The sequence below is a fragment of the Nitrosomonas sp. Is79A3 genome (assembly GCF_000219585.1).
In the GTDB taxonomy this organism is placed as follows: domain Bacteria; phylum Pseudomonadota; class Gammaproteobacteria; order Burkholderiales; family Nitrosomonadaceae; genus Nitrosomonas.
Genome location: NC_015731.1, coordinates 1 through 230,686, shown reverse-complemented (window position 1 = coordinate 230,686; position 230,686 = coordinate 1). Strand labels below are relative to the sequence as shown.

Sequence of the window (230,686 nt, the reverse complement as noted above, 5' to 3'; positions counted from 1 at the left end):
TAGATCTGCCCAAACATCAGAAAAGCGGACTGGTGGAAGTCCAGCAGGTGCTCAAAGATATCCGCGGCATTGCTTTCGCTCATTTTAAATCCGAAGATGTGGTAAGACATCCTCTCGTGCAACGCATTGTCCACGCCTATGAAAAACACGATAAACGCAAGCAGGAATCCTGACAAACAGTACGCATGGAGAAATCATTCAAGCTGACGGTGCAGTATGCGACGGACAGCAAAGACGTACCCGCAAGGCCGTTGTTCCGCCGCTGGGTTAAAGCCGCGCTGATGCAGGAAGCTGAGATTGTTTTACGCATTGTGGATGAAGCGGAGGGGTGTGAGCTGAACCATCAATTTCGCAATAAAGAGTATGCGACCAACGTGTTAACTTTTGTTTATGACGATATGCAACCGTTAACGGGCGATATCGTACTTTGTGCGCCGGTCGTCAGCAAAGAAGCGCAGCAACAGCATAAAAACCTGACTGCACATTACGCGCATCTGACTGTTCATGGTATTTTGCATTTGCAAGGGTATGATCATATTGAAGAGGCCGAAGCAGTTGTGATGGAACAAATGGAAACACAGATACTAGCCCGGCTTGGCTATGATGATCCGTATACAGAGCATGGCAACGCAATTTCACCGCAATAATCCTATTAAAAATCTTTGCTTGGATAGTCAGCAAAGAAAATCTTTAATCCCTTTTTCTTTTACATCAACAGGAATTACTCGACATCATGGACGAACCTCCTCCTAAAAGCGGCTGGTTGGAGCGGTTAGGCGCTTTGCTGATCCGCAAACCGGAAGACCGCGAACAACTCATTACCGTTTTGCATTCTGCCTTTGAACGGAATTTACTGGACTCGGATGCTCTCAGCATGATCGAAGGCGTCATGCAGGTCTCAGAAATGCAGGCGCGCGACATTATGGTACCGCGCTCGCAAATGGATATCGTCGATATCAGTGATACACCCGAGAAGTTTATTCCGTTTGTGATCGAAGCCGCGCATTCCCGTTTTCCGGTCACCGAAGGCAGTGAAGACAACATCATCGGCATTCTGCTGGCAAAGGATCTGCTGCGTTATTACGCCAGTGAAGAAGAATTTGCTATGCGCGACATGTTGCGGCCAGCTGTATTCATTCCGGAATCCAAACGGCTGAATGTTCTGCTCAAGGATTTCCGCAGCAATCGTAACCATATGGCCATTGTCGTCAATGAATATGGCGGTGTAGCCGGTCTGGTCACCATCGAAGATGTGCTCGAACAGATTGTCGGGGAAATTGAAGACGAATACGATTTTGACGAGGAAGAAGACAACATCGTCATGGAAGCGGACGGACTTTATCGTGTCAAGGCGATTACCGAGATTGAGAATTTCAATGAAGTGCTCGGTGCAGGCTTCAGCAACGATGACTATGACACGATCGGCGGTTTGGTCCTCAGCAAATTTGGCCGTTTGCCGGTCCGGCACGAATCGGTTGTTATCGGTAACTTCAAATTTACCGTGCAACGCGCCGATAGCCGCCGGTTACACATCCTCAAGGTGGAAAAACTCGCAGCAGCGCCGGAAACCAGTGCAGAATAAAACTTTCGCGCACTATCCGGAAGCGCCTGCGCATTACCCTGCCCATGTCTAAAATCACCACCCGTACGTATGATTCGCATACTTTCGAAGCTCTCAGCGGCAGCGGATTATCGCCGGTACTTGCGCGTATTTATGCCGCGCGCGGCATTGAAAATTCCAGCCAGCTTGAAACAGAACTGGCACACCTGGTTCCGTTCGGGCAACTGAAAAATATCACGGCGACGGCAGCGCTGCTGGCCGATGCCATTGCAGCAAAAAAACGCCTGCTGATCGTAGCGGATTATGATTCCGATGGCGCAACGGCATGCGCGGTCGGAATCCGGATTTTGCGCAAATTTGGCGCGATTGTTGATTACCTGGTGCCGAACCGTTTTGAATTCGGTTACGGACTGACCCCGGAAATTGTGCATTTGGCGCATACCGTCAAGCAACCGGATATCCTGATTACCGTCGATAACGGCATTGCCAGCGTCGAAGGCGTGTCTGAAGCCAACCGGCTGGGCATGCAAGTAGTGATTACCGATCACCATTTGCCTGGGGATGAATTGCCCGCGGCCATGGCCATAGTCAATCCCAATCAGCCCGGCTGCCCTTTTCCGAGCAAAAGTATCGCCGGTGTGGGCGTTATTTTCTACCTGATGCTGGCTCTGCGCGCTGAATTACGCCAGCGCGGCGCTTTCACCGCATTGGGACAGGAGCCCAATCTCGCCGGATTTCTTGATCTGGTGGCACTGGGAACGGTCGCCGATGTGGTCAAACTGGATAGTAACAATCGCATTTTGGTACAGCAAGGCCTGCAACGCATCCGCAAAGGACGCGGTTGCGCAGGTATCAACGCACTGTTGCAGGTGTCGCGGCGGGAGTATCAGCAAATCTCCACGTATGAACTGGGCTTCATGCTGGGCCCGCGATTGAACGCAGCCGGGCGGCTGGACGATATGTCGCTGGGTATTGAGTGCTTGATTACCGATGATGCAGCGTATGCGTCACAAATTGCCAAACAATTGGACGAGCTTAACCGGCAGCGCCGCGAAATCGAGTCCACCATGCAGGAAAGCGCGTTACTCAAGCTGGAAGACACGCTCAAAACCCGGCAACCGGAAATACAAGCCGCCTACAGTATCTGCCTGTTCGATGCCGATTGGCATCAAGGTGTCATCGGCATACTCGCTTCGCGCATCAAAGATAAACATCATCGCCCGGTCATCATTTTCGCACCCGGCAATGACGGTGAAATCAAAGGCTCCGGCCGGTCGATCAACGGCTTTCACCTGCGCGATGCATTGGATCTGGTTGCCAAGCGGCATCCTGAGCTGATCCTCAAATTCGGCGGTCACGCAGCCGCAGCGGGATTGACGATCCATGCCCATCATTTTGAGAAATTCTGCGATGTTTTTGAGCAAGTTGCACAAACCCTGCTGACACCGGCCGATTTAACGCGCGTGATCGAAACCGATGGCGATTTGGAGACTTCTGACATTAATTTGGAACTGGTTGAATACCTCGACCGGCAAGTGTGGGGACAAGGTTTTCCGCAACCGTCATTCAATGCGCGGTTTTATGTTGAAAGTCAGCGCATCGTAGGTGAAAAACATTTAAAACTGAAATTAAGAAAACTGGATTCCAGTAGCCAAGGTCAAGCGGCGCGGAAATCAGAGGATTCTTACGACGGCATTTTGTTTTTCCATAACGACCCGCTGCCCGATCTCATCGATGCGGTTTATCGTCTACAGATCAATGAATATAATGGCAAAACAACTTTACAATTGCTGCTGGAGCATTGGTTTCACACAGAGAGTGAGGTGAACGACGATGCACACTGAATTCACGCTGAATGGCGAATTGGCTGCTTTGCCGCATTTTGTAACCAGTCTGGCGATTGGTCTATTAATCGGGCTGGAGCGCGAACGCAATCCAAGCTCGCGGGCAGGATTAAGAACATTCGCATTGGTCGCGTTATTCGGCACGCTGGCCGCCATGCTGTCGGAAAAAGCCACGCCCTGGCTGCTGCTGGGCGGCCTGCTGATCATCGGTTCGATGATGATCGCTGCTTATTTTCGTCTCAAAGACGACAGTGCAGATCCAGGCACGACCACCATAGTCGCTATTCTGGTGTGCTATGGTCTGGGTGCATCGGTTTGGTATGGCAACGACACACTGGCCGTTATGCTGGCCATCATCACCACGGTATTGCTGTATTTCAAAGCAGAACTGCACGGCATTACGCAAAAACTGAGCCGGCGGGATTTAATTTCCATACTGCAGTTTGCCGTGCTGACTTTTATCATTTTGCCGATACTGCCGGACAAGAACTACGGGCCTTATGAAGCGATCAACCCATACCAGATCTGGTTAATGGTGGTTTTGATATCCGGCGTCAGTCTGGCTGGTTATGTCGCACTACAACTGATCGGTCCACGCCACAGTGCGGTGCTGGGCTTATTCGGCGGACTGGTTTCCAGCACCGCCACAACATTGATATACGCCCGCCGCAGCACTGAAAACCCAAATTTTATTCCGCTCGCTGTCGTAGTTATCCTGCTTGCCAATTTGACGGTACTGATCCGCTTGGCTATCGTCAGTGCGGTGGCTTCTCCCGCCATATTGCCGCAGTTATTGCCCATTTTAGGCAGTGGTTTTCTGTTCGGATTAGGTGTTACAGCTTATTGGTGGTATCAGTTAGAACAGCAAAATGAGTTACCTGTGCCAGAAACCAAAAATCCAACCGAAATGCGCACGGCAGCGGCTTTCGGGTTGATCTATGGCATCGTGCTGTTTTTTGCCGCATGGCTATCCGACATCGCTGGCAGCAGCGGACTGTATGCCGTCGCGTTAGTCTCCGGCCTCACGGATGTCGACGCCATTACCCTGTCGAGCCTGCGCTTATATGAATTGGGTAAACTGGAAGCCACTCAAGCTATCACGGCTATTTCGCTCGCAATACTCTCTAACATCGGATTTAAACTTGGTCTCATATTCTTCATCGGCAACGGGTTACTGGCAAGAAAATGCATCTCGGGTATGCTCGCAACGGCTGCAGGCATTGGATTGGCGCTGCTATTCTTTTTCTAAAAGAGCTCGCTGGTTACCCTGACCAACTCAACTATGCGTGTCATGTACGAATGGAGAATTTCATTATGGCGCTGAAAACGCAGCAATCAGAAACTATTATCACCAAATACAACGTAAACCAGGTATCGAATGGAGTTTTTTATCGGCCGTAATGAGCGGCGCTTGATGCGCAATGGCGGTCGCGGCAATCAATCTATCACCCGGATCATCATGCGGAATAATACCGCTTTCAGCTAACGCAGCGATAGCCGGTGTGATCGAAAGAATCTGCAACTCCAGTGACATAACAATATCATCCATATACGAAGCGGATGTGTGTTGCGCAGGCAGTACCAATCTGTTTTTACGGAACAGCAAAGCAATTTCCCAGAAACTAATGGCGGCACAGGCCAACTTACCGTCCGTCAGGCCATGCTCCACAGCTTGTTGAGCAGTTATCGTCAAACGCTCGCGGCAATCTGCCCAGAATAACAAAATATGGGTATCACAGATTATCAGCATCGCCTTTCCATTTTTCATCCAGAGGAGCAAGGATGTCACCAACAATGACCGTGCCACGCAGTGCATCCAGACGATTAAGCGCTGCCTCACGTTCGCTTTTTGTGTGGTCAGGAATGATATGGGCAATGGTTTTGCCGTGCAAGGTTATTGCAATTGCTTCACCTGCTTGCACTTGTTTAAGATATTCGGGTAAATGCTGGCGTAATTCGGTCACATTCACTGATGTCATGGGGGAGCCTATAATGTACATAATGTATGTACATTATAGGCATTTGCTTGCGTAAAGCAATGCATTTGAAGTGCGAGGATAAAGCTTATTGCTTAGCTGGCCCAATTTTTGTCGGTGATCTCTTGGGCGAAATTCATTGGATCGAGATCATTTGATTGAACCTGGCTAACAGGAGAAATCACTCTGTTTCTCAATCTGACAGCTTCCCATTCAGCAATTCCAGCACGCCACCCGTCTCCGTATGGCGAATACGTGTAATCCCGCCATTGCTGATTTTGATTCGATACAGGCCGGACGGAGAAGCATGGACTGTTTTTGCAATAATGGCACGCATCACACCGGCGTGCGCGACGATTAGAACATGGCTTCCGCGATAGTGCTCGATGGTTTCTTCATAAGCAGAGCCAACGCGCTGGATAAAATCGTCGAGCGGCTCTGCGGCATGCGGCCGATGGTTGACTGGGTCTTTCAGAAAAGCATGATATTCATCGGCTCGGTCAATTTTCACTTCATCATGGCTCAACCCTTCCCATGCGCCAAACCCGACTTCCTTAAAACGCGATTCAACAGCGACATTGATTCCACGACGCTCCCCCAATTCATGGGCAAACCTCTGGCAGCGTTGTAGCGGCGAGGTGATGATTTGATGCCATTCGGCATATTCGCCAACGGCGTTCCACATTTGCGACCACCCCTTTTCGGTAAGCGGATCATCAATGTTGTGGCCGCGATAACGGCGCCCGCCTGCTGGCTCGCCGTGGCGGATTAAATCAATAACAGTTTCTGTCATACCATTTCAGCCGGGTAATTTTGATGCGGTAAGTTTATCGGATAGCGTAGATTTCTCGCTATCCTCTGATATGGCAATTATTCACGGGGTCCTAACAAAACTTGTGTGATTATTGGTATTTTAGTAATTTCCCAATTTAATATCTGAGCCGCTGGTTTTCTTAACGACGCCCAGCGCGATATCGACATATTCAGCGAATTCCAGCGCATCTTCTTCGTCAATCGGTGTCGCCAGCACAAAATCCGCATGCCTGCGTGCTTCTGCTTTCCTGCCTTCGTCATACAATACCTCGGCATAAAAAGCGCGCGTAATGATATCTCGTGGAAACAATTCGTGCGCGCGCTTCAGGTGCACAAGCGCTTTCTGGTTACTGCCAAAACTGATGGGGAATCCCGGAAGTTTGTGATACATACGGCCCAGCGCTCTATGCGCGCCGGCATTTTCGTATTTTTCATCCAGAGTGACCACTTTCAATAGCATTTTTTCCATCGGCCGAAGCATTCTGAATGCATTCACTATGCCGCTATCTTCAGCCATTTTTCCCATCGCCGCAGCTTTCCAGAAGAGGCCTCTCACATCATTTGCGTTCAAAGCAAGCGCCTGGTCGGCAATGGCAATGCACCGTTCAAACAATTGAACACGGCGATTTTTATCCATCTCGAGTTGCGCAATCATAAACTTCAGGCGGGAAAGCTCGGCGATGGCGGTTGATTCCTGCGAATTCCGCGTCAGATCGCGAAACCAATCGATTGTTTCCACAAGCAGCGGCGTATCGATGGCGTATCGCCAGACAGCCAGTTCAATTTTCTGTTTATTTTCTTCAGTCAATAAAGTCGGAGAAATACTTTGCGCAAAAACCGGTGCGGTCAAGCAAGCAACCGCAATCACCATGATTGTAAAGAAGGCAATCCTTCTCTCCAATTTTTGCATTCCCGACTTTATAAGAGCGCTCATGTTCAATCCGTTAAATACGCTGTTTCTTGATCAAGGGTGTAATATTCTACGATAAATATCAGTCTTTTTAGGACAAGTCTGTTAAGGATAGTCTTATTTGATTCAGATTCAAACCATGAATAAAGCGAAAATTTACGCTTTAATAAGAAATCTGCCGACGGCAAACTCTCATGCGAAACAGAAGATGACTTAAAACTGGCCTATAATATGCGGTTTTTATTCAAGATCAGTCTTTTCATGGCATTGCAATACTGTGATACCGCATAAAATGCAACAGCACACCCTACCCACACCCGGCGCCTTGTTACGCTACGCTGATTTTGATGGCTCGAGCGACGCGCTATTTCTCGCGCAACTCGCCCAGCAGGCGAAACCTGTCACGATCATCACTGCCAATGCACTGGATGCGCAAAGATTATTGGAAGAAATTCCCTACTTTGCACCGGAATTAAGAGCGCATCTGTTACCGGACTGGGAAACACTGCCTTACGATACTTTTTCACCACACCATGATCTGGTTTCGGAACGGCTCGCGACACTCTATCAAGTAATGAATGGCGCCTGTGATGTGCTGATTGCGCCATTGACTACGGCGCTGTATCGCATGCTACCGCGTGAATATCTCGCCGCGCATACTTTTTTCCTGAAACAAGGTGAGGTGCTGGATCTGGCCGGATTACGCAGTCAACTGACTTTTGCGGGTTACTCGCACGTCACACAGGTTTTTTCACCTGGTGAATACAGTGTGCGCGGCGGCTTGATTGATTTATTCCCGATGGGCAGCCCGCTGCCGTATCGCATCGATTTACTGGATAACGAAATCGACACCATCCGCACGTTCGATGTCGATACCCAGCGCAGCATTTATCCGGTCAAAGAGATCCGCCTGTTACCTGCGCGAGAATTTCCATTGGATGAAACCGGGCGTACCTGCTTCCGTGGTAATTTCCGCGAGAAATTCGAGGGCGATCCATCCAAAAAACAAATCTATAAAGATATCAGCAAAGGTCTGACACCCGCTGGTATCGAATATTATTTGCCGCTGTTTTTTGAGCAGACGGCAACCTTATTTGATTACTTGCCGGAAAATACGCTGCTTTGCCTGCACCAGGATGTCCGTCCGATCATCGACGAATTCTGGCGCGATACCCAATCGCGCTATCAATTGTTGCGCGGTGATAGCGACCGTCCGCTATTGCCGCCGCAGGAATTATTTTTATCCAGCGACAGCTTCTTCGGCAAATTAAAGCCGTATGCGCGCATTGAGATTCTATCCAATGGACAAGATCTCAAGCTGGCGGCTAAAAAATCTACTGCTCCGCTGCCCTCTGTTCAAGTCAACCGCCACGCGGAAAATCCGCTGGAAAAACTGGCTGAATTCGTCACCCGTTTCACGCAATCCGGCGGACGCATCTTGCTGCTGGCGGAAAGTATGGGGCGGCGCGAACTCATTGCGGAATACCTGAATCAGTACGGTTTGCACCCGGACAGCTGTCAGGATTACGCGCAATTTCTAAGCAGTTCTCAGCCCTTCATGCTCAGTGTTGCACCGCTGCACACCGGTTTTATCCTGGAATCAGCGCGACTCGCGTTTATCACCGAAAGTGAGATGTATTCGACCCATGTCTATGGGCGGCGTGAACGTGAGGCGCGCAAGACTACCTCGACCGATAATATTCTGCGCGACCTGTCGGAAATCAAACCGGGTGATCCGGTGGTGCATGAGCAGCACGGCATTGGCCGCTATCTCGGTTTGGTGAGCATGGATGTGGGGGAGGGGGAGCCCGGTGAGTTAAGCGAATTCTTATCATTGGAATACGCAGGCGGCGACAAGCTCTACGTGCCGGTTTCACAACTGTATCTGATCGGGCGTTACAGCGGCGCTGCCCCGGAATCGGCACCGCTGCACAAGCTGGGCAGCGGTCAATGGGATAAAGCCAAACGCAAAGCCATGCAGCAAGTGCGCGACACCGCGGCGGAGCTGCTGAATCTGTATGCCCAGCGCGCAGCGCGTGAAGGCCATACTTTTACGCTTAGGCCGCATGATTACGATGCATTTGCCGAGGGATTCGGTTTTGAGGAAACCGCTGATCAAGCGGCGGCGATCAAAGCGGTCATTGCAGATTTAACCTCAGGGAAACCGATGGATCGCCTCATTTGCGGCGATGTCGGATTCGGCAAGACTGAAGTGGCACTGCGTGCCGCTTTTGTCGCCGTTGCCGACGGTAAACAGGTTGCTGTCCTGGTTCCGACCACGCTATTGGCTGAACAGCATTTCCAAAATTTCTCCGACCGCTTTAGCCTGATTGCCGACCAATGGCCGGTCAAAATTGCTGAACTGTCGCGCTTCCGATCCGCCAAAGAACAAACCCTGGCGCTAGCGGGCCTGGCCAAAGGCGAAATTGACATTATTATCGGCACGCACAAACTGATTCAGAAAGACGTTCACTTCAAGAATCTGGGCTTGGTCATTATTGACGAAGAGCATCGTTTCGGTGTGCGGCAGAAAGAAGAATTAAAAAAACTACGCGCGGAAGTCGATGTGCTGACACTCACCGCCACACCGATTCCACGCACATTGGCGATGTCGCTGGAAGGGCTGCGCGATTTCTCCATCATTGCCACCGCGCCACAGCGCCGCCTTGCCATTCGTACTTTTGTCAGCAGTTTCTCGATGGGTATCATCCGTGAAGCTTGTCTGCGCGAACTCAAACGCGGCGGGCAAATCTATTTTCTGCACAATGAAGTCAACACGATTCAGTTGATGTACGAAAAACTCTCCGGTCTATTACCCGAGGCGCGCATCAATATTGCCCACGGGCAAATGCGGGAACGCGATTTGGAACATGTCATGCGGGATTTTTATCAGCAGCGCTTCAATATCCTGTTATGCACCACTATCATTGAAACCGGCATCGACATTCCCAGCGCCAATACCATCCTTATCAATAATGCACACAAATTTGGCCTGGCACAATTGCATCAATTGCGCGGGCGGGTGGGCCGCTCGCATCATCAGGCTTACGCGTATCTGCTGACACCGCCTGAAGAAGCGCTGGGATCGCAAGCCAAAAAACGCCTGGAAGCAATTCAGGCGATGGAAGAACTCGGTTCCGGGTTTTATCTCGCCATGCATGATCTAGAAATTCGCGGCGCCGGTGCGGTACTGAGCGAATCACAAAGCGGAGAAATGCAGGAAATTGGCTTTAGTCTGTACAGCTCCATGCTGGATTCTGCCATCCAATCCTTAAAACAAGGCAAAGAGCCCGATATGCAGCACCCATTGGGCGTTGCCACAGAAATCAATCTGCACGTTCCGACTTTATTGCCGGAAGATTATTGCCATGACATTCACGAACGCTTAGTGCTGTACAAACGCATGGCCAACTGCAGCGACGACGAACAGCTCGACGACATGCAACGGGAATTGGTCGATCGCTTTGGCTTGCTACCCAACCCAACCCGCGCACTGCTCGACTGCCACCGCTTACGCATCGCCGCCAAACCGCTCGGCATCACACGCATTGACGCCAGCGCCGACAGCGTCCAAGTGCAATTCATCCCGAATCCGCCGATCGACCCGCTAAAAATCATCCAACTGATCCAAAGCAGCCGGGAATATTCGCTATCCGGTCCGGATCGATTGAAAATTTTGGTGAAAATTGAGGATGTGAATAAGCGAGTAATGCGGATGAAGGAATTGATTCAGAAGTTGAACACTAATAACTGAAGTATCTCTTTTTCTACTACTCTATGAGAACTGAAATGCGTCAAATATCTTTTAGACATCCGGCATTTCCATCCGCCGCGCACCAGAACTCGACAACTTATGTTTGACTCGATAGTTTATAAAAACTCAATCGGCCCCGGCCCGCTCATTGATATTGGCACCCTTGCTGAAAGCCTACTTTTCTACGAACGAGTTGCGGTGATTGGAAATACTGGGACGATAAAAGATCTCCTTGCACGCATTCCCCCATTTATCGTACTGTCATTGATGCGCGAAGGACGTCTGGAAATCCATTACCTGGCAGATCAGACTGGCGTATCAACTACGGAGATGAGTAATGGACGATCGATTCATAGTCTAGTGAGATTCTCTTCTCCAGATCACACAATCGAGCAAATCGGCCCTCAAACGTTTAAAGATGCTGCAGGAGGAACAACCCAGGCTAAGCTTGGCGCTAAGCAGTTTACGAACTTACTGCGTTCACTAGACCACTCAAAATTCGATCAAGCCTCGGTACTTCAAGCTATAACGGACAACCTTGCAACAGAAGCATCGGTGCAAGCACTTGTTCGAAAGATTTCACCAAGCTTCAATTACACAAATAAGAATTACTTTAGGATAGAACGAGAAGAGGATGGTTTCTATGTTGATACGAATATCGATTTCACGCGACTGAACGCGCTGTATCACCAAACCGTCCCGCCTCAACACTCATCTCTTACAGAAGCATATTTCTTAGCACTTATTCAAGGCGCATACGAAGCAACATACTTTGCAGGCGAACTAAATTCCGAAGTTGCAGTCCACCCAATGGAGCAAGTCGTTCAAGCGGGAGCAGTTGATGCCGTCGTTCGGCGTCACAAGCGCAGTGAGTCGCAGATCGGAAATTTTGTAGAGCTTACTCTGGCTGATGGCAGAAAAATCAGAGAAGCGGTTAATTCAGGCGTCGTAACCTTTGCTGCTGTTGTGAAGCTCTTGAAATCCGCCGACAAGTTCCGCCATTGGTTAAAACAGCAACCTGTAGATGCAAATCTACTGCGATCATATTACCAAGAGACTATCAAAGACTCCTGGGCTGATAGATTACCGACTAAGAGCGTGCGATGGAGCATTTTTACGGGACTTGGTCTTGCTGCTGACTCTCTTGGAGCAGGAGGATTGGGAACCGCAACAGGTGTAGCGATCAGCGCGGTGGATTCCTTTCTCTTGGATAAGTTATTCCGAGGCTGGAAGCCGCATCAATTTGTCGAAAGTGATCTTGTTTCGCTATTCGACCCAAACAATACCAGAATTGCCCGCCGATAATTACTGACAAGAAGCATCATTGAGTCAAAGCATCATTGGGGTAGATCTATAACCAAGAATAATTGTTCTTGTGGCATTAGGAGTTGCGGCAAATAAGAAATGCTCGCACACTTCAAGAAATATTTCGTGCAGCCCACTGAATTCAAACAATAGCCTTGATTATTTATGCATAATTATCTATTCTTGTCTGCGTCGTAGAAGGAGGCATCATGAGAACTACTTTGGACTTACCTGAGAGTTTGTTGAGCGAAGCGATGCGTGTAACGCACACCGAAACCAAAACAGCCGTTATCGTGTTGACACTAGAGGAGTTGATCCGGAAATCAAAAATCTCGGATCTTAAGAAATTCAAAGGGAAAATCGAATTGGGTATTGATCTTGATGAAACACGGGCACGACGGTAATGTTGGTACTGGTCGACACATCTGTTTGGATCGATTATTTTCGAGCCGGTAATAAGTCAGCCGAATTGGATGATCTCATCGAAGATGAGCATTATCGTGATCAACGAGCTAATTTTGGCTGAATTGATTCCCTTCTTAAAGCTGAAGCGCCTTTACTGAGAGCGGGGATAAGTCATTATTTATGCATTTTGAGTGGGATCCGAAAAAAGCCGCGCTTAATCATCGTAAGCATGGTGTTACTTTTGAAGAAGCAACCAGTACGTTACGTGATTCATTTTCAGCTACTACCCGTGATCCTGATCATTCGGAAGACGAAGAACGATATATAACATTTGGCGTTTCTTCCCAAGGACGTTTGCTCACGGTATCGCATACGGAAAGAGGAAATGCAATTAGAATCATATCGGCACGATTGGCCACAAATGCTGAGAGGCAAATTTATGAAGAAGATTGAACCTGAAATGGCAGACGAACTGAGACCGGAATATAAGCGGTCTGATTTCGGTAAGATTGTACGCGGCAAGTATGCAAATCGTATCAAGGCGGAAACCAATGTGGTACTTCTTGAACCTGATATTGCAGAGGCTTTCCCTAATGATGAGGCGGTCAACAAAGCACTGCGGCATTTGCTGGAAGAGGCAAAAACTCTAGCCAGCTTAACGCAGCAACCCAGCAAATCCAGTTAACGCTCTGGTACCGTACTATTCAATAGTACAATTACCCTGCCCATCGTTGTGGTCGCGTTTTGTGTTTTGCATTTATTTCTGAAAGAAATGGATGCAGATTCCTAAAAATTGCTTATTTCCTTTTTCAAATTACTATACATAACCATTCGCCTCAAAGGATGTCTCTGGCGAATCATTGGTTAATTCCGTCGCGATGACTCAGGATTTATCATGCATCCTTGAAAGCGCAATAGCGTAAATTTCATTTCGGTCACGTTTGCCAACAGCGATCACGGTTACCGTGATGGTTTCGTCTTCAACGGAATAAACGAGGCGATAGCCAAGTTGGCGCAATTTGATCTTGTAGATATTCTTGGCACCAGATAGTGCAGCAGATGGAATGTGGGGATTTTCTAAGCGTTCTTTGAGTTTCTTTTTGAATTGCGTTTTAACGGTGTGACCTAATTTTTTCCATTCTTTGAGTGCAGATTCCTTGAATTCCAGCTTATAGGTCATCAAGCGATACCTTGGTGGCAGGCTCGTTCATTCGCTCTTTGACGATTCTCAGAAGTTCTACATCGTCAAGCAGCTCCATCATTGCTTCATAAGCAGCAGCGGGCACGCAGTAAAAGGCTGGTTCGTTGTGGTTCAATACGGCAATAGGCATGCCACTGCCGCTGGCAACAACCTTCATTGGATTAGCCTTCAATTCAGAGATGCTGGCAGATACTTCAGTCAGTATTCGATAGGTCATGTTCATATTCTCCAAAGTGGCTAAAAGAACCGAATTATAGGTCTCTACAAAGGTCACGTAAAGATCATGACAGATCGATCAAACAATAAATTTGTGCATTCGAAGCAAGATTGCATTTCCAAGTTGAGTCCACTTTTCAAAACAAAAGACTAATCAGGTAATTCGTTTTCAACCAGATTAGTCCAATAGGATGCGCCAAGCGGTAATATCTCATCGTTAAAATCGTAGTTCGGATTATGTAACAGACAGCTACCCTCCGAACTGCCATTACCGATCCAGATATAACAGCCTGGCTTTTGTTGCAGCATAAAAGCAAAATCCTCGGCGCCCATGCTGGGGGTTGGTGCGGTGTTGACGCAATGCTCACCGGCGACAGCGGTAGCAGCGCGGATCGCGCTGGCGGTCTCACTCGGGCTGTTGACTGTAACCGGATAGCCGGGGTTTTCAGGATTAAAGCGAATGCCGGCATGAATCCCAAAACCGTGTGCGACGCTCCGGGCAAGATGGCTGATGCTTTGTTCCAGTTGTTCTCTCACTGAATTCTTAAAGCTGCGGAAGGTGCCGCGCACCACAGCGGAATCTGGCAACGCATTCCAGGTATTGCCTCCATGAATCTGGGTGACGCTGATCACCGCGGCATCGGCGGGATCAATCTGGCGGCTGACGATGGTTTGTATTTGGGTGATCAAATGCGCCGCAGCGACCAGAACATCGTTGCCCAAATGCGGCATCGCGGCATGCGTTGCTTGACCGCTCAAATTGATTTCAAAGCAATCAAACGAGGCCATCATGGGTCCGGCTTTCACCGCAAAATGACCGGCTGGAATATCCGGAAAATTATGCATGCCGAAAACCCGTTGCGCCGGAAATTGTTCGAACAAGCCTTCGCTGATCATTTGATGCGCTCCGGCGCGGCATTCTTCCGCTGGCTGAAAAACAAAATAAACAGTCCCATCAAAACGGCCGTGGCGGGCCAAGTAATGGGCGGCACCGAGCAGCATGGCGCAGTGCCCGTCGTGGCCGCAGGCATGCATTTTCCCGCTGTTACAGGATGCGTATTCGAAGCGGTTTTGCTCCTGGATAAATAGCGCATCCATATCGGCGCGCAGGGCTATGCTGTTGGTATTGTTGCCGCGGCGCAAAACTCCGACAATGCCGGTTTTGGCCAAACCCTGATGCACTTCGATACCGGCTTGTTGCAGTTGCTCGGCTATCAACTGCGCCGTTGCGGTTTCTTCAAATGCGGTTTCCGGATATTGGTGTAGCTGTCTGCGCCAGCGGCGCATGTCGGCATGTAACGTTAGAATTTCTGGAACAATGTTCATAGTCGATTAAGCGCTGTGTATACCGGACCATCCTATCATGGGATCATGCACAACTTGACAGTCCGTTGAAAAACGTTTTCGAGGCAGCCGATGCAAGGCAAAAACAGGCGAAAAAGCGCAGCTTATGCTTAATAAATGAGTATTTTGAGCCTTTTTTAACACCGCAGCGGCAACGCAGATAGTTTTTCAACGGCCTGTTACAACCTGATCCGATCTCAGCGCCAGCTCAGCACCACATAGCGCGACACGTCGTTTTCCCGTATCAATAGCAACACTTTATTATTGGCACTGCTTTTCACAGCTCGATTAAACTCGGCAGCCGTATTAACCGCTTTGCGGTTAACTTCCAAAATTACACTGCCGCGGTTAATGCCTGCCATGGCGGCAATGGAGCCCGGAGCTATTTCAGTGACAATCACGCCTTCACCGGGTTTAACTTCAAATTGATGCGCCAGATCGGCAGTGATCGTTTGCACTGTTATGCCCAGTTTCTCGCTGGATTGTGATTTTGATGATTCTTGCTCTGCCAGCTTATTGTCAGTCAGTTTTTCAATTTTGACCGAGACGGTGCGTTGCTTACCGTCGCGAATGATATCAAATTCAACTTTACTACCCGGTTGCGCCAATGCGACTTGGTTGCGAAACTCACCAATTTCGCTCACCAGCCGTCCCTGGTAGCTCACGATCACATCTCCGGCCTTGAGTCCGGCTTTTTCAGCGGGAGAATTCTTAGTCACTTGGGCGATCAGAATGCCTTTGTCATTCTTCAAATCGAAAGATTTTGCCAGATCGGCTGTCAGCGGTTGGATCATGATGCCTAAATAGCCGCGCACTACTTCGCCCTTTTCGATCAGTTGATTGGCGATACGCTCTACCAGATTGATCGGGATCGCAAATCCGATGCCCATATAACCGCCGCTGCGGCTAAAAATAGCGGTATTCATGCCGATCACTTCGCCATCCAGATTGACCAATGGTCCGCCGGAATTTCCCGGATTAATTGCGGCATCGGTTTGGATAAAATCTTCATAGTCGTTAATACCGAGCGAAGTTCTGCCTTTGGCGCTGACCACACCCACTGTTAGTGTATGGCTCAATCCGAAAGGATTGCCAATGGCCACGACCCATTCGCCAACTTCCAACTGGGAATAATCGCCTATTTGCACAGCGGGCAATCCGCTGGCTTCGATTTCGATCACAGCGATATCTGATTTGGGGTCGGTACCTTTTATTTTTGCTTCAAACTCACGGCCATCGAGAAACTTGACGCTAATTTTGTCGTTTCCTTCGACCACATGATTGTTGGTCAGAATATAGGTCTTATTGCCAAGTAATTTATTATTGGTAGCAAAAACAAATCCTGAACCTTGTCCAACTACGGAACGTTGCTTACCAGGCCGCTTGCCTGGCGCATTGAAACGGGGCATATCCGGAAAGCGGTCGCCAAAAAATCGCTTCAATAGATCATCGCCGAACGGCCCTAGTTCTCCATCGTTAAACGGAAAACCAAACGGTGATATTTGCGCCGCTTCGGTTTCCCGCTCAACCTGGATCAACACCACCGACGGCGAAACCTTACGCGCCACTTCAGCAAATGCTTTACTGGTTTGCCGCAGACTTTCTATACCGTTTGCCTGTGCCATAAGTTCGAATGGCATAAGCAAGAATAATATTAGCGACACAAAGTAATAACGATATCCAAGCATGATTTGCTCCAGTGATTTAAAAAACAATCGTAGTTATTGTTATGCTATGACATGTATAGTTTGGGGCTTTGGGAGAAAATTACAAATAACCGTTAACAGGCCGCTGAAAAACTATCTGCGTTGCCGCTGCGGTGTTAAAAACAGACTCAAGATGCTAATTTATTAAGCATAAACTGCGCTTTTCACCTGTTTTTGCCTTGCATCGGCTGCCTCGAAAACGTTTTTCAACGGCCTGTTAAAGAACCAGAGCTCACCATTATTCGATGCGTAAATCTGATAACATTTTCTATATTTCAGGACAGAAGTGTCCGGAGATTTAATTGAATAGATTCAGTTGGTTATTATTTTTCGACATGGTTATTTGCACCTCGGTATTTTTAACCAATTGATAGATAGGCGTTTTATCGAAAAGAGTCAGGCTTAAAATCTGTAGAATTGTGTAAAGCGAAGCTTCGGTATTGAGCCGCTTTTTCACGATGGCAACCAAGACATAAACCGATATGGCAATCCATATCTGCGTTTTGACTGCGTTCTCAGTAGTTCCGTAGAAACGCTTGATACGAAGATGTTGCTTGATCCACTTGAAGAATAGTTCGACCTGCCAGCGACAACGATAAAGCTGAGCGATGGTCAGCGCAGGTAAGTCGAAGTTGTTGGCTAGAAATACCAGATGCTTGTCGTGTTCTGCATCGTAGAACTTGATACGCCGCAGGTGCTGAGGATAATCCTTGCTAGCCTTGGGAGCCCTTAGGGCAATGGTTTGGTCACAGCGCAGTCCGGTGGATTTGTCCACGGAGCGAGAGTAGACGCGGCGAAAAAGCAGATTGGATTTAGCGCGTGTTACAAAAAATGCTTGTGCTTGGTGCATGGTGTACCAGCGAGAAAAATCGGTGAAGCCCCGATCCATGATGTAAAAGCTGCCAGCTTCGGGTGTCAGGATGTCGAACACATTGACCTCGTGCATCTTGCCATCGCTGATATGAATGAAGGTTGGAATATTGCCGCGCAGGTCAAGCAGCGTATGCATCTTAACGGCAGCCTTGGTGGAGCGGAAGCGTGCCCACGGAAAGACGCTCAAGCACAAGTCAATGGTCGTGGTATCGAGTGCGTAGACCGTTTGTTCCAGCTCGACAGCAAAGCTGTCGCTGGCGTAAAGCTTTCTGGCTGTCTGGATCAGGCTCATCGCGAAATCCATATAGATGCGGCAGTCGCGCTGCTCGTTGGCATCAGCCAACGTACTCTTGGCGATGTTGCCTCGTATGCCCAAATGGTAGAGCTTGGCTTGGTGGGCGCGCAGACAGGTTTCGATGTCGCGCAGACTCTCGCGGTAAGTCAGTTGTGCGAAAGCCATGCACAGAAACTGGTCGAGATGCGAGAACTTGAGTGTTGGATATCGACCTGAATATCTGGCTACGCACTGATGAAACGTGCGCAAAGGCAGGTGCTCCATTAATTGGGCAAACACCAATTTCCCTGCGTGCATATGCAGTCTCCTGACAAAAGTCAGAAGTTTGGCGCAAGTTGAAATCGATTACAGAAAAATATGTCATTTAGTAATGGTCGTTCAACGAGTTATCATGCGACAATTCTCGAATCTCCGGACACTACTGATTTCAGGATGAATGATGATTATTGTTATTTCGCCAGCAAAAACACTGGATTTTGAAACGCCAGCTATCACGCAGGAACATACGCAGCCGGGTTTTCTTGATGACTCAGCCGAACTGATCGACCAGCTCAGAAAACTGGAACCGGATCAAGTCGGCAAGTTGATGTCGATCAGCCCTAAGCTCGCTGTTCTGAATTCAAACCGCTATTTCGCCTGGAAGCGCCCATTTGACATGAGAAATGCCAAACAGGCAGTGCTCGCTTTCAAAGGAGATGTTTACACAGGCTTGAATACGGATACACTGACCGCTGCTGATTTGGCTTTTGCGCAGGATCATTTACGCATTCTGTCCGGATTGTATGGCGTGTTGCGCCCGCTGGATCTGATGCAGGCTTACCGGCTGGAAATGGGTACTCAGTTTAAGAATTCACGTGGCAATAATCTATACGAATTCTGGGGCGATAAAATCACCCAAGCACTCAATCAGGATTTGCAAAAACAAAAAACTGATATTCTGATCAACCTGGCTTCCATTGAATATTTCCAATCCGTGCGGAAAGACAAATTAAACGCGCGCATTATCACTCCGGTTTTCAAAGACGAAAAAAATGGTGTGTACAAAATCATCAGTTTCTTCGCCAAGAAAGCCCGAGGCTTGATGAGCCGCTATATCATTCAGAACAAGCTCACGAACTCAGAGGATATCAAACACTTTGATTTTGCAGGTTACCAGTTTAGTGAAGATGCCAGCAGCCGGGATGAGTGGATTTTCACCCGCGCGGAATCCCAATCGGCGTAGTTCACAGCGAGCAATATTGTGAAGTTTTTCACAGATAAAACAATGGATACCGATAAACTTATTGAACTGACAAGAAACTATGTGACGTTATCCAACGATCACAATCTCCCATTTATTCAACCCTTGTTCGCTGACGACGCCACCTATCACTCCGCTTATTTCGGCGAATACAAAGGCAGCGCAGTGATTCACGCCATGATGACCAGTTTCTTCACCCGTTTCCCCGATGTGCATTGGGAAGTGGCAGAATATCGGGGCATTGAAGATAACGGTGTGGAATTTGCGTTTGTAATTACCGGCTTGGATGCATCTTCCGGTGAAAGGGTGATACGGCAAGGAATAGAGCGCATTTATTTTACTCCCGATGATTTGATTAAGCATATTGAAGTTCTCAAGCCACACAATTAGCTTGTGCTTGGCAAACGATTACTTTATTTGTTCTGAGTGATCATTCAATCAACCATATTTCTGGGGCGTACATTGGAATTGAAGTGGCGGAACTGTGAGAAAAACTTCGCTGCTTGCATCTGATAGTATCCAGAATGTCAGATTTGTAAATAATAATCCGGCGCATTAGGTTAAAATTTCACATATTAACTTCCGCCCCGCATCATGTTATGCCACATCACAAAATTAAAGCCGTTCGCATTGAAGAAACCCAGCAGGAGACCAACCTTTCTGCCGCACAGAAAAAATTCAATGGATTGATTCAGAAAATTGATACCCAGAAGAAACTATTAGCCACATGGCAGGAAGTGATTCCTCAATACCAGCAGGAAATTGCCAGGAAACTAATCCCGTTACGCGATACGTTCCGCGATCATCAAGCAGATATGGTGGTGATGTTGGATACTTTGTATAGCACTCAGAAGCTTGCCCACAACCAGCGAGACAAAATTGCACACCTGATTACCAGTATATGCGAGGAGCTGATCGGTCAACACGGACGCGAGGATTTAAAGCCGCTTTATGATTGTTACAGCGAGCAGGATTACGATGCCGCAGTTCAAGAAGCCGATGAAATGGCCAGTGAATATTTGAAATCTATGTTCGAGCAGGAATTCGGTGTCGAACTGGACGATGATGGATTTGACTGTTCCAACCCTGAAGAAACGGCGGCCCGCTTGGCTGAAAAAATGCAGGAGCGGCAGAAACAAGCCCAAGAATCCCGTTCCAAGCGGAAAAAATCCCCCAAACAATTGGAGAAGGAGGCGCGTGAGCAGGAAGAGGAAGCCAACGTCAGCAAATCGATCCAAGCAGTTTACCGGCAACTGGTAGCAGTGCTGCATCCGGACCGAGAACTGGATCCAGCGGAGCGCGAACGTAAAACCGAATTAATGCAAAAAGTAACGGTTGCTTATGGAAAAAGAGATTTGCTGCAACTGCTGGAATTACAACTGAATGTCGAGCAAATTGATCAAAGCAAAATTAATAGCATTGCCGACGATCGCTTAAAGCATTACAACAAAATCTTGCAAAACCAATTGGAAGAACTTCAGCAAGAAGTGATGCATATGGAATTGGACATCAGGCGAATGACTGGGCTTGCGCCGTATGCGCACTTGACACCCAAACGGGTGTTTGCTCTGCTGAATGAAGACATACGCACGTTACGGAATCAAATCGACCGCATTCAACATGACTTGATGCTATTTAATGATGTAAAGCAGTTCAAGTCATGGCTCAAAGGCTATCGGATTCCCTCATCTGGGTTTGATCCGTTTTTTTAACGAGCCACTGCGCTCGACTCAATCTTTACTTGCTCCAGTAACATTCAAATTAAGAGCGTGACCAGTGTAAATAGTCGACCCTGAAAAAGTATCAAACGACAGTTGTTCTGGAAAAGCTGCCCGGGGAAACTCTTGCTTACTAAAATGCATGCCCTGGTAGTTTAAATTTCCATCAAGGAATCCGATAAATTTGCAGTTTCCGCCATGGGAAAAAGAGCCAAAAAATGGCCAGCAGCCATTGTTTCAGATTCCAGGCGGCAGCAGCCATCAGCAGGTTGATGCGATCGCCAATAGCGCCTTTCAGATAGTTCCTCGCCATTCGATAATCCGATTTCAGGTGGCCGATAATGGGTTCAATCGCGGCACGCCTCCTGCACTGTTTTCGCTTCTTGTCTTTCTGGTATCGGGTATCTTTCTTGAGTCCTTTTCCGGGCAAAATGATCTGGGTTCCATTGACTTCACGTTTGCCGCGGTAGCCGCGATCGCATACGGCTTGCTTGGCTGCTTTCCCGCGCGAAATCTCAACATGACGCAGGATCTCTGGTAACGTATTGCTGTCATGCAGATTCTGTTCGTGACTGATTACGCCGACGATCAGATTACCTTTTGCGGTACTGGCGATCGATGCTTGGCTAGCGTACTCATATTGTTTGTGGTCTTTCCCCTTGGCGACACAGTACACTTGCGGTTCATGCAATGAGTAGATCTTGTTCTTATCGTTTTGCTGTTGCCGTAATACGCGCTCATACAACAGAAAGTCCCGTTGATAGCATTCAAACAGACAGTACTGCGGTAATTCTCTCCTGAGCTCCCGTATCAAGACACCTGCAATGGTTCTGAGCCGCTTTAATGCGCGTTTGGCCTTAGCTCTTTTCTTCACGTGCCGGTAGTGCCGAATATCCAGGCGCAGTGACTTCACTTCTTTGACGAAAGTGCGCCGCTGTGAAATGCCGTGGACGGGGCCAATCTTGTTGAGGCGATTGATAATCTTGATCGCTAGTTTGCTATCCGTCGGGTACGTGATGTTCTTCTCATGCACAGTCGTGTCAACATGAACCACATCTTCCAGCGCTGATTCCCCATGCAAACCAACACTCATCCGGAAAATCCGCTCTACACCTTGCGCGCCTAGGCGCTTGCGAAAATGCACCAGCTCCGTACTATGGCAAGGCAGCTTTTGCTGGAATTCTTTCATGCCGCAAAAGGCCTGGTAATAAGGATTGCGCTTCCACTGCAATACTATCGATTCGTCACTCAGATTCTCTAACTGCTTCAGTATCAATAACCCAACCATCAGCCGGATCGGCTTACTCGGCGCACCTGCCGCCGTCGTGTAATGGATGGAAAATGATTCCTCAAATTCTTGCCAGGGTATCGCTGATGCAAGCTTCAGCAACAAATCATTGGGATCAAGTTGCATCAACAAATCTGTTCCAAACAAATTCGGTTGATGAATCGTACTGCTATGTCTTAGCATTTTTAATCACCATTTCGACCAGAAAACACTTGGATATTTTAACATTTCCGGTCGTTATGAGCATTAAGAATCAGATCATTCAAGCATAGTATCAAGTGCTTGTGGATATTTCAGGGCTGACTAATTATATCTTCATATAACTATGTAAAAATTCACTTTCTCTCAGTATCATCAAACTTCAATCTTGAAAGCTTATTGCCGTAATAATTTTGTACATTCTTTTCAGAATTCTCTGAATTTTATTTTCGGCAGCCAGAAGCATTGTTTAAATTTACAGATAACGCTATCCTGATAAGCGATATTAATTTTTTGTCAACATAAGGCCATAATGACACAAGACGAACAAAAACGCGCTGCTGCAGCAGCTGCAATCCAGCATATTCCGGTTGGTTGTATTGTTGGCGTGGGCACAGGTTCTACCGCCAATTACTTTATCGATGAGCTGGCTAAAATAAAGAATAAGATTGAAGGCGCTGTCGCAAGTTCGGATGCGACTGCACAACGCCTCAAGAGTTACGGTATCGAAGTGCTCGATCTCAATAATGTCATTGATTTGCCCGTTTATGTGGACGGCGCGGATGAGATTACTGAGCATTTGCACATGATCAAAGGTGGTGGCGGTGCTTTAACGCGGGAAAAAATTGTGGCTGCTGTCGCTCGAAAATTCATCTGCATAACAGACCAAAGCAAACTGGTGAGTGTTCTTGGCAACTTTCCATTACCTGTTGAGGTCATACCCATGGCGCGCAGCTATGTCGCACGTGAAATTGTGCTTCTGGGAGGGCAACCGGCCTTACGCCAGGGATTCATCACTGATAATGGCAATGTGATTCTTGATGTGCATAACTTGCAGATCATGAATCCTGTTGAACTGGAGGCGACACTGAATCAAATCACCGGTGTTGTAACGAACGGTCTTTTTGCCCGGCGCTCTGCAGATACTTTATTACTGGGAACAGATAATGGAGTACGGACAATTACCATCTGATTTATAATGCTAATCTTTAGCGACTCGGAACTTGGCGCATCACATAATTCCATACCAACAAAAGGCATGCCATGGTAACCAAAGAACATATTTCCAAGCAGTTTGATGCTGATCTTGAAGAGGTGCGTACACGTGTTTTGCAAATGGGTGGTTTTGTTGAAGAGCAGATCGAATATGCTATTGAGGCATTGACGAGCGGCAATGAAGAGTTGATTGATCAGGTCATTGCTCGTGACCATCGCGTCAACTCCATGGAAGTGTCGATTGATGAGATTTGCAATCAGATTATTGCGCGCCGGCAGCCGACTGCAGGTGATTTACGCATGATCATGATGGTTATCAAAACCATTACCGATTTGGAGCGTATTGGCGACGAAGCTGCAAAAATTGCACGGATGGCAAAGTTAATCTATTCGACAGATCGTATGCATATACCGCGCTTTATTGAAATCAAGCATGTCGCCAGTATCGCTATGGATATGCTGCATAAGGCGCTCGATTCCTTTGCCCGGTTAGACTTGAATGCGGCCGCGCAAATTGTACGTCAGGACGAATTTGTAGATGAAGAATTTCGGTCTATCTTGCGTCAATTGATTACGTTCATGATGGAAGACCCAAGAAAAATTTCTATTTGCCTGGAGATAGTATTTATCGCCAAAGCAATTGAACGTATTGGCGATCACGCAAAAAATATGTCCGAGTACGTTGTTTACATGGTAAAGGGTAAGGATGTGCGCCATGTGACGGCAGATCAGATTGAACAGGAGATCCGCGAATAAATAAGCTATTTCCTAATGTGTTTATACGTAGTCACTATCGGTTCCAGCATGTTGCAATATCGCCTCCCGCACCTTGTGCCCCAGCATTTGTCAGCGTAAGCGCCCCACAAGTATCACCGGCCATTGTGCCGACTGGGGTTGCACGAAGTGTAAAAATTGAATTTCCTACAGCCAAAAAGTCAATATTGTACTGAGCAGTTCCTGTTCTTGGTGATTGTAAAATAGGCAACACAACGGCTGCGTCATCACCTGTATTGGCGATCCCATCTGCTCCTACACTCGCGTCATATTGGTTATTCTCTGTATAGAATCGTTCTAGAAATTGAGCATTCTCATAAAGTATCGACTTAGCCACAGCACGGTTAGAACTTCTTACGTAATTTTGGTAAGAAGGAAAAGCAACAGATGCGAGAATACCAACAATTGCAACTGTGATTAATAACTCAATAAGTGTAAAACCGTTTAATCTCATAGTATTTTCTCCAGAGTTCATACAACCTTAATCCTATATAACCCTAATTTCATGAATCGTTTTATTTGCGAAATACGATCGCTCCAATTCCTCGGTATGCGCGATTGATGTTTTTCCCGTAAAAATGCTACTGTACCAGTTCATGCCAAGTAATCCGCCCGCGAAGCCCTGCAAGCCCCTTTGTAGCAGTTGTTTGGATTAGCGTACCGTCTGCTCTGGAAGATATTAGAACATCATCCGGCGTTCCTCTAATTCTTGTCACGCCGCCGACAGAAAAACCGATTTCCATACCCGCTGACAAGCCATCATCATACCCAATCGCTCTATTTCTATTAATATCAAACGCAGGAAATGGGAGCATACCGCCTGTCAAGAAATCAACGGTATTCACAAAACCCCGTCCACCAAAATCACACGGCGACGTGGATGGTATGATTGTAGTAAATGTAAATAGACCGTCTTCCAGATTCGGCACACCGGTTATGCGTTCACCGCTGATCGGCAAATTCAGGTACCAGCCTTTTATTGTTGCGGAATAAGTCACCGGATTTTGTGTCGCTATTCGGGTTGTGCCATCCGTGAATACCTGCTGTACCAGATTGCCAGCTGTTACCGTAGCCGTGGTGGCGTTGTCCCATACGGCGTAAATAGTTTGTGCCGCGGTATTGGTAGTATCGCCCGTCTCAAGATATTTTCCAGTGCCAAACAAAATCAGTTGCCCCCCTTTCGGATGAAGACTGACAGCGGGCGAGGCGATAATGGGCTTGCTGGTACCAGAGATAAATAATGGTAAACCGCTTATCGCCACATTCCAGCTCGAAGGTGTTGTAGCGCTTACATCAAATTTCCACAAATTGCCTTTGATGTCACCCGCATAAATGACATCGACTTTGCCATTTCCATTAGAATCAAATGGCATCGGTGTAGAAAGACCATTACCAGGACCGGTATTGGCAACGAGCCTGATGTAGTCTGTACCCAGGGTCCAGCTACCATCTTCCCCTCCCGTTACAAAAAGTATATAAAGCACTGCTTTACCGTTATCACTGTTATAACCATTACCGACAACAACTGCCCATTGACCATTTTCCATCTTCACGATTTGTTTGGCCTGACCATTAAATGGATTTACTGTCGGTTGATTGTAGCTATAGCCCATCTCGACATCATCGGCATCAGAGAATTCCCAAAGGACCAGGCTCGCTGCATTCGCAGCAGAAAAGATGGGTGCCGTCTGAGACGTATCCGACGGATTGGTTACATCAAGCGCATAGAAACCTTTACCGCCCCCATTTAGACTGCCAACCAATACACTTCTCCAGCTTGACGCAGAACTGTTATACGTATCCGCTACCATGGGAGAGCCATCGACAAAATACCGATGACTGGCATTGTAATCTTTGTCTGTCAATCGACTTAAATTTGCATATACTGCGTTGGGAATATAAGTAATCAATTCCTTCCCGGCATCTGCAGCTGCACAACCTGAGGTTACCCCAGGAATACAAGCATTAAAGCCATGTAAAATACCGTCATTTGCACCAACATAGACCATTGGCAACCGATTCTTATAGGCAGCACTGAATGCAGAATAGCCTGCATAATCCACATTAGAGAAACCTGCACTGGGTTTGCCTACATAGAAAGGCCCAGAATTAATAATATCGCCTAACTTACTCGTGGTACGACTACGGAACTTATTCACAGCGGTAGCGCTAGCGCAACTAAATGTTCCGCTTGAACCTTCATTCGCACTACTGCCGCGTAAAAAAGCGACTCTTTCCAGGCCGCAGTTATCGACTGTGCCTGCTGCGTTCTTATTCAGCAGGGTTTTCTGTGCGGCTGTTAAGTTAGCATATTCGAATGCAACACCATCTGTACTACCCTTTGTAATCACAACGCGCGACGTTGAATTAACAGTAGCAGGTGCCAGTGAAACTGAACCGGCTTCCCACTCTGTGGCACCCAAAGTACCGGCGGAGTTAATAGGAATCGATAATAGCTGCCCGCTCCAGTCACCGCTGTTAAATTTTGCCTGATAAATACGTCCGTTTGTCATGAGTGAATTGGAATTGGCAGCTACTGCAGAGGCTGAGCCGGTCCGCGCTATGATATGCGACAATGTATTCGATAAAGCATTTGCAAACATGGTTGGATCAGCGGCGCTAAAAAAAGCGCCGCGACCATTCACGGCAGCATGCCAAAGATCATCTATCTTTGCCGCATCGCTTGCAGTTGGATCAGGCCATGACTCCGATCCCGAAGGCAATGTAGTGCGTGATCCAGTGACCCCTAATCCCACTGTGAAAGTAACCATATGCTGCCAGAAAGCAGGATCTGAAGGGTTAGTTGGTACTTTATTGGATAAATCTGTTCGCAAATCATTTTTCCAATATTGCATTGCTGCATCCGCTAATGTGTCACTATAAGCATCTGAATAAGGAAGAGCCGGAGTATAGGTATAAGATGCCGGAGTTGCTGGCGAAGAATGATTTGTGATACTAGAACCAGATTGGTTATCAGAATTATCTAAACCCGATACAGAACCTTCAGTCCAATAGCCATCCGTCATCAGAATATTATAATTTTGACGGCATGCGTGTTGCGTGCCTCCGGTCGAACCTGGTGTCTCACCCCAAGGACCTTTATCGTCAGTTCTCTTGAAGTATTCCCCTACACTGATCATCGCTTCTCGCAGCGGCGTTCCTGATGCTGGAATATCATGGTCATAAAGATTAGTAAAAAAATTCGCTCTGTCTGTCCCTGTGAATTGCCTCACACCAGTTTTTACTACGCTTGTCGCCACGCCATCCACCGTTGTAGAACCTTTATTGATAGCTGCAAAACCTACACGCATGGTATTACCTTGTGTGGCAAATGCTCTGCCAACACCTGCGCGGGCTAACAATACGCGAGAACGATAATACGTATACCAATTTGCAAAGTTCTGAATCTCTTCACTATAAGTACAGTTAGGCGCAGCAGCACAATCTGAACGATTGGCTCCGCCAACGTAAGAAGATGTGGAAGACTTGATTTCGACCTGTGTATAACTAGTGGCCACATTTATACTGCCGCTGTTATATTTGTAATACACTGCAGGATAAAAAGTTTTTGATGAACTGGAAGAGCGAGTTCCGTCATTTTGCAACCAACGCGCAGTTTGTGTATTGTTAACCGTAAGATTGCGGCAACCTGCCGCGGTATTCAACGGATTGTGGTAAGAACACGTAGCATCAGCATTACTCATCAGCGATCCATCAGAATTACTCCAGGGTTGGTATCTTACGGTAGGATCGTAATAAATTTTGTTGACGTAACTGGAGCGCAATGAAGCAGTATATTTGTTAGCAGGATCAAAATCGACGACATAATTGCTGTAATCATCCGAGCCATAAACACCTGACGCTCGAGGAAACATGTAATACACACTTTGAAGAATCAGATTTTCCGGCATGATCTCGAAGTGCATAGATCCTGAATCATCGAGGGTAAACATCACATTGGGTGAGATATTTCCACCCAAAAAAAGAGGACCATTCGATAATGGGGACAATGCGTAAACTTGACTAGTCCAGAAAATTTGCAAGGAAAAAAACCAAGTCAATAGTATTGAATGTATTAGATTCTTTTTCTTCATTTCAACATCCTCTTAGATTTACCAATAGCCAACACTAGGGCCTGAATATTTCCTGTAATTGAACCACTGTCCCTTGTCTGGCACCCTGCGCACGCACAGTAATGCGGTAGTAATAGCGCTCACCGCTTCCGGGTGGTGTTTTTTTAATGCCTTCAATGATATAAGTTGGCGCAGGCAAACCTGCTGGCAATGCTGGCGCTGTAAAGGCCACACCATCCACTCTAAAAACTGTACCTGCCACATAATTAATAGGGCAGGCTGGCGTACAGTAGGTTATCCAGGCTGGACTAGGTGCTACAGCACCTGCACCGTAGTAACATAATCCCGCGGTGCAAATAGTGTCAAAGTCGACTACCCCATCAATCGGGCTTGGAGTGTTGGTTGTCGGATCGTTATCACGTATATGCTGCTCCGCATAACGTAGCGTCATTTCTGCAGCTTGAAGCGCAAGATTACGATCGCGTAAGTTACCCGACATGCGCTCTTCCATGCTCGCCGTTTTCATCGCCGTAACACCGAACAAAGTTAATACAACGAGAAAAATTAGCCCCGTAACAAACGTCGCACCGCGTTGTTCCTGTGGAAAGTTAAATCTGATGATCATGGCGAGATATTGACTCGATTGCGCAAATTAAATGTAGCGGTAAAAGCACGCCTTAACCGCCGGTCAGCTGGAACAGCGACTGCGGCACCATTACAATTCATGTAACTTCCAGCAGAAACAATATTGGTCTTCTCAGAGCGAACCAGCACACAAACACGAGCGGTAACAACTTGATCCCAACTGGCTGGCAATGCAACGTATTGGTTCGCTGATTGGTCTCCATTTGTATCAATTCCATAAAGAATCTGGAGATCTTCTACATTTTCCACCAACTCTATGCCTGAAGGCGGAGCACCCGGCGCAGCTGGCGCGACAGCAATAGTGCCGTCACATTGTAATCGTGCATTTACTGCATCGATATTAAAGTGGTTCTGAATGATAGTGCCTATTGCTGTTACTGGATTACCTTCACAATCCCTATCATCAATTGCGCCATCATATTGTATGGTGAGTGTATCAGCCACCCCTGCGGCACCGGCTGTGCCATTAATCGCTGTTCCATCAAACTCAACCTTAAAACCCGTGAACGGAATATCCGCATGCCCTGCTTGCTTAATACTTCGTCCAAGTATCTCTAATGCAAAACGGCCGCTTTCTTGAATACGCGCATTGTCCTCTTGCACACGAAAGGCTTGACGGCTGCTCACAAAAGTTGTTCCAATAACCAGTAGCAATACCAAACTGATTGTCAAAGCGATCATTAACTCAACCAAGGTGAAGCCTTGTTGTGTCTTGGATAAAGAATTATTTCTCATGCAGGTATTTGTTTATACTCGATGTGAAGGTCGTTCTCATGGCGAAAACCGCGTCAAGAAGCATCGTGTAGCGGCTGGCGTTCCTACAGGGCATCCAGGATCAAATGCGCCTCCCATTTCTTTTTCGGTCCACATGACTGTGATTAAAAAACCGCCTGCCAAATTTCCAGCTACTGTCCCCAGTCCCCCAGGTAACAATCTAGAATTAGCTGTATTCCATTGCGCATGATCATAAACAGCCATCTGAGCAGCGTCACATCCTGCGGCAACACAATCACTGCTGACGGGAATATTCGTTGCGAGTGCATCATACGATCCGCTACGCACACCGGTTAGATTCGCACGCATCCGATCTGCAATATCCTGCGTTTGTTGCGTCGCGACCGAGCGATAATGCGATGTGGTATTGCTTTTCATACCTGTGGTAACCATGCTCGCCATTCCCAGCAATCCAAATGAAAGTATCAATACAGTAATGAGAACCTCCAACATACTGAAACCAGACTGTTTTCTTGATCCAGCAGAATGAAGACGAGTGTTCATTAACATGCCCCCGTTCCTACCTCAGTACGTAAGCGACCTTGATTGTTGAGAACTAATGCTCGTGAGGCGCTAGCACCCCGACTATCACACAAAGAGAAAGTGGTAGTAAAACCGAGTGAAAAACCGCTTGCTGCAAAAGTTACTCGTATACGACCGGCACCAGATGTCAATGTATTGCCACCCGACAATGCCGAACCGACATGAATAACCTCTTCACCCACATCCACTGCACCATCGCCGTCGGTATCTGCAAAAACTATCCAGCCGTTTGACCAGACAGTTCCACCAGTACAGCCCGTACCATTCGTACTAGGACAAACTGTTGCAGAACTACTTCTTTTAATAGCTTCATTTTTCGCAAGTGTCATAGCCGAAGAGAAGCTATTTACCTGCGTTATCAGCAAACTATCTTGCACAAATACCCGGTAATTAGGCACAGCCATCGTTAACAGAATACTCGCCACACTTAACGTAACCAATAGCTCTATTAATGTAAAACCCATATGGATAGTTCGACTAATCACTTTTTCCTTTCAATTCCGAATAGAATTATTAGAAGTTACGGTAAGAATTTAGGTTTACTTAAGTGTTTTGGGGATTCTTAAAATCAAAGTGCAATATTTCATACTAAATGCCCCCCAAAGCCCCCTAAAAATGGGCTCTCGATTAATCGCTAAGGAATCGGCTGAAAAAGTGCCGTTTAGAATGAAGCATTGCACTAGGTTACAATCACAGCCATAACACCTTATCCAATTTTTTATCGACATAAAAGCAGGCACAACTCATCATGAAACAAGATGTAATCGTCATTGGTGCAGGAATCATAGGGCTTGCAACAGCGGAACGTCTTTTATTGCAAGGCGCGAAAGTTACGATACTCGAGCGCAATAAAGCCGGAAAAGAATCATCCTGGGCAGGTGGCGGTATTTTATCGCCGCTTTGTCCATGGGATTATTCCGATGATGTCACACGCCTTACTAACTATAGCGCCCAGCAATTTCCGGCTTGGATCTCAGCTTTACACAAAGCATCTGGAATTGATCCAGAATATGAATTATCCGGTATGCTGATATTGCCACCCTACGACGTAGAAACCGCACGGCAGTGGTGCTCAAAAAGAGAAGTTAGAATGACGGAGCAACAGGAAATTCTGGGCATCCCATCCTTTGGAAACAACATTGAAATTCATACCAGCAAAACATTTAATCGCACTTTATTCTTGCCTGATATTGCACAAGTACGTAATACAAGATTAATACGCGCATTACTTAGACGAATTGCACAATTAGATGGGAAAATCATAGAAGGCTGTGCCGTGAATGGCCTAAAAATTGCAAACAAGCAAATACAGTCCGTTGCTTCGTCTTGCGGTGAATTCATTGCAGATTGCACTATAATTAGCGCTGGCGCTTGGAGCAAAGAAATATTGGGAATACACGCCCTCAAGCTGGATATCAAACCGATAAGAGGGCAAATGCTATTATTTAAATTTGATACACCACCTGTGCACAACATTCTTGTACAAAATGATTTTTATATCATCCCTCGCCGGGATGGCCATTTACTTGTAGGCAGCACATTGGAAGATGTTGGGTTTGATAAGCAGACAACAGCATTGGCACGGGATCATCTGTTAACGCGTGCGCAGACAATTCTACCGTCACTTCATAAAATGTCCATAAAACAACACTGGGCAGGATTACGCCCGGCTTCACCGGACAACATACCCATTATTGCTCGACACCCGTTGGTCAGAAATTTATTTATCAACAGTGGTCACTTTCGCTATGGCGTCACTATGGCACCGGCCAGCGCTGAGATTCTAGTTAATGAGATAACAAACACTCCACAACCATTTGATACCACTCCCTATCAAACAGGGTGGAATATAAATATGTTTTCAGGCCTTCGGTAATGGAAACACAACAGATTCAACAACACCACTCAACTCTTCTATCATCACGTCTTCACCGATTTGTTCGGCTCCGATTTGTTTGAGCCGTGATATCACTTGCTGCACTAGTATTTCCGGGGCCGAAGCGCCAGCAGTAATACCGATGATTTTCTTTCCAAGAAACCAATCTTCTTGCAATTGTTCGGCTCGGTCTACCATATAGGCTTCCACATTGGCATTTCTCGCCACTTCACATAACCGGTTAGAATTTGAACTATTGGGAGAACCCACTACAATGACCAAATCGCATTGATCCACCATTTTTTTAACGGCATCTTGACGATTCTGCGTGGCATAGCAAATATCGTCCTTCTTGGGGCCGGTAATCATAGGGAATCGCCTTCTCAATGCATCGACAATGCGTGCAGCATCATCAACTGACAAAGTAGTTTGTGTCACATAAGCCAGGTTGGCCTCGTCTCTAACTTTTAAGGCATCAACATCCATTTCGGTTTCTACCAGATACATCCCTTTGTCTTCGCCATCAATCTGCCCCATCGTACCTTCAACTTCCGGATGACCTTGATGACCGATCATAATGATTTCCTTTCCATCCTTGCGCATCTTGGCCACTTCCACATGAACTTTGGTAACCAGCGGACAAGTCGCATCAAATACCTTCAATTTACGATCTGCAGCTTCTCGCCGCACAGCATGCGATACACCATGCGCACTGAAAATCAGAATACTATCTTGTGGTACTTCATCCAGATTTTCTACAAAAACAGCACCTTTTTTCTCCAGATTTTCAACCACAAAACGGTTATGCACAACTTCATGACGCACATAGATCGGCGCACCATGCATTGTGAGCGCACGCTCAACAATTTCTATCGCACGATCCACACCAGCACAAAAACCTCTGGGATTTGAGAGTAATACTTTGATCATTTATTCATCCTCCAACAATGGATATTTTGCCTAGACTGAATCCAGTGATAGCGCATTCCGCATTCAATATCACAAATCTCAGGCATTGAAATTTAACAGCGTTTATATCTCTCGATAGCGTTCTGCCAATGCGACACGTTTCTCATAAGCCTCCCGTGCAATCTGAATATCTTCCAGAAATTGCGGCAGCTCTTTCATTAGCAGTGCTTGTGGACCATCGACCAGTGCTTTGCTAGGCGCGGGATGGAAGTCGACCAATACCATATTAGCGCCTGCTACCACGCCCTGAGCTGTCACATGCATTACATCCAGAATACCATCCGGCGAGCTTGCACGAGTACCCACTGAATGCGAAGGATCAATACAAACCGGCATACGAGTTAACCTTTTGACAACAGGCACATGCGAAAAATCAACAAAATTACGATGCGGGTCACCCATATTTGTTTTCATACCGCGCAACCCAAAAACCACTTTGCGATTTCCCTCCGACGCCAAATACTCTGCAGCATTCAATGATTCATCCAGCGTAATACCAAAACCGCGTTTAATCAGTACTGGAAAATTCTGCTGACGGCCAACAATTTTCAGCAGCTCAAAATTCTGTGTATTCCTTGTTCCAATCTGCAGCATAACACCAGTTGCATTACCCGTCTGATACAGCGCATTACGTATTTCTTCCAGATGAGATTCATGTGTAATCTCCATAGCGATAACTTTTATGCCGTACTTTCCTGCCACATCAAAAACATAAGGAAGACAGGTTTTACCGTGCCCCTGAAATGAATAAGGACTCGTACGTGGCTTATAGGCACCCATTCGCGTACAAACCTGTCCATGGTCACGCAATGCTTTCATCATCATTTCAACATGCTCAATGGTATCAACCGCACACAATCCGGCGAACACATTCAGCGTATCCTGCCCAAAACGAACACCGTTATAATCAAAATGCGTTGGGCGATCATCACCTTTATGCCGTCCTAAAACGCGATATTCCTCAGAAACCCGAACCACGCGGTCAACACAAGGAAGGGAGCTAACATCTTCAATAGATAACACTTTAGTGTTACCAATCAAATAAATCTCTGTCAGTGTTTGTTCAGTACCCACTTCAGTATGAACACGCGTTGATATCCCTGAAAAATTGGCAAGATGCGCCAACAACTGTTTATATTCCGGACTATCCAGCCGGGTATTGGGAACAAGGATAAGAATCATAAAATAATTTCAAAAAGATAATGCTAATTCATTAGCATAAGATAAAATAGCTCACGATTCTAACCGAAAAAACCATTGGTTACCATGATTCTGATAAACGCTTATGCTGATTAAAACTTTCAAAACCAGCAGTCCTTCATCAAAGTAGCATAATCAAACAGCCTTTAGCACGATAGCAAATAGCACAATGTAGTTGTATGTCATCAACTTTCCTCATATACCTTTCATTTCATTCTGTGACAATTTGTCACATAGCATTTCAAGAGAATTTGAGCTAATGTTCTACATTAACTCACAATTAAAAAAGATTTTTTACGATGTCCTCCAATAATGTTTAGTGACCTCAGTCAATCACCTCTCAGTAAAAATTTACAACGTTTATTCGTGCTCCGGAATATTGCCATCATTGCACAATGCCTGACATTTGCAATAGTGTACTGGACCATCGATATTGTAATTCCATGGGCACGAATGATCTCAGTTGTCGCATTACTCGCTCTGTTAAATCTATTGACGTGGGTACGATTACACCGCAAATGGCCGGTAACCCATACTGAGTTCTTTTTACAATTACTGATTGATGTTCTGGCATTGAGCACTCTATTGTATTTCAGTGGCGGCTCAACCAATCCATTTATCTCATTATTTCTATTGCCTTTGACAATCGCCGCAGCTACGTTACCTTGGCGCTATACATGGGTCATGGCTACTATCACGATTGCTTGTTATACGCTGCTATTATTTATTTATGTACCTTTACCCCATGAACATAGTAATCATCTCATCGAATTTGCGTTACATGTATCAGGCATGTGGTTAGCATTTGTATTAAGTACTGTAATCATTGCATGGTTCGTCGTTAGAATGAGCTCCTCGATTCGAGACCGGGATCGGGATCTTGCTAAAGCGCGAGAACAGGCATTACGCAATGAACAAATTATCGCTCTGGGAACACTGGCAGCCGGCGCAGCGCACGAACTTGGCACACCGCTCTCAACTATGGCTGTTGTGACCGGAGAATTACAGCAAGAATATAAAAACGATGTTGAATTCCAGAACAATATTCATATCCTGCGTGATCAGATTGCCCACTGCAAGCAAACTTTGACCCAATTACTGGCCAAAGCGGGCCAAGACAGAACCGAGCACGGCAGCGAACTTCCTGTCGATGAATTTCTTGATCAGGTTCTTGACAAATGGAAGTTGATACGCCCTTCTGTTAAATTTGCTTACCAATGTACAGGCACGCAGCCTGCACCCAGAATTATGGATAATCAACTATTGAGCCAATCCATACTCAATCTACTTAATAACGCTGCAGATGCTTCTACCAAATGCATAGAGATCAAGAGCCATTGGGAAAATCTGATGCTGCACCTTGAAATTATTGATGATGGCGAAGGATTATCTGCAGAAGCCATGCAACGTGCCGGTGAAGCTTTTTTCTCCAGCAAGACCCCTGGACAAGGCTTTGGAATCGGCTTATTTCTGGCGAATGCCAATATTGAACGATTTGGCGGCAGTGTTCGTTTGTTTAATCTTGAAAGCGGCGGCGCCTGCACACAAGTCGTTTTACCGCTGTTAGAATAAATATAATGATTGAACCTTCATTAACCGACAACAGCGAATATCCGAGTTTGTTCATTGTCGATGACGATAAAGTTTTTTGTGATGTATTGGCAAAAGCGATGACAAAGCGTGGCTTCAGCGTAACATGCGCACACTCTATTGAAGATGCCTTAAAACTAGCTGAGGCTTCAACACCTGAATATGCAATAGTTGATCTAAAATTATCCAGTGAATCTGGATTGGTACTGGTTGAAAAATTAAAAACTTTGGACCCAGGTACCCGCATTGTCATGTTAACGGGTTATGCCAGTATCGCCACAGCGGTTGAAGCCATTAAACTCGGTGCCACGCATTACCTTGCAAAACCAGTCGATGCTGATGACATCATGGCTGCTTTTGAACGTACAGTCGGTGAATCGAATATACCTATCAGCGCACATCCATTATCGGTCGGACGACTCGAATGGGAATATATCCAGCGCATCCTTACCGAAAATGATAATAATGTTTCAGTCACAGCAAGAATATTAAATATGCATCGCCGCACATTGCAACGTAAACTTGCCAAAAGACCGCTGCGTGAATAAAGCAGGAAATTTTATAGAAACCTTGCAATTATCCGGATATCTTGCCCCACCATGCGCAAGTCATTTATTTTTAGTGTCTTCTTTTGCCCAAGATTCGTGAATTCAGGCAACTGAACCATGCCCTGTGCATCGTCACCCAGCAAATGTGGTGCAAGAAAAATAATCATCTCATCAATCAATCCGGCTTCTATCAAAGCGCCATTCAGTACAGACCCAGCTTCCACCAATACCTCATTCATTCCGAAATCTGCCAGCGTCATCATCATTCTCTTCAAATCAACTCGACCTTCAGCATTGGGTAAAACAATGACCCGAATACCCAGCTTACTCAGCACAGCATTTTTTTCCGGATTGCCATCATTAGCAGTGAAGATAAATATCCCTTCTTCACCTTGCAGTAATTTAGCATCCAATGGAATGGCTAAATGACTATCCACAATAATTTTCTTGGGTTGACGGCGTGTCTCGATGTGGCGGACTGTTAATTGCGGGTTATCCAATTTTACTGTGCCGATGCCTGTCATGATAGCGCATGAACGCGCCCGCCATCGATGTCCATCCTGTCGAGCAGCCTCACCGGTAATCCATTGACTCACACCATTCTTTAGCGCAGTCTTACCATCCAGGCTTACTGCAGTTTTTAATCTGACCCATGGTTTCTTATCAACCATACGAGCGATAAAACCCACATTCAGCGCACGCGCTTCTGCTTCTAATAAGCCGGTCTGTACTGCAATACCAGACTGTTCCAATAATGCTTTACCACGGCCCGACACAATCGGGTTAGGATCTTCCATGGCTATGATGACATTGGCAATACCTGCAGCGATCAAAGCACTAACACACGGAGGCGTGCGTCCAAAATGACCACAAGGTTCCAATGTGACATAAGCGGTTGCGCCACGTGCTGCTGCTTTAGCATTATTTAATGCATTAATTTCCGCATGCGGCCGCCCAGCCTTTTCATGCCAACCACTTCCAACTATTTGTTCATTACGGACGAGCACACAACCAACACGCGGATTTGGTGCCGTACTGTAAAGTCCCTTCTCAGCTAACCGCAGCGCGTGCGACATGTAAGCATAATCGGCGGGAGAGAACATCTAGGGAATTGTGATAAAGGATTGCATACTGATCTGGTTTGTCTGCACTGCAATAAGTGACCAGAAAATAATCATTAGACTGATTTAGTTTGCCTTTTTCGATTGCAACTATTGATCCGGTTTTTGCGCTTCTTTGATCGCATCACGAAAATCATCCACGTCCTGAAAGCTTTTATAAACAGATGCGAATCGAATATAAGCTACTTTATCGAGCTTATAAAGTTCTTGCATTACGCTCTCACCAATACTACGTGATGAAACTTCGCGCTCCCCCATACTTAAAAACTTTTGCACAATTCGGTCGATAGCGGCATCCACATAACTTGTGGGAACAGGGCGCTTATGGAGTGCACGTTTAAATCCCGTCAGCAGTTTATTTCGGTCAAACTCAGTTCGACTACCATCATGCTTTACAACTTGAGGCAAACGTAATTCAACTGTCTCATATGTCGTAAAACGTTTGTCACAAGCCTGACACCGCCGCCGCCGACGTATTTTCTGACCATCCTCACTCACACGCGAGTCGATCACGCTAGTGTCATCTGCACAGCAAAAAGGACATTTCATACTACACTAAGTCATTAGTAATTAAGCTGAACAAATCATTTTCAATATCTGTCCAACTTGATAACGCTATCCATAAACGGGAAATTTTGCACACAATAGTTTCGCTTCAGTGGCTACTCGTGACAATACTGCCGGATCCTCCGGCGCAGCAAGCACATCCGCTATTAGATTGGCTAATTGCTCAGCTTCCAATTCTTTAAAACCACGCGTGGTTATTGCTGGTGAGCCGACTCGAATACCACTGGTAACAAATGGTTTCTGCGGGTCATTAGGGATGGCGTTCTTATTAACCGTAATGTGCGCCAATTCAAGCGATTCTTCTGCCTTCTTGCCAGTCAAGTTCATCGCACGCAAATCAACCAGAAACATATGACAGTCTGTTTGACCTGACACAATCCGCAAACCGCGATTGATCAGTACCTTCGCCATTACACGAGCATTCTCAATAACCTGTTCTTGATAATCCTTGAATTCTTTACTGGCCGCCTCCTTAAATGCAACCGCTTTGGCGGCAATCACATGCATTAAAGGACCACCTTGTGTTTGTGGAAAAATTGCTGAATTTAGCGCCTTTTCATGCTCAGGCTTGGCCATGATAATACCGCCACGTGGGCCACGTAATGTTTTATGTGTAGTACTCGTAACAAAATCTGCAATGCCAACTGGATTGGGATAAAAGCCAGCAGCTACCAACCCTGCATAATGTGCCATATCCACAAACAGGTAGGCATCCACAGCATCGGCGATCTTGCGAAAACGCTTCCAATCGATAACTCGCGCATAAGACGAAGCGCCGGCAACTATCATTTTTGGTTTGTGTTCATGAGATAATTGCTCAACTTGATCATAATCAAGCAGCTCTGTTTCTGGATGCAAGCCGTAAGAAATCGAATTAAAAATCTTTCCGCTCATACTAACGCTAGAACCATGCGTTAAGTGACCTCCGTGCGCTAACGACATGCCCAGCAATGTATCACCAGGCTTTAGCACTGAAAGATAGACTGCTGCATTGGCTTGAGAACCTGAATGCGGTTGCACATTGACATACTCAGCACCAAAGAGCGCTTTTAACCGATCTATAGCCAGTTGCTCAACTTGATCAGCATACATGCAACCGCCGTAGTAGCGTTTGGCCGGATAACCTTCGGCATATTTATTAGTTAGAACAGAACCCTGAGCCTGCATAACAGCAGGACTCGCATAATTCTCCGATGCAATTAACTCAATATATTCTTCCTGGCGCTGTATCTCGCCTTTAATCGCTTGCCATACTTCTGGGTCGACACTTTCTATAGTTTGTTTCTGCGAAAACATGGTGATACCAATCCTTTGAAATTTTTTAAAACCGTGAAAATGCGTATATTACCATTACCTGCAGAAACGCAGATAGCTGATCACAACAGTAGAATAAAAAAGAAAAGAATTTATTTAATTGCAAACAATCTTCATCAGTGATTTTAGACCAATCTTTAGCCTGACTGAGAAATTATTTTTGACTTTCAATAGCCTTCTAGCAACAAAAAATTTAAATCAATAATCCAGGATTAGCTTCTTTGAAATATTTCTGGGAAAGGTATGTATTTAATGTCACTTTTTTCTTCATCAATACCTAGTATTTATTGCTTACGGCTTCATGCCAAACGGAGTTGTGGTAAGAAAGTGAGAGAGGCCAATCCTTTCAATAGTGAGAAACTGCAAGAACCATTTCGTATGCTCTGGAGCGAACCTTATCGAAAATTCCATATGGCGTTTCTTTTCTACCGAGTAGATCAACAATGATGCACATACGACAAGCCGACATTTTTCTACATTACCGGCGAAACGCTTTGCGCCAATTCGTGCATCGGTGTGCCTTCTGGTCAAAACATCGCTAATCGCCACTAGGAGCCTGTCGGATAGGAAAATCAGCAAGAGAAGTATTGAGAAAGAATTTCAACTGTGTCAGTTTGAAACTTTTTCAGTACATCTGAATATAAAGCCATACATTTGTTCAGCTATTCCCGCTCATACACAGACACAAGGAAAATAAAGGCTATGTAGCAGTTAGTTGTTGAATTTTCCAATTCACTGATGGCAAATGATTTTTTGATAACCATAAAAACATATAACCAATTGATTAAAAATAAATCGTGTTAGTTTGCAGGTCATTTTCAACAACCAATTGTGACATAGCCAAAATAAAGCGATTCAGCGGTCTTTAAGGAAACTCTGATTAAGTCCCAAAAACTTGTAAAATACGCGGTAGATTGTAACCACTGCAAGGGAATGCATTGATGAAACAATTAGTATTGTCGATTCCATTATTTATCAAGAAACCAAAAGTAACTCGCCGGCAAAAGTTTCTCGAAGAAATGGAGCAAGTGGTTCCATGGGTAGACTGGACGAATCGGATCGCGCCGCACTATCCGGTAGCAGGTTTGGGACGCAAGCCATTTGCGTTGGAAGCGATGCTGCGGATTCATATGATGCAGCAATGGTTTGGTTATTCAGATCCGGCAATGGAAGAAGCGTTACATGATGTGCCGATGCTACGTGAATTTGCAGGACTAGATGCGGGAGAAGATGTTATGCCTGATGAGACGACGATCCTCAAGTTTCGCCACCTGCTGGAGAAGCATCACTTGGCACAAAGCCTGTTTGCTGAAACAACTGGGCGGTTAGCGCAACAGGGATTATTGCTGCGTCAGGGCACGATAGTTGACGCCACGCTGATAGCGGCTGCGCCATCGACCAAGAACCGGCAACGCAAACGTGATGGCGAGATGAGTTCGACTAAGAAAGGCAACAACTATTACTTTGGATTAAAAGCACACATAGGCGTAGATGCCGATTCCGGCCTGGTGCATAGCCTGGAAATTACCACGGCCAAAGTGGCCGATGGCAACATGATTGATGCGCTGGTACATGGCGAAGAGGCAATTGTATTGGGTGATCGGGCTTATACTCGTAATGATCGCAATCTGGAAGCGCAACGACAGCCGGAAGAGCCGGTCTGGGGTATGCCATTCAAACGCAAGCGCGGTGAGGAATTGCCAGCAGAACATGCCGTGCTCAATCGTATGCTAGCTTCACTACGCGCAAAGGTTGAACATCCGTTTCGTATTGTCAAAAGACAATTTGGTTATACCAAAGTCCGTTACCGAGGATTGTTCAAGAATGCACAACAGCTTTATCTGTTGTTTGCCTTGGCTAATCTTTACCATGTCCGTAAGGTGTGGATGCCAACCACGGGATAATTCCGTCCAATATCCCTGAAAATCAGCATCAGGGGACAGAATAGTATGCAATCTGCTAAAAATTACAGTTATTAATCGCACAATAATGCCTATATTAGCTACTTTACCGATAGCTTTGTCGACAAAACTGGAATAAATAACTTAATCAGAGCTTCCTTAAAAATAAGTTTTCGTGAACTTTTAACTAAATTACAATATTATGGGAGCATAAATTAAAGTGATAGGTGAGTATTATGCCGAAATATGCCTTTCGCCGGTATTTAAGCGCGCCCGGTTTAATCAAGGAAGTTCGCGCCTGTTTTGAAAGGATAGAAGACAATGGAAACGGCAAAGTATTCCCATTGAGCGATTGTTTGATGTCGGGATTTGCGGTTTTTAGCTTAAAGTATCCTTCATTATTGCAATTTGACCAAGGCAGGGAAGATGATTTGGTTCGGGCTAATTTGAAATCCTTGTATGGCATTGACCGCGCGCCATCGGATACTTATTTACGGGAACGACTGGATAATGTCTCCCCTGAGCTTTTGCGCCGGTCATTTAGGCGCATACTGCACGTGCTTCAGCGTGGCAAAGGGTTGGAGGGATTTGAATACCTGGATGGTTATTATCTTTTATCCATTGATGGAACGGGCTATTTTTCTTCTTCACCAGTGCATTGTGAACAATGCTGCCAGAAACATCACGGTGACGGTCGTGTGACATACTATCACCAGATGCTCAGTGCCGTGCTGGTTCACCCGGATCAAGCCGAGGTATTCCCGTTGGCGCCGGAGCCGATCATGCAACAAGACGGGTATAGCAAAAACGACTGTGAACGCACTGCAGCAGTGCGATTGTTAAACGCACTCAGGCGTGAACATCCGCATATGAAACTCATTGTGATCGAAGATGGTCTGGCTTCCAATGCGCCGCATATTCGTCTGCTTCAAAAACTGAACCTGCACTTTATCCTCGGCGCCAAACAAACCGACCATCAATTTTTGTTTGACTGGGTGAATACCGTCCGGGGAGTAAAAACTGATGAATTTATCGACGGCAATGGTATCAGACACAATTTCCGTTACCTCAATGGCGCTCCTTTAAACGACGCCAACTTTGAACTTGAGGTCAACTTTCTGGAATACCGGGAATATCACCCTTCAGGCGAAACCCAACATTTTTCCTGGGTAACAGACATTACGATCACGCCTGAGAATCTGATGCAACTCATGCGCGCCGGGCGCGCACGCTGGAAAATCGAGAATGAAACTTTTAATACCCTGAAAACACAAGGCTACCACTTCGAACATAACTTCGGCCACGGTTACCGGTATTTATCCACTGTCTTTGCCTGTTTGATGATGCTGGCGTTTTTGGTCGATCAGGTACAGCAGCATTGTTGTCTCTTGCTTCAACGGGCAAAACAAAATGCAAAGCGTAATAAATACTTCTGGGAGAAAGTACGTGGATTATTCCTCCATTACTTCCTTCCGGACTGGGAGACTTTGTATAAATCCATTGCCTTTGGAATAAAACCAACCGTACCAGTCTTTAACCTATTTTCCTCAGTTGATTCCAGTAAAATTGCCACGAATGTATTTCTGGTAAGGGTTTGCGACAGAATAGGAGGCTCACCCAATGGGTGAAATTAAATTTGAAAAAAAGACACTGGTCGAGGCGATCAATACTACTTTGCAGGAGACGGAACAAACGGCGGCTGAACAAAGCGTAGCCACCCCTGGTGGCCGGTTTCACGTTCGCTGGGACGAAGGCGGAAGCACCACAGCACTGGGGCAATTACCGTTCTTTGCCGAGTTTTTGGAAGTTTCTGGGTTATTCACCCGCTGGATGGATGGATGTCCAATGGATTACACCAGTCCCAACGCACCCAAGGTAGTTGATGTGCTTGGCACCTGGCTATTATCGATCTTGGATGGACAGCGGCGCTATGCACATGTTGCCGGGCTGCGCGGCGATGAAGTTGCTCCCCGGAATACTCGGCATGAACAAGATCATCAGTGACGAGAGTTTGCGTCGCGCACTGGCGCACTTGGCACCGGCCCCATGCAAGTATGGTAGCGAAGCAGAACGCGCTGCCCACGCAGTCCAACTGGCGAAGAGCACAGCATGGATGGATAAAGCCCTGGGTGAGAGCATCCAAGAATCTTTACGCACGCCCTGGATACTCGATGCCGACACCAGCGTCAAACTGTTGTATGGTCACCAGGCAGGTGCCGAGATTGGCTACAACCCAACCAAGCCGGGACGGCCGAGCCATACTTTGCACACCTACTGGATCGGCAACATTCGACTGGTGCTCGATGTCGAGGTACAAAGCGGTAAAGCCAGTGCGGCGAAACATAGCCTACCGCGCCTGTGCCGGCTAATTGAGCGACTCGCTGCCGAGGAACGCCCCGCCCTGGTGCGCGGTGACAGTGCCTTTGGCAATCAGGGGGTAATGGTCGAGATGGAGCGAATTGAACAGCACTACCTCTTCAAGCTACGGCAAACTGCCGGAGTTAAGCGACTGATCGAGCGGCAATGGCAGCAAGGCGACTGGCAGAACGCGGGGCAAGGCTTTGACGCGGTGGAAAGCAAGCTTCGGCTGACGGGTTGGAGTGGTGCGCGGCGTGTAGTGGTACTGCGGCGGCGAATCAAAGACAGCATGGCGGCAGCCGAGACGAGCAATGAGAACCAGCAGCCGATGCTCCACTTCATTGACCATTCAGACAAGGTTAAACTCTGGGAATACGCTATATTGGTGACCAATACAAACTACTCCCTCGACGCCATTGGCCAGTTATACCGGGATCGGGCCGACTGCGAGAATGGCTTCGATGAGCTGAAAAACCAATGGGGCTGGGGTGGCTATACCACGCAAGACCTGGAACGTTGCAACCTCTCAGCGCGAGCAGTCGCGCTCATCTACAATTGGTGGAGTTGGTATGTCAGACTGGCACACCCGAAGACACGCCTGGAGGCAATCACTAGCTGTCCCATGTTGCTCAGCGGCATTGCCCGCCTGACCCAGCATGCCGGTCAATCCCGATTGCTGCTCACTCTGACTCACGCAGCCGGAGATCATATCAAGTCGATGATCTCCAATATACGAAAAGGTCTTGATCATGTTCTGGCAAATGCGCCTCAGTTGACCATAGCGGATCATTGGGGCGTACTTGTACGCTATATCATTAACAAAATTATTGCGACCAGACCGAAAAATTCACAGCTCCTCGGTTTCCTTCCACCCTCTTTGGCCATTGGAGTGACCTAACAGAGGAATTTAGGTTTAATGATTCGTCTTAATACGCCAACCGGGGTAAAGTATGTTCGAAGGGTGTTTTCCAGGGAAAAGTAGCCAATTTTAAAAACTGACTTGAGTCAGATGGTTTCGCTTTGCCTCAAAACATAGATTTCGCAAAAAATTCATAAATTTTATTTTGCAGCAAATGTTGTTTGAATTAGCGGGAGGTGCTGACATTTGTTAACTCTATTTTTAGTTCAATTTCCATCTGAACAAAGGTTTTTTGGGTTTTTTTCTATCCTGTTGCCATTGCATACATCCGCTTGAAGTTATAAGCCATAGCAACCAGCTTCCACTCGCCCGCTACTGCTCGAATCCCTCGCATCAGGAACTGGCGAAAGCCTAATACCTGTTTGATAATGCCAAACACGGGTTCGACAGTGCATTTGCGTCTACCGTATAGTTCGCGTCCTGACTGTGTTTTAAGTTGGTACGTCATCATAACCAAAGGATCGTCCGTCTGAGGTTTTGGGGCATCCGGTTGCAGCCGCTGTGCTATGGGCAGATGATGGGTATCACGTCCCAGCGCAATGAGTGGAGTGATGCCATGTTCAGCACAGGCCTTAACGTTGTTTTGGCTAAAATAACCATTATCGGCTAGCAAAGTATCGGCTTTGCCGAACTGGTTTTCCAGTTTGCTCAATGCTTCGAGCATCGGTTCGACGCGTTGCTTGTCATTGGTTTCCGTGGTCAGGCCGGTGGCGATAATGAGCATGCTCTCGATATCGACGGCCGCCTGGCTGTTATAGCCTTGTATGAAACCATCCCCACTGGGCATGATACGTGATTGTTCATCGGTAAGATTGATTTGATCTTGCGCGCAGGGGCCAGTTTCCGGCACTTTGGGTTCCCGCCCGCGTGGTTTTTTTCCCGCTTTTTGTTGTGCTTCCCGGCGGGCAATCTTTTCCTCATAGTCTTTCTGCGCTTGTTGATCACGTGCCTGGACGCGCTCAGCTATTTTGGCTTTCGCAGCAGCCAAGGCTTCAAGACGTTGTTCGCGACGTACGATTTCAGCCGGTAAGTCAAAATCATGCTCAGATTCCTGCTCATCGGTTTGCTCTGCTTTGTTCAATAAAAACTGAACCTCTTCTCGTAACTGTGCTTCCAGCTTCTCAATGTGTCCGTGCGATAGCGCTTTGTGCTTTGATGCATTGGCTTTGATCTTGATACCATCCAGCGATATGTTTCCCAATTTAAACAACTTCATCTCTTGGGCTATGGACAACACTTGCACAAACAATTCCTGCAATTCCAGCAAAAAGGTTTTGCGGAAATTTGCGATAGTGTCGTGATCCGGGTGCTGATTGGCCGCAAGAAAACGAAACGCCACCGAGTCATGCGTCGCCCGTTCAATCTTGCGGCTGGAAAATGTACCGGTTGCATAGCCATAAACCAATAATGCCAACATCATGGATGGGTGATAGGCTTCCGAGCCTTTACCAGAATAATGGCTCGTCAATCTCGTCAAGACCAACTGCTCAATGACTTCAATGATGAACCGTGACAAATGATTTTCCGGTAACCATTCATCTATCGACGGGGGGAGTAAGTACAGCTGATGGCGATCGCAGGGCTTGAAATGACTCATGTCGCTTTTCCAAAAATCCGGTTTCAATTGAGCGCTATTTTAACAAATTGACCCTCCAAATGCTTTAAGTCCGACAGACTCCTAGTAGGTTTGAATGGAAGCAATCTGAGCTAAAGATAAAAAACTGTGCTGCAAAAACCACAGCTCCTAGCATAAGCCCTTCTTCTCCCGAGCAATAAAACTTCAGAACAGCATTTCATTTTTATATATATGTGCCGATTCAGCTATCGCTCAGATAATTGCAGCTTCTTCTTCAAAGAGAAGAGTTACTTTCTCATTACTATCAATATCAACAGTTACCTTACCACCATTGACGAGACGTCCGAACAACAATTCGTCAGCCAATGCACTACGAATCGTATCTTGGATAAGCCGTTCCATAGGCCGTGCGCCCATCAGTGGATCAAAACCATGTTTTGCAAGATACTTACGCAATTGTTCTGTAAACGTTGCTTCAACTTTCTTTTCATGAAGTTGTGTTTCAAGTTGAATCAAGAACTTATCGGTTACCCGCAAAATAATTTCCTGATCTAAAGGAGCGAACGATATGATCGCATCTAACCGATTACGGAACTCTGGAGTAAATAATTTTTTGATATCCACTAATTCGTCACCTGCAAATTTTGATTTTGTAAATCCCATTGAAGATTTAGTAAGAGATTCAGCACCTGCATTGGTAGTCATAATAATAATAACATTGCGGAAATCTGCTTTACGCCCGTTGTTGTCTGTCAACGTTCCATAATCCATAACCTGCAATAAAATATTGAAAATATCTGTATGCGCTTTTTCGATTTCATCCAATAGCAGAACCGAGTAGGGATGCTTAATCACTATTTCTGTCAACAACCCGCCTTGGTCATACCCCACATATCCTGGCGGCGCACCAATCAGACGAGATACTGCATGACGCTCCATATATTCGGACATATCGAAGCGATGCAAGTGAATACCAAGCGCATAGGCTAATTGCCTTGCCACCTCGGTTTTCCCAACGCCTGTTGGCCCTGAAAAAAGAAACGAGCCCACGGGTTTCCGCGGATTACCCAAGCCACTTCTTGCCATTTTGATGGCCGCAGTCAGTGCATTAATTGCATTGTCCTGCCCAAAAACAACGGCCTTCATATCACGGCCCAATGTTTTCAATTTATTGCGATCGTTCGTAGAAATATTTTGTGGAGGAATTCGCGCAATCTTGGCGACTACATTCTCAATCTCACTTTTACCGATAACTTTCCGTTTCTTCGATTTTGGCAAAATACGTTGCGCAGCACCAGCTTCATCAAGCACATCAATTGCTTTGTCTGGCAAATGCCTATCATTAATATACCGCTCCGATAGCTCCGCTGCAGAAACTAATGCACTGGCAGTATATTTAACCTTATGGTGCTGCTCATAACGAGACTTCAGGCCACGTAAAATAGCCACTGTTTCATCTACACTGGGTTCGTTAACTTCTATCTGTTGAAAACGCCTTGATAGTGCATGATCTTTTTCAAAGATCCCTCGATACTCACTAAAAGTTGTGGCACCGATACACCGTAATTGTCCAGTACTTAGAACCGGCTTTAGCAAATTAGATGCATCCAGAACTCCACCTGAAGCAGCACCAGCACCAATAAGTGTATGAATTTCATCAATAAATAAAATAGCTTCCGGATTATCAGTTAATTGTTTTAACAATGTTTTCAAGCGTTGTTCAAAATCTCCGCGATATTTTGTGCCTGCCAATAAAGCTCCCATATCAAGCGAATAAATTTGATGCTTCAAAAGCAAATCAGGCACATCTTCTTCAACAATTCGTTTTGCCAAGCCTTCTGCAATTGCAGTTTTCCCTACACCGGCTTCACCAACTAATAAAGGATTATTTTTACGGCGTCGGCATAGAGTTTGTATTACACGCTCGATCTCCTTCTCGCGCCCCACCAGCGGATCGATTTTATTAATTAACGCCAGGTGATTGAGATTTACCGTGTAATTCTCGAGCACGCCTCCGCCAGAATTGAATTCGTGCTCACCATCCCCTTCATTTCCAGTTTTAGCGTCATTCTCGTGCGACACTTTTCGAATATTGTGTGAGATGTAATTCACCACATCCAAACGTGTTACACCTCTCTGATGCAAGAAATAGACGGCATGTGAATCTTTCTCACCAAAAATAGACACTAAAACATTAGCACCGGTAACTTCTTTCTTTCCAGATGACTGCACATGCAATATAGCTCGCTGAATAACACGCTGAAAACCTAATGTAGGTTGCGTATCAACTTCTTCCTTACCATTAATCACCGGTGTATGACGTGTAATATGGTCCACTAACACTGAACGCAAACCTTCAATATCCACTAGACAAGCATTTAATACTTCCGCAGCACTTGCATTATCCAGCATTGCCAGCAGCAAGTGTTCTACTGTAATGAATTCATAACGTTTTTGTCTGGACTCTACAAACGCCATATGTAAGCTGACTTCTAAATCCGGCGCAATCATCTCAGTTTTCCTCCATTATACACCTAAGTGGATGTTGATTTTTTCTAGCGAATTCAGTTACTTGCATTACCTTCGTACTTGCAATATCACTTGAGTATATACCACACACACCAACACCCTCCATATGCACCTCTAACATCGTTCGCGTAGCCTGCTCTTGATTCATGGAAAAAAATATTTTCAACACCTCAATCACAAACTCCATAGGTGTAAAATCATCATTCAATAATAAAATTTTATACATAGAAGGAGGCTTTTGTTCAATTTTCTCCTGTGCAAGCATAACGGCTTCTGAGTTACTCTCCGTCATAACTATTTTCCCTACTCATTCATTCTATATTTATAAAAATATATTGTACAAAATACTACATTATCGACATATTTGACGATTACGACAAGATTTTCAAGTATCTTGAGACAATTACCCAATTCTTAAACACAAATATGTTGTAACGGCTTGACTTTAACCCTGGATTTGCGTAAAACTGCAAATGGCGTTTGGCTTCAAGTTCTCTGCGGTACCGGTTTTATCCGTCAATGGTCTTGAAATTCAAATAGTGTTAGGGTTTCCGGCCCAGTTTTTATATAGGAAGTAGAAATGGCAACAGGTACAGTAAAATGGTTCAACGATTCCAAAGGTTTTGGTTTTATTACTCCCGACGATGGCAGTGAAGATTTATTTGCACACTTCTCTGCAATCAATATGTCTGGATTTAAAACTCTTAAAGAAGGCCAAAAAGTGAGTTTTGATGTCACTCAAGGACCGAAGGGAAAACAAGCCTCTAATATCCAATCCGCTTAACTTTCGTAAAAAATACTGGCTTAGACCTCTTTATTAGCAATAACACAAACAATATAACAGCAAATAAAGTAAGAAAAAAATAATCCCAAAATAGATTACCCCTTTGTTCGTATGGCAAGGGGTTTTTTCTTTATTGCTTCTATTTTTATACTCTTACCCGTTAGGATCAAGCAAACAGCGCTTTTGCTTCCCACAGGCTTTATCACCTCAAACTCACATACTCTCGATCATCGCACCACCGAAAGCCGAACAAGAGACCTGCTTGGCATCAGTCATTTGTCGCGCAAAGTCGTAGGTAACTGTCTTGTTCCGGATAGTTGTTTCCATCGCCCTGATAATCAAATCGGCCGCTTCTACCCAGCCCAGATGCCGCAACATCATTTCCGCTGACAATATGATTGAACCAGGATTTACTTGATCTTTCCCTGCATATTTAGGTGCCGTACCGTGTGTTGCTTCAAAGATAGCGATAGAATCGCTCAGATTTGCCCCTGGCGCAATCCCAATTCCACCTACCTGTGCTGCCAATGCATCAGAAATATAATCGCCATTTAAATTCAGAGTGACTACTACGTCATATTCTTCTGGACGTAACAAGATTTGCTGCAAAAAAGCATCCGCAATCACATCTTTAATAATAATCCCGCCTTTTTCTAAAGGCAATTTCATCCACGGCCCTCCATCCAGCAATTCAGCTCCAAATTCTTTAGCGGCCAAAGCATAGCCCCATTTCTTGAACGCCCCTTCAGTAAACTTCATGATATTGCCTTTATGTACCAAAGTAACCGATGGGCACTTATTATCAATAGCATACTGAATTGCCTTCCGAACAATACGTTCTGTTCCCTCTTTCGAAACAGGTTTGATGCCAATACCAGAAGTCTGAGGAAAACGTATACTAGTCACCCTCATGTCCTTAATCAAAAAATCAATCACTTTCTTGGCAGACTCTGATTCTGCTTCCCATTCTATACCCGCATAAATATCCTCAGAATTTTCTCTAAAAATAACCATGTCCGTTTTCTCCGGATTCTTCACTGGGCTGGGTACACCACTAAAATAACGTACTGGCCGCAAACAGATATATAGATCCAGCAATTGACGAAGCGCCACATTAATCGAGCGTATTCCGCCACCAACCGGTGTTGTCAACGGGCCTTTAATGGAAACCACAAACTCCTTAGCGGCTTGTAAGGTTTCTTCCGGCAACCACACATCCGGCCCATAAATTTGTGTTGATTTCTCGCCCGCATAGATTTCCATCCACGAAATTTTGCGTCGCCCTCCGTAAGCTTTCTTAATCGCTGAATCGACAACTCTTTGCATTACCGGAGTAATATCAATACCAATACCATCACCTTGAATGAAAGGGATTATTGGATTATCAGGTACACTTAACGAATTATCATCATTAACCTGAATTCTTTCTCCATCACTAGGTATTCTTATATGCTGATACATGACATCTCCAAGTATTCGAATACAAATGCAATTAATAAATATATCCAGATCTGCTCAACATTATTGAATGAAAATGTTGTCACTTTCCTTCTTCATTGCAAGATAAATTTCCTCAAACTAAAATAAAATCTACGTTTCGACTATTATACGTGTAAACATGATGCCTTACCACGCGACTAGTAATCCCGTCGATGCTTATTGTCCAACCTAACACCTTAGGTACAATTGCTTAACTAGAAAATACTTGGGTTGTTTAATGTAAATCACCACCTTGGATAAGCAGCGTATTAATCAATTTCTATAATTATTCAACAGCAACCCGGCCCCCACAATGAATCTAACCCTTCTCATTCCAAATCTACTCTGGCCCGATATCTCACAACCAGAAATTTATAATGATCTATCACTACCTTCTTTAGAAGTACTGTTATCAAAAAGTACCGCTACGATAAGCCCTCCACAAGAAATAGAAACATGGCTATGTAAGGAATTTAATGTAGCAAAGCAACAAAATGACTGGCCTATTGCACCGTTAATGTTACACGCCGATGCCCCTGATCTGGCAAAAACAAGTAAAGATTTCTGGATGCGTGCCGATCCTGTCCATCTACGTATCGAACAAAACCATATCATGTTAGCTGATAGCCAAGCTTTCCAAATTTCTATAGAAGAAGCCGAGCAAATAGTGCAGGATCTCAACCACAATCTGGGTAATCATGATTTCTCTTTCTTCCCATTACACCCTGACCGTTGGTATATCCGCACACCAAAAGCGCCGGGGATGTTCACGCACACACTTAGTCATGTTACATGCAAGAACATTAATAATTTTTTACCGACAGGTGCTGAGAGTATCGTATGGCATCAAATTTTTAATGAAATTCAGATGTTGCTTCACGAGCACCCAATTAATCAAGCTCGCGAATCTCGTGGCGAATTGACCATTAATAGTGTTTGGTTCTGGGGAGGAGGAAATATGCCTCAATTATCACGATCTCCTTATACGCATATATGGAGTGAAGATGACTTGCCTCGCGCACTGGCATTAGCCAGTAACACAAACCATGCAAAGTTAACCGCTGATGCACAGGAATGGCTCCAAACCCAAATATCCGGGAATCATCTTGTGATATTGGATGCTCTGCAAGGAAAAGCCAAATATAGAAACGCTTATGGTTGGCGTGAAACGCTCGGGGAGATGGAACAAAATTGGTTCTTACCTTTATATACAGCACTTAAGAACGGAAAAATCAACCAATTGACCATCACAGCGCTTAATGAAACTTCATCTCAGCGTTTTGAGATAACGCGCTCTGATTTATGGAAACTCTGGCGTATAACCAAACCACTTCCCGCTCATATAGAAACATACTAGCAAGAATAAGGAATCATCGTGCAAAAAATCTCGTTTCTTAATAACGCTAAACCTTATCTCGCAATTTGCGTTGCGTTAATACTTGCAATCGTTCTGATAGCTGACACCTATTTTATCAATGAAATACCATCACACTTACTCGCAGCATTATGGTTTTCCTTGGTCTTTGCAATACTAATAACAATAATCCAAGTAGCAGGTTCAGAAAAAAATATCAAAAACTTTTCCGATCACCTCCAAGTTAGCAAGGAAAGACTCGGGAATGAGATTAAGCACCGGTTATGGGCAGAGAAAACAGCATCTGAAAGCAAAATAAAATCACAGTTTGTTGATGAAAACATGCCTGTCATGCTGGCTTATTTTAATAGTGATCTACGATGCCGTTACCATAATCGAATATTTCGCCGATGGTTTGGATTAAAGCCAGATCAGATAGATGGCCGGCTTTTAAAAGAATTCTCAAATAAAGAATTTTTCTCTGATATCCAAAATAGTATCGAAGAAATACTGGCCGGGAAAACCGTGCATAACGAACGTGTTCTTAAGTCGACCAAGGGTTTCCCTTATATTTTCACGGAGCAATATCTTCCTCATCTTGATAGCAAGGGAAAGACTGTCGGTTTCTACACGTTACACACTCCCCGGGCGCAAGAAAAAAACCGTGATTCTTCGAAAAAGAAATTAGAAAGTCCAACTAAACCAGAGCCAGAAAAAGCCAATAAAATACTGACTAAAGACAATACAAACCTGCCACCGAGTACTCAAACATCCAAATCAGAGATTACTGCTGCACGCATTACTCAGGCAATTGAGGGCGGAGAATTTAATCTATACTGCCAGGAAATAGCCCCTATCAAATCTTCCATCACATCAGTTTCACATTATGAGATTCTCATTCGTATGCATGAGGAAGAAAATAACCTAATGCCCCCAGGCTCATTTTTACCTCTTGTTGATCAATTTAAAATGATGCCAAAACTGGATCGGTGGATAATCAATCACATCGCCCAATGGTTAGCAGTTCACCCAAAATCCAACTCGGTATTTTATATTAATGTCGCTAAAGATACGTTAAGTGACCGGGCCTTTCCTGGCTTTATCCAAGATCAATTACAAAAAATAAAAGCGCCTGCTTCCAATCTTTGCTTTGAAGTCGAATTATCAGATGCAGAAGCCAATACAGCCGACACTCTTATTTTTACGCAAGAAATTCGAGGGCTGGGTTGCTTGGTTTCGCTATGCAGCTTCAGCGGTAGCCCTGAATCATTAAATCTACTCGACAAAATGAAAGTTGATTTCCTGAAAATTGATGGGAGTTTAGTTTGCAATATACTTCGGGATGAAGAAGATCTCGATAAAGTAAAAACTATCAACCAATTCGCACACAAGACCGAAATTAAAACAATAGCCGAGTTAGTTGAAACGGATGACATCATAGTAAAGCTACAGGAAATTGGCGTCGATTATGCGCAAGGATTTGGTGTTGCTAAACCCCACCCCTTCAAAGATCTTGAATCATAGACTTATAAACTAAGGGTGGGAACAACAATTAATAATTGCCGCTCTTTGTTTCACCGTTTATAAGATACACACAGACACAGGTGGCATCGTTTTATCGGACAATTTTTCCCATTTCTTATAGAGTCGGCCGTTAAACAGTTAGATATTTCATAACAGAGAAGGCTGGATACGAAGATTCTAATGAATCCTTTTAATAGCCGGATCAATAACGGTCTGTCCAAATTTGCAAGACCATTTCTCACTACTGAAAAGCTCGTGATTGACGCATTGCCCCCTCTACGGCAAGATGCGGCATAAAAGATCATCTACGATCAATTACAAGAAACTGCTGTTATTGCTTCCAGAATATTTTGGAATCATTACTCTCAATCTTTTTACACAGTAATTCTATGACCATTTCTCTAAATCGGCAGTGGGCGCTAATCATTGGTCCATTGATAGCAATCGCTGTTGCTGTCGGCATGAATCAATCTGGCTGGGAAGGCCAAGCCTGCTGGACAGGCGCCGTGGCCATTCTGTGTGTTGTTTGGTGGATATTTGAACCGATCCCCATCCCTGCAACGGCCATCATTCCTTTGGCGGTTTTTCCACTCACTGGCGTTTTGCCACAGGAGAAAATAGCCGCGGCCTATGGCAGTGAGTTGATTTTATTGATGCTCGGTGGATTCATTTTATCGGCAGCGATGGAGCGTTCCGGTGCGCACCGCCGGATTGCGCTCGGCATGGTCAATATCATCGGCGGAACCAGTAGCCGCCGTATCGTATTGGGATTTATGGTCGCGACTGCCGCGTTAAGCATGTGGATATCGAATACCGCAACTACGTTGATGATGCTGCCGATTGCACTGGCCGTCATCACGCAGAGTCCCGATAAAAAATTGGCGTTACCGTTGCTATTGGCAATTGCCTACGGCAGCAGCATCGGCGGCTTAGGCACGCCGATAGGCACACCGCCGAATCTGGTTTTCATGCAGCAGTACGAGAGTTTTACCGGAACCGTGGTCAGTTTCTCGCAATGGATGAGCTGGGGATTGCCGGTCGTACTGCTTTTTTTGCCGCTGGCCGGATTATGGCTCACACGTAATCTGGATTATCACGGCAAACTGGTGATTCCTCCCGCTGGCGACTGGCGTCCGGAAGAGCGCCGCGTGCTGATCATTTTTGGTTTGACCGCATTGGCCTGGGTAACGCGTCTCGAACCATTCGGCGGCTGGAGCTCCTGGTTGGGTCTCAATGGCGCTAACGATGCGATCGTCGCGTTGGTCGCTGTCGTCATCTTATTTCTGGTTCCCAATGGGCGCGGCGGCAAGCTGATCGACTGGGAATCCGCAGAACGGGTGCCCTGGGGAATTCTGATTTTGTTTGCAGCAGGCATCGCGATCGCCCGGGCTTTTGTCGAATCCGGGTTATCCCGCGCGATCGCCGATCAATTGGCTGTTCTCGCCAGCTTGCATCCGCTCGTGATGATCACGGCCATCGCGCTAATCGTCACTTTCCTGACCGAAACCACCAGCAATACCGCAACCACGATATTGCTGATGCCCATCCTGGCGTCCGCTGCGCTCGGCGCAGGCATTGACCCCGCTCTACTGATGGTACCCGCCGCGATGAGTGCGAGCTGCGCCTTCATGCTGCCGGTCGCCACTGCGCCAAATGCGATTGTGTTCGGCAGCGGTCATGTCACCGTCGCTCAGATGGTACAGGAAGGATTGGTGCTGAATTTTATCGGGGTTGTGGTGATTACGCTGGTTTGTTATTTTTTGGTTGCGTAGCTGTCAAAACGCAATTATTTTTATATACCTTCCCTTCCTTCTGAAAGATAAATGAATAACATAATTAATAAACTCGGCTGGCTACTGTTTTCCCTCACCGGCGCTTTTGCTTTCGGTGTCATTGCGTTGCACCATGGCGAATCCATCGGCGCGATTTGGATCGTGATTGCGGCGGTCTGCGTTTATATCATTGCGTATCGCTTTTACAGTCTGTTCATAGCTAATAGGGTATTGAAATTAGACTCTACTCGCATGACGCCGTCGTACAAACTCAATGATGGACTGGATCATGTGCCGACCAATAAATATGTGTTGTTTGGACACCACTTTGCTGCGATTGCCGGTGCAGGTCCGTTGGTTGGCCCAATACTGGCTGCGCAGATGGGGTATCTTCCTGGCATGTTGTGGTTATTAGCTGGAGTGGTATTTGCCGGAGCGGTGCAGGATTTTATTGTGTTGTTCGTGTCAACCCGTCGTGATGCACGCTCGCTTGGCGATTTGATCAAATCGGAGCTGGGGCATATCCCCGGCATGATCGCAATGTTTGGCGCATTTTTTATCATGCTGATCCTGCTTGCGGTGTTATCGCTGATTGTGGTCAAGGCGCTGGCAGAATCACCGTGGGGTACGTTTACCGTCGCGGCGACGATTCCGATTGCGATGTTTATGGGAGTTTATTCGCGTTATATCCGCCCTTGTGCGATTGGGGAAGTCTCGCTGATCGGTTTTGTGCTGTTGATGTTGTCGATAGTGGCAGGGCAGTATGTACAGGAAATCCCGGCTTGGGCGGAAATTTTTACGCTGACCGGTGAGCAGTTGACTTGGCTGCTGATTGGATACGGCTTTATCGCTTCGGTGTTACCGGTTTGGTTGTTGCTGGCGCCTCGCGATTATTTGTCGACCTTTTTGAAGATCGGAACCATCGTCGGGCTGGCGATCGGCGTGATCATCATTTCACCCGAACTGAAAATGCCTGCGCTGACGCAGTTTATTGATGGTTCTGGTCCGGTGTGGTCAGGCAGTCTCTTCCCCTTTCTGTTTATCACCATCGCGTGCGGCGCGATTTCCGGTTTTCATTCGCTGATTGCTTCCGGCACCACACCAAAAATGATTCAGAATGAAACCGATGCGCGTTTCATTGGTTACGGTGCCATGCTGATGGAATCGTTTGTCGCCATTATGGCGCTGGTGGCTGCATCCACGCTGGAACCCGGCACCTACTTTGCGATGAACAGTCCGGCGGCAATCATCGGCACGACGGCAGAATTGGCTGCGCAAACCATTTCGCAATGGGGTTTTTATGTTACGCCGGAGATGATTACCCAGACCGCGCAGAATGTGGGTGAGCATAGTATCATTTCACGGACCGGTGGCGCACCGACGCTGGCTGTCGGCATGGCGCAGATTTTGTCGGAAGTTGTCGGCGGTACTGCGATGATGGCTTTTTGGTACCACTTCGCCATTTTATTTGAAGCACTGTTCATCCTGACGGCAGTTGATGCCGGAACTCGTGCCGGACGTTTCATGTTGCAGGACTTGCTGGGTTCCTTCATTCCTGCAATGAAACGCACCGATTCGTTGATTGCCAGCCTGATCGCCACCGGTATCTGCGTGGCTGGTTGGGGGTATTTTCTCTACCAGGGTGTGGTTGATCCATTAGGCGGCATCAATACGCTGTGGCCGTTGTTTGGTATTTCCAACCAGATGCTGGCGGGTATTGCGCTGATTTTGTGCACCTGCGTGCTATTTAAAATGAAGCTTGATCGTTTTGCCTGGGTGACTATTATCCCTCTGACGTGGGTTTGCGTCTGTACACTTACGGCAGCCTGGCAAAAGATTTTTGACGCTAACCCGCGCATTGGTTTTCTGGCGCATGCCAACAAATACCGGGATGCCGTAGCGGATGGGATAGTGTTAGCACCCGCCAAATCAATCGAGCAAATGCAGCAGGTTATTTTCAATGATTATGTGAACGCATCACTGGCCAGTCTTTTCATGGCAGTGCTCATCAGCATGTTGTTTTTTGGAATTAAAACCGTGCTGCAAGCACGCGTTGTTCGTCACCCGACTACACAAGAAGCACCTTTTGAATTATTACCTGTCCACGCGACAATTGAAAAATAAATACTGGAAAAACAAATCATGGTAAACAAAATGACTCAAGCAATGCGCCAGCTCTCACAAAGCTTGCGGCTAATGGTTGGTGTTCCGGAATACAGCACGTATGTCGATCATATGAAAATTGCACACCCGGATCGTCCGGTTATGTCTTATGAAGAATTTTTTCGTGAGCGGCAGGAAGCGCGGTACGGTAGTAAAGGCAGATTAAATCGGTGCTGCTAGAACCAGAAGAATTCTGACTTTGTTAACCGCTAAAAATACCCCTCGGATAACACCCAGGCTTTCCACCCGGCTAAACAAAGTAACGTAAAAAACGCCGCCACCATGTCATCAAACATAACGCCAAAACCGCCGTCCAGATTGCGATCGTAGTATCGGATAGGCTGCGGTTTAACAATATCAAACAGGCGAAACAAAATAAATGCGGCTAACTGCCACGCCCATCCAACCGGCGTAAAGTATAGAACCAAAAGAAATGCTACGGTTTCATCCCACACCATGCCGCCATGATCCGGATCACCCAAAGCCCTGCCGCTAAGACCGCATGCCCAGATGCCTACAATAAACATGATGTCTATCAATAGTAAAAGATAAATTGGACTGAGATAGTAATTAAGTAGCCAAAATAATGGAAATGCAACCAGTGTTCCCATCGTGCCCGGAGCGATGGGACTTAATCCGACGCCGCCCGAAAAGGCAATGAAATAGGCGGGATGACTGTATATTAGCGCAAAATCCGGTTGAAATTGGGTAGACTGGTCACTCGACAAGTCATAAGCTTTAGGCACTGAAGTGGTCATATCCTTTGGTCTCCAATGTGATTTCGCTCCCCTTGGCATCTTTCACAATCAAACCCTCACCTGAAAATATCTCACCAATGCGAGTAAGAGGAGTAGCCAATTCGGCAGAAAGATTTTCAATTTTCTCGCGATTTATTTTCGGGGCTGTAAAGCATAATTCATAATCATCTCCACCGGCCAATAAACAGCGCATTACCAGGGATTTCTGCAAGTATTTTTTTATTACCGGTGAACATGGGATATCGGTCATATTGATGTAAGCCGCCTTTTCAGAAAAGGTCAGGATATGCCCCAGATCCGCCACTAATCCATCGGATATATCAATAGCGCTATGCGCCAGACCGATCAAGCGTTGTCCTAACTCGACCTTTGCGGCCGGTGTCAGTAACGCAGGCAAACATTCCGCAATTTCATTGGGTTTTAGGGCTATTGTCCGCAATTCATGATTAAGCGCCAAGGCAGCATCGCCTAATCGTCCGGAAATCCAAATATCATCATTCAATTGGGCACCGCTACGGCGCAATGCTTTGCCTACTTCAACTTCCCCTATGATTTGCACACCGATATTCAGTGGTCCGGAAGTTGTGTCTCCACCGATTAATTCCACCTGATGCGAGTCGGCCAGTGCAAAAAAACCCGCACTAAATTCGCTTAACCAGGCTTTATTATGTTGCACCAAATTATCCGGCAACGTCAAAGCCAGTAATGCCCAGCGAGGCTTTGCGCCCATTGCAGCCATATCCGAAAGATTAACCGCTAAGGATTTGTATCCGAGTTTGTAAGGATCAGCATTCGCAAAGAAATGTTTACCGCACACCAGAGTATCCGTTGAGATAGCCAATTCTTTATTGTCAGTAGCTTTAATCAGTGCAGCATCATCGCCAATTCCCAGCACTGCTTGAGTTGCAGTCCGTTTGAAATAGCGACGAATAATATCGAACTCTGAACACACGCTGTATTAATACTAAACTTGATTTCTTGTCAGCCTGGGTGCTGCAATCTCAACAGCACGTAATTGAATGGCCAGTTTATCCAGCACCCCATTCACATATTTGTACCCATCACTGCCACCATAAGTTCTGGCTAGCTCTATCGCTTCATTGATAATTGCGCGATAAGGAATCTCCAGATGATGTATTAACTCAAAAGTGCTCAATAATAAAATCGCAAATTCCACCGGACTTAATTCATTTAAAGGACGGTCCAAGCAGGGTTGGATACATTTTTCCAATCCTTCGACATCCTTTAGCACACCTTGCAGTAAGTTCGTGAAGTGTTTCTCATCTACATGCTTAAATTCTTCGGATTCCCGTAATTGTTGCTCAATAAAATTCGCCGTGCCGCCAGCAACACGCCACTGATAAATGCCCTGCAACACAAATTCGCGTGCAATCCGGCGGCGGCTTTTATGTTTTTCCGTCTTTTGGTTTGTGGTGGGATTTGTGTCGGTCAGCGTGCTACTCATAAATCGATTTCATCAATTTTTATATGCAAATTAGCCATTTCCAATGCAACCTGCGCAGATTCCATTCCTTTCTGGCTCATTCTGGCAATCGCTTGATCATCATTATCCGTAGTCAATATCCCATTGGCGACAGGAATCTCTGTTTCAATTTGCACCATGATTAAGCCCCGCGCGGATTCGTTCGCAACGACTTCAAAATGATAAGTATCTCCCCGGATTACCGCACCCAATGCAATCAGCGCATCAAACTGATCGGACAAAGCCATTCTTTTTAATGCCAGTGGAATTTCCAACGCTCCTGGCACGGTCACGAGCAGTATGTTCGAATCTTGCACACCATTTTTCTTAAGTTCTGCAGTACAGGCGCTGAGTAAACCTTCCCCTATATCGATGTTAAATCGGCTCATGACTACGCCGATACGTAGATCAGTTCCATCCAGATTCGGTTCAAATTCAAGAATATCGTCATAGTACGGCATATCTGACTCCTGTAAGTCTATTGATTGATTGTGATCAATTCTTGATCAATTAAAATTTAAATTTTATAGTTTGGGCGTATCCACGTAACTGGTTACTTCCAAACCGAATCCTGTCACACTGGGCATTTTTCTCGGCGCTGACATCAATCGCATTTTTCCTACGTTAAGATCTTTCAGTATTTGTGCGCCAATACCGTGATCACGAAGATCCGTCTTGATCGAGCCGGGATAACGCGATTCCTTCAATTGAACGCGCTCAATCAATTTAGCTGGGCTTTCTTTGCGATGTAGTAGAACAATAACACCTTGCCCCGCTTCAGCAATCAACTTCATGGCATCATGAATGCTCCAGGAATGCGTATTATCATAAATATCCAGCAGATCTATGACTGACAGCGGTTCATGCACGCGCACCAAGGTTTCAGTTGTTGGGTTTATTTCACCTTTAACTAAAGCCAAGTGTGTTGTATTGGCTATTTCATCACGATAAGCTGTCAGTAGAAATTCGCCATGCAGTGTCTGAATTGCACGCTCAGCAACACGCGTTACCAAGCTTTCAGTCTGACTGCGATATTGAATCAGATCGGCTATCGCGCCAATTTTAAGTTGATGTTTAAGCGCAAACTCCATAAGATCCGGCAATCGCGCCATGCTGCCGTCTTCTTTCAGAATCTCACAAATCACCGAGGCTGCTGTCATACCGGCCATTCTGGCTAAATCACAACCCGCTTCAGTATGACCCGCGCGAACCAAGACACCGCCTTTCTGTGCCATCAATGGAAAAATATGACCCGGCTGTACAATGTCTTGTGGCTTGGCATCCGCTTTAACGGCGACTTGAATGGTGCGTGCACGGTCAGCGGCAGAAATACCCGTGGTTACACCGTTCGCGGCTTCTATGGAAAGCGTAAAATTGGTGCCCAAGGGAGCGCGGTTGGCTGACACCATTAAAGGCAAATCTAATTGATGACACTTTTCCTCGGTCAGAGTTAAACAAATCAGTCCACGACCGTGGGTGGCCATAAAATTGATAGCCTCCGGCGTCACAAAATCGGCAGCCAGAACCAGATCTCCTTCATTCTCGCGATCCTCTTCATCAATAAGAATGACCATTTTACCCAATCTCAGATCATCAATAATATCTTGGATAGCACTGATTCTCATGTCTGTTTAATCCCGGTTAAGCTTAAATATTTAATAATCTTGCCACATATCGAGCCAGCATGTCTGTTTCCAGATTCACACGCATACCCGGCGCAAGTTCTTGTAGCGTGGTCACCGCCAAGGTATGCGGAATGAGGTTAACTGAAAATTCATTACCTACAATCTGATTGACTGTCAGACTCACTCCATTGACAGTAATAGAGCCTTTATGGGTAAGATATCGCGATATTGATTCTGGCGCTTGAATGATCAATACAAAACTCTCCCCGATAGGCTCAAATTTAACCACTGTTCCAGTAGCATCCACATGACCACTGACCAGATGTCCACCCAATCGGTCAGATAAACGCATGGCTTTCTCCAGATTAACGCGCATACCAACCTGATCCAGCCCCTGTATACAGCTGAGCGTTTCCTGCGAAACATCTACTGTGAACAGGCCGCCGGTTAACGTCGTAACCGTAAGGCAAACACCATTCACAGCAATACTGTCACCCGCCATGACATCACTCAGATCCATTTTCCCGGCGGAAATACCTAGCGACAATCCGTTATCGCTGTGCCCCTGGACAGGCTGAATCTGTTTTATTTCACCCACTGCTTGTATGATTCCAGTAAACATCCCAATATGTTCTATAAGTTCAGATAAGGCACGAATGATAGGATATGCACTAGCGAATTGATAGCAATGTGACGTGCAAACTACAAATTTCGTACTTTTGTAAGTATACCTTGTAGTGCTTCAAGTAATGAAAGTTACGTTGTGAGAATCAAGGCGATGCGTTGAAAAAACGATATAGCTATTGGCGCGCCCAACACGATTCGAACGTGCGACCCCCGCCTTCGGAGGGCGGTACTCTATCCAGCTGAGCTATGGGCGCTTTGATGAACAAAATGTTATGCCATTTACCGGCCGACAGGATAACTGCTTTTATAACTCTCGTCCAACTTGGATAGCCCTTGATAGAACTAGATAGAACTATTGTGCAAACTTCACAGTGCCCATAGCTCATCTCTAGAAAATCTAAAAACTACTCGAGATTCTTTGCTTCTGTCTCTGTCGAAACAGGAAAAATTTTAACAGTTTTCACAACCCGGTTTTTTGTTTGAATGATTTCTATCGGATAACCGGCAATATTAAGTCCGGTCCCTGCTTCGGGAATATCTTCAAAATACTCCAATATCAAGCCATTCAAAGTTTTTGGACCGTCCAGTGGAAACTGAAAATTAAGTTTGCGATTTAATTCACGCAATAAGGTGCTTCCCTCGACAATAATACTACCATCTTCCTGCTTCAAAAAAGTGCTAGTTTGAGTCGGCGCTTGTGTTGTAAATTCTCCGATAATCTCTTCTATTATATCTTCCAGCGTAACCAATCCCATCCACTCACCATATTCATCGACCACTAAACCAACTCGCATCTGGTTCTCCTGGAATAACTGCAATTGCGAAAATAATGATGTTCCAGAGGGAATAAAATAAGGCTTGCGCATGACCTTCTCGAGTGTGGCGGCCGTTATTTTTCCTCCCTGCATTTGGTTCAGTACTTTGCGCACATGAACAATACCGACAATGTTATCCATACGTTCGCGGTAAATCGGTAAACGGGTATGATGACAAGTCAACAATTGCGTATGGATAACATCATCATCCGCATTCAAATCAATCGCTTCGATTTGACTACGTGGCACGATCACATCGTCAACCGTAATGGTTTCAAGATCAAACAAGTTCAGTAGCATGCTTTGGTGCTTATGCTGTATGAAATGCCCGCCTTCCAATACCAGTGTTTTAAGTTCTTCCGTACTTATTTTCTGCTCAAGCTCACCCTTCTTGGGTTTCAATCGAAACAGAATCAGCAATCCGCTGACAAACAAATTAACGAACCATACAATGGGATAGCAAATAGCCAGCAATGGCGTTAACACATAACTTGCCGCAAGAGCAATCCGCTCCGGATAAGCTGCTGCGATGACTTTTGGCGTAATTTCACTAAATATCAGAATGGCAAAAGTAACGGCTATCGTTCCAATAAGTAATGCAAAGTCATCATGGGCAAAGAAAGTAGCAATGATGACAGCCACCAATGTTGCAGAAGCCGTGTTAAGTAAGTTATTTCCCAGTAAAATAACACCCAGTAACCGATCCGTATTCTCAAGCAATTTTACCGTCAACCGGGCACCACGATGCCCTTGCTTGGCGAGGTGCCGCAAGCGATAACGATTAATCGCCATCATGCTGGTTTCCGACAAGGAAAAAAAACCAGACAGAATCAACAAAAACATCAATGCAATCAGCATGATGTGCAACGACATGTCTTCCAAATAACACCTTTATTCTGTAATGAAAATCGTTAAAAACGATAAATAGTAAAAAACCCTAAAAACGTGTTGTTGTCTATTTTGGATTCAAACAAATGTTTGTCAACAAGAAAAACTAATTGGACAAACATTTGTTGCTTACATTTATAGTAGTCATTTAATTGCTGGCGATGCTAGTGTAGTGTCTCTCAAATGCTCATACATTTAAACAGCGACCTACGATTGCATCATGGCGTTACGAGCACGCTGAATTTTCCGCAAAATTTCTTCGCCCTTGGCATTCCAGACATAACGTTTGGGATTTTGATTGCGGTCAGCCAAATAGTTAAAGATTCTATCTGACAGTTCCTTAACTGAAGTAAAGCTGCCACTGACGATCTGGTCAGTCAGAGCGCGGAAGAAACGCTCGACCAGGTTAAGCCATGAGGATGAAGTTGGCGTGAAGTGCATGTGGAATCTGGGGTGCTTGGCCAGCCAGGCGTTTACCTCGGAATGTTTGTGGGTTGCGTAATTGTCGGCAATCAGATGGATATCCAAATCTTTCGGTGTTTCCCGTTCGATTTTCTTGAGGAACGCCAGCCATTCCTGATGCCGGTGTTGTTTGGAGATGGTTGTGATCAGTTTCCCCTCCAGATAGTTTAGCGCAGCAAACAAAGTCAAGGTTCCATGACGAATATAATCGTGCGTTGTGGTCTTGATATGCCCGATGCCCAGCGGCAAGCCCGGCTGAGTACGCTCCAGCGACTGACATTGTGATTTCTCGTCGCAACACAGCACCAGCGCTTTTTCCGGTGGATTGAGATACAAGCCGATGACATCCCAGAATTTTTCCTCGAAATGAACATCGTTCGACAGCTTGAAGGTTCGGGTCAGGTGCGGCTTGATGTCGTTTGCAGCCCACAAGCGTTGTACGCTGGCCGTCGAAATACCCGCCGCTTGCGCCATGGTACGGCAACTCCAGCGCACCAGATTAGCGGGCGGGCGCGTTACTGTCTCCAACACTTTCTTGACCGCCGTATCGGGTAACGAAGGCTTGCGGCCACGTCCAGGCGCATCCGTGAGACCAGCCAACCGTTCCTTGGCAAAACGCTGACACCAATAACTCACGGTCACACGTGTCACTCCGGCTTTCGCACCGATTGCTTCCTGCGTATGCCCTTCAGCCCTCAGCAAAATGATTTGTGCGCGCTGCCGATCTCGTACTGACACGGTGCTGGCGCGTAACCGCCTATCCAGCTCTCGTTTCTCTTCCTCATCAAGGACAACCTTTGTCTTTACCATGATTCGCTCCTCAAAACAGTTCGTGCTTCGAGTATAAGCAAAATTAGAATAATGTAAAGTCATTTACAAGACACTATACTAGCGAGGGAGGTATGGCAAGTTCGCAGCAGCATTTCAACTAGTTTGAGCACCAATGGCAGTTAATCAACATTCCCACCCAATTCGGATAACAGAACACAAAGCGGTTTAAGAAACGGGTTTATCAAAAACAAATTGGATAATGTATTTGAAAATTGTTTGGATTCTTGTAAACCTATTAATTTGAGCAGCGTTAATAGCATCTCTTCTTTCTAATTCAAATTTTATGTCCGACTGCTCAAAACTAAATTGCAATAGTGCTAAAGATATTGAGCTTCTTGAAATCAAGCACTTGAATGGTCCAAATATTTGGACGTATTACCCTGCTCTCGAGGCAACGGTTGATATTGGCGAACTTGAAGATTTTCCTTCTGATACGATTCCAGGCTTTTATGAGCGATTGTCTGAATGGCTTCCGTCACTGATCGAACACCGCTGCAGTTATGAAGAACGCGGCGGTTTTTTACGCCGTGTAAAGGAAGGTACGTGGCCATGCCATATTCTTGAACATGTAACATTGGAACTGCAAAATCTGGCTGGAATGCGCGGCGGTTTTGGCAGAGCCCGTGAAACCTCAGTACGCGGTGTATATAAGGTTGCATTAAGTGCCTGGCATGCAGAAATTACACGATCTGCTTTGTATGCTGCGCGTGAATTAGTACTGGCAGCAATGAACTTCCAGCAATCTCACAGCCCATCGTATGATGTTGAAGGTACCATCAGACATCTTCGGGATTTGGTTGATTCACTCTGGCTTGGTCCTTCTACAGCTTGTATTGTAGATGCTGCTGTCGCACGCAATATTCCTGCCACCCGGCTCCTTACCAAGGGAAATCTTGTGCAACTGGGATATGGTGCTCGTTCCCGGCACATCTGGACCGCTGAGACAGATCGTACGCCGGCTATTGCAGAAAGTATTTCTCGTGATAAGGATTTGACAAAAGCATTATTACAATCTTGTGGCGTACCTGTCCCAGAAGGACGCATCGTTGACAGCGCTGAAGCAGCCTGGGAAGTAGCTAATGACATTGGTATGCCGGTAGTCGTAAAGCCTTGCGATGGAAACCATGGGCGCGGCGTTTTTATTGAATTAAGCAGCCGCGAAGAAATTGAATCGGCTTATCACATGGCCTTAAAAGAAGGCACGGAAGTATTAGTTGAACGCTATATTGCAGGTATTGAACATCGCTTGTTAATTGTTGGCGGACGGCTCATAGCTGCTACGCAAGGCGACTCGGTATCAGTAATCGGGGATGGCGCTTCAACTATAGCTGAATTAATCGAATCTCAAATCAATTCTGATCCTCGCCGTGGATCAACGGAAGATCATCCGCTAAATCTAATTCGTCTGGATAATGCAGCTCAAATGGAGATTGCCCACCAAGGCTATCATAGTGATTCAATTGTACCTAGTGGCATCAAAGTTCTGATTCAGCGTAATGGTAACCACGCATTTGATGTAACAGATCAAGTTCACCCAAGTACTGCATCCATCGCGTCACTTGCTGCACGTATCATTGGTCTGGATATTGCCGGTATTGATCTGGTGACCAGCGACATATCACGCCCACTGAGCGCACAAAATGGCGCCATTGTAGAGGTAAATGCCGGTCCAAGTTTGCTGATGCATATTAAACCGGCAGTGGGCAAACCGCGACCCGTTGGAAAAGCCATAGTTGATCATTTATTTCCAAATCAAGATAACGGTCGCATTCCTATTGTGGGAATTACGGGCAGTTATGGCAAGACAGCAGTCGCTTATCTTGTTGCCAGATTACTTATTCTTTCAGGTAAACAAACTGGCTTGGCATGCAGCAATGGTCTTTATCAGGATTACAGGCAAATTGATAAAAACAACAGTGCCAATTGGGCGGCAGCTAACCGTACACTGATGAATCCGACTGTCGAAGCCGCAGTGCTTGAGAATGGCTTTGAAGCCATACTAAACGAAGGATTGGTATACGACAGTTGCCAGATCGGCGTCATCACCAATGTTGATCCAGCCTGTCATTTTGGCCGTTATGGAATCGAAACGCTGAAACAGGTTTTTACTGTACTGCGCACACAAGTTGATGTAGTTACACCAACAGCTGCAGCTATCGATGATGTGGAAGAAGATGTAAAACTACCCATCGGCGCTGCAGTACTCAATGCCAAGGAAGAAATGTTGGTTGAGATATCCGAGTTGTGCCATGGTGAAGTAATTTTCTTCAGCATTAGCCCAGACTTACCAGCAATTACTCAACATCGCATCAACGGAACCGGTCCCAAGCAAGGTAAACGCGCTGTGATAGTGCGCAATAACACAATCATGCTTGTTACCGGTTCTGATGAATTACCACTGGTCAGATTGATGGAAATACCCGCTGCAAGTGGCGAACATAGCACGCATGAAATAGAAAATGTGTTAGCAGCTATCGGAGCTGCATGGGCATTAGGTATTGATCCTGATCTCATACGTATCGGAATTGAAACGTTTGGTTTCAGTCAGGAAAAATATAAGTCAGAGTATCAGAATCTTCCAATTGGATTACAAACTCAAGGAATCAAGCTATGAAAGTTTTGCGTATTCGAGCACTGCGCGGACCAAATTTATGGAGTCAGCACACCTCTATTGAAGCTACTATCGTTTGCAATGGATCCGAAAATAATATTGATGCCATCCCTGGGTTTGAAGCACGATTACGTGAACATTTCCCTGAGATTGCTTTACTTCAACCTGCTGGTCATCATGAAGCTGTCACGATAGCGCACGTACTTGAATTTGCCACACTCGGTTTACAAGTTCAAGCAGGTTGCCCGATAACCTTTAGCCGTACCGTTTTAACTCCAGATGCCGATACCTATCGCGTCATAGTCGGTTACACTGAAGAAAAAATTGGCAAACTTGCTTTTGAGCTGGCGCAAACTTTGTGTATTGCAGCCATTGAAGATACTGCTTTTGATGTAACCGATGCTATACATCGTTTACGTGAGCTCAACGAAAATATACGCTTAGGACCGAGCACGGGTGCTATTGTTCAAGCTGCTGTCGCTCGCGGTATTCCGTTTCGCCGCTTAACAGAAGGCAGTTTGGTGCAATTTGGTTGGGGTAGTAAGCAGCGTCGTATTCAAGCATCTGAAAGCGACATGACCAGTGCTGTTGCGGAAGCAATCGTTCAGGATAAGGAATTGACCAAAACTTTGTTGCATGCAGCAGGTATACCAGTTCCTCTCGGCCGAGAGGTAGAGAACGTTGAAGATGCTTGGATAGCAGCTTGCGAAATAGGTATTCCAGTTGTAATAAAACCAAAAGACAGCAATCAAGGTAAAGGCGTAACAGTTAATCTTGTTAGCGCAGAACAAGTAAAAACAGCTTATATGATCGCCGCTGAAATCAGTGATAATGTCCTGGTAGAACGTTATATTCCCGGACATGATTATCGCATGCTAGTCGTAGGCAACAAGCTGGTCGCTGCTGCGCGCCGTGATCCTCCACAAGTTATTGGTGATGGCGTACATAGCATTTATGAATTGGTGGAGCAAATTAATCGCGATCCAATGCGTGGAGAAGGGCACGTCACTTCACTAACTAAAATTCATCTGGATGAGATTTCTATAGCTCATCTGGCAGCGCAGGGATTAACGGCCGAATCGATTCCGGTCAAAGGAATGCGCGTTGTGTTACGCAACAATGCCAACTTATCAACAGGCGGTACCGCCACTGATGTGACCGATGATGTCCATCCTGAGTTGGCGGCGCGTGTGGTTGCAGCTGCAAAAGTTGTCGGTTTGGATATTTGCGGCGTTGATGTTGTTTGCGACAATGTCATGAATTCATTGGAAGATCAAGGTGGTGGAGTTATCGAAATTAATGCGGCGCCTGGCTTGCGCATGCACTTGCAACCTTCTTTTGGTAAAGCACGCGCCGTTGGTGAAGCAATCATCGATTACATGTTTCCTCATGGACAGGATGCTCGAATTCCGGTGATCGCAGTAACGGGAACCAACGGCAAAACGACAACAACGCGCCTGATTGCCAATATTTTAGAAAAAGATAATAAATGTGTGGGCATTACGTGTACAGATGGTGTATACGTCGATGAACAGTGTATTGATACTGGAGATTGTAGCGGTCCAAAAAGTGCGAGAAACATTCTTTTTCACCCTGATATCGATGCAGCAGTCTTAGAAACTGCGCGTGGCGGATTATTACGCGAAGGCTTGGGATTTGATCGCTGCCACGTTGCTGTTGTAACCAATATTGGTATGGGCGATCATCTTGGCATGGCATATGTCAACACTGCGGAAGAACTGGCCGCAGTTAAACGCATCGTTGTACAGAATGTAACACCCGGTACCGGTTTTGCTGTGCTCAATGCCGCTGACCCACTCGTCGCCAGTATGGCTGATTATTGTCCTGGTTCAGTGATTTTCTTTGCGCGTGATAACCATCATCCTGTGCTTGCAATGCACCATGCACAGCATAAACGTGTGATCTATGTAAAAGATGGGTATATCGTCGCTACAGGAGAAAGTAATGAATACCGGATACCCTTGAACGAAATTCCACTGACAAAGAATGGCAGCATCAACTTTCAAATAGAAAATGTGATGGCTGCTGTTGGGGCCGGTTGGGCACTTGGATTGGATTGGGCGGTTATCTATGCCGGTGTAGCCGGTTTTCTAAGCAATATACAGACCGCGCCAGGCCGCTTTAACCTTTTCAATTACCGCAACGCTACATTGATCGCTGATTACGGACACAATCCTGATGCGATACAGGCACTTGTAAGCGCCATTGACAATATTCCATCAAAGAAGCGCTCAGTAGTTATTAGTGCAGCTGGGGACCGGCGTGATGAAGATATCCGTGAACAGACAAGAATTCTTGGTGATGCATTTGATGAAGTAGTACTTTATCAAGATCAATGTCAGCGCGGTCGCGCAGATGGAGAGGTACTGACATTATTGCGTGAAGGTTTGGGTAATGCCAGACGTACTCAAAAAATAAGTGAAATAATTGGAGAGGCAATTGCAATTGATGCGGCGCTATCCAATTTGCAGGATGGTGAATTATGTCTTATTTTGGTTGATCAAGTTGAGCAGTCACTTGGGCAAATTAATAATCGTATAGCATTAGGTTGATATATTGATTGCTAAGTCATTTTACTGAATGACTTAGCTCTTAAACTAGCAGGCCACTGAAAAAGATATTCGAGATAGCCGATACAAGGCAAAAACAGGCGAAAAAACGCAGTTTATGTCTAATAAATGGACATTTTGAGTCTGTTTTTAACACCGCAGCAGCAACGAAGATATTTTTTTAACTCCCTTCTAGAGATTACAGAAGGTGAGTTCGAATGTGACATCACCTTCGTAAACTTTGTTTCTTTGACCCGATTGCGTGGGAATGAAGCGGATATTCAGAGCATATTTATTAGCGCTGATTTCAGGCACACAAGGCAGTTGGTCACTTAAGTTCAATCTCAGCATATGTGCCGAATATTCCGAACCTGTTTGTTGGAAAATACCTTGATTTGCGACAACTTGCAAAGTTCTGCCACTCTTTCTCAATAAGTGAAGCACAATCCCAAATGCATTGCGTATGGGCTGAAATGGTGTTAGCCATTCGTTAAAATCTTTATGCCGGTGAACGGGATCCAAGTTCAACCAATAATGATAAGATGGTAAATCAAATACACAGCAACCGCCCGGTATCCCAATTCGCTGCTTGATTGCCATTAGCCATTCGTTCTCCCGCAAATGCTCTCCAACCTTGCCGGGAAAATCCAGCATTTCCCGGAAGGTGCTTTTTATGTCATTGAGCACAATATCGAGCGCTACCTCAGAAACATCCGGATTCCTGCGTAACATCTCAAGTATCTGCTTTTGTCGTTCAAGTTCTTGTAATAAATCTGATTTAATATCTGCGCGACTGGTAATTTCAAGCACCTCAAATAATGCGATGAGCGAGGCATGATGCTCAGTAGCGGTATCTTTAATTGAAAAGAAATCAATTTTATTGAATAAATCCTCAAGTCGCAGAAGAGTACGGATACGTTCATTAAGCGGGTGTTCGTAACAAATCACAATAGCTATGCATCCACAAGAAAGATTAGAGGTATTAGAATCTTGCCTTAGATAAGATTATTTCACAAAAAAATTAAATTTCCCAAATAATTTCTTACTCGTTATATCCTAGCATCCCGTTTACTCTCTGCAAGATTAAGATATTTATGGTGCAGCTGAATTACCTGTGCTTTCAGGTAATCAATATCCTGATTATTAATCATAACATCATCAGCTTTCTGTAAGCGCTCTTTTCGCGAAATCTGTGTTGCCATAATCGCCCTTACCTGTTGCTCAGACAAATTACTGCGCGAGATGGTACGCGAAATTTGCTGCTGCTCCTCACAATCGACAATCAGAATACGTTGAATAATATTGTCATAATCATTCGTTTCAAATAACAAGGGAACGACGATTATGATGTAGGAAGACTTGGTTTGTGCAATTTTCTGAATAGTTTCTTTAAGAATGAGGGGGTGTAGAATATTTTCGAGCTTGAACCGTGAATCATTATCCGAAAAAATCAGGTTACGCATTTTTTCCCTATCCAAAGAACCATCTGCTGCAATCATACTATCTTGGAAGGCATTACGAATTGGGTTAATGGCTAAGCCATGAGGCTGGGTTAAGTTTCGAGCAATTACATCGGTGTCCACAACGTCAATACCTAAATCTAAAAAAAACTGACTGGCACTGGATTTTCCACAACCAATCCCTCCGGTCAATCCGACGATAAAAGTCATTGATCAGAATAAACCATAATAAGAATGATTTAGCTTTTCTCCCCAAAATAGAGCAATAAATGCCCCGCCAACCAGATAAGGACCGAATGGAATGGGAATGTTCTTATTGAGTCTAGCTGCTAACATTAACCCAATACCGGCAATCGCACCCACCAGCGATGAAAACAGAATGACCAGCGGAAGCATGCTCCAACCAAGCCACGCGCCAATGGCAGACAGCAATTTAAAATCGCCATAGCCCATACCTTCTTTACCCGTTAGAAGTTTAAAGCACCAGTAAATTGACCACAAGGAAAGATAGCCTGCTACAGCGCCAATAACCGCAGATTGAATATCAGTAAAACCGTTGTTCATATTAACCAGTAAGCCCACCCATAATAGTGGTAACGTTATATCATCCGGCAGCAATTGCGTATTCAAATCAATGACAGCAAGGGTTATGAGTGCCCACACAAAAATCAATACCGCAATGGTTATCACACCATAACCATAGTACCAGGCAACAAAACCGCTCAGAAGGGCTGTTACTGCTTCTACAATAGGATAACGCAGTGAAATCCTTGCATGACACTGAGAGCAACGCCCATGTAGAAAAAGATAGCTAACAATAGGAATATTTTCCCATGCGGTTATTTTATGTTTGCAATGGATACATTCTGAACGCGGGGTAATCAAGTTAAATGTTGGCAATGCTTTGTTCGCTTCACCATGCAGCTCCGCGCATTGCTGCAGCCAATTTCTTTTCATCATTTCAGGCAGACGATATATCACTACGTTTAGAAAACTGCCGATCATTAATCCGATTATTGCGACAAATGAAACAAAGAAAGCAGGCATATCTTGCAGCATGGATAGTAATGGCATGGTTATCATGTAATAGAATTAAATTCCGGGAGTCGCATTTAATTAACAACCATACCCATTTTAAAGATGGGCAAATACATAGCAATAACCATACCACCAATTAGTGTTCCCAATACAACCATGATGATGGGTTCCATCAAGCTTGACAGTGCAGCAACTGCATCATCGACTTCTGCTTCGTAGAAATCAGCAATTTTACTTAACATGGAATCAAGTGAACCGGCCTCTTCACCGATGGCGACCATTTGAATCACCATATTCGGAAATACATTGGTGCCGGCCATAGAAGACGTCAAACTATTGCCTGTACTGACTTCAATTTGTATGTTCTTTGTGGCTTCAAAATAAATATGATTCCCTGCCGCACCCGCCACAGAATCCAATGACTCTACCAGAGGAACACCTGCAGCAAACATAGTTGAAAGCGTACGCGACCAGCGTGCAATCGTGGCTTTACGAATTACTTCTCCGAAGATAGGCAGCTTAAGTGCAAAACGATCCATAACACGTTGCATTGAGATCGAACGCTTCCAAGTATACAAAAAAGCATAAATTCCACCACCCAGAACACCTAAAATGGCCCACCAATAAGCGACGAAGAAATTTGAAATGGTCATTACAAGAAGCGTTGGCGCGGGCAATTCAGCGCCAAATCCTTCGAATAGATCTTTAAAGGCAGGGATTACAAAAATCATGATGACCGCAGTAATAACAAAAGCAACCACGATAATCGAAATAGGGTAAAAAAGTGCTGATTTAATTTTTCCCTTGATGGCTTGAATTTTTTCTTTGTAGGTTGCTAAACGATCTAAAATATGGTCCAGAATACCGGCAGCTTCTCCCGCTCCCACTAGATTACAATATAATGCATCGAAGTAAAGTGGGTATTTGCGAAATGCATCTGTCAAATTACTACCAGTTTCTACATCGGCTTTAATATCCAATAGTAGTTTACTCAAGGCTCGGTTGCTGTGCCCTCTGCCCACTATATCGAAGGCTTGTAGCAGCGGGACACCAGATTTCATCATGGTAGCCAGCTGACGGGTAAATAACGTAATATCCTTATCAGTAATTTTGCCACCAGCCTGAGTTTTCTTTATTTTTGTAACTTTGATACCCTGGCGGCGTAACGTAGAAGTAACAATGACTGTCCCAGCAGCGCGCATTTCACCTTTTATCTGTTTACCAGCTCGGTCCTTTCCTTCCCACGAATAATTAATTTCTTTTATTTTATTTTCTGTGTGCGCTGTCACAGTTGCCATAATTAGCTCCTAAAAAACTGAGAGTATCCATGAAATAAATACTAGAAAAACATTACAAAAACTCACATTCCGCCACTATCATTGACAACAAAGCGCAAAAGATTATTTTGAGCTTGTGCGGCATTAACGGCATAGTTTCGTGTATCACTTAGCGTTATTTCATAGCATATCGCTCAATCTTAGATTTTATTGGCTCTCCGTATGAACAGATTTAATGCCATCATAAACTGTTGGGTACAACAAGCTGACGTGCAACTCTTTTTTCATTCTTAGATTATTAAGCCGCCTGGACTCTTTCATGAAAGATAGCATCGTAGGTGATATCTGTTCTTGAGCTTGATTGCGGGTGATACGAAGGGGTCGCGGCAAACCAAAATGATCCGCAACCAAATCAAAATATTCCCCCATTTTCAGATGCGAGTCATCACAGGTATGATAGATTCTATTTGGCTTTGCATGTTGCAAAGCAGCATAAATTATTCGAGCGAGATCATCCGCATGAATATGATTGGTATAACCGTCTTCAGTATCCAATAATGCCGGATGACCTTCTCGCAAGCGTGTTAGTGGCAATCTGTTTTCTGCATAAATCCCCGGTACGCGTAAAATGGAAACAGGAATATGATTCCGCTTTCCCCAATTACGTATCTGTCTTTCAGCATCGATGCGCCGTATTGCTCGACCGCTCTCCGGGTGAACTGGGTACGTTTCGTTTATTAACTCTCCGTGGCAATCGCCATAAACCCCGCTGGTACTGATATAAATGAGTCGTTGTGGTAAAATTAACGTGCGTTTTTTTGTTCGTCTGGTTAATGCTGACAGCAGATGCGTAGTCCTGCGATCGTATAATCCTTGGCTGGGCGGTGGGGCCAAATGAAGAACTAATTGTGCAATCCCAGCGAGTTTCTCAAGACTTCTCGGTAGGTCAAGATTTCCGTAAATTGGGATAATACCATGCAACCTTAAATGGTCAGCGTTATCCAAATTACGATATAAACCGAGCATTCGATAATGCGTTTGTAATAGTGGCACTGCTCGTAAGGCAATATCACCGCAACCAACAATTAATAGTGTTTTTTTCATATCAGTTATTTATTTTTAATTATAAACTTCTATTTTCCCGCCACTCAATGTCGTATCAAATCATTATTAAACCCAGCGATCATGCTCTAAAAGTAGAGTCAGGAGAAACAATTCTTGAAGCAGCCCTCCGTGAAGGTTTCTCGCTGCCTTATGGCTGTCGCAATGGTTCCTGTGGGATTTGTAAAGGAACAATCATACAAGGAGCAGTAGACTATGGCCACCCTAGTGAAGAAGCCTTAACTGAAGACGAAAAGCAAGCCGGTAAAGCATTATTTTGCTGTGCTTCTCCATTAACGGATCTGGTTATTGAATGTCATGAAATCGGTGCCACTAAGGATATTGAAATTAAAACATTACCGTGCCGTGTACATAATCTTGAGCTTGTCGCTCCTGATGTGATGGTTATTTCTCTAAAACTTCCTACTAATCAGCGTTTGCAGTTTTTAGCAGGCCAATATATCGATATCTTGCTCAAAGATGGAAAACGCCGGAGTTTTTCTTTAGCAAATGCACCACATGATGATGAGTTTTTACAATTACATGCACGTAATTATCCTGGAGGCGCATTTACTGAACATGTTTTTACACACATGAGAGTCAAAGATATTCTTCGCTTCACAGGACCTCTAGGATCATTCTTTCTACGCGATGCTCCCGAGGATACTTCCATTATCTTTCTGGCGAGCGGCACAGGGTTTGCGCCAATCAAAAGTATTCTTGAACATATTTTTCATCAAGAGAACGGTCGATACAAAAAAATGAGAATGACACTCTACTGGGGTGCTCGCAAAAGAGCTGATCTATATTTAGCGGATTTAGCAGATAAGTGGCAACAACAGCACAAGAATTTCACTTTTGTCCCTGTGCTGTCTGAGCCCTTACCAACCGACAACTGGGAAGGGAGGATAGGTTTGGTACATGAAGCTGTCATGCAAGATTATCGCAGTTTGATAAAACATCAGGTATATGCCTGTGGCGCCCCAGCTATGGTAAAAGCTGCATACCACGACTTTACCAATCTTCGCAATTTGCCGAAAGATGCTTTTTTCTCGGATGTATTTACACCCTCAACCAGCAATCCCCAAGTTGTACAGGAATCTTAGCTGCATTAACTAAGTTGTTTAAGTGTCAATTCAAGCCCTTTATTATAATGATTCATAGCTAATTCGTGTTTACCTAATTTCTCATTAAGTTGAGCTAAAGCAAAATGCGCTTTATGCCCCGGTTCAACAGACAAGCTGGCTTCCAAATAATTTTGCGCTTTACCCCAAAGCTCACAGTAGGTGCAAAGTTTACCGAGTGTCAATAACAATTGTGAGTTATTGGGTTGTGATTTAAGCCAAACTTCAGCACACTCGATCTGTCTATTAACATGATAATCTAGACATTCCGCATAGAGTTCAATCAATTCGTCATCCCATGTAATGGGAACATTTTGTTCTATAATCCGATTTGCAATCGTGCAATTTCCTAATGAGATGTAGGCCCGCGCAGCAGCAACAGAAAGCTTGCTATCCATTTTCTCCATCGGTGATATGTGCTGCCAATACTGGTTTAGTAACTGTAAATCAGAAGCTTTGCTTCTAATATTTTCTATTTGTGCGTGATGTTTTAATTCCCTTACTAACGTTTTATTGGCTGACTGACGTTTCGCAAGGATTTCAGTTAACTCAATGACTGCATCCCAATTCCCAGCTTGTTGTTGCGCTTCCAGCTCCAGTTGTAAAACAACAGTCGATTGTAAACCGCCATCCGCGTACAATGATTGCAACGTTTTAAGCGCTTCTTCGTAACGCCGATCATTCAATAGAAATTCAGTTTTAGTGGCAAGGCATAACGATTTTTCATCGGGTGCTTGATGGAGTGCAGTGCGCAGATATTGATCTCGCGCTGTGATTTCATCAAGCTTATTTGCCGAACGAGCTGCAATGACAGCGCAAATTGCTTGGGCCGTCGATGAATCAGCTAACTTTAATGCAATGGCTGTATTTCTTTGGGCTTTAACAAAATCGCCCTCAAAATAAGCTTTCAATCCAGACAATAGCATTTCGTCTGTTTTTTTATGGCGATGCCGTCGACTGAATCCAAATATTCCCAGAATAATCCGGACTACAATGTAGAAAATAAAAAATGCAGCAATTACCCCAATAATAAAGTGATCAAGTGATAGCTCTATTTGGTAGGGTGGCATCTCCAACAGAGCACGGCCCGTCATGTTTTTTGCCGCGAGTGTAACAGCTACAGCAGCAGCAAATAGTGCCAATAGCCAGAGTATTAGTTTCATATTTTCTCCTCATTGCAGTAGAGCGATCATTGTTAATGTGAACCACAAATTACATAGACACCAGCCATGATTAGTTCGAATGGTGTAATAAACGCTTTAGCTTTAGCTTTAGCTTTATTCCGCAGCCCGCGTGCTTTTTCTACTAAACTGTATATTTCCCGGTTACCTTAAAGTACGCTTGCAGGCTTTCCAGCAAACCTTCATCTCCAGCAGACATAGCTTTTACGATTTTTCCCAGCCCCAATTCTTTCGCTGTCCGGGCTATGCGTTCATGAGTTGTAAAAACCGGGGTCGATTTCAGTAATTGTTGGCCAAGCTTGCCTATTATGTCAAATAAATTATGCAATCCTTCGCTGCTCGTGATAATCACGGCGTGTATCTCGCCTTGCGACCAAGCAGCAATTAGTGACGTAGTATCGATATCTGGCTTCCTGCGCTGGTAGCATTCTGCGTATTCGAGAAGTGCGCCACGCTGAATGAGCGTATCTCCCAGTAACTCCCTGCCACCGTTACCACGAAAAATAACAACCCGTTTGCCAGCCATGTTTTGCAATTGCTCCTGCTGCAGTAATGCTTCACTATCAAAATGCTCGACTGGAACGAGTACCTCGTTGATGCCATAATGCTTTAAAGCATCTGCACTGCCTTTACCGACAGCGGCAAATCTCAAATGAGATGGCAATATACGTTGCTTGCCTATTAACTGCATTGCTTTGTTGACAGCATTAGGACTGACAAATATCGCCCAATCGAATTCATCTAAGCGGCCAATTAGATCTAGTAATGGATTTAAATCTTTTACATCAGTTATTTCGAGTACCGGAAGTAGAATTGGATTACCACCGATAGCGCGAATACCTTCTGCCAGAAAAACCGATTGATGTATTGGACGAGTAACTAGAATATTAATACCGTCTAACTGTTTATTTGCAAGCAATGCTATTTCCAACCTTCTGCAGGGACCAGTGTTGCCAAGATTTCATCAGCGCCTTCTGTTATTAGCTTTTTAGCCAATTGTTGCCCGATAGCAATACCAGTTTCTGGTTTGCCATTCAATGCGCCACTGACAATGCGTTTGCCATCGGGTTGCGCAACGAATCCACGTAACTCGAGTATGCCATCGATAATTTCAGCAAATGCTCCCAATGGTACCTGGCAACTACCTCCCAATACGCGACTTAAGGCTCGTTCTGCTTCAACACAAAAGGCCGTTGGCTGGTGATGCAAAGGTTGCATTAGCTCAACCAAATCTATGCGATCAGCCCGGCATTCGATACCCAAAGCACCTTGCCCCACCGCCGGTAAGCTTTGCTCAGGATTCAGCAGTGCTGTGATGCGATCAGATAATCCAAGCCGTTTTAAACCAGCCGCAGCAAGTATGATTGCAGCATACTGCCCCTCATCGAGTTTACGTAACCGGGTTTGCACATTGCCGCGCAATGGCTGTACTTGAAGATAAGGAAAACGAGCACGCAATTGACTTTCTCGCCGCAGGCTTGATGTACCCACGACACTGCCTTCTGGCAGCGTATCCAGATTAACATATTGATTGGAAACAAAAGCATCGCGAGGATCTTCCCGTTCCGTGATGGCAGCAAGCTTGAATCCCTCGGGCACATTCATGGGCATATCTTTCATCGAATGCACCGCGATATCGGCGCGTCCATCTTCTAAAGCTTGCTCCAGTTCCTTGATGAACAAACCCTTCCCGCCTATTTTTGATAATGACTGGTCCAGTATTTGATCGCCGCGCGTTGTCATGCCGAGTATGCTGACTTCAGTTTGCGGGTATAATTCGCCTAAACATTTCTGAATAAACTTAGCTTGCCACATTGCAAGCAGGCTTTCACGTGATGCAATGACGATTTTCTGGGGATATAAAAGTGAATTGGGCATTAATAGTATAAAATGAAAAAATTACAAAAAATTCTTAATAATAATCATTCTAGCATGGTCGGCACGGACTTGGCTTGTCGCAAGTGCGTGCCGGATTCATTTTTAAGTGAGTGTGTGATGCGATGAACGCAGCTGATTCAGAGAATAATGTTGCCAATAATAAATTGGTGGATGATAAAGACTTACCATTGCGCGAAGATATTCGTTTTCTAGGACGGATGTTAGGTGATACGTTACGTGAGCAGGATGGAGATGGCGCTTTCGAATTGGTCGAGAATATACGCCAGACTGCGATTCGTTTTCATCGGGACCAAGATCTGAAGGCGAGGGATGAGCTCGATGCGTTACTTAATCGGTTGAGTGACAAAGATTCTCTGCCTGTTGTTCGTGCATTCAGTTATTTTTCACTACTTTCCAATATTGCTGAGGACGTTCATCACAACCGGCGCCGGCGCGCACATCTTCGCGCCGGATCCCCGCCGCAGGCTGGAAGTGTTACATTGGCACTGGAACGCGTATTGGAAAGCAGGAAGGACATTACAGTCCTAGCCGAGTTTTTTAACAAGGCGATGATATCACCGGTTCTGACAGCCCATCCAACAGAAGTCCAACGAAGAAGTATCCTGGATTGTCAGCTAACCATTGAGCGTTTGCTGAAAGAGCGTGCGCGTACTGAACTCACGCCAAATGAATTGCGCCATAATGAAGAAGGCTTGCGCGCTACCATTCAGATATTGTGGCAGACTCGCATGTTACGTCCCACCCGCTTGTCTGTGTATGATGAAATTGAAAATGGCTTGGCATATTACAGCTACACTTTTTTGACAGAGATCCCCTACATCTATGCCAAAATTGAAGACCTGCTCGAACGCCGATTGGTTAAAGATGTTCCCTACGTTACATCTTTCTTACGCATCGGTAGTTGGATTGGCGGCGACCGTGACGGCAATCCTTTTGTCACACATGATGTCATGTTAAGGGCGGTAGAACGTCAGTCGTCGGTGGCATTGGATTTTTATATTGATGCCGTGCAAAAAATCGGCCGCTCTATGAGTCTGACCGAGCAATTGGTACAAGTCAGCGATGAAGTCAAACAACTGGCCGCTACCGCGCCGGATATTCCTAACCGGTCTGACGAACCGTACCGGCGGATTTTTCTCAGTATAGCCGCACGTTTGGTTGCGACCGCGCATCAACTAGGTCATCAGGTTACGCAATACACGCCGGGAGAGGCTAGAGCACCTTATGCGAGTAGTACTGAATTTTTGCACGACCTTAATGCCATCATCCATTCGCTCAAACAACACAAATCATCTTGGATAGCACGTGGCTCATTACGTAATCTCTGCCGTGCCGTGGATGTATTTGGTTTCCATTTAGCACCGCTGGATATGCGCCAGCATAGCAAGATCCATGAGCAGGTCGTCGGTGAATTATTCGAGCACAGCACAGGGCGGAAAGGATATGCGCAGCTGAGTGAAAAAGATCGCATTGAATGGCTACTTAAAGAAATTAGTCTACCACGTTCGATACTGGCCTCGTACGCTGATTTTTCCGAGCTGGCGCAATCCGAACTGCGCATTTTGCAATGCGCCGCCGAAATTCATCGCCGCTTTGGACGTGTAGCGATGTCGAATTACATCATTTCAATGACCACCGATATCATTAATGTGCTGGAAGTGGCATTCTTGTTACAGCAAGTCGGTTTGTTGCAAGCCGGAGAAAATCCGCAGCTTTTCCTCAATATTATCCCGCTATTTGAAACGATCTCTGATTTGCGCAGTTGTAGCAATATTATGGATCAGTTATTTTCACTGCCCTATTATCGCAAACTGCTTAGTTCACGTGGCAACGTACAGGAAGTTATGCTGGGTTACTCAGACAGCAACAAGGATGGCGGCTTTATCACGTCGAATTGGGAGATTTATAAAGCCGAAATTGAGCTCACCAAAGTTTTTGCCAAACACCAAGTTGAGTTACGCTTATTTCACGGCCGCGGCGGTACAGTAGGCCGAGGGGGCGGACCCAGTTATCAAAGTATCCTGGCACAGCCGCCAGGCAGTGTTAACGGGCAAATACGCGTAACCGAACAAGGCGAGGTTATCAGCAGCAAATATGCTGAACCTGAAATAGGGCGGCGGAATCTTGAAACACTGGTGGCAGCAACCTTGGAAGCTACACTATTGAGCCATGATTCACTGGGTGCAAATGCAGATCGCTATTATCCGGCTATGGAGATGCTGGCATCCGCTTCTTTTGCGGCTTACCGTGACTTGGTGTATGAAACACCCGGGTTTAAGCAATTCTTCCTGGAATCAACGCCTATCCGGGAAATGGCGGGGCTGCACATCGGCAGCCGGCCCCCATCGCGGAAAAATTCGGATGCCATTGAAGATCTGCGCGCTATTCCTTGGGTATTCAGCTGGAGTCTAAGCCGTATGATGCTGCCGGGCTGGTATGGCTTTGGTCATGCAGTGGAAGCTTTTGTAAATCGTGAAGATCAACCTGGGCAAGGATTGCAATTATTACAGGAAATGTATCAAAATTGGCCCTTCATGCAAACATTACTGTCAAATATGGACATGGTGCTGACTAAAACTGATATGGGTATTGCATCCCGCTATGCAGAATTAGTCGAAGATGTTGCATTGCGCGAGCAGATTTTTGGGCGTATCAAAGATGAATGGGCAAGAAGTCAAAAATGGCTGTTTGCCGTGACCGGCCATACCGAGTTATTGCAAGACAATCCAACGCTAGCACGGAGCATTCGCAACAGAACCCCTTATATTGATCCGCTCAACCATTTGCAGGTGGAATTGCTGCGCCGTTACCGGTCGGGGGAAGATAGTGAAGAAGTTAAGCGTTCCATCCACCTTACAATTAATGGTGTAACAGCCGGGTTACGCAATAGTGGTTAATCAGCGTCTTATTACTGAAATGCTTGAGCTGTAGGAGGCTTTAGTGCACATAAAGCGATTCATTTGTATCGTGTTGTTCAGTTTTTATTCCCAATGGGTATTGGCTTCACTGCCGATCCAGCACTGGCAGACATCCTCCGGCGCACGGGTTTATTTTGTCGAAAATCACGATTTACCCATGCTGGATATCAATGTAGAGTTTGCTGCGGGCAGTGCCATGGATACAGCCAGTAAATCAGGCTGTGCCAATCTGGTACAGCATTTACTCAGTCTCGGCGCGAATGGCTTGTCTGAAGACCAAATTGCTACAGCATTGGCTGATGTCGGCGCGCAACTTAAAAATAATTTTGACCGCGATCGTGCTGGATTAGCTTTGCGTACTTTGAGCAGTGAGCGGGAACGCAAGCAGGCCCTTGATGTATTTGCACGCGTTATTCAGTCCCCGGAATTCCCGCAGGAAATATTGTTGCGTGAAAAGGCAAGAATAATTTCGAGCATTAAAGAATCAAGCACCAAACCAGATTACATTGGCGAACGCGAGTTGATGAAAATGCTGTATAGGAGCCATCCTTACGGATTCAATGAGATGGGAGAAATTGAAACACTGAATAAGTTACAGCGGGAAGACTTGCTTACTTTTTATCGCTCCTATTATGTTGCCGGGAACGCAGTGATAGCGATCATTGGGGATGTTACGCGGCTTGAAGCCGCAGCAATTGCGGAACGATTAACTGAAAATTTATCTTCCGGCGGACTGAAAGCCGAAGTTCCTGCAGTACCAATACCCGTCGCAGAAACGAAAAGAATTCCTCACCCGGCAACGCAAAGTCACATTCAATCGGCCTACCCTGGACTGCGCCGCAGTGATCCAGATTATTTTCCCCTTCTAGTCGGAAATCATATACTGGGGGGCGGGGGATTTGTTTCACGTTTAATGGAAGAAGTTCGTCAAAAACGCGGTTTGGCTTATAGTGTTTACAGCTTCTTTGCTCCCTATAAAGAACAAGGGCCTTTTCAGATAGGCTTGCAAACAAAAAAAGAGCAGTCAGAAGAAGCGCTGGCATTAACCCAGAAAGTACTTAAAGAATTTGTTGCAAGTGGTCCAACAGAGGAAGAGTTACTGGCTGCTAAACAAAATATTATTGGCGGTTTCCCGCTTCGAATAGATAGTAATAGCAAAATATTGAGTTTTCTTTCCATGATTGGCTTTTATAATTTGCCACTAACTTATTTAACGGATTATCTGGTAGCAGTTGAAGCAGTAACAACCGAGCAAATCTGGCAAGCATTCCAGAGACGAATTCAGCCTGACGGAATGGTCACTGTTGTCGTGGGAGCAATAGAGTAAAAGCTTGATCCATGGCTTTAGTTAGAGGAAAAGTCCGTATCATTGGCGGTCAGTGGCGCAGCCGCTTGCTGACTTTTCCGGCGAATCCTGATTTAAGACCCACCCCCGATAGAATACGTGAAACAGTGTTTAATTGGCTGGGACAGGATTTAACAGGTCTGAGTTGTCTTGATTTGTTTGCTGGAAGTGGCGCGTTGGGATTTGAAGCTGCGTCTCGTGGCGCATCACAAGTGGTTATGGTCGACGCAGATTCTAGAATTTTTAATGCACTCCGCGAAAATAAGGAAAAATTGCAAGCCACGCAGGTTGAACTGAAAATGATGAATGCGTTGAATTTTATGAATTTTGATGTACGGAGATTTGATGTTATTTTTCTTGACCCGCCTTATCGTCTTGAGCTGTTACCCGAATTGTTGCCGTTACTGCCATCACATCTGGGAAAAGGCGGGCTAGTGTACATGGAGACTAAAGGCGCCTGGATTCCGGATAAACAGTGGGATGTAAAACGTAGCGCAAAGGCTGGCGCTGTATACTATCAGCTACTGGAGTTAGCACTGCATGAATAAAGTAATTTATCCCGGTACGTTTGATCCAATAACCCGTGGGCACGAAGATCTTGTCCGGCGCGCTTCGCGATTGTTTGATCAAGTCATCGTAGCGATAGCCGTAAGCAGCAGTAAAAAGCCATTCTTTACTTTAGAAGAAAGAGTGGAAATGGCTCACGAAGTATTGTCAGACTGCCCGAATGTCAAAATTATGGCATTTTCTGGCTTATTGATGAATTTCTTGCAGCAACAAAACGCGCGAATAATTTTGCGCGGTTTGCGCGCCGCCTCAGATTTTGAATATGAGTTCCAGATGGCGGGGATGAATCGAAGTATGTATCCCGATGTAGAAACTTTATTCATGACGCCATCAGAACAATATATGTTTATTTCAGCAACCATTGTGCGTGAGATTGCATCATTGGGCGGTAATGCGGATGCATTTGTACACCCGCTGGTGGCAAAAAAACTACGCGAAAAAATAACAAAATAGTTTAGAGAATTAAATGGCATTGATCATTACTGACGAATGTATTAACTGTGATGTTTGTGAACCCGAATGCCCTAATGGTGCTATTTCTCAGGGTGAAGAAATTTACAAGATAGATGCCAGCTTATGCACGGAATGTGTTGGGCACTACAATGAGCCGCAATGTATCGAAGTATGTCCCGTTGATTGTATTGTTACCAATCCTGACAGGATTGAAAGCAAGGAACAACTACTAGCTAAATATCAGTCACTTATCTCTGGAAAATAGCCTGCCCGGCGGAATCATCCGCAACCGCACCACTCTTTTTCACGAAATCAGACAGTTTTCTCCGCTTAATCGTCAACGCATCACTGCGCATATTGGTTTAATCTTCGCATGGAGCATTTTGGTTTTGCTTACGAAGCGTTCCGATGGAATCCAGATGGGCAAGAAAACAGCTATTCCATCGTTACAACTAAATGTTTAATCCTTACTATCCAATTAAATTAAGACCAGCGCTAATTGACATTTTCTTAACTGAGACTCAAATGGATCCTCGCACGATAGCCACGAATGTTCGATCAATTTTTTCCTTACCGGATGTTGTGATTCGCATAAACGATTTAATTGATTCAGGGGACGCATCCAATTATGAATTGGATCAGGTGATTTCAAGTGATCCGGCATTAACAGCAAAATTATTGAAGTTTGCGAACAGCACGTATTTTGGTTTTTCCGGCAAAGTGGAAACAGTTCTAAAGGCAATTTCCATAATTGGACATAAGGAACTGCGTAATCTGGTCTTAGCAACATCAGTAACGTCTACATTTAAAGGGATCTCATCCGATCTGGTCGACATGGATACATTTTGGAATCACAGCATCACGTGTGGTGTAACTGCGCGTTTACTCGCATCGAGTGTTGACAGTAGGGAACGTTTCTTTATCGCTGGATTGTTGCATGGTGTTGGGAGATTAATCCTCTTCAGTCAGTATCCGGAAGAATCTGCAAAAGTCTTGGGGTGCATGAATCAAGGTGAGGACGCTGCAATGCTTGCAGAACGCAAGATTTTTGGCTTTACTCACGCACAATTAGGTGCGGAGCTTCTGAAGCAATGGAAATTACCCCCTAATATTTGGAAAATGGTTGAGCACCAATTCGATCCCATGAAGGATGCGGAATATGAGTATGATGCCAACACGCTTTGCGCAGCAATCAATATTGCTAACTATATTCAGCCCTGTACTAATCAGAAAATAAATCACGAAGAGACAATACCTGAACGTGCACTCAAAACATGGAGTTACCTTGGTTTGTCGGTTGAAATTATCGAGTCGGTGATGACTGTGGCTAAATTGCAAGTAGTAGAAGTCTTCAATGCCATACGGTAGGCATCAAGAAATCACAAGAGCATATTATTGATGAATGTCGTTATCTTTGTGAATTGATCAAACCGGCAGCTCATCCTTGTAATAGGATGATTCCAGAAGAATTTCCCTCTTAAGAATCACCAAAAAGTATCTCAATTATTACAGTATCTTTTGATGCGCATGCTAAAACTCAAGTTGGTTTAATTCAAGACGATAAACAAAAGCGTGCAAGATAGATTGAGGATACAGGAGAATATATGAAGGAGGTTTATCTTGGCAGGTTACCGATTCTTGACAGCAAGCAAAATTTAGTCGCTTATGAACTTTTATTCCGTTCCGACCAGCATAACACTGTTACTGTCACAGATAATTCTTCCGCTTCGGCAAATGTCATCATTGATACCTACGGACAAATAGGCATTGAAAATGTAATAGGAAAACGGCGCGGTTTTATTAAAGTCGACACTGAGTTATTAATGCATGATGCCATTTGCATGCTTCCCAAAAAACATGTGGTTCTTGAAATTCTAAGAAGCGTTGAAATTAACGATGAAATCATTCATCGCTGTACGTTTCTGAAACAAAAAGGCTATCAACTAGCGCTTTCCAATGTTGTTCAATTGGATAATCGATATGATCGCATCATGCCTTTAATTAATGTAGTCAAAATCAATATCACTGCATTGAATCAAAACGACCTGATTAATCTTATAAAGAAACTAAAGCGCTGGCCGGTGTTGTTTTTAGCAGAGAAAGTTGAAAGCCAGGAAATGGCCAGGAACTGTATCACCTTGAATTTTCAAATGTTGCAAGGCTTTTATTTCGCGAAGCCGGAAATTATTTCAGGCAAACGGATTGATCCATCCAAGCTAGCCTTACTAAAGCTTTTATTGCTCGTTGTTAAAGACAGTGACGTAAGTGAAATTGAGAACGAACTCAAGTATCAACCCGGTTTAAGCTATAACCTGCTGCGCATGGTCAATTCTGCCGCAAGTGGCTTGCCAAGCACGATTAACTCGATAAAACGAGCCATCATGATACTCGGCCGGAAGCAACTCCAACGCTGGGTGCAAATATTACTCTATGCCGCCAAACAGAAAGACGGCAGTGCATCGGATGCATTAATGCAAACCGCCACGTTACGCGGCAAACTGCTTGAGTTCATTGCCATAGCGGATCGCCCGCATGACAAGAATCACCAAGATCGTGCTTTTATGGTGGGTACTCTATCATTGCTGGATACTTTACTTGGGATAGAAATGTCCGAACTGGTGAGTTCACTCAGCATACAGAAAGATATGAGCGAAGCTTTGCTAAACCGGCGTGGATATTTGGGTCGTCAACTGGAATTGATTGAAGCCCATGAAAAAGGTGAGTTCGAGAAGGTTTCAGCGATGCTGGCAGAATTGGGTTTTCTGAGCATCAGTGAATTCACCAAAATGGAACTGGAAGCAGCAGCCTGGGCCAACCGTATCAGTGACGCAATCAATCAGCCTGCATAAAACTAAGCAATTGGTAAGTATAAAAAATTTCACCTGATAAGTGTACCGTGCAAATCCCGTAAGTTGGCCGGAATCCATTTTCTATGCATTCTCTGACCAGAATTACTCAATTTTCATTTTCTCCTTCCGTTGACTAACGAGCTGGCTCAGGTACTGCTTACCTGAGACTCATGAATTCTTATTCGAATATTTCACCTGACGTTACCTATTGTCACAAGAGGACATCGCAATGAATATAGTTGAGCTGCTTACATTCGTGGTAAAGAACAGCGCTTCAGATTTACATTTATCTGCAGGTATGCCACCGATGATCCGGGTACATGGGGAGATCCGCCGCATCAATTTGCCAGAAATGGGTCATAAAGAAGTACACGCTATGGTGTACGACATTATGAATGATAGTCAGCGCAAATTTTATGAAGAACACCTGGAGTGTGATTTTTCCTTTGCAATTCCCAATCTTGCACGTTTCCGCGTCAATGCATTTAATACGCAGCGTGGTGCCGCAGCAGTTATGCGCACGATTCCATCAAAAGTTTTGAGTCTGGAAGATATCAAAGCGCCCAAAATATTTGCCGAAATTGCTAAGCAACCGCGCGGTGTTGTTTTGGTAACAGGCCCTACCGGCTCAGGAAAATCCACCACATTAGCGGCAATGATCAATGATATTAACGAGAATGAGTACGGTCACATTCTGACTCTTGAAGATCCCATCGAATTTGTGCACGAAAGTAAGAAATGCCTGATTAATCAGCGTGAAGTAGGGCGGGATACCTTAAGCTTTTCCAATGCACTGCGTTCGGCGTTGCGTGAAGACCCTGACATCATTCTGGTAGGCGAACTGCGTGATCTGGAAACCATACGCTTGGCAATGACGGCGGCTGAAACAGGTCATTTAGTATTTGGCACATTGCATACGAGCTCCGCCGCAAAAACCGTGGATCGTATTATTGATGTTTTTCCTGCAGAAGAAAAAGAAATGATGCGCGCAATGCTATCCGAATCATTACGCGCTGTTATTTCTCAAGCGCTGTTAAGAACCAAGGATGGCAAGGGACGCGTTGCAGCACATGAAATAATGATCGGCACACCAGCGATACGTAATTTGATCCGCGAAGCCAAAATCGCGCAGATGTATTCGGCAATTCAAACGGGGCAGAACGTTGGCATGCAAACATTGGATCAGAATTTAACTGATCTGGTGAAACGCAATGTCATTTCCGTGGCAGAAGCGCGCGGCAAGGCCATGAATAAGGATAATTTCAGGATTTGATTGATCAGTGGATTGAAAACGTCAGGAGTAGCTATGGATAGGGAACAAGCAACAAAATTTATGTCTGATTTGCTGCGCTTAATGCTCAGCAAAACGGCATCCGACTTATTTATTACAGCCGGGTTTCCGCCCGCATTCAAAATTGATGGAAAAATGACACCGGTTTCTCAGCAATCATTGTCTGCACAGCATACCGAAGTGTTAGCCAGAGCGATTATGAACGACAAGCAAGCGGCTGAGTTTGAAGCTGCCAAAGAATGTAATTTCGCGATTAGTCCCGCCGGAATCGGGCGTTTCCGGGTTAACACCTTTGTCCAGCAGCAGCGGGTCGGCATGGTGTTGCGTACGATTACAACCAAGATCCCTGAATTTGATGATTTGGGTTTACCGCAGATACTCAAGGAAGTTGTGATGAGCAAGCGGGGTCTGGTGATTTTTGTCGGCGGCACCGGTTCGGGAAAATCCACATCGATGGCCGCTTTAATCGGGCACCGCAATAAAAATAGCTTCGGCCATATTATTACCATTGAAGATCCGGTGGAATATGTGCACGAACACATCCATTGTGTCATTACGCAACGTGAAGTCGGAGTTGATACCGAATCGTGGGAAGCGGCTTTAAAAAATACACTGCGGCAAGCACCCGATGTCATTTTAATCGGCGAGATACGTGATCGTGAAACCATGGAGCATGCCATTGCATTTGCCGAAACCGGCCATCTTTGTTTGGGCACGTTACATGCAAACAGCGCCAATCAGGCACTTGACCGCATTATCAATTTTTTTCCGGAAGAGCGCAGGGCTCAGTTACTCATGGATTTGTCGTTGAATATGAAATCACTGATAGCACAGCGATTGATACCGTCGAAAGATGGAAAAGGACGCGTAGCAGCCATCGAAGTGTTGCTGAACTCACCACTTATCGCGGATCTGATTTTTAAGGGACATGTCCACGAAATTAAGGAGATTATGAAAAAATCCGGTGAAATGGGCATGCAGACCTTTGATGCTGCATTATTTGAGCTTTATGAAGCGGGGAAAATAAGCTATGAAGACGCACTGCGGAACGCTGATTCCGTGAATGAGCTACGCTTGCAAATCAAACTCGAAGGCGCAGAAGCCAAGACGCGGGATTTAAGTTCTGGCATAGAGCACCTGACAATAACATAAGGGCACCATAATAAACTTCAAGCGGCCCACTTCCTGCCATGGCTGGCATATTCCAGTACCAGATAAAACACATTGTCGCATTTCTCGCGGAATAGCACACGATCATAGCTTTCCGGCAAATTGTTATCCAAAACTTGCTCGACCGCAGACCGCACCATTTTCTGGGTTTGCGTATCCTTATACCAATCCTGCACCAATACTTTGGGGTGTTCTTGCAGAAGGCGATGCAGCAGTGACTTTGCGGCAAGCCGGACTTTCTGTGTTTCCTCTTGCGTCATCTTGTCTTTTTTCAGCAAATCGAACAGTTCCAGTTCATCCTCGTTCAAGCCTTCGCGGATGTGGCGCTCATCTTCTTCCCGCAAATCCTCGGTAAACTTCATCAGATCTTCATAGTAGTTTTCGGTTGATGAGCCGCCAGCGTTGTAGGTGTCAATAATCTGCTGCAAGCGCTGAGCAAAATCAGTACGGGTTGCATTCTGTTGCAGCATCAATTCCAATTTATGCTGCAAAAAGGCGCGCAGATCGGCGATCTCGATATGCTTGTAAGCCGCTTGTTTGAATTCCTCGCGCAATTTGTCGAAATTGATTTTGCTCAAATCCCAGGTTTTTCCCTTTTGAATAATCTGATATTCCGCATCGTTTTGTTGTGCTTTAAGCACTTCCGCGCCATCCACCACCACACTCTCATCCAGCAGCTCGGCAATCTTCAAGCTGATCGCGTCGATGTCTTTTTGCTCGATATGCGCTTCGATCACACCGCGCAGATACTGAAACACCGCCACCTCGCGCCCCTTGCCGCGTCCCAAAACCTCCGGCTTGCACGCCTCATACAGCGACGTGATGGTGTTTTCATACACGTTGAAACTCCTGCGCCACTCGTCGTTTGCCAGCAAGGTGTTGGCAAACGACTCAAATCGCCCGACCTGCTTGAATACATTGTCGCTGCCCAGCACCTCGCGCAACGCAACCGCCTTCTCGTGGCAAAACGCAAAGCCTTGTTCAATTGCATCGTCCAGCAAACGGAACAGTTCCGCTTTTTCCTTGACCGGCGATTCGGTCTCGTCGCCGCCTTGCGCGTAGTCTCTCAGCGCCAGCTTCATGTTGCGGAACACATTGTAGTAATCCACGATTTCGCCATTACGCTTCTCCACCGCGTTGATCTTCCACGACGTCACGCGATTGGCGCGGGCGATGGTTTGCATCAGCGTATGGCCTTGCATCGGTTTGTCGAGATATAACGTGGAAAGTGTCGGAGCATCAAAGCCGGTCAGCCACATGGCGCAGACAAACACCAATTGCAGCGGATGCTCCGGGTCTTTGTAGTTGTATTCAATATCGTGCCCGTGTTCATCCAGCTTATCCATGCGTTCGCGATGCGGTTTGATGATCAAGCCCTGCGCGGCAAATTTTTCTTCCTCGCCCGCGTCTCCGCTAATCACCACGGCCATTTCAACAGCACGCATGAATTCAATGCGCTGCTCCAGACGCCGCTTCTCAATTTCGCTGGCGGTTTTGCTGATAATCCCTTTCAAGGCTCTTATCTCTTCCTTCCACAGCCGCTGCACCTTGTCGTACATCTTCACGGCGGTGAATTTATCCACCGATACCACCAATCCTTTACCGAGATAGCCGCGTCGGGGGAAGTGATAAACGATGTCCCTTGCGATTTTTTCCAGCCGGTCGTCGCGTTTGATGACTTCTATTTCCGTGGAGAAACGCTGCTCCAGCTTGGCCTGCTGCGCTTCATCCAGATTCTCATCTTCCAGAATCTGGTAAAACTCCTCGCTCAATCCCTCGTTCTGGATCAATACTTCCGGCACGCGTTTCTGGTAAAACAGCGGCACTGTCGCACCATCGTCCATCGATTGCTGAAAGTTGTATTCCGACACATAACCGCCAAACCACGCATTGGTCTTACGTTCGCGCCCGAGCAGCGGCGTGCCGGTGAATGCCAGATAGTTCGCCCTGGGCAGCCCTTTGCGCATGTTCTCCGCCAGCGACTTGTATTGCGTGCGGTGCGCCTCGTCGACGATCACGATGATGTCGTTGCGATTTGACAGCTCGGGATATTCGCGGCCTTTGTCCCAGCGGAATTTCTGGATCAGCGTGAAAACGATGCGTTTGTTCTGCCCGAGGAATTTGCGCATTTCCTCGCTGTTCTTCGGTTGTGCCGCCTCAGCCTCACTCACCGTGCGGGTATGCAAGAAATTGCGATAAATCTGCCCATCCAGATCATCGCGGTCGGTCACCACGACGAAAGTGAAATTGCCGGTCTGTTTGCGGAAAATTTTGCGCGCATAAAAAATCATCGAAAAACTCTTGCCCGATCCCTGCGTATGCCAGAACACCCCGAGCTTGCCTGCCAATTCCGCACGTTGGAGGAAGACGTCATAAGCGCGATTCACGCCAATAAACTGATGGTTCTGCGCGATGATTTTCTGCGTGTCTTTGTAATAGAGAACGAAATTCTCCACGTAATCCAGTAACTTTTGCTGCGGCAGCAAACCCTCGATGACTCCTTCCAGGCTGGTGCCTTGCGCGCGGATTGCCGCACGGTCAATTTTCTGTTTCTCGTCATCGGCGCGCAGCCAGTTGAAATAATGCTCCCACTGCGCCGTGATGCTGCCGACTCTGGTTTCGACGGCGTTCGACAGCACGCAAAACGCATTGGTCAGGAAAAGCTGCGGAATCTCCGCCTTGTAATTCGTCAGATTGTCGTCGTAAGCGTTGCGCAGCTTCACATTAGAATTTTTCAGCTCGATGAACACCAGCGGAATACCGTTCACATACAGCAACACATCCGGGCGGCGGAAACCGCGCTCGCCCTTAATCCACAACTGCGTCACGGCCAGATAGCGGTTATTTCCCGGCACGTTAAAATCCAGCAAGCGCACGCGTTCCTGCTGAGACTGTCCCTGTGCATTGTCGAACGTCACCGGAATACCGTCGCGCAACAGGCCGTAGATTTCCTGGTTTGCCGCAATCAGTGTCATCGCCTGCCGCCGTTCACACAGTTTTTCCAAAGCACTCTCGATGGCTTCTCGCGGAATATCCGGGTTCAGGCGAAGCGCGGCTTCACGCAGCCGGTCCACCAAGATCACATCGCGTTTGCTGGCGCGGTTTGAACCGTCGTTCAAGTCCTCCGCATTGTCCGTATGGCAATCGAGCACGTCGAAGCCGTGCAGATGCTGGAGTTTCTGCACCAACGCTTGCTCGATCTGATCTTCGGAAATGAAATTAGGCATTCAGTTTTCTATTCGGATTTATTATTTTCCCTTAACTTAATCGCCGTCCAAGTTAAGGGAAATAGGTTTCCCTTAACTAGTGAACAAGCTTAAGTAACGATCAAACACGTAAGCGCGCCCACGTTGCTGTCCGGTAATTTCCTGCAATAGCTCTAATTGTTCGAAATCCCGGATCAAGGCATTCGCTGTTGGCGAACTCACGGACAGATTTCGTTCAATTTCAGCCGCTGTCACAATGGGCTTACGATACAATAAATTCAACAACTGCCGCGCATTGGCAGCGCGTTTGCCCAATGTCAGCACAGCGAGTTCCACCTCGGTACGCAGCGCCAATACCTGCCGGAATACGTCGCGTCCCTTGGTGGCGGTTTCGGCCACACCTTGCAGAAAGAAGCGCACCCAGTGAATCAGGTCGTTCGATACCCGTACACCCATCAGCGCATCATAATAACTCGCCCGGTTGCGCTCGAAAAAATCCGATAGATACAACGAAGGTTTCTCCAGCAAGCCATGGCTAACCAGATACAAAGGGATCAGCAAACGGCCAATACGGCCGTTGCCGTCCAGAAACGGATGGATGGTTTCGAACTGATAGTGACTGATCGCCACGCGGATCAAGTGCGGTACCACAATTTCCTCATTGTGCCAAAACGCTTCCAGATCGCTCATCAAGTCAGGCACGCCATCCGGATGGGAAGGAATAAACGCGGCATCCGTCAGGCTGGAGCCGCCGATCCAGTTCTGGCTGGTGCGAAATTCGCCCGGTAGCTTATGCTCGCCGCGCACGCCGCGCATCAGGATTTCATGCGTTTGTTTCAGCAGCCGGTTCGACAGCGGCAGATGTTTTAATTCAGCAACCGCGCTATTCACCGCGTCGATGTAATTGCGCACCTCGCGCCAGTCATTGCGCTTTTCCGGTTGAATCTGATCTTCAGACATCAGCGCCTCGTCGATACCGGTCTGCGTGCCCTCAATCCGGCTGGAAGTCTGCGCCTCCTTCACCACGTGCATTTCAATAAATAAGTCGATATCCGGCACGATCAAAGAAAAAGCATTCAATTCCCCGAGCGCACGGTTGGCCGCTTCCAGCAGGGTATTGATGGTCGCATCTTCCCATACCCATTCATGATTCACCGGTACCGGCTCGAAACTTTTATACTGATAACGCTGGCGCCAAGCACCGGCTTTAAATGTTTCAAATTTCATAGATCCTCCTCCATGCCGGGCGAAAACCGGATGCAAAAATGTTCGATGGAAAATTTACTGAAAATGGAACATAGCCAATCCATCCGCTTTGTGCTAAATTCTGTCCAGTCTGACCAAAATAATTGGAGGGTATCATGCATAAAGAATGGCAACTGCAAGCAGCAAAAAGTAATCTCAGCCAACTCATCAAACAAGCCGCCAGCGGCGATGCCCAAACGGTTACTGTGCACGGCAAACCCGCTGCGGTGGTGGTGTCGGCGCAAGAATACGCCCGCCTCACCCGCCGTGAAGGCAAACTCTCCGACGCGCTGCTGCAACCCGGTCTCGCTACGGATGATCTGGATATTTCCCGCAGCCGTGACACCGGACGCGCCATCGCGCTATGAGCTGGCTGCTGGACACCTGCGCACTGTCCGAATATGTCCGGAAAACCCCTGCGCCGGAAGTCATCCGCTGGCTGGACGAACAGGATGAGTCCAGTTTGTTTATCAGCGTCATCAGCCTGGGGGAAATCGAAAAAGGCATCCTCAAATTGCGCGCCTCCGACCCGCGCCGCAGCCAGAAGCTCACCGCCTGGCTGGGTAAGGTGGAACAGCGTTTCGCCGGGCGTATCCTGCCGCTCGACGCCGCCGCGCTGCATGTCTGGGCGCAAATCGCCGCGACTGCCGAACTGGCTGGACAACCCCTGCCGGTCATGGACGGCCTGATCATGGCCACCGCCCAATGCCACGGCCTCACCGTGGTCACCCGCAACGTGCAGGATTTCACGCTGTACCCGCAAGTATTCAACCCTTGGGCGCTGTAGATCAAACACGCTGATGGTTTCAATTGGCATGCGCGGATTCCTCCATACCAGGCGGGAATTGGATGTCGAGATGCTCGACGGAAAGTTTGCCGGAGATGAGGCGGGGGAGAAGCATGTCACGGGTTTTCCTTAGCCGTTCGGATTGCTGTTGAAGAAAGTGCCTCTGTCGAAACATTGGCTCAATTTTCTCATGGAAGGCTCTCAGCAAGTCTTCAGTTGGGACAAGCAGCTTTGCTTTCTCAAAATCATCGAAACTCGTCGCGGGATAGGCAGCTCCTTTGGCAACTGTCGTCATTTGATCAACGAAGGGATTACTCGTGACTGCAAAAAATAAGAACGTGAATGGTGTTGCCGAGTTTGGGCGGATCACAGCAAAACCAGTCGAAACAATCAAATTTTCAGGTGGTTCGTAGATCAAGCAGTATGCACGATTCGCGGGACGCACCGATGACCAGATGACATCACCATGTTTCACGCGGCGACGAGCGCGCCCCGGAGCATTTGCAGAAATATATGGAGTCACATCATCAATCCGATTGGTGCTGACCGAACTAATATCGACGTAAAGAATTGATTCTGGATTGCCTTGGCGATTGATGCTGGATGGATTTATCGAAGCCAATTCTTTTAGCTCGGCGACACACCAGTCTTCTGGCACACCTTTGACCTTCTTCACCTTCTCATGGTCGGGAAAACGCATGCGCACGAACCATTCGCGGTAGATTTCCTCGGCCATCTTTTCCAGCAGTGCGATGCGCCGCTGGTTGTTTTCGATCAGCTCGTCATACGCCGAGAGTATTGCCGCGATTTTTTTCTGTGTAATCAAATTCGGAAGCGGTATCTTCAAACGCTGAAGATCGGTAATCGTAATCTGTGACTGTGCTGAGCCTGTGTCCAAGAAACGTAAGCTATATGCTGCGAAGAAATAGTACAGATAATGTATGTCTGCAAACTCCTCTACTAGCTCAAAGACAATAGACAAATTTGTCAGCCAGCATTTAGCTGGAGTGATTTTTACATCACCCGTACCACCTACGCCTCGACATACGACTATTAGCTTTGGAGTTTCAATATTGAATTCAGAATAGCGCCCCGCTATCCGATATCCTGTGAAAATTGGGAAGCCGCCAGTCGCATCATCGACAAGTATTTTCTCTGTCTCGGGCATTTTTCCGTAGCGAAATCGGGCAATTTCGCCAAGGTGAATTATGCGAACGCCTATCATCAGTCACCCACCATTAAACGAATATTGCGGGCAACTGTGCTTTCCAACATCTGAGCAGCTTTATTCAAGTCAGAAAGCTCATCATTCATTGCTAATACCTCTTCAATGAATTCCTCTTCCGTCTTGCCATCCTCCTCAATCACCACGCCGACGTAGCGCCCCGCATTCAGCGAATAGTCCTGCTCTTTCACTTCCTCGGGCGTGGCCAATTTGCACAGTCCGGTGACATCTTCGTATTGCGCGTTGGGGAAGCGTTCCTGCAGCCAGTGGATATGCTGGTAGTAGATTTCCGCGCTTTTTACATCCTGGTGCAGTTCTTCCAGCGCGGTTTTGAGTGCTTTTGTTCTGCGGTCAGTTGCGGTGCGCTTGCCTTCCCGCTGCGCCTGCTCGGTTTGCTGTTTTTCGTGCTGGCGCACGACCTTGTCCAGGCGCTTCAAACCATCGTGCAGTGCGGTGAAAAAAGGATCAAATGCATTGCGCAACTGGTGTTGTGCCTGGTTTTTCTTGTCGATTTCTGCCGCAATCGCATGTTCTTTGCGGTATTGCGCGTAATGGGTCTGTAACTTTTCCAGTTCCCTCCAGTGCTGCAGCAGTTCATCCACGGCTTGTTTGCCGTCCGCATCATCCAGCACGTCGAGCAATTGCGTGCAGACGGGTTCGATCTTTGCGTTGTTTTCGATCAGCCGCTCCATACCGGCAGCAAAATAGTGGCCGATGAGCCGGATGAATTTTTCGCGCTGGCCTTTGTGCAGGTGGCTGATGAGGGCGATGTTCTGGATGTGTTCTGCGCTGAATTCGCGGTGGGCGCGGTCGATCTGGGTGAAAATGTTGCGTGCGTCGATGAATAAAATCCTGTCATCGTTCTTGGCTTTGTCAAAAAACCACAGCGTCGCGGGCAGCGTGACGGTGTAGAACATGTTCGACGGCAGTGTCAGCATGGCGTAAATCAGATTCTGCTCGATCAATGTTTTGCGGATGTCGGCTTCGGAGTGGCGCGCATCGGAGGCGGAATTTGCCATGACCAATGCGGCGCGGCCTTGCGGTTTGAGCGAGGTGGCGAACAGGCTGATCCACAGGTAGTTGCCGTTCGGCACGGTTTCCTTGCCTTCGTCGGCTTTTTTCACTTTCGATTTGTTGCGCGGAATGCCATAGGTGTTGAAACGCTTGTCCTTTTCCACGCTGGAAAGGCTCACGTCATCGACGTTGAACGGCGGATTGGCGAGCACGTAATCGAATACGCCGAGGCTGTCATACGGATCTTCGTAATAGGTGTTGGCCTGCTTGATTTCACCGCGCAGGCCGTTGACCGCGAGGTTCATCTTGGCCAGCTTGACGGTATCTTGGGTTTTTTCCTGGCCGCAGACATACACGCCGCTGTCCGCGCCTTTCAGTTCATTGCGATGCGCTTCGATGAATTGGGCGGATTGCACGAACATGCCGCCGGAACCGCAGGCGGGATCGAACACTTTGCCGCCGTGCGGTTCGATGATTTCGACCATCAGGCGCACCACCGAACGCGGCGTGAAAAACTCGCCGCCTTTCTGGCCTTCGCTGCGCGCGAATTCGGACAGGAAGTATTCATAAATCTGCCCGAACAGGTCGCCGGTCGCATTAGCGGGAATATCCGCGAACGTTCTCAGTAATTGTTGCGGGATGGTTTTGTCGGTGCGCGTCAGCGCCGCGTATTCGTCCTTCGGCAGCACGCCTTCGAGTTCCGGCTTGTATTCCTCGATGGCTTTCATCGCTTCCTTGAGCGCCTTGGCGATGTCCTTTTCTTCCGGCAGTTTCAGCAGATAATCGTAGCGGGTGTGGTCGGGCAGGTAAAAACCGCATTTCTCAATGGCGATTTCAGAAACCGGTTTCTCGCGTCGGGTGCCCTGCAACTGCTGATATTCGGCGAGAATGGCTTTCTCGTGACGGCGGTAGTTGTTGTCGGCAAATTTGAGGAAGATCAGCCCCAGCACCGGTGTCGCATATTCGCTCGACTTCAGGTCGGAGTTCGCGCGCAGTTTATCGGCGGCGCTCCACAGATCGGCTTCGAGTTTTTTCAGTTGCTCTTTGTTCATGAATCCCGCTGATTATTTTTTATTGGTCTAAAATACGCAGTTATAGTAAACCATTCACACCGCGTTATGACAATTCTTGAGCCAATGAAAACCTCGCCATTACCTGTAAATTCTTCGCAGCCAACAGGATTTTTTATACCTGCTCTGATTTTTATCATGAGTTTATTGTTTTTCACTCAAGCCAGCGCATCACAACCACTCACCATTAATCCGCATGAAGCGCCGGATGCCTGTAATGCCAGCAGCGCTCAAGTCAGGATCACTGTGAATAATGTGGGGGCTGGGGGTGTTTTAAACGTTGAGTTGTATGATGACCCGGAACATTTTCTCTTCAAAGCAGGACGCAAGCGCAAGGTGCGTATTCCGGCAGCGGCAGGGCAGCAGATCGTCTGTATGAATCTCGAACAGCCCGGCACCTACGCAGTGGCGGTCTATCACGATATCGATGGAGACCGTAAATTAAAAAAACAATGGAATCTGTTACCACGCGAACCTTTTGGCTTATCGAATAACCCCGGGCAACAGTTCGGCTTTCCCAAATTCAGCGATTCCGCATTTACCACCGGCAGTCTGGGTGCGGATATCGTGATTGATCTGAAGCAACCTTGATTGATTAGCGATGCGTATGCTGCTTAATCTGCTCATCATGCTGGCTGTTGCCTACCTGGCGGTGGTTTTGCTGGTGTACTTTAGCCAGTCGCGTTTGGTTTATTTTCCGGAAAAACCGCTCAGCCTTACGCCGGAGGCAATCGGCCTGGATTATACGTCTGTCAACATCACCACCCGCGATGGTGAAACACTGCACGGCTGGTGGATGTCCGTGCCCAATGCCAAAGGCACGGTACTGTTTTTTCATGGCAACGCCGGAAATATTTCCCACCGCATCAATTATCTGGCGATGTTCAAGCGGCTTGGCTACAACACGTTGCTGTTTGATTATCGCGGCTATGGCCAAAGCAGCGGCGTTCCGTCTGAATCCGGCACTTATCTCGACGCGCAGGCTGCCTGGCGTTATCTGACTGAGATCCGCGGCATTGCACCGGCGCAGATTGGATTGTTCGGAGAGTCGCTAGGGGGTGCGGTAGCAGCCTGGCTGGCAATTCAGGAAAAGCCCGGCTTGCTGACGCTGGCTTCCACATTCACTTCAGTCCCCGATTTAGCCGCAGAGCTATACCCATTCTTGCCGGTACGCTGGCTCAGCCGTTTTGATTACGACACACGCAAATCCCTGCAATCGGTTACTTGCCCGGTTTTTATCGCGCATAGCCCGCAGGATGAGATCATACCGTTTGAGCATGGCCAGCAGTTGTTTCAGGCAGCACCGGAACCGAAACAATTCCTGACACTGGAAGGCGGCCACAATATCGGCTTCATTTTTATGCAACCCGCCTGGATAAAATCATTGGGCGCGTTCCTGGATGAAAACTTGAATACACACCGCTGATTAGCTGGTGATTCCTATTGCCTTTAACGAAACTAAGGCAGCGATTAATCGTTCCGATTCCCCCGGTCATGGTCTTTTTTGCCATGCTCTCCTTGCTCGTGCTTGCCGCGATTCTTATCCTTGCCGTGCCCGGGATGGTCACGATCGTTGTGCTTATTTGATTGTGAGCGATTACGCGAATCATCGTCATCATCATGCTGATGCCGGCCTGAATCATAGTTGCCACTGGGGTAATTACTCTGACTGTGATAATGCGGCAGGTATTCGTTGTTGTACCAATCTTTCTGTACAAAATAAACGGGTTGGTTGCAGGCATTATAACGAGCGCAGTATTTATCCCATCTTTTGGCATGACCGGGCGGCACAAAGAGATAAATCGGTTGTTGTTGAATAGTGACTGCGGGCGGCATGATGAGTACCGGATTGGGGTAAATCAATCGCGGCGCCGGATATTGATTGCCCAGGGTGATTTGACCATAAAAACCGGGCTGGCCAATGCTGATTGTTACCCCTAAATCATCTGCTGATAGGGGTGCTGATGCGATTGAAATCACTGCTGCCAGTAAAAAATAGTGCATGCTAAATCCCTTGTACGTGACAAAACTATTGATGATATCTATCCATGTTTGATAAGCATCTTCCCTTTTTGTGCTACCAGCGTCAAGGCACAATCCGGTTCGCTGATATGCCAGCAATGCGCACAGCAAACACAAATCGCTATTTCTAACTATTTCCAAGCAATGCCACGAGTAGGCCGAATGTAATAAATCCCGTAGGTAGCAAGATATGCATCCGATACGTTACCGGGCGCGCTTCAAGCCAGTTAAAAAGTAAAATACCAGCGCCGATACTCGCGCCAACGGCTAACAACAGGCCGAATAAGTGAATGGCTGGCTGATGCGGTAAGAATCTGAAGAATGCCGCATTGATGACCAGCGATATCGGAAAGTGAACCAGAAATATAGAATAGGAAGCGCGTCCAAGATAAGCCAGATAACCGGGCACACGTCTACTGTTCAAAACGTCATAGTACTGAGCCAATCCCAGTATCAGCATGACACTGCCTGCTAAGGCTATGCGTGAACGGAAATCAACGGTTAACGCTGCAAAAATCAATGCGCTCAGCACGATAAACCAGAAAAGCTGATGCCGGCTGACAGAAGCCCAATAAATCAGAATACCAAGACCATACGAACCAAAAAAATATAAAGCCGTTTCATCCCAGTAGGTGTCCCGATTAAAAAAGAATAAAGAAGCGGTTGTTAAACTGATAATTAAAGCCAGACCGAGCATTTGAAAATCCGGGTATCGATTCTGGATTTGTTTGGAAATCCAGAAGAGTAGAATCGTTAATACAAATAACTGGAAATCAATGGCAACGTACCAGATGCCTGCTGACAGGACTTCCTGGTTTAACAGATCGTGTAGTAAAAAAATATGTGCCAGCAGTTGAAACAAATTGGGTGTGCCAGGAATCGATGCGTGGTTCATCCAGACTCTGGCCAATGCGGCGCATCCAATCGCTAACGTTAAAGCAGCCAAATACGGCGTGATCAATCTCAGATAGCGGTGTTGTATCAGCCGGATGGGTGTTGTGACTAAAGATAATCCCTGTGGCGCATGTTTTGCAGCTACAAGAAAACCTGCGATGACAAAAAACATTTGCACAGCGATTCTTCCGTATTCACGCAGCCAATCCAATAAAGCGGGGATCAACGGGTAGGCGATATCCGACATAGGACCATAAATGGCCAAGTGATGCGCGATAATCAGTAAACAACAAATAGCTTTTAAAGCATCAATAAAAGGCATCCTTGATGAACGATCAGCTTGCATTTTTCTAGCTCAAGAAAATAACAGCAGATTCCAATATAATGATTCAAGCACCCTATTTTCAAAGATTAGCACGATGACAGGTTAAAGTGATATTTAGTTTCTCTCTAATTGAATGCTTTGCCTTGGACCATAATATTGAAATGGAGTCAAAAAATTTCTGATATAAATCAAGAATCTTACGATTTGGCAGTTAAAGTTGGGGAACGCCTTGCTCAGTGCGGATTGCTGCTGGTAACCGCCGAATCTTGTACCGGCGGCTGGTTAGGCCAAGCCGTCACTGCCGTGGCAGGCAGCTCAGCCTGGTATGAGCGGGGGTTTATCACGTATAGCAACGCTTCCAAATGTGAAATGCTGGGCGTTCAGCAAGCGACATTGGATCAATATGGCGCCGTATCCGCGCAAACAGCACAGGAAATGGCCCTCGGAGCGCTGAACAAAAGCCGTGCGCAGATTAGCGTATCGATCACCGGGATTGCCGGCCCCGAAGGCGGTACTGCAACAAAGCCCGTGGGGATGGTTTGTTTTGCCTGTGCAATCAAAGAGGGTTCAGTGCAACAAGAAACCCGGTTTTTTACAGGAAATCGCGAAGCCATACGGCGTTTGGCAGTGGCTACAGCTTTGCAGGGAATACTGCAGTTATTGCATGATGTAACGGCTGTAGCCTGATCAGCAGATTGTTGTTATCAGTGTTCCGTCGATTGTTGACTGGTTTGCGTAATAATGCGATCACAGTAGGCGATGGCAATGGCCGAAAGTAAAAAAGCCATGTGTATGCCCGTTTGTGCAAGCAATGTCTTTTCATCGTACGCACTGGCGTTGATAAAGGTTTTCAGCAGGTGTATCGACGAAATCCCGATAATGGCGGTTGCCAGTTTAACCTTCAAAACAGAAGCATTTACATGCGACAACCATTCCGGTTGATCGGGGTGTCCTTCCAGATTCATGCGCGAGACAAAGGTTTCATAACCGCCAATAATGACCATGATCAGCAGATTGGAGATCATCACTACATCGATCAATCCGAGAACAACCAGCATAATGGCCGTTTCAGTTAACTTGGTGGGCCTTTCTGCGCCTTTTATCGTGACCGTATCGAGAATATGCTGTAATGCATTTTGATTACCCAGCACGGCGCCAATCAAATCAGATAATTCAACCCAGAAATGAAACACATACACACATTGCGCTAAAACCAATCCCAGGTACAAAGGCAACTGTAACCAGCGAGTGAGAAAAAGAAAATGTGCGATTGGGTGAATTCGTCTTAAAGGAATATTTCCTGAACTATCTTTAGTTTCCATATCATTCATCTACGTATCAAAATCCAATCAAATTTCTTGAAAAACATTTATCTTATTGTGCGTGCCTGAAAAAATAAAGGGTATCGCAAGATACCCTTTAATCTTTGCTCGATAATACGCTTCTTTGATTACATTTTTGCTAAAACTTCCGCAATGGTTTGTCCCATCAAGGATGGTGTCGGGCAAATGGTGACGCCGAGTTCTTTCAGAATCGCGACCTTTTCAGCCGCACTCTCACCCGCGGAAGAAATAATAGCGCCTGCATGTCCCATGCGCCGTCCTTCCGGCGCAGTCAGACCGGCGATATAAGCTACCAGCGGCTTGGTCATGTTTTCTTTGGCGAATCTGCCGGCTTCCACCTCTTGCGGACCGCCTATTTCACCGATCATCAGCGCCACCTTGGTTTCAGGGTCCTGTTCTAATCTTTCCAGAATGTCACGATGCGAGCTGCCGGTGATCGGATCGCCGCCAATGCCTACAGAGGTTGAAATTCCGATTCCCAGCAAGCGCATTTGATCGGCGGCTTCATACCCCAATGTGCCAGAGCGGCCCACAACACCGACATTTCCGCGTATATAAATATGTCCGGGCATAATTCCCAGCATGGCACGGCCTGGGCTGATTGTGCCCGCGCAATTGGGGCCTGCCAGCAGCATGCGTTCTTCCTTGGGGAAGCGGCGCAGGAAATTCTTCACCGTCATCATGTCTTGCGTCGGGATGCCATCGGTGATGGATACGCAATATTTGATACCGGCATCGGCAGCTTCCATGATGGAATCTGCAGCAAATGCGGGCGGCACAAAAACAATGCTGGCTTCTGCACCGACTTGATCGACTGCTTCTTTGACCGTATTGAATACCGGCAATCCCAGATGAGTTTGTCCACCTTTACCAGGAGTAACGCCACCGACCACTTTGGAACCATAGTCAATCATTTCCTGTGCATGGAAGGTGCCGATTTTTCCGGTAAAACCTTGAACAATAATTCGTGTATTTTCGTTGATTAAAATCGCCATTTTATACTCCTAGGCTTTTTTTGCGACGACTTCGTTACGTGCGCGTACGACTTTCTCCGCTGCATCCGCTAACGTATCGGCTGTGATAATCGGCAAGCCGCTATCCGCAATAATGCGACGGCCTTCTTCTACATTGGTTCCCGACAGACGAACCACCAGCGGTATTTTCATATCGATGTTTTTGACCGCATGTACAACCCCTTCTGCGATCCAATCACAGCGGTTGATACCGGCAAAAATATTCACCAGCATCGCTTTAACGCCGGCATCTGCCAACACCAAACGAAAAGCTTTTTCTGTACGCTCAGCCGACGCACCGCCGCCGACGTCGAGAAAGTTGGCAGGCTCGCCGCCAGCCAGTTTAATCATATCCATGGTCGCCATCGCCAGCCCTGCGCCATTAATCATACAGCCGATATCCCCGTCCAGACCGACATAGCTCAAGCCTGCTTCCGCGGCAGCGACTTCACGATTGTCTACTTGCGTGTTGTCACGCAACTCTGCAATCTTGTGGCGGCGGAACAATGCGTTCTCGTCAAAAGCCATTTTGGCATCGAGTGCAACGATTTCGTTGTTGGTGGTTAACACCAATGGATTGATTTCCAGCACGTTGGCATCCAGATCGCGCAAGGCACGGTAGCAGCCTTTGATCGTTTTAACCGCGTGATTCAGTTGCGCACTGTCGATATTCAAGGCAAAAGCCATTTTTCTCGCCTGGAAATCCTGCAATCCGACTGCCGGTTCGATATAAATCTTGATAATCGCTTCCGGATTGGTTTCAGCCAGTTTCTCAATTTCCATGCCGCCTTGCGCTGAACCGACCATGATGACGCGCTCGCTGCTGCGGTCAATCATGAATGACAAATACATTTCCTTGGCGATACTGGTTCCTGCTTCAATATATAGCCTGGAACAGATTTTTCCGGCAGGTCCGGTTTGATGCGTAACCAGATTCTTTCCCAGCAATGCTTCGGCTGCTTGCTCCACCTCAGCATGTGTTCTGCAAACCTTGATTCCGCCCGCTTTACCGCGCGCCCCGGAATGAATCTGTGCTTTGACAACCCAAACGTCGCCATCAATTTCTCTGGCACGTTGTACGGCTTCCACTGCACTATAGGCTAAACCGCCTTCAGCAATTTTGACGCCGTATTCAGCCAAAATTTCTTTTGCTTGATATTCGTGAATATTCACTTCAATTTCCTCAATAATCGCATTAAATTCAATTCGATAATTTTAGGGCACCTCTAAAAATCCAAATTTCGTCACAACACTTTGTTGCTCACAAAAAATGTTTCCTTACATATCAGTTATATGCTGCGTCACCATTTTTTGCTCGCGCCTCGTTTTGTTTAGAACTTTGAATTTTTAGAAGTGCCCTTTATTTTTCCGCAATACACCGGGCCATAAAGATTAAGGCCGCTCAGTGCGGCCTTATCCGTTTTTTGCTGCAATCGCTTCAGCGACTTTCACCACATTATTGGCCATTCTTTCAGAAGCCGCGTCGATTAAGCGGCCATCCAGCGCAGCAGCGCCTTTACCTTGCGCAGCAGCCTCTTTGAGCGCGGCCAGAATACGTTTTGCTTTTTCAATTTCGCGGGCTGGTGGCGTAAATACGTCATTCGCCAATTCGATTTGCGTGGGATGAATCGCCCATTTTCCTTCACAGCCCAATGCCGCCGCACGTTTAGCGGCCAATACATAACCATCCGGATCCTTGATATCGCCAAAAGGACCATCGATAGGACGTAAGCCATAGGCACGGCACGCCACGATCATGCGGCTGATGGCAAAATGCCACTGATCGCCTGGATAATCCGGATTCAGACCGCCGATGTTGGTGGTTCTGGCACGGTTACTGGCGGCATAATCGGCAACACCAAAGTGCAATGCTTCCAGCCGTCCTGCTGCGCCATTGCGTGCAATGTCTTCCACATTCGCCATACCCAGTGCTGTTTCAATCAGTGCTTCCAGGCCGATTCTGTTTTTCAGGCCTTGCTGCATTTCAAGCTGGGTTATCATCGCTTGAACCATATAAATATCTGCATACACTCCGGCTTTCGGGATTAGCAGTGTATCGATCTTATGCCCGGCCTGTTCCACCAGATCAACGACATCGCGCACCATATACTGGGTATCCAGACCGTTGATACGTACTGAAACCGTGATGCCATGACCTTTCCAATCCAGATCGTTGAGCGCCTGGATGACATTCTTGCGTGCTTGTACTTTGTCATCGGGCGCTACGGCATCTTCCAGATCGAGGAAAACAAAGTCTACGCCGCTAATGAGTGCTTTCTCAAACATCCCCGGGCTGGAACCTGGAACTGCTAATTCGCAGCGTTGTACCCGCTGAATAGTGGTTTCGTATAGCGTGTGACTCATTTTTCCTCCAGAATTAATAAATATTTATAGTAATGAAAAGGCCAATAGACGAACATGCCGGATGCGCTATTTGTTTTTTTAGTGCCATCTCACCCGATCTGCTTCTGTAGCAGGCATGGAATTAAGGCATTCTTTAGTTCGTGATTTTGCAACGCAGGTAATCTTGATGAAGTGAGCGGTTAGTTAGAATGATTGTTTTTTTGCTTCGTATTTTAAAGACTGACTAATTATTCAGTAAATTATATCCATTCTCAGGGAATTTATCTACTGACAGTCAGAGTTGTGCGCAAGCATTCGTAGCGATAGGTAACTTTAGATAGCGGGCAGCCCACTCAAGCGGAATAGCGGAATGCTGTTCACTGTGCTGCGCTGTATAAGCCGCCATGATGGCTCCGAGCATGATGGCACGGCCGCAACTGTCGCCGCCGATGCGGATATTTTCTTCAATGGCCGTGCGGTAATCGGGCGCATGTTGAGCAATATGCGCAAGTACCGGCAATCCTTCCAATACGTGACAGGCTGAGCCAAAGCGTTTAGTCACTCTTGTACTATCGAGCCTGGGGATTTGCATAACTTCTTCAAGCAGGGGCGTCAGCTTCTCTCCTGCGTACGGCAGTGCATTCGTGAGCGCTTGAGTGATGGATTGTCCGTTCAATACTTCCAGCAAAACGTAGCCCGCATACTGCGCTGCTGCAACAGCCGTGCCGTTATGATTGGTCAGACGTACGATCTGATCTACTTTAGCTTTCAATGCTGCTTGCGGCCCGGTATGCGCGGCTACTACGGCCGGTATCGCTGCCAGCGCGGCAAACTGATCATCATCGGCGCCGGAGTTTTCCGGAAATTCTTCGGGTTTGAGTGGTAATAATGTTTGCAGGGTTTGGCGTGTGGGCGAATCGACATAACCGATATAAGCGCCGCCCGGACCAAAATGACTGCGGTATTCCGTCTGGTATGCAACGCGATCAAATTGGCCATGCTGTGCAAAATGCCGCAACATCAGCAGGCATATCTCACCATATCCGGATGAATCGCCCGCTGATTTATTGCCATGCGCAAAGTATCCGCTGGTATCTGCGTAATCGTTTGCATCGGGTTCCAAAAAAACCAGCCCTTTAATTTTTTCGATCTGTGCAATGCGCTCGGGATCATAAAGCCAATGCAGACCCAATGCCGCGGAATCTGCAATCAATGCACCCAAAATAGCCGCCACACGGGGCTCAAGCCGAATACTTGAATTCATCGTATTGTATAAAATTGGGATTTATTTAATTTCAACTTCGTCCGGTATCCTGCGCGCTTCCTCTGCCAGCATGATTGGAATACCGTCTTTGATCGCAAATGCGAGCCGGTCAGGCTTGCAGATCAGTTCCTTGTCTTCTTTTTTGTAAATCAGCGGCCCTTTACAGAGGGGACATACCAAAATATCCAGCAATCTTGCATCCATAATTTTCCTTGTTTACACTCATTAACGTTGATGGATTATTTTATAACTTACTGAGAATATCATCCAATTGGTCCAAACTGGTATAGTGAATGACAATATTGCCTTGGCCATTCCTCTTCGGCTTGATCGCCACCTGCGCACCAAGACGCTCGGAAACATCTTCCTGTAATCGCAACAGATCTCTATCGGGTTTTTTTACCTTTTTAAGTGCAGGGTGTTCAATCTGATTGACGATTTTCTCCGTTTCGCGCACTGAAAGCTGTTTTTGCACGATCACATTGGCAATTTTAATTTGTTGCACAGACGCTAATGACAACAGCGCACGCCCATGTCCCATATCAATTTTACCCTGCATCATCAATTCCTGTACCGGTGCAGACAAATTGAGCAAACGCAACAGGTTGGAAATCGTGCTGCGTGAATTGCCTAGCGCTTCACCTGCCGTTTGATGCGTCATACCAAATTCATTAATCAGACGCTGAATGCCCATGGCTTCTTCCAATGGATTCAGATTCTCACGCTGGATGTTTTCAATCAACGACATGGCGAGCGCCGATTCATCGGCTACTTTTCGTATCAGCGCCGGCACTTCGGTCAATCCCGCTAATTGGGCTGCACGCCATCTGCGTTCGCCCGCGATGATCTCAAAGCGGTCCGCACTGATGGGCCGCACCAGAATCGGCTGCATGACACCTTGCGCTTTGATCGACTCGGCTAGCTCTGCCAAAGCCACCTGATCCATATTGGTTCTGGGTTGGTATTTTCCGGGTTGAAGCTTGGTTATTTCAAGGCTTTGTAGCGATTCTTCCGCAAAATCGGCATTCCCATTGCCCGACAATAAGGCATCCAAACCTCTTCCCAGTCCTTTTTGTTTTGTCATTTTACCGATTCCTTATTTTTGCGGTCATGCGTCAAGTATTTCTTTCGCGAGCTCAAGATAAGCCAACGCGCCTTTTGATTGCCCATCGTGATACAAAACGGGCAAACCAAAACCGGGCGCTTCGGCCAGGCGGATATTGCGCGGAATCACGGTGCGGTAGACTTTATCACCAAAGTGTTTTTGCAATTGGTCGGAAACCTGCTGCGCCAATATGTTGCGTGGATCAAACATGGTTCGCAGCAGACCTTCAATCCGCAACGTGGGGTTAAAATTATTACGCACGCGCTTAATCGTATTGACCAGATCACTGAGTCCTTCCAGCGCGTAATATTCGCACTGCATCGGGATCATCACTGCGTGCGCCGCGCATAAGCCATTGAGTGTCAGCAAGTTTAAAGCGGGCGGGCAATCGATCAGAATGTAATCATAGTCGAATTCGATAGCTTCGAGTGCCGTTTTCAGGCGCGCTTCCCGCTGGGGCAAATCCACCATTTCAACTTCTGCGCCCGCCAAGTCGCGGTTGGCTGGAATCAAGTCATATTTGCCTTGCGTGCCGGTAATACGCGCCGCTTGTACCGCCGCATCGCCAAGCAAAACATGATAAATCGTGGTTTTTACCGTTTGTTTGTTGGTGCCGCTGCCCATTGTGGCATTGGCTTGCGGATCGAGATCGACCAATAAAATACGTTTTCCCGACGCGGCCAGACTTGCAGCCAGATTCACGCTGGTCGTGGTTTTTCCAACGCCGCCTTTTTGATTGGTAATGGCGAGAATTTTCGTCACGGGTTTAGCTCCTGCATTCATTAGGTTGAATCAAAGCCGCAAAGTATTTTAATCCGGAGTTATTTTTTTATGATAATCAGCTGCCTGGCTGCATCCAGCCCAGGCACGGCCAGCGATATGCTTTTTTCAATGCAGAAAGGGGCTTGAATTTGCTTCAGTTCACTATTGGAACAATTTGCCTTCATCGCGACCCAGCGGCAATTTGCATCATTTTCCGCAGCCAATTGCCGGGTTAAATTAACAAATTCACCCAACTCGGAAAATGCACGCGTAATAATGGTATTCACTTTTTTATCCGAATGAATATCTTCGATGCGTTGCCCGATAACTGCAACATTCTGCAGTGCCAATTCAATCTTAACCTGCTTCAAAAAAGACGCTTTCTTTTGATTGCTTTCAACCAGCAATACCTGCCAATCCGGTCTTGCCAGTGCAATCGGGATACCCGGCAGACCGGCGCCGCTGCCGACATCGACAATCTGCGGACCGTTGATATGCGGCAGCACGGCCAGGCTATCCAAGACATGCTGATAAAGCATGTCTTGCAGATTCCGGATAGCGGTTAAATTATGTATTTTGTTCCATTTCTCGATCAGCAATAAATAGCGCTCGATGAGTCCGGGCAGCGGCTTTTCCTGCACTGCAAAATCATAATTGAGCGCCTGTAGCCCTAGTGTAATCTGCTGCAACAAACTCATGCACTTTGCTTCTTCTCAACAATCCCGAATCCGCGCTTTAAATGCACCAATAATAAAGAGATCGCAGCCGGTGTCACGCCGGAAATCCGCGAAGCCTGTCCAATGGTTTCCGGTTTATGCTGATTCAGTTTTTGTTGCACTTCATTGGAAAGTCCTTTAACTACCTTATAGTCGATATCTTTTGGCAGTAAAGTATTTTCATATTGCGCCTGACGCGACACTTCTTCCTGCTGCCGCTGGATATAACCGTGATACTTAGTCTGTATTTCAACTTGCTCAGCCACTTGCACATTGTTTACCGGTTCGCCCGCACCGGGTAGCGTCATCAACGCAGCATAGGTCACATCAGGTCGTTTTAACAGCTCCATTAACGTATATTCCCGCTCTATCCCTTTTCCGAGAACGCGCATGGCCTCGTCTTCCGGCAATGTGCCGGGCAGCAAGCGTACTGAATTAAGCCTTTGCTGCTCTTTCTCAATCGCTTCCTGCTTATCAGTAAAGGCAGCCCAGCGCTGATCATCGATCAAACCAAGCTTTCTGCCCATTTCAGTCAAGCGCAGATCGGCGTTGTCTTCGCGCAGTTGCAAGCGATATTCCGCGCGGCTGGTAAACATCCGGTAAGGCTCGGTCACTCCGGAAGTGATCAAATCATCAACCAGAACACCCAAATAGGCTTCGTTGCGTTGCGGCAGCCACGATTCTTTTTCCTGAATTTTCAGTGCGGCATTAATGCCGGCCAATAAACCTTGCGCGGCAGCTTCTTCATAGCCGGTTGTGCCGTTGATTTGCCCGGCAAAAAACAGATTTCCGATGGTTTTGGTTTCAAGCGAGCGCTTTAAATTGCGCGGATCGAAGTAATCGTATTCGATGGCATAACCAGGCCGTGTTATATGCGCATTTTCCAATCCGGCGATGGAATGGATCAATTTCACCTGTACTTCAAACGACAGGCTGGTTGAAATGCCATTCGGATAAATTTCGTGTGTGCCCAAGCCTTCCGGTTCGAGAAAAATCTGATGCGACTCGCGCGCGGAAAAACGCACCACTTTATCCTCAATAGACGGACAGTAGCGCGGGCCGACGCCTTCGATTTTTCCGGTAAACAACGGCGAATCGACCAAACCGTCGCGGATGATGCCGTGCGTCAGCGCATTGGTATGGGTGATCCAGCACGAAATCTGGCGCGGATGCCGAATGCCGGTATCGATCAGCGAAAACGACGGCACCGGCTGATCGCCTGGCTGCTCCAGCAGCTTGGCATAATCCAAGGTGCGGCCGTCGATGCGCGGCGGCGTACCGGTTTTCAACCGTCCCGCGGGAAATTCCATTTCGCGCAATCGTTGTGCCAGCGACAGCGACGGCGGATCACCCGCCCGTCCCGCCTTAAAATGGGTTTTACCGATATGCGCCAATCCTCCCAGGAATGTACCGACCGTCAATATCACTGCGCGCGCATAAATCTTAATTTGAAGCTGCGTAACGACACCGATCACGCGATCCTGTTCAAGAATCAGATCATCCACCGCCTGCTGCATCACCCGCAGATTCGGCTGATTCTCGATGCGGCCCCGGATAGCCTGACGATACAATGCCCGATCAGCCTGCGCGCGCGTCGCTCTGACCGCCGGGCCTTTGCTCGAATTCAACACCCGGAACTGAATCCCGGCTTCATCCGCCGCCAAACTCATTGCGCCGCCCAAAGCATCGATTTCCTTGACCAAATGACTCTTGCCGATGCCGCCAATCGACGGATTACACGACATCTGACCAATCGTTTCGATATTGTGCGTCAGCAACAATGTTTTGTGCCCCATGCGCGCAGCCGCCAATGCCGCTTCAGTTCCGGCATGGCCGCCACCAACAACGATAATCTCAAAATCTGTGTGATTGCTCATAGTACAAAAAGCCTGCGATATTGTAAGCGTTACTAAATTTCTAGGTAATGCGAGAGGGTTTTATCAGAGATGTTTCACGTGAAACCTTTTTGCTGCATTCGCTGAAAAGGTGTGATTTCCAGAGTGCGATTATAGGTGTAGCTGATTGATGAACGCAAGTTTATGTTTTGTCATTTCAGAAATCTTTTTGATCAGTCGCCAGCAACAACCAGAGGCAAATCATCTGAACTGGGAAGCAAGAAGTAAGCAAAGACAGCTCTGTGCTTGCAAATCCAATGAAGGGTGAAGAATTTAAACTTCAACTACTTGATACAGCTCACAAACAATTCTGGCGGCATTGGTTTTCCAAAGTGATAACCCTGCAATTGATCGCAATCAAATTCTTCTAGCAACTCAACTGCACTGGCTGTTTCTACACCCTCCGCAATAACTTTAAGACCAAGGTTATGCGCCAGATCAATAGTCGAACGCACAATAACTTTGTCATTTTCGTTGATAGCCATATGCTTGATGAAGGATTGATCAATTTTGATCTTATCTAAATGCAGCATGCGCAGATAGGATAAATTAGAATAGCCAGTACCGAAATCATCGATAGAAAGCTTTATACCCAGTTGTTTTAGTTGAAAAAGTACTTGCCGTATGATCTCGGTATCGTGAATGAGTATCGACTCAGTTAGTTCAATTTCTAATAAACCGGGATCTAATTGATGCCGATCAAGCGCTGTTGAGACAAGATCAATAATATTTCCTCGTTTAAATTGCGATGCGGATATATTGACAGCGACCACTAAGGGCATCCCCGCATCTTGCCAGATTTTAGCTTGACGGCAAGCTGCGTCAACAACCCATGCATCGATATCAAGGATGATCCCGGAATTCTCAGCAACTGGAATAAATTTTCCAGGAGGAATAAAGCGATCCGGTGTTTCCCAGCGTATCAGAGCCTCGCAAGCTATGATTTTCCTGGTTATCGTATCAATTTGTGATTGGTAATGAAGTTTGAATTGATTGAATTCAAGGGCCTGGCGAATGTGATTCAGTATATGTAATCGTTCTTTAGAGCTGGCTGCCATCTCTTCGTTAAAAAATTGGTAACCATTCCCGCCAGAATCTTTTGCATGATACATCGCAGTATCTGCATAGTGCAGAAGCTGGCTAAGATCATTGCCGTCTTTTGGAAATAGTACAATGCCTAAGCTTGCAGATATCTTGATACTATCGCCATCCATCAAAAATGGATCCTTAAATATTTCCAGAATCTTTTGAGCAACAATGGCCACATCATTCGCTTCGTGAATGTCTGACAAGAGAATAATAAATTGATCACCACCCTGGCGGCTGATTGTATCCGTATCGCGGACACAGGTTTTAAGCCGGACAGCAACTTCTTTGAGCAGGAAATCACCCGCGTGGTAACCAAAAGAATCGTTGATTACCTTGAAGTGATCCAGATCAAGGGATATCAAACTGACCGCGATCTCTTCCCGTTGAACCGGTGCAACCGCTAAGTTAAAACGCTCAATCAGTAGAATGCGATTAGGTAATTCAGTCAGAATATCATGGTGCGCCAGGAATTCAATCCGTTGCTGAGATGCTTTAACGGATTGAATATGCTCTTGGCGCTCAATCTCCATACCAATGCGCTGACCAAATATTCTAAGTATTTCTATATCCTCTTCGGTGTACTCACGGGATTTATCGTCAAGGAGACACGTTACCGCTTTGACTTTTCCATCATTTCCCAAGCAAGGAAAACCGCAATAAGAATGGGCATTGTGTTGTTGAAGGAATAGCGCATCGGGAAACCGCTCCTTAACATGATCATATATCCTCACATCTTGGGCTATTTCCACTGTTGCACACGGTGTAACAGCAAGTTCGCACGAACCAGCATCAGTGAAAATCTGCCCCTCATGGTAAATCGCCAGAAAATCGAGCCTATCACCGTTTATTTTTGAAAGGCATACAATTTTTAGTTCGAAGAGTTCACCAATGATTTTTGCAATATGCCTGAACACTTCAACCGGATCGCCCGAGATAGTCATGCTCAACTCGTAGAGTTTTTTTAACCGAACTAATTCATTGGAAAAATCTTTTTGCATGACAAACTTTCTTATTAAACATATTCTAGTTTAGAGTACAACAATTAATGTTAGCTTGGTATACTTATCGGCACTTCGCAGAATACCTTATAGCTGATTGTAAACCCAAGAATTTGGTGTGACTGGTGGTTAGGCGCCGATCGGCTTAATCTGCAATATAATCACTTCTCAATTCAAACATCATGAGGGCTTTCATCGCATTTTGCCGGCGTGTTTGACATCAATACGAGATATATGGAATTCTCACTCTATTCCTGTTCAATAAGGAAAACACTTCTATTTCCCTTACTCAAATGAAACGTTACCGCCACTGGCTTCGAATACTATTAGTGCTTCCCGGTTTGCTGCTAACGGCTTGCGCAATGGGCCCGGACTATATTCGCCCGCAGGTTGATGTCGCCGGGAAGTTTCGCATGGAGGCGATGGAGGGTGAATCGGTTGCCAATTTGCGCTGGTGGGAGCTGTTGCGCGATGAAACGTTGCAGCACTTGATCCGGCAGGCGTTGCAGAAAAACAAAGATCTCAAACAAGCCGTGGCTAGCGTAGAGGAGTTTGAGGCGCGCTTGTACACCGCACGCATGGGGTTTATTCCCAATATGAACATTGATGCCAATGCACCGGCTTTCGGCACGCTCGGCGGTTTTCTGCGTCCTGGGTTTGCCACACCATTCAATTACTACGGCCAGACAACTTTGAATTGGGAGTTGGACATCTGGGGTAGAATCCGCCGCTCCAACGAAGCGGCACGGGCCGATTTGCTGGCACGTGAGGAAAATCGGCATGCCGTCATACTGACGCTGGTCAGCGCGGTGGCACAGTCCTATTTTGATTTGTTGCAATTGGACATGCAGCAGGATATCGCGCATCGTGCCATGATTTCGTGGGAAGAATCGGTTGCCATTGCGCAGGCGCAGTTGCAGGGCGGCGTCACTTCCCGCCTCGATCTTGATCAATTCGAGTCCGAGCGCGCCAATGCCGCGGCCCGGGTTGCCGAGCTGGAACGGCAAATGCGGCAAAAGGAGAACGAACTCAACGTACTGCTGGGGAAAAATCCGGCACCGATTGACCGGGGGCATGTGCTAACCGAGCAATTGATGCCCCCGGAAGTACCTGCGGGTTTACCTTCCGAACTATTACAGCGGCGGCCCGATATTCTTCGTTCCGAACAAACACTAGCGGCAGCTACTGCAAAAATCGGGGTGACTAAAGCGGCGCGGTTTCCCAAGTTTTCAATCACCGGTTTCCTTGGTGTCGCCAGTCCGGCTCTGTCCAACCTGCTGCTTTCCGGTAGTGAATTCGGTGCTGGAGGATTCGGTTTGGCCGGGCCGTTGCTGAACGCGCAAAGCCTGGGTTTCGAACAACGTGCGGCGGAAGCGCAGGCACGGCAAGCCTTGGCGCAATACGAGCAAACCATTCTGGTAGCATTCAAGGAAGTTGAAGATGCGCTGGTGGCGGTACGCACCGCCAATGATCAACGCAAAGCGCAACAAATGCAGGTCGAAGCTCTGCGCTCCGCTTTGCAGGTAGCGGATTTGCGTTACCAGGGCGGTATCACAAGCTATGTCGATGTATTGCTGGCCAAGCGCAATTTGTTCGATGCCGAATTTGCGCTGATGGCGACACACCGTTTGCATCTGGTATCGATCGTGCAACTCTATAAAGCTCTCGGCGGCGGCTGGATGTTGTAAAGAGCGATGTTGTACCAACGCTGGAAATCGCTTGCACAAATTGAATCAGGACAGGATACGCGGTTGGAACTTATCACGCGTTACGCTTATCACATTAATTTCGTTTGGATCTATCCGCCTTTTAATAAGAATACCCAAGGGTCGTGCCTATGCAACGAACATCTCTATGGATCGCCACACCGGTGACGCAAACCGGATCTGCCATGATCAACGCAGGGGCTGGATTGTTATTGATTCTGCTCACCGCCTGCTCACCGCAGCAGCCGGAAAACGCCGCCCCGCCGCTGCCGCAAGTACAGGTGATCACCGTGACCACGCAAATGATCGAGGACGAACCGGAATTCATCGGACAAACGGAAGCTTTCCGCCCGGTGGAAATTCGCCCGCAGGTGAGCGGAATTATCAAACAGGTTTATTTCACCGAAGGGCGCAATACCAAAAAAGGCGACCGGCTGTATCTGATTGATCCGGTGCCATTCAAGGCCATTTATCTCAGCAGCAAAGCCAAAGTGGCGCAAATGCAGGCGCGCTTGAATCAAGCCAAGCAAGATCTGGCACGGGTAAAACCGCTGCTGGAGAAACAGGCTGTCAGCAAGAAAAACGTCGATGACGCCGAATCCGAAGTGCTGGCTGTCAAGGCAGCGCTGGAAGCGGCGCAAAATGATCTAATCAAGGCAAAATTCGATCTGGACAATACGTTGATTACCGCACCCGTGAATGGCCGGATCGGCCGCAGCCATTTTTATGAAGGCCGACTGGTTTCTGCACAAGAGACGTTGTTGACTACGATCGATCAACTCGATCCCATGTACGTCAATGTCAGTGTGCCCGAAAGTTATCTGCTGCGCCGCCGCCGCGAACTGGTCGAACAAAAGGTAGAGAGACCGGATATCTTCAAATTACGCGGCGTCATGACGTTTACCGATGGCAGCGTGTATCCACAGGAGGGCGTACTGGATTTCGCCGATGTGGCGATACGGCCGGAAACGGGCACATTGCAGGGGCGGTTTAAATTTCCCAATCCGGAAGGCAGTATGGCGCCGGGACAATCCTATTTTTATCCCGGCCAGTTTGTCAGAATTCGCATCAAGGGCTATATCCGCAACAATGCCGTTTTGGTTCCACAGCGCGCCGTTCAACAAGGACCCAACGGTTCTTTTGTGTATGTGATCGACGCCGCAGAGCAAGCACAGCTTCGTCCGGTTCAAGCCAGCACGTGGCGTGGCAAAGAATGGTTGATCGAAAATGGCTTGCAATCCGGGGAACGCATCGTGGTGGAAGGGTTCTATCGTATCCTGCCAGGAAGCAAAGTCCATGCGATTCCGCATAAGTCAGAAGCAACAGCATCCAAGCCTCATTCCGAGGAATCCTCTGAGCAGGTTGCACCATGAAATCGCATTTCTTTATCGACCGGCCTATTTTCGCATCGGTGCTGTCGATCATCATTGTTGTATTAGGCTTGGTCGCTTTACAGAAATTGCCGATCGCGCAATTTCCGCAAATCACGCCACCGATGGTACAGATCGATGCTGATTACCCCGGCGCCAGCGCGGAAGTGGTGGCGGAAGCGGTGGCGCGTCCGATTGAAGTGCAGTTGCCCGGCATCGATAATCTGCTGTACTACGAATCGGTCAGTACCAACGACGGCCACATGATGTTGCGGCTGACATTCGAGATCGGCACGGATATCGATATCGCACAGGTTCAAACACAGAACCGGCAACGTTTGGCCGAACCGCAATTACCGGACGAAGTGGTGCGGCAGGGCGTAACGGTGAAAAAAACTTCACCCGATTTACTCGCCGTGATTGCGTTGAGTTCCACCGATCCCAAGCATGACAACGTGTATCTGTCGAACTACGCATTGCTGCGCATTCTCGATAATGTCAAGCGGCTTCCCGGCGTCGGCGATGCCACCATTTTCGGCGGACAGAATTATTCGATGCGGCTCATTCTTGATCCGGTTCGCATGGCGCAACTCAATGTGACGCCAACCGAGATTGCCGCAATGGTGCGCGAGCAAAATCGTGATTTTCCGGCTGGTAGAATCGGTCGCGAACCGACCCCACACGGAACAGAGCTGACGATCCCGGTGATTACGCGCGGACGTATGAGCGAGGTCAAGGAATTCGAGGACATGATCGTGCGCGCTTATCCGGATGGCTCGATGGTACGGCTGCGGGATGTGGCACGGATTGAACTGGGTGCGCAATCATATGACCTGCAAGGACGCTGGAATGGCAAGCCCAATACGTTTCTGTTGACTTTTCTGTCTCCCGGAGCCAATGCGCTCGAAACCGTACAGCGCGTGCGTCAGGAAATGGACAAATTGGCCAAAGGCTTCCCGGCCGGCGTGTCACACGATATTCCCTATGACACCACCAGTTTTATTGAGGTTTCTATCAAAGAGGTGTTAAAAACACTGATTGAAGCGACGCTGCTGGTGATTCTGGTCGTTTTTCTTTTCCTGCAGAGCTGGCGCGCCACTCTGATTCCCGCCGTGGCCGTACCTGTCTCGCTGATTGGCACGCTGGCCGGGATGGAAGCACTGGGATTTTCCATCAATACCTTGACCCTGTTCGGGATGGTTCTGGCAATCGGTATCGTCGTCGACGATGCCATTGTGGTGGTGGAAAATGTCGAGCGGCACATGACCAAAGGCGGCTTATCGCCTCGAGATGCTGCAAAAAAAGCGATGGATGAAGTGACCGGGCCAGTGATTGCCATCGTGCTGGTATTGGCTGCGGTATTTGTGCCGGTTGCCTTTTTAGGCGGCATTACCGGTGAGCTGTATCAACAATTTGCCATCACCATCGCCTTGTCTGTCGCCATATCCGGATTCGTAGCACTGACCCTCAGTCCGGCGTTATGCGCTTTGGTTCTCAAGCCGAGCCACGAGGCGCCCAAAGGGTTCTGGAAGCTATTTAATCGATCGTTTGATTGGGTGCAAGCCCGCTATACCGGAAGCGTCGGGATGATCCTGAAGCGCTCGGCGATCGCGCTAACCCTGTTTGTCGTTCTGATAGCCGTCATTCTGGGTTTATTTAAAATTATACCGGGAAGTTTTCTACCGGAAGAAGACCAAGGGTATTTCATAACCGTGGTCCAATTACCGGACGGCGCTTCGATGAAGCGCACCACGGAAGTCTTGAGTAAGGTAGAACAATATTATCAATCGAATCCAGCCGTACATTCAACGGACGTGCTGGCCGGACAGAATTTTGTTTTCGGCACTCGGGGAACGAATCAGGCCACGATGTTCGTTCCGCTGCATCATTGGGATACGCGCAAAAATGCCAGCGAGCAAGTTCATGGTCTGATTGCAGCAGCTTTTCAGGAATTTGCCAAAATCCCTGAAGCGCTGATTTTGGCTTTCAATGCGCCTTCGATCAGCGGTCTCGGTTCTACCGGCGGTTTCTCGGTACAAATACAAGATCCCAGCGGCGGTGACTTCGCCGAATTTGCTGCGGTAGCGCAGGAATTTACCGTCAAAGCCACCGAGCACCCGGCGATTGCAATAGCCAATACCAATTTCCGCATCAGCGCGCCACGCTTGTTCGCCACGGTAGACCGCGAACGCGCCAAAGCATTGGGTGTGCCGATTTCAGAAATCTTCGATACCATGCAGGCGTATTTCGGTAATCTGTATATCAACGATTTTGTAAAATTTGGCCGCATCTATCGCGTACAAACTGAGGCGTTACCCGAATATCGATCGAAACCGGATGATATCAGCAAAATCTATGTGCGCGCCCAAACCGGAACCACATCGACCATGATCCCGCTGGACTCTGTCGTGACCACTGAATTTAACAGCGGACCCGATCCGGTTACGCACTTTAACGGTTTCAATTCCGCGCTCGTGCTGGGCGGCGCGGCACCGGGATATAGTTCGGGACAAGCACTGGATGCGCTGGAACAAGTGGCCAATGAGATTCTGCTGCCGCGTGGCTATACACTCGACTGGAGCGGCATATCGTTTCAGGAACGTAAGGCGGGCGGGCAATCCGTGCTGGTATTTTCGTTTGCTATTCTGATGGTGTTTCTGGTGCTGGCAGCCTTATACGAAAGCTGGTCGATTCCATTTGCTGTGATTCTTGCGATTCCTTTCGGGATCCTGGGGGCATTGCTGGCAATCTGGACGCGGGATTTAAGCAACGACATATATTTCCAGATCGGCTTGGTTACTTTGATCGGGCTAGCCGCTAAGAATGCGATTCTGATCGTCGAGTTTGCCAATCAGCGTTATGCCGCGGGCGTATCCCTCACTGATGCTGCATTGGAAGCAGCACAGCTGCGCTTCCGGCCGATCATCATGACGTCCTTGGCTTTTATTCTGGGTGTTTTTCCGCTAGTCATTGCATCAGGCGCCGGCGCTGCCAGCCGGCACTCGATCGGCACCGGCGTATTCGGCGGCATGCTGGCGGCTACATTCCTGGCCATCTTTTTTGTCCCGCTGTTTTTCGTCGTGATTGGTAAGATCGGACGACGCGCAAAATCTCCGGCCACTGAAGCCAAACAAATTGAAGCAAAAAACGCTGCGCCGCAAAAGGAAGATCAGGCGACCCATCCAAAAGGCAGCGATCAGGAGTAAATAATAAAGATGAGTTTCTTTTTAATTAGGCGCGAAACATCGAAACAAACTATGAGCTATGACCAAACAAAAGCTTTACTGCAACGATTCATAATGGCGCTTCTGGGTCTATTGACTGCCGTCAGCGTGATGGCTCAGAACGGCCCGCAACCGCGCTTGCCGGTGATCGAGTTAACGGCAGGTATGTATGTCATCCAAGCCGAAGTGGCGCAGACCATGAACGAGCAAAGCATGGGATTAATGTACCGCCGGACTATGGGCGTCAACGAAGGCATGCTGTTCATATACGACAATCCTCAGATACGCTGCTTCTGGATGCGTAACACGCTATTGCCACTGACGATCGCCTTCATCGCCGACGACGGCAGCATCGTGAACCTTAAAGACATGCAGCCTGAGACCGAGAAGTCGCACTGTGCTGTTAAACCAGTACGCTACGCACTGGAGATGAATCAGGGTTGGTTTGAAAAACGCGGTTTGAAGTCTGGCTTCAAACTACGCGGGATTCCACTCACACCGGCCATTGCACAATAATTTCGCAGAACCTTCCTTGCTTTGCAGATACCGTGTCAGCGCCCCCCCCGTCCCCCAGCACGGCGTGGCTCAGCGAAGTGATGCGCCGCTGGACGCGCAAAGCCAGCGCCAGCAGGTTTCTTTGTGGCCGGTTTTTTGCTGGTTTGGTTTTTGGGCGGATTGCGTGAATGTGTTGCACCACGGGGTTCGCCGCCACGGCCATTTTTTATCGGTTCGGCTTTGATGCGCGGATCCGGTTCAAAACCGGCAATTACCTGACTGGGTATTTCGCGCTTAATGAGTTTCTCGATCGCTGTCAGCAGCTTGGTTTCATCGACACAAACCAGCGATACCGCGTCTCCTTCTGAACCGGCACGGCCTGTGCGGCCAATGCGGTGAACATAATCCTCAGCCACATTGGGCAGTTCAAAGTTAACAACATGCGGCAGTTCACTGATATCAATACCGCGTGCGGCAATATCGGTTGCCACCAGCACTTGCAGATCGCCTGCCTTGAATTTTGCCAGTGCCTGAGTGCGTGCCGACTGACTTTTATTCCCGTGGATGGCCAATGCAGGAATACCGTTTGCCAACAAAAACTCAGCCAGCTTATTGGCACCATGTTTGGTACGAGTAAACACCAATACCTGTGACCAACGGTGTTGCTTAATCAAATGCGCAAGCAGCTCTTTTTTGCGATCACGATCAACTGGATGCACCACATGCGTTACCTTGTCAGCAGTCGCATTACGGCGTGCAACCTCGATCATTACCGGCTTGTTGAGTAAATTATCCGCCAGCGCCTGGATTTCGTCCGAGAAAGTGGCCGAGAATAATAAATTCTGCCGCTGTTTGGGCAGTAACGCGAGAATTTTTTTAATATCGCGGATAAATCCCATGTCCAGCATGCGATCGGCTTCGTCCAGCACGAGAATCTCAATGTGCGACAGACTCAGCGTTTTTTGCTGCACATGATCGAGTAACCGGCCCGGCGTCGCGACCAAAATATCCACGCGGCTTTTCAGGCGGGTGATTTGCGGATTGATATTCACACCGCCGATCATAATCATTGAGCTTAATTTCAGGTATTTGCCATAATCACGCACGCTCTCTTCCACCTGCGCGGCGAGTTCACGCGTCGGCACAAGAATCAGTGCTCGTATCGGCGGCCGCCCGCTGGACGGTCCTTTGATACTTTTGTCGGAAAGACGATGCAAAATAGGTAAAGTGAAACCAGCGGTTTTGCCGGTGCCGGTTTGTGCCCCGGCCAATAAATCGCCGCCAGCCAATACGGCTGGAATGGCTTGTGTTTGTATGGGGGTAGGAACCGTATAGCCGCGTTCAGTGACGGCACGGATAATTTCATCGGACAAGCCGAAAGTAGAAAAAGACATAAAACTCCAGGAGGGTTAACGGTCGGTCATAGCGGTTATCGCATGACAATCAAGGTAAGCGGATGAAGGGTACTGCCATAAATCCAGAACTTAAACTTATGAAGAGTATAATATGGGTTGAACTTAAAATCTCAACTATAATCAATAAATTTCTCATATATCCCATGCATTTATACTTCTATTCCGTAGCCCTATTATCCTGCCACAATTCTCACAATGTGTGATTATCCCGTCATTCACTGGCTTGAAGCGGACGAAGAAAAATCAGCACGCTGGTGTTCGGAAAAAAATCTGCCGCCGCCCAAGCGTGTACAAGTCATCGATGATCGCATGACAGCCGATACGGCTTACCGTCTCGCTTGTGAAGGCAGCGGATTGCTGTGGCGGGGTGATTTCCAGAATGCGCGTCAATTGCTGCAAGCTCTGGCACGGCGCATAGACAAAAAGCGGACGGAACGTAAAAGCCAAGAAACGGCTCTAGCTCCCGCTGAAACCTTTCATCTGCACCGCCAGATGCAATCACAACGCGCTCGCACCCTGGGTCAGTTGCTGATTCCTTTCAATGCAGATCATAGTATTCCATTACGCCGCGCGCCCGATGTGCGTTCGGCTTGTCTGGAAGCGTATGGGCCACGCACAGAAGATTACATCGCTTCGTTGCGCGAATTACAGGGGCTGATCGGCGCCTATGAATGGCGTAAAAAAGGCATAGAGATTCCCGCATTGCATGCGCGCATTCATCCACATTACGGTGTTTTCGCACCAATCCGCAGCGAATACGTGGAATTGGTCGCAGCAGCTCCGCTACCCGCGCTTATTGCAACACAATCGCTCGCATTCGATATTGGTACCGGGACCGGTGTGCTGGCTGCCGTGCTGGCACGCCGGGGCATCCAGCGCGTCATCGCGACGGATCAGGATTTGCGCGCATTGGATTGCGCGCGCGAAAATTTGGCACGCCTGGATCTCGCAACCCAGGTTGAAGTGGTGCAGGCAGACCTCTTCCCCGAAGGACAAGCCGCACTGATCGTATGCAACCCGCCGTGGATTCCAGCCCGGCCCAGCTCGCCGCTGGAAAATGCGATCTTCGATCCGGATAGCCGTATGCTGCGCGGATTTTTGCATGGCCTTAAGTGCCACCTGGCGCCCGGCGGTGAAGGCTGGCTGATTTTGTCTGATTTTGCCGAGCACTTGGGATTGCGGACACGCGTGGAATTGCTGGAAATGATTGATGCAGCAGGCCTAAAAGTATTGCGTCAAGCAAATATCAAACCGCATCATCCGCGTGTCTCGGATACCAGCGATCCGCTTCACACTGCACGCCAAGCGGAACTCACCACCCTATGGCGGCTGACAGTCAAATAACCGGGTGTGTTCTCTACAAAGTATCCTTATAACTCGGTATATTTTTTGGCAACCCCTCGGGCTTTTTCCACCGGATACTTCAGCGCGTTCTGTTCCATCTTTTCCAGCACAATCTGTTTCACATCCAAATCGTATTTTTCAGCGAGCAGAAAAGCAAACGCAAATACATCGGCAAGTTCCTCTTTCACCTTGTCGATATCCGCTTGTTCAGAAGATTTCCACAGAAAAGCTTCGAGCAGCTCGCCCGCTTCAATATTCAGCGCCAGCGCAAGATCCTTGGCAGTGTGGAACTGCGCCCAATCCCGCTCATCACGGAATTTGAGCAAAACTCCGGTAATTTCCTTAATGTCGTCCACTTTGAGTAAGCTTCAATCGTTGAAAAGAAAAAACCCAAAACATGGGTTGTGGATGAACCTGTAAAAAGACATTTTTTGGCTTTTAATCGCAAAACAGAATAGCACTGTTTTGATCTGAAATATTTGGGCGTGCTCAAAATAGATTACCCCAGTCAACTTTTCGTAAACTTCCCGGATCACTGCACGCAATGACGATCAATGCCTATTCGTGCATAATCTGTGTCTACTAGACACACATCACATCAATGAATATGGATTGGCAGGAAAAATTAGGCGATTTGGTGCTGGGTGGATTGGCCGGTACATTGGGCGGCGCACTACCTGAGCATTGGCGGCGGCGCGTGCGCGAACGATTGGGTGGCTTTAATCCATACAACGTCATTGCGGGCAATCATGATCTGCTGCGTGCCGCACGCCTGGCATGGGTACGCGCTGCATTCGATGTGCTGGAGGCGGGTAGAAAAAGTGCTGAAGCATTGCCTGCAGCAGCGCGCGGCGAATTTAATCAATCGGCTATTGTGCGCTTTGAAGCGCTTGCACGTGAGAAACTAAAAGAAATCCAGTCTGATGCATGGGATCGGCGTACCGATCCTGGAAACAGCCCAATCGATCGCCACATCCAGCGCATTATGCAAGGCTCCTCGGAACACGTTGCGCCGGGTGAGATTCACACGCTGGATCAAACGCTAACGCAGGAATTTAATACAACGCTGGCGGCACTCACGGGATGGCCTGTGCATGAAATCCCTGCCATTTTTGAGCAGATTGCGCGCGATGGTTTGCCAACCCTGGATGACGGTGCAAGGCGCAATTTTGGCGAGCTGGTGTTCGCAGCTTTTGCAGAATTGCTGAAAAACCCGAAGATCTACCCGGAAGCTGCCGCGGCATTCAACATTGCCATGCAGGATGCCGCGCGCAAACTGTCGCAAACCATTCTCGATCAAATCAAAGGCATTGATAACACACTCGACAATCTGATCGATAAAGGGGATGCCTTGCAGGTTTTTCTGTCGGGCGTCGATGCTTATTTGAAGCAGACGCTGTCCGAATTGCTGCAAGGACAGAAGCGGATTGAAGATCAGACAACATGCATTCTTCAAATTATCGAAACAACCGCCCGAACCAACCCAATCTCAACCGAGGAAGCCATCACCGCGCAGTATCAACAGCTAGTCGAGCATCTGGCCCGGGAAGAATTCGAGCAAGTACTGACACATAAGCCGCGCAGTCTGGGAGCTTACCGCGCGCATTGCATTGCGCGCTGGTCACAGGCGCGTTATGCGATTGACAAGCAATTTACCCCGCTGACGTTGTTGCTGGATCAGGGGGAGGACAGTCCAGGGGAGCGCTATCAGAAGGATCGCGAATTCAACGATCTGCGCGATGTGTTAACGGCTATCGGTCAGACTCAGGATCGAGTTTTGGTGGTAACGGGTGCGCCCGGCAGCGGCAAGAGCACTTTGCTGCGCCGCCTGGAACTGGATCTGGCCAGTGCCGCATTGCGCTCGGATAATCCGGACGATCCGTTAACGCTGTTTCTGCCGCTCAATGCGTTTGGTCAACGCGGCAGCACGATTCCTGAACCCGCTGCCTGGATCGCCCAGCAGTGGACTGAAATGACCGATGGCCTGCCCGATTTTTCTGCGTTGCTGGGCCGCCCGTTTGTTCTGCTGTTGGATGGACTCAATGAAATGCCGCACGGCAGCCGCGATGATTATGATAACCGGCTGGCGGTCTGGAAAGTGTTTCTCGACCGGTTAGTGCGCAATCATCCCAAGGTTCGCGTGGTATTCAGTTGCCGCACGCTGGATTACGGCAGCCAACTCACCACCAAGGATTTGCCGCGCGTACCACAGGTGGAAGTCACCCCGCTGACCCCGGTGCAGGTCAAACAGTTTTTGGAGATCTACAGTCCGCAGCATGCGACTGCATTATGGAATCAATTGGACGGGTCGTCGCAGTTTGATTTGTATCGATCGCCGTATTACCTCACGTTGCTGATTGAACAAGCCAGCGACGGTCATATTCCAGTAGGCCGCACCAGTCTTTTCACCGGCTACGTGCGTACTATGCTCAAGCGTGAAATTGCTGGGGGTAATCTGCGCTTTAAAGAAAGTTTATTGCTTACAGAATTTGATCTTGATACTGCCGGAAAATATGAGACAAATTTTGATTTACCTTCAGAAGGGTTGCTGTTTAAAACACTAGCTGCATTTGCTTATGGATTGCAGGATCGACGTAACTCCGGGGATAAATCTCAGGTACGGATCAAACGCAACGAAGCTATTACCTTTCTATCTGATTCAATCGGATCCTCCAATGGGAAGGAGGTCACAAAACTGCTGAAGGCTGCCACTGACCTTCAAATATTAGATCTGCCCGGTAAAGATGTGTTGTTCGTGCATCAGTTGTTGCAGGAATATTTTGCGGCGCGCCATCTGGCTGAATGTGTCCATACGGCGGATGATCCCAATGCGTTAGTTGCATTATGCAGTCTGGCGGCGGTCAAATGGCTGGCAGCGGAGATTTCACCCAGCGTGCGAGAATTATTGCAAACATTGCCCAAGTCGGGGACGCTACCGGATCTGCCGACCACCGGCTGGGAGGAGACGTTCATGCTGGCCGCTGCCATGGTGAACGAACCGGATAAATTTTTGCGTACGCTGGCAGATTCCAATTTACCGTTGGCGGGCCGTTGCGCCGCGCAACCCGACGTGGCGGTATCAGATGGTTTGCGCGCGGAACTGCAACACGCATTGGTCACCCGTAGCCGCGATCCGGCCACCGATTTGCGTGCGCGCATCAATGCCGGCCTTGCGCTTGGCCCATTGGGCGATCCGCGCTTTGAACGCCGACAAGGCCCTTTGGGCGCATTCCTGTTGCCGCCAATGATGGCGATCACGGGCGGGATTTATGCCATCGGCAGTGACGAAGGAATTTACGAAAATGAAGCACCACAGCATTCAGTCTCTTTGAAACCTTTCTGGCTCGGCCAATTCCCGGTGACTAACGCCGAATTCCGTTGCTTTATCGACGCGGGTGGTTATCAGGATGCACGCTGGTGGGATACCCCGGCCGCACGTTGCTGGCAACGAGGGGAAGGCTCCGGTGAAGGTTGCAGAACAAACTGGCGCCATTGGCGCCATCGATACCGAAGTGATCCAAGCTTACTGTATCGTAGCGCTGAAGAACAGCTCTGGCCGGAAAAGCGATTTTGGAGGTGGCAATTTTATTGCACCATAACAGATGAAACGTTCGAGACGATACTGGTGAATCTATGGCCGAATCAGCAATTCACCTTACCCAGGTTCTGGAATAATCCGGCCTTCAACGCACCCAGTCAGCCGGTCATCGGAGTATGCTGGTTTGAAGCGCGCGCTTATTGCCTCTGGTTAGCCGCCCAAACCGGCCAACTCTTTCGCTTGCCGACCGAGGTGGAATGGGAGGCGGCCGCGCGTGGATTGGAAGGCAGGCGTTATGCGTGGGGTAACGATTACGGCGCGACCCACAGTAATGCACTGGATACGAAACTACGTCGTATTACGCCGATCGGTATTTTTATGGAAGGCGATACGCCTGCCTCGGCGCAAGGTGAATTGAAATGCGCTGAGTCGCTGTCGGATATGACGGGCAATGTGAGTGAATGGACTAGCAGTCACAGTATCCCCTATCCCTATCAACCCGATGACGGGCGCGAAGGCGCGGAGGCGGAATGGCCCCGCGTGCTGCGCGGTGGCTCCTGGATCTTTAATCCGGACGAGGTGCGCGCGTCGGTACGTTGCGGCTACCATCCAAGTGATCGCCCTGATGCTGTCGGTTTCCGGGTATTGTGTTCGTCCCCCATCGAATAGCGGATCACTGGCGCGCTGATCGCTGATGCACTGGTTTGCTGTTCACAGAGAGCCGCGTAGCGGCGCCGCGTTTTTTTGAGAAATGACTGATGCACTTTAGCAAAAAATATCTTTTCTACCTCATCGCAAGCTGTGTTTTCACGAGCACCAGCGTATTCGCCGAGACGCAATGCCGGTTGGATACCAAGCAGGGAATCGGGGCGCTGGGTCGCATTGAACCGCGTTCCCGGGTGATCAAAGTGTCGCATAATGCAGGGCCTGAAGGGGCGCGTGTCGCGCAACTATTTTTTCAGGAAGCCGATTCCGTCCAAGCCGGGGAGAAGCTGGCGGTACTCTCGGATCATGTCAAAAGAAAAGCTGAGGTGCAAGCAGCCGGAACGCGCATCAAGGTACTGGAAGCACAGCGCGCTGTTGAGCAGGCCGCACTCACTTTTAACAAGAGCGAACACCTGCGCCACCAATCGCTTGAACCGGGCGCGGTCAGCATTTCACTGATAGATGCAAAACGACTGGCGTATGAGCAATCCCTGGCGGATCTGAAACGCTTGTCGGCTGAGATCGTGCGTGCACAAGCCGAACAGAAAATTACGGAAGCCGAGCTGGACAATACGCTGATCACCGCACCGATCACCGGCACGATCGTGAAAATCTTCTCCCGCCCGGGGGAACGGATCGGCGACAATGGGTTGTTACAAATCGCCGATTTGTTGCAGCTGGATGTCGTGGCGGAAGTCTACGAATCGGAATTACCTCAGGTCAAAGTGGGGCAAAGCGGGTGTATCACGGCGTCCGGTTTCAAACGGAGCTATCGTGCGCAGGTCAGAGAATTAGGATTTCTGGTCCGGAAAAATGATATGAACGACACCGACCCCTTAGCAGACCGGGATAATCGCATCATTGAAGTGCGCCTTACCCTTGAGCCGGAAGCCGTTACGGATTTGCGGCACCAGATTTTCCGGCAAGTTAATGTACGTATTGCACCGTAATAATGATTGCCTGGTTTTATTTTCCTGCGCGACTGGCTTGGCGGCAGTTAGTCTTTGATCGAACCAAATTGGCTGCTGCGATTTGCGGCGTGCTGTTTGCTTGTGTGTTGGTGTTCATGCAATTGGGTTTCAGGGATTCATTGTATGCCAGTGCAACCTCTGCGCCGCTAAAATTAAATGGCGATTTATTTCTGATGCACAAGCAAAGTGAAGCCATGTGGCGGCCGGTTCAATTTAAGCGCAGCGAGTTGATGCGTACTTTGGGAAATCCGGCGGTTGCCGAAGTTTATCCGCTGTATCTCGGGTTAGCGCCTTTCAAAAATATCCAAACACAGGTTAAACGCACATTGATGGTGTATGGATTTGATCCGGATTCCCTGATATTCAATGTAGAAGCCATTCAAAACCAGCGCGCTGCGCTGCTGCTTAAAGATACCGTGCTTTTCGATGAATATTCCCGCCCTGAATTCGGCCCCATTCGCCAACTGCTCAAAACGAGCCAAAATGTGACAGAAATTAATGATTATAAGATTAGCATCGTCGGGTTATTCCCTTTGGGAGTGTCTTTTGCTGCCGATGGCAATGTGGTCACCAGCGAATTAAATTTTATGCGTATTTTCCCAAAAAGAAATCGCAGTGATATTGATATGGGTGTCATCAAGCTTCACCCTGACGCATCGATCAAACAGGCCCAGACCGAGCTTACCGGCCAGCTGAATGCGTTCATTAATATTTTTACCTATGAGGAATTGCTGCAGCATGAGAAGAATTACTGGGCAAATATGGCACCGATTGGGTTTATTTTTGGTTTTGGTACGGTGATGGGGTGGGTGGTGGGTCTGGTGATCGTTTATCAGATTCTGTTTACTGATATTGTCAATCTACGTAATGAGTATGCTACGTTAAAGGCTATGGGTTATGAACATGGCTATTTTATTCGCGTGGTATTTGCTTCGGCGTTCTTCTTGGCGGTACTGGGCTTTATTCCTGGTTATATTCTTGCCGTTGGGTTATACCAACTTGCTGAGTCGCAAATATTCATGCCGATGCCAATGACTTTGAGCAAAGCCGTCAACGTATTCACGTTTATTCTTACCATGTGCGCAGTGGCCGGGTTTTTAGCGATTCGCAAATTGAAAGCCGCCAATCCGGCTGATATGTTCTGATGGGCACCTGATGTCAATCGCTATCAATGTCGATCGCCTGAATTTTAGCTTTGGAAGCGGGGTGTTAACGCAACCCGTTTTAAAGAATGCCACCATTACGATTCAGCAAGGTGAGATCGTGCTGATAACCGGACCTTCCGGTTCCGGCAAAACAACTTTCCTGACTATTATCGGCGGCCTGCGTCAGGCTTTCCACGGCAGCGTTATCGTGCTTGATCAACAACTGATTAACAGTGATGAACAAGCTAAAATCAAAATCAGAAAGCAAATTGGGTATATTTTCCAGCAACATAATTTGCTTAAATCGCTTACCGCATTGCAGAACGTTAGCATGACATTAGAAATGAGCAACACGATGACTGAGCAGCAGAGACTCGAACGTTCGGCAGAAATGCTCGTTGCTGTGGGTTTAGGTGACCGGCTCGATTACAAACCGGATCAACTATCGGCTGGGCAGCGCCAGCGTGTTTCCATTGCCCGTGCTTTGGTCGGGCAACCTAAAATCGTCTTGGCTGATGAACCGACTGCCTCGTTGGATAAACAAAGCGGTTACGAAGCGGTCAGTCTTCTGAAACGATTAGCCAAAGAATCGCAAACCACCATTCTTCTGGTCACGCATGACTACCGCATTCTGGACATTGCGGACCGGGTTGTGGAACTGGAAGATGGGGTGATCAAGAAAGTATGACTGGGCGATTTGTTCGAATTAAGGCGCAGAGCTGCGGCAGGATAGCCATTGACACAATCAGCGTGAAAAAGCCGATTACGTTGCGATCCGGTCGGGCAGCAAGCGATCGTATTCTTTCTTGACTACACTGTAACACTCGCAGACATTATCCTCCAATCCCTGCCGATCCAGCAGCGTAATGTGGCCGCGGTGGTATTCGATCAGACCGGCGCTTTGTAATTTACGGGCCGCATCAGTGATGCCCTCGCGGCGAACGCCGAGCATATTGCTGATCAATTCTTGCGTCATGATCAACTCGTCTGAGGGCAAACGATCGAAACTTAACAACAACCAGCGGCAGAGTTGCTGTTCGATCGAATGATGCCGATTGCATACCGCCGTTTGCGCCATTTGCGTGAGAAGCGCCTGGGTATAACGTAGAAACAAGTGCCGCAGAGCCGGGGAGCGATCGAATTCCTGCAGCAGCAGTTGCGCTTTCAGCCGGTAAGCGTAGCCCGCGCTCTGCACCACAGCCATATTCGGCATGCTATCTCCGCCCATAAAGATGGCCACCCCGATTACTCCCTCATTGCCGACTATCGAGATTTCAGCCGATGCGCCATCCTCCGTAACAAAAAGCAGGGATATGATCGCAGTGGTGGGGAAATAAACGTGTCTCGGCTTGGTGCCAGACTCGTAAATCACTTCGCCGAGCGGGAGCGGCACCAGTTCCAGATGGTGTTGGAGCCGCTCCAATTCATCCACAGGCAGGGTTGCAAGAAGATGGTTCTGGCTTAGGACGTCGAAGCTATGGGAAATATGCGGGTGCACTGTAAGCATTATCTTTCTCCTTTGGTAGGAAAAACTGAGTAAACATAATAACTTAACTAAACTGCCACATCACTTTCATAATACACCAAAATCAGTTTGTGTGATAGCGCACAGAAATGACAGCAGATTTGGCATATTTTTATATATGTCCATCGGCGATAGCTGCAATGGCTGATTAATCCGTTAGCGTTTTGCCTGGATTCATTTAAATGAAGGATCTAATTATTTATGCAACAATTTATGCAACTTGGCTTATTTGAACTTCCGTGGTGGGGTTATGCGTTGGTTACGCTAATCATGACACACATGACCATCGCTTCCGTGACGATTTTCCTCCACCGGCACCAGGCGCACCATGCGCTAACGCTGCATCCCATTGTGAGCCACTGCTTCCGCTTTTGGCTATGGCTTACCACCGGAATGATCACCAAAGAATGGGTAGCTATTCATCGGAAGCACCATGCCAAGTGCGAAACCGTCGAAGATCCGCACAGCCCGCAGATTCATGGCATCGGCAAAGTGTTGTTCGAAGGCACTAAGCTTTATTGTATCGAAGCTAAGAATACCGCAACGCTCGATAAATACGGCCATGGCACTCCCGATGACTGGGTCGAGCGCCATGTATACTCGCCGCATCCGGCACTGGGTATCGGCATCATGTTGGCGATTGATCTGGTGCTATTCGGTCCGGTCGGATTCATCGTATGGGGCGTGCAGATGCTGTGGATTCCACTCTTCGCCGCCGGCGTCATCAACGGTGTAGGGCACTATTACGGGTATCGCAATTTCTCACCGAATGACACTTCCACGAACATCCTGCCATGGGGCATTTTGATCGGCGGCGAAGAACTGCACAACAATCACCATGCCTACGTGACTTCCGCCAAGTTGTCCAGCAAATGGTGGGAATTTGATATCGGCTGGATGTACATTCGCATTCTGGAAATGCTGGGCTTGGCCACGGTATGTAAGGTGGCACCTAAGGTTCGCTTTAGTCTGCCTAAGACGCCCTGCGACGAGGGAACTTTGCAGGCCGTGATCACCCACCGCTTCGACGTGCTGGCCAAGTTTGCAAAATACCTGAAGCAGCCCACAATATCCGAGATTCGCAATCTGCGTGCGCAAGCTATTCCGGGTCTGCAAGATGCACAGGCCCTCGAGGCAGTCAGGCATTGGCTGCAAAATGATATCAGTAAGATAGCGGAAAAAGAACGGGTGGCCTTGGACCAGGCGCTCCATTCCAGTCAGAAACTAAGTACGATCTACTCAATGCGACAAGATCTGGCCGCCTTATGGAGCAGTTCCACGACCTCCAAAGAGCAGCTGGTAAAGCAACTGGAAAACTGGTGCCGGCGTGCCGAGGAGAGCGACATCAGTGCATTACAAGAATTCTCCCAAAAACTACGTTGTTACGACTAATCGTTAGGAAGGAGAAATAAAATGTCGGTAGGAACAATACTTTTAATCATTCTGATTCTGATGCTAATTGGCGCGATTCCCACGTGGCCACATAGCAGGGAGTGGGGTTATTTCCCCAGCGGTATCCTTGGAACAGTGGTGCTGATCTTGCTCATTCTGTTGCTGATGGGCCGAATATAGCGCCATCATTGGCATTGGATGAGTACGCAAAAAGCATAGCATTCAGGAGTCTCTGAGTAACTCACCTTTGTCATTCCGAACGGAGTGAGGAATCTTTGGCAATCAACAGTATAGATTTCTCGCTGTAGTGCTCGAAATGACAGTTATTCAGAGGTTCATTAAAGTATGAGTGGTATCACACATAGGCGTTCTGTGCTTTAATGCACAGAACTAACCCTGTGTTTGCATATTTCATCACCTTATGTAAGCAAGTAAATAGCAGTCACAGCATGTGGCAACACATCCATCCTTCTAAATTGGACAAATAATATCAGCCGGGAGATCTCGCCAATGACAATACCAAAATTTCGCTCTATTTTCACATCCGCATCCAAACAAGAACGCACTAAAAATTTTGAAAATTATTGGCTCTTTACTCAGCATCACAGTGGAGAGCTGCTTGAAGATGACAAAGATTTAGTAAAAAAACGTGCCAAGTTTCAGTACTTTCAAGACAATCCCGTTCAGTTACGCATACCGCTTGTCAATCCCGAAGCTTTCTATCGCAACTATATTGTCATGCAGGATGATCCCCAAACATTGGATCGCATGACACTCATGTTGACGGGTATGTATAAATTCGCTCGCCATGAGTGGGTTGGCATCAAGGGCGCCTGGGATGTGGTACCCAATATGGCCAATTCGCACTCGGTTGAAGACAAAATCAGCCGTGTTCACTTGGCGGAAGAATTTTGCCATGTCCGCTTGTTCGATGAAATGCTGCGTACTTGCGGTCTGGATGAAGTGGAGTGGGTACCGTTAAGTCCAATTAAAGAAAAAATCTACGAACAATTTCCTAAATTTCCAGGATTTCTAATGGATTCGCCCGCTTTTGTGACGGAACTGATGGGCGTTACTTACTATTGCCATCTAAATCGTCTGATCGACGAATTATTGGTTGATGAACCAGAAGTACAAAAGCGTTTAAAAGAGCTGCTCGATGAAATTACCATTGATGAAGTCGCCCATGTCGGACAACGCAGAAACTTCATCGGCCCTATCGGGATACGGATCTCCAAATGGCTAGTAAAACCGTTTTACACCTTGTTCTTTAACGATATCCCGGAAGTTGCCAAACTATTTGACGTCAAACAGATGATTAAAGACGGCGAAGCGTTTGATTTTAACCACTTGCCTGATTACATTATCGAAAAAAGCTGGATTCCTTCCTACTGTAAAGTTTAAAAATTTGTAACTCTCAGGCAGCCTGATCAATCGGGCTTTTACCCCCTTTGAATCCTTTATCGATAACTTTGATCAGGACGAGGTTAGCATTCGCTGCCGTAGAAACGGCATCGCACTGCCATGCCCTCGCAATATGCCCATTTTACACATGCGGTAAGAAACATCACTCCGCGCGCCACCCACAATCACTCCTGCCTGACAAGATAGCTAACCTGACCGGCCTCTGCAAGCAATTTGGGCAGCATTTATGCCGACCGTTTAGCGTTTATTACTCAGTAGCATACCAATCACAAAACCACTGCCGAAGGCAACAAGCGCGCTGGTAAGCGGGCGTTCTTCGATAGTTTTCTCGATACTTTTCCCGGCCGCCTTAGCCTGATTGCGTACAGCTTTTCCAGTGCCTTGAGCCAAGTCGACAACCTTCTCACCTTGCTTGCCTGCCTGATCCTTCACTGACGTCATCAACGATCCTAGTTCATTCCGAAGGGTGGTGAATTCCTTTCTGAGTTGATCCATTTCTTTGCTAAACTCATCTGCTGATGCCATGGTTTGTTCTCCTTTTGAACGAATAAATTCGATTATTGATTAACCCAGATACGAATTGTGGGACTAAAACTCGACCCGCTAGTAGATGTAAATCACACTACCACGCAACCACACAATACCGCACCAATTGTCTGCGGTATGTACGGTGACACACAAAGGATGCGGATGAGTACGGATAATTATTCAAGGTGCATGCTTCGATCAAATGGTAAATTGGTCCCGGTGAGTAGCAATTCATTGGTACCCACTCTGCATGATCAGATGTCACTGTTTATTTTGCAGAATATTCTCTGTTTCCGCAGCCATTGCTACTGTCTAAAACTGTACGAAGGTAATGCTCACGGCCTTGATAAGGGTCAATGAAAATACCGATAGGAGAAGAGAAAAATTACTTCCGCGATTGAACAGATAAGGCTTGAAAAAGTAGTCAATGCGGCTACCACAAATATATTCAGGATTGCGATTCGGATAAGCTATCCCGCCGAATAAAAATCCGGTGAAAATAAAAGCCCTCTTAAAAACTAAGAGGGCTAATCCACGCAAGCTGAAACAGCGAGAAGGAGAGGAAATAATCGGAACCGTTAAATACGCGTTTCAGGCGTGTTTGATTCCGTCCCATAATAGGAATGGATACTTTTCGCCCATGTTTCGTCGGCCATATCGGGCCAGTTATCCTTATCGAATCCTGGCGCTGCTTTGAGTCGATCTTTCTCTTCATTTAATACAAAACACTTGTGCTCCGTATCGAGTGTCAACGCATCCCACGGCACTGCAAAAAGTTTTTCCCCTATCGTTAAGAAACCACCGAAGGACAGCACGGCGTAGCATACTTTCCCGCTTTTCGTGTCTAACATAATTTCTTTGATGTCACCCAAATCTTCCCCTTTATGATTATGGACATCATTTCCAATCAGGGTGTCTGCGCCCATAAGGGCAGGTCCGGGTCCACTTTCGTTAGTGTTTTTGTACATACCGTAGGTATCGCGATCTTCGTAGCTCATGTTTATCTCCTGTTAAAATTAAAGTTAATGCGCTTTCTTGTGGTCATTTTTTAAGCCAACGTTAGCTTGGGTTTTGCCGAAGGTTTTCTCGATCCTGGCTTGATCTTTGCTCATGACGATCTTCTAGTAAATCACTTCGACATTTAACCGGACTGTCACACTAAACTTCTAGTGCATCGTTACGGTTTAGCAACGATATAGGCAAATTCTGTGCAGGTATGTACGTTAGTACACATAACAAATAAGCAATCCGGCACAGAGTAGAAATTCGGTAATTCTTAATAAAATCATAAGGAGCCATTAACAATGTCGAATTAGAAAGCATAAAAACGGCGGGACTGCCATCTTTGAGTTTGATGGCAGTCCCGTTTTATTCCAGCTTCACAGACACGTTGAAGCAGTCCTAATTAACTTGCAGCTTGATTGATTCTGGCTTCTCAATGGTGCTGCTTCGCTTTAGCTTCAGATTTGGCTTGCTCTAATATGGCTTTCGCGGCTTTTTCGCACACGTCCTTCTCATTGCCTGCTATGTCATCACATTTTTCTTTGGACACATCGTAATTCGCTTCTGCTTTGGCAACACTTACTTTATAGGCGGCTTCTTTGGAAGGTTTGAATTTAGCTTCAAGCTCTGCTTTTGCTACTTTTTCCTTTCCCTTCGCTTCGGCCACGCAGATGTCTTCTGCATTGCCAGTCAGGGATTCGCATTTTTCCTTGTCCAATTTATACTGGGCTACGATACTTTTTTCCGCTGCTTCGTGTTCATCTTTGGATATATTTTGCGCAATGGCACTTCCGCCAAATGCAAGGCCAAGCGCTACCAGGATCGAACCGATATTGAATTTATTCATTTTAACTCCTTGAAATTATTAAACAAATCAGGCAGTAATGTACCTGATTTGTTTAAGCATATAGCCAAGGTGCTGATGCGTCTGTGTGATACCGTACGAATGGGGAATTAAATCAATTGAGAATATCCACTGATTGAGTTTGAACTACGCATAAGCTAAATAAGAATATGTGCACCACTTTTTGAAATGGGAATTATTAGACAACTAAGTGCGGCAACGCACGGACACTAAGCATATTGATTGCCAATATAAAAACATTATTATTTTGAAATTTTTCGAATTAACTATAAGTTGAGTGGTTCAGCAACACGATAGTGGCAAAAAAATGGCTCGCATGGTGGAAAACACCCCAAATTAAGTCAGTGTCAGCAAAAATAGTATAAGCCACAATGAAATACCGCATACCCCATGAACCAGCTAGCCGATAATGAACTCATCAATCAGTACACCAAACAGCACCCACAACCCCGAATTAAGGATAAGCGCCGAGATCTCGGTGGGATGATCTGCAAGGCTTAGTTATTTGATGAAAAAGTATGTTTGTATTTCCTACATTGTTTGAAACGAGGATCATCATTGAGTACGCTAAATACCGCATGCCACCGCAAGGTAGCTGGAATTAAATCTGAAAGAGGTTAAGCATGGACAAAGCACAAATTAAACAAGATAAATTAAATCAATTAGCATGGTTAATGGATAGCTACTTTCGGATTCCAGGTACGCAGATACGTTTTGGTCTGGATGGTCTAATTGGATTGATCCCCGGATTCGGAGACGCGTTAGGAGCAGTTATCTCAAGTCACATCCTGACACAAGCAGCTCAGATGGGTGTTCCAAAGTCTATTCTTCTGAAAATGGCATTCAATATTGGATTTGATGCAATTCTGGGCATTGTTCCCGTCATTGGAGATGTATCAGATATCGTCTGGAAGGCCAATCAACGGAATGTCCAATTGCTAAATGATTACCTTAACCAACCGGAAGAAACTGTAATTCATAGTCGTTTATTTGTTGGGATCTTAGGTCTTTTAGTATTCGGTCTAGTGGCTTTTATTGGTTTATTAGGTTTTCTGGTGATACGTTGGCTTTGGTTATCAGTCCAATGAGGCTGAAATTACAAAATCATACATTCTCCCATTAGCTTGTCTCAGTCAAAAGCCTAAGTATCATCTTGCCAAGAAATCAGCATATAATTTATTTTATCCATTGTTTTTTTGAACAATGCATTCGTTTTGTCATCGGCATTGGAAACAAAATATTTCACACCAGCCAGCCAACTGGATTAACGCATATTTCTGGAGCTAGCGCGCAAAGAGAATTGAAGACACTGGGAGGCTTTACGTATATTGAACTGAGAAAAAAAGCGCTTATTTATAATGCTACAGTGAGGAGTATTTATGCATACTTGGGATAATGGGTTTCGGGGTAAACCGGGACAGGGCATGTCGCATACCTTAAGTTTCGGGGGAGCAGCCAGTTTTTTTCGTGTGCCTTACCAAACAGATCTGACAGGGGTTGATGTGGCTGTAATCGGAGTACCGATGGACATTGCTACCACCAATCGGTCCGGTGCGCGACTGGGGCCTCGCGCCATCCGTAATGCGTCGTTGTCGCTGGCGTGGGAACGCCCGTGGCCATGGCAAACGGATGCGATGACTGCACTACGTGTGATTGATTACGGTGACTGCGAGCCCGTTGACGGGGATTTGTTGAGCGTGTCCCATATCGAAAAACATATCGCCAATATTGTCACCTCGGGGACAGCAGCGCTGGTACTCGGCGGAGATCATTTTGTCGCTTATCCTAGCTTGCGGGCTCATGCCGCCGCGTATGGTCCTATTAGTCTGATTCATTTTGATGCCCATACCGATACATGGCCTTACTCCGGCAATGGCATAAATCACGGCACCATGTTTCACCAGGCTGCGCTGGAAAAGATTATAGAAGCCGCATCGTCCACACAAATTGGTATCCGGACCACTAATGAAGACACGATGGGTTTCCATATTGTTTCCGCGGCAGATGTGCATGAGACGTCCGGTCGCGACATAGCTCGGCAAATACGTGAGCGGGTAGGAAATTCGCCTGTGTATATCACCTTTGACATAGATTGCCTGGATCCGGCTTTTGCACCTGGCACTGGCACGCCGGTACCGGGTGGATTATCAACCTTTCAGGCGTTGAACATTATTCGTGAACTCAAAGGCATCAATCTGGTGGGTATGGATGTTGTCGAGGTTGCACCCGCTTATGATCATGCTGAAATTACTGCACTTGCGGCCGCGCAGATCGCTATTGAGTTGTTATGTCTTTACGCTGAAAGTCACACACAGCGAAAAAAATCCCGATGATAAGTGCTGCAGTAACACGGCCTGACTGGTCCTGCGCCGATTCGCAGGCACTGTATGCTATGGAAAAGTGGGCAGATGGCTTTTATTCGGTGAATGAGCGTGGCCATGTCTCGGTTCGCCCTATAGAAGGCCAGGCACTGCACATAGATGTCATGGATGTAATTCGCGCAGCTCGCTCTGAAGGTGCTTCCCTGCCCATGCTGATTCGTTTTCAGGATGTGATCAATTCGCGCGTGCGGCGCCTAAATGAAAAGTTTCAGATGGCGATTCAGGACAGCGGCTACGAAGGAACCTATCGCAGTATTTATCCGATTAAAGTTAATCAGTTGCAGGAGGTGGTGGCGGAAATCCTGGAAGCCGGCAAAGAATTTAGTATTGGACTGGAATGTGGCTCCAAAGCCGAGTTGTTGGCCGTGCTGCCACTGATTGCCGATGAGACACTGTTGCTTTGCAATGGTGTCAAGGACTGCACAATGCTGACCCTAATGTTAAATGCACAGCAGCTTGGACAGCAAGTGGTGCCGATTATTGAAAAATATTCGGAGTTTGAGCAGCTGATGAATCTGGCCGAAGCACGCCAGATGAAACCGCGGTTAGGGGTGCGTTTGAAACTGAACACGAAGGGATCGGGGCGTTGGTTTGAGTCCGGCGGAGCCAGTTCCAAGTTTGGATTGACTATTCCAGAGCTGGTAAAACTGATACAAACACTGGAAAACCGGGAAATGGCGGGGCAGCTGGAATTGCTGCATTTCCATCTGGGGAGTCAAATTGCTGATATTCAGGTGCTGCGGAGTGCAGTCAAAGAAATCATGCAGATTTATGCGGATTTGATGTTGCGAGGCTTGCAGATCAAATATCTGGATGTCGGTGGCGGACTTGGGGTGAATTACGGGGGTGACTCTGACAATCCGGAATTATCCATTAATTACGGACTGCGTGAATATGCCAATGTGGTGGTGTATACGGTTAAAGAAATCTGTGATGAGCGACAGGTACCGATGCCGAATCTCTTGTCAGAAAGTGGCCGCGCCCTCGTTGCGCATCATTCCGTGCTGGTGGTACCTGTGTTGGGTGTGCATAGGCCGGATAGTCCGCCGATGTCTGATTTTCCGGCTCATCTGCCTGCCACGGTGTTACGCATGGCGACGGTATACAACGATGCACAATCTGCAGTGAAAAGCAGTGTATTGCTGGAATGCTATCACGATGCACAGGAAATCCGCCGGGAAACCGAGCAGATGGCGCGTTTGGGTTACCTGTCTGTTGAACATATGGCGCAATCGGACAGTTTGTACTGGAGTATTTGTCGCGAAGTGCTGCACAAGTTAACGGCGACTGAGTCGGCCCCGGTCTCGGCCGAGCAGATGGAGCTGGAAAAGCAGCTCACGGACATGTATCTGGGAGATTTCTCAGTTTTTCATTCAATTATCGACCACTGGGCCATCGGACAGATTTTCCCGGTGATGCCCCTGCATCGATTGCAGGAAAAACCTGTGCGGCGCGGTCAGTTGGTGGATCTGACTTGTGATTCGGATGGTAAGGTGAGTCAGTATGTGTCATCGTCCGGCACCAGTGATTGCCTGCCCCTGCATGATTTTCGTCAGGATGAATCCTACTATTTGGGTATTTTTCTCGTCGGAGCTTATCAGGAGATACTGGGGGACGCGCACAATCTATTCGGACGCGTGGATGAAGTGCACGTTTATGCAAAAGCAGAAGAAGCGAACGGTTTCTGGATAGAAGAATTGCTGAAGGGAATTAGTGTCAAGGAAATGCTGAGCCAAGTGCAATATTTCCCCAATGACCTGGGTCGGCGCATGTCGGAATTTATTCGCCGGCAGATAAACGCGGGGCGTGTCAAACCTGCAGAAGGAACACGAATTCTTAATAATTATACCCAGCGTCTGGGAGATACTACATATTGTGATGTCGGCTCCAGTGAACCGTCATAGTCAGATGGAAAAATGCAACAGCATTTTTAATTGCAACCTAGAGCCAACCCTGCGCTCGGTACCAGGCTATGGCATCTCGCGCGGCTTCACGTATTGGACGGGGATGCAATCCAAGTTCTTTCGAGCTAGCAGAGGAATCAAAAAACATATTACGACGGGTTAGACGTACCCCAGTTACCGTAGCTATCGGAATTTTTCCACTCACATGGTCTGCCCACAGTTCACTGAACCAACCCACAAGCAAAGCAAGTGAATAAGGAACTTTCCAACGCGGTAAAGGTTGTTTTGTTTCCTCACTCAGAATATTTAACCAATCCGAAAGACGAAGATTCTCTCCTCCCAGTAGATAACGAATTCCTGTTCTTCCCTTCTTCATCGCCAGGATCATGCCTGCCGCCACATCTCTCGCATCAATGAGATTGAAGTTACACTCCAAATACCCAGGTAGTTCACCTCTACAAAAAGCTAACGACAAACGAGTAGGCGGCGTTTGCAATCGATCTCCGGGACCTATTGGCAAGGTAGGACTAACTACAATAATGGGAGCGCCTTCTTCCCTAACCATACGGAAAACTTCTTTTTCCGCGTGAAACTTGCTCAGGCAGTATGGGCCCACCATATCACTTGCTTTGAGGCGAAGTTTCTCAACGAAACGTTCTTCCGCATTATGGGATGACAGGATGCTCTCAGTACTTGTGTACAATATCCGCTTAGCACCACTGTCAAGGGCAGCACGCATGACATGGACGGTGCCGAGATGGTTAATCTTATCGAATTCCCGGCGGTCACGGCACCAAAGATTAGGATCGGCAGCAAGGTGATAGACATATTCGCAATCTTGTGTGGCTTTCCGGACGGATGGCTCATCCCGAATGTCAGCCCTCACCAGCTCAATTCTATCCAGTGGCAAGTGGCCGACAGAAGCGCCTGGCCGTTCCAGCACACGAACAGATTCATTCGTATCCAGTAACTGCGTCACCAGATGCGAACCCAGGAAACCAGCGCCGCCAGTGACCAGAATCAAGATAGAATTCCTTCCGGCAAATGATCTGCCAAATCCTGCAAATGTTGATATTGAGGTTTCAAACCTTCAGAGGTTATTTTCTCAATGAACGCAAACGTGGCGCGATTCAAAGGACAAGAAAACTTTCCAGCAAGCCGAATGAGATGGCCGGTATAAGCATCGATTTCTGTGCGAGCATGCTCGGCGTGAATATCGGGAGCCATGGAACAATACGTCCCGCGTAACGATGGACGGAAAAACATAGCCATCAGCGCCGGTAGCCAGGGTGTGCGTAGAATCAGGGATACTGTATCGGGATGAAACGGCCCGATACGCGCAAGCGGAATTTTCGCATGTTGGAGAATCGCATAATTTTCAAGAAGCAAGGCAAAAAAGAGTTTTTTTGCCAGTTGGCCGGTCAATAACTCCCCATTATCCACACCCGCCATCGCCGCAAGTGGTGAGATGGCGGCATTGTACATAAGCTTGGTTGCTTTATAAGGCCGGATATCCGGAACAAGTTCGACAGGAAACAACTTGGCTTTTCCCAATGCAATAGCCAGCGACATTATTTCCGCCTGTTCATTGGCAGTGATAGATCGGCGTGCACCGATATGCAGGCTACCCGGTCGCGTGATTCGTGTTACGGGAAGATCGCGTTGGCATTCCGATACAAAAGAAGCAATACCCTCGCACGCGTGATCGCGTTGCTCCAGTTCCGGATCAAAACCATTCTGAATCGGTACCAAGAATGCATCGCCCGGCAAACGGGCAAGTACCGCTGGATTATCATAAGTTTTAGTGCAAAGTAGAATAAAACCCTCATCCGGCGGAACCCAATCATCAAAAGCCTCGATGGGTATCTGTTGCGTTCCCAATCCAACCACCGTTATCCCGTTTTTTCTACCTTGTGCGATTTTGCCGGGATGATTGTCAATCAGGACCACGGAATAACCGCCTTGGACCAAAGCCCATCCAAGCGCTGCGCCAATACCGCCTACACCCAAAATATGAATCGGTTTGTTGAGCAATTGGGGCATTATCTAGAAATCGGAGAAATTGATCGAGTTAAACAGCAATGCAGGCTCCATGGAATTAGCCCCGGCCAAAATATAGTCATAGGGATACTCGACAAATACCTCACTGAGTTATTTATCGGTTGATTTCGTCATGTCTGACAGCGTAGTTAATATCCGTTGCCGCAGACTCGGACTAGCGCCGAGCACTATTCCAGCGATCAATGCCGTCAGCACAAAGTCACTGCTTTTAACATTGGACTTAGCAACGATATCGCCGATTACGGATCCCAACTGAGCGGTGGGATCATCGGCAGCCTGTTCGGGGGGATTGTTGCTTTTGAGCGGCGCTGCGCGGCTTTGTTGTGCAATAACCATTAACAAGATTACCGCAAAGAACACCACGACACCACCCACAATCACACCGGCTTGCCAGGGTGGAAATGCCTCCGTTAACGACATGTACAAGCCATAAAGCATAAAAACCATGCCAACTACTACGGCCATCACGGCCAATCCCAACAACGACATCATGATGGCTAATTTAACCGAGCTTCGCCACAGTTTGGCCTGTTCCGCAGCGACTATCTCTGCAAGCAATTTGGGCAACACTTATGTCAGCCGTTTAACGTTTATTACTCAGTAGCATACCGATCACGAAACCGCTGCCGAAAGCGACAAGCGCACTGGTAAGCGGACGTTCTTCGATATACTTTTCCACACTTTCTCCGGCCGCTTTAGTCTGGTCGCGCACCTGCTTTTCCGCATCATGAGCCAGATCGACAACCCTGTCACTTTGCTTTCCCGCCAAATCCTTCACTGAAGTCACCAACGATCCAATGTCTGACCGCAGACTGTTCAAATCCTTTTTTAACTGTTCCATCTCTTTACTAAATTCATCTGTTGTTGCCATGGTTGTTCTCCGTTTAAAAAATTCGATAATTTCTTAACTATTCAAAAAGCTTAATAGATTGCTTTGTCAATTCTGTTCAAATGTTGCACTCTGCACTGAATAAAATACCTTCCCGCGATACGAAGCACAAAATCGTACAAAATCATCCTGCTTTCCAACAATGCCATCGATTCAATCGATACGCTCAGCGTTTCTCTTAGTTGTTAAGCACATAAATGATAACCAATACGAATACCGGCACCCCGAGCAACCACCCTAAAAAATATTTACCCATTTGAGTCTCCTTTGCAGAATTAAGATTACTGATTTGTTAACTCAATACGTCGCCGATTGAGCAATTGTGCAGCAATGTGTAAGACTTTCACGAACGTGCCGCGAATACGAATCTGAGTGGGGATCTAAAACCCGGCTCGATCGTGTCATACAAATCACATTGCCATACTTTATATAAATTACAGTACGAATCGGCTGCCGTATGTACGGTGCCGCACAAAAGATACCGATGGGCACCGATAATTGTACTCAGCTGAGTGCTTCGGGGAGATTCTCTGATTTCGTCGCCGGATATTCCGTCCATAGCTGGACCAGGGTAATGCCTATCGCCAGGATCGGAGGACCGATGAAAATACCGATAAAGCCATAGGCAACGATGCCGCCAGACACACCCAGAAAAATCAGCAGAAAGGACAGGCTACTGCCGCGGCTAATGAGATAGGGTCGGACAAAGTTGTCGATGCTGCTGATCACTAATACGCCCCACAACACCATGAAAATTGCCCAGCCGTAGGATTCCTGATAAAGAAACCAAACACTGGCGCCGCCCCATAATAAGGTTGGTCCCATTGGAATCATGGCTAGAAAGAAAGTGGCGGCACCGAGCAAGAAAGCACCCGGCACTCCGGCAATGAAAAAACCGATGGTGGCGGCGATCGCCTGCGCTAATGCCGCGCCGAAAATACCATGCACAACACCGGTCACGGTATCATGGATCAATGCCAGAGGGTCTGCGCCGAGACTACCGGCAAGAAGCTTCGCCATCCCATTTCGCAGTGCCTGTATCAGGGCTTCGCCATCTCGGTAAAAAAAGAAACCAATGAATGCGGCGAACACCATCTGCAACAAGCTTTGACCAATTACATTGCCCAAGTTAAGAAGAAAATTTCTGACCGGCTCGAGCAGTTCTTTGAATAGCATCACCGCTTCCTTCCCGCCAGAAGCAAGTCCCTGCCAATAACTATTGAGTCGCTCACCGAACAGGGGTATCTCTTTAAGCCATAGAGGCGGCTCAATCGGACCGTGTTCCAGAAATACTTTGACTGTGTCAAAAGTAGCGGTCACATTGTCAGCCAAACTGACAGCAAGCAACGCAGAGGGAATAATTACTAACATAATCAGCAGCATTACCATCAGTAACGACGCCAAAGTAGGTTTTTCCCATAACACGCTGCGTAAGCGCAGATAAAGCGGCCAAGTCGAAATGCACACCACCATTGCGAACAGGATCGCAGGTATAAACGGATGGATAACCAGGTAACAGCTAATGAAAACGATAGCGATTACAGCAAGCTGGATGAATTGCAGAATACGTTCTTCCATGCTCTTCTTTGCTTCTTCTTGGCTAACGTCCATAGCGCTCCTTGCGTGTGTACTTGCCGGTTTTTAGCGGTGTAGATGCACTGCTTCTCGTCCGCATCGAGAGTTGCAAAAAGGGGGACTGACTGCGGGATACTACGAGCAATGTGCTCTCACGGTTCCAACCTACGGCTAAATGGGGATTACTAATGGATCACAACCAAAATAGCCGCTTCCAGATCGCACTTGCCCTTTATAGCGGCTCACAAAAGCCCCATTGCGAAACTCCTGTGATAAGCCTCTGACTTTGCTCGGGAGAGTTTAACTTTAAATTTTACTAAGAAATGTGGCAATGAGATCGATTATCTTTGAACCTGAAGCTTCTTCAAGTGAATCGACACTATGTGAACCGGAAAGCACGTGCTGCAACTTAAATTGTCCTGCGCAATTATTCCAGGTTTCTACCATTCCATCACTAATCTTGTCGGCATCAGCAGGAACCTCGTCACAAGCAAGCTGTACACGGGTTTGGTAGCTGCTCCACTCCCCGATGAGGGTTGAATTCACCAAATGTTCTGCAACAGTTGCAACTAAGAACGGATTCAATTCCCATAGCGGTGCATTCCAATTTCCTTTAACACCAAGGACAGTATCCATTTCACCCGCAATGCCATAGTAGGGCTGGAAGACTGAAGGCTCGCAGGGATTCGATAGATAATAACTTGACATAGGACCCGAAAGTGCAACATAGCCATTGTAAGTTTTTGCCGATTCGCACCACATTCTGTTAGCCATCATGCCGCCATTCGAATGACCGGCGAGATAGATAGTAGAAATATCAAAACGATCCTTGATATAAGTTGCTAGCTTCTGAAGAAATGCAACATCATTTTGCCCTGAATCTGTAACGTGGTTATTCCACGTATATCCAACTCCTGAGATAGCTTGACCTTGGGGAAATATGGCAAGAATTTTTTCATTTTCTAGCCATGTCCAGTTGACTGTATCAGTAGCTGGCTGTCCATCAACCAAGTTGATTCCCAAATTAAAAGCAAACTGATAATTTTGCCCTCCACCACCATGCAAAAACACGACTGCCTTAGTGGCACCTGCTGTGCCATAGATATCAATTTGATGAGGGAAACCGGGTAAGGTTATGGAGGATAACTCAGAGGTCGCACTTCCACCACTTTCCGCCACCTTGAGTAAACTAGCTAAGCTATCAATGTACGTTGGATTTAAGACGCCCCAAGGCCCCCCCAGAACATAAATGCTGCTGTCATTTGTGTTGGTCCCCACATAAATGCCTGTCTCCGGATAATACCGGTATAACCAAGGATCAGAACTTTGTGTCGTCTGATGAGACGGGAAGATATCGGGATAAAAATTTTCTGCCCAATCAAAAACTCTATCAGAGTCCTCTAAAGTATTTGCAGAGACAATATTACTAAAATAAATATTTAGAAATATACAAACAAACAGCATCAACTGATTTGTTTTGCTCTTGATATTAAGTCTTTTCATTTCTTTGATCCTTATAACATTTCCTGAGTAACAAAAAACTTTAGCCAATTTTAGCAGCCATCCCGGCATAGGCTGTCTGAACTGATGAACGAATGAATCTGCGATCTATTACTGCCGATTTAAATGATATTCAAATTCTGCCGGATAGCATAGTAGGTATTTTCACACTAGTCGGTATGTGCATTAGTGTGAAAAGTTTAACAAGTGATGCATTTCAATCTTTAAACTGCGCTTTCAATTTGGCGGCTGTATCTTGAACAGCACTACTGAGTGTATTCCAAGTAATCTCTGCATTGTCCTTTAGATGTTCCCAAGCATCCTCATTAGCTTTGTGCAGCTCTTGCAGCTTGGTCTGCGTGGCATTAATTTTTTGCTCAAGCTCTTCTGCACAATTTTCATATTTAATTCGCACATCCGCTGCAGAACTTTTGGCTTCGGCTCTTAATTCGTCCAATTTGGCTTGTGCCAACTCCACCTCAGCTTCTATCTTTTGTTGGTATGCTTTTTTCGTACTCATAATAATATTATTTCCCTGGTTAATTAATTTAAAACCGGCTTTCAAGCTTCATGATACGTATGCATACTACCTGCCAGCATCTTTAGCGCTTTCTTTAATTGCTTTGGCGGCATCATCCAGTTCATGACCCACATCTTCTGCTGCGTCACGAATTTTCTCGCCGGGACGACGATCCAGGGCATCATCAACTTTATTCATCACCTTTTCGCTGCCTGTTTGCTTGTTATCGCAGGCAGGTAACGTAAGAAGCGTTGCGCCTATTATCAGTATAAGAAGGTAATAAGATTTCATTTTCATTTTTTCAGTTCTCCATTTTTTTCGTTTGGGTGATATTCGTCGCGCCATTGCCGCTAAACATAAGTTATCTAACTGCTATATAAATTTTATTACCAGCGCCAAGAAACGTCTGTACGATACCGCACAAAATGATTCGGTTGTTAGAGGCTGCCCGAGAATAGAGCGATCTACTGCGGAAAAGCTATTTTGGTCATTTTCCCGATTATTTTCGTTAATTAGAACAATTATTCGCCTCAAATAGTCGAAAATTCTGTCTCAAATGGCTTATCCTCGCCACGATCACTGTTCTCGGACAGCCTCCTAGTTCCTTCTGCCGACAACCAAAAGAAATTCACCAGCCAGAATAGCACTAACACCTGCCCAGACAGAGATATTGACATATTGTTTCTCATCGACCGGCCAGTGGAGTGCCCCGATATTGGCCTGGTGAGTTTCCTCGGTATAGCTAAAACCACCATACGCAAGACCTAAGGCACCTGCAATGATCAGTATGGCGGCTAATAGTCTTGTTAAATCCATTTTGTTTTCTCCGCAAAGTAATATCGAAATTGTTTTTGAAAACAGACATGAAGATTATCCGCGGCCCTGAATAACCCGGAGTAGTATCACAATAAGCGCTATGACCAGGAGCAAATGAATGAATCCCCCCATCATGGTCGACGAAACAAGCCCGAGTATCCACAGAATGATTAACACTAACGCAATGGTTTCTAACATAGTATGTCTCCAGTGATTATTTGAAAGAGAGTTTGTTAAAACAATGCTTCGCAAATGCATCGTGGCGTTTGATCCGAAAGCACTGCAATCGAGACGCGCAATCGATTCATTCGCGAAACCTCGTTTTAACAAACTCGAAAATCTACTTATGACGAGATTAAATACATTAAACCGGGAAGGATCTGTGCGATAGCGCACAAAAACTATCTTTTTTTGATCTTTATATTGAGCGCTGGCAACCTTTGCTGTTAACCTAAAACATCCATCGCCGAAGAGTCTGGGTGTATTTGCATGATAGCGAACAAAAAAAGCTGATTTGGGTTACTCTAGTAGCACCTCCTCAGAATAGAGGCTATTATGCCCACGATACCTACCCTACCCGCCCCGCAGCAGAATCATCTTTTGGCTGCCTTGCCAGCCGAAGTTCAGAATCGTTTGTTTCCCGCGCTTGAATTGGTGTCACTGCCGCTTGGCAAGGTTTTGTATGAACCCGGGGATATCTTGCGCCATGTCTATTTTCCGACCGACTCTATCGTATCGCTGCTCTACGTGATGGAAAGCGGTGCATCGGCAGAAATCTCTGTGGTAGGTAACGATGGTCTCATCGGCGTTGCTTTATTTATGGGAGGTGAAAGCACACCGAGCCGGGGAGTCGTACAAAGTGCCGGTCATGCCTACCGGTTGCTGGAATCGCGGCTCAAAGAAGAATTCAATCGCCACACTGGTTTTTTACTCCTGATGCTACGCTATACACAGGCCTTGATTACACAAATGGCCCAGACAGCGGTATGCAATCGTCACCATTCCATTGATCAGCAACTGTGCCGCTGGCTGCTGCTTTCGCTGGATCGTTTGCCGGACAACCAATTGACCATGACCCAGGAACTGATCGCCAACATGCTGGGCGTGCGCCGTGAAGGCGTCACCGATGCGGCCAGCAAGTTGCAAAAACTCGGTGTGATCGAATACAACCGCGGACATATCACAGTAATGGATCGACCCAAATTAGAGCAACTGTGTTGCGAATGTTACTCCGTAGTCAAACGAGAAACTGATCGCTTGTTGCCCGATGTTTCTCCGCGCTAGTTTCAATAACATGCGGAAAAATTTGCGGCAACCAGGGAACACTGCAGATTTATTAGCAAAATTCTTTTTTGCGAAACTCCGTTTTTACAAACAAAACTAAAGTACTGTTGTGTATTTTTTGTGTGTCGTAGCGAACAGACTTATTGTGTAACTATTGTTTAAGCTACATTTTGTAAATTATTTTATACTTTTCTCGTATTATCCTGCCGGGTTTTTTCATGCTATAGGATAAATAAAAATGTCAGCAGTAATACCTGTAGTGACCAATCACCTGATCAGCTATTTGTCGCGCGAGGAACGAAACAGGTTCTTGCAGCATTGCGAGTCGACAGAGCTGGTTTTTGGCGATATTTTGTGTAAACCGGATCAGCCCATCCAGCATGTATACTTTCCCCTTACCGGTTTCATCTCGCTGGTGATAGCAATGGAAGGTCATCAACCGCTGGAAGTGGGACTAATCGGTAATGAAGGCATGCTTGGCGCAACACTCGCGCTGGAAGTCGCAGATGCGCCACTGAAGGCAGTGGTGCAAGGTTCTGGCAGTGCGCTACGGATGACAGCCGCACAATTTCAGCGCGAGTTGCATAACAGTCCTTGCATGCTATCCACACTCAACCGTTATCTGTATGTATTGGTGACGCAACTGTCGCAAACTGCAGCCTGTACCCATTTTCATGAGATTGAACCACGGCTGGCGCGCTGGTTGCTAATGACGCACGATCGCGCACATGCTGATCATTTCCATCTCACGCAAGAATACCTTGCCGACATGCTCGGCGTACGCAGAAGTAGCATCACCATCGCTGCAGGTAAGCTGCAACAGCAAAAACTCATCAGTTATATCCGTGGCGACATCAATATCCTTAATCGAAAGAAACTCGAAGCGGCGTCTTGCGCGTGTTACAACGTACTTAACAATCATTACGCCAGATTGTTTCCTCAGTCCATTGCTGCAGGAAACGAAACAAGCGCTGGTTGAAATGAGCATAACCACCACCGCTGGCTGGTTTCACGTTCGCTGAGACAAAAGCTAAAGTGCCACGGCGCTAGATAAAGGAATCTCTGAATAACTCACCTTTGTCATTCCGAACGTAGTGAGGAATCTTTGGCAATCAACAGTATAGATTTCTCGCTCTGCTCGAAATGACAGTTATTCAGAGGTTCTTAAAGGGGGGCTCGACATATTCTGGCAAGTACGCCTCAGTTGCACAAAACGGATCGTTGATCCGTACTTATACGCTATATCGTCAACAATTCAGTTTGTGAACAGAACGAATAACGCACAGCCTCTCGTTTTGCATCGACTTTGTTTGACCTCCGAAATGACCTGACTAAGAAATAAGGGCTATGTACGATAGCGCACAGAATTGCTCACTGAGTCTGATGATAATGATCACAAGGTTGAATGCTACGCCGAAAATTCCATTCAGGAGAATCAACATGACTCAAAGACCTACAATAATGAAAGTGATGGGCACGCACAAATCACCGTTGCAGCTTATAACCGCCGTTGCGATTCTGTTCTCACTCGCTGCTTGTGCGACAGTTCCGCAGCCCCCAAACCAGCAACTAGCAGCCGCAGAAATGGCAATTACCAGTGCCGATCAAGCACGCGCCGTGGACTATGCATCCGCTGAACTGCATGAGGCGCGTACAAAACTTGCCGAAGCTCGTGCTGCCGTCCAGCAGGAGAAAATGATCTTGGCCCAGCAACTTGCCGAACAGTCACGTGTTGATGCCGAATTAGCTTTAGCCAAGGCTGAGGCAATCAAGGCCAAGGCAATCAACGATGAAATGCTGAAAAGTACCGACGTCATGAAGCAAGAAATGCAACGCAATACGGGAGACAAACAATGAACACGCAAATCTATCGATTTAAAAAATTGATCGCCATCACGCTAACACCCGTTATTTTTGCCGCGTGCTCGGCCGGGCCGATAAAACCGGAAGGTGCCGACATGGCCCGGAACAAGTTGATACAACTACAATCTGATCCGCAACTGGCCAGCCGCGCACCGGTTGCGATTCAGGAAGCTGAACTTGCGGTGCGTGCTGCAGAAGTACCGCAGGAAGATGTAGGTCTAGGCAAGCATCTGGTGTTTATGGCTGATCGCAAGATCGATATTGCCACGTTCCAGGCACAAAGCCGTTTATCAGAAGATCAGCGCAAAATGCTCAGCGAGCAACGCGATAACGCGCGTCTTGATTCGCGCACACGCGAAGCCGACAGAGCGCACAGCGAGGCAACTGCTGCGCGAAGAGAGGCGAATTTAGCCAACATGGACACAGAGATAGCACTGCAACAAGCCGCGGATCTGCAAAAACAGATTGCAGAGTTGAATGCCAAAGCCACAGACCGCGGTCTGGTCGTAACGCTGGGCGATCTGCTGTTTGATACCGGCAAAGCGACTCTCAAGGGTGGTGCAGCCAGCCATCTTGGCAAACTTGCGGCTTTCCTGAACCAGTATCCGGATCGCACGGTGATGATAGAAGGTCATACTGATAATGTCGGCAGCGAAGACTTTAACTTAGGCTTGTCGCAACGGCGTGCAAACTCGGTGATGACCTATCTGATCCACCAGGGTGTCGCTTCTAACCGGCTCGCGGCATATGGCAAAGGTGAAAACTTTCCAATCAACGACAATGAATCCGCATCCGGTCGTCAGCAAAACCGTCGCGTTGAAATCATCATCGCAAACACAGCCACAAGATAAGAGGCGCAATATAGAAGAGTCATAGCATAGTTATGTTGTTAAAAAGCCTGCTCAGTTGTACTGAGCAGGCTTTTTAACAAGGCAATCTCCTGAGACAACCAAGAATCCGGGTGACTCACCCATCCAGAACTCTGATCGCTCCTTCATCAGGAAATAAATCATTGGCTTGGAAAGAAAAACACACTGGTTCCTCGACTCACTTACTCGATTTTTTCTGCAAATTTTTGTTCAACTGCCGCAAGTTTTTGATCATTAACTTTTTCATTTGCTCGCGACCTATTGCGTGTTTCAGACTGCTGCCAATGCCGCTAACCTGATCGGTAGAGCTGCGGGTCGAATAAAACATCAGCGTGCCGTCTTTATAGGGTATGCCGCCTGCCACAACATGACTGGAGTTATAGGAATGACCCACGTAAAACTGTCTGTGCAGAATGATGCCGCCATCGTTGCCCACGGCGATGACATGATGGCTTAAGATTGCAGTGGGCCGATCCTCGACGATGCGATTCATCCAGAAAAACTGCTCGGTTGCAGGCTTAGGCAAACCTACAGGGTAATTCAGCCAGCCCTGTTGCAGTTGCGGAAAATAATGCACCCAGGTTTTGCTATTCACCGCGTCTGTGCGCAATTCCGTGGCCGGGTCGGCATTGCTGCCGTCGCGGCTATAGGCGGAGATCCCTGCCAAGCCGCTTTTGCGATAGTCTTTCCAGCGTTGCAACAGGATCTCGCGATACTTTTGCGAAGCGGTTTTCAGCAGGATTGTCTTATCGATATCTTCCGGCTTGGGCAGTAACGCCTGCAACGCTTCGATTTCCTGTTTCGACAAGTTGAATTTGTTCCCGGCTTCTGCTTTCAAAAAAGCTTTGGCTTCATCAAGCTGTTTTTCGCCAAATGCAAATTTCCTGAAAGTATTGATATCAGCATTGTCCGGAATCAACCCTGAAGCGGTGATGTTGCTGTCCTGTATTATCAGATTGCCGCGCTTCAGATACTCGAGAACTTGCGTTAACAGCACCGGCATATACATGACAACACCAATCGCCACCTCTTTTTGGCTGGTTTCACTGACTTCGTAGGTGACAATTTCGCCGCGATCAAGTTGGCTAATCTGCTCACTGCTGATGCCGAAGTTTTCCAGAAATTGTTGCGTGCTGGGCACGTTTTGTGCCAGTAACAGTTGATTGAATAGTGTGCAAAGGAACAACGTAGCTTGCAGCGAGCGCTTGCAGAAAAACATACTGATTCCTTGCTGATGAATCGATTCTGGAAAATAATAGATGCGCTTTTCAAATAATGTGTAATCAATAACGTTCAACTCTATTTGGCTGACGATAGGCGGCTAAATCGTGCTTTTTTTCATAACCCCCCGCTATTCGCACACTTAGCACCCAGCAGTACACCGCGTGCGCGCAGGTCATACATGATCGCTAATCCGCTTTGCATTACGACTTCTGGTGCGGGATGGCAACTTTCTTTAATGATCTTTTCGAGTGCATCTTGACCGGTATAACTTGCGGTTTTCAGCAGATTCAACAAACGTGAAGTAAAGGCATTGATTTCAGCAAATTGAATCTGGTAGTAACTATCGCGAAATACCAATAAAAAGGTTTCTTTGGGCGCTATCCGAATACGCGGGCCGATTCGGTGCACCGGCCAGCTATAGTGCAGATTCGCAAGTACTGGATTCAGAATAGGGTGTTGCTTAAATAAATCACCGGCGCGATCAATTCTATCCCAGTCAGGTGTAACGGTTGAAATGGATAGTGCCAACTCTGTCCATTCGTAGTGTGAAAGTTCCAGTATGAATTTGGGATAATCTGAAGTTGATGCCCACTCCGTTTGCAGGAACTGAATGAATTCGTCGGGTATCTGGCGAAAAAATGGTGCGTAACAGCGATGTTTGGCAATAAAGGCGCGTAATAGCCGTGCCCAGAGCCGTCTCCCTAACGCCTTCTTCAATACTGGAAAACAGATTAGCAGCGCGCTTTCGGTATTGTTGTAAACAAGTTCGTTGTAGATCCTCATTCGCCGCGCTTCAAAGCCATTCGGTCGAGTGTTTACCTTTGGATTGCGAATATGCGTAGTAAAAACTTGTTGAAAGCGTTGAAATTCAGGAATTGTAATAAGCATGGGAATAACCTGTATATAAATAGGCTGAGTTTGGATCTGTACAATGCGCTTGACTTCTTGCATTAGTTTACTCAGCGGTGGAATATTAAAATCGCGCGCCATTTTTGATCCAAATTAAAAAATACGCTGCTGGCACGAAAACTAATTTGTACCAAGCACTTAACTTGCCTGTGGAATACATTAAAGGTATGAAAGTACTTCGCATTGTTACTTCTCGACGCTCATTACAGACCGGTGTCTTTAAGCAAAGCAGACTTTACTGCTGTGGTTGAGACACTGTCATCCACTTCTATTCCTACCGTCATTTGGTATCAGATTGCGATGCGATGCTTTGCCTTCGATCATGTCGCAACCCACGATTGACAAAATGCCCATCAGCATCAGTGTTAGTCCGTTAATTTATTATTAACATTCATAATGTTTTCCACAATGGCAATTGTCCCGGATTAGTCGTGCCCACTCTGTACGCTAGCGTACACTAATAAAAATTACTGAAAAATCGAATTTACTGAAATTCCCGAGGTCATATTTGGTAACCGGCTGGCCCGTCAGACAAAACAGCAGTTCGATGAATTTTTTGACCGGCAGGATGTGCGCAAGGTAATGCGGCAAAGGGTAATCCGCGCAGCCAAACAACGATTGAGCATTTAGAAATAATAGCTACGCGGGTAGAACCGTTCTTCATTCACTTCTGGTTTGCGCTAAGTTTATTCTCAGTTCGGCAACGAACAGACTACGGCCGCATCGTGCTGTAGGCTGCAAATAGGATAGCCGGAATTGCCGATTAATTCTAACAGGCCGTTGAAAAACTATCTGCGTTGCCGCTGCGGTGTTAAAAACAGACTCAAAATGCTCATTTATTAAGCATAAACTGCGCTTTTTCGCCTGTTTTTGCCTTGCATCGGCTGCCTTGAAAACGTTTTTCAACGGCCTGCTAAATGGAACGAACTTTCGACTGCCTGCCAAATTGAAGGAGAAATACAAATGATTTTTTTTAAGACATTTATAACATTAATATTTTTCATGATTTTCCTCGCAGATCATTGCACTTCCCGCTTGCGGCAGGCAGCATTCGGCAAAGATGATGGAGAAAAATAGATGAGGCAATCGGGAAAGCAGGGGTGCCAGCTATAAGAGATCATCGGTAGATAAAATATCAGTGTCATTGAGAAGAGTTAGTGGTTAGTTGTGGTGTGTTACGCAATAGTTGCGCTACGGTACTCATCATTACTTCCCTGATTTTCTTGCTTATCGCATCGCCCTGTTGCCAGCAGTTGTGCAAATTGCTCCGCGATAATTGGCCGGCTAAAAAAATAACCTTGCCCTTCTTCGCAATGCTGTGTTTTCAGAAAGGCTAACTGATCCTGTTTCTCTACACCTTCGGCGATTACCAGTTGCTTAAGGCTGGCGCCCATGGCGATAACAGCGCTCGCGATGATTCCGTTATCACAACTGATATCCCGCACAAACGACTGGTCGATTTTGAGGATATCGATCGAAAATTGATGCAGGTAACTCAAACTGGAGTAGCCTGTGCCAAAATCATCCACCGCCAGCTGTATCCCCATCTCCTTAAGTTGCTGAAGTATCATGTTGCTGGTTTCGACATCGCGCATCAATACGCTTTCGGTAATTTCCAGTTGCAGATGGCAGGGATCGAACCCGGTTTCGTTCAAAATTAATTGCACGCCCGCAACGAAATCTTTGAAGCGAAATTCCAGCGCCGAGATATTCACGGCGATTGATCCCAGTTTCAATCCCGCTGCTTCCCAGCGCTTGGCTTGCGCGCAGGCTTCGCGTAACACCCAGCGGCCGATCGGCACGATCAAGCCGCAATCTTCTGCAATCTGCACAAAGCGATCCGGCAGTACTAAACCCCATTCCGGATGCTTCCAGCGCAACAATGCCTCGGCACCGGTGATCTTCCCGCTATCCAGGTTGACCTTAGGCTGGTAATACAAGACGAATTCCTGCCGCATCAATGCATACCGGAGATGAGTCTCAATGGCTAATCGCTCAAACGCACGAAGATTCATGGCATTCTTGAAGAACTGGTAATTGTTCCGGCCTCTTTCCTTGGCGTGATACATCGCGATATCCGCATTCTTAATCAATGTTTCCGGGTCCTGGCCATCAGCGGGATAAACACTGATTCCGATGCTGGTCGTTACATACAGAACATGATGCTCAGCAATGGCATGTGGCTTTGCCAACACAGTAAGTATCTTGTCGGCAGTCAGGGCAGCGTCTTGTGCATGCTTGTCCTGTGTCAGTAGTATCACGAATTCGTCCCCGCCCAACCGGCTAACCGTGTCGGAACTGCGCACACAGGTGCTCAGGTCTTGTGCGATGGACTGCAGGAGCTTATCGCCGATTGAATGTCCGAGCGAATCATTGATGTGCTTGAAATTATCCAGATCCAGAAATAGCAGCGCCAGGTAAGTGCCACGCCGTTTTGCCAATTCGATGGCTTGGGTGATACGGTCATTCAGTACCGCACGGTTCGGTAAATTAGTCAGAGAATCGTGCTGCGCCAAATAGGCCATTTTCGCGACTCTCGCCCGCGCCGGCGTGACATCGTGAAACACAATCACTGCGCCACGAATCCGCCCGTTTGAATCATGGATCGGTGCGGTGGAGTCTTCAATTGCCACTTCGTTTCCATCGCGCTGGATCAAAATCGTATCCGCAGCCAATGTCATCGGTTTGTCTTGCTGCAGCACCAACTCGACCGGATTAGGCACTGTGTTGCAAGTATTACCATCGATAATTCGCATCACCTCGCGAATTGGATACCCGCACGCTTCTTCTTTCAACCATCCGGTCAAACTCTCTGCTGCAGTATTCAGATAATCGACATTGCCTGCCATATCCGTGCTAATGACTGCGTCGCTGATGGAGTCGAGCGTAATTTCAGCGCGGGTTTTTTCTATGAAGAGAGATTCCTCGACGGCTTTGCGCTGGATGATATTGCGGAGCGAGTGTGGTACCAGACTGTTACTAAAGTAATCTTTCGACAAATGACCTTGCGCGCCACGTTGCATTGCTTCCTTTGCAAGCATATGATTATCTTTCGCATGGAGCGTCAAGATCGGCGTTTGAGGCACAACCGCGAACAGCTGATCAAATGTTGCAATGCCTTGACTGTCGGGCAGAAACAAATCCACCAGAATAGCGTCGAAATCTCCTGCCCGCAGCCGCGCAAGTCCTTCGGAAAGGCACGTAACCCATTCAATGTCGAATGCGCCATCTTCTGCTTGGCTGAGCACGTTCTCTAGCGACTTGGCGTCGATGGCATCGCTCGTGATAATCAAAACCCGATTCGCCATGTGATCTTTTCTCGAAGGAAGGGTAGAGTGATCCGTTGACTTAGCTAAGCGAGACCACTTCCACCCAGATGCTCCCATTGCAAAGGCACAATATTAAAAGGTAAGTGGAATTTAATCACCGAGAGCAGATTTGTGTAACTACTGATGCTACTTTTTACCTTTACCGACCTCGTGACCGACAACACCGCCAACCGCTGCACCGCCGATCGTTCCGAGCGCGCTTCCACCGGTAAGGGCTGCACCGCCAACAGCGCCAACACCCGCACCGATCGCCGTGTTCCTATCCCGCGCCGACATTCCGGCACAACCATTTAAGCTGAGTATCACTGCGATAACTAATGTAGTGAGTAATGTTTTCATTCTATTCCTCTTTAGTAAACATCAAGATATAAGAAGATTCCTATATTTTATTATTAATAATAATCGCAATACCCATCAAAATCTGTGCGATAGCGAACATAAATGAAAATAAGATGACAGAAACGGGCGAACAGAGGCTTTGCCTGCTACAAACAGGGCTATGCACCGCAAGTTCTGGATAACCTTAAAATCATATTTTGTGCGCCAGCGCACATACTCAATACGCGATCGCTGCAATACTTTGTTGAGATAAAAATTCTTTTCTCCACTCCCTGACAATGCGCAGTTCTTAGATGATTGCAGGTTAATAAATCCAGCAAGTTAGGAAATAGATGAATACATACAAAATACGGAATACTCTCGTGACGGCGTTTTGCTTAAGCCGTAGCCATAAGAAAAGGTGGAATACAACGCAGCTACTTTTGATCATGGCGATCATGCTATTTGGGTCATCCACTGTGAATGCTGCGATGCCTGATGATTCTTATATCGCTGGTTACGCCGCAGGAATTCTCAAACATCAGTTCAAAGTTGATGTTCCTGCATTAATTGTACGTAACGGGACTATTACGATACCAGCCGATAAAATATCTGCAAGAGATCGCGCCAAAGTTGTGCAGATACTTTCCGAGATACCGGGAGTCTCCAGAGTGGAAATGGGAGAACACGCCGTTCAGCGATCTGTCGCGACCGCTTCCGTGCCGGATAAAGAAATTCTCCCTAAAAAAAGCACGCCTGCAATAGGCTCAACAATGCTAGCCACCGGGCTGCTACCCGAGGGCCACTTGTTTAAGCCGCTACTCGCCGATCCGCGGTGGGCTCATTTCTCAGCCGCTTATCGCAATTATGTGGGCAACAACATTGATGGAAATAACAATGGCTCGGTTAGCTTTGGTGAAACGATACCGTTTTATCGCGCCAATATCGGGCAATCCATTGTGCAATGGGAAACAGGTATTCAGGCCGCCGTCTTCAGTGATTTCAATCTGGGCGCTTCTTCATCCGATCTCATCAACACGGATTTTATTGCATCGGCCTACTCCAGTATGCGCGCGAATAACGCATCGGCGTTTGCCCGTATCTATCATCAAAGTTCTCATCTTGGCGATGAGTTTTTACTGAGAAAACTGACGAACCTGGAGCGTGTCAATCTGAGCTATGAAGGCATCGATCTCAAGCTTTCTTATGAGCTTCCCTATGGGATAAGAGTCTATGGCGGAGGCGGCGGTATTTTTCATAAAGAACCATCGACCATCAAACCCTGGTCAGTGCAATATGGCTTGGAATTCAGAAGTCCATGGCGTATAGAAAGCGCAGCAATGCGGCCAATTATGGCAGTTGACGTCAAGAATCATGAGCAAAACAATTGGAACGCCGACATATCCGCCCGGGCTGGCGTTCAATTCGATAATTTCCAGGCCTTCAACAGAAAATTTCAAGTGCTTGCCGAGTATTTCAACGGCAATTCCCCTACCGGTCAGTTCTTTAGGGAGAAAGTTGAATACATCGGCCTCGGGCTACATTACCATTTTTAGTCCACCCTGAATCCCATCCCTTTTGCTCTGAGGACACTATCATGCACCCATTAGTCCCCTACTTAACTTTACCGATTCTTGCAGTACTTTTGTTAAGTTTAGTCCTTGTAACCGCTTGCAGTACCCCACAAGACAGCGCGGTTGCGAATACAAAGCTACCTGGCAATCAATTGACGTTAGCCAATGACATCGAATTTGACGCAGAACTCGGCGAATCGCCTTGGCCGGAAGAAGAAGCGACAACTTTGGCTATCGCGGAAAGTATCCAGCAAACAATCCATGCGCGCTATGTGAACGATCTACCCGCGCTTCGCCATGTTCACTCTAAGGCGCATGGCTGTGTACTCGCGGATTTCCAGGTTAATAAGACACTGCCGGATGAACACCAGCAGGGCATATTCCAGCCCGGCGCGCACTATAAGGCTTGGATTCGCTTTTCAAACGGTGACAGCGACCCAACACGCGAAGATAAAGAAGGTGACGGGCGCGGCATGGCAATCAAACTGATGGGAGTTCCCGGGGAAAAACTCTTGCCCGACGAGAGCCATACTCAGGATTTCGTGATGATCAATCACCCTGTGTTTTTCATCAACGACCCGCAGAAATATCTGAGTCTGATCGAGTCGCTCAGCAGTTCCAATCTGTTGGCCAGATTGTCCGCACCCCTTTCACTTGGGATCGAAGGCTCAATTATCGCGGCAAAAATCAATGGTAAGAAAATCAGAAACCCGCTTTACACGCGCTACTGGTCAATGGTGCCTTATCAACTCGGCACCGGATCAAACCGCCGCGCAATGAAATTTTCAGCGAAACCTTGCGGTCAATTGGACAACACTCCGCAAGCAGACCAACTTCAGAATCCCAATTACCTGCGCACGGCGATGAAAAAACATCTCGACGCAGATAATGCTTGTTTCGATTTCCTGATTCAGACGCGAGATACCCGCACAGCGGCAAGCACAGCACTTAGCGTCGAGATGGCTACAAACGAATGGGAAGAAAGCATAGCGCCTTTTTTTAAAGTCGCCACGATCACGATCCCCAAACAGGATTTTGATAAACCGGAGCAGCACAAATTCTGTGAGGATCTTTCATACACGCCTTGGCACTCAGTATTCGAACATCGTCCGCTCGGCGGGGTCAACCGAATTCGCAAAGTGGTTTACACATCCACCGCCAATCTCAGGCGCAGCATGAATGCCGTTATGCCCACTGAACCGACCGGCAATGAAGTTTTTTAAGATTGTTCTGGGAATCTATCGAACTATCTATATTTAACTTGTTAATCAACCATTTAAATGGAAGTTGTAATAAACATGAAACTTCCAAAACTTAAATGCACGGCAATCTTTCTCGCCGGAATTTTCATAGTTTTGATTCCAGCAATTGCATGTGCAGACCGGTTAAATGTTGAACTGGGCGCTTCAGGCGGAGCAAACAGCGTTACCCAGGCTATCAACAATTACGGTTAAGCGATGGCCTTCATTATCTGCGCAAACGGCGTGGGCATGATTGACTGGGGTATCTTGGATGGAGATTACAGCATTGCTTACAGTATCAATGATTTGGGCAAGTAGGGGGATTAAATAGTTTCTGTGACTACTGCATGCACAGTTCTTTCTGTATGGCGACAAAATAATAACCGATCTCTCGCTGCTTGTGCCGGTCGTCACCGCCGGATGGATTGAGCTGTCAGCAGTTGCCATCAACAGTCGTGGGCAGATCGTTGGATGAGGGTCCTTGAAGGATTTTCCGGGTGACGGGACTCGTGCATTCTTACTTTCACCGATTGCCCAAGTCCCGGATCCAGAGACCTACGCCATGCTGCTAGCCGGGATTGCTCAGTTTTCTATCGCGACGCAGAAAGCAAAACACCTGATCAAATTTGACCACCTCCTAGACAATTCTACTTCCGGCTGCACTTAGCAGGCCGTTGAAAAACGTTTTCGAGGCAGCCGATGCAAGGCAAAAACAGGCGAAAAAGCGCAGTTTATGCTTAGTAAATGAGCATTTTGAGTCTGTTTTTAACACCGCAGCGGCAACGCAGATAGTTTTTCAACGGCCTGTTAGAAATAAAATACGGGGGTCAGCATAGTGTAATGAAGTGGAAAAATGTGAATCTAAACACGATGTCAAAAGCAATTAACGCAGCGCATCAGAGTTTCGATTAAGTTAAAAGGAACGATCGCAGAAAAGGAGATATTTTAACAAATCAGATGTTTGTGCGTTGTCGCACAGACGTAGTAGCATTTTGGCTATATGCTTTAAATGTCAAGCGTATTTTGACTTGATTAAAAGTGGTAATTCAAAAGTTTTTGTAAACTAACTTGGGAAAATTTGAAATGATAAATAACTTTAAACTAAATTTAGTGGCAGCGGCCGTATTGATGGCAAGTAGCGTTGCTCATGCAGGAATTGCTAATGTACCTGGCGATGGTTCGCAAGCAAACGCTTATCAAATGGGTGTGATTACTCCAACTCCCACGGTACTCTCTACGATTGTAAGCGGTTCTCCCTCATCATTCTTTGAAGAGTACGCAGATTTTACTATTTCTGGATTTGGCCAGGCGAGTGGTTCTGCGAATTCTCTTTTGCTGACCTTAAACGGTGCTAATGTGAGTCAGATCAATGGCTTGACAGTTGAGGTATGGGATAACGTTCATGACTTAGGTACTGTTATGCTTACAGCATTTTCAGGCAATAATGTAACCGTTCCGTTTGGCATACTGCCTGATGGACAGTATCATTTAGACATTAGCGGCAATCTCGGTGCCGAAGCTTCTTTCGGACAATATTCGGTTGCAATTAGTGCGGTGCCAGAACCAGAAACCTACGCTATGCTGCTGGCTGGCCTTGGTTTGGTCGGTTTTTCAGCACGCCGTCGTAAAGTAGCTTAATCGGTACTTGAGACAGTAGCCACAGAGAAGAGTTTTTTTCTCTGTGGCTTTTTTGTTTCCAAAACTCAGTATGAAAAGTATTCCTATCAGCAAATGCGAAGATGCATTGTATAACTGGTAGCTCACAGCACTCTTCCTGTCAATTCTATCCCTGGAATTCCGTTCCTCTTGTAGTTAACAAGAATCATGTTTAGACATTCAGCATTAAAGAAGCGGCCATTAAGATAGAAGCAAAGTAGTGAATCGAAGCGTAAAAATATTCACAAAATGAGCAAAAATCACTTGATAGAAGGAAAGGTTTGCGTGGTTGGTGCTCTATGTTCTACCCTCAAACTATCCGTTTTTGCCTATCAATCTGGATACCCATTTGCTCACCGCCGTGCCGTTGCGCGGGCGCCACTTTTGTCGAACTACTGTGCGGCTGTCTGATTTCTCCAGAAAGTTGAGTGACACGCGCGATCAGTGCCATTACCAGAAGCCGTCACTGGATGACCTCTTACAAACTCCTGGAACGCGGTAGCGTCCGGACGCTACGCCTGACAAGAGCTTGTTCGAGGTGGTCAACGATGCATTGCCAATGAAGGGTAAGCCTCCAATCCATCCACATTAACACCCTGATACGTCATCGCTATCCTCAAACCTTTTACAAGGAGGGACGATGTCATCATCAGAAGCGCGACGAATTCATATCGAAGCATGGCAAACCAGCGGTAAGTCTCAGGCGGCTTATTGCCGGGAACATGGTTTGAATACCAAGACGTTTGGCAATTGGGTTCGCAAGCATCGTGCCGGTCAGGTTATCCGGCCGCCTGCGTTGGTCCCGGTCACGATCAAACCGATGCCTGCACCGACGAGCACGCTACGTCTTCGCGGTCAAGGCAATCATGTGTTGGAGCTGCCATCGACGGTTTCGCCGCATTGGCTGGGGGAGTTGTTGAAGTGTCTTTGATTGCGAATCCAGGGAAGATTTGGTTGATGGTTGAGCCGGTGGATATGCGTCGCGGCATTGACGGATTGTCGGTATTGGTGGAGCAGGCGTTGCAGCGCTCGCCTTGTGCGGGTTCGGCGTTTGTGTTTTGCAATCGCGCGGGCAATCGCATCAAAGTGCTGCTGTGGGACGGCACCGGCGTGTGGTTGTGCCAGCGGCGCTTGCATCAGGGACGGTTCGTTTGGGGGCGTTCGGATACGGGCGGGATGGAACTGACTGCGTTGCAATGGGAGTGGTTGATTGCCGGGGTGGATTGGTGTCGTTTGGGGTTGCAATCCTGCGCAAGAAAATATAGCTGAAAGCCAATACTGGAATCACTTTGCGCAAGTTTTGCAGTATAATAACGCCATGAAAACGCACGCAAAACAGTCAATCGAATTAGATCATTTGAACCTCACGCCGGAAGCTAAAACCGAGGTATCGAACCTTATTCAATCACTGCTTACGCAAGCACAAAACGAGCTCAAACTGCTGGAAGCGAAGAATCAGGCACTGAAGCTGGAACTGGCACATTTGCGCCGCATTCGTTTCGGCGCGAAGAGCGAAGCACTGTCGCAGCCACAATTCAGCCTGTTCGAAGAAGACTGGCAAACTGATGCGGCGGCGATCGAAGCGGAAATCGAGCAACTGCCGCTGCCGGTTCCGCAAAAACCCAAGCGTGCACGCGCTGGGCGCCAACCTCTGCCGGATCACCTGCCACGCATCGAACACCGGCATGAACCGGAATCTTGCCAATGCAAACAGTGCGGCAGCGATCTGGTAAAAATCGGCGAAGACGTCAGCGAACAACTGGACGTCAAACCCGCCGAATTCTTCGTGCACCGTCACATCCGCCCGCAATACGCCTGCCGGGCTTGCGAAACCGTGGTCGCGGAACCGGTTCCGCCCGCGGTGATCGACGGCAGTATGGCAACACCCGGACTGCTTGCTTGGATCACGATCTGCAAATACCTCGATCACCTGCCGCTGTATCGCATCGCACAAATCGCCGCCCGGGAAGGTGTCACTTTATCGCTTTCCACGTTGGCGGAATGGATCGGACGTGTAGGCGTGGCACTACAACCGCTGGTTGACCGGCTGATTTTGCACTTATTGCATGGCTCTGTGTTACACGCCGACGAAACCCCGGTGGCGCAACTTGATCCCGGCAGCGGAAGAACGCAACGCGCCTATCTGTGGGCGTATCGCAGTAACGATTTTGAGTTGGGGCCGCGCATCATCGTATTCGACTACCAAACCAGCCGTAGTGGCAAACATGCGCAAAACTTCCTCAACAGCTGGCAAGGCCACTTGCTGGTAGACGACTATGGCGGTTACAAGGCTTTATTCTCCAAAACAGCATCACCCTGCACTGAATTAGGGTGCTGGGCGCACGCGCGCCGCAAATTCTTCGACCTGCACCAAGCCAATGCCAGCACCGTCGCGTATGAGGTGTTGCAGCGCATAGGCGGACTTTACGCCGTCGAAGCCGAAGGCAAGCACTTATCGACCGAAGCCCGGCAGATACTACGTGCAGAAAAAAGCCTGCCGATCCTGCAATCGTTGCACGACTGGTTACTGCAAACTCGCGCCCAAACTGCCAATGGCGGCGGCACCGCCAAAGCCATCGACTACACCTTGAAGCGCTGGCAAAGCCTAATCCGCTACGCCAGCAGCGGACACCTGCCGATTGACAACAACCCCGTCGAAAACACTATTCGCCCCATCGCGCTCGGCAAGAAAAACTGGCTGTTCACCGGCTCCGAACGCGCCGGAAAACGTGCCGCCGCCATTCAAACCCTACTCGGCACCGCAAAACTCAACGGCCTCAACCCCGCACAATGGCTAGCCGACACCCTCGAAAAACTCCCCACCTGGCCTAATAGCCGAATCGATGAATTGCTACCGCTTGCACCGGAGGATATTGAAGCATTGTTGAAGGAATGTGAGTAGATGGTGGGGTTGGAGGGATACAATGAAGGCGCTCAATCTGGTCATCAAAGGCACGTTGATTCCACACTAATGTTGAGAAAATCTTTGTAATATCACAAAAAAATTGTTTCTTATTATCGAGTATGGTAGATATACGGAAACTTCATAATTACTTGTTCGGTACGAAGGCCGTCGGGTGTAATGCACGGATATGGGGCTTTTTTTGATTTTTTCGAGGTTATTCGAACATGCGTCAAATAGGGATTGCAACCTGCCTCGCGATAAGCCTTTTCTTAGGCCAGGCGATCGCAGCTGACCAAGCGCAGAAGGCAGAAATCGCCGATAGCAAGGCAGAGGTACTGGAGGAGAAGGCCGCACCCGATGGCAGCAAAGTGCCTCCGACTCCAGCCCAACTCATCTCTAAGCCCCAAGTGCAAGCAGTCGATCCGATCGGCGAAGAGCCGTTGGATGGTGCGATCACTTGCCTTGCCCGCAGTATCTATTGGGAGGCCAGGGGCAAGAAGGGTGATACCGGCATGGAAGCCGTCGCCAATGTCGTTATGAACCGGGTCGGCCATGAGGGCTTTCCAAACACTATCTGCGGAGTTGTCAAGCAAGGCCACGAGCAAGGAGCCTGCCAATTCTCGTGGTGGTGCGATGGCCGTTCGGATGACGCAAAGGAGGATGAATCCTATGCGATCGCCAAGGAAATCGCCCGCAAAGCCCTCAATCGTCAACTTAAGGACCGAACCGGTGGTGCCTTGTACTTCCACCATCGGAGAGTAGTCCCCGACTGGTCCAAAGAATATATCAGTACCGTCGAGATCGGCGAGTTTATCTTCTACAAACCGGCTGGCAGCCAGGCCAAATAGGCTCTGGCGGTTGACATCGGTGAGACTGCATAACTCTTTAAGCGATGAAAAACGGCTTTGTCACAAAGTCTATTAGATTGAGGGATAATTTTAATTTCATTTTCTATCGCAACTTAGAAGAATTTATGAGGGAAAGATTAGCTTTATGGAAATATACCAAGTCAAATATTTGAACAACCTGATGGAACAAGATCCCATTTTTTAAGGATTCCTAGCGCTTTAACCCCCTACCGCGCTTTCAACCAGGCAGAGAACTCGCTACCCAACTCGGGATGGGCGGATGCAATATCTACACTGGCTTGCAGTAAACCCAGTCTGCTACCGCAATCATAGCGTTTGCCGTGATAGCGATAAGCCAGCACCTGCTCGGAATCAAGCAAGGCTGCAATACCATCTGTGAGCTGAATCTCGCCGCCCGCGCCACGAGGTTGCGCGCGAATGGCTTCGAACACGGCTGAGGTCAAGATGTAGCGCCCAGCGACTGCAAGATTACTGGGAGCGACGCTCGGGTGAGGTTTTTCAATCAAACCGGTGATGTTGATAAGATCCGGCGTCAGCATATCGCCTTGCACGATACCGTAACGACCGGTTTGCTCCTGCGGTACTTGCTGCACCGCTAAGATGCTACATTGATGTTGCATGAACAGATCGGTCATTTGCTGCATGATGGGTGGATCGCCCACCATCAGATCATCGGCTAAGAAAACCGCAAAAGGCTCGCCGCGAACCAGGCGTTCGGCGCACAATACTGCATGTCCCAGGCCGAGTGCCCTGGACTGGCGAATGTAGACACATTCCATGTCATCCGGTTTAATGGCGTTGACAATCGCAATGAGCGCATCTTTGCCATTGGCAGCCAGCTCGGCCTCCAACTCATAAGCTGTGTCAAAATGATCTTCAATCGCCCGTTTATTGCGGCCGGTTACAAAAATCATTTCGCGTATGCCCGCCGCATAGGCCTCTTCAACCGCATATTGAATAAGCGGCTTATCAACGACGACCAGCATTTCTTTGGGTGACGCCTTGGTAGCTGGTAAAAACCGTGTTCCTAAGCCCGCGACAGGAAAAACTGCCTTGGTGACAACTTGCTGATTATAGTTATGCATTGGAAACCTCAAAAATTGTTATTGCGTTCTCATCCATAAACGTATTAAATTACATCTTGTCATACCGTTTGGTATGGATTTCCCGCGGTTATAAGCTGAATCAATCACCGCAATTGCGGTTCAGCTTTTCCTGCTTCGACAGCTGCTTCCTGTTTCTTTATAACAGCTTCCAGGAATAACGCTTCAAAACCGGAGATAACATCAAATAACTCCTCATCAATGGAACCTTGTCGCAGGCGATGAAAAGTATGTTGCATGTTCTCAAGTAGTTCATTGATATTTTTTTCAGCCCGCTGCATCGCAGCCAGACGGCTGGCATTTTCGCTTGCCAGTGACTCGGCGCAAGCCCGGAACAGCGAGATAAAAAGATATTCTCGAATGAGTGCACGCAGCGTTGCGGTACCGCTTTGCATGATCTCAGGCAAGTTTCCGGTCGGCCAACGAACATGAGTCAGGCCTTTTTGCCATTGCGCGTCTAAAGGCAACAAGCGCAGGCTAACCGGTTCATAGAGCGAACCGGATTGCGGGCGGTTATGGAAGACGTAAACTTGCGCATACTCACCTTTTTCCCGATGCGTTTCACTTTCGATTTGAATCTGCCCGACGAGCGGGGCAATGGCCTTGACGGAATTAGGCACGGCAAACAATCCCAGCAACGGCAGACCTGCATCCGCCAGTCGCGCATGAATGCGCTCACCGATGGCCCAGACTTGAGGTTTGCCCGGCAGATCTGCGAGTGTTTTAATCGCATAGTCGGTTATTACATCATTAAACTGGCCTACCAGTCCTTGGTCGGAGCCGAACACGATGACACCGATCGCACCATCATTAACTCGTTCTTCACTTGTCGACATCAATGCCGCTGACTCATTCCCCCGAAAGCATGCGCCCAACCCCAGTTCAATGGTTCGATAATAATCTGCCAACGCGCGTACTGATTGCTCGTATTGTCCAATATTGGATGCAGCCAAGGCTTTCATCGTGCGGACAACGGATTGAAGTTCTCCGGCAATATTGATCTGTCGACGCAAGCTCGCCGTGGTATCACTCATGATTTATCAATGGAAGCTGAATTGGATTTAGATCCATACTTTGGTTCGGCTTTGCTTGAGGGTTTGGATTCCGGCTTAGGCTGGAAATGTATGAGCGCTTCACGCGCGATTTCGATAATCAATTTACGATCTTCGTCAGCCAATTTATCGGCTGTTTCAAATCGCGCGCATACCTCCGCCGGAATGTTCTTTGCTGCCTTCCGTACAGCAGTATCGGCATCCGTCATCTGGGCTATCGGCACCGTATCGAAAAGCTCTGCAGTCAACGCTAACAGAATGGCAATTTGTGCGGGCATGGAAACCGGAGCAAATTCCGGCTGTTTGAGGCAGGCGCGGATACGCCGTCCATGCTCGATGATCTTGCGGGTGTCTTTATCCAGCCGGGCACCGAAGCGGGCAAAGGTCTCAAGCTCCTCGAACTGCGCATAGGCGAGCTTGAGGTCGCCCGTCACCGCACGGTAGATCGCGCGTTGTGCCTTGCCACCGACGCGCGAAACGGATTTGCTGACATCAACGGCGGGCAGAACACCCAATTCAAACAGCGATGGCGAGAGGTATATTTGTCCATCCGTAATAGAAATTAAGTTGGTCGGAATGTAGGCGGAAATGTTCTGCGCCTCGGTTTCAATAATGGGTAACGCGGTGATTGAGCCACCACCAAGTTCCTCGCGCAGATGCGTGGCGCGTTCGAGCAGGCGCGAGTGAATGTAGAAGATGTCGCCCGGAAAAGCTTCACGTCCCGGCGGGCGGCGCAGCAGCAGGGAAAGCTCGCGATAGGCACGCGCGTGATGCGTGAGATCGTCATAAACGATAAGTACATCTCTGCCTTGCGCCATGAAATATTCCGCGATGCTGGTGGCGGCATAGGGCGCAATGTACTGCAAGCCGGGTGAGTCATTGCCTTCAGTTACCACCACGGTGGTGTATTCCAGCGCGCCATTTTCGTGTAGATTGGCGACCACGCGGGCTACGGAAGAAGCGCGCTGGCCAATGGCGCAATAGACGCACAGTACATTTTTGCCGCGTTGGTTCAGGATGGTATCTATGGCGATGGCAGTTTTGCCAGTTTGCCGATCACCGAGAATCAATTCGCGCTGCCCACGCCCAATAGGAATCAGCGCATCAATAACCTTGATGCCGGTTTGCAAAGGTACGGTTACCGGCGCACGATCCATGATTTGTGGGGCAGCGCGCTCAATGGGCTGACGGCGATTCATGCTGATGGCTTCCCCGCCATCCAGCGGGTGACCCATGGGATTGATGACACGCCCGATCAATGCGTCGCACACAGGCACATCCATCACATGCCCTCTGCGCTCGACTTCATCACCCGCATGCAACTGCCAATAATCGCCCAACAGAACGACACCGATTTCATCTTCATCGACATTAAATGCAATACCGTATACATCGCCAGGGAATTTCAGCACCTCCTCAAAACCTACGCCGGGAAGACCGGAAACCTTTGCAATGCCAGTAGCGATGCTGGTGATCGTGCCTACCTCCCGCAGCTTGAGTTGCGGCATGTATGCTTCCCGCACTTGGCTGATTCCATCAAAAGCGCAGTCGAAAATGTTCTGGAGGCTCGCAGATTCCATACTTATTGGCTCTTTACTTTTGGCTTGGTTGCATCGGATTCAGGATCGGTTTCAGCTGCAGAGTTAGTCTTTACTTTGCTTTCTGGCTTGGCTTCAGGGTTTTTTTCGGGTTTTGGTGCGGCTTTGGGGGAATCAAGAATTTTATTCCGAATTTCTCCTTCCGCCTTCTCCCAGTCCTGATTTGCTCGACCCTCCTTGTGACCTTGCTCCTCGTAGAGTTCATAGGCGCGCTTGCCGATCTGAGATGTCAAATCGGAAGATTTCATTACTTGCGCTTCGACTTTATCCTTATTTTTCAATAGATCATCGACACCTTTTTCCAGAGAAGCCAGATAATCCGAGATGCTCCAAGCCAGTTTATGTCCATTCGTGCTGAGCTCAATCCCGCTGATCAGATCCGGCGCTATCTCGAATCGAACGCGGACTTCCGTAGAAAACGTATCGTTGAGCGCATTTTGTATCGCCGTGCGCTGCGCCGCGGGGAGGTCAAAAGCGCTACGCACTAACGCAGGGCTTGATGCAGTTTTGAGAGAGTCGCCGAGAGTTTTTTTCGCTTGCTTGTCCATCTGTTCCAAGCGGCGAGTAAACACATCGGCCAAGCGCTCTTCCAGTTCAGTCGTCGCGAGATCCATCAGCGCCTTACGTGCGATGGCGAATACTTCCTGCCGGACTCGGCGGCTGATTGCTTGGTTTAAACGATTTACGTCGTTTCTCATTGATTCCCGTTGCTTAGCGCTCAAAGCATCAGCCGCCTGCCGCGCTTCTTCCTGTAACCGCGAACGCTCGGCTTTCGCTTCCTCTGTTGCCTTATTCACGAGGGTGGCGCGCTGCTGCTCGAAAACCTCGTTTTTGTGCTGAAACTCGTCGCGTTCCTTCTGAGCCTCGGCCTTTTGCGCGTCGGCATCCGCCAATTCCTTGGCGATCCGCTTCTCCCTTGCATCAAGGGCGTCAAGAATCGGATGGTATAGGAAGCGCTTCAACAACCACACCAGGATGAGGAAGTTGACGACTTGCGCACCGACGGTAAACCAGTCGATCAGCATAACTTACTTTCCTGCCGCTTGAGTGATGACTTGGTTCCAGAATGGGTTGGCGAAAAGAAGAATCATCGAGACCACGAAACAGTAAATGGCAGTGGATTCGATCATCGCCAGACCAACAAAGAGCGTCCGGGTGATGGTGGCGGAAGCATCCGGCTGCTGCGCCAGTGAAGTCAGCGCCGTTGCAACCGCCTTACCTTCACCAAGCGACGGTCCAATGACCCCTATACCGATGGTCATGCCAGCAGTGATAATTGATGCTACTGCAATAATCGTCATGCTATCCATACTTTCTCCTTTGGTTGTCGTAATTCATGCGTCAATAATTACATCGGATTCTGGTTTGGACTTGCGCGCTCGTGTGGCAGCAGCGATGTAAACCGCTGCCAGGATACTGAAGATATAGGCTTGCACCATGCCGGTCAACAGACCGAGCACGCTCATAGCGATCGGAAAGATAAAGGGCGTGATGGTCAGCAGAATGGCGAGTATCATCGTCCCGCTCATCATATTGCCGAACAGGCGGATCGCCAGGGCCAGGGTACGGGAAAGTTCGCTGATGATGTTGAACGGCAACATGATAACCGTCGGTTTCAGGTAGGCCCGGAGATACTCTCTCAGTCCACTTTCTTCGATACCGAACAACGGCACAGCCACAAACACACAGATCGCCAGCGCCGCAGTGGTCGAGAGTGAGCCTGTCGGCGGCTCAAAGCCGGGAACGATAGTGAATAGGCTTGCCATTGCAACAAACAGAAACAAGGTGCCGAGAAAACCGAGATATTTCTGAGGCTGATTCATGCCGACTTCTTCAATTTGTTTGTTGATGCCGGTAACGACTATTTCCAGCAGGTTCTGCCAGCGGGAACGTTGCAAGCCTGTGGAAAGTTTACGCGTAACAAGTTTTGAACCAAGCACCAACACCAACATCAATCCCCACGTGTAAACAATCGTAGCGTTGAGTTTAATAAAACCATATTGCCAGAAAATAATCTCGTCTGGGCTAAGGTGCATGACCGGCCTCCGGCATCAATTGTTCAGGCTGGTTCGTTACTCGAGTGAGCCACATCACGATCAGTCGCGCGATGATGAATCCGAGAAGTCCCATCAGCAGACTCTGCCAACTGTTCCCCAGAATAAAATAAAACCCGGGCAGAACAATGCCCAACCTCAGCAGGATGCTCCCAAAAAACCATAGCGCCGGATGTTTCGATAATATGCCTTTGCGTACTGTCCACCAAAGGCCGCCGAAAAAAATGACTCCAAGCAAAATTCCCGTTACCAAAGCGAACGTTAGAAATAATAATTCATTCATGATTATCCCCCTCATGCTCGTGCATTTCCCTGTCTTCCTTGGTCACCCAATGCCACGCATTAAAACAACCCAATCCTAACCCGACAGCCAGCAACATGAGTGTCCAGGAATGACTGCCAGGATAATGCTTGTCCAGCCAAAGTCCGAGTGCTGCACCGAGCAGCGTGGGCACTGCTACCGACCAGCCAACCAGACCCATCATACCCAGACCGGACCAAACGGTCTGTGTGACATGATGTTGTGCTTTGAGTTTTCGTGCTGCCTTTTCTCCTACTTGCTGGCTGTATTTCGTCTCACCCGATACAGATTTTTTTTCCGGTATTTTACTCATGATGAAACTTCGCCATGCGACGAATAAAACCGCTTTCCAATTTTACCATCACCGAACGTACGCTTTGCTCGTGCTCGTTCAGAGAGAGGAATTCCTGTTCCACCGTATCGCGTAATTGGCCAAGATCCGTTCCACTTATCGCACGGCGCACGGAAACGAGCACGTCCGGGCCAGTCTTTACCAGCACTCCTTCATCCACGGCCACATAAACTTCACCTTCCTCTTCGATTTCAAAAATCAGAATTCCGGGTGGGAGCGCCGCGACGCAGTCGAGCCGGTGTGGCAAGAGTCCAAACGAACCATCACGCGTCTCCGCCACAATGCGCGACACGCCGGCTTTATCAGCAAAAATCTGGAAGGGTAGGAGAACCTTAAGATGCATGCGTATCGGCGACATGTTCGATCTCCGGTTGCAATTTTGTCTCAGGCTTAATCTTTTCCTTCGCTTCGTCTATCGTACCGATCATGTAGAGTGAATTCTCCGGGTAATCTTTGAAATCATCACGCAAGATACGCTCACAACCGTCCAAAGCATCCTCGAGACTGACAAGCTTACCTTTGAGACCAGTGAACTGCTCGGTAGTGAAAAAGGGTTGCGTAAAAAAACGCTCTAGGTGGCGGGCACGGGCGACCACATTACGGTCTTCCGGCGCAAGTTGCTCCAGACCGAGCATGGCAATGATATCCTTGAGTTCCGCATATTGCGCAAGCGTGTGCCGGATCTCCTGGGCTAAGCGGTAATGCCGTTCCCCGACAATGCCAGGTGTGGCCATCTTGGAACTGGATTGCAGCGGATCAATGGCCGGATAAAGTCCTTCACCTGCACGCTTGCGCGAGAGCACAATGGAGGCGGAGAGATGAGAGAATGTATGCACTGCCGCCGGGTCGGTGAAATCGTCGGCTGGGACATACACCGCTTGGATCGAAGTGATGGCACCAGTATCGGTGTTGGCGATGCGCTCCTCCAGCCCCGAAAGCTCAGTGCCCATCGTGGGTTGATAACCCAGACGCGATGGCATCTGTCCCATCAATCCGGAAATCTCCATGCCGGCCTGGATAAAGCGAAAGATATTGTCGATCAACAACAACACATCGCGATGCTCGTCATCGCGGAAATACTCGGCCATGGTTAATGCCACATGGCCGACACGAAAACGAGCGCCCGGTGGCTCGTTCATCTGCCCAAACACCATCACCATATTCGGTAACACACCGGCTTCTTTCATGTCACGATAAAGTTCCTCACCCTCACGACAACGCTCTCCGATGCCACAAAAAATGCTTACACCTTGCTGGTTCCCAATCATGTTGTGAATCATCTCAGTGAGCAATACCGTTTTTCCTACACCCGCTCCACCAAAAAGGCCTGCTTTGCCACCGCGCTCCAGCGGCATCAGCACATCAATGATTTTGATGCCCGTTTCAAAAATTTCCGACTTGGTGGAACGTCGTGCAAGCGGTGGTGGAGCATGATGTACAGAACGCCATTGGACATCGGACACTGCTGCTTTGCGGTCAATGGTGTTGCCAAATACATCGAACATGCGCGAGAGCAGTTCTTTACCTGCAGGCGCTTTTAAAGGCCCGCCTGTATCCCTCACCACCGTGCCGCGCGCAAGACCTTGTGTCGGCGTCAAAGCGATCCCGCGCACATGATGCGCATCATGCTGCGCTAGTACCTCGATAATGATGCGTTCTTCCTGTCCGGCGCGCAGCACTGAGTGGATCGGCGGCAAATCGCCATCGAATCTTATATCAACAACACTGCCGCGCACCGAAACGACCACGCCGGTATTTGATAAATTAGACATTCTTCCTATTTCCAGATTCGATATCACAAGACTATAGCCCCTTTTCTCTTATGCACAAAACAGATTCTGCTTCGAGCGCATCGCGCACATGCGTCAGACGTTGCTCAATTAGCGAACGATCATGCGCGGATTCGATGCTACGATCGGCCAGCTCGGCAATCCACTGAACATGTTCACGCAGCGCCAACCTGCGGTTTGGACAAACTGTCAGGCCAGCAATGGTATGAAGCGCGCCGAGCATACGCATCATGATGGCGACATTTCCTGCGGCGCTTCTACGAATCTGATCGTATGAATCGGCCAGCAAGCTGGAAAAACTCGGAGCGATAACGATCACTCTCAACTCTCCTCCTGCATAGCGGCGTGATGGTGGAAATTTCCGGAGAGCCAGTCGCGCTAGAATCATTGCCAAGTAATCCACACAAATCACGGCCGTCGATATGTCGTTGACGCCGGGAGAAAGGGCTTTTAATGCCACATCAACGATCTCCCTAATACCGAAAGCAGGATCCTGCTCCACTGTGCGGTGGCGGCCTATTTCGTAACACGCATTGATGGCGGCAATTGTTTCATTATCCGGGGGAGATTCCAGAGCGAGCGATGCCAGCACAGTATTTTGAACAACGAAATCGCCGATGCCGCATTCCATCCGTGCAATGGTATTCCTGTCCTGCGCCAAGTGAAGCAGCGCATCATCATCCAGACTCTGAATGTAGCCGCTCTTCTTTGCCAGGATTACGTGCCAGCTCCTTTCCTCTATAGAACGCGGCAGCTGATTCGCATCTTCATCGGATTCACTTTCCGATTTATCCGGAAAAAGCCGATCAATGGCCGCGATGGTTTCCTGACGATGATGCTGGAAGCCTGGATCGAAGAGGCGATATGATGAATAAAGAAAATGAGCACACCCACGCCTCCCAGTGCCAGAACAAATCCGAAGAATACCGGCAAAAATCCCTAACGAAGCTTGCGTGACAGTGCTCCGCATAAAGTTCCGAAGGATGCGCGAGGTGTATTGGTTCGCTATCAGTGCCAGTGCCACCAGTGTCATGGAAAACGTGATGCCCATCACAGACATCATCGAACCGGCAAGTGTCGACAACATGCCACGGGCGCCTTCCGCCCCAGCCCCAAACAGGTACGGCCATTGGGCCAGCCAAATATCGTTCTCAGCGGAATCCACCTGGATCAACGTAATCGCAAGCACAATACTAAATGTAACAATCACCGTAGGCATAAACCAGAAGCTCGAGCGAAAGTTGCTAAGATGTTGTTTAAGTTTATTCATAAATCACGATCTGAAATTTCGGTAAATGGGTTATACGCTTGATCCCTTCCATTTCCAGTTCCGAATCTCCGGCATGTCCTCGCCGTATTGATTAATGTATTGTTTATGCTCGATCAATTTGTCGCGGATCGCTTGTTTGACGTAAGCCGCGCGTGAGCCGAGTTGCGGCACGCGGTCAATAACATCGGCGACGAGATGAAAACGGTCCAGATCGTTCATCACTACCATGTCAAACGGCGTCGAAGTCGTGCCTTCTTCTTTGTAGCCGCGCACATGCAGGTTATCGTGGTTAGTACGGCGATAGGTGAGCCGGTGAATTAGCCACGGATATCCGTGATAGGCAAAAATGATTGGTTTATCTTTGGTGAACAGGCCATCAAAATCTTTGTCGCTCAAGCCATGCGGATGCTCGCTTTGCGGCTGGAGACTCATCAAGTCCACCACGTTGATGACCCGTATTTTCAGTTCGGGAAAATGTTTCCACAGCAACTCGACGGCAGCCAGAGTTTCTATCGTCGGCGCATCACCGGCGCACGCCATGACGACATCCGGTTCTTCACCCTGGTCATTACTGGCCCATTCCCAGATGCCGATACCCGCAGTGCAATGTTTGATGGCTGCGTCCATGTCAAGCCACTGCGGCTGCGGTTGCTTACCGGCGACGATCACATTCACGTAATTACGGCTGCGCAAGCAGTGATCGGTGACGGACAACAGCGTATTTGCGTCGGGCGGCAGATAGATGCGGATGATTTCCGCTTTCTTATTGATGACGTGGTCGATGAAACCGGGATCCTGATGACTGAAACCGTTGTGATCCTGCCGCCACACATGCGAGGAAAGCAGATAGTTCAACGACGCAATCGGCCGCCGCCACGGAATTTCATTGGCCACCTTGAGCCACTTGGCATGCTGATTGAACATCGAATCGATGATGTGAATGAAGGCTTCATAGCACGAGAAAAAACCGTGGCGGCCTGTCAGCAAATAGCCTTCCAGCCAGCCTTCGCACTGATGTTCGCTTAACATCTCCATGACCCGGCCATCGGGTGCGACGTGGTCATCACCCGGAACAATTTCTGCAGTCGAACAACGGTTCGTCACCTCAAATACCGCGCCCCAGCGGTTCGAAGCCGTCTCATCCGGACTGAACACACGGAAATTGGTGGCATTCAATTTTACTACGTCACGGATGAATTCGCCCTGGGTACGTGTCGCTTCCGCGGATACGGTACCGGGATTCGCTACCTTCACCGCATAGTCGCGGAAATCCGGCAGGCGTAAGTCACGTAACAGCATGCCGCCGTTGGCATGCGGATTGGCACCCATGCGGCGAGCGCCTTGCGGAGCCAATTCGGCGAGTTCGGCAAGGAGTTTCCCTGTTTCGTCGAATAATTCCTGCGGGCGATAGCTCTTCAGCCACTTTTCCAGAATCTTCACATGCCCCGGCTGGCTCATGTCACCCATCGGCACCTGGTGTGAACGAAAAGTACCCTCGGTTGGTTTTCCATCCACGACTTTCGGACCGGTCCAGCCCTTCGGCGAACGCAGGATGATCATCGGCCAATGCGGACGCTTCGTGAAGCCATGCGTGCGGGCGTCGCGCTGAATGCTCTGGATGTTGGCGATCACGGCGTCAAGTGTTGCCGCCATACGCTGGTGCATTTCCAACGGATCGTCGCCCTCGATAAAATATGGCGTATATCCGTAACCGCGGAACAATGCTTCCAGTTCATCGCAGGGAATGCGTGCCAGCACCGTTGGCCCGGCAATCTTGTAGCCGTTCAGGTGCAGGATGGGCAATACCGCGCCATCGTGAACTGGATTGAGAAATTTGTTCGAGTGCCAGCTCGTGGCGAGCGGACCCGTTTCTGCTTCGCCATCACCAACCACACACGCGACCAGCAAGCCGGGGTTGTCAAATGCTGCACCGAAAGCATGCGACAACGAATAACCCAACTCCCCGCCCTCGTGAATCGAACCGGGTGTCTCCGGCGCAACATGGCTGGGAATCCCGCCGGGGAAAGAGAATTGCTTGAATAGCCGCTGCATGCCATCTTCGTCTTGCGAGATATTTGGATAAACCTCGCTATACGTTCCTTCCAGATATGTATTGGCGACCAATCCCGGTCCACCATGCCCCGGACCGGTGATGTAGATGACGTTGAGATCATGTTCCTTGATGATCCGATTCAGGTGCACGTAGATGAAATTTAGCCCCGGAGTCGTACCCCAGTGGCCCAGCAAGCGTGGCTTAATGTGCGCCAGCTTAAGCGGTTGCTTCAGTAGCGGATTATCGTAGAGATAAATCTGTCCAACTGACAGGTAGTTTGCAGCGCGCCAATACGCATCCATCTTGTGCAGCAATTCCGGAGAGAGTAACTTGGTATTTTTTTTCATATTTAAATTTCCTTTATTGATGCATCGAATCCGAGCACATGACACACCAATCTTGCGATCATCAGCTCTTCGTTCGTGCGAATAACGCGAACCGCGACGCGGCTGGTGTCCGTGGAAATTACCTGCGCGTGATCCGCATTGCGTAATTCATCCAGTTCAATGCCGAGAAAGCCCAGACCTGCGCAAATACGTGAACGAACCGGTGCTGCATTTTCGCCAATACCGCCGGCGAAAACCAGGGTATCGAGTCCACCCAGCACAGCGGCATACGCACCGATCCCTTTCTTCGTCTGATAGCAGAACAGCGCCACCGCTTCAGCCGCCCGAACATCCTCGGCTTCCCTTGCGAGCAGATCGCGCATGTCGGAACTGGTTTCGGATATTCCGAGCAATCCGGATTCGCGATTGATCATTCGATCAAATTGCTCCGCAGTCATCTGCTCGCTACGCGCCAGAAATGAAACCAATCCGGGATCGATGTCGCCGGAACGGTTGCTCATCATTAAGCCCGCAGCGGGTGTAAACGACATCGTCGTATCCATGCTGCGTCCATCGCGCACCGCAGCCAGGCTCGCGCCGTTGCCCAGATGCGCGAGAATGACACGCCCGTTCGCGGCTTGTGTGCCTGCCAGACGTTCAAGTTCCTGCATCAGGTAAGCATAAGACAAGCCATGAAAGCCGTAACGTTGAACACCCTGCGCATCGTATCGGCGTGGAATTGACAGCAGTTTCGCCACGCGCGGCATGGTGTGGTGAAACGCCGTATCAAAACAGGCTACCTGTGGCAGTTTCGGATGACGCTGATGGAATGCCTCGATCAATTCAATTTCGCGCGGCAAGTGCTCTGGATCATATGGCACGATGCGATGCAGTTCATCCAGTAATTCCTGAGTTGAAATCACAGGTTCGGTGTGCTTCATGCCGTGCACTACGCGGTGTCCGACAGCCCTGACCGAAGCGAAACCATGCCGCCCTTCAAGCCAGACAATCAAGGAATTAGCCGCCGATTGGGGGTCGGAAGCTACAAAGCTGCTAATACCCTGCTGATTCCTGATCGGATCGTTGAATTCCAAACTTGTATCAGGCAGGCCGATGCGATCAATCTTGCCATGCAGCATTCGCACCAACGGTTCGCCTATTTGATACAGCGCGAACTTGATACTCGACGAGCCGCCATTGATGGTCAGGATATGCACAGGATCTGTCATAAATGTCTGCTCGCCGTCACTGCCATCAATCGCCATACCTGCGGCAAAACCAAGTCTTAACCAACTGGGTCAGCACCACATAGCACACCACAATGACCGCCAACAACCCCCAGTACAAAGGAGGGAGCGGAACAAACCCGAGCGTTTCGGCCAAGGGAGAAACCGTTAACCAAGCACCCGCCGCGACGATGATGATCGAAGTGAGAATAAGCGGCCAACTGGCCCGGCTCTGGAAAAACGGGATTTTGTTGGTGCGAATGACGTGAATGATCAACGTTTGCGTGAAGAGCGATTCGATGAACCAGCCGGTGTGGAACAGGACGGGGTTGTCCCAGCAATTGAACACTGACAGCATGATGAAGAATGTCAGGTAATCGAAAATCGAACTGATCGGCCCGATACATAGAATAAAACGCAGAATTTCATCAATCTCCCACTTGCGCGGCTTGGTTAGCCATTCGGCATCCACTTCGTCAGTAGGAATGGTGGTCTGCGAGAAATCGTAGAGGAGGTTGTTGATCAACACCTGGATCGGCAACATAGGCAGGAAAGGCAAGAAAGCGCTGGCTCCCACCACGCTGAACATGTTGCCGAAGCTCGAGCTGGCCGCCATCTTGATGTATTTAACAATGTTGCCGAACACCCGCCGGCCTTCCAGCACCCCCTGCTGCAGCACCAGCAGGCTGTTTTCCAATAAGATGATATCGGATGATTCCTTGGCGATATCCACGGCGCTATCCACCGAAATACCGACATCGGCGGCTTTCAGGGCAGGCGCGTCGTTGATGCCATCGCCCATAAAACCCACCACGTGCCCGTTGCTTTGTAGCGCGCGGATGATACGTTCCTTGTGCACCGGGACAAGCCGGGCAAAAATACTGGTCGCACTGACCGCTTCAGCCAATTCTGCTTCATTCATCCCCTCAATTTGTGGACCGAGTAAGAGATGCTCTACGGGGACACCGACTTCCTTGCAAATATAAGTCGTAATGATCTCGTTATCGCCGGTCAGGATCTTGATGTCCACATTTAACTGGCGCAGCTGCTCCAAAGCCTCCGTAGCGGTATCTTTGGGCGGATCAAGGAAGGCCAGAAAACCCAGCAGGATCAGGTCCGATTCATCCTTGACCGCGTAGGTCGGTTCATCCGTTGCTCCTGGCATTTGTTTATAAGCCAACGCGATAACACGGAAGCCTTGACTGTTCAGTTCATCCGCTATCTGCTTGCGCTTGACGTCATACTCGGGCAGAACCTCGATCACCTCTCCCTTGATTTCCACCCGAGTGCATAAGCTCAGCACTTCATCCACCGCACCCTTGCAGATCAGCGTATTCAATCCGGTTGTGTCTTCCACGATTACGGACATCCGCCGCCGCACGAAATCAAAAGGGATTTCATCTATCTTGCGGTATTTTTCTTTGGCTTTTAGGTGTTCCTCGAGCTCCTCATGGGCGAGAACAGCCTCGTCGAGCAGATTTTTCAACCCGGTATGATGGTAACTATTCAAATAGCCGTATTCGAGTACCTTTGCACTGGGATCCCCGTGCGCATCCAGATGTTTCTCAAGTACGATTTTGCCTTGCGTGAGCGTACCGGTCTTGTCGGTGCACAGCACATCCATCGCTCCGAAGTTCTGGATCGCGTTCAGCCGTTTGACGATCACTTTCTTGCGCGCCATCGCCAGGGCACCCTTGGAAAGGTTAACCGTCACAATCATCGGCAGCATTTCCGGGGTCAATCCGACGGCCACTGCCATCGCAAACAGAAAAGCTTCCAACCAGTCGTGCTTGCTCAATCCGTTGATCAGGAAAACTGCCGGAACCATCACGGCAATGAAGTAGATCATTAGCCAGGTGAATTTATTGATACCCTTGTCGAAGCTCGTCAACTGACGCTGTCCAACGATACTGGTGGCGAGTGCGCCAAAGTAGGTCTGATCCCCGGTGTGTATGACCACTGCAGTGGCGGAGCCGCTCTCCACATTGGATCCCAGGAAACAGATATTGGTCAATTCCAGCGGATTTTGAACATCGGTAGATGTGGCGGCAGCTTTTTTCTCGATGGGCAACGATTCGCCCGTTAATGCAGATTGGTTTAGAAACAAATCTTTGGCGGACAGCACGCGCACATCGGCTGGGACCATATCACCGGCAGACAGCCGGATGATATCACCCGGCACCAACAGCTTAAGCGGCACTTCGGCTTCCTTGCCTTCACGCACCCGTGTCGCGGTATTGCTGACCATCGCTTTGAGCTTTTCAGCGGCATTATCGGCCCGCATTTCCTGGTAGAAGCGCAACACCACACCAAGAACCACCATGATGAAAATGATCACCGCCGCACGCAAATCGCCGGTTAAAAAGGAAATCACACCGAGCGCCGTGAGTAGGAGAACCAATGGATTCTTGATGTTACTCAACAGACGCATCAGCGCCGATTGATGCTTCTCGCGGGCAATCTCGTTCATTCCATACTGCCGCAAGCGCGAATCGGCCTCTCCCTGGCTCAAACCATCCAATCGAGAGTCCAGTGTTTTTAGGACAGCTTCGGTACCGGCGCGCGCGATTTCCAGCAATTGCTCTGAAACATGCTTCCCGTTTTTGTCATTGAGTTTATCTGCGCGTTGAGCTGGATTTATGGCGGTTTTTGGCAAACTCATTGACATCTCCGTAACTGGCTTCGTAAAACTTGTGATGGAATTGGGAAACCACTCATATCCCCAAGCACGCTGCTGATTGCAGTCTCTTTTTTCATTGCCTATTCTTCTTTTGATTAGGTCATCGCTGCCATAAGATATGATTATCTTCCAAAGGAATTGCCACATGCTCGTGGTACGGAACGATTCGCGCCGTATAATCTGTCACTGGACGGGCATCCGTCACAAGCGTGCGATAGGCGTAGCCATTTGTTGCACCAGCCAGTTGTCGCACGCGCTTCATTTCTTGCCGCACTGGAGTGCCATCACTAATTTTATCGGCATAGAGCTCGACCCGCACCGCCTCTGGATCGAGCGCATCGAAATATACCTGAACCTCAATTACATGTTGCTCGCCTTCAGCTTCAATTTTTACTTCGCCGAAGTGCAACGCGCTCCAATTTTGTTTCCAAGCTTTCTGCCAATCAACAATTTGTGTACCGATTTTACCTTGACTAGCAGCCCGCGCATGATAGGCGGAGGCAACCGGCAGGTAGAACTGCTCAGTATATTCGCGCACCGCGCGATTGGAGGAAAATTGCGGTGTCAATCGCGCCATGCTCTCCCGCATTCGCTTCACCCAGGCAACGGGGATGCCATCCGCATTGCGGGTATAGAATTCTGGAATCACCTCGTATTCAAGCAGGTCGTAGAGCATCTCGGCATCGCGATCGTCCGCAGCAGGATCGTCACTGTGTTCCTGACCGTCTCCCAGCGCCCATCCCACTTCGGGGGTGTAGGCCTCTGCCCACCAACCATCCAACTCAGACAAATTGATGCCGCCGTTGACAAGTACCTTCATGCCACTGGTTCCACACGCCTCCCACGGGCGGCGCGGCGTATTGAGCCAGACATCAACGCCTTGGACCAATTGCGCGGTCAAATGCATATCGTAGTCACTGAGGAAGATTACATGAGGGCGCACCTCAGGCCGCCGGATGAAATGAATCCATTGCTGAATTAGGGCTTGACCTGCCAAGTCGGCGGGATGCGCCTTACCGGCGATGATGAGCTGTACCGGACGTTGTGGATTAGTCAATAGGCGAAACAATCGCTCCGGGTCTTTCAGCAACAGATTGGGTCGTTTATAAGCCGCAAAACGGCGTGCAAACCCCAGTGTCAATGTATTGAAATCAAATAGATGCTTGGCATTGTCAATCGTCTCGGGCGGCATTCCGGATACGGCAAGCTGCTGAGATAATCGCTCACGGGCAAATTCAATCAAAGCTTTACTAGCAGCCCTGCGAAATTTCCATAGGCTGACATCAGAAATACAGCGAATATCTCGTTCCAAGGTCTTAGTTATGCCCAGCCAGCGGTCTTTATTACAGGCCTGCGTCCACAAAGCATCCGCTTCTGCCGAATCCCAGGTCGGCATATGCACTCCGTTGGTCACATGCCCGATAGGCACTTCGCCGGTTGGCCATCGCGGGAAGAGGTGCTCAAAAAGATGGCGGCTGACTTTCCCATGTAAGCGGCTCACCCCATTGATCGCTCCACAGCCTCGAATCGCCAGATAAGCCATATTGAAAGGTTCTGCCATGTCTTTTGGGTTATGGCGGCCCAAGGCCAGTAAATCATGACGGGTTATACCGAGCTGCTGCTCGGCATAACTACCCAGGTATTGCTCAATAAGTGCTGGAGCAAAACGATCGAAACCAGCAGCAACCGCCGTGTGTGTGGTAAAGAGATTACCCGCCCTCGTAACGGTCAGCGCAACTTCGAAGCTCGATTTGGTTTCCTCCATAAAACTTTTCGCGCGTTCCAGCACTACAAATGCCGCATGTCCTTCATTCAAATGGCAAACCTCCGGCTTAATACCGAGAGCAGCAAGCAGTCGCCATCCGCCAATCCCAAGCAACAATTCCTGTTTGAGGCGTAACTCCGGCCCGCCGCCGTAAAGTTCGCTGGTAATACCACGATGAACAGGGTAATTCGCAGCATCATTGCTATCCAATAGGTACAATTTTACGCGACCGACTTGAACCTGCCAGGTCCGCAACCATACCGAATAACCGGGCAATTCAATTTCCAGCCGCAACCACTCGCCATTGGCTTGGCGCAGAGGCGTGACCGGTAATTGTCCGGGATCGTTATACGGGAAAAGCGCCTGTTGTGCGCCATCCTTATCAATCGCCTGGTGAAAATAGCCTTGCTGGTAGAGTAGCCCCACACCGATTACCGGAACACCTAAATCACTAGCAGCTTTAAGCTGATCACCAGCTACATTACCCAGTCCGCCCGAATAGATAGGCAATGCCTCGCTCAACATGAATTCCATACTGAAGTACGCGATACAACTCAACGGCGATTGCGGGTAAGCTTGCTGAAACCAGGCAGGTGCTTCGGCCGTATCGCGCCGGATTTGCACCAATTCGATAACATTTTTAAGGAAGACAGTGTCTTGTAAAAAATGCTGAAGTTTTTCCCGTGAGACCGTTTGCAAGACTACCCAAGGATTATGCGTAAGTTCCCATAGCACAGGATCCAACTGCCGCCATATTTGATCACTGGCATGATTCCACGACGAGCGCATATCCAGCGCAAGCTCGGACAAGGAGTCGAATCCTTTTATGTCCGTCGGTAAAATAAGCTCTTTCGGGTGACTGTCTCTTGTTTGCTGGCTCATAGCCTCTCCTTTAAATTGCCCGAGGCCAAATCTTCTTATGTATCAATTGGGATTCCCCTCGTTACGCCACCCTTCCTTGGCTTCACTTATTGTTTGCTGATGAGGTGCCGATGATGAGTGCGCTTTGTTCCGGCCCGGCACTTGCTCTGTCAGAGCTTTGTTGACAATCACCTGGGCTTCTTCCAGGATGCAACGCAGATGATCCGTGCCTTTGAAACTTTCGGCATAAATCTTGTAAATGTCTTCCGTCCCGGATGGCCGCGCGGCAAACCATCCATTCTCGGTAATTATCTTCAAACCGCCGATTGATGCGTTATTGCCCGGTGCGTGGGTGAGGATGGTCTGAATTTTTTCCCCAGCCAGCTCTACAGACAAGATCTGCTCTGGTGCGAGCTGTGCCAGCATTCTTTTTTGCTCTGGAGTAGCTGACGCCTCCACACGATCGTAAATTGGCTCACCGTATTCACGCGCGAGCTCACGATAAATTTCTCCGGGATCGCGACCCATATGCGCCGTAATCTCTGCTGACAGCAAAGCCGGGGTGATACCATCTTTATCAGTTGTCCAAACGCTGCCGTCTAGCCGGAGAAAAGAGGCTCCTGCACTCTCTTCCCCGCCAAAACCCAGCGAACCGTCGAGTAAGCCATCCACAAACCACTTGAAACCAACCGGCACTTCATAAAGTTTACGTTCAAGCTTCCTCGTAATGCGATCAATCATCAGGCTGCTAACTACCGTCTTACCAACTGCCGCATCTTTGTGCCATTTCGGCCGGTGCTGGAACAGATAATAAATCGCGGCTGAAAGATAGTGATTGGGCGGTAACAATCCTGCGCTTCGGGTGATGATCCCATGCCGATCATGATCGGTGTCGCAAGCAAAGGCGATGTCAAAGTGATTCGTGAGATCGATCAAGTGCTGCATTGCGTAAGGCGAGGAAGGATCCATGCGAACCTGACCGTCCCAATCGACTGTCATGAAGCGGAAAGTCGGATCAACAATATCGTTTACCACCGTAAGATCTAAGCCATAGCGTTCGGCAATTCTTGCCCAATAGTGGACACCCGCGCCGCCGAGGGGATCTACGGCCATATTGATTCCGGCATTATGAATCGCTTCCATATCCAACACGTTGCTAAGATCGTTTACGTAGGCATTGAGATAGTCATGACGGTGGGTGGTACTCAAGCGCATTGCTTTCTGGTAAGAAATTCTTTTTACACCTTGGAGATTGATTTCAAGAAACGCATTAGCGTGGGATTCAATCCATCCTGTCACATCATTATCGGCTGGCCCGCCATTGGGCGGGTTGTACTTGAAGCCGCCACTATCGGGAGGATTGTGTGAAGGCGTGATGATAATGCCATCCGCCAATCCGTAATCGCGACCGCGATTATAGGTAAGTATTGCGTGCGAGATCACAGGCGTGGGCGTATATTCATCCTTATCCGCGATCATGACTTCCACACCGTTGGCCGCCAACACTTCGAGCACAGTAATAAACGCCGGTTCCGAAAGTGCGTGTGTGTCGATACCTAGAAACAGTGGTCCATTGATACCCTGCTGCCTGCGGTACTGACAGATAGCCTGACTGATGGCAAGAATATGCCATTCGTTGAAGCTGTTTTTGAGTGAAGAGCCACGATGCCCAGAGGTGCCGAAGGCGATTCTTTGTTCAGATACTAATGGATCAGGAATATTGGCGTAGTAGGCAGAGACAAGTTTTGGAATGTTGACCAGCATTGATGATTCGACGGGTTTTCCTGCCAAAGGGCTTATTTTCATTTCTACCTCATGTGTACTGTTCATTCGAGGCCTGCAAAAAATGAGAAATTTAATTTCTCTTTTTAAAAGCCAGTGTGTAATTGGGCATATCGCCGCCAGAATGTGCTTATATGCGATTTGTGGTTAATCTTTGAAAGATCTCAACAAAGGTTACATAAAATTTACTCGCCTTGAACACATCCAATTCTATTTGTTCTATTTTTTCAGAATAACCTTTAGGAAGCTCTGATTAAGTCCTTCGACAGGCTCAGGACGAACGGCAATATATTGATTACGTTCGTGGTGAGTTGTCGAACCATGACTGTAATCAACTTAATCAGAGCTTCCTTTACTTATTAAGTCTGTAAATGACTGACTATTTATTCCACATTACGTTACAGCCTTCTTTTGCTGCGTCAGTTAATAAGTCAATTAACGGTAACCCCCGGTTTGTCATACTTACCACAGGTTCATCCGTATCCTCATTTTCATTCTTGACTGGAGGCGAGATTTTTTCCGCAGCAATTGCGGCTGTTAATCGGCTTAGTGCTGCGGGTATATCTGCAGCCAAAATAGCACCAGGAAAGGTCGCGCTGTGTCCCATCATTTTGAGCATGGTCAATGCGTCACCTTCAAACATAGTGATATTGGCATGCGCATCTGTTGTAAATGTCACTAGCATACTATCCTCCTAGAAAAAAATAATTACTCCGCTTGCCGATCGTACTGGCTCGATATTTCTTCATAATGACACCTCCCTAATCACAAGATTAAGCTTTGGGTTATACCATCCGCCATCGGCCGTAATGAGCGCATCAGCTTCCATCGGTCCCCAGCTACCGGGCTTATATAATCTGACCGGCTGATGCTCCGTCAGAACCCTATCAAGCACTGCCCAAGCCGACTCAACTGCATCCTGCCGGGTGAAAAGCGCGCCGTTACCAGCCAATGCGTCGCCCAGAAGCCGCTCATAAGGCGTTTGCTCATCTGGCTGAGCGTTGAGAAGGTAAAGTTCTTTCTGGTCGCCGACATATTCCTCTCCCGCTCGCTTGACGCGTGCAGCTAAAGCAATGGCGGAATGCGGTGATAATTGGAAGCGCAAATAATTAGCCCGGCAAGCCTCCGGCCCGGCATCTTCAAACAGTTTCTGCGGAGGTGCCTTAAGTTGAACCAGAATCTCTGCAGCAGTTTCGGCCAAGCATTTGCCTGAACGCAGGTACCACGGCACACCTGCCCAGCGCCACGAATCAATAAATAACCGCAAGGCACAATAAGTCTCCGTGTCAGAATCCTTAGCGACACCAGATTCCTGAAGGTAGCCTTCAAACTGTCCTCTTACCAGATCTTCCGGTTTTAGCGCATGCATTGCTTGAAATACCTTGGCTTTTTCGCTTCGCTGGGCCTCAAAATCCCGCCCGGCTGGAGGCTCCATGGCCAGAAGCGCAACTATTTGAAAGAGATGGTTCTGAATCACGTCGCGCAGGCAGCCGACTCCGTCGTAGAAACTGCCTCTTCCTTCCACCCCAAAATCTTCCGAAAGCGTGATCTGAACACTCGCTACATAATTGCGATTCCAAATCGGTTCCAGGAACGAATTTGCGAACCGGAAATAAAGGATGTTTTCGATTGCTTCTTTGCCAAGGAAGTGATCAATGCGAAAGATCGAAGTCTCTGGAAAAACCAAATGCGCAGCGCGGTTGAGCTCGCATGCCGAAGCCAAATCACGCCCAAAAGGCTTTTCCACAATGACGCGGGCATGCTCCGCCAAGCCAGAAGAGCCAAGATCTTTGATGATGGCCGCGAAGAAGGCAGGCGGAATGGCGAGGTAGAAGGCCGGATGCAGCGCGCCATTAAGCGTTTTTTTGAGCGTTTGAAATGTTTCCGGGTTTTTATAATCACCGTCTACATAACGCAGTAGCGAAAGCAATTGATTTAAGGCGTTCGAATCGACGTTTTTAATGACATTTTTTATACCGTCTATTGCGCGATCGTGCAGTTGCGCTAGCGTCCAGCCCGAAAAACCAACGCCTACTATCGGAACCTTTAATGACCCTCGTTTAACCATCGCGTAGAGCGATGGAAATATTTTCTTGTGTGCAAGATCACCCGTTGCGCCAAAAAGTACCAGTGCGCCTGATTGCGTTAGGCCGCTTGCGGGTTTGTCCATGTCATGTGCCATCCTTTGGCTTTTCATCATGACCGCCAAACTGCTTGCGCATGGCCGAGAGAATACGATCGGCGTAATCTGCCTCTCCCTGGGACTCGAAACGTCCGAATAATGCAGCACTGATGACTGGCGCTGGTACGCCTTCGTCGATGGCGGCGAGCGTGGTCCAGCGTCCTTCGCCCGAGTCCGATACGTGTCCTGAGAATTGCTTTAGCTCCGAATCTCCGGCAAGCGCCGCTGCTGTTAAATCGAGCAGCCAGGATGAGATCACGCTGCCTCGACGCCATACTTCGGCCACTTTACCGATGTCGATGCGGTATTGGTAGGCTTCCGGGTCACGCAACGGAGTAGTCTCGGCGTCCTGTGTTCTTACACGAAGACCTGCATCTGCATGTTTGAGAATATTGAGTCCTTCAGCGTATGCAGCCATCAAGCCGTATTCAATGCCATTATGAACCATCTTCACAAAATGACCCGCACCAGCCGGGCCACAGTGCAAGTAACCCTGTTCTTCGGGATCCGGTTCGCCGTCGCGCCCGGAAGTCCGTTCTGCTGCTGCAACGCCTGGCGCAATGCTTTTAAAGATCGGATCGAGATGCCAGACTACGTCTTCCTCGCCGCCAATCATCAAGCAGTAGCCTCGCTCGAGCCCGAATACGCCGCCGCTGGTTCCACAGTCAACATAGTGAATACCTTGTGTCTTGAGCGCTTTAGCACGCACTTGATCATCACGATAATAGCTGTTGCCGCCATCGATGATGATGTCGTTCGCCGCAAGCAATACGGCCAGATCTGAAATTGTCTTGCCGGTAACACCGGCGGGCACCATCACCCAGATCACACGCGGAGAGGATAGTTTGGCGACAAAATCATCCAGCGAATCGGCATGTTGAATAGCCTGGCCTGTTAGCGCTTTGACGGCAGCCGCATTGACGTCATAGACCACGCACGAATGGCCGTCTTTAGTTAAGCGCCGCACTAGGTTAGCACCCATGCGTCCTAGACCAATCATCCCCAGTTGCATGCATTCCCCTTCTTTTTGAATAAAGCATCCTGTCCTGCAGCAAGCCGCAGGACATTAACTGCACGTATCAATCTACTGGTTTTCAGACTGAGCATCTATCGCCACATTACGTCACAGCCTGTCTTTGCTGCGTCAGTAAAAAAATTAATTAAAGGTAATCCTCGATTTGCCAGAATAACCCATGATTCATCCCCATCTTCATCATTAACCGGTAACGAGATTTTTTTCGCATCAATAGCGGCTGTTAATCGGCTTAGCGCTTGAGGAACATCTGCAGCCGGAATAGCGCCAGTCTCGGCAGCACTGTATCCCATCATTTTCAGCAAGGTAAGCGCATCGCCTTTAAACATGGTGATATCGGCATAAACATCGGTTGAAAAGATTGTGAATGTCAAAAGCATACCGTTTCTCCTTTAAAAAACAACAAATTATTATGCGTACACTTGCATAAGCCCGTTCATGCGATACTGCGCACAACTGTTCGGCTTCTCCTGCGACTGCTAGGACTTAACTCCACTGGGTTGAGATTATTTGCGGACGGTATTTTTTGCTGCAATGCAATCCATTAGCTCATTCCAAGACTCTGCAAACGACTGCACGCCTTCACGCTGAAGTTTAGCCGCGAGCACCACATCATCCACATTAACCCGTGCAAAAGCGGCAAGCACCGCTTCGGCATCACCGCCATCGCTTGGCATAGTTGTTTTCACTTCGCCGTGCTCGGCAAAAGCAAGCAGTGTCTTATCCGGCATCGTGTTGATGGTATCCGGCGCCACAAGCGCCTCGATGTATAGGGTGTCCGAGGCATCGGGATCTTTGCTGCCCGTGCTACCCCAGAGCAAGCGTTGCGGCCGTGCACCGGCTTCAACCAGTTTTTGCCAGCGGGGTGAGGCCAGCAATTCCCGGTAGCACTTGTAGACGCGATTGGCGATAGCGATACCAAGGCGGTTATGCAGCACCTGCGGCGTTTTGTCCTTTATGGCCGTATCCCAGCGACTGACGAAAATTGATGCAACAGAAAAGACTTTTGGATCGAGACCGGCAGCGATTCGCCGTTCGATACCCCGCATATAGGCTTTGGCAGCCGCCATATAATGCTCGCACGAAAACAACAACGTGACATTTACCGGCACCCCCGCGAAGATGCTCTCTTCGATAGCAGGAATGCCTGCACGGGTGCCTGGAATTTTGATAAACAGATTGGGGCGCTGTGCACGGCCTTGAAGCGCCGCTGCGGCCTTGATGGTACCGTCCGTGTCATCCGCCAGCAAGGGAGACACCTCCAACGATACCCAACCGTCCATTCCGCCAGTAGCGTCATGAATCGGACGTAACAGATCTGCAGCCTGTGTCAAATCCTCCAAGGCAAGCTCGAAGAATAACGCCTCACCCGATTTACCCTCAGCGGTTTTCTGATCAATGGCAGCATCATAGAAATCCCCGCCCTTGATCGCTTTGTCAAAGATCGTCGGGTTGGAAGTCAAGCCAGTCACTGAGAGTTCACTAATGTAGTGGTGTAGCGTACCGCTCGTCAGCAATTCGCGGGTGATATTATCGAGCCAAACACTTTGGCCGAGATCATGCAGTTGTTGCGTCGCTTTCATCGTGTTCCTTGTTCATTGATGGATTTGGTTCGTGCGCTTTGGGTATTGTCACGTCGACCGTATGCTCCAGGTGATCGTCGACCAGTGGAATTATTTTATCGAGGCGTTCGATGCCATCCACCGTGACGTACATCGTGTTGTTCTGCATCGTATCGCCGGTATCCGTTTGCGATACGGCGATATGGTAGACGGTCTCGCGATAGCGGTAATGCAACTTGAATGCTTGCCAGGCTGCGGGCAGGCAGGGCGCGAAGTGCAGTTTGTCCACTTCCAGCCTCAAACCGAGCAGAGATTCCACAATCAGCCGGTACATCCAGCCGGCGGAGCCTGTATACCAGCTCCACCCGCCGCGGCCGGCATGCGGTGAAACCGCATACACATCAGCAGCAACGACATAGGGCTCGACTTTATAGATCGCCACACCTGCTGCGGATTTTCCATGATTCACCGGATTAATCATGGTCAATAATTCCCACGCACGCTGGCTGTCGCCCAAGGCTGCAAATGCCATTACGGTCCAGATGGCGGCATGCGTGTATTGCCCGCCATTTTCGCGTACACCGGGAACATAACCTTTGATATAGCCGGGATCCAAATCCGATGTGTCGAACGGCGGATCCAGGAGCTGGATTAATGCATGATCGCGCCGCACCAGACGGGCATATACAGCATCCATACCCATGCGCGAACGCATAGGCTCACCCGCACCGGAAAGTACCGACCAGCTTTGCGAGATCGAATCAATCTGACATTCGGTATTGGCCGCCGACCCCAGAGGCGTGCCGTCATCAAAGTATGCGCGGCGATACCATGCGCCATCCCAGGCGGTCTGCTCGATACGCTGGCGCAATTGCGCGGCTTCGGTCCGGCATTGTTCGGCAAATGTCACGTCACCCTGCCGCTGTGCCAGCTCAGCAAAACGCGTCAACACGTCGTATAGGAAAAAGCCCAACCAAACACTTTCGCCTTTGCCATGCAAGCCCACCAGGTTCATACCATCGTTCCAGTCTCCGGAACCAATCAACGGCAGACCATGTTCTCCAAATGTCAGGCTATGACGGATCGCACGGACACAGTGCTGGTACAAACTGGCCGATTCGGCGGAGTATCCGGGCAGATCATAATAGGAATCATCCTCGGGACTGACTGGGCGGCCTTCGAGGAAAGAAATGGATTCATCAAGCACACTGGTATCACCGGTGCATAGAACATATCGGCACACTGCCAGCGGTAACCAGAGATAATCGTCGGAACAACGGGTTCGTACGCCGCGGTTTGATGGGGGGTGCCACCAGTGCTGTACATCCCCTTCCACAAACTGATGCGCCGCGCATAGCATTATTTGCTCGCGCACGCGTTGCGGCTCGGCGTGAACCAATGCCATCACATCCTGTAATTGGTCACGGAAGCCGAAGGCGCCGCCCGATTGATAATAGCCGCTACGCGCCCACAGCCGGCAGGCAAGCGTCTGATACACTAGCCAGCCATTGGCCAGCACATTGAGAGAGGCATCTGGAGTTTCCACCTGGATTGCGCCCAGAGTATGATTCCAATACTGCCACACCGCTTTGAGCGCGGTGTGCGCCGCTGCCGATCCACGGAAACGATGTACCAGTGCACGCGCGTCATCAATATTGTGCTTTCCGGCTTGACCCAAGCGGAAGATAATCTCGCGTTCTTGCCCATCGGCCAAATTGAAGTTAACCTGGATCGCCGCGCAGGGATCGAGGGCCGCGCCTGTCTTGCCGGAAAGCCGGGTGCGCGCCATCGCCGCCGGATCTTTAAGCGAGCCGTTACGTCCAATGAATTCAGCGCGGTCGCAACTGATTGAGCGGTTGGGCTCATCGACATCGAAGAAAGCAATCCGGCCGGCAAATTCTGCGTTGTAAGGGTTGCGTGCGAACAACGCACCGCTCGCGGAATCAACTTCAGTCGTCACGTGCATGGCTGATTTCGGCCGCAAATCGCCCAGCACCCACTCCACGTAGCCGGTCGCGGAGAGCCGCCGTGACCGGCCGGATGCATTGCGTACTTTCAGTACCGAGAATTTGACGGCGGCATCCATGGCCACGTATACCCACAGCTCGGAGATGATGCCGCCTTCTGTATGTTCAAACACACTGTAGCCGAATCCGTGCCGGCTGACATACGCATCCGCACCGCGACAAGGTAATGGTGTGGGCGACCAGAAATGACCGCTTTCTTCGTCGCGCAGGTAAAAAGCTTCGCCGCTTGCATCGGATACCGGATCGTTGTGCCAGGGCGTGAGACGAAACTCGTGTGCGTTCTCACTCCAGGTATAAGCCTGGCCGCTCTCGGAAATAACCGTACCAAAATGCGGATTCGCCAGCACGTTCACCCACGGTGCGGGCGTTACTTCTGCGGCTGTGGTAGTAATGATGTATTCGTGCCCGTCCGCGGTGAAACCGCCCAGCCCGTTGTGCAGAATCAGATCTCGCCGCGGCAACACGTTGTTGGCTGGAAGATCGGCGCGGCGGCTTCGGCTTGGCCGGAAACGCGGCATTTGTACATTCCTTATGCTGCGGTGATTAATCTGTTCCGCCAGCGTTCCCCGGCTGTCAACTATTATGGCGCGTGCGACCGATTGGAACAAAATACGATCTTCGTTTGATATTTGTTCCGCGTGCCGCACGAAAATACCGCCCGGTCTGTCAATGACATGCGCTTCGATGCCCGCCGCAATCAAACCAATAATCTGATCCTGAAGCAGCTGCCGGTAGCCGGCGCGATCTTCGTTCCAGATCACCAAATCCACCGCCAATCCCTTCAAACGCCAGTAAGCGTGCGCTTGAACCAGTTGCCGTACCAGTTCAATATTGCTTGCATCGCTGATTTGCAACAGCACGATCGGCAGGTCGCCGGAAATGGCATAACCCCACAAACCGGATTGTCCGCGGCGATTCTGCAGCAAAATCTCGGCATCGGCGCGCAGCAAAGCGTTGGTATAAAGCACAGAGTTGGCTAAACGTCCATAGAGTTGCGCATCGGCCTCACTGGCATTGAGCTGGCGCAACACCACTTGCGCATGTGTCCAAGCGACATCAAAAACACGATCCGCAAACCTCCGGTCCTGGTATTTTTCCACTAGGCTTAGTGCAACAGCCCGCGTTTCTGCCATGCCGCTTATCATATCGATGGTGAGCATCTGATCCGGATCAAGCGTGATGGCATAGCGGATGGCGGCAACCGGATCCAGCACCGAACCCTGGCTGCCGGAGAGCTTCCGGGATAAAGCGCCGCTCAGCGCTTGTGGATCGGCAGTAGTGTGGCCACGACCGATGAATTGTGATCGATCCGTCTCGTAGGAAATATCATCGATTTCGGTTCCATTCGCCGTCATCAGATGAAACATCCACGGCGTTTGTTCGCTACGTGAACGCGGGCGGCGCGTACAGAGTATGGCGTGGTGTTGCTCATCAATCTCAGTTTGCACAAATAGTTTACTGAAAGCGGGGTGCAGTTCATCTGCAACGGGTACGGCCAGCACCACTTCGGCGTAACTCGTCACCGTGATGGTACGACGGATGCGGGCGCGGTTAGTGATGCGCAAGCGGCGCAGTTCGATATCATCTTCCGGCGACACCACAATATCAGTATGGGTCTCGAAATCGTTATCGCGGCGGCGAAATTCGGCACGGCCTTCGGAGAAAATCACTTCGTAATGCTGCGCCTCTTTCAATGTCGGCTGATACGCGGTAGACCAGAATTCCCCGTTGCTCTCGTCGCGCAAATAACAGAACGATCCCCAGTGGTCGCAAATCGTGTCTTCGCGCCAGCGAGTAACAGCGAGATCCTTCCAGCGGCTATAACCGCCGCCGGAGTTGGTGATCATCACGTGATAGCGGCCATTGGATAACAATTGCACTTCCGGTATTGGTGTATTGGCACTGTTAAAAACACGAATCGAGGCTTCCGGCGCAGTGGAAGTGGGTCGAATATCAGAAAATTGTGCCGTGCGTGGAAAGAACGCCATCGCTCTGGGAATCCGTTCCTGAAGCAGCAACAAGGTTGCCTGGAATAATGGATCTGACTCGAAGCGCTTCTGCATCGGGCGGTCCAGCAGCAGATAGGCCAGGGAGAGCAGGCTCATGCCCTGGTGATGTGCCATATATGATCGCACCACTGTGCCTGATTCCCCGCGTCTTTGACGTGATGGTGTGTAATCAATGGCTTCATAAAAACCAAACTTTCCTTCCAAACCTTCCATAGTCAGTTGCTGCAGATTCAGACACGCTTCTTCGGGTGCCACCATCAGCGCCAACACTGTGGCATAGGGTGCAATGACCAAATCATCGGCAAGTCCACGTTTTAATCCCAGACCAGGCACACCAAATGCCCGATACTGGTAGTTGAGATGGACATCTACGAGGTTGTAGCCTGATTCTGACATACCCCATGGTACGCCGCGCTGTCGTCCATATTCGATCTGCCGCTGAACCGCCGCCTTATAAGTCTGATCAAGTAGCGTGTTATCAAAGTTCGGCATCACCAGGAGCGGCATCAGGTACTCGAACATCGAGCCGCTCCAGGATAAAAGAACGGGTTCGCCGCCGACACTCGTGAGCAGACGCCCCAAGGCAAACCAACTCTCCTGCGGCACTTGTCCCTGTGCGATTGCGACGAAATTGATCAATCTGGCTTCCGAAGCTAACAGATCGTAACAACTTGCATCCCGTCGCGAATCATCCACGTTATAACCGATCGCCAGCAGACGCGATGCCTTGTCGTACAGAAAATCATATTCCATGTATGAAAGCTTTCCTGTTTGCAAGACTAATCGTTCGATCGCAGAAATCCTTTCATTGCCGTGTTGAGCGGCTTGTATGACAGATTGTTGAAACTCATGCAGCCAATCGCGTTCTGCGGACACAGTGCTGCTGATGATTCGCTGTTCGATAATCGGCAGCAAGCTATCCTCGATGCAGGCCAGCTCCCGCAATGTAGGAATTGCGGTGATTCTGAGATCCTCAACCGATCCACCCGGTGCGGCCGGCAACGCTAACCAAGGCGCAAGAAACGTCAGTTCGTCAAGAATAGCGCGGCTTTGCCGGACCAATGCATGCGCCCACCAATTCGCATCATTCTCGGAGGATATCTCAGAGACAACTGCACTGGCGTGATCCAGCGTAGGATGGTGCGTGGAATCTTCATCTGCTTTTAGGTATCCTCCGGTTTCCGCATGTAGCCTACGTTCTCTTTCTTCAGCTAAAGCGAGCGCGCTTCCTGTTTGAAACAATGCTGCCGAGGTAGCGTCAAGGCTATCGGCAAGTTCCTCCGCGCTTCTCGCCAGCCGGTCAAGGTATTGCCATGTTAGTGCGAGCGTGGTTGGCGGAGAGTTGCAAGTCGATTCGATATCTGTTTGTAGTTGGGTGAGCAGTTCTGATGGAATGTTTCTCATCGCATCCGCCAAAATTCCCAGCGTATCGCGGAGACCATGGCACCAGCGTGTGTTCAGGATTTTGTCATCGGCAAGCGCGATCAGCCCCGGCCGTAAAGTTAATAAATGGCCTGCAAGGTTACCGCTATCCACCGTCGAAATATATGCCGGATGCAACGGTTTCAGCGATTGGGTATCGTACCAATTGTAGAAGTGACTGCGATGGCGCTCCAGTATTTGCATGGTGTCAAGCGTATGCGCAGTGCGCTCGAGGAGCTGCCCGGCCGGAATATAACCGAAGTCATAAGCCGTTAAATTCGCCAGGAGTGCCATCCCAATATTGGTCGGCGACGTGCGATGTGCAACTGCGGCACCACGATATTCCTGATAATTATCCGGCGGCAACCAGTTATCTTCCGGCCCGACAAAAGTTTCGAAAAACGCCCAGGTTTTGCGTGACACTTTGCGCAGAAAAATGGCTTGCTCAAGCGTTAACCGTGCTTTGCGGCGTGCAATCGGCTGACCTATCCACCAGGCAATCGCGGGCGAACCCAACCACAGCAGCAGGATAGGCGCCGCGACCGCGAGTGCCGCGAAGTTGAACAGCAGCAGATAAGCTGTTGCGGCCATGGCAATCAACGGTGCAATCCACATCGTACGTAACGTGGCGGGAAAATCGGTGCGGCTGCTACGCGCCACTTCGCCCGATGGATTCCATTCGAGCAACCGTCTGCGCGTGAACGACATACGCCCTATCGTGCGCGCAATCGCATCGATACTGAAGTAGGCTTCGTAGGGAAGGCAGGTTAGGTTAAAGGCCGCTTGCGTCAAGCGCTGAGTGGTCGTGTCGAGGGCGACGGCCAGATGCTGCCTTAACAACACGTCAAACGGTTTGTTAAATAGATCCAGAATTGAGGTGATCAAGGGCGGAATCAGGATAATACTGATCACTGCCAAAGTCCAAAACCAGGGCGATGCCAGGATGGCCCAGCCTAACAGCAATAGTACTGTCAGGGCCATCGGCACGAGACTGCGTCGCAAGTTGTCGAACAATTTCCATTGTGATAACCGCGAGAGTGCGTTATTTAGCCGGAGCTTACCGGGGCCAGGAATGCGTGGCAGCAGCCAGCTCAGCAATTGCCAATCGCCGCGTATCCAGCGATGACGGCGATTCACATCCACGCTGTACTGTGCGGGATAATCCTCATACAAATGGACATCGCTCAATAAGCCGGCGCGCGCATAACATCCTTCCAACAAATCGTGGCTGAGAATCTGATTCTCGGGAAAGCGTGCACTCAATGCGCGTTCGAATGTATCCACTTCATAGATGCCTTTGCCGATGAACGAGCCTTCGCCAAACACATCCTGGTAAACATCGGAGATGGCGTGGGTATAGGGATCTATGCCGACTTCACCGCCATGCAGTCGTGCATAATGTGAACGGTTGGTGCCTTCCAAGCTCACGCTGACGCGCGGTTGAAGAATGCCGTAGCCTTCACACACGCGCTGCTGCTGTTCGTCATAGCGCGGACGATTCAATGGATGCGCCATGGCACCAACTAACTCCCGCGCGACATCACGCGGCAGCTGCGTATCCGTATCCAGGGTGATGACGTACTTCACGTTCGCCAGGCAAGCGGTATTGCCAACAATGCTTGAGAAACGTTTGCCGGCATTACTATGCGTCTCATCGCGCAGCAATGCATTCAAATCCGCAAGCTTACCGCGTTTACGCTCGTAACCCATCCACATGCGTTCTTGCGGATTCCAGCAGCGCGGGCGATGAAACAGGAAAAAAATACTTTTTCCTGCCGTGCCATATTTTGCATTCAGCGCCGCGATTCCTGCCTCAGCCAGTTGCAACAGTGGCGCATCCTCGTCGAGGATTTCTTCGGGTGCGTCACGAAGATCGGTCAAGAGGGCAAAATACAGATTGTCGTCCTGGTTCGCCAGAAAACGTACTTCCAATGCTTCGACCAGGTTATCGATACTATCCGGATGCGTAAGCATCGTTGGCACGACGACCAACGTTCGCGATTGCACTGGTATACCGGTGGAAAAATCCATGCGTGGCAGTGGTTGCGGGTGCACGAATAAAGTTGCTAGCCAATTCACCAGAGCGAGCGCCAATTGACTGGTGGCCAGCAATCCAAGTATGCCGATCAGTACCAGCAACGCATCGGGCGCACCCTGAGTATATGCAATGGTTATCAAACCGGCGCTGAAAAGCAGCGTAAGCAACGTGATTGCGCCGAGATATACACCCAATGCGTGTTGCGACCCCATTTTCATGATTTTTTCGGCAACAGAAGGACGTACCTGTGCCCGTGCTTCGAGTTCGTGCAAACCCCGGTCGATCAGATAGAAACCAACATGTGTTGCGCGTTCATCGCAATCTGGATGTGCCGTTTGAGCCGCATACGCGAGTTGGATCGCACATCGAGTGATTTCAGCTTCAGTGAAGGAACTCCGCTTCGCAATTTTTTCAATCACATGACGATAACGGTCGCGGCTGGCAAAATCCATCTTGGCGTGGGCGCCACTCGGATCTTCGCGCAATGTTTGCTCAACGATACTCATGCTTTCAACGAACTCACGCCAATCCATACCACCCAGAAAACGCAAGCTGCCAATGCTGTTGCTGATAGAAACCTGGTCGGCAGCCTGAAGTTGGTTTCCGGTATGCACCAATTGTTCGATGGTCAGCCCTGATTCGGCAAGCACCTGCTCAATCCAGGTCAGTGGCAGTGCCAAAGCAAGGCTTTGTCCTTGCAGACGGCGCGTAAATTCCGATACGAATGGATTAGACATTGGCGGTTGCGAACGAGCCATGTCTGCGATCACCAGCACCAGGCTCTTCGGATCCTTCTCCGCAACAGCCATCATTTGCTCCGCCCACGCGCAAGCCAGGTCGCAATCGACTCTGTCGGCGGCGATGCGAACGGCAACACGCCGCAGATTCTCAATTAATGCCAGCCGCAGCATAATGGGAATAGCCCACAATTCGCCTAATTTGAGCACGCTAACTGTTTGATAGGCCGCAACGAAACGACTGAGATTTTCCGAGTCTATCCGCCCATCTCCGTGTGAAATGATCTCCAACGCAATATCGTACACACGCGGCAAACCGGCTGAGGGACCATTCAACAAACGCGGTAGTTCCTGGTTATATCCCCTAGGCATGTGGCGCCTGGCAGTGCGGATCTGCTCTTCGAGCAGATAGAAATTATCGAGCAGCCATTCGCTAGCCGGCGTAATCTGCTGGTTGGCTTTTACCGCCGCCGTGAGTTGTCCACAGACGCCGGTCAAAACGACTTCATTCGCCGCCAATCGCGTCATCAATTGATCCCGCGGGCGTTTTTGGGTTAATTTGTGCATGGCTGCGAGATGCTTGCCATGTTGTTCCATTTGATCGGCACTGAACAATTCCGAACGAAGCGGCGGCTCATTAAAGGCGTGCGTCAGCGGAATGCCGCCATCGCGTAAATTCGTCCTCAGCTGGCGCAAATACTGAAAGAAACGAATATCTTTGGTGTCCATTTAGAAATATGTTCCGCGTTGGAAAGGAGCTTCACTGCACATCTCTCGATAAAACCAATGATTTAATGAATAGGTAACTAACTTTAAGTCTCTTGAGAAACGGTATATCCAAGCAGAATTAATTGCAGAAATAAAGGGGAGATGATCAGTCTTGTTGGCAAAATGTGAATTACAGATCTTTATCATACACAAATATCCTGGAAAAAATCGCTCATCAGGGAGCTAGAGAACGCCTCACTTGCAGTGATGCCGGGCCAAAAACCACACGCACACGGTTCTAGGAAACTTTAAAAGCTCCAAACAGTGTGGTGTGGATACGGGAAGTAATTCAGCCGCTGCGGCTATGAAGGTCTAAACATTGTGCGGAAAATCTTTCTGCTTGCTGCTCCGCACTCATCCCGATAACACGCTACGAATGACTTCTTAGCTCTAGTGATAAAAAATACATGGATATTCTGTTCGGCATTTGTTTGCATGAATGATTAAGGAATCTCTGAATAATTCACCTTTGTCATTTCGAACGTAGTGAGGAATCTTTGGCAATCAACAATATAGATTTCTCGCTCTGCTCGAAATGACAGTTATTCAGAGGTTCCTTAATCAATGCAGCGATCTATCATCACTTAACCCGCATGTCATTCTTGACAGACTTTACGCCGTTGACTCTGCTTACCACTTCGACTGCTTTATTGATATCAACCTGGGAATTGACAAAACCGCTAAGTTGAACAACGCCCTTGAAAGTTTCGACGTTGATTTCTGCGGATTTCAGCGAAGGTTCGTTGAGAATTGCCGCTTTGACCTTTGTGGTCACGACAGTATCATCAAAATATTCTCCAGTTCCCTCTTGTTTGGACGTTGATGCGCAACCCAATAAAAAAGCCATGAGTGCAATTAAGAAAAAAGAGGAAAAACGGTTATTAAGTTGTGTCATGGTAAAGTTCTCCAGTAAGTATTCAAAAGAATCAAAGTTAAAGTATTACAGGGATAGCGCACCCAGTATGTGCGCTAACGCACAAAACAAATTAGCTGTTAAATATATTATTACCAGTTATCGCAATGATCAGTTCAAGTATGATGAATCATTAACCCCTTGGATCAAGGAGGTGTAGAATGATTATTGAAGGTGAGAGGTAGATATTGCAGTATTGCCCTGGTAACCCAAAGATGTAATCTTTTACCAATAAACTCTAATCACTATGCGAACAGTTCTTTTATTGTTATTGCTGTCTCTATCCGCTCCAGTTTGGGCCGACACGGCAGCACAAATACAGCAGCTAGAGAAAGCATTAGCCCGCATACAACAAGAATCACAATCCACTTATCAACAGTTTCTGATGATTCAAGAATTACGCCGTAATGAAATAGATGCGCCGCTACCAATAACAATACCGCCCAGCCTATCTTCGAAAAGCATACCGATCCCGAAGTATGAGGAATTAGTTAAGGAAAAACAGGAAAAAGAAGACCGGATTAAAAAGTATACCGCTGATTTGGATCGCCTTAAAGCACGCTATACTGAACTGGAAGATGAGCGGCAAGCAATCTCAGAACAAATTAATTCACTGGGACAGAAAACGGAAGAATAAATTTGTATAATGATCTCTTAATTCGATTGTTTGTTTTGTTTCATTCATTTGCCGTAACAATCGAGACACACCGCACTTAAAATAACGTTCATGTCTCGGATTGCAAATATAAACTGCTACTGACTAGTTATCCTCAAAATTCTTATACCAAATATCATAAATTTCGTCCGACCATAAAGATTTTATCCAGACAATCACATCATCGACCTGCTGCTCCGTCAGCTTGCCTTCCCACGCCGGCATGGAACCAATATCGGGAGGCGTTCCTTTAAGTATTGTTTTCTTCAAGACCTCTGTCGAATGATGCCAGGCATGCGCGGTACTGTCCAATGGGGGTGGCGGATATTTTCCATCCGGGCCCGGTTTGCGCCAATCCGGTGTCGCTTCTCCATTGGGTCCATGACAACCAACGCAATTTGCGGCATAAACACTTTCACCTCGTTTGATCTGTGCTTGATCAAAATTTCGTTTGACCAAACCCGTTTTACTATCGATCTGAGGTTGCCCGGATAAAGCGCGAAGTGGTGCAGAATCACCACAACCCAATAGCAATGCCGCCACCCCGCACAGCAGTAAATTTTGCTTTGCCATTAAAAGATACGATTACTTTAAACGCATGACCGAACCGCTCTTTTCTGGCTCGGGATTGGCTGACTGTGACTGCTCTACTTTCTTGGCATAGGGATCATAACGGTTATAAATAGTCGTGTCCTTGCGGGCTTCATCGCGCTCTTTGATCAATAAAACATTATAAGGATCACTACGAGCACCTTCCATACCAGGGGTTCCGTGTGGCATATCCGGTACAGCCAGCCCAACTGCTTTAGGTTTCTCTTTGAGTAAGCGCAAAATGTCAGGCGCTGGCACATGCCCCTCGATCGCATAGCCGTTAACCAAAGCCGTATGGCACGAACCCAGTGATTCAGAAATTCCTGATTTTTTTCTTATTTCTTTATTGCCAACATCATGTGTTTTTACGGTAAATCCGTGCTCGCGCATATGATCGACCCATTTAGCGCAACACCCGCAGGTCGGGCTTTTATAAACGTCAACAGTCGCTGTGGCAACTGCTTGCGAAGCAACACCCAACAAACTGACAGCTATGATTGATCCAGCTAATAGGTTACTAACTCGTATTTTCATTTCTTCTCCACAATTATTGTTCCACGCATCTTCTTAAAATGACCCGGCAACGGGCAGGCAAAATTAATAGTTCCCGCGCTGGTAAATTGCCAGATAAATTCCTTTTGCTCACCCGGTTCAAGTTGTACCAAATGTGCATCAGAGTGATTCTTTTCAGGAAACATGCGCCGCATGTTAGCGGCTTTCTTCAGGTCTGCCATTGAACCCATCAACATCTCATGCTTTCTGCTGCCGCCATTTTTTATAACAAACTGGATCGTTTCGCCTTCACTGACCTTAATTTCAGAAGGTAAAAACATATTATCCACCTGAGTCAACTTAATGGTCCGCGACACCTTACTTGAATCACCCGATTTACCAATATCAACTTCATTATTGGGATAGCTTGCACTCGAGTAACAATGGGTTGAAAACAAGACCAAGGTTACAAATGGTATAATCCTGTTCATAGAATTCCCCTGAAAAATAATTCCCGAACTTGTTTATCCGTCTTGTTTAGAATATAGCTATGCTAAATTGTTCCATCTCATTTGTCTAATATTCTGCCACAAGACCGGTCGCGGCTGATCGGTCAAAAAATAACTCTTTTCTTCCTCATAACTTGCCAAAATCATGCAAAAAAAACAACAATATAATACCAATAAGCTCCACAAACGCTTAAGACGGCAGGTAGGAACAGCAATTGCTGATTTCAATATGATCGAAGCCGGTGACCGGATCATGGTGTGTTTGTCCGGCGGTAAGGATAGTTATGCCATGCTGGATATTCTGCGCAATTTACAAGCCCATGCTCCGTTAGAGTTTGAGCTGATAGCAGTTAATCTGGACCAAAAGCAGCCTGGTTTTCCTGAACAAGTGTTACCAGGTTATCTGACTGATATTGGCATGCCTTATCGTATCGTTGAACAAGATACCTACAGTGTCGTAAAACGTGTCATTGCAGAGGGAAAAACCACCTGCAGTCTTTGCTCGCGCTTGCGTCGCGGTGTCTTATATCGCGTTGCCAGTGAATTGGGCGTCACCAAGATAGCGCTAGGTCATCATCGGGATGATATTCTTGAAACCTTGTTTCTTAACATGTTTTATGGCGGAAAACTTAAAGCTATGCCGCCCAAGCTGGTCAGTGATGACGGAAAACACATCGTTATCCGGCCACTGGCTTACTGCAAAGAAAAAGATTTGGCCGCTTACGCCGAAGCAGAAAATTTTCCAATCATTCCCTGCAATCTGTGCGGATCGCAAAAAAACCTGCAGCGTCAAGCCATCAAAGAAATGATGCAACAATGGGATAAAAAATTTCCCGGACGGCTGGAAACGATGTTCCGCTCCATCCAAAATATCCAGTTATCTCATCTCGCTGATACATCCCGGTATGATTTTTTTAGCTTGAAAGCACACGGTGAACCGGTTATCGATGGCGACACCGCATTTGATGAAGAAATATTCGAACCAACTATTGAAGAAATGCTGATACCCGGCTCAGAAGAAACGAACGACAGCCGCCTTGTTTCAGGATAATCAGGAAAGATTTTTACGAGGTTCCGGCGGCACCCATTTGAATGTTGCTGCAACCAAACCGGCAAAGAGGACATAAACTACCGTAAACAAGCCTTCGGGTACAGTATAAAACATGATTTTATGCAGCCATTGCTGAATAAAACTATTATTTGTTTCAATCTGACGCAATGTATTTTCCCATAATGTTAACGGACAAACGACACCCAGCAAGGATTCAGCCACGACGAATAAAATGGCGGCAAGGTGTAAATAACGAAACCAAGGGTTTCTGACAAATGTCAGCTTAAGCCAGGCACCCACCCAGATGACCGGCAAGCTGGCAACAACAAACAACACATAGAGAAAATGGATAATCAGTATAAGGTCAGCCAATAGCATATTTAACTTGATAAACTTACAATGACGATTAGTAATCTCCGGTTCCCGGAATTCGCATATCATTCTTGATAAACTTTATGCCACTGACACTGCGCGCAATCGCAATCGCTTTGTACATATCGTCGCGGGAATTGACCAAACCGCTCAGTTCTACGACACCTTTTGTAGTTCTGACGTTGATATCGAAAGGTCTCAGGGAAGGCTCATCGAGAATTGCTTCGTAAACCTTCGTAGTAATGACAATATCATCGTATTGTTCTCTGGCTCCCTCAAACTGCGGCGTTGATGCGCAGCTCGAGAAAAAAGCCATTTGAATAATTAAGAAGAATGCGATGAAACGGCTATTCAATTGTGTCATGATTAAGCGCTCCCAAATGATTAACGGAAAATATCCCTCGTTACATTTGATTAAAGGCTCTTGCTTTAAGCTACCTTCAATACGTTATTGATCTGAAATTTACGGATTTATTGAATTCTCTGGTAGGTATTCGCAAAAATCAGAATGTAGTATTGCAAGGACAGAGTAGCTCAAGTGTACGCAGGCGTACAAAGCATTCCATTCCTGGAAGTTATATTACATGATTATCACTGATAGAGACTAGCTCGATTCATGAGTTCGCTGGTCCACGATCCCAAAAAAATGGCACGATAGCGTTGCACAAAACTAAGGAAATGCTGATTAATTCGACGAACGTGATGAAGCGCGAGGCGCACGGAACGCAGCAACTGAGACATATCAATCAGATAGGCGAGGAAGCGAGTACCGCGCAACGAAGCGATTCGCTCGTGCAGGCAATTAATCAGTGTTTCCCTAAAGGGTCATTTTTAATCGGCCAGCAGTACGAGAAAAATATCTTAGTTTGTTGACGTAAGAAATCTATATTGTTTATTTTCAAAGATTCTTCACTCCGTTCAGTGATGACAAAAGTGCATTATTCGGATACACCTTAAGGAATCTCTGATTAAGTTGATTACATTCATGGTTCGATAAGCTCACCACGAACGTAATCAATATATTATCGTTCGTCCTGAGCCTGTCGAAGGACTTAATCAGAACCTTCTTAAGCTGATACCATCAACTGTCCTGCTTTGATTGCTGAACTTGCGGACTTTCTTTCAGCAACGGAATCACCAATTTTTCCAGTTTGTTCAGATGAACACGGCCCAAATAGGTTTCAACAATTTCACCGGAACGATTAATAACCACGGTGTAGGGTAAAGCGGATTGCCGGTTACCCGCCGCCTCAGCCAACGCCCAAGTATGAAAACTGCCGACCAATACCGGATAATTAATACCAAATTCTTCACTATAAGCCTTGACCTTATCCGCTTGATCAATAGCGATTCCTACAAACACCAGACCTTGATCACGGAATTTTTCCTGCGCAGCAATGAATTCAGGAATTTCCTCGCGACACGGCGTACACCAGGTAGCCCAAAAATTCACCACGATTACATTACCCAGCCATTGCGAAATGGCCTGATTTTCTCCCTGAATATCTGGCAAATTGGCAGTGAGAATTGCTTTTGCACCCTGCTGACCGGCTTCACTGGAAAGAGCAGGTTGCGAACCGCCGCCCATAAGCTGGGCTCGCACCATAAAACCCGTGGTGATTGCCAATGCAGCCAAAGCTAAATATATTAATAGTTGTCTCAATTTTGCCATCATGATTCCTTTAAATGAAGCAATACGTGAGATGACTCACGTTCTATTTGTTTTTCTTATTAAATCAGCACCGCATTCAGCACGGTCAGAAAATCATTTTTATTCAGAAAACCTATTACTTTGATATCCGGAATGTTATTACCCTGACGATCAATAAATAAAATACCCGGTGGTCCAAACAATTTAAATCGTTTGAGTAAATCCGCATCATCCGGCGTGCCGTCAGTCACATCGATCTCGAGCAGAACAACATCCTTCAGGCGGGATTGCACCTTGCTATCGGAAAAGGTAAAGCGATCCATTTCTTTGCATGAAACGCACCAATCCGCATGAAATCTGATCATTATGTATTTATCCTTGGATTGCTGGATCCGCTCATCCAATTCAGCAATGGTTTTTACCCGCTGAAAGGGTAGAGAGGCATGACTGGAATCCGCAGCTCCTTCCTTATTCATTGTACTCGCGCCTGTCACACTGATTTTTGAAAGCGGTTGCAAAACATCCCGGCTGCCCGACAAAACACCAATCAATAAGGCAATACCAACGAGCAGGGCAATGACACCGATACCCTTTAGAAATTTCTGCAAACCCGAAGATCTTTCCGGCAATGGATCAATCGCATGCAAATAAATGGCAGAGATGATCAACAATACCGCCCACAATAACATGTGAACCACTTCGTTAATGACGGGGGAAATTAACCAGATCGCGACTGCCAATAACAACACGCCAAAAAATCGCTTGATCGATTCCATCCATGCGCCAGCTCTCGGCAATAACGCGCCTGCCGATGCGCCCAATAGCAGCAGCGGCACCCCCATACCCAGCGCCATGACAAACAGTGCTGAGCCACCCAAGATCACATCCCGGGTTTGGCTGATATACAGCAAGGCCCCTGCGAGCGGCGCGGCGACACACGGCCCGACTATCAATGCAGATAGCGCGCCCATGCCGAATACACCGGTTAAATGTCCGCCTTTCAGGTGCCCGGCCTCCTCAGACAGTTTGGTTTGCAGTGAACCCGGTAATTGCAATTCATAAAAACCAAACATTGATAACGACAACAATACAAATATCACCGCAAACGTACCCAACACCCAAGCATTTTGCAGCGCGGCCGACAGCATCGCGCCCGACAATCCGGCAGCTACGCCAGCGATAGCATAAGTGATTGCCATACCCAGTACATAAGCCAGCGCCAGGATAAATCCATGGCCCTTGGTCACATGTTTACCGCGGTTAGCAATAATCCCCGATAAAATCGGGAACATCGGAAACACGCAGGGTGTAAACGCAAGCAGCAGGCCGATACCGAAAAACCCGGTCAGAATCAGCCAGAAATCGCCGGTTTGAAACATCTGATCAATTTTGTACGCTTCGGTTTCGATGGCAGGTGCCCGGGACAGCATTTGAAACAACTCAGCCGTCGCATCGATTCCGGCGGCCGCCGCCTTGCCGCTTACCGCTTCAGCAACGGCGCCGATTGCTGCTTTCACTGCCGGTAATGTCAGATCGATGGCTTTGTGAATGGGCGCATAACACACCCCGACCGGCTCATTGCACCCCTGGTAAGTAGCTGTCAGTGTCAGCGGTTGTTCGCTCGCGGGATCTTCGCGTTTTAGCGAAATGATGGCCTGAATCGGGCTGTAATAAACTTCTGTCTGACCAAAAGTCTGGTCTTCCTTCATTTTTCCGGGCGGTAAAATTACTTTTTCAATCACCATGCCGGGTTGTTTCGGCTCAAATGTAATCTTATCGCGATACAGATAATAATCCTTTGCCGGGGTCAAATTGGCAATCAGCGTATTGCCGTCGCGCACTTCCACCGTAATTTTGAACGCTTCATCGGGCGGCAAAAGTTCTTGCGGATTGCTTTGTCCCAGATTGATACCCAGTTCCTGCAATTTTGAAAACAAGCTGAAGGAGCCGCTCTCCTGCGCAGAAATAGGTGTACTGATCAGACATAGTATAAGTAACAAAAATTGGAATAGTCGCATCGGTATTCAGTATTATTTAATCAGGTGGTTGTGTTTCATTGGCGATCCACTGCAAATAAGCAGGTAATCCGTTTAGGATAGGAACCATAATCACTTCCGGAAGTTCATAAGGATGCATCATCTTGATCAACTGTTCAACCTGGTCATAGTGCTGCTGCAGGGTTTTGATCAAAACGGGTATTTCATCCGCCGATTCAACGTTGCCTTGCCAGTGATAAATCGAAGTACATGGACTCAACACATTAACACAAGCCGCCAAATGCTGGGCGATCAACGCTTCGGCCAAAGCAACCGCGCCCTTTTTATCGGGGAAATTGGTCATAACAAGGATTGGTTCTAGCACGGTGAAAAGGAATTTTTATTCCCGGTGAATACGAAAATAACAATTTTACCCGGCTTATTGTATAAATTCACCGATGCTATACCGCAATTTGACATACTGGGCATACCTTGCCAACAGGCATATACTTCAAAAAAAACAATTTACGATAGGATATGAACAGATGAAAGGATTATTTAATTTGGTAATAACGCTAGCTATTATTACCCCGGTCACAATATTTTTTGGCTACATCATCATGGATGAAGGCGATCAATTTACTGCCGAGCACTATATGGTTACAGGACTCAGTACAGTTCCGCTTATTTTCGCGCTGCTGGTTAAATTTCTTATGTCGGGAGCGGAAAAGGAATAGGCGGCAAATCTTTAAAAAGGGCAACCAGTCTGTTAATTCTTACTACAGGCAGACTGGTTATCCCATGCGTGATCGCTACGAAACAACCCTATTTATCTTTTAGCTTGCGGCGTTGCTTCTTTACAAGGCTCAGACAACTCTGTTTGATGTTCTTTGAGGCATTTCATGACCGCTCCACCACCTGGCTTGACATCTTGGCAGAATTTTTCCATATCCGCTTTACAGGCATCATGCATGGTTTTTGTATTGTCTTTCATTGCTGATTCTCTGTCTTTACACTCAGCTGAGAGCTCAGCATCATGCTCCTTCAGGCATTTCATGACAGCGCCGCCACCCGGCTTGACATCTTTACAAAATTTTTCGATGTCCGCTTTGCAAGCTGTAGAACCGTGACCTCTTTGCCCCATCTGTTCAGCTTGAACGGAAAAAGACAACAAGGCAGTCATCATGAAAACGCCACAAAATCCCAATAAATTATTTCGCATTATTTTAATTCCTTTTAAAAAGTGCCAGTAATCTTAGCAACAGAATCGGAAACACAATTAAACTTTCACAACATCACAACCGTTTTTGAATTGATTAAAACTGGTAAAAATTACCACCAGAAAATCCTTGGTGCCGTGTATCAGAAAAAACGCTTTTTAGTGAATATACGTAAAGCAGGATGTTTAGTCAAACGCGCTATTAAACACTCAAAAACCGTCTGTTTCTGCTCAAAGAAACTATAAAAATCCACGAACTAACAGCATTTTTCAGCGAATGAACGGAATAATTGAAAGTTGGTCATATTGACAGTCAGTGCTATAATGTTGCCCCCACCGCAACAACTAACAGCTTATTTTTGAGGAATTATTTATGTCTCGCCCTATCCGCAATATCGCCATCATCGCGCACGTTGACCATGGCAAAACGACAATGGTCGACAAACTTTTACATCAAGCCGGCACCTTTGCCGCACACCAACAGATTTCCGAGCGCGTAATGGACTCCAACGATATTGAGCGTGAACGCGGCATTACCATTCTGGCCAAGAATTGTGCCATAGATTTTGAAGGCATTCATATTAATATCGTCGATACCCCCGGCCATGCCGATTTTGGCGGCGAGGTAGAGCGTGTATTGTCGATGGTGGATGGTGTATTGCTGTTAGTTGATGCAGTCGAAGGTCCGATGCCGCAAACTCGTTTTGTCACCAAAAAAGCCCTTGCACTGGGGCTGCGTCCGATTGTCGTGATTAACAAAATTGACCGGCCGGGCGCACGTGCCGACTGGGTCGTTGATCAAACATTTGATTTGTTCGACAAACTCGGCGCCAGTGATGAGCAACTTGATTTTCCCGTCGTCTATGCTTCCGCATTAAATGGCTTTGCCTCATTGGAACTGAATAAACCCAGCACGGACATGCGCCCGTTGTTTGAAACCATCATCAAACACGTCCCCGCTCCGGAAGGCAATCCGGAAGAACCCTTGCAACTGCAAATCAGCGCCTTGGATTACTCCAGTTTTGTCGGCCGCATTGGCATCGGGCGTATTCGTCGCGGCAAACTGAGACCCGGTCAGGAAGTGATGATATTACTGGGCGACAAACCGCCTAAAAAAGCCAAAGTCAATCAGGTTCTCGGTTTCCAGGGTCTGGAACGGATACAAATGAAAGAAGCCTTAGCCGGTGATATTGTACTGATCAATGGCGTGGAAGAACTGAGCATCGGTACTACTCTCGCCGATATCGACAATCCCGAAGCATTGCCTATCCATATGGTGGATGAGCCGACACTCACCATGACGTTTCAGGTCAATACTTCGCCTTTTGCCGGACAGGAAGGTAAATTCGTCACCAGTCGTCAGTTGCGCGAACGTCTGGAAAAAGAGTTATTAACCAATGTTGCCATGCGACTGGAAGAAACCAACGAAACCGATTCATTCCTGATCTCCGGACGCGGCGAGTTGCATCTCACCATTCTGCTGGAAAATATGCGCCGCGAAGGCTACGAACTGGCTGTCTCACGCCCGCATGTCGTAATCCGCGAAATCGACGGAGTTAAGTGCGAGCCGTTTGAAATGCTCACGGTCGACGTGGATGAAGCCAATCAGGGAGCAGTCATGGAAGCACTGGGCGCGCGCCGCGGCGATTTGCAGGACATGGTATCGGATGCCAAAGGGCGCGTGCGGCTGGATTACCGTATTCCTGCGCGCGGCCTGATCGGTTTTCAATCCGAATTCATGACCATGACGCGCGGCACCGGCTTGATGAGTCATGTGTTTGACGAATTCGCCCCGATGCGCCCGGAAATTCCGCCGCGCAGAAACGGCGTGTTGATTTCCTCCGAACATGGCGAAGCCGTCGCGTACGCACTGTGGAAATTACAAGACCGCGGCCGCATGTTCGTCAGCCCCGGCGACCGCTTGTATGAAGGCATGGTGATTGGGGTGCATACCCGTGATAATGATCTGGTAGTCAACCCGATCAAAGGCAAGCAATTGACCAATATCCGCGCATCGGGAACCGATGAAGCAGTGACATTAGTCCCGCCAATTCAGCTCACCTTGGAATCCGCGATTGAATTTATTGCGGACGACGAACTGGTGGAAATTACGCCGAAAACGATCCGTATCCGCAAACGTTTCTTGCTGGAACATGAACGTAAACGCGCTTCGCGCGCAGCGGCTTAATAACTGATTTTCAATCTAATCGCGCCGGTATTGAACGAATCATACCGGCGCGCTAAAACTTACGGCCGCAACGGCTTGTCAGTTTCCGCTTTAGCTTTACTATTTTTCAGCAAATTGGGCGGCGGACCGATCGGTTCGAAGTCCTTCAGCAACGGCACATCATCCTTGTTGATCCAGCGGATATCCATGTCGTAAGTGCCATGCGGCCCCCAACTGCCGGTGAATTTCTTGCCATCCGGGGTAAACGTCCAGCACATATCCTCCCCGCCGGTATTGACTGCATCACCAAGATTCAGCGGCTCCTGCCATTCGCCCTCGGCATTTTGATGCGAAATCCACTCATCATGCCCGCCGCGCGAACCCAAATCAGTCCGCGTGCTGGTGATGATCAGGCTCTTGCCGTCCTTGGACAACCCGGTCCAGTGCATATGGTCGCGCTGCGGTGAATTGATCTTCAGCCCCAGGCTCTCCGGCTTCTGCCAGATGCCATCCTTCTTCTCAACCTTCCAGATATCGCTGTCCTGCGTCACACCCGGCTGGTGATAACTGAAGTAAATCAGGCTATCGGAAGCAATGATTGGACAATGCTCTTCACCGGTCGGCGTGTTGATATTCGGCAGCTCCGGCACGTCGTTCCAGTTCCTGGCCGATTGCCAGACGCCATCGACTTTCTGCACCACGTACAGATCGCCGGACAGCATATTCCCCGCTTCGTAGCGGGTAAAATAAATCACATTGCCATCGCTGGAAAAGCTCGGCTCCAGCTCCCAAGCCGAAGTATTGATGTTCGGCCCCGCCTTGGGATCGATGCCCGGCCCCAAATGGATCGGTTCTTGCCATTCACCGTCGACTTGATGCGACATCCAGATATCGAAACTGTAAGTATCGCCGGGCGACTGGATACTGCCTTCACGGGTCGACACAAAAATCGCCGTCTTGCCGTCCGCACTGTAAGTAATCTCCATCTCCGATCCGGATGAATTGATTTTCCCGCCGAGACTGTTCGATACCCGTGGATGCTCTGTAGCCGCTCCGCTGCCGGAACCGTGCATACCGGGCATAGCATAGGAAACGCCCTGCGCCAGAATGAACGCCAGCGATACGGAACAGAGTTTTGGAATAAAAAGGTTATTTTTCATTGATTAATCTCGAATTTTGGGTAACTTTGGTTTTTTATAAGAATAGGCTGGTGTGACTGGTATTGCAATACGATTTATTGCCAGAAGTGTGGAAGCTCGTCGTTCGGGGACTCGTGCTAAAGTCATCAGACAGCTCTATCGGTATGGCAAGTTTTTATGGCGCAAGAAAAATTATTGCGCCAAAAGATCAACTTTATTGGCGCGATTTGTCAAAGTTTGCGCCAATTAGAGATAGGAATAGAAAAGATATCTTCAGCAAGGCAGATCAGCACTTTACTTCAAAGCGCAAGAAGTCATTCAGACGTTTTGATTCGGTAATCTCGTCGTGCGGCACAAGCAGATACTTCCATGTCTTGGTACCAATGGCTGCTGCGTAATCCGATGCATGCTTGCACCAACGAGCTGCCGAACTCGCTTTGGCCTGCACCTCTTGAGTATTGACGTCCGTGCGCGCCTTGGTTTCAACCATGTAAATGGTCGTATCAGTCTCAGCGACAAAGTCAGGGATGTACTCCGGCTGCTCCGTGCCCAGCTTGTAATAGATTTGGAACTGTCCCTTGGCGGGTTTAAACCACTTCAAGGCATCGCGCTCCAGGATGACGGAGAAGCGGCGCTCGGTATCCGAATCGAACTTTTGCAGCGGATACAGGCAACGCGAAAAACCGCCGAATAGCATCTGCTTGATACGCCCGGTCTCGGTCAGCGTTTCACGGAAATGGTGCGCCGTCTGTCCTGCTGTGGCCGTGTAGTTGCAGGGCTTCAGTTCAGTAAAACCACGACTAACCTGCACTTCATACTCGGTTGCTTCTTCCCAAAAGTGCTCCATCATCTCGGCACGAATTAAGCGAGCAAGCTCACTGCCAAAAGTATCGAGGATTTCGTGCAGTTCATTTTCAGAGTAATTCTGCCCCTGATAATGAGCAACGGCTTGGCCCGCCAAGTCGTATAGCAACTCAGCTTGAGTGAAGTAATCTATGTTGTCATAGTCGATAAGCTTTTTAACAATGTAATCCTCGAAGCGCTTTTCGCGAATTCCTCTTTCGCTGCTTAACGTAAACTGCTCATTGGTACGTAGTTCTTGCCCCACAATTTCGCGATGTCCTGGTTGAAAATTGGGTAATAGGCTCAGTTTGAATGGATGAAAGCCCGTGGTGACTTCGCCAGTAGGCACCACGGCGATGCGGGGGATGTCGATGGTTTGCTGAGCGACAATCTCCGTCGTTTTTGCCACAACGGCTGACAGATCAAGTTTCGGCTGCCCATCATCGACGCCCGCCAGCAAGTTGCCTTGCATCGGCCGATTTAATAAAGACAGGCGCTCGGTGACCTCAGTCAAGATTGCTGATTGAACCTCGGGGGTGAGCAGTGCGCTGCTGGTGGGTACCAGATCGCGTCTGACTTCGTACTTTCCAATCACATCCATCACGACGCGAGCCGCCTGTCGTTCCGCTTCTGTGGTGAAGACGGGAGTCTGTGCCGGAGCCGTACCGGCGTTCGTCGGAGCACCAGCTACCACGGGCGCATCCGTCAGGCCCAGACGTGTCATTGCGCCCGAACCAACTTGTACGCTGACTTTTTTATCGTCAGCGCTTGGCGCATCGAGGATGACTTGCTTCAGACGAATTGGCGAGTCGCCGCGGTTCGCCTCGTCGATGATCTCCTGGAATTTATCGTGCGCCACGATGTTCAGGCGATCCACCGCCGCCACGCCGGTGCGCTTGCCATAAGGCAGCCGCAAACCGCGGCCGATGGATTGTTCAATCAGCGTGCGGGCATTGGCAGCGCGCAGCGGCACGATGGTATAGAGATTGGTCACATCCCAGCCTTCCTTCAGCATGTTGACGTGAATCACGATCTCGGTCGGTTCGTCCACGCTCTCGACCGCGAGCAAACGGGAAATCATTTCCTCCTCTTCGCTGCCTGAGCGGCTGGAGTCAACCTGAATCACCTTGCTCAGATAGCGTGCGTCAAAGAAAACCTCTGACTGCAGAAGCGCCAAAAGTTGCCCGGCGTGGGTGGTATCCCGTGCGATCACGAGCATGAAGGGCTTGACCGGCGCAACACCGTTTTCCCGGGCATAGGTCAGCAGCTCAACTTTTGTAGTTTCGTGCAAGCGCACGCCGTCTTCCAGCTTGATCTTTTCGATTTCCTCCGGCGTGTGCGCTTTGGCATCAAAATTACGCTGCGTGACAACGGCAGGCTCCTTGACGAAGCCGTCCTCCATTGCCCGTGCCAGCGGGTAATCCATCACCACGTTTTTGAACGGCACCGGTCCGCGGCTGGATTCCACAAAAGGCGTTGCCGTCACCTCCAGTCCAAACAAAGGCTGTAATTCATTGATGGCCCGCATGCCAGCCTGTGCGCGATAGCGGTGCGATTCATCCATCAGCAGCACCAGATCCGGCAAATTAGCCAGATGGTTGAAGTAGCTATCACCCAGCACTTCTTTCATGCGCTTGATACGTGGCTCTTTCCCGCCACGCACCTCCGAGGTGATCTTAGCGATGTTGAAAATATTGATGCGAACTTCGCCCAATAACTCGCCGCCGAAGATGTTTTGCTGATCATAGTTGTCCCCAGTAATGACGCGGGGCGCATTGAGGGCAAATTCACCGATGCCTTTAAACACATATTTCGGTGTATTTGGCGTGAAATCCGTAATCAGTTTGTTGTAGATCGTCAGGTTCGGCGCGAGCACGAAGAAGTTATTGATGCCGTGCGCCAAATGCAGGTAGGCGATAAAAGCTCCCATCAACCGCGTTTTGCCCACACCTGTCGCCAGCGCAAAGCATAGCGAGGGAAATTCGCGCTCGAAGTCTTCCAGCTTAGGGAACTGCGCCTTGAGCGTAGCCAGTACCGCTGGGACATAGCGCTCCTGCGTCAGCATCTCCGGCGCGGCATCCAATGCTTGTTTCAATTTGACCAATGATTCGGCTTGCGGCGGGCGCAGCGACAAGCGTCCTATAATATGGTTCTGGATGCGGACACTCATGCTTCATTCTCCTTGTTGTCCAGCAGCTTCAGCATGCGGTCAAAGTCGCTCTCGAATAGCCTGTCCTGCACGATGCGGTATTTTTCAAACTCAGCTTCAGCATGGGTGCGTGCGATTTCCGCCGTGACCTTACCGACATCCTGTAATACCTCACGATCGGTCATTTCAATGAATCGGTTTAATCGAATTTCCCAATCCTGCATGGTCATCGGCATCTTGTTCTGCGCCATCAGCTCGGCCATATCCAGGTAGGCGTTCACCAGCCGGGAAAGCTGAGCCATTTCGCTTTCGCTCAGGTAATTTTTGGCAATAACCACGTCAAACTTCTGAATTTTTCCACGTGGCGCATCCTGCCAAGTGGTCAACCCCATATTGGGCTTTTCCGCATCCGCACGTGCGACGATGACTTCCGCCGCCGTCTGTCCATGAATGGCCCAATGCAGTTTATTCTGCACGGTGGCGAAAAATCGCTTGGTGGCCTGTGCAGCCACATCGTAATCAATCGACGTGGCATAAAGATCGGTGATTTTTTGATAGAACTTGCGCTCCGAAAGGCGAATCTCACGGACACGCTGCAGCTGTTCCTCGAAGTATTGATCTGTCAGGACAGAGCCGCCTTGTTTCAGGCGCTCCGCATCCATGGCCCACCCCTTGATAGCGAATTCCTCGACTATGCCCGTGGCCCACTTGCGAAATTGCACCGCCCGCTCGGAATTAACCTTGTAGCCCACCGCAATGATGGCGGCCAGATTGTAGTGCCTGGTGTCGTAGTTCTTGCCATCGGCGGCAGTTATCCGAAATATTCGGATAACTGAATCTTGCTGTAGCTCATTGTCTTCAAATAATTTTTTTAAGTGATAGTTGATGGTGCGCACATCTACATCATAGAGCGTGGCCATCATCTTCTGCGTCAGCCAGACATTCTCATCGGCATAGACCGTCTCCACGCCACCCTGGCCGCTGGCCGCCACAAAGGTCAGATACTCAGCCGCCGAAGAGCGGACAATGGAGGCTTCTTTCTTTTTCTTCACCATCACGCTTCCTCCCCACCATCGCCAAACAAATCGGCAGTGCGCTGGTCCGTTTTGGCTTTCCTCCCTTTGCTTACGGTAGGCTCGACCGGATCCGGTTGCGCCATCGGCAGATTCGCGACATTCAGACTGTAATCGTCATGCCCCCATTCGCAGCGCGCCAGCACCATTTTGGGAATTTTCTTCAAGGTCAGATTCGGCCAGCGCTCGGCGGCTTGAGCCGCACTCACGCCACGGAACGCCGAGCAGCACACCAGCAGACTTTGTTCGCCGCCGACCTCATCGCACAGCGCCTGCAACTGATCGGCGGACAGGTTCTGCGTGGTGACGTAGATGAAGTCGCGCTCGCTCGAATGGCCGTGCTGCCACCAGCGGGTTTCCGACGGCGCGTAGGTGAAGCCTTCCAGCTTGGCCAAGGCTTCCGCCAGCATCGCCGCATTGTATTCCGGGTTGATCACCGGATTGCCCCAGCGGTCGTTGACGATCAGGCTGGGCGCCAGTTTGTAGTAGCGGAACCCGCCGCCGCCTTGCCAATTCACCGCCTTGCTGATGCCGCCCTGGTCTTCGCCATCGATGACTTTTTTCAAACGGGGAATGATGTGCGTATGGCAATGCTCACCCAGCTCGACCATGATCCAGCGGCGGCCCATTTTGTGCGCCACCGCACCGGTGGTGCCGGAACCTGCGAAGGAGTCGAGAACGAGATCGCCGGGATTGGTGGCAATATGAACTATGCGTTGAATCAGTTGTTCAGGTTTTGGTGTGCTAAATGCTTCATCCCCAAAAAGATCTACCATTTCTCGCTTTGCATCTTGAGTATGCCCAACATCTTCATATGACCACCATGTTTGAGGCACCATTCCTTGCTTTACCTCTGTCAGAAACCTCTTTATCGCGGGAACGTTGGAGCCATCTTTACCCCACCAGATGCGCCCATCCGCATCCAGCTCTTTAAGTTTTTTTTCTGAAACACGCCAATACATCGCATTCGGCGGTCCTGAAATAAAGCGCCCAGACGGTGTAGTGATAGGATATATGCCTTGACTATAGTAATTGCGTGCAGAGAGATCACCCGGCTTCCAAGGCCCTCGCGGATCATTATCTGGATTTCTATATGCTTTATCCTGCTTATCTGTTCTAGGCATCAGATTCGGAAACCACCTATCAGAATTCTTGGCAAAAACAAGAATATAGTCGTGATCTTCTGAGAAATGCTTTGCTGTTGATTTTGGAGAATAATTTTTTCTCCAAAGTACAGTTGTGACAAAGTTTGTTCGACCTAAAACCTCATCACACAACACCTTCAAATAATGCGCCTCGTTGTCATCAATCGTAATCCACAACGAGCCATCCTCCGACAGTAACCGCCGGATGATCTCGAGCCGGTCGCGCATCAACCCGAGCCAGATCGAATGCTCCAGCCCATCGTCGTAATGCGTGAATGCGCTGCCGGTGTTGTACGGCGGGTCGATGAACACGCACTTCACCTTCCCCGAAAACTTCTGCTCCAGCGCCTTCAGCGCCAGCAGGTTATCACCGAAAATCAGCCGGTTGTCGAAGCTATCGTTATCCGAAACACGATGCCTGGCGTGATACGACAGCGAAGGATCTTCCAGCAGAATGCGTGGCTCCAGCTTGGGCCGCTTCTCTTTCCCGATCCAGGTGAGTTCAAGTTTTTGTTTGCCGCTCATTCTTGTGCCTCTTGTCGCTGCGCCAGCATTTGCAGGGCGCGTTCGCGCTCGCGTTCCAGTTCGTGTTTGAGCTCTGCTTCGCTCGGCAGATAAGGCAGGTATTTGGCGGCAAACAATTGCTGTTGTTCCGCCAGCACGGAATAGCGCACTACGGCTTCACTTTTTTCGCTGCACAACACCAAGCCAATGGTGGGATTGTCGTCAGCGCCTTTGATTTGCTCGTCGTACAGGCGGACATAAGTATCCATCTGCCCCATGTCCTGATGGGTGAGCTTGCCCAGTTTCAAGTCCACCAGCAAAAAGCATTTGAGCTTGTAGTTGTAGAACACGAGGTCGAGATAAAAATCTTCATCAGCAAAACTCACACGCTGCTGGCGGGCGACAAAGGCAAAGCCCTTGCCCAGCTCCAGCAGGAAGTTTTGCAGGTTGTCCATGATGGCCTGTTCCAGATCGCCTTCCAGAAAGCGGCTGGTGTTGAGGTTGAGAAAATCCAGCACATAGGGATCACGCAGGAAATCCTTGCGGGTTTCCGCCAGGGATTCCGTGTACTGCGCGGCTTCGGCCTGTACCAGCGCCTTGTCCTTGCTGCTCAACAAGCGTTCGTAATAGAGCACGCCGATTTGCCGCTCCAGCGCCCGGCTGCTCCAGTTCTGGCTGATGGCTTCGCGCAGGTACCACTCGCGGGCAGAGGGATTTTCCACGCGCAGCAGAACGCGATAGTGCGTCCAGCTCAATTCGGTACGCACTGCGTTCCGAATTGAAAAGAACTGAAAAAACAGTCTCATATTCCTCAAATTGCGCTCATCGAAGCCGCGCCCGAACTGAGCCGTCAGTCGTTCGGAAAGCGCTGCCAGTTGCCGTGTGCCATAGGTGGCGCGGGTCTGCCCTTGTTGCTCATGCTCGACGATCAGACGGCCAATTTCCCAGTAGCTTGCTACCATGGCCTGATTGACGCTTTGGCGTACCTGGCTGCGCGCCTGCTGGACGATCTCAGCAATCTGACTGGCCAAGGATTCCAAGGTGTCATGTTGCGAAGGGGGGATGCGCTTCATTTCAACGCCCATTCGACGGTGAATAGCGTCTGTTCTTCACGCAGGATGCGCGATTCCGGATTTTGGCGTTTGTCCTTATCGATCCTGGTGAGTTCGAGTTTTTGTTTGCTCATGGCATCGCTCTCATACTTGTGGCGCACGACTTGATAAATAATCGATCAGGCGCTTACGCGGGTACACGTCCGCTGCATTCTGAATGTTGCGCAACGGGGTGATCGCCGGATCAGCAGCGAGCCCATAGTGCATTTCCATTAAGTCGGCCAGGAAAGCTACAACGTTGCCTTGGTTGCGGAAGTAGGCTAGCGGCCCCACCCATAAGAGGTGCTGCTGCCCGAAATCACAAGCTTGCTGCCGAAGCAGATCGAGCGGCTGACTGATCAATGCAGGAATTGTAGCCGGGTCGATGATAGCCGCCGCACCGATGCGGCTGCGCAAGCGCTTCATCATCGTCGCTGTGACGGCATGAATGCCGTGACGATAGATCAACCGTTCCTGGCTGCGCGTCGGGGCCTTCTGTTCGTAGTCTACCACGAGCTCTCGGATAGCACGGTGGCATAAGACAGCGTTAACCAGCGCCACTCCCGGCAGCGCGGCGGTGAACAGCGCCTGATACTCGGTAGAGTCAGGGTTGGCAAGCCGTGCCGGATCACTCTTCAGCCAGACGACGTAGCGCGGGTCGCTCTGTTGCGCGGCGAGCGCCCGTAGCGCCTCATCGAGTGTGATCGCCTTAGCGCCCATCGCCGCTAACACTTCCGGGCGGTAGTGGTAATCAAAGCCGAGGTGCGCTATCTCCTGCCGCAAACGTTCCTGATTCTCGTCGAGAGATGCGAAATTGGATGTCTGTACCGGGTTCTGATGATTGCGGGCTTTCGTCACCCGTTTGCCGAACTGCCCATCGGCAGGAGCCTTGATCAGCGTGAGCATAACCTTCGCCTCATCGATGCTCTTATCTGGATTCTGGCGAACAAACTCGGCAGCCGACGCTACAGTTTGCGCACCGTTAATGATGGAAAGCCCTCTAATCTTGAATTTCTTGAAACCATTACCCGGATTCTTACTCTTAGGCTCAATTTCATCGCAAACAGCAGTAATACCGTTATTTAGATAAAAGAAGTTCGCAGGATCATCACGTAGCGTCACCTTGATCGCCTTGTTGATATCTGACTTGCTGCTACCTAGAAAATATCGAATATTGCGCTCGTAAAGAGCTTTATCCTCTTTGATATGGAGGGTTACCAAATCGGTTAATCGTGCAATGCCATAGTATGTCACGCGCGGAATCTCGATTTTCTGACTTTTCTGCAAAGCAATGTCTGTTTTTACCGGCTTGTAAGCTTGCTCCGCCAACAGATCGCGAGTAATTTCCGCTGCCGTGTAGTATTCCACTTGCTTCACCAGTCGTTCTTCGTCGAGATCTTCGTCGTCAAGTAGTTGCTGAAGAAACTTCTTGGCTGTATCCGAGACTTTTGCGCCCGTAAAAGGAATAACCAATTTGATGTGGTTGCACGAATCGAGCGCACTCTCGATTTCAGCTTGCCGTTTCTGAACATTGGAATTGAAAGCCGTGAAGTTCTGCTTCAATAAGAGACGCACGCCTTCGCAGAATGGAAGTGCATCGACTTGCTTAAATTCTGCATCCTTTTTCATCAACTTAGTCTGCAGGAGATACAACGTTTCCGACGGCGTGTGGTAGTAAATTGCGTCAATTCCATTGTCATCGAAGTCGTCGACAACCGAGGCAGCCGCTTCTTTTGGTGGGATATCAAGCAGCTTGTGCAATGCAAACCCACCGAAAGCTCGTGACAATTGCTTTTCCTGCTGTTCTTCAGCAGGCTTTTTCGTATTGAGCAATGGTGGCAGGAAGGGCATGAAGCGTTCCGCCAGAACTTTCTTCAAAATGATCATATACTGCGGTTCGAGTGCTGTCATTACACGAGCTCCCATTCGAGGTTAAACAGCGTACGCTCTTCAACCTGCTGCTGGAGTTGTATCTCCAACTGATCGATGAGCGCGTTATGCTGGGCTTCGATTTCGTCCTGCCGGGCGAACAGCTCACGGCGCAGCGAGCTGCGCTTGCTTTCCAGTTCACGTTGGCGCTTCTGCCATGACAGCTTCTCTTCCAGCACTGGTGAGGTGGCCGCGGTGCGGCGCACTTCCTTGATCTCGCGGTCGATTTCCTTGATTTCCTGTTCGAGCCCCAGTTTCAGATCGTCCGCCCAGGCATCGAGCTTCTGGACTTCCTGCTCGAAGTAGCCGAGGTTGCGCTGATTGATGTCGTGCAGCAGCGCGGTCTGACGGGCTTCCATGTCGGCCTGTAGAGTCATTTCACCATCGTTGAACAAGCCGGCATCCTGTACGGTTGCGGGCAGGAGCAGCAGCTTTTCCGGATCGTCTTCTGCCAGTGCAATACCATCCGCTGTACAGGCCGCAACCACCAAGTGCTGTTCCTGATTGCCCAGCGCCTCGACGGAAATCAACTTCAGAATCAGCCAGCCTGTTTTGCCACGGTATGGTTCCAGCGTGCTTTGCTTCCTGCCATAGGCTTCGTAGTCGAACACCAGCCGCGCGGCGGGTAGATTACGGGTCTTCGCTTGGCTGATTACCCATTCAGCCAGCGGATGTCCGATCCGGTACAGATGAGCGTCACCGGAACGGCGGGGCAGCTCGTAGCGCCCAGGCTCGATTCCCGCGAGGCCGCTGTTTTCAATTCCAACTGGTGGATTGCCAAGCACGAACCCATCATCGTCGAACGCGGCGCAGCCATCCAGTTCCGTTCGAGTCAAGTCCATCAGCATGCGCTCGTATTTGCTACGCGCGGCGCGGCTATCCTCGGCGCGCACGCGCAGTTTATCCTGCACTTCCTCATCGAAGTTTTCCAGCAAGATTTGGCGGGTCTTGACCATTGCCTCGCTGATCTCACCGGAAAGGTCAAGTTGCAACTGTTCAAAACTGGCCTTGATTTCCCCATGTTCCCGGCAGTTCCGATAAATTTCGGCGATACGCCGCTCGAAATCCACCCCGGAACCAATCGCGCCTAATACTTCGTCGCTGGCGCCGAATACGCCCTCGAAAAGCTGGAATTTCTGCGCCAGCAGTTCGTACACCCGCGCATCGGCTTCATTGCTGCGGTCAACGAAATTTACCACGACCACGTCGAACTTTTGCCCGTAGCGATGGCAGCGCCCGATGCGCTGTTCAATACGCTGCGGATTCCACGGCAGGTCGTAGTTGATGACCAGCGAGCAGAACTGGAGGTTGATGCCTTCGGCCCCGGCCTCGGTGGCGATCATCACGGTGCCGCGCGCCTTGAAGTACTCGACCAGCGCTGCTCGGGTATCAGCGGTCTTGGAACCGGTAATGCGGTCGGTGCCTTCGTGCTGCTTTAGCCATTCCTTGTAGATGGTCTGCGCGCGTGCATCGCTGTTGGTGCCGTTGAACAAGACGATCCCTTCACCGTACGAGGTATTTTCCAGAAGGGAAAGCAGATATTCCTGCGTCCGCTTCGATTCGGTAAAGATGATCGCCTTTTTGGCCGCGCCGAGGCGCTCCAGTTCAGCAAAAGCACGATCCAGAGCGGTCAGCAGGGCCATGCCTTTGGCGTTGTCACGGATATTGGCCGCCAGCGTCTTGAAATGCCGCAGATCTGCAATTTCATTGGAAATGGCATCGTGTTCGTTACGTGCAGACGATGATGCATCAAGGGCTTGATCGTTCCATTCGTCGGCGGTTTCGTCCAGCGATTCATAGTCTTCATCCAATTCCTCAGCCAGATCGGGGAGATTGGCTGCATCATCCAGCACGCCTTGAAGACGGTTAGCCATAGTATCCAGCGCACCGGCTATCGCGTACGTGGACGACGCCAGCAGTTTCCACAGCACCAGGGAGATCAGTTGCCGCTGCCCATCGGGCAGCGCTTTAAGATTTGGACGCCGCAGGTAGTCCGCAACAAGCCCGGATAATTCCCGCTCTTCAAAGGATGGCGTGAATTCCTCGACGATGGCTTTACGGGCGGTGTATGAAACATAGGGCTGCACTTCCTTACGCAAGGTGCGTTTGCAAACCGGAGCCAGGCGATCACGCAAATTGGCGAAGTTTTGATTTTTACCAGAAACAGTGAATTGGGTGCGGAAGCTGTCGAGGTCGCCGAATACACGATCATCGATCATGCTGACGAGGCCGTAGAGCTCCAGCAACGAGTTCTGCAACGGTGTCGCGGTCAGCAATATCTTGGAGTGAACATGCGCCAGTGCCTCCTTCAGCGTTTTGGCGATGACATTGCTGGTTTTGTAGACGTTGCGCATGCGGTGGGCTTCGTCGAGTACAACCAGATTCCATTGAATATTCCTGATATCGTTCGTTTTAGCTTTCGCAAACTGATAGGAGCATATCACCGGGCCGGAAACATTCTCGAACGGACTTTGACTCGTCTGCTTGCGGATCGCGTTATAGCTTTTCGTCTCCAGAATTAGACTTTGCAGACTGAATTTATCCAGTAACTCTTGATGCCATTGCTTGCGCAGGTTAGCCGGAACAATGATTAAAATACGGCGGCGGCGCTCGGCCCAGCGCTGCGAAATGACCAGCCCGGCTTCAATGGTCTTACCCAGACCAACCTCATCCGCCAGGATCACGCCACGTGAAAGGGGATTACGGCATGCGAAGAGTGCTGCTTCGACTTGATGGGGATTGAGGTCCACTTGTGAATCGACCAGCGTCGAAGCCAGCGATTCGACTGAGCCGCCTGCTGCGCGACGGGTCAGCAGCCAAGCAAAGTATAGGCTCTGATACGGTGTTAATAGCGGTTGCTTAATCAACAGCGGCTCTCTTTGCATTTAGGTTCAAACGTAAACCGATTACTGATTTCGTTAACCTTTGATAAGGTTTTTTGCAAAAGCCTCGTGTAACCAGTAACCAATTATTTTTTGGACTGGCCTGCTTTAAATATCAATATTCGTCGCCCGCAACGCATTCTTCTCAATAAACGCGCGCCGTGGTTCAACCACATCACCCATCAACGTAGTAAAGATTTCATCAGTCAATATGCTGTCTTCGATCTGCGCACGCAGCAGTCGGCGGTTCGCCGGGTCCATGGTGGTTTCCCACAATTGGATGGGATTCATTTCACCCAGGCCTTTATAGCGTTGCACATTCACGCCTTTTTTCGCTTCTTCCAACATCCACTCAAGGGCTTGTTTAAATTCACTGACGCTTTGCTTACGTTCGCCGCGTTGTATGTAGGCACCCTGGCTTAACAAACCTTCAAATACCTGAGCAGTTTTCTGAATCTGCGCATAATCGCCGCTTTCGACAAAATCATTATCCAGGTAACTGGTCAGCACATTGCCATGCGACATGCGCATGATTTTCAGGCGATAACGTTCATGCACTTCATCATATTCTGCGACGATTTCTATGTCTTTTACCCGTGATGCCAGCCGGGCTGCGCTGTCTATTGCCGCTTGCTCGCTGCTCAAATTAACATCCGGAAGGCGCAGCAGTGCATGCATCACGTTGCTGTCGATCATTCGACTCATGCGCTCGATCACCGATTCTGACAGAATATATTCATTGGCGATTTTTTCCAGTGTGTCACCGGTCAAAGGCGGCTTTTCTTCACCGGTATACAGCTCAGCGTCAGCTAAAGCCAGACTCAGCATGTGTTGTTTTAATTCATGGTCATCTTTGACATAGCGTTCTTTTTTGCCATGTTTGATTTTGTACAGTGGCGGTTGCGCGATGTAAATGTGGCCACGTTCGATCAGTTCGGGCATTTGCCGGTAAAAGAAGGTCAATAACAGGGTGCGGATATGCGAGCCGTCTACGTCCGCGTCGGTCATGATAATGATGCGGTGATAGCGCAGCTTGTCCGGGTTGTATTCATCCTTGCCTATGCCGGTTCCCAGCGCGGTAATCAGGGAAATAATTTCCTGGGAGGAGATCAACTTATCAAAGCGGGCTTTTTCTACGTTCAGGATTTTTCCCTTGAGCGGCATGATGGCTTGAAATTTCCGGTCGCGTCCTTGTTTGGCGGAACCGCCTGCAGAATCACCCTCGACCAAGTAAAGTTCGCATAGCGCGGGGTCTTTTTCCTGACAATCAGCGAGTTTTCCGGGTAATCCCATGCCGTCGAGCACACCTTTTCTGCGCGTTAGTTCGCGAGCTTTACGCGCCGCTTCTCGCGCTCTGGCGGCTTCTATGACTTTATTGCAGATGGTTTTTGCGTCAGCCGGATTTTCCAGTAAAAACTCGGAAAGTTTTTGCGCCACAACTTCTTCCACCACCGGCCGCACTTCGGAGGACACCAGTTTTTCTTTGGTTTGCGAAGAGAACTTGGGTTCAAATAGTTTTACCGACAGGACACACGATAAGCCTTCGCGCATGTCATCGCCAGCCGTTTCAATCTTAGCTTTTTTGGTCAGCTCATTTTTTTCCATGTAGTTGTTAAGCGTACGTGTCATGGCAGCACGCAAGCCTGTCAGATGGGAACCGCCATCTTTTTGCGGAATATTGTTGGTGAAACACAATACCTGTTCGCTGTAACTGTCATTCCACTGCATCGAAACTTCGACCGCAATGTTGTCTTTCGTACCGGTCGCATAAAAAATATTAGGGTGCAGTACCGATTTGCTGCGATTGATGTATTCAACAAAGTTTTTGATTCCGCCGGTAAAAGCGAATTTCTCATCCTTGCCGGTACGTTGATCGATTAAGTGGATTTTTACGCCGTTGTTGAGAAAAGACAGTTCGCGCAAGCGTTTGGCGAAAATATCGTAGTGGTATTCGATATTGCCAAAAATTTCCTTACTCGCCAGGAAATGCACTTCGGTGCCATGACGCTCGCTTTCTCCGGTGATTTCCAGCGGCTTGACCGGAACCCCCAGGCGAAACTCCATTTGGTTTATTTTTCCGTCGCGGCGGATGGTCAGCTTTAACCATTCGGATAAGGCATTAACCACCGAGACGCCCACGCCGTGTAAGCCGCCGGAAACTTTATACGAGTTGTCGTCGAATTTACCGCCGGCATGTAATTCGGTCATCACAATTTCTGCAGCAGATCGTTTCAGATCATCGTCTTGTTTGATGCCGGTCGGGATACCGCGCCCATTATCCAATACACTGACCGAGTTATCGGGGTGAAGCGTCACGGTAATATCATCGCAATGCCCGGCCAAAGCTTCGTCAATCGCATTATCGACCACTTCAAAAACCATGTGATGTAAACCGGTGCCATCGCTGGTATCGCCGATGTACATGCCCGGACGTTTACGTACCGCATCCAGGCCTTTTAATATTTTTATGCTTTCAGAATCGTAGTCTTTTTGACTTTCATTGGGTACATTGGTGTTTGGATCACTCATCAGTTAGGCGCTTTATGGTTATGAAATTTAAAAGAATGTTTCAACTTTTGAGGATTTGGATCATTCCTGCAGGGAAATGCAGTTAAATTCTCATCGGCATGACGATGTATTTGAATTCTTTATTTCCGGGGACGGTTATCAGAACACTGCTATTGGAATTTTCAAAGGCACATTGTACCGTTTCGCTGCTCACATTGTTCAATAAATCCAACAGATAGGTAATATTAAGGCTGATATCCACTGATTCATCACCGTATTTAATTTCCAGTTCTTCTTCGGCTTCTTCCTGCTCGTTATTTTTGCAAATAATGTGCAGATTATCTGTGCTGACGATCAGGCGCACGCCGCGAAATTTTTCGCTTTGATTGGAAAGTATCGATACCCGTTGCAATGCTTGCAGAAAAATTAGACGGTCTATTTCGAATAACTTGGTATTTCTGGTTGGAATCACACGGTTGTAATCGGGAAACTTACCGTCAATGATTTTCGATGTCAGAATGATATCAGAAAATGAAAACCGGACTTTATTCTGAAAATATTCTATTTTTACCGGATCTTCTTTGTCTTCGAGTAATTTGGACAGTTCAAAAACCGCTTTGCGCGGCAGGATCACTTCCTGTCTTTTCTGTTCCGTATCCAAACCGGCTGCGATATAGGCCAACCGATGTCCATCGGTGCCGACACTGATTAATTGCTTATCTTCAGTCAATAATAAAAGTCCGTTCAAGTAATAGCGGATATCTTGTTGTGCTACTGCAAACTGCACTTGATGCAAAAGATTTTTTAATTCATTTTGTTTCAGCGTGATAGTGGCATCGGATTCCGATTCTTCAACAACTTCGGGGAAATCTGCTGCCGGAAGTATTTGCAAGTTAAATGCGCTTTTTCCGGATTTAACCTGCAGGTGATCGTCTTTCTGGGTTAACGTAATTTCCGCATCGGATGAAAGCGAACGCAGGATATCCTGAAGCTTTTTAGCAGAAACCGTCAAGGCGAAATTTTGCTTGGAAGAAAGATCCTTTGTCGTAACCGTTTTGATTTGTATTTCCAGATCAGTGGTCAAAAAAGACGTCTTTTCTTCGTTTTGCTGTATCAGAACATTTGATAGGATGGGTAATGTCTGACGCCGCTCCACAATTCCGGTCACCGTTTGTAACGGTTTTAGCAATGTGTCTCTGTTAGTTTTAATTAAAAGCATTTATATAAAAGAATAATAGTAATTAGATAATGTCTTCAATACTTCTGTATAGTTTTTAACATTGAATGAATATCAACAAGATAGCATAGAATTTTTGTTTGTATGAAAACTGTATAAAAATTGGATGAATTGTGGATAAAAATAGCAAATCTTTAAAATAAGAAGTTATGCACAAGTTGTTAGACAGTTATCAACCTCTTAAAATAAGAATCAGCGCGTTAAAATCCCGGCTTACGACCGGATCGGAAATACGCAATTCATTGATTTTCCGGTAGCCGTGTAATACGGTCGTATGATCTCTTCCGCCAAAAGCTTCACCGATATCCGGTAAACTCAACGAAGTCAGTTCTTTAGCGATTGCCATAGCCATTTGCCGGGGGCGGGCGACGATGCGTGAGCGTTTTTTTGAATACATCTCGGATACTTTGATTTTGTAATAATCGGCGACAGTTTTCTGGATATTTTCGATGGAAATTTGGCGGCTTTGCACAGCCAGCAAATCCTTTAATGCTTCTTTCGCCAGATCCAGCGTTATTTCCAGACCGACAAAACGTGAGAAAGCCAGTACGCGTTTTAAAGCACCTTCCAATTCCCGCACATTTGAGCGGATATGTTTGGCAATAAAGAATGCCACATTTTCATCTAAGCGGATTTTTTCCAGCTCGGCTTTCTTTAACAGGATCGCGACACGCATTTCCAATTCCGGTGGCTCTACGGCAACGGTTAATCCCCATCCAAAACGGGATACCAGCCGTTCTTCCAGCCCTGTAATTTCTTTTGGGTAGGTATCGCAAGTAATGATGACTTGTTTATGGGTTTCGATGAGTGCATTAAAGGCATAGAAAAACTCTTCCTGCGTACGATTTTTCCCGCCAAAAAATTGCACATCGTCGACCAGCAAGAGATCAAGCGAATGGTAGTAAAGTTTGAACTTGTCAAATGCCTTATGTTGATAGGCACTGACGACATCGGATACATATTTTTCAGCATGCACATAACGGATTTTGGCGCTCTTGTCATTTTCGTGCACGTAATTACCGATTGCTTGAATCAAGTGGGTTTTTCCCAAACCCACACCGCCATAGATAAATAGCGGGTTATAGGCGATACCGGGCGATTCCGCAACTTGGATGGCACCGGCTCGCGCCAGTTGATTGGCTTTTCCGGTTACGAAATTGTCAAAAGTAAAATTGGGATTCAGGCCGCTGGGATTTTTTTTGGCAGGCGGGTAGGCCGTCTTAGTTTCCGGTTTGGGTACATCCTGCACCTGCAAGGGTAGCGGATCTGGCAGGCTGTTTTTTGCTTCGGTTTGATCGGCAAGTTTCAGATGGAATTGGATTTTTCTGGAGAAATATGCCTGCGCCATCACTTCTATATGCATAATGAAATTGTCTTTCACCCATTGCGAGACAAATCGATTGGGAGCAATCAGTACGACTTCATTGTCGCTATTTAATGCGGGATCGATTTGTAATGGTTTGATCCAAGTATTAAATTGTTGCGCGTTGAGTTCTTTTTTGAAATGATCAAGACAAGATAACCAGAAAGTGTTCAGTGATTGCATAATTTTTTGTTCTTTATCTGTCTGGTTTTAGAAAGCAATAACAATGCAATTTTAAGGTAAA

At 48.0% G+C, this 230,686-nt stretch carries 200 protein-coding genes and 1 tRNA gene (1 of these 201 cut by a window edge); 78 read left to right on the top strand and 123 right to left on the bottom strand.

Going from position 1 to position 230,686, the window contains the following annotated elements; all coding sequences use genetic code 11:
- From NIT79A3_RS00990 to NIT79A3_RS00970, 5 genes are all read left to right on the top strand, one after another.
- A protein-coding gene (locus NIT79A3_RS00990) for a PhoH family protein (protein WP_041360437.1) crosses the window boundary here: on the top strand, positions 1–173 show its 3' portion. Its footprint begins 817 nt before the window's first position; 173 of the gene's 990 nt are visible here — the last part of the coding sequence; the start codon falls outside the window, past its left edge; the stop codon is at positions 171–173.
- A gap of 12 nt (positions 174–185) precedes the next feature.
- Positions 186–647 carry an rRNA maturation RNase YbeY gene (gene ybeY / locus NIT79A3_RS00985; protein ID WP_013964409.1) on the top strand — a complete coding sequence of 154 codons (462 nt, stop codon included), beginning with the start codon at positions 186–188 and terminating at the stop codon, positions 645–647.
- Positions 648–733: 86 nt separating this feature from the next.
- Positions 734–1,582, top strand: a complete 849-nt coding sequence (locus NIT79A3_RS00980) for a transporter associated domain-containing protein (protein ID WP_013964408.1) — start codon at positions 734–736, stop codon at positions 1,580–1,582.
- A 44-nt stretch (positions 1,583–1,626) separates the two neighbouring features.
- Complete coding sequence (recJ, locus tag NIT79A3_RS00975; RefSeq protein ID WP_013964407.1) at positions 1,627–3,405, top strand: single-stranded-DNA-specific exonuclease RecJ; 1,779 nt, start codon at positions 1,627–1,629, stop codon at positions 3,403–3,405.
- Positions 3,395–4,654 carry an MgtC/SapB family protein gene (locus NIT79A3_RS00970; RefSeq protein WP_013964406.1) on the top strand — a complete coding sequence of 420 codons (1,260 nt, stop codon included), beginning with the start codon at positions 3,395–3,397 and terminating at the stop codon, positions 4,652–4,654. Before recJ ends, NIT79A3_RS00970 begins: the two co-directional genes overlap by 11 nt.
- A 99-nt stretch (positions 4,655–4,753) precedes the next feature.
- Here the strand turns inward: NIT79A3_RS00970 and NIT79A3_RS00965 are convergent, their stop codons facing one another.
- The 4 genes from NIT79A3_RS00965 to NIT79A3_RS00950 all read right to left on the bottom strand — a co-directional run bounded on the left by NIT79A3_RS00965 (position 4,754) and on the right by NIT79A3_RS00950 (position 7,128).
- Positions 4,754–5,155, bottom strand: coding sequence for a type II toxin-antitoxin system VapC family toxin (locus tag NIT79A3_RS00965; protein WP_013964405.1), 402 nt, complete (start codon positions 5,153–5,155; stop codon positions 4,754–4,756).
- Positions 5,139–5,384, bottom strand: coding sequence for a type II toxin-antitoxin system prevent-host-death family antitoxin (locus tag NIT79A3_RS00960; protein WP_013964404.1), 246 nt, complete (start codon positions 5,382–5,384; stop codon positions 5,139–5,141). The genes NIT79A3_RS00965 and NIT79A3_RS00960 overlap by 17 nt, the downstream gene beginning before the upstream one ends.
- A 190-nt stretch (positions 5,385–5,574) precedes the next feature.
- On the bottom strand, positions 5,575–6,174 hold the full coding sequence (gene cobC, locus NIT79A3_RS00955) for an alpha-ribazole phosphatase family protein (protein WP_013964403.1): 600 nt from the start codon (positions 6,172–6,174) through the stop codon (positions 5,575–5,577).
- A 120-nt stretch (positions 6,175–6,294) separates the two neighbouring features.
- Positions 6,295–7,128 carry a TRAP transporter TatT component family protein gene (locus tag NIT79A3_RS00950; protein WP_013964402.1) on the bottom strand — a complete coding sequence of 278 codons (834 nt, stop codon included), beginning with the start codon at positions 7,126–7,128 and terminating at the stop codon, positions 6,295–6,297.
- A 268-nt stretch (positions 7,129–7,396) separates the two neighbouring features.
- Between NIT79A3_RS00950 and mfd the strand changes: the two genes are divergently transcribed.
- The 5 genes from mfd (at position 7,397) to NIT79A3_RS00925 (ending at position 13,253) form a co-directional block, all read left to right on the top strand.
- Positions 7,397–10,858, top strand: a complete 3,462-nt coding sequence (gene mfd / locus NIT79A3_RS00945) for a transcription-repair coupling factor (RefSeq protein ID WP_013964401.1) — start codon at positions 7,397–7,399, stop codon at positions 10,856–10,858.
- A 99-nt stretch (positions 10,859–10,957) separates the two neighbouring features.
- Positions 10,958–12,163 carry a hypothetical protein gene (locus NIT79A3_RS00940; RefSeq protein ID WP_013964400.1) on the top strand — a complete coding sequence of 402 codons (1,206 nt, stop codon included), beginning with the start codon at positions 10,958–10,960 and terminating at the stop codon, positions 12,161–12,163.
- A gap of 209 nt (positions 12,164–12,372) precedes the next feature.
- Positions 12,373–12,567 carry a type II toxin-antitoxin system VapB family antitoxin gene (locus tag NIT79A3_RS00935; RefSeq protein WP_013964399.1) on the top strand — a complete coding sequence of 65 codons (195 nt, stop codon included), beginning with the start codon at positions 12,373–12,375 and terminating at the stop codon, positions 12,565–12,567.
- A 181-nt stretch (positions 12,568–12,748) separates the two neighbouring features.
- Complete coding sequence (locus NIT79A3_RS00930) at positions 12,749–13,021, top strand: BrnT family toxin (protein WP_013964397.1); 273 nt, start codon at positions 12,749–12,751, stop codon at positions 13,019–13,021.
- Entirely contained in the window at positions 13,008–13,253 is a 246-nt protein-coding gene (locus NIT79A3_RS00925) for a hypothetical protein (protein ID WP_013964396.1), read from the top strand. Before NIT79A3_RS00930 ends, NIT79A3_RS00925 begins: the two co-directional genes overlap by 14 nt.
- A gap of 198 nt (positions 13,254–13,451) precedes the next feature.
- Here NIT79A3_RS00925 and NIT79A3_RS00920 read toward each other — a convergent pair whose 3' ends face one another.
- The 5 genes from NIT79A3_RS00920 to NIT79A3_RS00900 form a co-directional block, all read right to left on the bottom strand.
- Positions 13,452–13,748, bottom strand: coding sequence for a type II toxin-antitoxin system RelE/ParE family toxin (locus tag NIT79A3_RS00920; RefSeq protein ID WP_013964395.1), 297 nt, complete (start codon positions 13,746–13,748; stop codon positions 13,452–13,454).
- Positions 13,738–13,986 carry a type II toxin-antitoxin system Phd/YefM family antitoxin gene (locus tag NIT79A3_RS00915; RefSeq protein ID WP_013964394.1) on the bottom strand — a complete coding sequence of 83 codons (249 nt, stop codon included), beginning with the start codon at positions 13,984–13,986 and terminating at the stop codon, positions 13,738–13,740. The genes NIT79A3_RS00920 and NIT79A3_RS00915 overlap by 11 nt, the downstream gene beginning before the upstream one ends.
- Before the next feature lie 149 nt (positions 13,987–14,135).
- On the bottom strand, positions 14,136–15,311 hold the full coding sequence (locus NIT79A3_RS00910) for an amidohydrolase (RefSeq protein WP_013964393.1): 1,176 nt from the start codon (positions 15,309–15,311) through the stop codon (positions 14,136–14,138).
- Positions 15,312–15,526: 215 nt separating this feature from the next.
- The gene (locus NIT79A3_RS00905) at positions 15,527–17,017 is read right to left on the bottom strand and encodes a DegQ family serine endoprotease (protein ID WP_013964392.1); all 1,491 of its coding nucleotides are present in this window, start codon (positions 17,015–17,017) and stop codon (positions 15,527–15,529) included.
- Between the two features lie 316 nt (positions 17,018–17,333).
- Entirely contained in the window at positions 17,334–18,500 is a 1,167-nt protein-coding gene (locus tag NIT79A3_RS00900) for an IS4 family transposase (RefSeq protein WP_013964391.1), read from the bottom strand.
- 139 nt (positions 18,501–18,639) lie between these two features.
- Here NIT79A3_RS00900 and yaaA point away from each other — a divergent pair, with 139 nt between their 5' ends.
- The 3 genes from yaaA to NIT79A3_RS00885 all read left to right on the top strand — a co-directional run bounded on the left by yaaA (position 18,640) and on the right by NIT79A3_RS00885 (position 21,155).
- Positions 18,640–19,425, top strand: a complete 786-nt coding sequence (gene yaaA / locus NIT79A3_RS00895) for a peroxide stress protein YaaA (RefSeq protein WP_348225680.1) — start codon at positions 18,640–18,642, stop codon at positions 19,423–19,425.
- A gap of 42 nt (positions 19,426–19,467) precedes the next feature.
- Positions 19,468–19,833, top strand: coding sequence for a nuclear transport factor 2 family protein (locus tag NIT79A3_RS00890; RefSeq protein ID WP_013964389.1), 366 nt, complete (start codon positions 19,468–19,470; stop codon positions 19,831–19,833).
- A 209-nt stretch (positions 19,834–20,042) separates the two neighbouring features.
- Positions 20,043–21,155, top strand: coding sequence for a molecular chaperone DnaJ (locus tag NIT79A3_RS00885; protein ID WP_013964388.1), 1,113 nt, complete (start codon positions 20,043–20,045; stop codon positions 21,153–21,155).
- A 172-nt stretch (positions 21,156–21,327) separates the two neighbouring features.
- On the opposite strand, the gene NIT79A3_RS00880 is transcribed toward NIT79A3_RS00885, so the two are convergent.
- Complete coding sequence (locus NIT79A3_RS00880; RefSeq protein ID WP_013964387.1) at positions 21,328–22,632, bottom strand: IS5 family transposase; 1,305 nt, start codon at positions 22,630–22,632, stop codon at positions 21,328–21,330.
- A 328-nt stretch (positions 22,633–22,960) separates the two neighbouring features.
- Here NIT79A3_RS00880 and rpiA point away from each other — a divergent pair, with 328 nt between their 5' ends.
- Complete coding sequence (gene rpiA / locus NIT79A3_RS00875; protein ID WP_013964386.1) at positions 22,961–23,620, top strand: ribose-5-phosphate isomerase RpiA; 660 nt, start codon at positions 22,961–22,963, stop codon at positions 23,618–23,620.
- A gap of 71 nt (positions 23,621–23,691) precedes the next feature.
- Positions 23,692–24,399, top strand: a complete 708-nt coding sequence (phoU, locus tag NIT79A3_RS00870; RefSeq protein WP_013964385.1) for a phosphate signaling complex protein PhoU — start codon at positions 23,692–23,694, stop codon at positions 24,397–24,399.
- Positions 24,400–24,433: 34 nt separating this feature from the next.
- Here phoU and NIT79A3_RS00865 read toward each other — a convergent pair whose 3' ends face one another.
- The 6 genes from NIT79A3_RS00865 to NIT79A3_RS00840 all read right to left on the bottom strand — a co-directional run bounded on the left by NIT79A3_RS00865 (position 24,434) and on the right by NIT79A3_RS00840 (position 30,937).
- The gene (locus NIT79A3_RS00865) at positions 24,434–24,871 is read right to left on the bottom strand and encodes a type IV pilin protein (RefSeq protein ID WP_198009377.1); all 438 of its coding nucleotides are present in this window, start codon (positions 24,869–24,871) and stop codon (positions 24,434–24,436) included.
- Between the two features lie 127 nt (positions 24,872–24,998).
- Positions 24,999–28,511 (bottom strand): PilC/PilY family type IV pilus protein, encoded by a 3,513-nt coding sequence (locus tag NIT79A3_RS00860; RefSeq protein WP_013964383.1) that lies wholly within the window; start codon positions 28,509–28,511, stop codon positions 24,999–25,001.
- Positions 28,512–28,545: 34 nt separating this feature from the next.
- Positions 28,546–29,115 (bottom strand): PilX N-terminal domain-containing pilus assembly protein, encoded by a 570-nt coding sequence (locus NIT79A3_RS00855; protein WP_013964382.1) that lies wholly within the window; start codon positions 29,113–29,115, stop codon positions 28,546–28,548.
- Positions 29,112–29,870 carry a PilW family protein gene (locus NIT79A3_RS00850; RefSeq protein ID WP_013964381.1) on the bottom strand — a complete coding sequence of 253 codons (759 nt, stop codon included), beginning with the start codon at positions 29,868–29,870 and terminating at the stop codon, positions 29,112–29,114. Before NIT79A3_RS00850 ends, NIT79A3_RS00855 begins: the two co-directional genes overlap by 4 nt.
- Before the next feature lie 36 nt (positions 29,871–29,906).
- Positions 29,907–30,413, bottom strand: coding sequence for a type IV pilus modification protein PilV (gene pilV, locus NIT79A3_RS00845; protein ID WP_348225679.1), 507 nt, complete (start codon positions 30,411–30,413; stop codon positions 29,907–29,909).
- The gene (locus tag NIT79A3_RS00840; RefSeq protein ID WP_013964379.1) at positions 30,413–30,937 is read right to left on the bottom strand and encodes a GspH/FimT family pseudopilin; all 525 of its coding nucleotides are present in this window, start codon (positions 30,935–30,937) and stop codon (positions 30,413–30,415) included. Before NIT79A3_RS00840 ends, pilV begins: the two co-directional genes overlap by 1 nt.
- Before the next feature lie 263 nt (positions 30,938–31,200).
- Between NIT79A3_RS00840 and thiO the strand changes: the two genes are divergently transcribed.
- Positions 31,201–32,328, top strand: coding sequence for a glycine oxidase ThiO (gene thiO, locus NIT79A3_RS00835; protein WP_013964378.1), 1,128 nt, complete (start codon positions 31,201–31,203; stop codon positions 32,326–32,328).
- Here thiO and ispH read toward each other — a convergent pair.
- Both ispH and NIT79A3_RS00825 read right to left on the bottom strand, forming a co-directional pair.
- Entirely contained in the window at positions 32,314–33,258 is a 945-nt protein-coding gene (gene ispH / locus NIT79A3_RS00830; protein WP_013964377.1) for a 4-hydroxy-3-methylbut-2-enyl diphosphate reductase, read from the bottom strand. The two genes, thiO and ispH, sit on opposite strands and share 15 nt — an antisense overlap.
- Positions 33,259–33,360: 102 nt before the next feature.
- Positions 33,361–34,479: a 3-deoxy-7-phosphoheptulonate synthase gene (locus NIT79A3_RS00825; RefSeq protein WP_013964376.1), complete on the bottom strand. Its 1,119-nt coding sequence runs from the start codon at positions 34,477–34,479 to the stop codon at positions 33,361–33,363.
- Between the two features lie 471 nt (positions 34,480–34,950).
- On the opposite strand from NIT79A3_RS00825, the gene NIT79A3_RS00820 reads away from it, so the two are divergent.
- Together NIT79A3_RS00820 and NIT79A3_RS00815 are read left to right on the top strand one after the other, a co-directional pair.
- On the top strand, positions 34,951–36,069 hold the full coding sequence (locus NIT79A3_RS00820) for an ATP-binding protein (protein WP_348225678.1): 1,119 nt from the start codon (positions 34,951–34,953) through the stop codon (positions 36,067–36,069).
- Between the two features lie 5 nt (positions 36,070–36,074).
- Positions 36,075–36,635, top strand: a complete 561-nt coding sequence (locus NIT79A3_RS00815; protein ID WP_013964374.1) for a response regulator transcription factor — start codon at positions 36,075–36,077, stop codon at positions 36,633–36,635.
- Positions 36,636–36,646: 11 nt separating this feature from the next.
- On the opposite strand, the gene ribD is transcribed toward NIT79A3_RS00815, so the two are convergent.
- From ribD to glyA, 3 genes are all read right to left on the bottom strand, one after another.
- Complete coding sequence (gene ribD / locus NIT79A3_RS00810) at positions 36,647–37,711, bottom strand: bifunctional diaminohydroxyphosphoribosylaminopyrimidine deaminase/5-amino-6-(5-phosphoribosylamino)uracil reductase RibD (protein ID WP_348225677.1); 1,065 nt, start codon at positions 37,709–37,711, stop codon at positions 36,647–36,649.
- Between the two features lie 135 nt (positions 37,712–37,846).
- Positions 37,847–38,305: a transcriptional regulator NrdR gene (gene nrdR, locus NIT79A3_RS00805; protein ID WP_013964372.1), complete on the bottom strand. Its 459-nt coding sequence runs from the start codon at positions 38,303–38,305 to the stop codon at positions 37,847–37,849.
- Positions 38,306–38,371: 66 nt separating this feature from the next.
- The gene (gene glyA, locus NIT79A3_RS00800) at positions 38,372–39,619 is read right to left on the bottom strand and encodes a serine hydroxymethyltransferase (RefSeq protein WP_013964371.1); all 1,248 of its coding nucleotides are present in this window, start codon (positions 39,617–39,619) and stop codon (positions 38,372–38,374) included.
- 959 nt (positions 39,620–40,578) lie between these two features.
- On the opposite strand from glyA, the gene NIT79A3_RS00795 reads away from it, so the two are divergent.
- From NIT79A3_RS00795 to NIT79A3_RS18080, 4 genes are all read left to right on the top strand, one after another.
- Positions 40,579–41,541, top strand: coding sequence for an IS5 family transposase (locus tag NIT79A3_RS00795; RefSeq protein ID WP_013964369.1), 963 nt, complete (start codon positions 40,579–40,581; stop codon positions 41,539–41,541).
- Positions 41,542–41,774: 233 nt separating this feature from the next.
- Positions 41,775–43,166 (top strand): hypothetical protein, encoded by a 1,392-nt coding sequence (locus NIT79A3_RS00790; RefSeq protein WP_013964368.1) that lies wholly within the window; start codon positions 41,775–41,777, stop codon positions 43,164–43,166.
- The gene (locus NIT79A3_RS19240) at positions 43,159–43,542 is read left to right on the top strand and encodes a hypothetical protein (RefSeq protein ID WP_013964367.1); all 384 of its coding nucleotides are present in this window, start codon (positions 43,159–43,161) and stop codon (positions 43,540–43,542) included. The genes NIT79A3_RS00790 and NIT79A3_RS19240 overlap by 8 nt, the downstream gene beginning before the upstream one ends.
- Positions 43,523–44,794 carry a transposase gene (locus tag NIT79A3_RS18080; RefSeq protein ID WP_348225676.1) on the top strand — a complete coding sequence of 424 codons (1,272 nt, stop codon included), beginning with the start codon at positions 43,523–43,525 and terminating at the stop codon, positions 44,792–44,794. The genes NIT79A3_RS19240 and NIT79A3_RS18080 overlap by 20 nt, the downstream gene beginning before the upstream one ends.
- Before the next feature lie 265 nt (positions 44,795–45,059).
- Here NIT79A3_RS18080 and NIT79A3_RS00775 read toward each other — a convergent pair whose 3' ends face one another.
- The 3 genes from NIT79A3_RS00775 to clpS all read right to left on the bottom strand — a co-directional run bounded on the left by NIT79A3_RS00775 (position 45,060) and on the right by clpS (position 49,212).
- A complete protein-coding gene (locus NIT79A3_RS00775; protein WP_013964365.1) occupies positions 45,060–46,412 on the bottom strand; it encodes an IS1182 family transposase in 1,353 nt (450 codons plus the stop codon).
- A gap of 231 nt (positions 46,413–46,643) precedes the next feature.
- On the bottom strand, positions 46,644–48,902 hold the full coding sequence (gene clpA, locus NIT79A3_RS00770) for an ATP-dependent Clp protease ATP-binding subunit ClpA (protein ID WP_013964364.1): 2,259 nt from the start codon (positions 48,900–48,902) through the stop codon (positions 46,644–46,646).
- Position 48,903: 1 nt separating this feature from the next.
- The gene (clpS, locus tag NIT79A3_RS00765; RefSeq protein ID WP_013964363.1) at positions 48,904–49,212 is read right to left on the bottom strand and encodes an ATP-dependent Clp protease adapter ClpS; all 309 of its coding nucleotides are present in this window, start codon (positions 49,210–49,212) and stop codon (positions 48,904–48,906) included.
- Positions 49,213–49,500: 288 nt separating this feature from the next.
- Here clpS and NIT79A3_RS00760 point away from each other — a divergent pair, with 288 nt between their 5' ends.
- Positions 49,501–49,704, top strand: a complete 204-nt coding sequence (locus NIT79A3_RS00760; RefSeq protein ID WP_013964362.1) for a cold-shock protein — start codon at positions 49,501–49,503, stop codon at positions 49,702–49,704.
- Between the two features lie 213 nt (positions 49,705–49,917).
- Here NIT79A3_RS00760 and icd read toward each other — a convergent pair whose 3' ends face one another.
- Positions 49,918–51,165, bottom strand: coding sequence for an NADP-dependent isocitrate dehydrogenase (icd, locus tag NIT79A3_RS00755; protein ID WP_013964361.1), 1,248 nt, complete (start codon positions 51,163–51,165; stop codon positions 49,918–49,920).
- Positions 51,166–51,496: 331 nt separating this feature from the next.
- Here icd and NIT79A3_RS00750 point away from each other — a divergent pair, with 331 nt between their 5' ends.
- The 5 genes from NIT79A3_RS00750 (at position 51,497) to NIT79A3_RS00730 (ending at position 58,176) form a co-directional block, all read left to right on the top strand.
- Entirely contained in the window at positions 51,497–52,540 is a 1,044-nt protein-coding gene (locus NIT79A3_RS00750; protein ID WP_013964360.1) for a phosphoglycerate mutase, read from the top strand.
- A gap of 18 nt (positions 52,541–52,558) precedes the next feature.
- Positions 52,559–54,061: an EAL domain-containing protein gene (locus NIT79A3_RS00745; RefSeq protein WP_013964359.1), complete on the top strand. Its 1,503-nt coding sequence runs from the start codon at positions 52,559–52,561 to the stop codon at positions 54,059–54,061.
- Positions 54,062–54,450: 389 nt separating this feature from the next.
- A complete protein-coding gene (locus NIT79A3_RS00740) occupies positions 54,451–55,833 on the top strand; it encodes an SLC13 family permease (protein WP_013964358.1) in 1,383 nt (460 codons plus the stop codon).
- A 51-nt stretch (positions 55,834–55,884) separates the two neighbouring features.
- Positions 55,885–57,957, top strand: a complete 2,073-nt coding sequence (locus NIT79A3_RS00735) for a carbon starvation protein A (RefSeq protein ID WP_013964357.1) — start codon at positions 55,885–55,887, stop codon at positions 57,955–57,957.
- Positions 57,958–57,975: 18 nt separating this feature from the next.
- A complete protein-coding gene (locus tag NIT79A3_RS00730) occupies positions 57,976–58,176 on the top strand; it encodes a YbdD/YjiX family protein (protein ID WP_013964356.1) in 201 nt (66 codons plus the stop codon).
- 29 nt (positions 58,177–58,205) lie between these two features.
- Here the strand turns inward: NIT79A3_RS00730 and NIT79A3_RS00725 are convergent, their stop codons facing one another.
- The 9 genes from NIT79A3_RS00725 to NIT79A3_RS00685 all read right to left on the bottom strand — a co-directional run bounded on the left by NIT79A3_RS00725 (position 58,206) and on the right by NIT79A3_RS00685 (position 65,464).
- Positions 58,206–58,754, bottom strand: a complete 549-nt coding sequence (locus tag NIT79A3_RS00725; protein ID WP_013964355.1) for a phosphatidylglycerophosphatase A — start codon at positions 58,752–58,754, stop codon at positions 58,206–58,208.
- On the bottom strand, positions 58,735–59,706 hold the full coding sequence (gene thiL / locus NIT79A3_RS00720) for a thiamine-phosphate kinase (protein WP_013964354.1): 972 nt from the start codon (positions 59,704–59,706) through the stop codon (positions 58,735–58,737). Before thiL ends, NIT79A3_RS00725 begins: the two co-directional genes overlap by 20 nt.
- 12 nt (positions 59,707–59,718) lie before the next feature.
- Complete coding sequence (gene nusB / locus NIT79A3_RS00715; RefSeq protein WP_013964353.1) at positions 59,719–60,219, bottom strand: transcription antitermination factor NusB; 501 nt, start codon at positions 60,217–60,219, stop codon at positions 59,719–59,721.
- Entirely contained in the window at positions 60,216–60,698 is a 483-nt protein-coding gene (ribH, locus tag NIT79A3_RS00710; protein WP_013964352.1) for a 6,7-dimethyl-8-ribityllumazine synthase, read from the bottom strand. The genes nusB and ribH overlap by 4 nt, the downstream gene beginning before the upstream one ends.
- A 63-nt stretch (positions 60,699–60,761) precedes the next feature.
- Positions 60,762–61,862: a bifunctional 3,4-dihydroxy-2-butanone-4-phosphate synthase/GTP cyclohydrolase II gene (gene ribBA / locus NIT79A3_RS00705; RefSeq protein ID WP_013964351.1), complete on the bottom strand. Its 1,101-nt coding sequence runs from the start codon at positions 61,860–61,862 to the stop codon at positions 60,762–60,764.
- 22 nt (positions 61,863–61,884) lie between these two features.
- Positions 61,885–62,484 carry a riboflavin synthase gene (locus tag NIT79A3_RS00700; protein WP_013964350.1) on the bottom strand — a complete coding sequence of 200 codons (600 nt, stop codon included), beginning with the start codon at positions 62,482–62,484 and terminating at the stop codon, positions 61,885–61,887.
- A 182-nt stretch (positions 62,485–62,666) separates the two neighbouring features.
- Positions 62,667–62,743: transfer RNA gene (locus NIT79A3_RS00695), tRNA-Arg, on the bottom strand.
- 150 nt (positions 62,744–62,893) lie between these two features.
- Positions 62,894–64,177, bottom strand: a complete 1,284-nt coding sequence (locus NIT79A3_RS00690) for an HlyC/CorC family transporter (protein ID WP_013964349.1) — start codon at positions 64,175–64,177, stop codon at positions 62,894–62,896.
- A gap of 222 nt (positions 64,178–64,399) precedes the next feature.
- Positions 64,400–65,464 (bottom strand): IS630 family transposase, encoded by a 1,065-nt coding sequence (locus tag NIT79A3_RS00685; protein WP_013964348.1) that lies wholly within the window; start codon positions 65,462–65,464, stop codon positions 64,400–64,402.
- Between the two features lie 304 nt (positions 65,465–65,768).
- Here NIT79A3_RS00685 and cphA (NIT79A3_RS00680) point away from each other — a divergent pair, with 304 nt between their 5' ends.
- Both cphA (NIT79A3_RS00680) and cphA (NIT79A3_RS00675) read left to right on the top strand, forming a co-directional pair.
- Entirely contained in the window at positions 65,769–68,099 is a 2,331-nt protein-coding gene (cphA, locus tag NIT79A3_RS00680; RefSeq protein WP_013964347.1) for a cyanophycin synthetase, read from the top strand.
- Complete coding sequence (gene cphA, locus NIT79A3_RS00675; RefSeq protein WP_013964346.1) at positions 68,096–70,669, top strand: cyanophycin synthetase; 2,574 nt, start codon at positions 68,096–68,098, stop codon at positions 70,667–70,669. Before cphA (NIT79A3_RS00680) ends, cphA (NIT79A3_RS00675) begins: the two co-directional genes overlap by 4 nt.
- Positions 70,670–70,858: 189 nt before the next feature.
- Here the strand turns inward: cphA (NIT79A3_RS00675) and zapD are convergent, their stop codons facing one another.
- The 5 genes from zapD to NIT79A3_RS00650 all read right to left on the bottom strand — a co-directional run bounded on the left by zapD (position 70,859) and on the right by NIT79A3_RS00650 (position 75,545).
- Positions 70,859–71,614: a cell division protein ZapD gene (gene zapD / locus NIT79A3_RS00670; RefSeq protein ID WP_013964345.1), complete on the bottom strand. Its 756-nt coding sequence runs from the start codon at positions 71,612–71,614 to the stop codon at positions 70,859–70,861.
- Positions 71,615–71,715: 101 nt separating this feature from the next.
- Entirely contained in the window at positions 71,716–72,336 is a 621-nt protein-coding gene (coaE, locus tag NIT79A3_RS00665) for a dephospho-CoA kinase (RefSeq protein ID WP_013964344.1), read from the bottom strand.
- 3 nt (positions 72,337–72,339) lie between these two features.
- Positions 72,340–73,200: an A24 family peptidase gene (locus tag NIT79A3_RS00660; protein ID WP_041360430.1), complete on the bottom strand. Its 861-nt coding sequence runs from the start codon at positions 73,198–73,200 to the stop codon at positions 72,340–72,342.
- Between the two features lie 38 nt (positions 73,201–73,238).
- Positions 73,239–74,462, bottom strand: a complete 1,224-nt coding sequence (locus NIT79A3_RS00655) for a type II secretion system F family protein (protein WP_013964342.1) — start codon at positions 74,460–74,462, stop codon at positions 73,239–73,241.
- A 186-nt stretch (positions 74,463–74,648) separates the two neighbouring features.
- On the bottom strand, positions 74,649–75,545 hold the full coding sequence (locus NIT79A3_RS00650; protein WP_013964341.1) for an SDR family oxidoreductase: 897 nt from the start codon (positions 75,543–75,545) through the stop codon (positions 74,649–74,651).
- A gap of 47 nt (positions 75,546–75,592) precedes the next feature.
- Between NIT79A3_RS00650 and NIT79A3_RS00645 the strand changes: the two genes are divergently transcribed.
- Positions 75,593–76,648 carry a CDP-6-deoxy-delta-3,4-glucoseen reductase gene (locus tag NIT79A3_RS00645; RefSeq protein ID WP_013964340.1) on the top strand — a complete coding sequence of 352 codons (1,056 nt, stop codon included), beginning with the start codon at positions 75,593–75,595 and terminating at the stop codon, positions 76,646–76,648.
- 5 nt (positions 76,649–76,653) lie between these two features.
- Here NIT79A3_RS00645 and NIT79A3_RS00640 read toward each other — a convergent pair whose 3' ends face one another.
- The 3 genes from NIT79A3_RS00640 to hemC all read right to left on the bottom strand — a co-directional run bounded on the left by NIT79A3_RS00640 (position 76,654) and on the right by hemC (position 79,725).
- A complete protein-coding gene (locus NIT79A3_RS00640; protein ID WP_013964339.1) occupies positions 76,654–77,829 on the bottom strand; it encodes a heme biosynthesis HemY N-terminal domain-containing protein in 1,176 nt (391 codons plus the stop codon).
- A gap of 142 nt (positions 77,830–77,971) precedes the next feature.
- The gene (locus tag NIT79A3_RS00635) at positions 77,972–78,766 is read right to left on the bottom strand and encodes a uroporphyrinogen-III synthase (RefSeq protein WP_013964338.1); all 795 of its coding nucleotides are present in this window, start codon (positions 78,764–78,766) and stop codon (positions 77,972–77,974) included.
- Between the two features lie 2 nt (positions 78,767–78,768).
- Positions 78,769–79,725: a hydroxymethylbilane synthase gene (gene hemC / locus NIT79A3_RS00630; protein ID WP_013964337.1), complete on the bottom strand. Its 957-nt coding sequence runs from the start codon at positions 79,723–79,725 to the stop codon at positions 78,769–78,771.
- A gap of 122 nt (positions 79,726–79,847) precedes the next feature.
- Between hemC and ppc the strand changes: the two genes are divergently transcribed.
- From ppc to NIT79A3_RS00585, 9 genes are all read left to right on the top strand, one after another.
- Complete coding sequence (gene ppc, locus NIT79A3_RS00625; RefSeq protein ID WP_013964336.1) at positions 79,848–82,643, top strand: phosphoenolpyruvate carboxylase; 2,796 nt, start codon at positions 79,848–79,850, stop codon at positions 82,641–82,643.
- A gap of 49 nt (positions 82,644–82,692) precedes the next feature.
- Positions 82,693–83,991: a pitrilysin family protein gene (locus tag NIT79A3_RS00620; RefSeq protein WP_156797134.1), complete on the top strand. Its 1,299-nt coding sequence runs from the start codon at positions 82,693–82,695 to the stop codon at positions 83,989–83,991.
- 11 nt (positions 83,992–84,002) lie between these two features.
- The gene (gene rsmD, locus NIT79A3_RS00615; protein ID WP_013964334.1) at positions 84,003–84,557 is read left to right on the top strand and encodes a 16S rRNA (guanine(966)-N(2))-methyltransferase RsmD; all 555 of its coding nucleotides are present in this window, start codon (positions 84,003–84,005) and stop codon (positions 84,555–84,557) included.
- Positions 84,550–85,029, top strand: coding sequence for a pantetheine-phosphate adenylyltransferase (gene coaD, locus NIT79A3_RS00610; protein WP_013964333.1), 480 nt, complete (start codon positions 84,550–84,552; stop codon positions 85,027–85,029). Before rsmD ends, coaD begins: the two co-directional genes overlap by 8 nt.
- A 13-nt stretch (positions 85,030–85,042) precedes the next feature.
- Positions 85,043–85,294, top strand: coding sequence for a YfhL family 4Fe-4S dicluster ferredoxin (locus tag NIT79A3_RS00605; protein WP_013964332.1), 252 nt, complete (start codon positions 85,043–85,045; stop codon positions 85,292–85,294).
- Positions 85,295–85,554: 260 nt separating this feature from the next.
- Complete coding sequence (locus NIT79A3_RS00600) at positions 85,555–86,397, top strand: HDOD domain-containing protein (protein WP_041360017.1); 843 nt, start codon at positions 85,555–85,557, stop codon at positions 86,395–86,397.
- 236 nt (positions 86,398–86,633) lie between these two features.
- Positions 86,634–87,878 carry an HDOD domain-containing protein gene (locus tag NIT79A3_RS00595; protein WP_013964330.1) on the top strand — a complete coding sequence of 415 codons (1,245 nt, stop codon included), beginning with the start codon at positions 86,634–86,636 and terminating at the stop codon, positions 87,876–87,878.
- Between the two features lie 229 nt (positions 87,879–88,107).
- Positions 88,108–89,151: a type IV pilus twitching motility protein PilT gene (locus NIT79A3_RS00590; RefSeq protein WP_013964329.1), complete on the top strand. Its 1,044-nt coding sequence runs from the start codon at positions 88,108–88,110 to the stop codon at positions 89,149–89,151.
- A 33-nt stretch (positions 89,152–89,184) separates the two neighbouring features.
- Positions 89,185–90,321 carry a PilT/PilU family type 4a pilus ATPase gene (locus NIT79A3_RS00585; protein ID WP_013964328.1) on the top strand — a complete coding sequence of 379 codons (1,137 nt, stop codon included), beginning with the start codon at positions 89,185–89,187 and terminating at the stop codon, positions 90,319–90,321.
- 17 nt (positions 90,322–90,338) lie between these two features.
- On the opposite strand, the gene NIT79A3_RS00580 is transcribed toward NIT79A3_RS00585, so the two are convergent.
- The gene (locus NIT79A3_RS00580) at positions 90,339–93,566 is read right to left on the bottom strand and encodes a type I restriction endonuclease subunit R (protein ID WP_013964327.1); all 3,228 of its coding nucleotides are present in this window, start codon (positions 93,564–93,566) and stop codon (positions 90,339–90,341) included.
- Positions 93,567–93,638: 72 nt separating this feature from the next.
- Positions 93,639–94,772, bottom strand: a complete 1,134-nt coding sequence (locus NIT79A3_RS00575; RefSeq protein WP_013964326.1) for a Fic family protein — start codon at positions 94,770–94,772, stop codon at positions 93,639–93,641.
- Between the two features lie 134 nt (positions 94,773–94,906).
- Here NIT79A3_RS00575 and NIT79A3_RS00570 point away from each other — a divergent pair, with 134 nt between their 5' ends.
- Positions 94,907–95,158, top strand: coding sequence for a type II toxin-antitoxin system Phd/YefM family antitoxin (locus tag NIT79A3_RS00570; RefSeq protein ID WP_013964325.1), 252 nt, complete (start codon positions 94,907–94,909; stop codon positions 95,156–95,158).
- A complete protein-coding gene (locus tag NIT79A3_RS00565; RefSeq protein ID WP_013964324.1) occupies positions 95,155–95,577 on the top strand; it encodes a type II toxin-antitoxin system VapC family toxin in 423 nt (140 codons plus the stop codon). Before NIT79A3_RS00570 ends, NIT79A3_RS00565 begins: the two co-directional genes overlap by 4 nt.
- Positions 95,578–95,596: 19 nt before the next feature.
- On the opposite strand, the gene NIT79A3_RS17630 is transcribed toward NIT79A3_RS00565, so the two are convergent.
- Together NIT79A3_RS17630 and NIT79A3_RS00555 are read right to left on the bottom strand one after the other, a co-directional pair.
- Positions 95,597–96,802: a restriction endonuclease subunit S gene (locus NIT79A3_RS17630; protein ID WP_013964323.1), complete on the bottom strand. Its 1,206-nt coding sequence runs from the start codon at positions 96,800–96,802 to the stop codon at positions 95,597–95,599.
- On the bottom strand, positions 96,802–98,868 hold the full coding sequence (locus NIT79A3_RS00555) for a class I SAM-dependent DNA methyltransferase (protein WP_013964322.1): 2,067 nt from the start codon (positions 98,866–98,868) through the stop codon (positions 96,802–96,804). Before NIT79A3_RS00555 ends, NIT79A3_RS17630 begins: the two co-directional genes overlap by 1 nt.
- A 156-nt stretch (positions 98,869–99,024) precedes the next feature.
- Here NIT79A3_RS00555 and NIT79A3_RS17625 point away from each other — a divergent pair, with 156 nt between their 5' ends.
- The gene (locus NIT79A3_RS17625; RefSeq protein ID WP_156796963.1) at positions 99,025–99,477 is read left to right on the top strand and encodes a DUF2141 domain-containing protein; all 453 of its coding nucleotides are present in this window, start codon (positions 99,025–99,027) and stop codon (positions 99,475–99,477) included.
- Positions 99,478–99,493: 16 nt separating this feature from the next.
- The gene (locus tag NIT79A3_RS00545) at positions 99,494–100,312 is read left to right on the top strand and encodes an alpha/beta hydrolase (protein WP_348225675.1); all 819 of its coding nucleotides are present in this window, start codon (positions 99,494–99,496) and stop codon (positions 100,310–100,312) included.
- Between the two features lie 44 nt (positions 100,313–100,356).
- Here NIT79A3_RS00545 and NIT79A3_RS00540 read toward each other — a convergent pair whose 3' ends face one another.
- Both NIT79A3_RS00540 and NIT79A3_RS00535 read right to left on the bottom strand, forming a co-directional pair.
- Positions 100,357–101,049, bottom strand: coding sequence for a hypothetical protein (locus NIT79A3_RS00540; protein ID WP_348225674.1), 693 nt, complete (start codon positions 101,047–101,049; stop codon positions 100,357–100,359).
- Entirely contained in the window at positions 101,036–102,148 is a 1,113-nt protein-coding gene (locus tag NIT79A3_RS00535; RefSeq protein ID WP_013964318.1) for an acyltransferase family protein, read from the bottom strand. Before NIT79A3_RS00535 ends, NIT79A3_RS00540 begins: the two co-directional genes overlap by 14 nt.
- 183 nt (positions 102,149–102,331) lie before the next feature.
- On the opposite strand from NIT79A3_RS00535, the gene NIT79A3_RS00530 reads away from it, so the two are divergent.
- Complete coding sequence (locus NIT79A3_RS00530) at positions 102,332–102,814, top strand: nicotinamide-nucleotide amidohydrolase family protein (protein ID WP_348225673.1); 483 nt, start codon at positions 102,332–102,334, stop codon at positions 102,812–102,814.
- A gap of 17 nt (positions 102,815–102,831) precedes the next feature.
- Here the strand turns inward: NIT79A3_RS00530 and NIT79A3_RS00525 are convergent, their stop codons facing one another.
- From NIT79A3_RS00525 to NIT79A3_RS00475, 11 genes are all read right to left on the bottom strand, one after another.
- Positions 102,832–103,449 carry a YqhA family protein gene (locus NIT79A3_RS00525; RefSeq protein WP_198009376.1) on the bottom strand — a complete coding sequence of 206 codons (618 nt, stop codon included), beginning with the start codon at positions 103,447–103,449 and terminating at the stop codon, positions 102,832–102,834.
- 128 nt (positions 103,450–103,577) lie between these two features.
- Positions 103,578–104,465, bottom strand: a complete 888-nt coding sequence (gene sucD / locus NIT79A3_RS00520; RefSeq protein ID WP_013964315.1) for a succinate--CoA ligase subunit alpha — start codon at positions 104,463–104,465, stop codon at positions 103,578–103,580.
- A 9-nt stretch (positions 104,466–104,474) separates the two neighbouring features.
- Complete coding sequence (locus NIT79A3_RS00515) at positions 104,475–105,656, bottom strand: malate--CoA ligase subunit beta (protein ID WP_013964314.1); 1,182 nt, start codon at positions 105,654–105,656, stop codon at positions 104,475–104,477.
- Between the two features lie 240 nt (positions 105,657–105,896).
- Positions 105,897–106,847, bottom strand: coding sequence for a CoA ester lyase (locus tag NIT79A3_RS00510; RefSeq protein WP_013964313.1), 951 nt, complete (start codon positions 106,845–106,847; stop codon positions 105,897–105,899).
- 274 nt (positions 106,848–107,121) lie between these two features.
- Positions 107,122–108,090, bottom strand: a complete 969-nt coding sequence (locus NIT79A3_RS00505; RefSeq protein ID WP_013964312.1) for an ADP-ribosylglycohydrolase family protein — start codon at positions 108,088–108,090, stop codon at positions 107,122–107,124.
- Positions 108,091–108,111: 21 nt separating this feature from the next.
- Positions 108,112–108,294 (bottom strand): Trm112 family protein, encoded by a 183-nt coding sequence (locus NIT79A3_RS00500; protein WP_013964311.1) that lies wholly within the window; start codon positions 108,292–108,294, stop codon positions 108,112–108,114.
- 40 nt (positions 108,295–108,334) lie between these two features.
- Complete coding sequence (locus NIT79A3_RS00495; protein ID WP_013964310.1) at positions 108,335–109,174, bottom strand: ParB/RepB/Spo0J family partition protein; 840 nt, start codon at positions 109,172–109,174, stop codon at positions 108,335–108,337.
- 24 nt (positions 109,175–109,198) lie between these two features.
- Positions 109,199–109,957: a ParA family protein gene (locus NIT79A3_RS00490; protein ID WP_013964309.1), complete on the bottom strand. Its 759-nt coding sequence runs from the start codon at positions 109,955–109,957 to the stop codon at positions 109,199–109,201.
- Positions 109,958–110,016: 59 nt separating this feature from the next.
- Entirely contained in the window at positions 110,017–110,655 is a 639-nt protein-coding gene (gene rsmG / locus NIT79A3_RS00485; RefSeq protein WP_013964308.1) for a 16S rRNA (guanine(527)-N(7))-methyltransferase RsmG, read from the bottom strand.
- Complete coding sequence (gene mnmG, locus NIT79A3_RS00480) at positions 110,652–112,550, bottom strand: tRNA uridine-5-carboxymethylaminomethyl(34) synthesis enzyme MnmG (RefSeq protein WP_013964307.1); 1,899 nt, start codon at positions 112,548–112,550, stop codon at positions 110,652–110,654. The genes rsmG and mnmG overlap by 4 nt, the downstream gene beginning before the upstream one ends.
- A 302-nt stretch (positions 112,551–112,852) precedes the next feature.
- The gene (locus NIT79A3_RS00475; RefSeq protein WP_013964306.1) at positions 112,853–114,655 is read right to left on the bottom strand and encodes an EAL domain-containing protein; all 1,803 of its coding nucleotides are present in this window, start codon (positions 114,653–114,655) and stop codon (positions 112,853–112,855) included.
- Positions 114,656–114,948: 293 nt separating this feature from the next.
- On the opposite strand from NIT79A3_RS00475, the gene NIT79A3_RS00470 reads away from it, so the two are divergent.
- From NIT79A3_RS00470 to NIT79A3_RS00455, 4 genes are all read left to right on the top strand, one after another.
- Positions 114,949–116,343, top strand: coding sequence for an efflux transporter outer membrane subunit (locus NIT79A3_RS00470; RefSeq protein WP_013964305.1), 1,395 nt, complete (start codon positions 114,949–114,951; stop codon positions 116,341–116,343).
- Positions 116,344–116,492: 149 nt separating this feature from the next.
- The gene (locus tag NIT79A3_RS00465; RefSeq protein WP_013964304.1) at positions 116,493–117,734 is read left to right on the top strand and encodes an efflux RND transporter periplasmic adaptor subunit; all 1,242 of its coding nucleotides are present in this window, start codon (positions 116,493–116,495) and stop codon (positions 117,732–117,734) included.
- Positions 117,731–120,937 carry a multidrug efflux RND transporter permease subunit gene (locus tag NIT79A3_RS00460; protein WP_013964303.1) on the top strand — a complete coding sequence of 1,069 codons (3,207 nt, stop codon included), beginning with the start codon at positions 117,731–117,733 and terminating at the stop codon, positions 120,935–120,937. Before NIT79A3_RS00465 ends, NIT79A3_RS00460 begins: the two co-directional genes overlap by 4 nt.
- Before the next feature lie 51 nt (positions 120,938–120,988).
- Positions 120,989–121,471: a DUF192 domain-containing protein gene (locus NIT79A3_RS00455; protein ID WP_348225672.1), complete on the top strand. Its 483-nt coding sequence runs from the start codon at positions 120,989–120,991 to the stop codon at positions 121,469–121,471.
- A 35-nt stretch (positions 121,472–121,506) separates the two neighbouring features.
- On the opposite strand, the gene NIT79A3_RS00450 is transcribed toward NIT79A3_RS00455, so the two are convergent.
- Entirely contained in the window at positions 121,507–122,844 is a 1,338-nt protein-coding gene (locus tag NIT79A3_RS00450) for a DEAD/DEAH box helicase (protein ID WP_013964301.1), read from the bottom strand.
- A 216-nt stretch (positions 122,845–123,060) separates the two neighbouring features.
- Here NIT79A3_RS00450 and NIT79A3_RS00445 point away from each other — a divergent pair, with 216 nt between their 5' ends.
- Positions 123,061–124,209 carry a class I SAM-dependent methyltransferase gene (locus NIT79A3_RS00445; protein WP_013964300.1) on the top strand — a complete coding sequence of 383 codons (1,149 nt, stop codon included), beginning with the start codon at positions 123,061–123,063 and terminating at the stop codon, positions 124,207–124,209.
- 26 nt (positions 124,210–124,235) lie between these two features.
- Here the strand turns inward: NIT79A3_RS00445 and NIT79A3_RS00440 are convergent, their stop codons facing one another.
- Positions 124,236–124,565, bottom strand: a complete 330-nt coding sequence (locus NIT79A3_RS00440; RefSeq protein ID WP_013964299.1) for a nucleotide pyrophosphohydrolase — start codon at positions 124,563–124,565, stop codon at positions 124,236–124,238.
- A gap of 245 nt (positions 124,566–124,810) precedes the next feature.
- Here NIT79A3_RS00440 and NIT79A3_RS17620 point away from each other — a divergent pair, with 245 nt between their 5' ends.
- From NIT79A3_RS17620 to NIT79A3_RS00420, 4 genes are all read left to right on the top strand, one after another.
- On the top strand, positions 124,811–128,416 hold the full coding sequence (locus NIT79A3_RS17620) for an SUMF1/EgtB/PvdO family nonheme iron enzyme (protein ID WP_013964298.1): 3,606 nt from the start codon (positions 124,811–124,813) through the stop codon (positions 128,414–128,416).
- 89 nt (positions 128,417–128,505) lie between these two features.
- The gene (locus NIT79A3_RS00430; protein ID WP_013964297.1) at positions 128,506–129,402 is read left to right on the top strand and encodes an HlyD family efflux transporter periplasmic adaptor subunit; all 897 of its coding nucleotides are present in this window, start codon (positions 128,506–128,508) and stop codon (positions 129,400–129,402) included.
- Positions 129,403–129,404: 2 nt separating this feature from the next.
- Positions 129,405–130,568 carry an ABC transporter permease DevC gene (devC, locus tag NIT79A3_RS00425; protein WP_013964296.1) on the top strand — a complete coding sequence of 388 codons (1,164 nt, stop codon included), beginning with the start codon at positions 129,405–129,407 and terminating at the stop codon, positions 130,566–130,568.
- A 10-nt stretch (positions 130,569–130,578) separates the two neighbouring features.
- Positions 130,579–131,256 (top strand): ATP-binding cassette domain-containing protein, encoded by a 678-nt coding sequence (locus tag NIT79A3_RS00420; RefSeq protein WP_013964295.1) that lies wholly within the window; start codon positions 130,579–130,581, stop codon positions 131,254–131,256.
- 75 nt (positions 131,257–131,331) lie between these two features.
- Here the strand turns inward: NIT79A3_RS00420 and NIT79A3_RS00415 are convergent, their stop codons facing one another.
- A complete protein-coding gene (locus NIT79A3_RS00415; protein ID WP_013964294.1) occupies positions 131,332–132,075 on the bottom strand; it encodes a Crp/Fnr family transcriptional regulator in 744 nt (247 codons plus the stop codon).
- Positions 132,076–132,306: 231 nt separating this feature from the next.
- Between NIT79A3_RS00415 and NIT79A3_RS00410 the strand changes: the two genes are divergently transcribed.
- From NIT79A3_RS00410 to NIT79A3_RS00400, 3 genes are all read left to right on the top strand, one after another.
- Positions 132,307–133,485, top strand: coding sequence for a fatty acid desaturase (locus NIT79A3_RS00410; RefSeq protein WP_041360421.1), 1,179 nt, complete (start codon positions 132,307–132,309; stop codon positions 133,483–133,485).
- A gap of 21 nt (positions 133,486–133,506) precedes the next feature.
- The gene (locus NIT79A3_RS18075) at positions 133,507–133,665 is read left to right on the top strand and encodes a DUF3309 domain-containing protein (protein ID WP_013964292.1); all 159 of its coding nucleotides are present in this window, start codon (positions 133,507–133,509) and stop codon (positions 133,663–133,665) included.
- 330 nt (positions 133,666–133,995) lie between these two features.
- Entirely contained in the window at positions 133,996–134,889 is an 894-nt protein-coding gene (locus NIT79A3_RS00400) for a hypothetical protein (RefSeq protein WP_013964291.1), read from the top strand.
- A gap of 258 nt (positions 134,890–135,147) precedes the next feature.
- Here the strand turns inward: NIT79A3_RS00400 and NIT79A3_RS00395 are convergent, their stop codons facing one another.
- The 3 genes from NIT79A3_RS00395 to NIT79A3_RS00385 form a co-directional block, all read right to left on the bottom strand.
- On the bottom strand, positions 135,148–135,435 hold the full coding sequence (locus NIT79A3_RS00395) for a DUF883 family protein (protein WP_013964290.1): 288 nt from the start codon (positions 135,433–135,435) through the stop codon (positions 135,148–135,150).
- 581 nt (positions 135,436–136,016) lie between these two features.
- Positions 136,017–136,436 (bottom strand): PRC-barrel domain-containing protein, encoded by a 420-nt coding sequence (locus tag NIT79A3_RS00390; protein WP_013964289.1) that lies wholly within the window; start codon positions 136,434–136,436, stop codon positions 136,017–136,019.
- A 437-nt stretch (positions 136,437–136,873) separates the two neighbouring features.
- The gene (locus tag NIT79A3_RS00385; RefSeq protein WP_013964288.1) at positions 136,874–137,287 is read right to left on the bottom strand and encodes a hypothetical protein; all 414 of its coding nucleotides are present in this window, start codon (positions 137,285–137,287) and stop codon (positions 136,874–136,876) included.
- Positions 137,288–137,928: 641 nt separating this feature from the next.
- Between NIT79A3_RS00385 and NIT79A3_RS00380 the strand changes: the two genes are divergently transcribed.
- The 3 genes from NIT79A3_RS00380 (at position 137,929) to speA (ending at position 141,590) form a co-directional block, all read left to right on the top strand.
- Positions 137,929–138,393, top strand: a complete 465-nt coding sequence (locus tag NIT79A3_RS00380; protein WP_013964287.1) for a DUF4112 domain-containing protein — start codon at positions 137,929–137,931, stop codon at positions 138,391–138,393.
- Positions 138,394–138,684: 291 nt separating this feature from the next.
- Positions 138,685–139,638, top strand: coding sequence for an agmatinase (speB, locus tag NIT79A3_RS00375; RefSeq protein ID WP_013964286.1), 954 nt, complete (start codon positions 138,685–138,687; stop codon positions 139,636–139,638).
- Positions 139,635–141,590: a biosynthetic arginine decarboxylase gene (speA, locus tag NIT79A3_RS00370; RefSeq protein ID WP_013964285.1), complete on the top strand. Its 1,956-nt coding sequence runs from the start codon at positions 139,635–139,637 to the stop codon at positions 141,588–141,590. Before speB ends, speA begins: the two co-directional genes overlap by 4 nt.
- 37 nt (positions 141,591–141,627) lie before the next feature.
- Here the strand turns inward: speA and NIT79A3_RS00365 are convergent, their stop codons facing one another.
- The 10 genes from NIT79A3_RS00365 to NIT79A3_RS18465 form a co-directional block, all read right to left on the bottom strand.
- The gene (locus NIT79A3_RS00365) at positions 141,628–142,614 is read right to left on the bottom strand and encodes an NAD-dependent epimerase/dehydratase family protein (RefSeq protein WP_013964284.1); all 987 of its coding nucleotides are present in this window, start codon (positions 142,612–142,614) and stop codon (positions 141,628–141,630) included.
- Positions 142,611–143,633 carry a ketopantoate reductase C-terminal domain-containing protein gene (locus NIT79A3_RS00360; RefSeq protein WP_013964283.1) on the bottom strand — a complete coding sequence of 341 codons (1,023 nt, stop codon included), beginning with the start codon at positions 143,631–143,633 and terminating at the stop codon, positions 142,611–142,613. The genes NIT79A3_RS00365 and NIT79A3_RS00360 overlap by 4 nt, the downstream gene beginning before the upstream one ends.
- A 108-nt stretch (positions 143,634–143,741) precedes the next feature.
- A complete protein-coding gene (locus tag NIT79A3_RS00355) occupies positions 143,742–144,221 on the bottom strand; it encodes a phage holin family protein (RefSeq protein WP_013964282.1) in 480 nt (159 codons plus the stop codon).
- Between the two features lie 13 nt (positions 144,222–144,234).
- A complete protein-coding gene (locus NIT79A3_RS00350; protein WP_013964281.1) occupies positions 144,235–144,522 on the bottom strand; it encodes a DUF883 family protein in 288 nt (95 codons plus the stop codon).
- 522 nt (positions 144,523–145,044) lie between these two features.
- Positions 145,045–146,151 (bottom strand): AI-2E family transporter, encoded by a 1,107-nt coding sequence (locus NIT79A3_RS00345; protein ID WP_013964280.1) that lies wholly within the window; start codon positions 146,149–146,151, stop codon positions 145,045–145,047.
- A 270-nt stretch (positions 146,152–146,421) separates the two neighbouring features.
- The gene (locus NIT79A3_RS17615; protein ID WP_013964279.1) at positions 146,422–147,618 is read right to left on the bottom strand and encodes a hypothetical protein; all 1,197 of its coding nucleotides are present in this window, start codon (positions 147,616–147,618) and stop codon (positions 146,422–146,424) included.
- Between the two features lie 214 nt (positions 147,619–147,832).
- A complete protein-coding gene (locus NIT79A3_RS00335) occupies positions 147,833–148,180 on the bottom strand; it encodes a hypothetical protein (RefSeq protein ID WP_348225671.1) in 348 nt (115 codons plus the stop codon).
- Between the two features lie 21 nt (positions 148,181–148,201).
- Positions 148,202–148,432, bottom strand: coding sequence for a hypothetical protein (locus NIT79A3_RS00330; protein ID WP_013964277.1), 231 nt, complete (start codon positions 148,430–148,432; stop codon positions 148,202–148,204).
- A gap of 300 nt (positions 148,433–148,732) precedes the next feature.
- Entirely contained in the window at positions 148,733–148,951 is a 219-nt protein-coding gene (locus NIT79A3_RS00325) for a hypothetical protein (protein ID WP_013964276.1), read from the bottom strand.
- A gap of 54 nt (positions 148,952–149,005) precedes the next feature.
- Complete coding sequence (locus NIT79A3_RS18465; protein WP_013964275.1) at positions 149,006–149,149, bottom strand: lmo0937 family membrane protein; 144 nt, start codon at positions 149,147–149,149, stop codon at positions 149,006–149,008.
- A gap of 357 nt (positions 149,150–149,506) precedes the next feature.
- Between NIT79A3_RS18465 and NIT79A3_RS00320 the strand changes: the two genes are divergently transcribed.
- From NIT79A3_RS00320 to NIT79A3_RS00305, 4 genes are all read left to right on the top strand, one after another.
- A complete protein-coding gene (locus NIT79A3_RS00320; protein ID WP_013964274.1) occupies positions 149,507–150,235 on the top strand; it encodes a Crp/Fnr family transcriptional regulator in 729 nt (242 codons plus the stop codon).
- Positions 150,236–150,473: 238 nt separating this feature from the next.
- A complete protein-coding gene (locus tag NIT79A3_RS00315; protein ID WP_013964273.1) occupies positions 150,474–151,214 on the top strand; it encodes a Crp/Fnr family transcriptional regulator in 741 nt (246 codons plus the stop codon).
- Positions 151,215–151,675: 461 nt separating this feature from the next.
- Positions 151,676–152,092 carry a DUF4398 domain-containing protein gene (locus NIT79A3_RS00310; protein ID WP_013964272.1) on the top strand — a complete coding sequence of 139 codons (417 nt, stop codon included), beginning with the start codon at positions 151,676–151,678 and terminating at the stop codon, positions 152,090–152,092.
- Complete coding sequence (locus tag NIT79A3_RS00305; RefSeq protein ID WP_013964271.1) at positions 152,089–152,949, top strand: OmpA family protein; 861 nt, start codon at positions 152,089–152,091, stop codon at positions 152,947–152,949. The genes NIT79A3_RS00310 and NIT79A3_RS00305 overlap by 4 nt, the downstream gene beginning before the upstream one ends.
- Before the next feature lie 196 nt (positions 152,950–153,145).
- Here the strand turns inward: NIT79A3_RS00305 and NIT79A3_RS00300 are convergent, their stop codons facing one another.
- From NIT79A3_RS00300 to NIT79A3_RS00280, 5 genes are all read right to left on the bottom strand, one after another.
- Positions 153,146–154,264, bottom strand: a complete 1,119-nt coding sequence (locus tag NIT79A3_RS00300) for a hypothetical protein (protein WP_156796962.1) — start codon at positions 154,262–154,264, stop codon at positions 153,146–153,148.
- Between the two features lie 41 nt (positions 154,265–154,305).
- The gene (locus NIT79A3_RS00295; protein ID WP_013964269.1) at positions 154,306–155,181 is read right to left on the bottom strand and encodes a putative DNA-binding domain-containing protein; all 876 of its coding nucleotides are present in this window, start codon (positions 155,179–155,181) and stop codon (positions 154,306–154,308) included.
- Positions 155,182–155,602: 421 nt separating this feature from the next.
- Positions 155,603–155,764: a hypothetical protein gene (locus NIT79A3_RS18960; protein ID WP_198009375.1), complete on the bottom strand. Its 162-nt coding sequence runs from the start codon at positions 155,762–155,764 to the stop codon at positions 155,603–155,605.
- 511 nt (positions 155,765–156,275) lie between these two features.
- Entirely contained in the window at positions 156,276–158,408 is a 2,133-nt protein-coding gene (locus tag NIT79A3_RS00285; protein WP_013964268.1) for an EAL domain-containing protein, read from the bottom strand.
- 147 nt (positions 158,409–158,555) lie between these two features.
- Positions 158,556–158,768 carry a glycine zipper 2TM domain-containing protein gene (locus NIT79A3_RS00280; protein ID WP_013964267.1) on the bottom strand — a complete coding sequence of 71 codons (213 nt, stop codon included), beginning with the start codon at positions 158,766–158,768 and terminating at the stop codon, positions 158,556–158,558.
- Between the two features lie 332 nt (positions 158,769–159,100).
- Here NIT79A3_RS00280 and NIT79A3_RS00275 point away from each other — a divergent pair, with 332 nt between their 5' ends.
- The 5 genes from NIT79A3_RS00275 to NIT79A3_RS17610 all read left to right on the top strand — a co-directional run bounded on the left by NIT79A3_RS00275 (position 159,101) and on the right by NIT79A3_RS17610 (position 163,200).
- Positions 159,101–160,303: a DUF1207 domain-containing protein gene (locus tag NIT79A3_RS00275; RefSeq protein WP_013964266.1), complete on the top strand. Its 1,203-nt coding sequence runs from the start codon at positions 159,101–159,103 to the stop codon at positions 160,301–160,303.
- A gap of 41 nt (positions 160,304–160,344) precedes the next feature.
- Positions 160,345–161,544, top strand: a complete 1,200-nt coding sequence (locus tag NIT79A3_RS00270) for a catalase family protein (protein ID WP_013964265.1) — start codon at positions 160,345–160,347, stop codon at positions 161,542–161,544.
- A 75-nt stretch (positions 161,545–161,619) separates the two neighbouring features.
- Positions 161,620–161,775, top strand: a complete 156-nt coding sequence (locus tag NIT79A3_RS18460; protein WP_156796961.1) for a hypothetical protein — start codon at positions 161,620–161,622, stop codon at positions 161,773–161,775.
- A 268-nt stretch (positions 161,776–162,043) separates the two neighbouring features.
- Positions 162,044–162,229 (top strand): hypothetical protein, encoded by a 186-nt coding sequence (locus NIT79A3_RS00265; protein WP_041360007.1) that lies wholly within the window; start codon positions 162,044–162,046, stop codon positions 162,227–162,229.
- Positions 162,230–162,645: 416 nt separating this feature from the next.
- On the top strand, positions 162,646–163,200 hold the full coding sequence (locus NIT79A3_RS17610) for an FxDxF family PEP-CTERM protein (protein WP_013964264.1): 555 nt from the start codon (positions 162,646–162,648) through the stop codon (positions 163,198–163,200).
- 328 nt (positions 163,201–163,528) lie between these two features.
- On the opposite strand, the gene NIT79A3_RS18455 is transcribed toward NIT79A3_RS17610, so the two are convergent.
- Positions 163,529–163,669 carry a hypothetical protein gene (locus tag NIT79A3_RS18455; protein ID WP_156796960.1) on the bottom strand — a complete coding sequence of 47 codons (141 nt, stop codon included), beginning with the start codon at positions 163,667–163,669 and terminating at the stop codon, positions 163,529–163,531.
- A 189-nt stretch (positions 163,670–163,858) separates the two neighbouring features.
- On the opposite strand from NIT79A3_RS18455, the gene NIT79A3_RS00255 reads away from it, so the two are divergent.
- From NIT79A3_RS00255 to NIT79A3_RS00240, 4 genes are all read left to right on the top strand, one after another.
- Positions 163,859–164,149, top strand: a complete 291-nt coding sequence (locus tag NIT79A3_RS00255) for a transposase (protein WP_013964263.1) — start codon at positions 163,859–163,861, stop codon at positions 164,147–164,149.
- Positions 164,140–164,487 (top strand): IS66 family insertion sequence element accessory protein TnpB, encoded by a 348-nt coding sequence (gene tnpB, locus NIT79A3_RS00250; RefSeq protein WP_013964262.1) that lies wholly within the window; start codon positions 164,140–164,142, stop codon positions 164,485–164,487. Before NIT79A3_RS00255 ends, tnpB begins: the two co-directional genes overlap by 10 nt.
- A gap of 49 nt (positions 164,488–164,536) precedes the next feature.
- Positions 164,537–166,120, top strand: coding sequence for an IS66 family transposase (locus tag NIT79A3_RS00245; protein ID WP_013964261.1), 1,584 nt, complete (start codon positions 164,537–164,539; stop codon positions 166,118–166,120).
- Positions 166,121–166,347: 227 nt separating this feature from the next.
- Positions 166,348–166,971 carry a cell wall hydrolase gene (locus NIT79A3_RS00240; protein WP_013964260.1) on the top strand — a complete coding sequence of 208 codons (624 nt, stop codon included), beginning with the start codon at positions 166,348–166,350 and terminating at the stop codon, positions 166,969–166,971.
- Between the two features lie 227 nt (positions 166,972–167,198).
- Here the strand turns inward: NIT79A3_RS00240 and galU are convergent, their stop codons facing one another.
- The 23 genes from galU to NIT79A3_RS00125 form a co-directional block, all read right to left on the bottom strand.
- Positions 167,199–168,077, bottom strand: coding sequence for a UTP--glucose-1-phosphate uridylyltransferase GalU (gene galU, locus NIT79A3_RS00235; protein ID WP_013964259.1), 879 nt, complete (start codon positions 168,075–168,077; stop codon positions 167,199–167,201).
- Positions 168,078–168,181: 104 nt separating this feature from the next.
- Positions 168,182–169,129, bottom strand: coding sequence for a F0F1 ATP synthase subunit gamma (locus NIT79A3_RS00230; protein ID WP_013964258.1), 948 nt, complete (start codon positions 169,127–169,129; stop codon positions 168,182–168,184).
- Positions 169,126–170,727 carry an alternate F1F0 ATPase, F1 subunit alpha gene (locus NIT79A3_RS00225; protein ID WP_013964257.1) on the bottom strand — a complete coding sequence of 534 codons (1,602 nt, stop codon included), beginning with the start codon at positions 170,725–170,727 and terminating at the stop codon, positions 169,126–169,128. The genes NIT79A3_RS00230 and NIT79A3_RS00225 overlap by 4 nt, the downstream gene beginning before the upstream one ends.
- Positions 170,728–170,729: 2 nt before the next feature.
- Complete coding sequence (locus NIT79A3_RS00220; protein ID WP_013964256.1) at positions 170,730–171,770, bottom strand: DUF2934 domain-containing protein; 1,041 nt, start codon at positions 171,768–171,770, stop codon at positions 170,730–170,732.
- A 3-nt stretch (positions 171,771–171,773) separates the two neighbouring features.
- Positions 171,774–172,055: a F0F1 ATP synthase subunit C gene (locus NIT79A3_RS00215; protein WP_013964255.1), complete on the bottom strand. Its 282-nt coding sequence runs from the start codon at positions 172,053–172,055 to the stop codon at positions 171,774–171,776.
- Between the two features lie 24 nt (positions 172,056–172,079).
- Positions 172,080–172,781, bottom strand: a complete 702-nt coding sequence (locus NIT79A3_RS00210) for a F0F1 ATP synthase subunit A (protein WP_013964254.1) — start codon at positions 172,779–172,781, stop codon at positions 172,080–172,082.
- Positions 172,771–173,082, bottom strand: coding sequence for an ATP synthase subunit I (locus tag NIT79A3_RS00205; protein WP_013964253.1), 312 nt, complete (start codon positions 173,080–173,082; stop codon positions 172,771–172,773). Before NIT79A3_RS00205 ends, NIT79A3_RS00210 begins: the two co-directional genes overlap by 11 nt.
- Positions 173,075–173,413 carry an AtpZ/AtpI family protein gene (locus tag NIT79A3_RS00200; RefSeq protein ID WP_013964252.1) on the bottom strand — a complete coding sequence of 113 codons (339 nt, stop codon included), beginning with the start codon at positions 173,411–173,413 and terminating at the stop codon, positions 173,075–173,077. Before NIT79A3_RS00200 ends, NIT79A3_RS00205 begins: the two co-directional genes overlap by 8 nt.
- On the bottom strand, positions 173,406–173,810 hold the full coding sequence (locus NIT79A3_RS00195; RefSeq protein WP_013964251.1) for a F0F1 ATP synthase subunit epsilon: 405 nt from the start codon (positions 173,808–173,810) through the stop codon (positions 173,406–173,408). Before NIT79A3_RS00195 ends, NIT79A3_RS00200 begins: the two co-directional genes overlap by 8 nt.
- Positions 173,785–175,224, bottom strand: a complete 1,440-nt coding sequence (atpD, locus tag NIT79A3_RS00190) for a F0F1 ATP synthase subunit beta (protein WP_013964250.1) — start codon at positions 175,222–175,224, stop codon at positions 173,785–173,787. Before atpD ends, NIT79A3_RS00195 begins: the two co-directional genes overlap by 26 nt.
- Before the next feature lie 31 nt (positions 175,225–175,255).
- Complete coding sequence (locus NIT79A3_RS00185; protein WP_013964249.1) at positions 175,256–176,512, bottom strand: DUF2254 domain-containing protein; 1,257 nt, start codon at positions 176,510–176,512, stop codon at positions 175,256–175,258.
- A 30-nt stretch (positions 176,513–176,542) separates the two neighbouring features.
- Positions 176,543–178,912: a phosphoketolase family protein gene (locus tag NIT79A3_RS00180; protein WP_013964248.1), complete on the bottom strand. Its 2,370-nt coding sequence runs from the start codon at positions 178,910–178,912 to the stop codon at positions 176,543–176,545.
- Between the two features lie 2 nt (positions 178,913–178,914).
- Positions 178,915–180,120, bottom strand: coding sequence for an acetate/propionate family kinase (locus NIT79A3_RS00175; protein ID WP_041360411.1), 1,206 nt, complete (start codon positions 180,118–180,120; stop codon positions 178,915–178,917).
- A 25-nt stretch (positions 180,121–180,145) separates the two neighbouring features.
- Positions 180,146–182,779 (bottom strand): magnesium-translocating P-type ATPase, encoded by a 2,634-nt coding sequence (mgtA, locus tag NIT79A3_RS00170; RefSeq protein ID WP_013964246.1) that lies wholly within the window; start codon positions 182,777–182,779, stop codon positions 180,146–180,148.
- Positions 182,780–182,897: 118 nt separating this feature from the next.
- On the bottom strand, positions 182,898–185,444 hold the full coding sequence (gene glgP, locus NIT79A3_RS00165; RefSeq protein ID WP_013964245.1) for an alpha-glucan family phosphorylase: 2,547 nt from the start codon (positions 185,442–185,444) through the stop codon (positions 182,898–182,900).
- Between the two features lie 42 nt (positions 185,445–185,486).
- On the bottom strand, positions 185,487–187,229 hold the full coding sequence (pgm, locus tag NIT79A3_RS00160; protein WP_083817931.1) for a phosphoglucomutase (alpha-D-glucose-1,6-bisphosphate-dependent): 1,743 nt from the start codon (positions 187,227–187,229) through the stop codon (positions 185,487–185,489).
- Positions 187,230–187,584: 355 nt separating this feature from the next.
- Positions 187,585–187,890: a DUF1840 domain-containing protein gene (locus tag NIT79A3_RS00155; protein WP_013964243.1), complete on the bottom strand. Its 306-nt coding sequence runs from the start codon at positions 187,888–187,890 to the stop codon at positions 187,585–187,587.
- A gap of 60 nt (positions 187,891–187,950) precedes the next feature.
- Positions 187,951–189,405, bottom strand: coding sequence for a glucose-6-phosphate dehydrogenase (gene zwf / locus NIT79A3_RS00150; RefSeq protein WP_348225670.1), 1,455 nt, complete (start codon positions 189,403–189,405; stop codon positions 187,951–187,953).
- Positions 189,377–190,399 carry a phosphogluconate dehydrogenase (NAD(+)-dependent, decarboxylating) gene (gene gnd / locus NIT79A3_RS00145; protein ID WP_013964241.1) on the bottom strand — a complete coding sequence of 341 codons (1,023 nt, stop codon included), beginning with the start codon at positions 190,397–190,399 and terminating at the stop codon, positions 189,377–189,379. Before gnd ends, zwf begins: the two co-directional genes overlap by 29 nt.
- A gap of 95 nt (positions 190,400–190,494) precedes the next feature.
- Positions 190,495–190,800, bottom strand: a complete 306-nt coding sequence (locus NIT79A3_RS00140) for a DUF1840 domain-containing protein (protein WP_013964240.1) — start codon at positions 190,798–190,800, stop codon at positions 190,495–190,497.
- 126 nt (positions 190,801–190,926) lie between these two features.
- Positions 190,927–192,003, bottom strand: coding sequence for a transaldolase (gene tal, locus NIT79A3_RS00135; RefSeq protein WP_013964239.1), 1,077 nt, complete (start codon positions 192,001–192,003; stop codon positions 190,927–190,929).
- Positions 191,978–200,944, bottom strand: a complete 8,967-nt coding sequence (locus NIT79A3_RS00130) for a cyclic beta 1-2 glucan synthetase family protein (protein WP_013964238.1) — start codon at positions 200,942–200,944, stop codon at positions 191,978–191,980. The genes tal and NIT79A3_RS00130 overlap by 26 nt, the downstream gene beginning before the upstream one ends.
- Positions 200,945–201,563: 619 nt before the next feature.
- Positions 201,564–201,878, bottom strand: coding sequence for a BON domain-containing protein (locus tag NIT79A3_RS00125; RefSeq protein WP_013964237.1), 315 nt, complete (start codon positions 201,876–201,878; stop codon positions 201,564–201,566).
- Between the two features lie 265 nt (positions 201,879–202,143).
- Here NIT79A3_RS00125 and NIT79A3_RS00115 point away from each other — a divergent pair, with 265 nt between their 5' ends.
- Positions 202,144–202,533 carry a hypothetical protein gene (locus NIT79A3_RS00115; RefSeq protein ID WP_013964236.1) on the top strand — a complete coding sequence of 130 codons (390 nt, stop codon included), beginning with the start codon at positions 202,144–202,146 and terminating at the stop codon, positions 202,531–202,533.
- A gap of 123 nt (positions 202,534–202,656) precedes the next feature.
- Here NIT79A3_RS00115 and NIT79A3_RS00110 read toward each other — a convergent pair whose 3' ends face one another.
- From NIT79A3_RS00110 to NIT79A3_RS00100, 3 genes are read right to left on the bottom strand one after another with little or no spacing between them, the layout of a single operon-like run.
- Entirely contained in the window at positions 202,657–203,124 is a 468-nt protein-coding gene (locus NIT79A3_RS00110) for a c-type cytochrome (RefSeq protein WP_013964235.1), read from the bottom strand.
- 12 nt (positions 203,125–203,136) lie between these two features.
- Positions 203,137–203,676, bottom strand: coding sequence for a DUF411 domain-containing protein (locus NIT79A3_RS00105; RefSeq protein ID WP_013964234.1), 540 nt, complete (start codon positions 203,674–203,676; stop codon positions 203,137–203,139).
- Positions 203,673–204,125 (bottom strand): cupredoxin domain-containing protein, encoded by a 453-nt coding sequence (locus NIT79A3_RS00100; protein WP_013964233.1) that lies wholly within the window; start codon positions 204,123–204,125, stop codon positions 203,673–203,675. Before NIT79A3_RS00100 ends, NIT79A3_RS00105 begins: the two co-directional genes overlap by 4 nt.
- 163 nt (positions 204,126–204,288) lie before the next feature.
- Between NIT79A3_RS00100 and ttcA the strand changes: the two genes are divergently transcribed.
- Positions 204,289–205,194 (top strand): tRNA 2-thiocytidine(32) synthetase TtcA, encoded by a 906-nt coding sequence (gene ttcA, locus NIT79A3_RS00095; RefSeq protein ID WP_013964232.1) that lies wholly within the window; start codon positions 204,289–204,291, stop codon positions 205,192–205,194.
- Here the strand turns inward: ttcA and NIT79A3_RS00090 are convergent, their stop codons facing one another.
- Together NIT79A3_RS00090 and NIT79A3_RS00085 are read right to left on the bottom strand one after the other, a co-directional pair.
- Positions 205,195–205,572, bottom strand: coding sequence for a DUF2784 domain-containing protein (locus tag NIT79A3_RS00090; RefSeq protein ID WP_013964231.1), 378 nt, complete (start codon positions 205,570–205,572; stop codon positions 205,195–205,197).
- A gap of 28 nt (positions 205,573–205,600) precedes the next feature.
- Positions 205,601–205,930, bottom strand: a complete 330-nt coding sequence (locus NIT79A3_RS00085; protein WP_013964230.1) for a BON domain-containing protein — start codon at positions 205,928–205,930, stop codon at positions 205,601–205,603.
- Between the two features lie 296 nt (positions 205,931–206,226).
- On the opposite strand from NIT79A3_RS00085, the gene NIT79A3_RS18450 reads away from it, so the two are divergent.
- Positions 206,227–206,439, top strand: a complete 213-nt coding sequence (locus NIT79A3_RS18450; RefSeq protein WP_156796959.1) for a hypothetical protein — start codon at positions 206,227–206,229, stop codon at positions 206,437–206,439.
- 208 nt (positions 206,440–206,647) lie between these two features.
- Here NIT79A3_RS18450 and NIT79A3_RS00080 read toward each other — a convergent pair whose 3' ends face one another.
- From NIT79A3_RS00080 to cutA, 3 genes are read right to left on the bottom strand one after another with little or no spacing between them, the layout of a single operon-like run.
- Entirely contained in the window at positions 206,648–207,241 is a 594-nt protein-coding gene (locus NIT79A3_RS00080; RefSeq protein WP_348225669.1) for a TlpA disulfide reductase family protein, read from the bottom strand.
- Between the two features lie 56 nt (positions 207,242–207,297).
- Positions 207,298–209,235 (bottom strand): protein-disulfide reductase DsbD, encoded by a 1,938-nt coding sequence (gene dsbD, locus NIT79A3_RS00075; RefSeq protein WP_013964228.1) that lies wholly within the window; start codon positions 209,233–209,235, stop codon positions 207,298–207,300.
- 16 nt (positions 209,236–209,251) lie between these two features.
- Positions 209,252–209,557, bottom strand: a complete 306-nt coding sequence (gene cutA / locus NIT79A3_RS00070) for a divalent-cation tolerance protein CutA (protein ID WP_049785319.1) — start codon at positions 209,555–209,557, stop codon at positions 209,252–209,254.
- A gap of 181 nt (positions 209,558–209,738) precedes the next feature.
- Between cutA and NIT79A3_RS00065 the strand changes: the two genes are divergently transcribed.
- On the top strand, positions 209,739–209,930 hold the full coding sequence (locus NIT79A3_RS00065; protein WP_013964226.1) for a hypothetical protein: 192 nt from the start codon (positions 209,739–209,741) through the stop codon (positions 209,928–209,930).
- A gap of 92 nt (positions 209,931–210,022) precedes the next feature.
- Here the strand turns inward: NIT79A3_RS00065 and NIT79A3_RS00060 are convergent, their stop codons facing one another.
- Positions 210,023–210,415 carry a cysteine rich repeat-containing protein gene (locus tag NIT79A3_RS00060; RefSeq protein ID WP_013964225.1) on the bottom strand — a complete coding sequence of 131 codons (393 nt, stop codon included), beginning with the start codon at positions 210,413–210,415 and terminating at the stop codon, positions 210,023–210,025.
- Between the two features lie 370 nt (positions 210,416–210,785).
- On the opposite strand from NIT79A3_RS00060, the gene typA reads away from it, so the two are divergent.
- Positions 210,786–212,600, top strand: a complete 1,815-nt coding sequence (typA, locus tag NIT79A3_RS00055) for a translational GTPase TypA (protein ID WP_013964224.1) — start codon at positions 210,786–210,788, stop codon at positions 212,598–212,600.
- Between the two features lie 59 nt (positions 212,601–212,659).
- Here the strand turns inward: typA and NIT79A3_RS00050 are convergent, their stop codons facing one another.
- From NIT79A3_RS00050 to dnaA, 10 genes are all read right to left on the bottom strand, one after another.
- On the bottom strand, positions 212,660–213,739 hold the full coding sequence (locus NIT79A3_RS00050) for a PD40 domain-containing protein (protein WP_013964223.1): 1,080 nt from the start codon (positions 213,737–213,739) through the stop codon (positions 212,660–212,662).
- A 265-nt stretch (positions 213,740–214,004) separates the two neighbouring features.
- The gene (locus NIT79A3_RS00045; protein WP_013964222.1) at positions 214,005–216,731 is read right to left on the bottom strand and encodes a DEAD/DEAH box helicase family protein; all 2,727 of its coding nucleotides are present in this window, start codon (positions 216,729–216,731) and stop codon (positions 214,005–214,007) included.
- Entirely contained in the window at positions 216,728–217,765 is a 1,038-nt protein-coding gene (locus tag NIT79A3_RS00040) for a virulence RhuM family protein (protein WP_013964221.1), read from the bottom strand. Before NIT79A3_RS00040 ends, NIT79A3_RS00045 begins: the two co-directional genes overlap by 4 nt.
- On the bottom strand, positions 217,765–219,453 hold the full coding sequence (locus NIT79A3_RS00035; protein ID WP_013964220.1) for a site-specific DNA-methyltransferase: 1,689 nt from the start codon (positions 219,451–219,453) through the stop codon (positions 217,765–217,767). Before NIT79A3_RS00035 ends, NIT79A3_RS00040 begins: the two co-directional genes overlap by 1 nt.
- Positions 219,450–220,505, bottom strand: coding sequence for a PDDEXK nuclease domain-containing protein (locus NIT79A3_RS00030; protein WP_013964219.1), 1,056 nt, complete (start codon positions 220,503–220,505; stop codon positions 219,450–219,452). The genes NIT79A3_RS00035 and NIT79A3_RS00030 overlap by 4 nt, the downstream gene beginning before the upstream one ends.
- A gap of 123 nt (positions 220,506–220,628) precedes the next feature.
- Entirely contained in the window at positions 220,629–222,434 is a 1,806-nt protein-coding gene (locus NIT79A3_RS00025; RefSeq protein WP_013964217.1) for an AIPR family protein, read from the bottom strand.
- Positions 222,434–225,337 (bottom strand): SNF2-related protein, encoded by a 2,904-nt coding sequence (locus NIT79A3_RS00020; RefSeq protein ID WP_013964216.1) that lies wholly within the window; start codon positions 225,335–225,337, stop codon positions 222,434–222,436. Before NIT79A3_RS00020 ends, NIT79A3_RS00025 begins: the two co-directional genes overlap by 1 nt.
- 105 nt (positions 225,338–225,442) lie before the next feature.
- Complete coding sequence (gene gyrB / locus NIT79A3_RS00015; RefSeq protein WP_013964215.1) at positions 225,443–227,863, bottom strand: DNA topoisomerase (ATP-hydrolyzing) subunit B; 2,421 nt, start codon at positions 227,861–227,863, stop codon at positions 225,443–225,445.
- An 82-nt stretch (positions 227,864–227,945) separates the two neighbouring features.
- Entirely contained in the window at positions 227,946–229,061 is a 1,116-nt protein-coding gene (dnaN, locus tag NIT79A3_RS00010; RefSeq protein WP_013964214.1) for a DNA polymerase III subunit beta, read from the bottom strand.
- A gap of 190 nt (positions 229,062–229,251) precedes the next feature.
- Entirely contained in the window at positions 229,252–230,625 is a 1,374-nt protein-coding gene (gene dnaA / locus NIT79A3_RS00005; RefSeq protein ID WP_013964213.1) for a chromosomal replication initiator protein DnaA, read from the bottom strand.
- Positions 230,626–230,686: the final 61 nt, after the last annotated feature.

Coding starts and splice junctions, on each gene's coding strand:
- NIT79A3_RS00185 (WP_013964249.1), bottom strand. CDS start 176,512: ATGAATAAACTTAAACAACATCTTAGCAACTTTCGCTCGAGCTTCTGG.
- NIT79A3_RS17620 (WP_013964298.1), top strand. CDS start 124,811: ATGAATATGGATTGGCAGGAAAAATTAGGCGATTTGGTGCTGGGTGGA.
- NIT79A3_RS00850 (WP_013964381.1), bottom strand. CDS start 29,870: ATGAGAAATAATTCTTTATCCAAGACACAACAAGGCTTCACCTTGGTT.
- devC (WP_013964296.1), top strand. CDS start 129,405: ATGATTGCCTGGTTTTATTTTCCTGCGCGACTGGCTTGGCGGCAGTTA.
- NIT79A3_RS00505 (WP_013964312.1), bottom strand. CDS start 108,090: ATGAATTCAAGTATTCGGCTTGAGCCCCGTGTGGCGGCTATTTTGGGT.
- speB (WP_013964286.1), top strand. CDS start 138,685: ATGCATACTTGGGATAATGGGTTTCGGGGTAAACCGGGACAGGGCATG.
- dsbD (WP_013964228.1), bottom strand. CDS start 209,235: ATGCGACTATTCCAATTTTTGTTACTTATACTATGTCTGATCAGTACA.
- rpiA (WP_013964386.1), top strand. CDS start 22,961: ATGACACAAGACGAACAAAAACGCGCTGCTGCAGCAGCTGCAATCCAG.
- NIT79A3_RS18460 (WP_156796961.1), top strand. CDS start 161,620: ATGAAACTTCCAAAACTTAAATGCACGGCAATCTTTCTCGCCGGAATT.
- NIT79A3_RS00470 (WP_013964305.1), top strand. CDS start 114,949: ATGAAACGTTACCGCCACTGGCTTCGAATACTATTAGTGCTTCCCGGT.
- mfd (WP_013964401.1), top strand. CDS start 7,397: ATGCAACAGCACACCCTACCCACACCCGGCGCCTTGTTACGCTACGCT.
- NIT79A3_RS00215 (WP_013964255.1), bottom strand. CDS start 172,055: ATGGATAGCATGACGATTATTGCAGTAGCATCAATTATCACTGCTGGC.
- glgP (WP_013964245.1), bottom strand. CDS start 185,444: ATGAGCCAGCAAACAAGAGACAGTCACCCGAAAGAGCTTATTTTACCG.
- nusB (WP_013964353.1), bottom strand. CDS start 60,219: ATGAGTAGCACGCTGACCGACACAAATCCCACCACAAACCAAAAGACG.
- NIT79A3_RS00240 (WP_013964260.1), top strand. CDS start 166,348: ATGCGTCAAATAGGGATTGCAACCTGCCTCGCGATAAGCCTTTTCTTA.
- ribD (WP_348225677.1), bottom strand. CDS start 37,711: ATGTCGCACGCGCTGCGGTTAGCTGAGAAGGGACTTTACAGTACGGCA.
- NIT79A3_RS18960 (WP_198009375.1), bottom strand. CDS start 155,764: ATGAAGAACGGTTCTACCCGCGTAGCTATTATTTCTAAATGCTCAATC.
- NIT79A3_RS00155 (WP_013964243.1), bottom strand. CDS start 187,890: ATGCTAGTGACATTTACAACAGATGCGCATGCCAATATCACTATGTTT.
- NIT79A3_RS00140 (WP_013964240.1), bottom strand. CDS start 190,800: ATGCTTTTGACATTCACAATCTTTTCAACCGATGTTTATGCCGATATC.
- sucD (WP_013964315.1), bottom strand. CDS start 104,465: ATGGCGATTTTAATCAACGAAAATACACGAATTATTGTTCAAGGTTTT.
- NIT79A3_RS00310 (WP_013964272.1), top strand. CDS start 151,676: ATGACTCAAAGACCTACAATAATGAAAGTGATGGGCACGCACAAATCA.
- NIT79A3_RS00210 (WP_013964254.1), bottom strand. CDS start 172,781: ATGCACCTTAGCCCAGACGAGATTATTTTCTGGCAATATGGTTTTATT.
- yaaA (WP_348225680.1), top strand. CDS start 18,640: ATGATGATTATTGTTATTTCGCCAGCAAAAACACTGGATTTTGAAACG.
- ttcA (WP_013964232.1), top strand. CDS start 204,289: ATGCAAAAAAAACAACAATATAATACCAATAAGCTCCACAAACGCTTA.
- NIT79A3_RS00930 (WP_013964397.1), top strand. CDS start 12,749: ATGCATTTTGAGTGGGATCCGAAAAAAGCCGCGCTTAATCATCGTAAG.
- cutA (WP_049785319.1), bottom strand. CDS start 209,557: ATGACCAATTTCCCCGATAAAAAGGGCGCGGTTGCTTTGGCCGAAGCG.
- NIT79A3_RS00565 (WP_013964324.1), top strand. CDS start 95,155: ATGAGCTGGCTGCTGGACACCTGCGCACTGTCCGAATATGTCCGGAAA.
- NIT79A3_RS00050 (WP_013964223.1), bottom strand. CDS start 213,739: ATGAAAAATAACCTTTTTATTCCAAAACTCTGTTCCGTATCGCTGGCG.
- gyrB (WP_013964215.1), bottom strand. CDS start 227,863: ATGAGTGATCCAAACACCAATGTACCCAATGAAAGTCAAAAAGACTAC.
- NIT79A3_RS00660 (WP_041360430.1), bottom strand. CDS start 73,200: ATGCCATTACTATCCATGCTGCAAGATATGCCTGCTTTCTTTGTTTCA.
- NIT79A3_RS00685 (WP_013964348.1), bottom strand. CDS start 65,464: ATGGTAAAGACAAAGGTTGTCCTTGATGAGGAAGAGAAACGAGAGCTG.
- NIT79A3_RS00035 (WP_013964220.1), bottom strand. CDS start 219,453: ATGAGCGGCAAACAAAAACTTGAACTCACCTGGATCGGGAAAGAGAAG.
- NIT79A3_RS00060 (WP_013964225.1), bottom strand. CDS start 210,415: ATGCGAAATAATTTATTGGGATTTTGTGGCGTTTTCATGATGACTGCC.
- cphA (WP_013964346.1), top strand. CDS start 68,096: ATGAAAGTTTTGCGTATTCGAGCACTGCGCGGACCAAATTTATGGAGT.
- NIT79A3_RS00570 (WP_013964325.1), top strand. CDS start 94,907: ATGCATAAAGAATGGCAACTGCAAGCAGCAAAAAGTAATCTCAGCCAA.
- NIT79A3_RS00430 (WP_013964297.1), top strand. CDS start 128,506: ATGCACTTTAGCAAAAAATATCTTTTCTACCTCATCGCAAGCTGTGTT.
- NIT79A3_RS00815 (WP_013964374.1), top strand. CDS start 36,075: ATGATTGAACCTTCATTAACCGACAACAGCGAATATCCGAGTTTGTTC.
- NIT79A3_RS00130 (WP_013964238.1), bottom strand. CDS start 200,944: ATGGACACCAAAGATATTCGTTTCTTTCAGTATTTGCGCCAGCTGAGG.
- NIT79A3_RS00940 (WP_013964400.1), top strand. CDS start 10,958: ATGTTTGACTCGATAGTTTATAAAAACTCAATCGGCCCCGGCCCGCTC.
- NIT79A3_RS00315 (WP_013964273.1), top strand. CDS start 150,474: ATGTCAGCAGTAATACCTGTAGTGACCAATCACCTGATCAGCTATTTG.
- NIT79A3_RS00305 (WP_013964271.1), top strand. CDS start 152,089: ATGAACACGCAAATCTATCGATTTAAAAAATTGATCGCCATCACGCTA.
- NIT79A3_RS00575 (WP_013964326.1), bottom strand. CDS start 94,772: ATGAAATTTGAAACATTTAAAGCCGGTGCTTGGCGCCAGCGTTATCAG.
- NIT79A3_RS00045 (WP_013964222.1), bottom strand. CDS start 216,731: ATGAGTGTCCGCATCCAGAACCATATTATAGGACGCTTGTCGCTGCGC.
- NIT79A3_RS00105 (WP_013964234.1), bottom strand. CDS start 203,676: ATGAAAATACGAGTTAGTAACCTATTAGCTGGATCAATCATAGCTGTC.
- NIT79A3_RS00125 (WP_013964237.1), bottom strand. CDS start 201,878: ATGACACAACTTAATAACCGTTTTTCCTCTTTTTTCTTAATTGCACTC.
- NIT79A3_RS00545 (WP_348225675.1), top strand. CDS start 99,494: ATGCTGCTTAATCTGCTCATCATGCTGGCTGTTGCCTACCTGGCGGTG.
- NIT79A3_RS00655 (WP_013964342.1), bottom strand. CDS start 74,462: ATGGCAACTGTGACAGCGCACACAGAAAATAAAATAAAAGAAATTAAT.
- ybeY (WP_013964409.1), top strand. CDS start 186: ATGGAGAAATCATTCAAGCTGACGGTGCAGTATGCGACGGACAGCAAA.
- NIT79A3_RS00085 (WP_013964230.1), bottom strand. CDS start 205,930: ATGACACAATTGAATAGCCGTTTCATCGCATTCTTCTTAATTATTCAA.
- NIT79A3_RS00885 (WP_013964388.1), top strand. CDS start 20,043: ATGCCACATCACAAAATTAAAGCCGTTCGCATTGAAGAAACCCAGCAG.
- ppc (WP_013964336.1), top strand. CDS start 79,848: ATGAACGCAGCTGATTCAGAGAATAATGTTGCCAATAATAAATTGGTG.
- NIT79A3_RS00750 (WP_013964360.1), top strand. CDS start 51,497: ATGAATCTAACCCTTCTCATTCCAAATCTACTCTGGCCCGATATCTCA.
- NIT79A3_RS00195 (WP_013964251.1), bottom strand. CDS start 173,810: ATGTCGCCGATACGCATGCATCTTAAGGTTCTCCTACCCTTCCAGATT.
- NIT79A3_RS00200 (WP_013964252.1), bottom strand. CDS start 173,413: ATGAGTAAAATACCGGAAAAAAAATCTGTATCGGGTGAGACGAAATAC.
- NIT79A3_RS00420 (WP_013964295.1), top strand. CDS start 130,579: ATGTCAATCGCTATCAATGTCGATCGCCTGAATTTTAGCTTTGGAAGC.
- NIT79A3_RS00900 (WP_013964391.1), bottom strand. CDS start 18,500: ATGCACGCAGGGAAATTGGTGTTTGCCCAATTAATGGAGCACCTGCCT.
- clpA (WP_013964364.1), bottom strand. CDS start 48,902: ATGATTGCGCCGGATTTAGAAGTCAGCTTACATATGGCGTTTGTAGAG.
- NIT79A3_RS00965 (WP_013964405.1), bottom strand. CDS start 5,155: ATGCTGATAATCTGTGATACCCATATTTTGTTATTCTGGGCAGATTGC.
- NIT79A3_RS00915 (WP_013964394.1), bottom strand. CDS start 13,986: ATGACCTATCGAATACTGACTGAAGTATCTGCCAGCATCTCTGAATTG.
- NIT79A3_RS00825 (WP_013964376.1), bottom strand. CDS start 34,479: ATGATTCTTATCCTTGTTCCCAATACCCGGCTGGATAGTCCGGAATAT.
- NIT79A3_RS00255 (WP_013964263.1), top strand. CDS start 163,859: ATGTCATCATCAGAAGCGCGACGAATTCATATCGAAGCATGGCAAACC.
- NIT79A3_RS00790 (WP_013964368.1), top strand. CDS start 41,775: ATGCCGAAATATGCCTTTCGCCGGTATTTAAGCGCGCCCGGTTTAATC.
- NIT79A3_RS18455 (WP_156796960.1), bottom strand. CDS start 163,669: ATGGCACTGATCGCGCGTGTCACTCAACTTTCTGGAGAAATCAGACAG.
- ribBA (WP_013964351.1), bottom strand. CDS start 61,862: ATGAGAATCAGTGCTATCCAAGATATTATTGATGATCTGAGATTGGGT.
- NIT79A3_RS00175 (WP_041360411.1), bottom strand. CDS start 180,120: ATGACAGATCCTGTGCATATCCTGACCATCAATGGCGGCTCGTCGAGT.
- NIT79A3_RS00345 (WP_013964280.1), bottom strand. CDS start 146,151: ATGGACGTTAGCCAAGAAGAAGCAAAGAAGAGCATGGAAGAACGTATT.
- NIT79A3_RS00725 (WP_013964355.1), bottom strand. CDS start 58,754: ATGACCACTTCAGTGCCTAAAGCTTATGACTTGTCGAGTGACCAGTCT.
- NIT79A3_RS00925 (WP_013964396.1), top strand. CDS start 13,008: ATGAAGAAGATTGAACCTGAAATGGCAGACGAACTGAGACCGGAATAT.
- NIT79A3_RS00605 (WP_013964332.1), top strand. CDS start 85,043: ATGGCATTGATCATTACTGACGAATGTATTAACTGTGATGTTTGTGAA.
- NIT79A3_RS00950 (WP_013964402.1), bottom strand. CDS start 7,128: ATGAGCGCTCTTATAAAGTCGGGAATGCAAAAATTGGAGAGAAGGATT.
- ribH (WP_013964352.1), bottom strand. CDS start 60,698: ATGCCGTACTATGACGATATTCTTGAATTTGAACCGAATCTGGATGGA.
- NIT79A3_RS17615 (WP_013964279.1), bottom strand. CDS start 147,618: ATGAAAAGACTTAATATCAAGAGCAAAACAAATCAGTTGATGCTGTTT.
- NIT79A3_RS00795 (WP_013964369.1), top strand. CDS start 40,579: ATGAAACAATTAGTATTGTCGATTCCATTATTTATCAAGAAACCAAAA.
- glyA (WP_013964371.1), bottom strand. CDS start 39,619: ATGTTTTCGCAGAAACAAACTATAGAAAGTGTCGACCCAGAAGTATGG.
- NIT79A3_RS00855 (WP_013964382.1), bottom strand. CDS start 29,115: ATGATCATCAGATTTAACTTTCCACAGGAACAACGCGGTGCGACGTTT.
- NIT79A3_RS00275 (WP_013964266.1), top strand. CDS start 159,101: ATGAATACATACAAAATACGGAATACTCTCGTGACGGCGTTTTGCTTA.
- NIT79A3_RS00230 (WP_013964258.1), bottom strand. CDS start 169,129: ATGAGTGATACCACGGCGAGCTTGCGTCGACAGATCAATATTGCCGGA.
- NIT79A3_RS00350 (WP_013964281.1), bottom strand. CDS start 144,522: ATGGCAACAACAGATGAATTTAGTAAAGAGATGGAACAGTTAAAAAAG.
- NIT79A3_RS00890 (WP_013964389.1), top strand. CDS start 19,468: ATGGATACCGATAAACTTATTGAACTGACAAGAAACTATGTGACGTTA.
- typA (WP_013964224.1), top strand. CDS start 210,786: ATGTCTCGCCCTATCCGCAATATCGCCATCATCGCGCACGTTGACCAT.
- NIT79A3_RS00360 (WP_013964283.1), bottom strand. CDS start 143,633: ATGCCCCAATTGCTCAACAAACCGATTCATATTTTGGGTGTAGGCGGT.
- dnaN (WP_013964214.1), bottom strand. CDS start 229,061: ATGCTTTTAATTAAAACTAACAGAGACACATTGCTAAAACCGTTACAA.
- NIT79A3_RS00500 (WP_013964311.1), bottom strand. CDS start 108,294: ATGGATGCAAGATTGCTGGATATTTTGGTATGTCCCCTCTGTAAAGGG.
- NIT79A3_RS00690 (WP_013964349.1), bottom strand. CDS start 64,177: ATGTCGTTGCACATCATGCTGATTGCATTGATGTTTTTGTTGATTCTG.
- NIT79A3_RS00320 (WP_013964274.1), top strand. CDS start 149,507: ATGCCCACGATACCTACCCTACCCGCCCCGCAGCAGAATCATCTTTTG.
- NIT79A3_RS00205 (WP_013964253.1), bottom strand. CDS start 173,082: ATGAATGAATTATTATTTCTAACGTTCGCTTTGGTAACGGGAATTTTG.
- dnaA (WP_013964213.1), bottom strand. CDS start 230,625: ATGCAATCACTGAACACTTTCTGGTTATCTTGTCTTGATCATTTCAAA.
- gnd (WP_013964241.1), bottom strand. CDS start 190,399: ATGCAACTGGGGATGATTGGTCTAGGACGCATGGGTGCTAACCTAGTG.
- recJ (WP_013964407.1), top strand. CDS start 1,627: ATGTCTAAAATCACCACCCGTACGTATGATTCGCATACTTTCGAAGCT.
- NIT79A3_RS00090 (WP_013964231.1), bottom strand. CDS start 205,572: ATGCTATTGGCTGACCTTATACTGATTATCCATTTTCTCTATGTGTTG.
- NIT79A3_RS17625 (WP_156796963.1), top strand. CDS start 99,025: ATGAGTTTATTGTTTTTCACTCAAGCCAGCGCATCACAACCACTCACC.
- NIT79A3_RS00100 (WP_013964233.1), bottom strand. CDS start 204,125: ATGAACAGGATTATACCATTTGTAACCTTGGTCTTGTTTTCAACCCAT.
- NIT79A3_RS00040 (WP_013964221.1), bottom strand. CDS start 217,765: ATGGTGAAGAAAAAGAAAGAAGCCTCCATTGTCCGCTCTTCGGCGGCT.
- NIT79A3_RS00760 (WP_013964362.1), top strand. CDS start 49,501: ATGGCAACAGGTACAGTAAAATGGTTCAACGATTCCAAAGGTTTTGGT.
- NIT79A3_RS00445 (WP_013964300.1), top strand. CDS start 123,061: ATGTGTGATTATCCCGTCATTCACTGGCTTGAAGCGGACGAAGAAAAA.
- NIT79A3_RS00495 (WP_013964310.1), bottom strand. CDS start 109,174: ATGACAAAACAAAAAGGACTGGGAAGAGGTTTGGATGCCTTATTGTCG.
- NIT79A3_RS00285 (WP_013964268.1), bottom strand. CDS start 158,408: ATGGCGAATCGGGTTTTGATTATCACGAGCGATGCCATCGACGCCAAG.
- rsmD (WP_013964334.1), top strand. CDS start 84,003: ATGGCTTTAGTTAGAGGAAAAGTCCGTATCATTGGCGGTCAGTGGCGC.
- NIT79A3_RS00730 (WP_013964356.1), top strand. CDS start 57,976: ATGGTAAACAAAATGACTCAAGCAATGCGCCAGCTCTCACAAAGCTTG.
- NIT79A3_RS00030 (WP_013964219.1), bottom strand. CDS start 220,505: ATGAAGCGCATCCCCCCTTCGCAACATGACACCTTGGAATCCTTGGCC.
- NIT79A3_RS00110 (WP_013964235.1), bottom strand. CDS start 203,124: ATGGCAAAGCAAAATTTACTGCTGTGCGGGGTGGCGGCATTGCTATTG.
- thiO (WP_013964378.1), top strand. CDS start 31,201: ATGAAACAAGATGTAATCGTCATTGGTGCAGGAATCATAGGGCTTGCA.
- NIT79A3_RS17630 (WP_013964323.1), bottom strand. CDS start 96,802: ATGATAGGCGTTCGCATAATTCACCTTGGCGAAATTGCCCGATTTCGC.
- NIT79A3_RS00535 (WP_013964318.1), bottom strand. CDS start 102,148: ATGCAAGCTGATCGTTCATCAAGGATGCCTTTTATTGATGCTTTAAAA.
- NIT79A3_RS19240 (WP_013964367.1), top strand. CDS start 43,159: ATGGGTGAAATTAAATTTGAAAAAAAGACACTGGTCGAGGCGATCAAT.
- NIT79A3_RS00590 (WP_013964329.1), top strand. CDS start 88,108: ATGAATATAGTTGAGCTGCTTACATTCGTGGTAAAGAACAGCGCTTCA.
- NIT79A3_RS00775 (WP_013964365.1), bottom strand. CDS start 46,412: ATGAGTCATTTCAAGCCCTGCGATCGCCATCAGCTGTACTTACTCCCC.
- NIT79A3_RS00640 (WP_013964339.1), bottom strand. CDS start 77,829: ATGAAACTAATACTCTGGCTATTGGCACTATTTGCTGCTGCTGTAGCT.
- NIT79A3_RS00935 (WP_013964399.1), top strand. CDS start 12,373: ATGAGAACTACTTTGGACTTACCTGAGAGTTTGTTGAGCGAAGCGATG.
- phoU (WP_013964385.1), top strand. CDS start 23,692: ATGGTAACCAAAGAACATATTTCCAAGCAGTTTGATGCTGATCTTGAA.
- NIT79A3_RS00920 (WP_013964395.1), bottom strand. CDS start 13,748: ATGACCTATAAGCTGGAATTCAAGGAATCTGCACTCAAAGAATGGAAA.
- NIT79A3_RS00525 (WP_198009376.1), bottom strand. CDS start 103,449: ATGGAAACTAAAGATAGTTCAGGAAATATTCCTTTAAGACGAATTCAC.
- mnmG (WP_013964307.1), bottom strand. CDS start 112,550: ATGAGCAATCACACAGATTTTGAGATTATCGTTGTTGGTGGCGGCCAT.
- NIT79A3_RS00080 (WP_348225669.1), bottom strand. CDS start 207,241: ATGATGGCAAAATTGAGACAACTATTAATATATTTAGCTTTGGCTGCA.
- speA (WP_013964285.1), top strand. CDS start 139,635: ATGATAAGTGCTGCAGTAACACGGCCTGACTGGTCCTGCGCCGATTCG.
- cobC (WP_013964403.1), bottom strand. CDS start 6,174: ATGACAGAAACTGTTATTGATTTAATCCGCCACGGCGAGCCAGCAGGC.
- NIT79A3_RS18075 (WP_013964292.1), top strand. CDS start 133,507: ATGTCGGTAGGAACAATACTTTTAATCATTCTGATTCTGATGCTAATT.
- pilV (WP_348225679.1), bottom strand. CDS start 30,413: ATGAACACTCGTCTTCATTCTGCTGGATCAAGAAAACAGTCTGGTTTC.
- NIT79A3_RS00020 (WP_013964216.1), bottom strand. CDS start 225,337: ATGCAAAGAGAGCCGCTGTTGATTAAGCAACCGCTATTAACACCGTAT.
- clpS (WP_013964363.1), bottom strand. CDS start 49,212: ATGACGGAGAGTAACTCAGAAGCCGTTATGCTTGCACAGGAGAAAATT.
- NIT79A3_RS00295 (WP_013964269.1), bottom strand. CDS start 155,181: ATGGCGCGCGATTTTAATATTCCACCGCTGAGTAAACTAATGCAAGAA.
- pgm (WP_083817931.1), bottom strand. CDS start 187,229: ATGAAAATAAGCCCTTTGGCAGGAAAACCCGTCGAATCATCAATGCTG.
- NIT79A3_RS00970 (WP_013964406.1), top strand. CDS start 3,395: ATGCACACTGAATTCACGCTGAATGGCGAATTGGCTGCTTTGCCGCAT.
- NIT79A3_RS00460 (WP_013964303.1), top strand. CDS start 117,731: ATGAAATCGCATTTCTTTATCGACCGGCCTATTTTCGCATCGGTGCTG.
- NIT79A3_RS00980 (WP_013964408.1), top strand. CDS start 734: ATGGACGAACCTCCTCCTAAAAGCGGCTGGTTGGAGCGGTTAGGCGCT.
- cphA (WP_013964347.1), top strand. CDS start 65,769: ATGTCCGACTGCTCAAAACTAAATTGCAATAGTGCTAAAGATATTGAG.
- NIT79A3_RS00600 (WP_041360017.1), top strand. CDS start 85,555: ATGGATCCTCGCACGATAGCCACGAATGTTCGATCAATTTTTTCCTTA.
- NIT79A3_RS00385 (WP_013964288.1), bottom strand. CDS start 137,287: ATGAATAAATTCAATATCGGTTCGATCCTGGTAGCGCTTGGCCTTGCA.
- NIT79A3_RS00400 (WP_013964291.1), top strand. CDS start 133,996: ATGACAATACCAAAATTTCGCTCTATTTTCACATCCGCATCCAAACAA.
- zwf (WP_348225670.1), bottom strand. CDS start 189,405: ATGATGAAAAGCCAAAGGATGGCACATGACATGGACAAACCCGCAAGC.
- NIT79A3_RS00180 (WP_013964248.1), bottom strand. CDS start 178,912: ATGAAAAAAAATACCAAGTTACTCTCTCCGGAATTGCTGCACAAGATG.
- NIT79A3_RS00410 (WP_041360421.1), top strand. CDS start 132,307: ATGCAACTTGGCTTATTTGAACTTCCGTGGTGGGGTTATGCGTTGGTT.
- atpD (WP_013964250.1), bottom strand. CDS start 175,224: ATGTCTAATTTATCAAATACCGGCGTGGTCGTTTCGGTGCGCGGCAGT.
- NIT79A3_RS00510 (WP_013964313.1), bottom strand. CDS start 106,847: ATGAGTCACACGCTATACGAAACCACTATTCAGCGGGTACAACGCTGC.
- galU (WP_013964259.1), bottom strand. CDS start 168,077: ATGCATAACTATAATCAGCAAGTTGTCACCAAGGCAGTTTTTCCTGTC.
- NIT79A3_RS00820 (WP_348225678.1), top strand. CDS start 34,951: ATGATCTCAGTTGTCGCATTACTCGCTCTGTTAAATCTATTGACGTGG.
- NIT79A3_RS17610 (WP_013964264.1), top strand. CDS start 162,646: ATGATAAATAACTTTAAACTAAATTTAGTGGCAGCGGCCGTATTGATG.
- nrdR (WP_013964372.1), bottom strand. CDS start 38,305: ATGAAATGTCCTTTTTGCTGTGCAGATGACACTAGCGTGATCGACTCG.
- NIT79A3_RS00865 (WP_198009377.1), bottom strand. CDS start 24,871: ATGAGATTAAACGGTTTTACACTTATTGAGTTATTAATCACAGTTGCA.
- NIT79A3_RS00065 (WP_013964226.1), top strand. CDS start 209,739: ATGAAAGGATTATTTAATTTGGTAATAACGCTAGCTATTATTACCCCG.
- NIT79A3_RS00735 (WP_013964357.1), top strand. CDS start 55,885: ATGAATAACATAATTAATAAACTCGGCTGGCTACTGTTTTCCCTCACC.
- NIT79A3_RS00585 (WP_013964328.1), top strand. CDS start 89,185: ATGGATAGGGAACAAGCAACAAAATTTATGTCTGATTTGCTGCGCTTA.
- tal (WP_013964239.1), bottom strand. CDS start 192,003: ATGAAAGCGACGCAACAACTGCATGATCTCGGCCAAAGTGTTTGGCTC.
- NIT79A3_RS18080 (WP_348225676.1), top strand. CDS start 43,523: ATGAACAAGATCATCAGTGACGAGAGTTTGCGTCGCGCACTGGCGCAC.
- NIT79A3_RS00415 (WP_013964294.1), bottom strand. CDS start 132,075: ATGCTTACAGTGCACCCGCATATTTCCCATAGCTTCGACGTCCTAAGC.
- NIT79A3_RS00645 (WP_013964340.1), top strand. CDS start 75,593: ATGTCGTATCAAATCATTATTAAACCCAGCGATCATGCTCTAAAAGTA.
- NIT79A3_RS00115 (WP_013964236.1), top strand. CDS start 202,144: ATGCGAACAGTTCTTTTATTGTTATTGCTGTCTCTATCCGCTCCAGTT.
- ispH (WP_013964377.1), bottom strand. CDS start 33,258: ATGATCAAAGTATTACTCTCAAATCCCAGAGGTTTTTGTGCTGGTGTG.
- rsmG (WP_013964308.1), bottom strand. CDS start 110,655: ATGAGTTTGTTGCAGCAGATTACACTAGGGCTACAGGCGCTCAATTAT.
- NIT79A3_RS00220 (WP_013964256.1), bottom strand. CDS start 171,770: ATGCTGATCGACTGGTTTACCGTCGGTGCGCAAGTCGTCAACTTCCTC.
- NIT79A3_RS00910 (WP_013964393.1), bottom strand. CDS start 15,311: ATGAACATTGTTCCAGAAATTCTAACGTTACATGCCGACATGCGCCGC.
- hemC (WP_013964337.1), bottom strand. CDS start 79,725: ATGCCCAATTCACTTTTATATCCCCAGAAAATCGTCATTGCATCACGT.
- icd (WP_013964361.1), bottom strand. CDS start 51,165: ATGTATCAGCATATAAGAATACCTAGTGATGGAGAAAGAATTCAGGTT.
- NIT79A3_RS00700 (WP_013964350.1), bottom strand. CDS start 62,484: ATGTTTACTGGAATCATACAAGCAGTGGGTGAAATAAAACAGATTCAG.
- NIT79A3_RS00650 (WP_013964341.1), bottom strand. CDS start 75,545: ATGAAAAAAACACTATTAATTGTTGGTTGCGGTGATATTGCCTTACGA.
- NIT79A3_RS00325 (WP_013964276.1), bottom strand. CDS start 148,951: ATGGATTTAACAAGACTATTAGCCGCCATACTGATCATTGCAGGTGCC.
- NIT79A3_RS18465 (WP_013964275.1), bottom strand. CDS start 149,149: ATGTTAGAAACCATTGCGTTAGTGTTAATCATTCTGTGGATACTCGGG.
- NIT79A3_RS00380 (WP_013964287.1), top strand. CDS start 137,929: ATGGACAAAGCACAAATTAAACAAGATAAATTAAATCAATTAGCATGG.
- NIT79A3_RS00740 (WP_013964358.1), top strand. CDS start 54,451: ATGACCATTTCTCTAAATCGGCAGTGGGCGCTAATCATTGGTCCATTG.
- NIT79A3_RS00330 (WP_013964277.1), bottom strand. CDS start 148,432: ATGAAAATGAAATCTTATTACCTTCTTATACTGATAATAGGCGCAACG.
- NIT79A3_RS00245 (WP_013964261.1), top strand. CDS start 164,537: ATGAAAACGCACGCAAAACAGTCAATCGAATTAGATCATTTGAACCTC.
- coaD (WP_013964333.1), top strand. CDS start 84,550: ATGAATAAAGTAATTTATCCCGGTACGTTTGATCCAATAACCCGTGGG.
- NIT79A3_RS00580 (WP_013964327.1), bottom strand. CDS start 93,566: ATGCCTAATTTCATTTCCGAAGATCAGATCGAGCAAGCGTTGGTGCAG.
- NIT79A3_RS00270 (WP_013964265.1), top strand. CDS start 160,345: ATGCACCCATTAGTCCCCTACTTAACTTTACCGATTCTTGCAGTACTT.
- NIT79A3_RS00390 (WP_013964289.1), bottom strand. CDS start 136,436: ATGAGCTACGAAGATCGCGATACCTACGGTATGTACAAAAACACTAAC.
- NIT79A3_RS00475 (WP_013964306.1), bottom strand. CDS start 114,655: ATGCAAAAAGATTTTTCCAATGAATTAGTTCGGTTAAAAAAACTCTAC.
- NIT79A3_RS00225 (WP_013964257.1), bottom strand. CDS start 170,727: ATGGAATCTGCGAGCCTCCAGAACATTTTCGACTGCGCTTTTGATGGA.
- NIT79A3_RS00025 (WP_013964217.1), bottom strand. CDS start 222,434: ATGACAGCACTCGAACCGCAGTATATGATCATTTTGAAGAAAGTTCTG.
- NIT79A3_RS00450 (WP_013964301.1), bottom strand. CDS start 122,844: ATGTCTTTTTCTACTTTCGGCTTGTCCGATGAAATTATCCGTGCCGTC.
- NIT79A3_RS00905 (WP_013964392.1), bottom strand. CDS start 17,017: ATGCTTGGATATCGTTATTACTTTGTGTCGCTAATATTATTCTTGCTT.
- NIT79A3_RS00465 (WP_013964304.1), top strand. CDS start 116,493: ATGCAACGAACATCTCTATGGATCGCCACACCGGTGACGCAAACCGGA.
- NIT79A3_RS00960 (WP_013964404.1), bottom strand. CDS start 5,384: ATGACATCAGTGAATGTGACCGAATTACGCCAGCATTTACCCGAATAT.
- NIT79A3_RS00555 (WP_013964322.1), bottom strand. CDS start 98,868: ATGAACAAAGAGCAACTGAAAAAACTCGAAGCCGATCTGTGGAGCGCC.
- coaE (WP_013964344.1), bottom strand. CDS start 72,336: ATGACTTTTATCGTCGGATTGACCGGAGGGATTGGTTGTGGAAAATCC.
- NIT79A3_RS00395 (WP_013964290.1), bottom strand. CDS start 135,435: ATGGCATCAGCAGATGAGTTTAGCAAAGAAATGGATCAACTCAGAAAG.
- mgtA (WP_013964246.1), bottom strand. CDS start 182,779: ATGAGTTTGCCAAAAACCGCCATAAATCCAGCTCAACGCGCAGATAAA.
- NIT79A3_RS00595 (WP_013964330.1), top strand. CDS start 86,634: ATGAAGGAGGTTTATCTTGGCAGGTTACCGATTCTTGACAGCAAGCAA.
- NIT79A3_RS00455 (WP_348225672.1), top strand. CDS start 120,989: ATGAGCTATGACCAAACAAAAGCTTTACTGCAACGATTCATAATGGCG.
- NIT79A3_RS00280 (WP_013964267.1), bottom strand. CDS start 158,768: ATGAAAACATTACTCACTACATTAGTTATCGCAGTGATACTCAGCTTA.
- NIT79A3_RS00860 (WP_013964383.1), bottom strand. CDS start 28,511: ATGAAGAAAAAGAATCTAATACATTCAATACTATTGACTTGGTTTTTT.
- NIT79A3_RS00880 (WP_013964387.1), bottom strand. CDS start 22,632: ATGCTAAGACATAGCAGTACGATTCATCAACCGAATTTGTTTGGAACA.